This window comes from Marinobacter sp. Arc7-DN-1 (assembly GCF_003441595.1).
GTDB lineage: Bacteria > Pseudomonadota > Gammaproteobacteria > Pseudomonadales > Oleiphilaceae > Marinobacter > Marinobacter metalliresistant.
Genome location: NZ_CP031848.1, coordinates 2,243,430 through 2,474,115 on the forward strand (window position 1 = coordinate 2,243,430; position 230,686 = coordinate 2,474,115).

Consider the following 230,686-nt stretch of genomic DNA (forward strand, 5'->3'; position numbering starts at 1 on the left):
CGTGCACATACTGTCGGTAACGACCATTACCGGTGTGACCGTAGTCGTAGAACAGCGCTTCCAGCTTGTCGATGTGATTGGCCGCAAGGGCAAAGTGGTTCCGCTCGCCAAACTGCCCCTTGGCCGCCAGCCGGGCCATCTGCTCCCGGTTGTAGCGGTGAAAGCTGTCACCACTGACCATGGCCGCATTCAGGCCTTCACTGGCAAACATCCGGCTGAAAATCTGGCCGGTGGTGGTGGTACCTGCCCCGGATGAGCCGGTAACAGCGATAATCGGGTGGCGTTTTGACATAGGGGCAGCCTGCCGGAATCAGGTGAGGCTGTCGAGCAAACGGGGCTTTTCGACCACAAAGCCCTGGGCGTAATCCACACCCAACTGACGGAGCATATCCAGTACATCCCGCGATTCGACCCGGGAAGCGATCACCTCCCGCTTCATGTAATGGGCCATATCCACCATAGAGCGTACCATCGCGCGGTCGGTTTCGCTGGTCGACAGCTGGCCGGTAAAGGCATTGTCAATCTTGATCAAATCCACCGGCAATGAACGCATGAACTCGAAGGAACTGGGGCCACTGCCAAAGTTACCGAGGCAGAACCGGCATCCGAGTTCCTTCATTTCCAGGATGAAATCCGCCACCGACTGGACATCGTTAATGGCGGAGGCCTCGGTGAGCTCAAACCAGAGCCGCTCGATAGGAGCATCCTTCTCGCTCAGCTTCTCATAGATAAACTCCAGCAGTGTCTGATCATTCAGGGAGTAGCCGGAAAGGTTGATACACACACCGCCAAAATGCCGCGGGTCCGGGGCCTTCTCCCTGAGCCAGTCGAGCATGTGTCCGACTACCCAGCGGTCCACCGCCTGCATGCGGTCGTAACGCTCGGCCATACGGACAAAGTCCCGGCCGGTAATCAGGTTGCCCTCGTCATCGTACATGCTGATCAGCACTTCGTACTGGGCCGCCATGGATGCATTAGCGTGCAGGGGTATGATTTTCTGGCATCGCAACAGCATGCGCTCTTCATTCAGATTACTGAGGCTGGCCACCTTGGCGGCAATCTGCTCCTGGCGGGCCTGGTCTTCGGCGCCCAGGGCATATTCCGAAACCTTGCCATGGCCCTGCTGCCGGGACCCGGCCAACGCCTGTTCCGAGGCCCGTAACCAGCGTTCGGCACTCACCAGCGCCGGCAGCGTAGGCACCACACCGATATTGGCGGAAAGCCGGTAAACCCGGCCGCCGAAGGTAAACTCGGCTTCCTCGATAGCCTGAATGAGGTTTTCCGCCGCCTCGCTGGCACTTTCCGAGGGCACCAGCATGGCAAACTCGTTCCCTGCAAGCCGGGCCACGGGCATGCCGTCGCCCACATGGCTGCGAAGAAGGTCAGCGACCCGTTTCAGGGTTTCATCACCGGCCTGGTAGCCCGCCGTGTCGTTAAGCAGACGGAAACGGCGAAGATCCAGCCGCACCAGGGACCGCTCATCTTCCCTTCTGGCCAGCTGCTGATCCAGCATGCGTTCGAATTCACGGCGGCCCAGAAGCCTCGTCAGCTCATCGTGGGTGGAGGCCCATGACAGCTGGTCATAAACCTTGCGCACCATCCGGTCGATACTCTCATCCACCAGGGGCCGCTCATACTGGCTGTCCGGCACAATGATGCCTTTGCGCATATGCCGGGCCAAAGCGTCAAGCTCCAGTTCCACCACCCGCATACCCTGGTGATTCACAAACACAAAACGACTGAATCCGCGGGCAATCCAGACCAGCCGGATATACTGCGGTTCCTCCGGTTTTTCCTGATCCCGGAGCCAGTCCCCTGTGCGCAGTTGCTGGGCACGGTTGATCCAGCGCTGCAGGCTGCGTTGTTCGCGGTCAGATAATTTCCTGGTATCGCTCTGGTCCGGCTTTGCCGGCGGGATCTCCACCAGCTCGGGCGATTTATCCGGGCTGCGAACCAGAAACTGCTTGAGCTCGTCCCGGATCTGGGAGGACGGCATGTGATTGCTGGAAATGGAGGCGAGACCGTCCTGGATCACCCGCAACAGCTCTGGCAGATTGATGGCGCTGTTGGGATCGGCGGCAAACGAAAGCAGGGAATCGATCACTGCCAGGTAATCCTGCCACAGCTGGCTGTCCGGGCCCTGACGAATCCAGGTCAGCGAGAGCAAATCCCGCCAGCCACCGTCCAGCAGACTCAGCACAGCCTTCGGCACCTTGCGCCCACCCAGCTTCTGATTCAGGACATCGGTCACGGCCTTCTTTGATTCGGCAACCTTCTGGGCGCCCTCTGCGGCGGCTGTCACCCGCTCGACATTTCTGCGATACACCAGATTCTGGCGGTCAATCAGGGTATCCAGCTCCTGAACGGTTTGCTCGAACACTCCGGTGTCCTGCTCGAAATCGGTGGTAATGCGGTGAACAAGCTCATCCACCCGACGCTGGACCACGGGATTAATCCGCCCCCCCTTGACCCCCAACTGGGCCAGACGATTCATTACGCCACGAACGGGGCTGTCCTGGTCGTCGAAAAACGCGGGATCCCGCATGACCACCTTGAGCACCGGCACTTCCAGTTGCCGCATACGCTGCTGGGCATAGTCACTGAGTTTGGGGCTTTCCACCACTGAACGGAAAAACCGGTCAACCACATCCAGTGTGCCCTGCTGCTCCTCGTTCAGCCGGTTATCACCACTTTCCCTGACCTTCTCGACAACCCGCTCCCTGAGCGGCGCCATTTCGTCCCCGGAATCCAGCGGCTGTGCCTGCAGTTGCTGCAGCTCACGCTGCAGTTCTCCGGACGATAGCGGGCGGGCGTTGGGCTGGAATGGCACAGGTTCCGGATCACCCCGCGCCACACGGCTTGCGGTCAGCGTATTGAGCAGGTTCCGTACGGTCGCGAAGGCGGTTTGCGCCGCCTGGGCGTAGCCCCGGAAGTCGCCACCGGGCATACCGGGTTTGCGGCGGGCAGCGTTTTCGGAGGCAGCGGCCTTTTCCGGTTCCGGCTCCGGGGCAGTGGCCGGTTTTTCTTCCGCACGCGGCGGTGCCGGCCTGGCCTGCGCCGGTTTTTCATCGGACTTAACACCGCCCTGTTCGCTCAAGTACTTGCTCAGATCCAGATCCGGCAGGACTCCGTGACGAATCAGGATATTGTTCAGTTCCTTGTAAAGAGGCCCCAGCTGTTGCAGAACAGCCTGTTCAAAAACCCGCAGGCAGACTTTTTCTACCTCACGGGAGGCCTTGAGCTGGTTCAGCCCACTATGGAAAGCCTCACAAACCAGTGACGGCCCGAGGGGGTTGTGATGCCCGGTGGCGTTGGCAATACCCAGGTTGTCGAGGCGCAGCTTCAGCTGGAGCAGCTCGCCCCGATACTGGGTATCCGCCTTGGTGACCATCACCCGGATGGTCAGCCAGTCCTCGAATTCGCCCTTGTCTACCACTGACAGTTCTGAACCGGGAAAGCCTCTGGGCGCCGGTTTGAGGGGAGATTCCAGGCTACGCGCCATCTGGTGCCACATGACGCGCTGACGGGCCTGGATCTGGCCCGATGCATCCATGTATTCATTGGCCTGCTGATCATTCGGGGCTTTCCGGGCAGCCTGCCTGAGCCCCGCGACCATTTGCACAAAACAGGCATCCATCAGCGGCTCAATAAACTGAATGACCGCTTTGGCAGACTGGTGCAAAACAAACTGGACCCTGTCACTGGGGGCATGCAGGGAGGAGCGGTCCTGATTCCGGGAGCTGCCGCATTGCTGCAGCATGGCATCCACGGCTTCCGGGTTTGGCCGGGTAAAGTTCACCCCCATCGCCCCATCAATACGCCGGACGATGGCGACGTGCAGCTCATGGCGGCGAGCACCATCCAGGCCGCGGAAACGCACGATCAACTCCAGTGGTGTACCGGACGCAAAGGCCCGGTCAAGCTTGCGAGAGGTTTCGTCGGAATAGCGAACAAACAGGCCTTCCGGACAGAAATCTGAAATCTGACACGGCCAGGCCTCACCGGTTCCCAGATCAATCTGGGCAGCAAGCTTGATGGGTTGGCGGGGGCTGCTACGACGTTCTCTTGGATCCATGAACTACCTGATATCTCGCTAAGCCGGAGTAATCGCCGGACCCACGGTCCGACACCGACTCACGTCCCTGAAACGGCGGCGGATGCCACCTGCTACTATGGGAACCCTGACAGTACTATAGCGACCTGGCCCCCACAGGCAAACCAACACACTATAACATCCTGACCCATGAAACAGCTTAGTCAGATCTATCCACTTTTGCTACTGGTAACACTGCTTAACGGGTGTACGGCCATTGGCTACTATTCCCAGGCGGTCAGTGGTCATATTTCCCTGATGGTCTCAGGGGAACCGGTGGAAGCGGTTATCGCTGACGACAGCACTCCGGCAGGGCTCCGGGACAAACTCGCCGTCTCCCGGCAGGCCCGGGAATTTGCTGCCCAGCGGCTTGCCCTGCCTGTCGGGGATGCGTTCCGTGAATACGTGGACCTTGAACGCTCCTGGGTGGTGGTCAACCTCGTGGCCGCGCCGGAGTTCTCGCTGGAGCCCCATAGCTGGTGTTACCCGATCCTCGGCTGCCAGGCCTACCGGGGGTATTTCCGCCTGAAAGATGCGCAACAGGAGCAGGTCCTGTTCCACGCCCGGGGTTTCGACACCTTCATCGGCGGGGTAACCGCCTATTCCACCCTGGGCTGGTTCGATGACCCCCTCCACACGGGCTTTACCCATTTACCGGAGGATCGGATGGTCGCCCTGATGTTTCATGAAATGGCCCACCGGGTGGTGTACATCCCCGGTGACACGGCCTTTAACGAAAGCTTCGCCACTGCCGTGGAACTGGAAGGGCTGAGACTCTGGTTGTCCGAACAGGGCAAACCCGCCCAATTCCGGCAGGCGCTGGAGCGCCTTTCGCACCGGAACCAGACCCTGGCCCTGGTTCAGGCCTTCAGTAGCCGACTGCAAGCGCTCTACGAACAGCAGGGAAGTGTGCCCGATGACCAGCTACGGGCCCGTAAGGCAGACTTGCTGGAGCAACTGGCGCAGGCCTACCAACAGATCTCAGAAGACTGGCCGGAACCAGGTCCATTCGGCCCGGCGCCGGTGACCCTTAACAATGCCAACCTCGCTCTGTTCCGGCAGTACAACCAGCATGTGCCGGCGTTCCGCCAGCTGCTCCGGGAAACCGGCTACGACTTCGCCGGTTTCTACCGCGCAGTCGACGAATTATCACAGAAACCCGAGCCTCAACGGTCAGAACTGCTCACTGACTTGTCAGAGCGGTTTAAAGAACACCTTTGAGTTCCGCTGGGTGTTGTAGGAAGCCAGCTTGGGCCCGGGCAACGCCTGCACGGTTGACGGCTGGAAGCCACGTTCCCGGAACCAGTGCTCGGTCTGGGTGGTGAGTACAAACAGCTTCCGGATACCCTGGCCCCTGGCCAGTTTCTCAACCATCGCCAGAATCTCATCGCCCCGCCCGGCCCGGCGGTAGGTCGGATCTACCGCAAAGCAGGACAACTCACCGGCGCCCTCATCCGGGTAACTATAGAGGGCAGCACAGCCCACGATAGTGCCGTCGCGCTCGGCCACCACAAACCGGTCGATTTCGGTTTCCAGCATTTCCCGGGAGCGGCGCACCAGAATGCCCTGTTCTTCCAGCGGCTGGATCAGCTCCAGAATGCCGCCAATGTCTTCCACCCTGGCCTGGCGGAACTGCTCATAGTGATCACCACTGACCAGGGTGCCGGAACCGTCCCGGGTAAACAGTTCCTCCAGCAGCGCGCCGTCGTCCACATAACTGATAATGTGCGCCCGTCGCACGCCCTTCACACAGGCATCACAGGCGGCTCTGAGCAGGTCGGCATCGTGACCGGTCACGGCACCGGCAGCAAGCCGCTCGGACGCCTGGCGCGCCGACAGCTCCCGAATCAGGGTGCCATCCTCTTCCTGCAAGCCGGGATCATCAATAAACACAATCAGTTTCTCGGCCTGCAGCGCGGCCGCCACCTGGCTGCCAACATCCTCGTAGGAGAGGTTGAAAGTGTCCCCGGTGGGCGAGTAGCCCATCGGCGGTAACAGCACAATGTGCCCCAGCTCCAGCAATTTCTCGATACCGGCGACATCGACCCGGCGAACCCTGCCGGTATGGCCGAAATCAATACCGTCCAGCACGCCCACCGGCTTGGCGGCCACATAATTGCCACTGGAAACCCGGATGCGGGCATTATGCATGGGGGAATTCACCAGCCCCATGGACAAGTGGCTCTCCAGATAGGCCCTCAGGCCACCGATCGCCTCCATCACCATGCCCAGATGATTCTCGGGCGTAATCCGCAGACTCCGGGCAAACGACGACTCCACACCGGCACCATCCAGGCGCGCCTGGATCTGCGGACGGGCGCCGAAGGCAACGACCAGCCGAACGCCGAGGCTGCTCAGCAAAGCGATGTCATGAACAATGTTGATGAAATTCTCATGCGCAATGGCATCCCCGGGAATGGTCAGCACCACCGTGTGGCCGCGATGAGCATTGATGTAGGGGGATGAGTGGCGGAATCCATGCAGCCAGTCGTTTGATTTCAATGCGAGTACTCCAATCGTTTTCTTTGGGCGGCCTGCAGATCAGTCTGACGAACACTGTCGGGGGCCCGCTCCAGAACCGTGGAGCGCCAGGGATGGCGCGACCGAGCCCTACAGGGACGTATTCACGGGCGTGTTTTGGAGCGGGCCCCCGACAGTGTTCAGCCCCCTATTTGACCCGGACTCCGAGCTAAAGGCAAAACTGCCGGATAAGCCCTTGTAGTACTCTCACCGTCGGCGCCAGCTGGGAAAGCTCGATATATTCGTCTGGCTGGTGCGCCTGATCGATGGAACCAGGCCCCATAACCAGGGTTTCCAGGCCCAGTTTCTGCAGCCAGGGGGCTTCGGTGGCAAAGGCAACGGCATGGGCCGTGTGGCCGGTCAACTGCTCGCAGGCTTTGACCAGGGCGGCATCGGCAGGGGTCTCAAACGGCGGGACACCGTCGAACAGGGGTTCGAACACCATGGACAATTCACGGCGTTCGGCCACCGGCTGGACCTTGCTGAGGATTGCCTGGCGCAGGGTTTCCATATTCATGCCCGGCAGCGGACGCAGATCAAAATGCAGCTCGCACTGGGCGCAGATGCGGTTGGGGTTATCACCGCCGTGGATGCAGCCGAGGTTCAGAGTCGGCACCTGAACCTCGAAGTTGGGGTTCCGGTACTGTGCCTGCCATGTTGACCGGAGAGCCAGCAGCTCGGTCATGGCTTCGTGCATCCCTTCCAGGGCATTTCGGCCCAGGGCCGGATTCGAGGAGTGGCCGGACTGGCCCTCAAACTTCAGGCGCTCCATCATGATGCCCTTGTGCATGCGCACAGGCCTCAGGCTGGTGGGTTCGCCGATGACCGCGTAGCGGGCCCTGGGCTTGCCGGCTTCTGCCAGGGCCCGGGCACCGTTCATGGAGCTTTCCTCGTCGGCGGTCGCCAGAATGATCAGCGGCTGCTTCAGGTCCTCAGCGGCAAAGGCCCGGGCTGCTTCGATTGCCAGCGGAAAGAAGCCTTTCATGTCACAGGTCCCCAGGCCGTACCAGCGATTGTCCCGCTCGGTCAGGGTGAAGGGATCACTCTGCCAACGCTTGTCGTCGAAGGGCACCGTATCCGTGTGCCCGGACAGCACCAGACCACCCGGGCCACTGCCCAGAGTTGCAATCAGGTTGAACTTGCCGGGCGTGCCCGGCACTGGCAGGATCTCCACGGAAAACCCAAGAGCTTCCAGCCACTCAGCCAGGGTTCGTACCACCGGTTCGTTGCTATGATCCCACTCCGCTGAGGCACTGCTGATGGACGGCAGGGATACCAGGCGGGCAAGCATGTCACGAATGCCCGGCACCGCTGAGGTATTGCTATCGGACTGCGACATAGTTTCCTCTCAGATTCCCAATGGACTCATTGTGCACGGCCGCGCCGCCACACTTCAAAGTTGGTAATGACCCGGATCAGCATCGGGTAGGCGACTTCTCCGCCCGCAACCAGCCGGGCCACCTCAAGTTCCTTTTCGCTGACACTTACCAGACGGCCGTCCACAACCTTGTCGTTGGAGAGCGTCACCCTGACCTTATGATCAATCCACTGGTCCGCATTCGCCATATCAGCCACATACCAGCCTTCGACGCCGGTGTTTTCCCGCGGCACGACAGGTGCTACGGCGACGTCTGACGTTTCCGCCATCACTGGTTGGGTTTCCGTGAGATAAACATCAGGGACCCCCGCGCCATTATAGCGCACTGGCCAGCCACGACCGGTCTGCTCCACCTCTTCAGTTCTGACCGGGATACCGAACAAGGCGTCGCCGGGCCGGAGACTCACCGTAAGCTCACCACCTTCCAGTAACCACTGCCGATACAGTGCCTTCAACTGACCACTTGGCTCCAGCCCCCGGGCTTCCAGCCCCGCTACAAGGGCGTCCAGTGAACGCCTGGCCCATTCATCGGGCTTAACGCCTGCCTCACGGGCGCAATAGGCGGCGATGCGGCGCATCAGGCCAGCATCCCGCAGGGTCAGCTGCAGAGGCTCCGTGCCGCTTGATACCGTGACTTCTCCGTCCTGCAAACGGACTCTGGCCGCTGGCCAGTCCAGTTCCAGGCTACCAGTGCTGATGGTATTAAGCTCGGCATGGATACGGTCGGGATCCTGTTGCAGAAAGGCTTCGCCAGCCAGGCCGGTAATCCCCATCCGGATAAGATCCCCGCTTCCAAGCTGCTGACGGGGATCCGGAGCACAGGAGAGAACAAACAGGGCCTGCTCGCCTTCGCTGTTCACACCCTCCGCAGTCACCCAGCTGCGCAACATGGTGGGGTCCAGGGTCAGACTCAGACCATCCAGTCTCACAGACCACTGCGGCAGCATTCGGGAGGGGTCGGCGAGGCCAGTCAGCAGGTTGACCGGAGAGCCGGCATCAAACTCAGCACGGGCTATGTTCAGGGGCTGGGTCAGTTCAAAATCCTGCCAGCTGGCGCCATTGAGAACCAGGCGCCCCTCAATACCGGAACTGATACCGCCCCGGTGCAGTACGCCGTATTGCTCCAGCGCCTGCCGTGCGTCCGCCATGCGCTGGTCTGCCAGCCACCAGACGCCCGCCTTGAACGCGGCAAAGCCGACCAGGACCAGTATTACCAGCGTCGTTAACAGGCGCCTCATCCGGGAACTCCTTGCCGGGTGCCGTCAGTTACGGGAAATCAGGGTGCCGACACCCTCATCGGTGAAGATTTCCAGCAGGCAGGCATGGGCGACCCTGCCGTCGATAATATGGGCCGTGCGCACGCCATTCTCCACCGCACTCAGGGCACACCGGATCTTCGGCAGCATTCCCCCGTGGATGGTGCCATCCTCAATGAGCTCATTGACCTGTTTTGCCGTCAGCCCGGTCAGCACCTTATCGTCCTTGCTCTTCAGCCCGGACACATTGGTAAGCAATATCAGCTTCTCGGCCTTCATGGCTTCCGCCACCTTGCCGGCTACCAGGTCCGCGTTAATGTTGTAGGAAGCACCGTCCGGCCCCACCCCGATGGGCGCGATCACCGGAATCACATTGCTGCGGGTGAGCATATCGATAACATCCACGTTGACACTGGCAACCTCGCCCACATGACCGATATCGATGATTTCCGGGCGTTCCAGTTCCGGAGAACGGTTAACAACTTCAAGCTTCCGCGCCCGGATCAGGTTGGCATCCTTTCCGGTGAGGCCCAATGCGGTACCACCTTGAGCATTAATCAGCGAGACAATTTCCTTGTTCACCTGCCCCCCGAGCACCATTTCCACCACATCCATGGTTTCAGCATCGGTAACCCGCATGCCGTTGACAAACCGGGATTGAATATTCAGGCGCTCCAGCAGCTCCCCGATCTGGGGGCCGCCACCGTGAACCACTATCGGGTTGATGCCCACCAGTTTCATCAGCACCACGTCACGGGCGAAGCTGCTCTTCAGGTCCTCGTTCTCCATGGCGTTGCCGCCGTACTTGATAACAACGGTCTTGCCGGTAAATCTTTGAATATAGGGCAAGCCCCGGCTGAGTACCGAAGCCACCTGCATTGCTGTTTCACGATCCAGCGTCATGTGTATGCCTTGCTAATCCTGAGTTAAAATGACCTGCGAAAACCCGCCGGGGAAGTTGTTCAGAAGTCTGCCACCAGATCCGGCGCCGCCTTCCGCAGCTGTTCCCGGAAGACAGCCTTGATGCGTTCGAGGGCGTCCTCGGTCTCTGCCTCAAAGCGCAGGACCAGAACCGGCGTGGTATTCGATGCCCGGCACAAGCCCCAGCCGTCGGCGTAATCCACCCGAATGCCGTCAATGGTACTGATGTTGCCGTCACCAAAGTCTCCCGCTTCACCGAGACGCGCAATAATCTCGAACTTGGTGCTCTCCGTCACCTCGACATTCAGCTCGGGGGTACTGACATCTTCCGGAAATTCCTCGAAGACTTCATCACTGTGACGGTCTTCGATACCCAGAATTTCAAGCAAGCGAGCGGCCGAGTAGAGGCCGTCATCGAAACCGTACCAGCGTTCCCCGAAGAAGATATGGCCGCTCATTTCACCGGCCAGCAGGGCACCGGTCTCTTTCATTTTGGCTTTCATCAGCGAATGGCCGGATTTCCACATGATCGGCCGGCCGCCGGCTTCGGAAATCACACCCGCCAGCCTGCGGCTGCACTTCACGTCATAGAGCACGTCGGCACCGGGATTCCGGGACACCACATCCCGGGCAAACAGCATCATCAGGCGGTCCGGCCAGATGATCTTGCCGGAATTGGTCACCACACCGATACGGTCGCCATCACCGTCGAAGGCCAGCCCGATATCGGCCCCTTCCGATTTCACCCGGGCGATCAGATCCACCAGGTTCGCCGGCTTACCGGGATCCGGATGGTGATTCGGGAAGTCCCCGTCCACATCGCAATACAGCGGAACCACCTCGCAGCCCAGCTCTTCAATCAGAATGGGCCCGAGCTCACCGGCGATGCCGTTACCGGCATCCACCACCACCTTGAGCGGCGCGGCCACCGCGATGTCACCGACAATCCGGTCCAGGTAGGCACGACGCACATCCTCTGAGGACTGGCTGCCCTGACCGCTGGCGAAGTCGCCGGTCTGAATACGCTGATACAGTTTTTGTATCGCCTCACCAGACAGGGCTTCCCCGCCCAGCATGATTTTCAGGCCATTGTAGTTAGCCGGATTGTGGCTTCCTGTCACCATCACGCCCGAGCCGGTCTGAAGCTCATGAGTGGCAAAATAGAGCACCGGAGTAGGCACGGCACCCACGTGAATCACGTCGCAGCCAGCCGCCATGACGCCCCGGGCAAGCGCATCGGCAAGATCCGGGCTTGAATGGCGGCCGTCGTAACCGATACACAAGCTACCGACGCCACGCTCCCGGGCTTGCGAACCAATGGCACGGCCAATGACCTGGACAATATCCGCCGTCAGCGTGTCACCGACAATGCCCCGTATGTCGTAGGCACGGAAAATATCCCGGGAAATGTCCACCTGCGGCAGAGCCACCTCCTCAACTTCGGGGGTGTCGTCAGAGCCAAAGGCGGTATCGTCGCCGCTGCCAAAGCCCAGAACATCCTCATCGCCGTCCAGCATATCGATATCCGGCATATCTTTGTCCTGAAACAACGGCTCGTCGGCACTGTGCGATGCTCCGGAGCCCGATTTTCCAGCTTTGGCGGGCTTGGGCTTCGCGGCTTCGCCGGCCTTTCCGACCCGTTTGTCGACAACCTGGGACAGCCGATAAAGCACTTCACCCGTGGACGCCACCATGTCCCAGCGAAATGCCGGGAGCTTGACCCGCTCACCGCCAAACACCTTGTGGGCCCACTGAATCAGGGCCGTCACATCCTGACGCAGACCCTTCTGGGCACCACCGAGCAGCACCCAGACAATTATGGCCGCAAGCAACACGGGGACACCCACGAGCGTTACGATCATCACGCTGCTGACCGGAGCCGCCGGCGCTTTCGCCGGAGTGTAGGCCACCGTCCAGTCCGGGTTAATAAGCGTACGGGATTCGCTATTGCCGGACCCACTGCCGTTACTGACCAGCGTGCGGGATGCCCCGGACACTGTCTGAATCAGGGCCAACTTGCCACCGAGATCTGAGTTGACCACCGTCAGCAACGGCTGAATCTGGCCGATGTCGAAGATCATCAGAAGGCTTCCGACAATGGCACTGCTCCTGGGGTTACGAACCGGTGTCGCCATCTGAACAAACCACCGGTTATCCCGGGGGAACGCATCCGGATACAACCTCTGGCCTGTCTCGGCTCGCCGGGCAAGTTCCAGGCCCGAAAAGCCCAGCAACCCGTCACCGTTTGCGGTACGGGGAACCATGCGATAGGGAAACAGATGTACGGCTTCGATTCCGGGCAGGGAATCCGCCAACGCCACTTCGGTTTCGGCAATTTCGTTTCTGCCAATGACAGCCTGGATCACATGCGGTTGCGTGGCGAGGCCATTAACGCTCTTTTGTAACTGATCGAAGTATTGATTCAGGCGCAGGGCTGCCCCGTCGGCTTCCAGCGTCTTCAGCGAGGTAAAGCGATCCGTGGCAGAGGGCTGGACCACCAGAAAATGAACCAATGCCGCCGCGATCACACCCGCCAGAACCACGATAACTGATTGCGTCACCGCCACCGAACTGAGCCGCTTGAGTTTCGGCCCCGCAGCCTTGCCTTTCTCCTTTTTCTCCGTTTTTCTTGCCGGCTTTTCATCAACGGACGCGTCGGTAGCCTTCTTCTTACCCAGCTTCATAGTCCATCCTGCAATTATGATTTTTTCGTCCTGGACAGGGCATTATCCGCAAAGTATAGACGCCGGCGCCTGACTCTGCGTGGCCGGCCTCCCTGTCACCGCGTACCGGTGGAACCAAAACCGCCCTCACCCCGCACACTTTCATCAAATTCGGTGACCACCTCAAAATCCGCCTGAACCACTGGCACGAGCACCAGTTGCGCCAGACGCTCGCCCACGTCCACGGTGAAACAACTGTGCCCACGATTCCAGCAGGAGACCATCAACTCGCCCTGGTAATCCGAGTCAATCAGCCCTACCAGGTTGCCCAGAACAATACCGTGCTTGTGGCCAAGACCGCTTCGCGGCAGGATCATTGCCGCCAGGGACGGATCGGCGATATGAATGGACAGCCCCGTTCCTATCAGTTGCGTATCCCCGGGCTCCAGAGTCAGCGGTTTATCAAGACAGGCACGCAGATCAAGGCCTGCAGAGCCTGCGGTTGCATACTCTGGAAAGGGAATCTGGTTGCCGATGCGATCGTCCAGAATGCGTACCTGAAGATTTTTCCTGCTCATGAAGGATCCTGTTGGTTAAGATGGTCGCCAATCATCGCCACCAGACGCCGGGCAATGTTCGTTTTGCTGTCCGGCCCGATCGACTCATGACCGTCGGGCCAGAACACGGTGACCGCATTATTCTCACTGTTGAACCCCAGGCCGGGGGCCGCCACATCATTGGCCACGATCATATTGAGCTTTTTGCGTTGCATTTTATCGGTGGCGTAGCGTTCCACATCGGTTGTTTCCGCGGCAAAGCCCACGGTAAACGGCGCATCGGTACGCCCGGCAATCGTCGCCAGGGTATCGGGATTGCGCACCAGCGAGAGCGACATGGTGTCACTGGATTTCTTGATCTTGTCACCGGCGCACTTTTCCGGCCGGTAGTCGGCCACCGCCGCGGTGGCAATGAACAGGTCACACCCCTCATCCACCGCCCCGGAGGCTTCCCGCAACATATCCTCTGCCGTTAACACACGGCGCACCTCAACTCCGGCAGGTGCCGGAAGGGTGACCGGACCGCTGACCAGGACCACATGGGCACCCGCCGCGCGGGCCGCGTTGGCCAGGGCATAGCCCATTTTCCCGGAACTGTGGTTACTGATGTACCGGACCGGATCAATGGGTTCGCGAGTGGGGCCTGCAGTGATTACCACCCGCTTGCCGGTCAGTGCCGTGCCGTTACCGGCATCCAAAAAACCAAGGATAGCCTCCGGCTCCAGCATCCGCCCGGGGCCGGTATCGCCACAGGCTTGTTCCCCCTGGTCTGGCCCCCACAATGCAACCTGCGGATCCTCCTCGAGCAACCGGACATTTCTCTGGGTACGCGTATTGCTCCACATGGCCTGATTCATGGCCGGCACCACCGCGATGGGGGCCTCGGTTGCGCAACACACGGTGGTGAGCAGGTCATCTGCCATACCCTGGGCAAACCGGGCAATGAAATCCGCGGACGCCGGGGCGATGATCACCTGATCGGCCCATTTGGCCAGCTCAATATGGCCCATGCCCGCTTCTGCCTCTGGATCCAGCAGGGAGGTGCGCACCGGCTCGCCACTGAGCGCCTGGAACGTTAGCGGTGTTACAAAGGCTTCCGCGCCGCGGGTCATCACCACCCTGACCTCATGGCCCGCTTTCCTGAACAGGCGCACCAGTTCGGCACTCTTGTAGGCGGCAATACCACCGGTCACTCCCAGAAGGATTCGTCTGGCGGCCATAGAGGCTCCGTTTCCACATAAAAAGAAAGGCTTACTAAGATAGCATGCTCCGGCGGCACCGACAGCCCACAGACAATGAACATACGTTTACCGATTGTTACTTTTTAAAGTAACCTTTGTAACCCTGAGACCGCCGTCTCGGTGCAGGAAGCACTCGATCACAAAACCCAACGCAAGGAAGCCCCTATGACAGATCCCGCCTGGCCCACGGACGAACGCCCGAGGGAACGTCTGCTCGCCCATGGCGCGCAAACCCTCTCCGACGCCGAACTGCTCGCTATTTTTTTGCGCACCGGGACCACCGGCATGCCGGTTATGGCGCTGGCCCGCCACCTTGTTGATGAATTCTCCGGGCTTCGGGGCCTGTTGGCCGCATCCCGCCGCCAGTTCTGTGAGGTAAAAGGCCTGGGAACCGCCAAATACGCCCAGGTTCAGGCTGCCATGGAAATGGCCCGCCGGGTCATGGACGAGCCACTTCGCCAGGGGGACCCCCTGCGCTCACCGGAAGACACCCGCCGGTTCCTGACCAGTCGCCTGGGCACCTACCCGCACGAGGTATTTGCCGGTCTGTTCCTGGATAACCGGCACCGGGTCATCCAATACCGGGAACTGTTCCGGGGCACTATCGACGGCGCTGCCGTGTATCCCAGAGAGGTGGTGCGACAGGCCCTGGAGGACAACGCAGCGGCGGTTATTTTCGCACACAACCATCCATCCGGCGTAGCAGAGCCCAGCCAGGCTGACATTTCTCTGACCCGTCGCCTGAAGGAGGCCCTCGGCCTGGTGGATATCAGGGTTCTTGACCATATGGTTGTTGGCCACGGTGAGGTAATATCACTGGCTGAACGGGGGCTGATGTAAGAACAGTGAGCGCGAATACCGGAAAACCGGCCAAATTCCCAACAATTTTTTGCGTTGGGGGGTCAGTTCTGGTATAAAAGCGTCCCTTTCTGGCGGCGTCTGGCGAGCAGCGTTCAGTTTAGAGGCGCGAATGGGAGCGTAACGGCTCCTTAGCAACCAGAGACGCATTTAAAACGAATTCGTATTTTTGAGACCATTGCTCAGGTCGGAGGCAAGTATGTCCAGAGTTTGTCAGGTTACCGGTAAGCGTCCGCTGTCCGGTAACAACGTTTCCCACGCGATGAACCACACTCGTCGTCGTTTTCTGCCGAATCTGCAGAACCATCGTTTCTGGGTTGAGTCCGAGAAGCGCTTCGTGAAGCTGCGCGTATCCACCAAGGGCATGCGCATCATCGACAAAAAAGGCATTGACGCTGTGCTGGCCGATCTTCGCGCCCGCGGCGAGAAATTTTAAGGAGCCGCATCATGCGCGAGAAAATCAAGCTGGTATCTTCAGCAGGCACTGGTCACTTCTACACGACCAAGAAGAACAAGCGTAACACGCCGGAAAAAATCGAGATCAAAAAGTACGATCCGGTTGTCCGTAAGCACGTTGCGTACAAGGAAGCCAAGATCAAGTAACTCCTGATCCGGCATCCAGAAAAGCCCGGCCAATGTGCCGGGCTTTTTTTGTGAACCAACCCCGCTCAGAACTTCTTCAGGTAACCCTCGGGTAACGCCACGTCCATGGCGATAGGCAGGTGATCCGACATCGGATAGCTCACCACCTCCGAGCGCCGGATTTCCAGGGACGGGCTCACCAGAATGTGATCCAGGGCCTTCTCGGGTCGCCAACTGGGAAAACTGTGGGCGGTATCCGGCAGAGGCACCAGATTGGTCTCTTTCAGAGGCGTCTGGGTCAGCAACTGTTCAGCGTGGGCGTTCATGTCCCCCATCAGAACCACATGCTGGTAGTCCGCAATCAGCTCCCGGATATAACCCAGTTGTCGCTGCTGGGCTGCCTTACTCAGGGAAAGGTGCATTAACACCAGTACCAGCGGGTCATGTTCGGTTCCATAGCGGGCAATGATGGCCCCACGGCCGGGAATCAGCCCCGGCAGCCTGTGCTCGGTCACATCCAGCGGCCGGTATCGGCTTAGCAGACCATTACTGTGCTGGGCGATCTGGCCGAGATTGCGGTTCAGTTGCTGGTACCAGTAGGGAATGCCCGCGGCCTCTGCCAGATACTGCACCTGATTGATGTAGCCACTGCGCAAACTGCCACCGTCGCATTCCTGCAAGGCGACCACATCGTAGTTGCACAACAGCGACGCAATGTGATCCAGGTTCCCGATACGGTTGCGGTGAGGCAGGAAGTGCTGCCAGCTCCGTGTGAGGTAATGGCGATAAGAGGAGGTATTGATACCCACCTGAATATTGAACGTCAGCAGGCGAATGTGTCGGTGTGGTTCGAATTCCGGCACATGTTCGGTTCCGGAGCAGGCACCCCTGGGGCCGCCGGCCCGCCCCAGAATGCCATTCAACTGCTTTCGGATATGCTTGTACATAATGGCGGTCTCAACCGGCCAGCTGTTCCCGGTATTCGGGCTTCAGTCTCAACTCTCAATAATGAGACACCTATTCGGCGTTGTCGTGCTCTTTGGCAACAAGGTAGTCCAGCACTTCCAGAACAGCTTCATGGCTGCCAGCCATGGACGCAGTGACCCTGTACTTGCCATTTACCAGCATAGTCGGTGTTCCGGTAACCCGCGCACCACGGATTTTGGCCTGGGCCTTCTGCATCAGCGCATTCACGCCAAAGCTTTTGTAATTGGCAAGAAACTCGTCCCGATCCACACCGTACCCTGCGACAAAATCAGCCAGGGCTTCCGGGGTATTCAGCGGACGGCGCTCGCCGGCGAGGGCATCAAACAGGGCATCGTGCACCTTGTCCAGCTCCCCCATGGCCTGCAGGGCATAAAACGCATAGGCGTGGGGTTCCCAGTTCCGTCCGAGGGCGGCCGGAATTTTGACAAAATTGACGTATTCCGGTGCATTGGCCTCCCAGTTCTCAATCAGCGGCTTGAAGTTGTAGCAGTGCGGACAGCCGTACCAGAACACCTCCGCCACCTCGACCCCTGACTGACTGTTTGTAGCCACAGGCGTATCCAGGCGCTCGTAATGCGTACCCTCCTTCCACTCTGCGGCACTGGCGAGGCCAGGGACAGACATAGCCAATAGCAGCAGGAAAACCGCTCTGAAAGATCGAAACATGGGGAATCTCCGGTTATTTGAATGTCGCCAATAAAAGAATTATGACCCAGCGAACCTGATAAGTTCCACACGCTCGCGGTTACGAAATCGAAAGGGACAAAAAACCCCGCACGAGGCGGGGTTTTTTGTCGCAAACCCAACAGATCAGTTAAGACCGGAAATGTAGCTGGAGACCGCTTCGATTTCAGCATCAGTCAGCTTTGACGCTACATCCATCATAATGGCCGCATTGGCACCGGTGCTGCGGGCACCTTCACGGTAGGCCTTGAGCTGCTTCGTCACGTACTCAGCGTTCTGGCCACCCAGAGCCGGATAACCGGCCGGCTCGTTGCCGTTGCCCCGAGGATTATGACAACCGGCACAGGCCGGCACACCCGTGGCCATGTTACCGCCGCGGTATAGTGCCGCCCCCTTGTCAGCCAGCTCGGGGTCCGCCTGGCTGACAACCATGTCCTGTTCGTTAAAGTACGCCGCCAGGTCCTGCAGATCCTGATCGGACATGCTGCCCAGCAGACCGGTCATCTCAGGAATGACCCTCTCGCCTTCCTTGATAGCCACCAACTGGTTATACAGGTACTTTTCGCCCAGACCAGACAGCTTAGGGTAAACGCCCATTACCGGCTTGGCACCGCCCTGGCCATGACAGCCAGCACATACCGCTGCGTTTTGTTCGCCTGCCTGAGAATCTCCTGCCCCGTGCGCCATCGCTACGAGGCCAACGCCAAGAACAACTCCTGCGATCAGTTTTTTCATGCCCGCTCCGCTTCTCTCATCTTTTTAAGGGTATTCTTCGCTATGCAGCCAGCAGGCGCTGAGCACTCAGGCTCAAAACCGGGGCTGCCAGCGGTCACGCACAGCGCGCCGCCCGGAATTGGTGTAGCATTATACATTAATCCCTGATAACTGAAATGCAAAGGAAAGCCAACCACTGTGGACCCTGATCTGACTCAAAAAACCGTCTCTTTTAACAGCGCCCGTTTCCTGGTCAGCGCCTCCCGTCTGGATGAGTGCCCACCGGATATCGGTGCGGAAGTCGCCTTCGCCGGCCGTTCCAACGCCGGCAAATCCAGCGCACTCAACGCCATTACAGTAAACGGCAAACTGGCGAGAACCAGCAAAACCCCTGGCCGCACCCGCCTGATCAACTTCTTCTCCCTCAACCGGGAGCAGTGCCGCCTGGTGGACCTGCCCGGGTATGGTTATGCCAAGGTCTCCAGAGACATGAAGGATGACTGGCAACAGCATCTGGGGCACTACCTGAACGACCGTCGCTGCCTGCGTGGGCTGGTTTTGGTGATGGACATCCGCCACCCGCTGACCGATTTTGACCAAATGATGGTGGAATGGTGCGAGCATAACAACCTTCCGCTGATGATTCTGGCCACCAAGGCCGACAAACTGAAGTTTGGCCAGGCCAAAACCAGCATGATGGGCATCGCCAAAAAGCTTTCAGGGTTTCAGTGTGTGGAACACCTGATCATGTTCTCGGCAACCTCAAAACGAGGCGTCGACGAATGCCAGGAGGCACTGACTGACTGGCTGGAAGATAATGGCACCGATGATGATGTAACGGCCTGAAACAGGACATAAAAAAACCGGCCTGCCAGAAAGCAGACCGGTGAAACGTCAGGGTTTGCGACGTGCTAAAACCTGAGATCGCACTCAGGAGACGCAAGGAATGTCCGAATTCCCAACGTCTTTTTCTTTGAGTATGGTATTCGACGAAAGTTCCAGGCCAGATCATTTTTTGACCAGACCTCCGGGTTTCACTTACACAGTGCCTCGTCCACACCCAGATCATCCCTGTCGTGAAGTGCCGGCCGGTATTTCTCCCTCAGCGCCATCACCCGGTCCCGGTAGGCCGGGGTCAGGTAAGGAATCTCGAGGGTCAGCACCTGGTAGATACCCTGTTTGAGTTCAGTGAGCGTCAGGCTGGCCGACTCCTCCTCCGCATGGGCCGTTTTCAGGAATGCCATCCAGTTAGTGATCACCAGCCACACGTTCAGGGACATGGCCGACCGCAGATCTTCTTCCTGAGGCTCAATGATTCCGGCCTCTGCCAGCTTTTCGAAGATCCGACTGATCGACACCAGACATCGATTGGTAAACTCCCGGTAGTCCTTTCGCAGGCGCTGATCGCTATCCAGCAAGTACTCCAGGTCCCGGTGAAAAAACCGGTAACTCCAGAGGCCGTCGAAAACCGACTCCAGGTAGAAAGTCATATCCTCGAGCGTCATGGCCCGGTCTTCCGGAATATCCAGATAGAAATCCACCAGCTTTTCGTATTCCAGGAAGATCTCGTAAATGATGTCCGACTTGTTGCGGAAGTGGTAATAAAGGTTGCCCGGCGAAATAGCCAGGTGCGCAGCAATATGGTTGGTGGTGATATTGCGCTCACCTCGCTCGTTGAACAGCTCCAGGCTGGAGAGCAGTATCTTGTCTCTTGTCTTCATAGGCCCGTCGGCGTTTGTTGTTGTGCAGCTCACAGATGGCCCGATTCGCCACCTGCCTTCGCTTGACTCACTAGAGTATATACTCTAATAATAGCTCCAGACGCAAATCGCACAATTTTTCGCCAATCGTGCAATGCCAGGAATAACCGGCTGCCGACTGATTCAGGGCGGCACCACAGAGGAGAGATCATCATGGGAGCCACTGTCGTTCAGCTCACCGAGAGCAAGAAACAGATCCAGCACACCCACCGGGTGTTCGAGGAGCAGAAAAAGGCGTTCCGCAACAATCCCATGCCTTCCCTGACCGAACGTCAGGAGAACCTGAAACGCCTCAAGCGGGTACTGCTGAGCAACCAGGACCGTTTGTTGGACGCCATCGACCGCGACTTCAGCTGCCGCTCAAAGGACGAATCACTCATCGCCGAGGTCATGCCCTCCATTCAGGGCATCAATTACACCCTGAAGCACCTCAGTGGCTGGATGAAACCCTCCAAACGACACGTATCCGTGCTGTTCCAACCGGCCAGCAACAAGGTTCACTACCAGCCAAAAGGGGTTGTCGGTGTGATCGTGCCCTGGAACTATCCACTGTATCTGGCTGTGGGGCCTCTGGTCGCTTCCCTGGCAGCGGGCAATCGCACCATGATCAAGATGTCGGAATACACGCCGCACACCTCGGCGCTGTTCAGGGAGCTGATTGAGGCCAGCCTCCCCGGGGACCTGGTTTCGGTTATCAATGGCGAGGCGGATGTGGCGGCGGACTTCTCGTCGCGTCCGTTTGATCACCTGCTGTTTACCGGCTCCACCACCGTGGGCAAGCTGGTCATGCGGGCGGCTGCGGAAAATCTGACCCCGGTCACCCTGGAGCTGGGTGGCAAATCGCCGGCTGTGGTGTCACCGGATGTGCCGATGGAAGATGCCGCCCAGCGCATTGCTTTCGGCAAGGCGTTCAACGCAGGGCAGACCTGCGTGGCGCCGGATTACGTGCTCTGCCCGGCAGACCGGGTTCAGGCCTTTGTCGATGAATTCCGGGCCCGCTTCTCGGAAATGTATCCGAGCCTGCGGGACAACGATGATTACACGGCCATCATCAATGAACGCCAGTACGATCGGCTGCAGGGCTACCTGGATGATGCCCGGGAAAAGGGTGCCGAGCTGTTGGAGGTCAATCCGGCCCGGGAAAACATGAAGGACGGTACCCGCAAGATTCCGCTGACGCTGGCTCTGAAAACCACGCCGGACATGAAACTAATGCAGGATGAGATTTTCGGCCCGATTCTGCCGGTGGTCAGTTACGGCAGCCTGGATGAAGCCATCCATTACATCAATGACCGGCCGCGGCCGCTGGCGCTGTATTTCTTCGGCTATGACAAGACCGAGCAGCAGCATGTTGTGGATAACACCCACTCGGGCGGCATGTGCATCAACGATTCGCTGATGCATGTGGCTCAGGATGATCTGCCGTTTGGTGGCGTCGGGGATTCCGGGATGGGCCATTACCATGGCCGCGAAGGCTTCCTGACCTTCTCCCATCACCGGGCCATTTTCACCAAGCAGAAGTTCAACAGCGGCAAGTTTGTTTATGCGCCCCATGGCACGGCGACACACAAGATGGTTTATAAGTTGTTTATCCGCTAAAACCTTAGTCTGCGTTCCTCGGGGCCGGCCGGCCGCTTGAGTGCGGTCGGCACCCTGGACAACAACGCCCGGCTGTTCCACAGCCTGAGGGCCGACAAACTGGTGATGAACCAGGACCGGATCAGCCACCTCCAGGCTGCTGCCCTGGCCGCCGATGGGGTCACCCCAACCGGCGTGAACGTGACCCTCAGGGCCCGGCACTTCGTGGTCGCGGCGAGTGCCATCGGCTCGCCAGGTCTCTTGTTGAGGTCCTATATCCCGGATCCCCACCAGCGCATTGGCAAAGGTTCCTTCATCCACCCCGTTAACGCCACCGTCGCCCAGATGCCCCAGCAGGTGGACCCGTTCTACGGCGCGCCCCAATCCGTCTACTCGGACGAATTCAACTTCCGCAACGGCTTTGGCGAACACCACCACGTAAGAAATCTCAGCATCCACGACGCCTCGATCTTCCCCACCGGCACAGTAGATCAGCCTTAAGTCCGACAGGCTGCTGGCATTGCTGGCCAATGAGCGCCTAGTTTCCATCGGGGATGCCAGCACGGAGATCGACAGGTCGGCAGGAAGGGCTTATCCGGGAATGTGAGAAGCCAGGGATGGCTTCGCTCAAGCGCACATGGATGTGCTTGTAGCGTTTCCCGGATAAGCCCTTCCTGCCGGCCATACCCGCATAACCAACACGCACCTCCCAAAGCCCTGGAAGCCACCTACAGATGGCGAAAAATTCTGCTATCCTAGGCCCTTGCAAAGAAAGGAGCTGTGCATGCCTAAAGTCGTCTACCCGGGCACCTTCGACCCAATCACCAACGGCCACACCGACCTGATCGAACGGGCCGGCCGCATGTTTGACGAAATCGTCGTTGCCGTCGCCTACAACCCCAAGAAACAGCCGCTTCTGAACCTCGAAGAGCGCTGTGAACTGGTCCGCCGGGCAACCGCGCATCTCCCCAATGTCAGCGTCACCGGCTTCAGCAACCTGCTGGCGGACTTTGTCCGTGAGCAGGGCGCCACCGTGATCCTGCGCGGCCTGCGCGCCGTCTCCGATTTCGAGTATGAATTCCAGTTGGCAGACATGAACCGCCGGCTTGCCCCGGAGGTGGAAAGCGTATTCCTGACACCCGCGAACCACCTGTCCTACATCTCCTCCACCCTGATCCGGGAAATCGCATCCCTGGGCGGCGATGTGTCTGAATTCGTCGATCCAGTGGTAGAGGCTGCCCTGAAACAGAAGTTTGAACGGGCCTGAGGGAACAAAAAAGCCCCGACAACGGGGCTTTTTTGTTCCTGACCCACGATTCAGAGCAGCGGTGGTAATGGAATTTCCACGCCGTTCACATCAACCATCAGATCCTTAACCTGCGCATCCAGCACCAGCCTGTCGCCCTCCTGAACCAGTATACCCTGCTTGATCAGGGGCGCCAGCTGCAGCCGCAGCTCCGGATACGTCTCTGCCAGGGCCAGGGGCAGGCTCAGATTCATGTCGCCGGTCAGGCGCTGCATCACCATCAGCATCTCGGTTTTCTGATCCGCCGTCAGCTCCGGATGGGAAATCCGGGCGCTTCCCGTTACCGCGCCTTCCGGCGTTGTTATATACAACTCCGGAAAACCCACGGAAAAGCCGGCCGCGGCCAAATCCCGTACGGCGGCATTCATCTGCTCCATGGCGGCCATCTGCTGGTCAAACCGGTCCTGATCGCCCGAAGCCTGAGTAACAGCCAGTGCCTGCATCGCCGACAGACTTTCTGTCAGGGCACTCCAGGCTGCCACATCCAGCCCCTCCAAGGCGAATACCAGCCGTTGGGGGCCATAAGCTTCCTCGGAAAGCGCAATATCGGCAACCTCGAAGGCCACACGCGAATCCAGTCGCCCACCATTGTTGACCGACTCACTGCTGCTCTGAACAGAGATGCCGTTCAGAGCAACCGGCTGCTCCTGATCGGGCGTGACAGACACCGATTCGACCACAACCTCTCCGGAGCCAGTCCAGATCTCACCGGAAAGGTGATTCATGGTTTGCTCCATCCGGAAGTCGCTGACACGGACATCCATCTCCGGGCCAGACAACCTCAGCGCGGGCCAGACCACCAGTGCCTCTGCACTGGAGCCCGCGTCACTGATTTCGATCCTCGCCAGCCCGCCGCTGGTGTCAAGGGACTCGCCTGTCCCGGCGTCAGTAACAGACATACCCGGCACTTCGAGCTCAAGGGTCGCGGTACCCCAGAGCCGAGTCTCCAGGGTCAGCCTGGGGTCTTCCACGGGAAACCAGTCCATACCCGGTGCGGACCAACCGTCGGCCGGCTCAAAGTTCATCAGGCTGCCTGTCACCCCATGGGTAACATCCGCCCGGAAAGCCACCCGATTGGACTCACCGGTTTCAGGATTCAACAGGCTGACTGAGCCGCTCAGCTCTGAACCGAGAATGCCCCGGCGATAATCTTCTGTCTCTAACTTCAGGAACGGCTGAGTACTGTTGACCTCTGCCGTTGCCCGCTGCCACTGCTGTTCGGTGACATAACCCACCACCCACGGCAGGCCACCGGCCACAACCAGCACTCCGGCGCCGGCAATCATCCATTTGGCATTCAAAATGCGCTCTCCGTCCGGGACATCAGTTTTTTCCAGTCAACCGTTCCAGCAACACCAGCTGGGACGCCAGGCGCTCCTCACCTTCGGCGGGCTGGTTCTGGATGTAACTGCCGTCCGATTGCAACACCCAGGACTGGCAGTTATCCGCCAGATAGGTATCCAGGTCTTCGCGAACACGGGCCGCCAGGGCCGGGTCGTCCAGGGGAAACGCGGTTTCCACGCGGCTCAGCAGGTTACGCTCCATACCATCCGCGCTTGAGCAGTAAACATCGGGCCGGCCGTTGTTACCGAAGTAATAGACCCGGGTGTGTTCGAGGAAGCGACCAATGATGGATCTTACCCGAATGTTATCGGAAAGGCCCGGTACCTCGGGGCGCAGACAACAGATGCCGCGGATGATCAGATCAATTTTCACGCCCGCCTGGGACGCCCGGTACAGGGCCTTGATCATCTGGATCTCGGTCAGGGCATTGAACTTGATGATAATCCGGCCCTTCTCGCCATAGCCGGCTTCCCGCTCGATCAGGCTGAGCAAACGCGAGTGCAGGGTAAACGGGGAATGAAACAGTTTCTTGATCTTCAGGGCCTTGCCCATGCCTGTCAGTTGCTGAAACAGCTTATTGACGTCATCGCTGATGGATTCGTCACAGGTCATGAAACTGTAATCGGTGTACAGGCGGGCGTTGCCAGCGTGATAGTTACCCGTGCCCAGGTGCACATAGCGCCGCAGCCGGCCTTCCTCCCGGCGTACGATCAGGATCATCTTGGCGTGGGTCTTGTAGCCGACAACGCCATAAACCACGATCACCCCGGCTTCCTGAAGCCGGCTCGCCAGTTCCAGATTTTCTGCCTCACTGAAACGGGCCCGCAACTCAATAACGGCGGTCACTTCCTTGCCGCGCCGGGCGGCATCGGCCAGCGCTTCGACAATTTCGGAATCCGCCCCGGTCCGGTAGAGAGTCTGGCGAATGGCCAGTACCTGGGGATCCTTGGCCGCCTGGCGCAGCAAATCCACCACCGGGCTGAAATTTTCATAGGGATGCAGAAGCAGTATCGGCTGCTTGCGGATGGCGTCAAACATCGAGTCCTTGCTTCGGATCTGCCTGGGAATCGATGGCGAGAAGCCGGAATAGGTCAGGTCCGGCCGATCCACCAGACCACCCACGGCCATCAGCCGAGTCAGGTTCACCGGGCCATGGACCTGGTACAGATCCCGTTCGGTGAGGCCAAACTCGGTCAGCAGGAACTGCACAAGTTCCTGCGGGCAGTTATCCGCCACCTCCAGGCGCACGCCATCACCAAAACGCCGGCTGAGCAGCTCCCCTCGCAGGGCCGAAGCCAGGTCTTCCAGGTCGTCCTCAAGCTCAAGGTCGGCGTTACGGGTGAGCCGGAACTGGTAGCAGCCTTTCACTTCCATGCCAGGGAACAGCTCGTCGGTATGGGCGTGGATCATGGAGGACAGGAACACCAGGTTTTCTCCGCCGTCGCATACATCATCCGGCAGTCGCACCAGGCGCGGCAGCGACCGGGGGGCCGGGACAATCGCCATACCGGTTTCACGGCCAAAAGCATCCTTGCCGTCCAGTTCCACGATAAAGTTCAGGCTCTTGTTGACCAGGCGCGGAAAGGGGTGCGAGGGGTCCAGCCCGATGGGGCTGACAACCGGCAGAATTTCCTCCTCAAAATAGTTACGAACCCATTCGGCCTGCTGCGGGGTCCACTCCCGGCGACGCACGAAATGGATGTTCTGCTGCTCCATTTCAGGAATGAGTACGTTATTGAGAATGTCATACTGTTCATGGATATAGTCATGGGCAACGCGGCTGATTTCCGCCAGTGCCTGGTCCGGCATCATGCCATCGGCGCCAATGGTCTCGCGGCCATACTTCATCTGCTGACGCAGGCCCGCGACACGAATCTCGAAAAATTCATCCATGTTGCTGCTGAAAATACAGCAGAAAATCAGACGATTGATCAGCGGGTGGGTAGTATCCAGAGCCTGTTTGAGCACCCGGTAGTTAAACTGGAGCTGGCTCAGCTCCCGGTTGAAGTAGTTTTCACTGGCGTCCAGGTTGACCTCTTCGCCCACCGGGGGAACTTCCACCGGCGCAGGCACACTCAGCTCACCACCCTTTGTCTGATTCTTGACCGTTTCCGCTGTCATGTTTCCTCGGTTTCAGTGTTGCTCACCGCCGCTGTGTTGCACGCCGGCGATTGGTTTGTATCGATTGTCAGCGTTGCCGGTCCCGCATCAGGCGGGCGGCACGCACGGCAAAATAGGTCAGGATCCCGTCGGCGCCAGCCCGACGCATCGACATCAGGCTTTCCATCATCACCGCCTCTTCATCCAGCCAGCCATTCTGTGCCGCCGCCATGTGCATGGCGTATTCACCGCTGACCTGGTACACAAATGTGGGCACCCGCAGTTCCGTTTTCACCCGGTACACAATATCCAGGTACGGCATACCGGGCTTGATCATCACCATGTCGGCACCTTCGGACAGATCCATCGCCACCTCGTGCAATGCCTCGTCGCTGTTGGCCGGATCCATCTGGTAAGTGGACTTGTTGCCTTTGCCGAGGTTGGCGGCCGAACCCACCGCGTCACGGAAAGGGCCGTAATAGCTGGATGCATACTTGGCAGAATAGGCCAGGATTCGGGTGTTCACATAGCCGGCATTTTCCAGCGCTTGCCGAATGGCGCCAACCCGGCCGTCCATCATGTCCGAGGGGGCGACCACATCGGCACCGGCATCGGCATGGGAAAGCGCCTGATTGACCAGCGCTTCGACGGTCACATCGTTGAGCACATAACCCTCGTTATCAATGATGCCGTCCTGGCCGTGGGTGGTAAACGGGTCCAGCGCCACATCGGTGATCACGCCCAACTCCGGCTGCGCTTTTTTCAGGGCCCTGACAGCCCGCTGGGCCAGGCCGTCAGAATCCCAGGCGCCGGAACCGGACAGGTTCTTTTTCTCCGCGGGCACCACCGGAAACAGGGCAACGGCAGGAATTCCCAGCTCTGCCAGCTCCGCTGCCTGATCGACCAGAAGATCGATACTCAGGCGCTCAACCCCCGGCATGGACGGCACCGGCTCACGCTGGCCCTCGCCTTCCAGCACGAACACCGGATAAATGAGGTTGCCCGGTGTCAGCTGGTTTTCCCGAACCAGCCGGCGGGAAAAATCGCTGGCCCGGTTGCGGCGCAGGCGGGCAGCGGGGAAAGCACGGGGAGTCGGAATCGGCACGGACAACCTCCTGAATGACTGAACAAAACGTCTGATGAATATTCCCGGCGCCGGTCCGGCGCCCTCTGCACCATCATACACGGCCAGCGCCGCCGGTTGCAGGCTCGCCCAGCAGGTTAATCCGATTTGATGACAGGGCGATTACCGGATGGAATCCAGCGCCTCGGCACGGATCCGTTCGGTTTCATTGAAGTGGCGGGCCCTGAGGCGATCCAGCGCCTCTTCCCGCTCCTGTGCCGCCAACCCGGACGACATCAGACGGTTCCGTTCCACGGAGTACACCTGCCAACGCTGGTCCCACTCCTGTTGTTCCTTTTCAAGCTGCGCCAGCCGGTCCGCCGCTTCCGCGCCGAACACCTCCTGCCGCCAGGCCTGCAGTGCCCGGGGATCGCCTGCCAGCTGCTGGCGCACCTGTTCATACTCGGCGAACTGACGGGTTTCTTCCCGGGCCTCGCGGAGCGGTTCCGGCAACGATGATTCGGCCTTGCGCAGGGCTTCGGCCTTCTCTTCAGCCGTCAAGCTCCCGTCCCGGGCAATTTGGCGTTTCTCCATCTGAAAACGGTCTACCGCTTCATCATCGGCGAAAAAGGCCTCTGCGGTAGCGGCATCCAGCCAGGTTCGGCGCAGGGCATGGACCTCAGACATCCGTCGCAGCGTCTCATCCAGGCCAAGGCCAGTCGCATCGCCATAGGCCTGCTCAAGTTCCGAAACGGCCAGCTTGTAATCGAGATAAGCGCCGAGGGTTGCCAGGGCCTGGGATCTCGCTGGTTCCTCAAGCGCCGCCAGGGCGGACTCGATACGGGCCACCAGCTGGTGCAGTGACTCCTCTCCCAGGGCGGAAAGAAAATACTCGAACATCTGGCGCAAATGCGGGGTGGGTATCAAATTGCCTAACCGGTCCGTTCTGGCCCATCCGCCCGGAACAGATGTACCTGCCAGGGAAGCCGGCAAGGTTTCCGGGACAGTAACTGCCGACGACCCGCCAACCAGCTTCGAGGGGGCATTCTGCCCGCCGGAAGCCCCTTGTTCCGCCACCACGACCGTTTGCCCACCCTGATTGAAAGAATTGGCGGGTGGGGTGGTTTCCTGTGAATCGGTGGTGAACAGCCAGAATGCGACAACAACTGCTATTATCACTGACAATGCAACGCAGAATCGGATAAGGGGTTTCATGGCCAAGGGCGGATCCGGAATCATCGGGTGACTGGCGCCTTGCCCCGGTTTAACAGGACAGGATGGTATCGGGCGAGGATAAACCAGGCTGGCAGGTCGTACCGAGACAGGGATCAAAAACAGAGCCGGGGCAGTGCCCCGGCTTGCCTGACCGGCGTTCAGAGGGAGCGGTTGTTGAACCCGACTTCCACCTTGCGCGGGCAATCAGAACGAAAGGTTGTATCGACTTCCTGTATCCTGCCGCCCTGGCTCAGGAAAGCATCAATGTCTGCCTGCAACTGTGCGCGAATCCGTGCACGGCCGGCAATGGAATGGTTGTCATCACTGTCGCTGGTCCAGCTTCCGGACTGCTCCAGGTTGCTTTCGTCGAATTCACTCATCATCTTTTCTCCATCAACGAAAACAGATGGTCGAGTGCTGCGACCCCGCAGGGAACCTCACTCCGTATCGACGAACGACCGCCTGCGGCCTCGTCTTGGCGTCTTTATAATCTGCTTTTTGTGACCACGCCATTGACCGGCAACGACTTTTTTGTAATTTTTTGTAACCATTAATAAGGCAATGAATTAAAAGGTTTAATTTATTATCTATCCAGAGCCTGAAGAATTGACACAAAGAATGAATGATGATTCACTACTTATAGGGAGCCGGAATGGCCTATCGGGAAACGGAGAAAATGCGCCAGCGTAAGGCCGAGGCGCGAAAGCGGATTGTGGAATGCACCTACCGGTGCGTTGCCGAGGGTGGTTTCCGAAGCGCGAGAGTTACCCGTATTGCTGACCTGGCGGGCGTCGCCACGGGAACCATCTACCGGCACTTCGAGTCAAGGGAAGACCTGTTTGCGGAAATATTCCGGCTGGCAACCCAGCGGGAAGTGGACAAGGTTGCCGAAGCACTGGCCACCACAGGAAACGCAGCCGAACGGCTTGAGCGGGCCCTGAGACAGTTCGCCGAACGGGCCCTGAAAGGCCCGATGATGGCTTGGTCACTGATTGCCGAGCCGGTGGATCCGAAAGTTGAAGAGGAGCGGCTGGCGTACCGTAAGGCCTACGCCAGCCTGTTTGAGAAAGCGATCCGGGAAGGCATCGCAGAAAAGTGCATACCGGATCAGGACGCACGCCAGAGCAGTACCTGCCTGGTCGGTGCCATTGCAGAAAGCCTGGTTGGCCCGCTGTCGCCAACCCAGACCAGCCAGACTGCCTGCGCAACAACTGACAACAACGACCCGCTGGTCGATTCCATCATCCGCTTCTGCATACAGGGATTGACCGGCACCAGGAGGTAGCAATGAACGCGCGGCAACCCAGACCCCAGATGCCAACAACCGACCAGGAGGATCGCTACCTGGCCACCACCCACGAGGTCTTCAACCAGCCCCCGGCTCTGGAGAACTATAACCTGTTTGAGCAGGACACTGCTTTGCAGGAAGCCGCTCTCCGAGAGGGTGCCGGAAGCGCAACCGAAGACCTCAAGGCATTCGGCGCCCTGGCCGGCGCCGCCGAAACCATTGACCTGGGCTTTCGCGCCAACGCCAACAAGCCGGTGTTCAATACCCACGACCGTTTCGGCCACCGCATAGACGAAGTGGACTTCCACCCGGCCTACCATGAACTGATGCGGATTGCCTTCGAAAACGGCCTGCACAGCAGCCCCTGGAGCCAGCCCGGCCAGGGCGCTCACGTGGCCCGCGCCGCCAAATACTACATGCACTCCCAGGTGGAAGCGGCCCATTGCTGCCCGGTGACCATGACCTTTGCCGCCATCCCGTCCATCCGGAAACAGCCGGAACTGGCGGCGGACTGGGAAGCCCGGATCCTCGCCAACCGCTATGACCCACGCAACCTGCCGGACAGCCAGAAAACCTCCGTCACCATCGGCATGGCCATGACCGAAAAACAGGGCGGCAGCGATGTCCGGGCCAACAGCACCAGAGCCTACCCGGTGGGTGCCGAAGGCCCCGGCCAGGCCTATGAACTGGTGGGCCATAAATGGTTCGTCTCCGCCCCCATGTGCGACGCCTTCCTGGTGCTGGCCCAGGCACCGGGTGGACTATCCTGCTTCCTGATGCCCCGCTGGCGCCCGGACGGCACCAAGAACCCCTGGCAGGTCCAGCGCCTGAAAAACAAGATGGGCAATATCGCCAACGCCTCCAGCGAAGCCGAACTGCGCGGCGCCCTCGCCTGGATGGTGGGCGAAGAAGGCCGTGGCGTAGCCACCATCATCGAAATGGTCGCCATGACCCGCTTCGACTGCATGATCGGCAGCTCCGCCGGTATGCGCCAGGCGGTGGCCCAGGCCACTCACCACTGCCGCCACCGCAGCGCCTTCGGCAACCGCCTGATCGAACAACCGCTGATGCAGAACGTGCTCGCCGACCTGGCCCTGGAAAGCGAAGCCGCACTGACCTACACCATGCGAATCGCCCGCGCCCTGGACAACCAGGACAAGGAACACGAACGCCTCCTGGCCCGCCTGGCGACACCGGTCGGCAAATACTGGATCTGCAAACGCACCCCGAACCATGCCTACGAAGCCATGGAATGCATCGGCGGCAGCGGCGTGATGGAAGACTGCATCATGCCCCGCCTGTTCCGGGAATCCCCCGTCAACGCCATCTGGGAAGGCAGCGGCAACGTCCAGTGCCTGGACACCCTCCGCGCCCTGCAAAAAGAACCCGAAACCCTCGACGCCTTTTTCAAAGAAGCCGCCGAAGCCAAAGGCGCCGACCGACGCTTCGACCAGTTCCTGGCGCAACTGCAACACGACTTCGCCGACATCAGCGACTTCCAGTACCGCGCCCGCAACCTGGTCGACCGGATGGCCCTGGTCATGCAGGCGTCCCTGCTTCTGCGCCACTCCGACAGAGCCGTAGCCGACGCCTTCTGCGCCTCCCGCCTGCAGTCCGGCGGTGGCATGAACTACGGCAACCTGCCCTCCGGCACCGACCCGGCAGCCATTATCAAACGGGCAACGCCTGTAGTAGGCTAATGTATTTGTTGTCGGCGCTATAACGAACGACGGCCAAGGCAACAGAAGCCTACTGAGAACTATGCGAACCGGTGGGGGTTGGCTTTCCAAAACTGTGCGGAGCCATGGATGGCGGAGCCCAAGCGTCACAGGGATGTGCCGTAAGGAGCGTGTTTTGGAAAGCCAACCCCCGCCGGTTCAGGCACCAAAGTCGGAACCAACCATGTCAGAAGCCCTGAGAAAACTCCTGAGGGAAGGCCAAAAGCCCCAACAGCCAGTAATCACGCCCCACGTAGGCGTCCTGACACTACATTTCCAACTCTACGGCTGCGAAGATCTCAAAGCCAAGCGCAAAGTCTTCACCGCCTTGAAGGCCGTCTGGGGCAAAGAACCCGACCTGGCCGTGGCCGAAACCGCCGATCAGGATGCCCTGGATCGCGCCACCTGGACCATCGCCGCCCTGGGCACCTCCTCCCGGCAGATCACCCAACGCCTCGACCAAGTCGAAAAAGCCATCCAGGAACGGGTGGATGCTGCCATACTGGACATACACCGGGAAATACTCTGACCGGAACACAACACCCCGGGCAGGGGCCATATGTGGCGTAACCTGTCGCCAGGTCGTATACTACGGCCCCTCAGGGATGCCAGTGCGCCTGCCAGGGGCAGGTGACCAGAAACCAATGCCGGACATGAATGCCGGCCGTATCCGCAGGGCATCCGGAACCGGCCCTCCGGATGACCACTGAGTGTGAGTGGCGCCTATGACCGGAAAGAAAAAATCCGCCCAGGCCTCGGTTGAGGCCATGTATCGCGTATTCACGGTGCCCGAGGCGCCGGAATCCACGCTGAGCCGGATTGACCAGAACATCTCCCGCAACCTTACAGGCTTCCTGCAGGAGCACATTGTTGCGGTTGAACGGGACCTGTCGGATGTGGAGAAAGACTTTTCCGATTACAGCATCCCCGAAAAACCCGTCTTCGTGTCTGAACAGGCCCAGTTCCTCCTGGACAAACTGGTCGCCAACTCCGTTCACACCGCCTCCCCGGCCTTTATCGGGCACATGACCTCAGCGCTGCCCTATTTTATGCTGCCGCTGTCCAAGATCATGATTGCCCTGAACCAGAACCTGGTCAAAACCGAAACCTCCAAGGCGTTCACCCCCATGGAGCGCCAGGTCCTCGGCATGATTCACCGACTGGTCTACCAGGAGGACGGCGCCTTCTATCGCAAGTGGATGCACGATCCCCGCCATGCCCTGGGCGCCATGTGCTCCGGCGGCACCGTAGCCAACCTGACCGCCCTCTGGGTAGCCCGCAACCGCGCCTTCCCCGCCGAAGGCAGCTTCCGTGGCCTGCACCAGGAAGGCCTGTTCCGGGCCCTGAAATACTACGGTTACGAGGGCGCTGCCGTCGTGACCTCCCGTCGCGGCCATTACTCCCTGCGCAAGGCCGCCGACGTCCTCGGTCTGGGCCGGGAATCCCTGATTCCGGTGGATACTGACGACGAAAACCGAATCCAGACCGACGCCCTGCGGGACAAATGCCTGGAACTGCAGCGTCAGAAGATCAAGGTCATGGCCATCTGCGGCGTCGCCGGCACCACCGAAACCGGCAACGTCGACCCACTGGATGCCATGGCTGACATCGCCCGGGAATTCGGCGCCCACTTCCATGTAGACGCCGCCTGGGGCGGGCCGACCCTGTTCTCACGCACCTACAAACACCTGCTGCGAGGCATCGAAAAAGCGGACTCCGTCACCTTCGACGCCCACAAACAGCTCTATGTACCCATGGGCGTGGGCCTGGTCGTGTTCCGGGACCCAAGCCTGGCCAGCGCGGTCGAACACCACGCCCAGTACATCATCCGGAAAGGCTCCCGGGACCTCGGCAGCACCACCCTCGAAGGCTCCCGGCCCGGCATGTCCATGCTCATCCACTCCGGCCTGAAAATCCTGGCCAGAGAGGGCTACGAGATCCTGATCGACCAGGGCATCGACAAGGCCAAAACCTTTGCGGAAATGATCGAAGCAGAGCCGGATTTCGAGCTGGTCACCCGACCGGAACTGAACATCCTGACTTATCGCTATTGCCCGGGGAACGTTCAGGAAGCACTGGCATGTGCCGATCCATTGCAGGCGGAAAAGCTTAACACCTGCCTGAACCGGATCACCAAGTTCATCCAGAAAACCCAGCGGGAACGGGGCAAGGCGTTCGTCTCACGGACCCGACTGGAACCCGCCCGTTATTTCAACTTCCCCTGCATCGTGTTCCGGGTGGTATTGGCAAACCCGTTGACCACAAAGGACATCCTGGCGGACATATTGGCTGAACAACGGGAACTGTCAGCGGATGAGGGAATCCAGGACGAAATAAACATACTGCATCAGATGGCGGATGCAGTATTGAAACAGGTAACTCCCAACGCCCGGCAAGCATGAAGGCGACTGTAAATGCCAGGTGAGCCGGCTGGGGGACGTTTCAAAAGCTGTGCGGAGCCATGGAGGTGGGTTCAGTCCTAGACCGCAATTGGGCCAGGGCTCTGGCCCAATCGCTCTGAGTTCGGGGCCGGGTCAGTAAAGCGCCTCTTCATCATCCAGAACATCGTGGATGATATCCAGGAACATGCGGTCCGCCTCACTCCAGTTCTCGGGAATCCGGATGGTGGTGTTGGCACTGATTTCCCGGGCAATGATCTCCTCGGCATTCGGCTCACCCCGATGCTTGCGGGCAATCTCCATGGATTTGACCGCAATGGTCGGATCGCTCAACACCTTCTTGATGAATACCCGAAGCTCATCAATCATCTTCGCCTGACGGCTCTCACTCGATGTACTCATACTTCACTCCCCGGACAAATGGATCCTCGGGGGCATAGCCCCCGTACTTTCTGCATAGTATGGCCAAACTGGTCTGTTACAACCAGCCCGACGCATCAGACCAGCAGGCCGCGCAGGGTGAAGAACAGGATGGCCGCCATAATGGCCGAGGCGGGCACGGTGATGATCCAGGCCGCCGCAATCCGCACCAGGTGGGAGCGCTTGACCATTTCTTCCCGGTAAATCTTTTTCAGCCGCTTGCGTTCGGATTTGGACAGCGGCACCTGTTTTTTCTTCTTGGCCTGCTTCAGCAGGTTTTCCATTTCCTCGACAGAGGCGTTGCGAAAGTCGTCGAGGAACGGCTTGAGGCGCTCCTGCTCGGCAGGATCGTGGTGCTCCATGATCTTGTGCAGCTGAGTCACATAGTTGGATTTCAGGTATTCCCGCAGGAATCCAACGCCGAATACACCACCAATCGCGATATGGGTGGAACTGACCGGCAGGCCCAGCTGGGAAGCGAGAATAACGGTGAGTGCGGCAGACAGCGCGATACAGAAGGCCCGGGTCTTGTCCAGTTCGGTAATTTCGCTGCCAACCGTCTTGATCAGGCGCGGGCCAAACAGCATCAGGCCAACGGCAAGGCCGAGAGCACCTACCATCATGACCCATAGCGGAATACTGGCCGAGGTGATCACCGTTCCGGTCGACAGGGCATCGTTAATGGCTGCCAGCGGACCGATGGCGTTTGCCACGTCATTGGCACCATGGGCAAAGCTCAGCAGCGCAGCTGCAAAGATCAGCGGCCAGATAAACAGTGTGTTCACTCCGGTCGAGCTGTTCTCCATGGTTGATGCCAGTCGTCCCACCAGTGCACGCATCACGAAGAACACCACAGCCGCTGCCGCAAGACCGATCAGCGTAGCCTCAAGAAAGTCTACCTTGACGACTTTCTTCACCCCTTTGACCATCAGATAGGTACCGAACGCCCAGGCCATAATAGCCACCAGCCAGGGCACGAAAGTGCGCGCCGCCGGGATGACATCCTTGCGATACAGCACCGTCTTCTTGATCACGAACAGGAACAGCGCCGCCAGGGCACCACCCAGCACCGGTGAGATAACCCAGCTCGCGGCAATCTTGCCCATCACCGCCCAGTCAGCAATGTCCCAGCCGCCGGCAGCAATGCCGGCACCAAGCACGCCGCCAACAATGGAGTGGGTCGTCGATACCGGCGCGCCCATCCAGGTGGCCAGATTCAGCCAGAGCGCGCCGGCCAGCAGGGCCGCTGTCATCAGCCAGACAAAGGCCCGGCCATCTTCCAGGGTTGAGGGATCAATAATGCCGCCTTTGATGGTAGAGACCACATCGCCACCGGCAATGATCGCACCGCCCGCTTCAAAAACAGCAGCAATCACAACCGCCGCGCCCAGTGAAAGGGCCCCGGACCCCACCGCCGGACCAACGTTGTTGGCAACGTCATTGGCGCCGATGTTGATCGCCATGTACCCGCCAATAACCGCGGCGGCCATCAGCAACATGCTGTTCGGCATTCCCTGGCTGAATGATCCGACAGTCAGCCATATTCCAAGCAGGAAAAGCAGGCTGATGCCGACCCTGTATCGTTCCGTGGTAGGGCTGGTAAGGAGGGTATCCAGGAATCCGCTCGAACGGGCCATAACAGATCAGGTCTCGTTTAGTCTGTGAAAAAAGGGGAGCGAGCTTTGCCGCGCCGCAACTATAAAATCTTTGACATGAAATTGAAATAAAACGGTCATATTTCAATCAGGCTAAACACATCACAGACGGGACTGCAAAATTTCACTAACTTCACTCATAATCCGGGCTAAAAGCGTCTAAATTACAAAAACACCAAGAATAAGGCTTGCATGTCCCAACCAACCTCCTCCGGCCAGATCGCCGCCGGCGAACGGGAAGACTTCCAGGTCTCGCGCCTGCTCACCTGGCTGTCGGTCACTGCCATAGCCTTTCTCGTCGGAATCGGCGCCAAGGCCTGGTTCGCAGGCCACACAACCCACGCCTGGGTGCTCTGGTCGTTTATCGGGCTGATCGGCCTGAACATGCTGTATTTTGCCCGCACCGGCGACCAGACAAGGCAGAAAGGCGGGCTGATTGTCATTGTCGGCCTGCTGTTTACCTATCTGATGGCCTCTGGCGGCGAGAGCAATACCGGCCCCCTCTGGTTCTATGTATTTCCGCCCCTGCTGTTCTACCTCACCGACCTGAAAACCGGCACGGCGGTTTTGCTGTTTTGTTACCTCATTGCCGTTGTGGTGTTCCAGTTTCCCGGCCTGCCACTGGTGGCTGCGGAATACAGCATGGACTTCAAGATCCGCTTCTTTGCCACCCTCACCTTCGAATCAATTTTCTGTTTTGTCCTTGAAGCCAGCCGTCTCAAGGCCCGCAATGAGCTGGTGGCGCTTGCCGAAACCCACGAGTATGCGGCGAGAACCGACGAGCTCACCGGGCTGTCCAACCGCCGGGACATGCAAAACCGCCTGGCCATGGAGTTTTCCCGCTACCTGCGCTCCGGGCACCACTTCTCCATTGCCCTGATTGATCTTGACCTGTTCAAGACCATCAACGATCAGTTCGGGCACGATGCCGGTGACGAAGTGCTCCGTGAATTTTCTGCGCTGATGAGAACAGTAATCCGGCAAACCGATGTGGCGGCCCGGTGGGGTGGCGAAGAATTTCTGGTACTCCTCCCCGACACTTCCCTGCTCCAGGCACTGACCCTGGCAGAAAGGCTTCGCTCCAGGGTAGCCAGGCAGCCGTTTCGGTTCAGGGGGCAGAGCCTGCCGGTCACCATCAGTGCCGGCGTCTGTTCTATTGCCAAGGCCGGATCCCTGGACGACCTGCTTAAACAAGCCGATGTAAACCTGTACAGTGCCAAGGAATCCGGCCGCAACCGAATCGCGCCACGAGTGCGCAGTCAGGAGACTGACCCACCAGTTAAGCCCGTGAGTTGAGCCCGCCAAACGCTCCCGTTATGATCGTGCGCCACCACGGGACCCTATGGTCTGAACCCAGTACACTGAACAGGTAAACCAATGACAGCCATCCGTATTCTGGTGGGCAGCGTCTACGGCGGCGCGCTACTGACAGCCCGGGCAATCAAGAAGGATCTGGAAACCGACGGACATCAGGTCACCTTGCTGGAAAGCGCGGCGCTGGAAGACATCACCTCGAACCATGACCCGCTTCTGGTTTGCACATCCACCACCGGGCAGGGCGAGCTGCCACCGAACCTGCTGCCGTTCTATCTGGATTTGCGGGATCAGCTGCCACAGCAACCGGGCCGACCCTTCGGCGTGATCGTTCTGGGCGACAGCTCCTACGGCGACACCTTCTGCGGCGCCGGTGAACTGATGGAGGAAGCGCTGTACGAGACTTCGGCCCGCAAGGTTGGTGATACCCTGCGCATTGACTCCCTGGAAACCATGGAGCCTGAAGCAGACGCACTGCCCTGGGCCCGGGACTGGCTTAGCCAGATCTGACCGGATTACACAAATTTGCGTAACCGGTCCTGCCACCGACTTGAGCCATTAATGGCGACACGCCATACTCGGAAAGACAACGATATAAAGCGGTACACCGTGGCATCGACACAATGGCTCCGTTTGCTGATAGCACTGACTCTGTTGTCAGGCCTGGCAGCCCCTTCCCAGGGGGCTGAAACATCGTATATCCCGCAGATTGAGTACCTCCGCGTTGACCCGGACAGCACCCTCACCGCCACTGAAGCGCTGGCGTCCGACGACTGGCAAACCCTGAAAGAGGAAAGCCCGAATTTCGGCTACATCAGGGACACGGTCTGGCTCCGGTTTCCCGTTAGCCGCCCGGCAACGATCAATCTTCTGGAAGTCCGCTATTCCCAGCTCGACAGGCTCACTTTCTATCTGCTGGAAAACGGTCGCATTGCAAACCGGGTAGAAACCGGAGACCGGGCTCCCTTTGCGCAACGGCCCATATTATACCGCCATTTCCTGTTTCCCTTTGAACAGAGCATTGCCAGTGAGTACCAGATTCTGCTCGAAGTGAGCACTCAGGGAGCCATGCAGATACCACTCAGACTCTGGAACGCGCAGGCATTCTTCGAGCACGCATCCATCGAAGATCAGCTGCACGCAGTCTATTACGGCATCCTGATCACCGTTATCTTCTTTAATCTGTTCATTTTTTCCGCCTTGCGGGAACCGATGTACCTGCTCTATGTGCTGTCCACGCTCGGCTATCTGCTGGTGATCGGCAGCCTCAATGGCACCTCCTTTCAGCTTATATGGCCGGACAACCCTGCCATACAGAACCAGATGATGCTGCTCTCGGTGCCCTTCGCCATGCTGTTCACCCTGCTGTTCTCCCGCTCGTTTCTGAAACTGCAAGATACCGGCCCTACCCTGGACCGCCTAGTCGTAATTGCCATCGCCCTGAATGCCGTAGCGGCCGCAATCACGTTCTTCGCCGATTACAGCACCGGGAGCCGTCTGACCGTTGCACTGGCCATTCCCAGCTTCCTGCTGCTGACAACCCTTGGCCCCCTGCAGTGGGCCAAGGGTAACCCCCAGGCCAGTTACTACACCCTGGCCTGGGGCGCATTGACGCTCGGCAGTGCCGTCACCGCGGCCAACAAATACGGGCTGCTACCCACTACCTTCCTGACCACCTACGGGATGCAGATTGGCTCGGCGCTGGAGGCCATCCTGCTCACACTGGCTCTGGCGGCGCGGCTGTATCAGCAACGGCAGGAGAAGGTGGAAGCCCGAGAGGCCGAACTCAGAGCCATGGCAGCGCGACGCTCGGCAGAGCTCAAACTGATGGACCACGCCCTGCATAACCCGCTGACCGGTCTCCCCAACCGCAGCAGTTTCGAGATGATGCTGAATGACCTGATGGTGCGCGGCCCGGATAAGCGCTATGGCGTTGCGATCATTCACCTGAACAACCTGAAGTCCGTTACCAAGACTCTGGGCCACCGCAACAGCGACCGGATCCTGGAGCTGGCGTCGAAACACTACAATGCCGTTATCCGGGAGCTGCCGGGCGCCATGCCAGTGGAACAGAGCGATCTGCGCAACTTTTTCCTGGCCTCACTGGATCCACAGACCTTTGCGTTTATCGTCGATGCCGATGCCACCGGCTCCGTTCCCCGGTCGATTCTCAAGGGCCTGGACGGCATTCGGTACCCTATCGAGTACCTTGGCATGCAGGTGCCTCTGGACCCGCGACTGGGTGTGGCGATTTTCCCGGAGCATGGCCTGGATGCGAACACGCTGATCCGCCGGGCGGTGATCGCCGAGGGCTCGGACTCGGCCCGGGAACGGGGCATCGCCTATTACAAGCCGGCAAGGGATTCCTACAGCGCTGACCGGCTTACCATGGTTTCGGAGCTGCGGCAGGCACTGGAAAATGATGGGCTGGCGCTTTTCATGCAGCCCAAACAGTCGCTGAGGACCAACCGGATCGTCGGCCTCGAGGCACTGATTCGCTGGCCGGGACGCTCCCAGCCTCTCCGGGCCGACGAACTGGTTACGCTGGCGGAGCAGAGCGGCCTGATCAAACCCCTTACCCGCTGGGTTCTCGAGGAATCCCTCAAGCTTCGCTCCCGGCTGCTGGATCAGGGCTGGCCACTGACCATCTCCGTCAACATCTCGCCCAACAACCTGCGCGAGCCGGATTTTCCGGCCTTCGTTCAGAAGCTGATGAGCAGTTTTCACAGCCACCAGGGCGCCATCATCCTTGAAGTCACCGAGACCTCCATGATGCAGGACCCGGGCAATTCCCTGAGAGCCCTCAACTCCCTGAGCGCCACCGGCATTCCGATCTCCATCGACGACTTCGGGTCCGGCTACTCATCTCTGTCCTACATCAAGCAGTTACCGGCCAGCGAGGTCAAGATTGACCGGTCGTTGGTCACGGATCTTGCCACCGAGGCCGAAGACCGGGTCATTGTGCAGACCACCATCGATATGTGCCACAGTCTGGGCTACCGGGTAGTTGCAGAAGGCGTGGAGGATCACGGCACGGCGGATCTGCTGCGGGAGATGGGGTGTGACATGATCCAGGGTTACCTGATCACACCACCGCTCCCCTTCGATGAATTGCTGGACTGGCTGAGCCGAAACCACCACCAACCGGACCAGCGAAAACTCGGCTGAGCACCCTGTCAACGCTGACGGATCAGCGCCTCCTGGGTGGTGGAAGCCACCAGCAAACCCTCCTCACTGAAGAAGTTGCCGCGGTTAAAACCACGACCCGCCGAGGCGCTGGGGCTGTCCTTGTCGTACAGCAGCCATTCATCCATCCGGAAATCCCGATGGAACCAGATGGCGTGATCAAGACTGGCGACCTGAAGGTTTTTGCTCATGAAAGTCAGGCCGTGGGGGTTCAGGGAGGTCCCGAGAAACTGGAAATCGGACGCGTAAGTCAGCAGGCAGCGGTGCAGCACCGGATCATCCGGCAACGGCCCCTGAGCGCGGAACCAGCTCTGCTTGTGGGGCGGACGTTTTTCGGGCTTTAGCGGATTTACCGGGTTAACGGGCCGGATCTCGATCGGGCGATCACGGGTCAGGGTTTCGCGCACTCTTTCCGGCACCTGGGGTGCCAGGATCTTGCCCCATTCCTGTTCCGAACGAAGTGATTCCGGGCCCGGCGCGTCAGGCATCTTTAACTGATGCTCAAAGCCCTCTTCAGCCACCTGGAACGACATGGAGCCGGTCAGGATTTCCTTGCCATCCTGGCGAGCAATCACCCTGCGAACGGAGAAACTGCCACCATCCCGGACCCGCTGGACTTCGTAATCGATGGGCATGCTGTGATTGCCGGGGCGCAGAAAATAGGCATGCAGGGAGTGGCACAGACGCCCCTCAACGGTGCGGCTGGCAGCCATCAGCGCCTGGCCGATAACCTGTCCGCCGAACACGTTGGGAAAGCCCAGATCCTCGCTATCGCCCTGAAAGTGATCATCGCCAATGGGCGAAAGGTCCAGCAATTCCACCAGCTTCCTGGTTACCTCAAGCATGCCTGCTCCTGTGATTTCGTTAGCACACGACGGAGTTTTCTACCGCAAGCGGGGAGATTTCGCAATGAAAAGCCGCGAACGGCAGATAAAAACGGCCCCAGAAAACCGGGGGCCGTTCAGTCATTTCGGAGGGTTACCCGTGTATCGGCGGCACTTCCCGGGACAATGCCTGTTTCTCCAACGCAAAGCGACCTGTTACTGCAAACCCGAGGACCTCACCATCCGGACTCTTGAACAGCGCCTTGACGTCAGTGCCGTCCTGCTCCACATCCCAGCTGCCCCGGGCATCCGGAGCCGGCGGGCAGACGGCAGTGGGGCAACAGGGGGTCTTGATCATCACAGGCATGGTGCCATAGCGCACTTCGGTTCGCTCGCCGGTCAGCGTTTTGGCGAGGGCCCGGGCACAGGCCATCAGGGGCAGGACATAGAGCAGAACGTGGCCATCCACCTCGGCACAGTCCCCGAGGGCATAGACGTCCGGCGCCGAGGTTTCCAGAGCACGGTTGACGGTAATGCCACGACCGGTGGCAATGCCTGCCGCCTCGGCCAGCCCGATCCGGGGCCGCAAGCCCACGGCAGACAGCACCAGATCGGCATCCAGAGTCTCGCCATTGGCCAGGCTCAGGGCTACGCCACCGCCTTGCCGGTCGATCCGGTCCACCACGGTGCCGAGGTGGAAGCGGACGCCCAGGTTTTCCAGCTCCTGCTGAACCGCATTGGCGGCAACGTCCGGCAACAGGCCAGGCATCACCACTTCCGAGGGCGCAATCACGTCCACCTCGTAGCCGCCGTTGCGCAGATCATTGGCGAACTCACAACCGATCAGGCCGGCACCCATAATTGCGACCCGCTTGCCGTCGCCAAGGGCCTTGCGAAACTCGCGGTAGTCCATCAGGTCATTGATGGAGAACACGTGCTCCTGACCATCGCCCTCCAGGCTCAGCCGAATGACATCGGCGCCCCAGGCCAGAACCAGCTTGCGGTAGACGAGGCGCTCGTCGCCCAGCACCAGTTCGTGGCCTTGGGTATCAATTCCGGTGACGGTGGTGAAGGTCCTGACCCGCACATTCAGTTGCTCCGCCATGGCCTCCGTTGAAGCCTGAGCCAGCCCCCCGGCATCCTTGCCCTTGGTAAAGCCGGTGGAAAGCATGGGCTTGGAGTAGCTTACGCCGTCATCGGCCGTCACCATGATGACCGGGGTCTCTTTGTCCTGCTTGCGGATTTCCCGCGCCAGTGAGTAGCCGGACAACCCGGTGCCAACGATAACGATGGGGGCCTGTTCAGTCATAACCGCGTTCCTTGTTTAACCAACCGCGCCGGCTGGTATCAGCCAATCTCGATCATCTCAAAGTCTTCCTTGCCGACACCGCAGTCGGGGCAGACCCAGTCTTCCGGCACGTCTTCCCACTTGGTGCCGGGCTCAATGCCATCCTCGGGCCAGCCTTCCGCCTCATCGTAAATCAGACCGCAAACCACGCACTGCCACTTCTTCATAGAACGTCTCCCCATGTCTTTCGGGCGCAATGATAATTGTCCGACAATCTTTCGCGCAAGTGTATTACCCTTGTTAACAGATACGAACAACGGTTGAATCAGGCCATCATACCCATCGCCCCGGAATTGACCAATGCCAATGCCGACACTCGGTTCCGGAGTTTTCCGCCAGTAGCCACACATACCGGCCCGCGAGAACTGACCGCCCCTCCCTTCCGGCGCCCCTCTCCGGTATAATCGCCCGTTTTACGACAGGACCGACCGATATGACCGATACCGTCGCCGAGATGAACCAGGTAATGGCCGAAGCCGACTGCCTGGTCGATGAACAGCAGGTACAGACTGCAATTGGCAAGCTGGCCGACGATATTGCCGACCGCCTGAAAGACAGCAATCCGCTGTTGTTCTGCGTGATGAATGGCGGGCTGATCCTCACCGGGCAGTTACTGCCCCGGCTCCGGTTCCCGGTCCAGGCCGAGTACCTGCACGCCACCCGTTACCGCCAGGAAACCACCGGCGGCATCCTGGAGTGGAAGCTGCAACCCGAAGCCGACATCAACGGCCGCACCATCCTGATTGTGGATGACATCCTGGATGAAGGCACAACCCTGTGCGCCATTGCCGATTACTGCCGGGCCCACGGTGCCAGGGAAGTGCTCACCGCGGTACTGGTCGACAAGAAACACGACCGGAAAGCCCGCCCGGATCTGAAGGCGGATTTTACCGGCCTGGACGTGGAAGACCGTTTCCTGTTCGGTTACGGCATGGACTACAAGGGCTACTGGCGCAACGCGCCCGGCATCTATGCGGTCAAGGGACTCTGATATCAAAAGCCAACTGAGCGATATCAACAGCCACCTGACTATCCCCCCGACGAGCTGGTATCGCTCTCTCACAGCGGCCGGGCTGCGCAATCCCGCGGTGCACGGCCGCGCCCGGTACTGGCTGCAGGTGGAAGGCTCGTTTACCCGGGCCCTGCAGAAACATTGCACCCGGTCATTCCATGTCGAGGTTCGGCGGGAGGGCTTCGACTCGCCGAGCCTGGAAGAATCCCGGCGCCTGGCAATTCCCCCCAGGCAACACGCCTGGATACGGGAAGTCCGGCTGTGCGGTGATGGCGAGCCCTGGGTGCTGGCACGGACCGTCATCCCCCTGAACTGCCTGGAAGGTGAAGGGCGCCGCCTGCTGCACCTGGGCAACAGGCCACTGGGGGCCTATTTGTTCACCAGCCCTCATTGGGAACGGGGCCCGCTGGAAACCGGCCTCTGCAATCCTGTCATTCCCGGCCAGCCAGAGCTGGCCCGGCGCTCCCTGTTCAGTGGCCATAACAGCTCCCTGCTGGTGGGTGAATATTTCCTGCCCGCCCTGCTTCACCGGAACACGCTTTAACCGACCGCCTGCCACTGGCTATAATCCCCTGCACTTGCTGAATTCGCAGAACACCAGACGGACGCACCCCATGTTGCCCGATGCCATGCCAGACCCTATCCAGCGCCGGTTGGCCGACTACGCCAGCCTGCTCAGAATCGACCGCCCGATCGGGACATTGCTCCTGCTCTGGCCTACCTACTGGGCTCTCTGGCTGGCCGGAGAAGGCAGCCCCGGATTTGGCAATGTCATCATTTTCACACTGGGCGTTTTCTTCATGCGCGCCGCCGGTTGCGCCATCAACGATTTCGCCGACCGGGACTGGGACCGGCATGTAAAACGGACCAGGGACCGCCCGCTCACGGCCGGCCGGGTGAAGCCCTGGGAAGCGGTTGCGCTTTTTGCCGGCTTGTGCCTGATTTCATTCCTGATGGTCGTACTGTTCACCAACCCCCTGACCCTTTACCTGTCCTTCGGTGGTGCGCTGCTGGCGCTCATTTACCCGTTCATGAAGCGGTACACCCACCTGCCCCAGCTCTTTCTGGGAGCTGCCTTCTCATGGGCCATTCCCATGGCCTGGGCGGCAGAGGCCGGCGAACTCAGCCAGCTCACCTGGCTGCTATTCACCGCCAACGTACTCTGGACGGTGGCCTACGACACCCTCTATGCCATGGTGGACCGGGACGACGACCTGAAAGTGGGCATCAAGTCCACGGCCATCCTGTTCGGTGATGCCGATAAAGCGATCATTGCCACCCTGCAGGGTATGGTTGTGCTGATCCTGGTCATCGTGGGCCAGCGCGCCGAACTGGGCACATTTTATTATCTGGGCGTGGTGGTCATGGCCTGCCTGTTCGTGTACCACCAGTTCCTGGCCCGGGAACGGGAGCGTGAGGGCTGCTTCAAGGCGTTTCTCAATAACAGCTGGGCCGGGTTCGCGGTGTTTACTGGCCTGGCCATCGATCTGCTGATGCGCTGATCCTGTCATATACTTGTAACACTTGGACGTTGTAATGGGGTAGCAACAAATCAAGGTCTGACACAGGTTAAAGCTCATGACTGGAAAAACTGTCCTGATCGTCGATGATGAGGCGCCGATCCGCGAGATGATCGCCGTGGCCCTCGAAATGGCGGATTATGACTATCTGGAGGCAGCGGACGCCCGGGAAGCCCATGCCCTGATTGTCGACAAACACCCGGATCTCGTGCTCCTGGACTGGATGCTCCCCGGCACCAGTGGCGTGGAGCTGGCCCGTCGCCTGAAAAAGGAAGAGGCGACCGCCGATATTCCCATCATCATGCTCACCGCCAAGGTGGAGGAAGACAACAAGATTCAGGGTCTGGAAGTCGGTGCTGATGACTACATCACCAAGCCGTTCAGCCCGAGGGAACTGGTTGCCCGCCTGAAAGCGGTCCTGCGGCGCGCGACACCGCCCGGCGTGGACAACCCCATTGAAGTGGAAGGCCTGACCCTGGACCCGATCGGCCACCGGGTCACCACCAACGAGGGCGCCCTCACCATGGGCCCGACCGAGTACCGGCTGTTGCAGTTCTTCATGACCCACCAGGAACGGGTATATACTCGCTCCCAGCTTCTGGACCAGGTCTGGGGCGGTAATGTCTATGTCGAGGAACGGACGGTTGATGTCCACATCCGCCGGCTGCGCAAGGCCCTTGGCGACGACTACGACCATCTGATCCAGACGGTTCGGGGAACCGGTTACCGCTTCTCGACCAAAGCCGCGTAAGTAACTCCGGCCAGCTGAGCGTCAGCCCCGGATCGGACACAAGGCAGTTTTTGATGCAACACAACTGGTCTCGGTACCTGCGCTACATCCTCGGCGGACTGCTCGGCTCCACTCTGGTCGGCCTCTACTTCGGCGAGCCTTATTACGGGCTCACTTTCGGACTGGTCATCTATCTCTGGTGGACGCTTGTTCAGGCCCGGCGCCTGTACCAGTGGCTGGCCAACCCCAGCGCCACGGACGAAGCGCCTCAGAGCATCGGGCTGTGGGGCGACATCTTCGACAATCTCCACAAACTGCACCAGACTCATCTGAGAACCCAGGATCGCTTGCGGGCCCAGATAAACCGGGTGCAGGAGTCCACCAACGCCATGCGCGATGGTGTGATCATGACCGACTCCGGGGGTGCCATGGAGTGGTGGAACGGATCAGCCGAATACCTGCTGGGCTTCCGGCGCAACACGGACCGCGGCCAGTACATCCACAACCTGATCCGCACACCCGCCTTCAAGACCTACTTCGATTCCCGGAACTACCGGGAGCCGCTGGAGATCCACTCCCCGGCCAAACCCCATATTCACCTGCAGATACAGATCAGCCTGTTCGGTGACGACGACCGTCTGATCGTCGCCAAGGACGTCACCCGTCTGTTCCAGCTGGAGCAGATGCGCCGGGACTTCGTCGGAAACGTGTCCCATGAGATGCGCACGCCACTGACGGTGATCAGTGGTTACCTGGAAACCCTGGTCGACAACGCCGATGACCTGCCGCCAAAGTGGCGCCGGGCCATTAACACCATGGCCGCCCAGTCGTCCCGGATGGAAGCCCTGATTACGGATCTGATCCTGCTGTCGAAGATTGAAACCGGTGAACAGACGGTGAATGACACCCTCACGGACGTGGACCAGTTGATCAGCCAGATCAGCCACGATGCCCGGGCGCTCAGTGGCGACAAGCAGCACGAGATAAGGGTTCAGGTCGGTGACCACCGGTTACTGAAAGGTGATGAAAGCCAGTTGCGCAGCGCCTTCTCAAACCTGATCTTCAATGCCGTCAAGTACACGCCAGCCGGGGGAAAAATTACCGTATCCTGGTCCACCAACCGGGAAGGCGCGCACCTGTCGGTCAAAGACACCGGAATCGGCATTGATCCGGTGCACATCCCTCGTCTGACGGAACGCTTTTACCGGGCTGATCCAAGCCGGCACAAGGACACCGGAGGCACCGGGCTTGGTCTGGCGATCGTCAAACACGTGCTGCTCAATCACGATGGCAATCTGGAAATACGCAGCCGCATTGGCGATGGCAGCGAATTCATCTGCCACTTCCCCAGGGACAGGCTGGCAGAGCGCGTACCGGAGAAGACCGGAAACTAGCGCTTACCGGCACGGAAGCGGGCGACAAACCGGGACAGATCTTCCAGCTTTTTCGGGTCCTCGTCGACAAAGCGGATGGTCACGCTGACGAAATCGGTGTCCTGGCGCTTGTCTACCGCCTGTAACTGATGCACGTAGCCATTCAGCCGGGCCATCTGGCCCTCACCTGTCTCAATATCAACCACGGCCTGATCAAGAATACCGGGAAATACCTGATCCCGTTTGGCGATCACCCGGACTTCCGTCAGGTTGATGTCCTTGACCACGGATTTCAGGGTACTTCCGGCAAAGCGGATAGAGGCAAGACTCATCGCACCCCGGGCCTGGGCCTGTCTCGGGGTTGCCGGACTGCCCGGCATCAAGGGCGACGACGGGGCCGATTTCTCAGGAGTTCCCGGCGCCGTGGCCGGCTCCTGCTTGCGGGTCAGCAAGGCCGCAGATTCCTTGAATGCGTCTGCGGGACTGGCCATGGACTTGCCGCTGTGATCCATGGCGTCCTGCAGTTTTCGCCCCATGACCTTGATAATTTTCCTGCTAAGGCCATCCGGGCTGAACGGCTTGCCGAGGTATTCGGAAACCCCTCCCTTGACCGCTTCAATCACATGATTCTTGTCCCCCCGGCTGGTGATCATGATAAACGGCACTTTCTCGTACTGGGGCTGCTCACGCATCCACTGCAACAGCTCCAGCCCGGACATTTCCGGCATCTCCCAGTCGCATAGCACCAGATCAAATGCCGTCCGGGACATCAGTGACTGAGCCCGCCGGCCGTTCTGGGCATCGATTGTCTCGAATACCGGAAAGCGCTGGCGCACTGTTCGCTTGACCAAATCACGTACAAAGCTGGCGTCGTCCACCACCAGCGCTTTCAGCATTACCATAATTGCGACCTTCCGCTCTCCACCGCCCGGGTTAATGGTCCAACTATAGAACAAAGGCCAACGCCGGAAACCTGCCTGCAACAAAAAGACGACAAATGCGGTTTGCCGGGAACCGGCAGGTTAAAGAATTGTCACCCCTCCTGGCCCCACACAATGTTTCTCCGGCGTGAAAACGCGCTACCATGGGGTCCGGAATTTTCACACCATCATTACCCTGATAGAGGTTCTGTGTGCTGACCACACCTGCAAGGATTCTGCACCCTCGCGGCCTTACCCGCGGCTTACTGGTTTCCGGTTTTTTATCACTTCTGTCACTGCCCACCATCGCCCAGGACAGCGCGGCATCAGCACCGGCCGGTTTTTCCGAATGCAAGGCCCGGCTGCAGGAACAGGCCATTGCCGCCGGAGTCAACAGCAAGACCGCCAGCGAAGTGATGGCCAGGGCTGAACACCTGGACCGGGTAATTGAACTGGACCGCCGGCAACCGGAATTCACTACCACCTTTGCCGATTATCTGAACCGGCGGGTTAACGATGCCCGGGTCAGCAAGGGCCGTGAATTGCTGGAGGAACACCGGGAGCTGCTGGACCGTGTGACCCGGGAAACCGGCGTGCCGGCGCCCTATCTGGTTGCCTTCTGGGGACTGGAAACCAACTTTGGCAGCTATTTCGGCAAAATGCCGGTGCCAAGCTCCCTGACCACCCTGGCCTGCGATCCCCGCCGCAGCACCTTCTTCACCGAACAGCTGATAGCCGCCCTGCGCATCATCGATGAAGGCGCCATACCGGCAGATCAGATGGAAGGCTCCTGGGCCGGCGCCATGGGCCATGTGCAATTCATGCCCACGGTGTTTCTGCAGCACGCAGTGGATGCCGATGGTGACGGGCGCCGGGACCTCTGGAACAGCCTGCCGGATGCCATGATGTCCGCCGGCAGGTTCCTGCAATCCATGAACTGGAACGGCGACTACCGTTGGGGCCGGGAAGTACTTCTGCCCGACAACTTCGACTACTCCCTGGCAGACGGACGGCGACTGCCCCTGGCACAGTGGCGGGAGATGGGCATTACCGATGCGTTCGGCAATGCACTGGCCCGGGAACCCATTGATGCGGCCCTGGTGGTGCCCGCCGGGCACCGGGGCCCTGCCTTTCTCGCCTACGACAACTTCCGGGTGATCATGGGCTGGAACCGATCGGAATTCTACGCCATCGCGGTTGGTTACCTGGCAGACCGGATTGCCGGAGCAGGGATGCTCCAGAACCCGCCGCCGGAGGATGCGCCGGCGCTGTCCCGTGACAACATCATCAGCCTTCAGGAGGCTCTGCAGCAACGGGGTTATGAGCCTGGCAAGCCCGATGGCATTATGGGGCCGGCAACCCGCTCTGCCATCCGCCAGTTCCAGGCATCCAGCGGGCTGATCGCCGACGGTTATCCCGGCGAAACCGTGCTGACAAAACTGGGCGTCCTGACCAGTCAGTGATCTAGTGCCCCGTCTGGCTAATTCGCTAACCTACTGCGAATTAGCCAGACGGGGCACTAGCACCAGAGCAACAACCTGCTATTGCAGGTTACTGTTTAAGGCGAGACTGAACCGATATGGATTCCATTACCCTGGCCAGCCTTAGCACACCGGCACCGGGACAACACTGCTGAACACCATGCGCCTGGACCAGTTTATTGCCAACAGCACAGAACTTTCCCGCAAGGAGGCCAAACGGGCCATCAGCCGGGGCCAGGTGACGGTGAATGAACAAACCTGCACTGGTGCCAATACACAGCTGGCCGGTCATGAACGGGTAGCACTGTCGGGAACGCCGCTGACCTTGCCGGGCGAGCGCTACCTGATGATGAACAAACCGGCCGGGGTGGTGAGCGCCACCACCGACAGCGACCACCCGACCGCACTGGACCTGCTACCCGCGAGCATGACCCGCAACCTCCACATTGCGGGCCGCCTGGATGCAGACACCACCGGCTTACTGTTGCTGACCACCGACGGCCAGTGGTCTCACCGGGTCACCTCGCCACGCACGGATTGCCCCAAGACGTACCGGGTAACCCTGAGCGAACCGCTATCCACCATGGCGGTTCAGAAACTGGAGCAAGGAGTGTACCTTCACAATGAGCCCAAACCCACCAGGCCTGCGCAAGTGGCCATTCTGGAAGAGAGAATCATCGAGCTGACGATTTCAGAGGGGCGCTACCATCAGGTCAAGCGCATGCTGGCGGCGGTCGGCAACCACGTTAAGGCCCTGCACCGGCTGCAGATCGGCCAGGTTGTGCTGGACCCGGCCCTCGAACCCGGCGGCTATCGGGAGCTGACCACCACGGAGAAAAACAGCCTGGGCTGAGCTCAGGTACGCTCAAAGCGTTGGGCTTTCAGGTTTTTCCGCACCGCACCGGCTTCGAATACTTCACCGTTCATGGCGATATAGACACCGGGCGGCAACAATTGCACCGCCGCCCAGGCAAAACCGACATTGAAAACTGCGTCGGTCCGGCGCATGCGAGCCGGCTGCATGGCACCGGTCAGCACAATGGCCTTGTCCTCCAGGCCGGACAACACCGCCGCAGTAACGGCCATGGTGTCGGTGCCGTGGGTTATGATGATGCGGTCACAGTCGCATTCCGTCGCCGCTTCCAGCACCCGCTGCCGATCCGCATCGTTCATTTCCAGGCTGTCCTTGCGCATCAGTTCCCGCAGACGGTAACCCTCATGAATGTTGGACTCGGACAACAGCTCCGGCAGCAGGCTGTGGCCCACCTCGAACTCGCTGTTGGCGTCAAAGTACACCTTGTCGATGGTACCGCCGGTGGTGAAGATCTGGATCATACCCTGGTTCCTCGAAGGTCAGTTCACACTGACCGTATTGTTACCGGCGGTCGCATAGGTCGCGTTCTTTTCCCGTTCGTAGCGCCGGGCGGCTGCCGCCACCGACCCTCGGGCCCCGGTGTCCAGCCAGCGTTTGATCCGCCCGGCATCGCCCATGGGCGACCGTGTTCCCAGGGAGTCCAGTAACACGGTGACCACCTTCTTGCCATTCATTTGCGAAATCATCACCAGACACCGCCCGGCTTCAGAGAGATAGCCGGTCTTGCTCAGTGCAACGCCCCAGCTGTCCCGGTGAACCAGGGCATTGGTGTTGCCGAACGACAGGCTGTACCGGGGATTCCGGAACTGGCCCCGGAAATAATCGGTCGTGGAATATTTACCAATCTCCGGATGGGCGGCTGCCGCGTTCACCAGCCTGACCAGATCGGACGCGGTGGAGACGTTGTCAGATGACAGCCCCGTCGGGTCTACGAAGCGGGTTCCAGTCATGCCCAGCTCCCGGGCCTTGGCATTCATCGACTCGATGAACGCATCAAAACCGCCCGGGTGACTGCGGGCCAGGGTGTAGGCCGCAAAATTCTCTGAAGACATCAGCGCGATTCTCAGCACATCCGCACGGCGCATCTGCGAGTCAATACGGATCCGGCTGTAGGCGTTGGCAGCCGCAGGGGTGTGGCGCTTGTGAAAAGCCAGCCATTCATCCAGAGGCTCTCCGGACTCGAGAACCACCAGTGCCGTCATCACCTTAGTCACAGAGGCAATAGGCACCGAGCGGTCCGCGTTCTTGCCAAAAACCAGCACATTATCGCCGGCAACCGCAACTGCCGCATTAACCGATGCCAGGTTGGGACCCGCCCCCTGATTCTCGGCGGTTGATGTATTCGGGGAAGAATCCTGCTGATGGGCCTGCAAAGCCAGGGGCACCAGGGCCAGCAAAAACACCCAACAAATCACCATGCTCCGGTTACCCATGCATCCAGGCCTCTTCTCTTGTTTTCATCCGGGCAGAAACTGCCGCACCAGAACGGCATTGTACCAGCGATGTGCCAGTTTCATCAGCTCATGGCAGATCGGTAATGGCGCCCCTGGACGCCGAACTTACGGTGCGGGCATATTTCGCCAGCACGCCCCGGGTGAATCGCGGGACCGGTGCCCGCCAGGCCTGCCGGCGCCGCTCCAGTTCTTGATCCGGGACATCCAGTTCAATCCGGTTACTGACCGCATCAATGGTAATGGTGTCGCCATCCTCAACCAGCGCAATCGGACCGCCCTCGGCCGCTTCTGGCGTAATATGGCCAACCACAAATCCATGGCTGCCACCGGAAAACCGGCCATCGGTAATCAAGGCTACGTCGCTGCCAAGACCCTTGCCCATAATGGCGGAAGTGGGACTGAGCATTTCCCGCATGCCCGGCCCTCCTTTTGGACCTTCATAACGGATCACCAGTACATCACCGGCCACCACCGTACCATCCAGAATCCGCTCCTGGGCCTCCTCCTCGGAATGGAATACCCGGGCCCGGCCGGTGAAGTGGGTGCCTTCCTTGCCGGTAATCTTGGCTACCGAACCGGTCGGCGCCAGATTGCCGAACAGAATTCTCAGATGGCTGTCGGCCTTGATGGGATTGTCGAAGGCATGAATGATGTCCTGCCCCTTCGGATAGGGCGCAACGTCGGCCAGATTCTCCGCCAGGGTCCGGCCGGTCACGGTCAGGCAGCCTCCGTGCAGCAGCCCACGGTCCAGCAGCATCTTCATCAGCGGCTGAATACCGCCAATGGCCACCAGTTCCGACATCATGTAATGCCCGCTTGGGCGAAGATCCGCCAGCACCGGCACCCGTTTGCCAATCTCGACGAAATCCTCCAGCTCCAGATCCACACCCACCGTGCTGGCCATGGCCAGCAGGTGCAGCACCGCATTGGTGGAACCGCCCAGGGCAATCACTACGGTGATGGCATTCTCAAAGGCTTCCCGGGTCATGATGTCGCCGGGCTTGATGTCTTTCTCCAGCAGGTTCAGCACCGCCGCCCCGGCACCCCGGCAATCCGCCGCCTTGGTGTCTGACACCGCGTTCTGGGCGGAACTGCCCGGCAGGCTCATACCCATGGCTTCAATGGCCGACGCCATGGTGTTGGCGGTGTACATACCCCCACAGGAGCCGGGCCCGGGAATGGCCGTTTCCTCAATCTGCTTGACCTCAATCAGATCCAGATCGCCGCGGGCGTGGGCACCAACAGCCTCGAACACCGAGATAATATCGGTATGGTTCTCCCCGGGCATGATGGTACCGCCATACACAAACACCGACGGCCGGTTCAGGCGCGCCAGTCCCATCATGCAGCCGGGCATGTTCTTGTCGCAGCCACCAATAGCAACCAGACCATCAAACCCTTCACAACCCGCCACGGTTTCAATGGAATCGGCAATCACCTCGCGGGACACCAGGGAATACTTCATGCCTTCAGTACCGTTGGCAATGCCGTCCGATACCGTGATGGTATTGAAAATCAGAGACTTGCCGCCGGCCTCATCGGCACCGGCTGCCGACTCTTCGGCCAACTGATTGATGTGCATATTGCAGGGCGTGAGGTTACTCCACGTAGACGCAATACCAATCTGGGGCTTCCTGAAATCCTCATCGGTAAACCCGACCGCCCGAAGCATGGCGCGGCTGGCTGATTTGCCAATGCCATCAACGACGGGGGCCGAATATTTCCGGCGCTTGTCCTGATTCTTGTCTTGCGTCATGGGAGTCTCCTTTTCAGATGCCTTATCCGACCAGACTCTCAGAAACCATGGCAATCGGCAACGGGAAGTCTATTCCCAAGTCTGGTGTAGGTCGGTGGGAAGCCCTTTCCAAAATCGTGCGGAGCCATGGATGGCGGAGCCGAGCGTACAGGGACGTATTCACAGCGTATTTTGGAAAGGGCTTCCCACCGACCTGCGCTCCCCCCGGAGGCAAAAAGCTTTACAAGAAAGATGTATTTCCGACTGACCTGTATCAATGGCTGCGCGCAAAGGTGGTTTTACAATCCACCAATAGACTCGAGCCATGGAGGCAGACGATGCCATCGCCAATTCAACCAGCACCGGTGGATAACACCGCTTCGGACTGCCCGGATTACCGGCGCTGGTGCGACGGCTATGGTGTTGTCCAGCACAGCGAAGCCACGAAACACCAGGTCAGGGTTCTGGCGGAGCATCTGGTCGCTGCCGGGCACCAGCCGGATGCGGCGACGGTCTATCGCAGGCTTGCGGATCTGGACCGGCTGACCAGCGCCGGGCTCTGGCTGGTGGTCCATATGACCTATGCCCGGCGGGTGGATGTCTCCGGGCAACCGCTTGCACCCCAGGATTTCAAAACCCGCCCGGAAGGCCATACCGGCGGTGCGCTGAATATGGTGCCGGCCTACGCTGCCTATCTGGCGCTGAACAATCTCACCGGACGGACCCGAAGCTGGCTGATGGGTCAGGGCCACTGCGTGGCGGCGGTAGACGCGCTGAATGTCCTCACGGGTAACCTCCATCCGGAACAGGCCGAGCGTTATAACAGGCCGGACGGGCTATCAGCTCTGGTGTCCGATTTCTACAGTTACCGCCAGAAGCCGGACGGAACCATGGCGGCGCCGCTAGGAAGCCATGTCAATCCGCATACAGCGGGCGGCATACTGGAAGGCGGCTATCTGGGGTTCGCCGAGCTTCAGTATGCCCATATGCCATTGCCCGGGGAATCGTTAGTGGCCTTCCTGTCAGACGGCGCCGCCGAGGAGCAACGGGGCAGCGACTGGATTCCCCGCTGGTGGCGTGCGGAAGACTGCGGCGCCGTGATGCCGGTGATGATTGCCAATGGCCGTCGCATTGAGCAGCGCACCGAACTGGGCACCCGCGAGGGCCTGGAGCGTTTTGAAGCCCATCTGGAGCATCGCGGTTTTGTACCCTTCCGTTTTGATGGCCGGGATCCGTCTGCCTTCGTTTGTACCCTGTATGAGATGGAGCAGGCACTTGCCGCCAATGGCGAGGCGGCCCAGAGAGGCGAAAGCCGTTACCCGGTGCGGGTGCCCTATGGTATTGCGGAGACGGTCAAGGGCTACGGTTTTTTCGGGGCCGGCAATAATGCTGCCCACAACCTCCCTCTTCCGGGCAACCCACGCATGGATGCCCGTGCCCGGGAACTGTTCAACGAACATTCCGCCCGTTTATGGGTGGCGCCGGATGTGCTCCATAACTGCATTGCCGCGCTGAATCAGCATGCGAAGCAGGCCCGTCCACTTGAGCGGGATCACCCGTTGGCAACCCGGAATCCGCCGGATCCGGTGATTCCAAAACTGCCAGCCAATCCGGACCGAACCTCGCCCATGAAGGCAGTGGATGACTTTTTCCAGGCACTCGTGGCAGAGAATCCCGGCCTGAGGCCCCGAGTGGGCAACCCGGATGAATTGGCCAGCAACCGACTCGGTGGGGTTCTGGACAGTCTGAAACACCGGGTGAACGATCCTGAGAGCGACCAGGAATCGGTCCACGGTAAAATTATCACCGCCCTTAACGAGGAAGCCGTGGTCTCCGCCTGTCTGGCCAACAAGGCCGGGCTTAACCTGGTAGCCAGCTACGAGGCCTTCTGCGTAAAAATGCTCGGCGCCATCCGCCAGGAGCTGATCTTTGCCCGGCACCAGAAAGAGGTGGGCCGGCCGGCATGCTGGCTTGGCCTGCCGGTCATTGCCACTTCCCATACCTGGGAAAACGGTAAGAACGAGCAATCCCATCAGGACACCACCTTCTGCGAGAGCCTGCTCGGCGAAATGAACGATGTATCCCGCGTTCTCTTTCCGGCCGATTACAACAGCACACTCGCCTCGCTGCCATCGGTGTTCAGCGAACGCGGCAAGATAAGCTGCATGGTGATCCCGAAGCGCGAACGGCCCTGCGTCTTTGACACCCGGGAAGCCGAACTGCTGGCACGACACGGTGCCCTGGTGGTGGACGAAGACACGTCTGCCGGCGAGCCGTTGCTCTTGATGGCCAACGGCGCCTACCAGTTGTCTGAAGCTATACGGGCCTGCGAACGCCTTCGGGAAACCGGCACGCCGTTCCGGCTGGTCTATATCCAGGAGCCCGGCCGCTTCCGGCAGCCACGGGATACCATGGAGGCCGAAAGCTGCCTGTCTGAATTTGAACGCGAGCGGCTGTTCCCCCATCGCATTCACCGCCGGGTTGCCCTCACCCACATGCGCCCGGAAGTGTTCCGCGGGCATCTGTATCCGCTGTTCCCGGAGCCTTCACGGGCACGGGTTCTCGGCTACATCAACCGGGGCGGCACCCTGAATGAGGCAGGCATGCTGTTCGCCAATGGCTGCTCCTGGGCCCATACCCTGGCCGCCTGCGCCAGCGTTATGGATAAGCCGCCCGGCGAGTGGCTGTCCAGTGCCGAACTGGCTGCGGTGGAAGGCCGGGGTGACCCGACCATGATTACCCGGGGCCTGCCCTGAGCAGACGTTTTCTCAACGCGGTCTCGATTTCCAGAATCACCAGAAGCGCTACTCCGGAGCCAACAGCAAACCCAAGCATGTCGGGGCTCAGCGCTTCGCTGCCAAAGGTACTGTTGAACCAGGGCAGGTAAGTAAACAACAGCTGTAACAGGACAACGGCTGCAACCGCCAGCAACACGACCGGTGTTCCCAGTACACCGCGCAGGGTAATCGACGCGCTGTCGAGATACCGGACCGCAAACAGGTAAAACATTTCCATCGCCACCAACGTATTGACCGCCAGGGTACGGGCCGTGGTTTCGCTGCCATAATGATGCATGGCCCAGTACCAGGCCGCGAAGATGCCTGCCAGGAATAGCAACGATACAAAGACCACCCGCCAGACCACGAACCCCCGAAGCAGCGATTCATCCCGGGCCCGGGGCGGATGTTTCATGACATCTGGCTCCGCCGGCTCGAACGCCAGGGTCATGGCGAGGACCACCGAGCTGACCATGTTGACCCAGAGAATCTGCAATGCGGAGATCGGCAGGGTCAGCCCCAGAAGCAGGGCAGTGATCAGGCTGATGGATTCACCGCCATTGATCGGCAGCATGAAGGCAATGCCTTTTTTCAGGTTGGTGTAAACGGTCCTGCCCTCGCGCACGGCTGCGGCAATGCTGGCAAAGTTGTCATCCAGCAACACCACGGAAGACGCCTCCCTGGCAGCCTCAGACCCCTTCACCCCCATGGCAATTCCCACGTCTGCCCGTTTCAGGGCCGGCGCATCGTTTACGCCGTCACCGGTCATGGCCACCACACCGTGCAGAGCCTGAAGCGCTGTCACCAATCTCAGCTTGTGCTCGGGGCTGGTGCGGGCAAAGACATCCACCTCACCTACAAGCTCACGTAACTGGTTGTCGTCGAGCTGGTCCAGTTCTCTACCGGTCAGCACACGATCGGTATTTTTCAGGCCCAGCTTCCTGGCAATGGCGCCGGCCGTTACCCCATGGTCTCCGGTGATCATCTTGACCCGGATTCCGGCGTCGTGGCAGTCGGCTATGGCCCGGATCGCCTCCTGCCGGGGCGGATCCAGCAGCCCGACCAGCCCCAGCAGTTCTGCCCCCTGGCCCAGATCCTCAATCGTCAGTTCGCTGATACCCCGCTCTGCCGGTTTACGGGCGAGGGCCAACACCCTGAGCCCCCCGGATGCCATCTCGTCAATAACCTGCTCCCAGAGCGCCGGGTTCAGGGCCGTGGTCTCACCGGACTCCGTAACCTCGCTGGCACACATGTCGAGAATGCGCTCCGGCGCGCCTTTGAGGTAGATAACACTGTGGCCATGATGATCGTGGTTCAGCGTGGCCATGAAGCGATTCTGGGTATCGAAGGGGATTTCGTCTTTCCGGGGCCAGTCGGTGGCGCCGCTCTCGACATCAAACCCGGCTTTACGGGCAAACACCGAGAGCGCGGCTTCCATGGGATCGCCGTTGATACGGACCCGGCCGGAATCGTGGTGTACATGGGCATCGTTACACAGCGCCGCTGCCCGGGCCAGTTCATCCAGCAGGGGTGACTTCGCCAGCTGTCCCTGTTCGCTATTTACCGCACCACCAAGGTCATACCCTTCCCCGGTCACCTCCAGCCGAACACCAGACAACACCGCCCGGGTTACCATCATTTCGTTACGGGTCAGGGTTCCGGTTTTGTCGGAACAGATCACCGAGACCGCGCCCAGGGTCTCGATCACCGGCATGCGGCGAACGACCGCCTTACGGCGGGCCATCTGGCGCACGCCGATGGCCAGGGTGATGGTGAGAATGGCCGGCAAACCCTCAGGAATTGCGGCAACCGTCAGCCCCACCACGGCCATGAACAGCTCCCGGAATGGCAGGCCGCTGAACACCAGCCCGCCAAAGAAAATCGCAATGCCGGTAAGAATGACAATAATGGATAGTACCCGGGCGAACTTGTCCATCTGTTCCAGCAGTGGGGTTTTCAGGGTGGTGGTCTGGGCAAGCAGGCCGGAGATCCGGCCAATTTCAGTATTGGCGCCGGTACGAACCACGATGCCGCGACCGGTGCCGGTCGCTACCATGGTGCCGGAGAAGGCCATTCCGGCCTGGTCCCCAAGTGCCGCATCCGAAGGAACCGCCTCCGTCGATTTATCGACAGCCTCGGATTCACCGGTGAGGATGGCTTCATCGATTTTCAGGTTGTGGGATTTTTCCAGACGGAGATCGGCGGGCACCCGGTCGCCCGGCTCCAGCAGTACGGTATCGCCCGGAACGAGCCCGGCGGCGTCAATCTGATGCTGGCCATCGGCCCGCACCACCCGGGCCTTGGGCGCGAGCATGTGGCGGATGGCCGACAAAGCCTGTTCGGCCCTGCCTTCCTGAACAAAGCCCACCAGGGTCTGGATAACGACAACCGCCATAATGACTCCGGCGTCCACCCAGTGGCCGAGGCTGGCGGTAATCACTGCAGCCGATGCCAACACGTAGATCAGGAAATTCCTGAGTTGCCGGCCCAGCCTGGCCCAGGGCCCCTTGGCGCGGGCTTCGGGCAGCGCATTGGGCCCGTACCGGGCCAGTCGGCTCCCGGCTTCCTCTGCAGAAAGCGGACCGGCCGACTGTAGCCGGTTTCTGGCGCCCCCGGGTTCGAGCACGTGCCATTCAGCCTCCTGCTCAAGCTTCGCGCCATTTTTCCGTTCCACGGATTCTGCCATACCGTTTACACCTGCCTGCCCCTGCAATACCGCCATTAAACCCCGGGAACAACCCGGGGCGGCTTGCGCTGCATCAAGGACAGGACAGCTAACAGCAAGGACCGATTCCTTACCCCGCGGCTACGTTCTCGACGGTGCGATTGCCCTGCCCCGGCAACACCCTGCGGGATGAGGTTCGCGGGGCATCAACCTGATAATCCCGAGACTTGATGGTATCCACGAAATACCAGTCCGCCCGCGCCTCTTCCGGGGTAAAGGTCACCACCATATAACCCCGCTGATTCACGTTCAGGTAATCCAGATCATCCACCAGCAGACCAATGGCCTGTTCCGCGCCCGGAATCATGGCGTTGGGTATGCCCAGATACTCCTCAAGCCCTGGCGAGGTGACGGAGGAAGTGGCGAATTCGACGCCAACCTGATCACCGTTCCTGTCCTTCAGGTTATTAGCCCAGGCGTTGTGGGTATCACCGGCCAGCACAACAAGGTTCTTGTCGAGGGCCTTGGCGGTACCCAGCACCACTTCCCGCTCGTACTGGTAACCATCCCAGGCATCGAGGTTGTAGGGCGCAACCGTATTGATTCTGGCCAGCTCACCATCAGTCAGGCTCTGGTCACCCTGCAACGCGCGGACCTTGAGCTGAGCCAGTGCCGCCAGATTTTCCGGCAGGCCTTCCAACTGTTCGGTGGCAATCGCCACCAGCAATTCGGCAGGCAGATTCATCCGACCCATCAGCACCTGCTGGCCCAGGACCTGCCAGGTGGCACTGGAATAACTCAGGGAAGCCTGCAGCCAGAGCAGCTGCTCGGCGCCAAGCAGGGTTCGGTTCGGGCTGCCGACATCGGCAGTAAACCGGGCTGCATCCAGTCCTTCACCGGTAAAGTAATCCATGTAGTCCAGTTGCTGATCACGGCCGATGATACGGGTATCCAGCATGTGCAGATCCACCAGGTTACCAAACCGGAAGGTACGGAAAATGGCTTCGTCACTACCCTCAATCACCGGGCGGATCGGCATCCATTCAAAATAGGCCTTCAGGGCACTGAGTTTGCGCTCGGCAAAATCCCCTTCCCCGTCATTGTGATTCTCCGCGCCTTCCTTCCAGGTGTCGTTGGCCACTTCGTGGTCATCCCAGACCGCGATGAACGGCACCCTGGCGTGCAGGGACTGAAGGTCCTCGTCAGCCCGGTAGATGGCATAGCGCCGGCGGTAATCCTCCAGCTCAATCAGCTCCAGGTTGTTGTTCTCCGGAAAGGTTCGGCCCAGTGCTTCGGCATCACCGGCGCCGTAACTGCTGCTCTCGGAGCTGTATTCGTAGATGTAGTCACCCAGATGCACCACGGCATCGAGATCACTCTGCCTGCCGATCTCACGATAGACGTTGAAGTAACCGGCCGGGTAGTTGGCACAGGACACCACCGCAAGGCGGACGGATTCAACGCTGCCTTCCGGAAGTGTCCGGGTCATGCCGACCGTGGAACGGCTGCCAGTGGCCTGAAAACGATAGTAGTAGGTCTGCCCGGGCGCCAGTCCGCGGACATCCACCTTGATGGTAAAGTCATTGGCCTTTACCGCTTCGGCGGCACCTGAACGGACAAGGCCCTCAAAGGCCTCATCCGTGGCCACCTCCCAGGCCACCCCAACCGGGCGATCCTGGCCTGTCCCTGGCACCGCGCGGGTCCAGAGCACGACGCCGTCGGCGAGCGGATCACCACTTGCCACACCGTGAGTAAAACTGATGGCCCGTTCATCGGAGCTGTCCAGCACACAGCCGGCCAGACCGGTGGATACCACCACCGCCCCCATGCCCATGGCCGATGCCTTCAGAAAGTCCCGTCGCGTTAGTCGTTTCATTGCTATGTCATCCCCTGCGTTCGTCCTTTGTAGCATCGGCTTCCTGCGGTCCGCGCCGTTACTACTCCAACAGAAGAACCTAGTCGGGCTGCGTTAAGAACGCATTGCCAAATTACGACAGGGGGATGGCAAATCACGACAACTGCCCGGGATGTGCGCCAAGTACCACGAGGTGGCGGGTATATACTGGAATAGGTAAAACCGGAGACAAAGTGTGCAGAAACTTGCACAGCGACGTATAATGCACCTTAGCCCCTTAAAAGCATAGCCCCTTAAAAAAGAGTACACCTCAATGTTAGCTCTCGAGACGACAGAATCTGATCAGAGACCTGGCTCACCCGCTGAGGCTATCGGAGCCGCGTTTCGCAGCGCCCGAAATGCGCGTGGCATGTCAGGCGAGGCGCTGGCGTCTGCAACAGGTTTATCGCGAAGGACGATTATCAAGATCGAGCAAGGCGACGAGAGCGTGGCCTTTGGCAGTTACCGGGCAGTAGCTCAATGCCTCAATCTCGACTGGCTTCTGGATGCCTTTTGCACAGACGCCAACAAAAGCTCTCCTCATCTTCCGAGGTACTATTTGTCGGGGGCCTCCGCACTGTCATTGCCCCCCGAAGATGGTCGACCGCCAGCTCTCTGGTACTCCAGCAGTTTGAGCAACCCGAAGAATTGGCGGGTCGCCGGAAAACACCTAACCCATACCGGCGAGCTAATCGGCGTCATCGGTTTGTGGAACGCGACGAAAGCAATCTCCCTTTACGGAGTGACTGTGCCGTGTATGTGGGCCGCGAGCCCGGAACGTGCGGTATTCGACTTGTTAATCCATCACTGCGAGATTAAACGCAAAGCGGTCCCAAACATCCAGGCATCTGACATCGACGATGTTGTTGACCTAGAGCAAGTGATCAACTGGATTGGCCTCTGCAGGGCATTCCTATCCCGGGAGGGTGAAGAGAATATAGGTGACTGGCTCGAAGGCGTTTACTGATGAAGCTGACCAAACAGCAGGGCATACACCAAAAAATCATGCAGGCAATTTGTGAAGTCATCCATGATGAGAACAAACCATTGGTTCTTAAAGGCGGTACGGCTTTGTTGTTGGGATACGACCTGCAGCGGTTCAGTGAAGACCTGGATTTCGACCTTACGATGCCCCTTGAGGGGCATCTGAATGTCAAAAGCATCTGTAAAAGTGCTCTGAAAAAGCTAACAGGACAGGGCATCAGGGTAACTCTCACTGACTTCAAAGACCTGAAGAAAACCGAAACAACACACCGTTGTCGTCCGATTTTTTCTGCAGGAAAGGATGTTCCACCCATTTCGATCAAAATCGAAATATCCTCTCGTTCTGCCCTAAATCCCGAGTGCATCCGATCCATCAACGGCATTAGCGTCTACTCAGTAAGCGAGATCGCGCGCCTAAAACTCCTGGCTGCCCAGGAAGATGAATCACGCCGCTACCGCACAGCCGCACGTGACCTTCACGACCTTGCATTTATTGCCAGTAACTGGGAAGCCGATTTGCCGGCCAACATCGTTGACCAGCTGGAGAACTTCCTTTGCGACCCCGCGTATTTGATGGAACGTTACGCCACTGCCTACGAAGATGACCCGATCCTAAATGGACGCCTGTTTGAGGATCTCAGCATCATAGAAAACTGGATGGACAACAGAGGTGAGGAAGACACCCTCTCGATGTTTAAGCCGAGCTGATAACGCAAGAGCGCCGAAGGGCGCACTCACTCAATGAGGAGGATTTAGGCCTCGCGCTGCAAAACAGTATGATCCGATTCGTATCCAACATATTTGCCATCGCCTGAATGCCGGAGCTTGAAGATATGTTGCATGATAAAGGGCCGCAAGCCCCTGAGGCTGGCGAAAGCCAGACACAGCAAAAAGGGGAGCAGTGCGCTCCCCTTTTTGCCTTGTTATGGCCGGATTACACCGGATCTATCCGCTGATGAAGACCGGCCCTACGCCAAAGTTCCAGAGAATCACGGAACCAACCCGGGTGGAAACCAGGATGACCAGGGCCACGGTGAGCAAGGCGCCGGCGTACATGACCGCCCGCTCCTTCTCGATGCCCATGACAATCGGCAGGCCGTCGTACATGAGCCAGGCGCCATAACACGCAGCAATCAGGAACACGATAGCGTTGAACCAGGGTACCGGATAAAGCAGGGCAAAACCGGCCAGAAACAGTGGCGTGCAGGAATACGCTGCCAGGGCAATGCCGTTGGACGGCACGTACTCTTCCTTGGCGCCATAGGTTTTCGCCATCCAGTTGATAGCGTACCCCAGCGCAAAGACACCGACGAGCATGGCCAGATAGGTCAGCACGCTGAGTTGCAATGCGCTGATTTCCGTCAGCTTGATCAGACGCTCATTGCCCACCGTCCAGCCGAAATAGGCTGTCGATATATAGGCACTGATGGGCGCAATGGCTGCCAGGATAAGGACATAGGCAACATAGACCCGGCGTGGTGTTTCATGTTCTTTTCGTATGGAAGCCCATTCTTCACCAGGATGGGTAAAGAGACCGAACGCATGTGACAGGAGCATGGACAACCCCCTTTCCTTGCTGTTGTTGGTATTTTGAAATACGAAAACCGGAAACGGTCGGACCAGCGACCGTCCCTTGTTCTTAACTATAGTCAAGAATGAAAGAGTGCAAAGGAGAATTGACTAAAAAGCGGCCTGATGATCAGGTCAGTCAGGGCGACCGGCAGACAGCGGCCGCCGGACATCAGGAATTGCGGGGGTCGGTCTCGGCAACCCAGGGGTAATCCTTGCGGCTGTCGCGGAACGCCAGGAGGCCTTCAACGCCCGTAAAATCCACAAGATCACGGAAATCCAGCCAGTCCACCATGCAGTGGAGGCAGATCGCCGGGTAGTTCCAGGTCTCGAACTGACCGTCTTCCACCATCGCCGCCAGAGTGCGAAGCGTGGTCATGATCCGCTCGCGCTGAAGGTTGTAGAACATCAGGTCCTGACTGGTATCAATCCCGGAACGTTCAGACAGAAGCATGGTAACCGCGGAGTCATTGGCACCGTCGATCATGGTCAGCTGGTTCTGCTGATCCCAGGTTAGCGGATCCCTGCCCTGCTTGGCACTGATGTAGCGGGCGATGATCCGGGAATCGTAGATTTCCTGGCCACCGTCTTCGAGAACCGGGATTTTCAGGGTCGGGTTGTGGCGTCTGAGTTCGTCCCGGTCTTCACCATAGATGTCGAGATTCAGGAATTCATAGCGCTCTTCATCCAGCAGAATCCGGATGCGCCTGACGTAAGGCGAGGTGGTGGAGCCGATCAGTTTCATGGTTTCTCCGAGTGTTTCCCGCTCAGGATCCCAACAGGGATTCGGGGTTTGTGTATGGGTGCCCGGTAGCTTCAGCCACTTCCCTGTAGGTCACCTTGCCTGCAGCCACGTTGAGCCCGGCCCTCAGGTGCGGATCTTCCTTCATTGCCCGGTCCGGGCCCTTGTTGGCCAGCGCCGCCACGAACGGCAGGGTCACGTTATTCAGGGCCAGTGTCGACGTACGCGCCACGGCGCCGGGCATGTTAGCCACGCAGTAATGTACCACACCATCAACGATATACGTGGGGTCATCGTGGGTTGTTGCCCTGGAGGTTTCGGCACAGCCACCCTGATCAATGGCCACATCCACGATCACGCTGCCCTCCGGCATACGCCGGATCATATCGCGGGTAATCAGCTTGGGCGCCGAGGCACCGGGGATAAGAACACTACCAATAACCAGATCCGATTCCGTCACCGCCAGGTCCAGGGTCCGGGCCGTGGAAAACAGGGTGGTTATCCGGTTGCCATAGAGATGATCCAGAAGCCGCAACACCTCCATATTGCGATCCAGCACCGTGACCTGGGCACCGAGCCCGACGGCCATGGCCACTGCATTCTCGCCGACAACGCCACCACCTACGACCGCAACCCGTGCCGGGCTGACCCCGGGTACGCCACCCAACAGTACACCCCGGCCTCCCATGGCCTTTTCCAGACAGTGAGCCCCGGCCTGAATCGACATCCGGCCCGCCACTTCCGACATGGGGGCCAGCAAGGGTAAACGGCCGGCGTGGTCGGTCACGGTTTCATAGGCAATACAGGTGGCGCCGGATTTCACCAGATCATCGGTCTGAGGCTTGTCCGGGGCCAGATGCAGATAGGTAAACAGCGTGTGATCCGGTCGTAGCATCGCCCGTTCTTCGGCCTGGGGTTCCTTGACCTTGACGATCAGTTCCGCCGTATCGAAGACTTCCTTTCCGGTATCCAGAATCCTGGCCCCCACCTGTCGGTAATCGTCATCGGTAAATCCGATTGCAATGCCGGCCCCGGTCTCCACGAAGACCTCATGGTTATGGCCGCATAGCTCATGCACTGCTGCCGGCGTCATGCCTACCCGGTATTCACGATTCTTGATTTCCTTTGGCACACCGATTTTCATGCACTGCCTCCAAAGCATCCGCCGATTTGCAAGTGTCTGCATGAAGTGTAGTCAAAAGATCCTATACTGGTTTGGCAACTGACTGCACCGGTTTACCGGTTCCGGACGCAGAATTCCGGACAAAACCACCCCAACCCACAAGGAGCAGGAAACATCATGATTACTCTGAAAAAAGCGGCCACAGCCGCAACCCTGTCACTGACTCTCGCAAGCACGCAGGCACTGGCAGAAATGCAGACCAAAACCGTCGAATACAAGGTCGGTGATACCACCTTCACCGGCTACATGGCCTGGGACGATGAGTTCGAGCAGAAGCGCCCCGGCGTTCTGGTGGTTCACGAATGGTGGGGCCACAACGAGTTCGCCCGTGACCAGGCAGAAAAACTGGCTGCGGCAGGCTACACCGCATTTGCCCTGGACATGTATGGCTCCGGCAAACAGGCGGACCATCCGGATACCGCCCAGAAGTTCATGCAAGAAGCCACCAAGGACATGGACCAGGTCAAAGCCCGTTTCATGAAGGCCATGGAGATTTTGCAGAACCATGAAAGCGTTGATGCCTCACGCATTGCCGCACAGGGCTATTGCTTTGGCGGCGCTGTGGTCCTGAACATGGCCCGGATGGGCGTGGATCTGGATGGCGTCGTCAGCCTTCACGGCGCTCTTGGCAGTCCCATTAGCGCTGAACCCGGAGTGGTGAAGGCACGGGTTCAGGTATACACCGGTGGCGCCGACCGGATGGTGCCCTCCGAGCAGGTCGCCGGGCTGGTCAAGGAAATGCAGGATGCGCAAGTCGACCTCACGCTGGTGACTTTCCCCGGCGTTCTGCACTCGTTCACCAATCCTGGCGCAGATAAGCTCGCTAAAGAATTCGGCATGCCGATTGGCTATGACGAAGAGGCCGCTACCCGCTCCTGGAAAGGTACCATGGCGTTTTACGAGGAGATTTTCGCCCTGTAATTCACCGATATCCCTTCGGGAGTTCAAAACCCGGCAAAGTTGTCGGGTTTTTTATGCCTCAGAGTGACGAAGCGATGCTGTTTCGAACATCCGTCATCAAGTCATCAAGGGGTAAATCCCCGGTGGCCACCGGAGGATGGATCACGATTTCAATCTCACCGGGAGTGAAGGCAGCATGCCCCTTGGGAAGCCGCTGGTGGGAGCCCCGGATGGTAACAGGGAGAATCGGAAGCTGGCCATCCTTGGCGATCACAAAACCACCTTTCTTGAACGGCAGCAGCTTCCCGTCCAGAGAGCGTGTGCCCTCCGGAAAAATCAGGATGCCAGTGCCATTGGGCAGTTGGGCAACACCCCGCTTGATACTCTCCAGCGCATCACTGCCCCTGGACCTGTCGATAAACAGGTTGCGGGAAGTCTCCAGTGCCAGCCCGAACAGGGGCACCTTGCGCAGTTCCTTCTTGATTACCCAGCGGTACTGCAACCGGAGCGCCAGCACCAGGGCCGGAGGATCAAAGTAGGAGGCGTGATTGCTCAGAATCACATAACGCTGACCGGGCTGAATGTTTTCCCTGCCACGGACCCGCAGCCGGATACCGCAGACTTTCAGGATCCCCCAGGCATAGATCCGGGTACCGTGAAACGCCGCATCACCGCGCTTTCCGGAAAGAGCGGCGATCACGATCGGCAAAAACAGGATCAGCGTGAGCGATATGGCCCAGAACAGAATCCAGGCAGCTTTGAGCATTCGGAGCATGAAATGATTCCTGTAGGTCTCGACTTCCGTTTTAACGAGCAACAGGGAAACAAAGATTACACAGCGCGGGGAAAATCACAAAACGGATAGCCACGGAAGGATGATTTCAAGATGAAAAAAAGGCAGCCGAAGCTGCCTTTCTGGCGGTTATTCCCGAATCCCTCAGGGATTACAGCGGAACAACGTTCTCCGCCTGGGGACCTTTCTGGCCCTGGGTAACGGTGAACTCAACCTGCTGGCCTTCTGCCAGAGTCTTGAAACCGCTGCCCTGAATAGCGCTGTAGTGAACAAAAACGTCCGGGCCGCCTTCACGAGTGATAAAGCCAAAGCCTTTTGCTTCGTTGAAGAACTTAACAGTACCGGTAGTAGTAGACATACTTAAACTTCCTGAAATCAATCATATTATCTGCCGCCGTACACCCTCGTGGTGCAAGGTCGACGTTTTGCGGAAATACAGAACTCGCGGAATCAGAAACAGGACGGTCACTACACACTGCGGAGGTACGCCTTATTCATGAAATGCTTTACTGAATCTTTCCTACATTTTTAACTCTACTCCTGAATCCGAGACTTGCCAAGGGTATTTTCAAGAAAAAATATAGGTAGTGATACCCATCAGCCCTTCACCAGGCCGAAGGTGTAAATTCCCAATGCAGTCATCAGGATGGAGCCCACCACATGGGCCAGAATACCGGTGATGGCCATGGCCCATTTGCCTTCCTGGATGGCGGCGAACATCTCCAGAGAAAAGGTAGAGAACGTGGTCAGCGCGCCGCACAGTCCGGTAATGGCAAACAGCCGCCACTCCGGCGCCAGGGTGCTGCCATGACTGAAATAACCGATCAGCAGGCCGATCAGCCAGCCACCACTGAGGTTGGCGACCAGCGTACCGTAAGGAATTGCATGGTAGGTGGCATTCAGCCACAACCCCAGGGCCCAACGAAGGTTGGCGCCGATCACGGCGCCAACACTTACTGCAAAAAAAGACAACCACATGTCAGAGCATGTCTCCGGTCAGGCAGGATTGTGGTCAATCACAGACTCCTTGTTGTGCGCAAAGGCATCAAACGGGAAGTCGTCCACAGTCAGCATTTCCAGCACCACGGCTTCGTACTGACGCATGAAGTCCGTCTCTTCCCTGGTGTAAACACCGGCCTCCAGGGCCGCTTCGAACCGCTCTTCCGGATGCAGCGCCGTCATGGGCAGCTCGCCCCTAGCGTAGGCCTTGGTGACCTTCCGGTACAGCTGTTCGGCCTTGTCATAGTCTTTGAGCAGACCATTGTAACGGGCAACCGGGTTCTCCACCGTGCCTTCGCCATCGCTAGTCCAAATGCTGGCGATCAGTTTATTGCGAATCGGCGTATCGGTGGAGGTGGCGCGGGCCAGTTTACGGGCCAGATCATCCCCGGGGCTGCCCCAGCGGCGACCCAACGGCATGGTAACAGCGCGCAAGACCAGCGCCACGGCGCGGTTGGGCAGGTTCTGCAGGAACTCATCCAGCGCGTTTTCAGTGCGATGCATCAGCAGGCCCAGACTGTACTCCATCACTTCCTTCTCGCCTTGCACCGGCTGAGTCTCGTGCCAGTTCTTCAGCACCATGGATGCGAGGTACAGGTTGGACAGCATATCTCCCAGGCGCGCCGAGATCAGCTCACGCATTTTCAGCTCGCCGCCCAGGGTGGTCATGGCGGCATCAGAACACAGACCGAAGGCCGCGCTGAACCGGACCACCGCCTGAGCGTATTTCCGGCTGGCACTGTCGAACGGCACATCCGCCCGACCAAGGCCAAGTGCCTGGGTGAAGGCGCGGGCAGCATTGCCGAAGATCAGACCGGCATGACCGAAGATGGCGCCGTCGAACGCCTTGATATCATCGTTATCCTTGGCCGCCAGTTCCTTGAGCACGTAAGGATGACAGCGGATCGCTCCCTGCCCGAAGATCATCAGGCTGCGGGTCATGATGTTGGCACCCTCAACGGTGATCGAAACGGCCGCACCGCTGAAACTGATACCCAGATAGTTGCGGGGGCCGAGGGTCACCGTCTTGCCACCGTGGACGTCCATGGCATCGGTGAGGATGCCTCTCTGGAACTCGGTCAGGTGATACTTGAGAATCGCAGACGGCACCGCCGGCTTCTCGCCTTTGTCGATCATGTTGGCGGTATGGTTAACCGCCGCCTGAGCGATATAGGTCTTGGCGGCAATGCGGGCCAGGGGCTCCTGCACACCTTCCATATCCGCAACCGGCGTGTTGAACTGGCGACGGATCCGGGTGAAGCCACCGGCGGTAGCCACGGAATAGGCAGCCGCACCGGCGGCACCGGAAGGCAGGGTAATACAGCGGCCAACCGACAGGCATTCAACCAGCATGCGCCAGCCCTGGCCCGCCATCTCCACACCACCGATGATGTAATCCAGCGGAATGAATACGTCCGTGCCCTTGATCGGTCCGTTCAGGAACGGGCTGCCGATCGGGCAGTGGCGGCGGCCGATTTCCATACCCTTGATGTCCCGGGGGATCAGGGCGCAGGTAATGCCATAATCCTTGGTGTCGCCCAGCACCCCGTCCGGATCAAACATCCGGAAGGCCAGGCCCACAACCGTGGCGATGGGTGCGAGGGTAATCCAGCGCTTCTCGAAATTGAGCCGGATTCCCACCACTTCCTTGCCATCCACTGTCTGCTTGCAGACGATGCCGGTGTCAGGCAGTGAGGTTGCATCCGAGCCGGCACGGGGGCCGGTCAGGCCGAAACAGGGGATCTCACGGCCATCGGCCAGACGTGGCAGGTAGTGATTCTTCTGGTCGTCGGTTCCGTATTTGACCAGCAACTCACCCGGGCCGAGAGAGTTGGGTACGCCGACAGACACCATCAGTGATTCGTTCGCAGCCAGTTTCTGCAGAACCGCTGTCTGGGCCTTGGCCGAGAACTCCAGGCCGCCGTATTCCTTCGGGATAATCATGCCGAAGAATTTTTCCTTCTTGAGGAAATCCCACAGCTCCTTCGGCAGGTCCGCACGCTCAACCGCCACGTCCCAGGCGTTGCACATGGAGATGGCCTGGGTGCACTGATTGTCCACGAAAGCCTGTTCTTCCTCGCTCAGGCCGGTATAGCGGTTAACCAGCAGGTTGTGCCAGTCCGGACGACCGGTAAACAGTTCGCCATCCCAGCCCACAGTGCCCGCTTCCAGAGCGACTTTCTCGGTATCCGAAACCTTGGGCGCGACTTTCTTGAACATCGCAAAAATGCGGGGTGTCAGCCAGCTCTGGCGGAAACCTGGCAAGCCTGCGGCCGCTGTTGCCGCGGCACCGATAAACAGCACCAGCGCCAGCCAACCGGAGGCAAAGATCAGGGACAGCAAACCGGTCCCTGCCATCACACCAATGGCGGACGTTGCACCGGACTCGCGCCGCATCACAATCAACAGGCCGGCCAGTGCCACTACAAACAGAATGAAAGTCATCATAGGTTCTCTCTGTCATCCATGGTTCAGGAATGTTGAAGACTACAATTTGTTACGTTCACCGTACCGCATCAGAAGATGGCTGACCAGCAAATGCCGCACAGTCAGCCAGTTACAGCCGTCACACCCCGGCTTACGCAGTCACTATCACCCGGATGCCTTCCAGGGCGAGACTGGCATGGCCAATGGCATCCCGGGCCGCCTCGAACTGGCCCCGGAAATAGTCGATTTCCTCTTCACGAATCGCCGGATTTACCCTCTGCAGCGCTTCCAGCCTGCGAATCTCCGGTTCAAAGCTGGCAGCTAGCTGGTCAAGGGCCTGCGCCTTCAGGGGCTCAAGGTGAGGCTTGGACAAACGCTCCACATGATCCACCATGGTTTCAACCTCAGGACGAATCTGCGGCACGATGGCCTGGGCCGTGCGCCGGCGGATGTTTGAGCACAGGTCGTTCAACCGGTCATGGGGCAACGCACCGGATAACTCCTTGCCGTTCACATCCACCAGCAGTCGCAACGGCGAGACCGGCAGGTAGCGGGTCAGCTGCAGGGCATCCGGGGCGGGACAGTGCACAGTAAACAGCGCCTCCATCAGCAAAGTACCCGCCGGCAGCGCTTTCACAGACAGACTGGCCAGGGCCGCCTTGCCCAGGCCGGAACTGGTGACCGAATCCATCACCCCGGTCACCATCGGGTGCTCCCAGCTCATAAAGGCCAGATCTTCCCGTTCCAGGGCATTCCGGCGATCCCAGGTCACCGTTATGCCGTCTTCCGGCAACTCGGCCACGTGACCGGCCTGGTATTGCTCACCGGGGCGGAGAATGTCGGAATGATCAGCGTGGTCTTCCACATCCACCCCGAGAATGTCGAAGGCCTCCATCATGTAGTCACGAACCCGGACCTCACCTTCTTCTTCCTCAATGGCGGCGATCAGACCTTCAGCCACATCCCGGCGGCAGGAATTGAGTTCAATCAGCGCATCACGGCCGTTCTGGAGCAGCGTTTTCAGACGCTGCGACTCTTCAGCCGTGGCCCTGACCAGCTCAATAGCATCGGTGTCACCCTCGATGGCCTTCTGCCATTGGCTCTGGACAGCCTCCTGAACCGCCACGCCAACCGCACAGCTTTCGGCAAAGGCATTCAAACCTTCGTGGAACCACCGGAACTGAACTTCCTGGCTGGTCCCTTGCAGGTAAGGAATATGGATATCAATGGCTTCGGTCTGGCCGATCCGGTCCAGGCGACCGATGCGCTGCTCGAGCAGATCCGGATTGGCAGGCAGATCAAACAGCACCAGGTGATGGGCGAACTGGAAGTTCCGGCCCTCACTGCCGATCTCGGAACAGATCAGCGCCTGGGCACCCTGTTCACTATCCGCAAAATAGGCCGCAGCCCGGTCGCGCTCAAGAAGGCTAAGGTGCTCATGGAATGCGGCACTGCGGATACCGGCGCGTAGCTGGAGATAGTGTTCAAGGGCCATAGCGGTTTCGGCGCGGGCGCAGATGACGACTGCCTTGGCGGGACGCAGGCTGGCCAGTTTTTTCTCCAGCCAGGCCACCCGGGGATCGTCTGCCAACCATCGTTCCTCAGATACCAACTGCTCGGGCGCCAGTCCCTGCATTCCGGAGACCTGCCCCTTGTAGATATCCGGGCATGGCAAGGGCGCGGGGGCCGGACGACGCTCGGGGAACCCTTGAATCGCCGCCCGGGTGTTACGGAACAGCACGCGGCCGGTGCCATGGCGATCCAGCAAGGCATCAATCACCGACTGGCGGGGGGCATCACCGGCCAGCAACTGATCCAGCTCCTCACCCAGCCAGGCCTGCAGCAGTTTTCGATCGCCCGCGCTTATGTCGGAACGCTCGTCCTGCAGCCTTCGGACCACGTTGTTGATGACCTCGTACTGCTGTTCCTCCTCCCGGAATGCCTCCAGATCGTGAAAACGCGCGGGGTCCAGTAACCGCAACCGGGCAAAGTGACTGGCCACACCGACCTGTTCGGGGGTCGCTGTCAGCAGCAACAGGCCACGACTGATCGCCGAAAGCTCTTCCACCACCTGGTATTCGGGGCTGACTTGCCCCGGGCTCCAGGCCAGATGGTGGGCCTCGTCCACAATCATCAGGTCCCAGTCGGCCCGGAGGGCATCCTCACGGGCCTGCAGGCTGTTCACCAGGAAGTCGAGGCTGCAAAGCACCAACTGGTCGCTTTCGAAGGGATTGACAGAGTCATCGCCGCCGAAGATGTGGTTTACCAGCGCATCGACATCGCTTTCTTCATCTTTCAGGGTGTCGTAGCGGCTCTGGTCCAGGATCGAAAAACGCAGGTTGAAGCGCCGGAGCATTTCCACCAGCCACTGATGCGTCAGGGAATCCGGCACTACGATGAGTGCGCGCTTTGCCCGCCCGGTGTGAAGCTGGTAGTGCAGGATCAGGCCTGCTTCGATGGTTTTGCCGAGACCCACCTCGTCTGCCAGCATAACCCTCGGCGCATGGCGCCTTGCCACCTCATGGGCGATGTAGATCTGGTGCGGCAGATGCTGGGTACGGGCACCGATCAGCCCCTGGGCCGGGGACCCACGCAGGCGATTCATGTGCTGGAGTGTGGCGAACCTCAGACGAAAGGCGCCGTTTCGGTCGAACTGACCCGCAAACAGCCGCTGGTGCGGGGCCGAGAAATTCACTGATCCGGCCAGCTTCACTTCGGAGATTTCGTGCAGGTCAGTGCCATCATCCGCGTGATACATCAGCACGCCACCGAGATCCTCGACCGCGCGCACGATATAACGCTCACCCTCAAAGGTCTCAATTTCCTCCCCGACCTGATAAATGATGCGGGAAAGCGGTGCGTTATCAATTGCATAGGTGCGCTCCTCATCGGCAGCAGGGAATCCCAGGGTAACCCTTCGGCCAGAGATGTCCGTGACAATCCCCAACCCCAGGCCAGTATCACTGTGGCTGACCCAACGCTGACCGATAACAAATTCCGATGTATCCAAGAAACCTCCAGACCGATTAATTTCTGGTCGCGCCGTTCTCGCGCACCCAGTAAGCCGTAGCCCCACACACCGCCGCCGGCACCACAAACAGGTTCAGAACCGGCACCATGGCCGCCAATGCCACCGGCAGGCCAAAGCCGAATGCCGACAACCGCGTATCACCCAGTAGGCGGCGCAATGCCGGGAAACTGACCTTATGATTGTCTGCGGGATAGTCGACATACTGCAGCGCCATCATCCAGCTGTTGAAAACAAACCACAGAACGGCTGCAACCAGGTTAACCACCGGGATCAGACCGATGATCAGCAGGCCGATGGCTCGGGGCAGGTAGTAGAGAATTTTCTGTACCTCGCGCCAGAGCGCGCGTGGAATGTCTTTGATGATCGTTGCCCAGCTGTCATCGGTGTTGACCTCCTGACCGGTCAGATGTTTTTCGGTCAGTTCGGCAAGGTATCCGTAGAATGGGGAGCCGATGAGGTTGGCAACAATCACAAAACCATACGCCAGCATTAACAGAATGACGGCGCCATAAAGAATCCAGAACAGCCAGTCCATTGCCTGGAGCCAGGCCCAGTCCGGCAGCCAACCCATGGCGGCGGCAACCAGGCCGGCAAAAAGCTCGCCCAGGAAGATGAACAGCAACCCGAAGAGCAGGATATTGATAACAAGTGGAATAATGACAAATAGCCGCAGGCCGGGCTGACGAATCAGGCGGAAACCTTCACCCAGATAGCCCAGTCCACGAAAAAAATTACCTTTGAGCATCGCTGGCAGGACCTCCGCTTCCATGACAATGACGGGGCGCAAAGCATATCATGTTGGCAACATTCCCACAGCCCGGCACCTCTCAGGGACTTCCCCGATGGCAACACTGAAACATCGACTGACCAGCCTGCTGAACTATCGCGCACTGTGGCGGGTAGCCTTTGTGATATCCGTGCTGGCCATCGGGTTCCTGGCGACAACGGATAATCCTTATCCCGTGCCCTCGTCATCCAGCGACAAGGTGAACCACCTGGTCGCCTTCCTTGAACTCACCATCCTGACCCGCCTCTCGTGGCCGGATCTCCGGGCCATCTGGTTTGTGCCGGCACTGCTGGCATTTGGCCTGGGTATTGAGGCCATTCAGGCGAACCTGCCATACCGGGACTTTTCCCTGGCCGATCTGGCCGCAGACGCCGCCGGCATCGCCATCGGGCTCCTCCCCTGGCCCGGCATCCGAAAGACTGGAAAACCGGATTTGAGAAATTCACCCGAATCGTTGTGAGATATCTCCTACAGGCACGTGCGATCTTGCAGTGACATCGCGTACGCGGGGGCATTAGCCGACCCTCATGAAAAACCTAACCCACTGATAATCATAATTTATTGCTGGATACCCTCCCGAAGCCGTTAACGGCGAGCGCGCCGTTCACACGATTGTCAATATTCAATTGGTATAGTCTTTACATCAAGGATGACAGGGAAAAGGACGACGCACTGGATGCACCCCGGCATGGACTGCAGGGAGAGGCAGGGATACAGGGACGCCTCGCTTAAGGGATAATTATTCGGACAGCCGGCTCGGATGCCGGCACCACGGAGTGGCTCAGGGATCTGGCAACACGGCGGTTGCCCAAAGCGCAAGGATGCGCCGACCTGTTCCGCGAAAGGGCAACCCCAGGGTTGCCCTTTCTTTTTGTGATCTTCGTGGGCAGGCGACCTTGCAACCCTGCCCCGGTGAGGGTTTTGCCTGGAGGCTTGTTCCGCCGTTCAACTGACACCTGCTCCGCAGCTCCGCTTGAATAAAAGCGGACGCCGGTACAGCGGCCTGGGCCGGAAACAGGGCCCGGCAAGCGGAAAACAGTCATTTCCGCTATACTTCGGCCTTCATCCGACAACCGGTTAAACGCTGAAATGGCAAGCAGACCCGACACCGACGACTACCTTTCCCTGTTCCTGAATGACGTGCCCCTGATGGACGTCCGGGCACCGGTGGAGTTCGCCCGGGGCAGCTTTCCGAATGCGGAAAATGCGCCCCTGATGAATGACGAGGAGCGCCATCGGGTCGGCATCTGTTACAAGGAAAAGGGCCAGGACAAGGCCATTGAACTGGGACACCAACTGGTCTCAGGTGATATCAAGGCTCAGCGCATTGAAGCCTGGAAACACTTTGTCGCCCGCCACCCCGGGGGCTACCTGTTCTGCTTCCGGGGCGGCCTGCGCTCCCGGCTTACCCAGCAATGGATCCACGAGGCCGGCATTGACTACCCTCTGGTAAAAGGCGGCTACAAGGCCCTGCGCCGCTTCCTGATCGACAGCCTGGAAGCCCGGATTGAATCCAGCGAATTCCGCATCCTCAGCGGTCGCACAGGGACAGGCAAGACCCGGGTTCTGAAGCAGCTCCCTAATCCGGTGGACCTTGAAGGCCTGGCCAACCACCGAGGCTCCAGTTTCGGGCGGCAGGTTACTGCGCAACCCTCCCAGATCGACTTTGAGAACCGGCTCGCCGTGGCCATGCTCAAAGCCCATCAACTCATTGGCGGGTCTGTTTACCTGGAAGACGAGAGCCGTCTGGTCGGTCGCTGCGCCCTGCCCGAATCGCTCAGGGCAAGGATGGCCGAATCCCCCCTGATGGTCCTGGAGCAGCCGCTGGAAGAGCGCATTACCATCATTCGCGAAGACTATGTTGAGGGTATGGTCGCGGATTACGTCAACCGGGATGGCGCCGAGGCCGGCTGGCTGAATTTCCGGGACTATCTGCTCAGCGCCCTTGATCGCATTCGTAAACGTCTGGGAGGCGAGCGGCACCAGCAGCTTCGCAGCCTGATGGAGCAGGCGCTTGCAGAACAGCAAGCCGATGGCCGGACAGAAGCCCACAACGCGTGGATCCAGGCATTGCTGCAGGATTACTACGACCCCATGTATGACTACCAGCTGAGCCGGAAAGAGGGTCGAATTCTTGTTCGCGGGGGCCCGGACGCAATTCTGGACTGGGCCAGAGCCGGTTTCGTTGCGTAAGCATGTACCAGAAAAGGCCGGTTGCGATACACGCCCGTCCGGTTTGTCTGCCATGTGAGGTACAGACGAATCAGGTTGCCGCCGGATTTTTCCGATAATCAGACACTTATGAAAAAACACCAATGAACAAGGAGTCCACTATGGAAGACCTGCTTGGGGCTGATGGACGCGCTTCAGAGCTGATCAATCAGGCGATGACCCTGATTATGACTTATGCACCGAAAGTGGTGCTGGCCATCATCACCCTGGTGATCGGCCTCTGGCTGATCAACCGGTTTGTCGGTGTGCTCGACAACAAACTGGGCAAAAAGGATCCGACACTTAATAAATTCCTTTGTGGCCTGATCGGCGCGATCCTCAAGATTCTGCTGTTCATCTCTGTTGCGTCCATGGTCGGCATCGCCACGACCTCGTTCATTGCCATCATCGGTGCTGCCGGCCTGGCGGTGGGTCTGGCCCTTCAGGGCAGCCTCGGCAACTTTGCCGGCGGCGTGCTGATCCTGATCTTCAAACCGTTCAAGGTTGGAGACACCATTGATGCTCAGGGCTATCTCGGCGCCGTGCGGGAAATTTCCATCCTCTACACGATTGTCGACACCTTCGATAACCGCCGCATCGTCATTCCCAACGGCAGCCTGTCCAACGCTACGCTGGTGAACGTCAGCTACTACGACACGCGCCGTTGCGACATGACCTTTGGCATTGCCTACGGCGATGACATCGACAAGGCCCGGGCCGTGATCAAGCAGCTTCTGGACGAGGACAAACGGGTACTGCCGGAGCCTGAGCCGAGAATATCGGTGGGTTCCCTGGGCGACAACTCGGTCAACATCATCGTCCGGCCCTGGACCAGAACTGACGATCTCTGGCCGGTTTACTGGGACATGCACGAGCGGGTGAAGAAAGCCTTTGACAAGGAAGGCCTCACGATCCCGTTCCCACAGCGCGACGTTCATCTCTACAAGAACGAGTGAACCGGTTCGCATTGATACATCTGGTTACTCGCAAACTGCGTAGCCTCAACTAAGCTGACCATTAATGGCGGGGTTTTCCGGCCCCGCCAGGCCATCGGGGCCCGGCAGGCCAACAATCGCAGGCTCCGGAACGCTGTCATTGCTGGTAGGAGGTGGTCACTATGCCGGTACAGCAGTTGAAGGAATTCCTCGAAGAGGCAAATGTGGAATACATGTGCCTCTCTCACCCCCCTGCGTTTACCGCCCAGGAACTGGCCCACCACGTAAAGATTGCCGGCGACCGTGTCGTCAAAACCGTGATCATCGAGCTGGATGGCAAAATGGCCATGCTGGTCATGCCGGCTACCTGGCGCATCCGCTGGGACAGGCTGTCCCGGATTCTCGAGACCGACTTTCTTGATCTTGCCGATGAACAGGAATTCCAGGACCGGTTTCCGGATTGTGAAGTGGGCGCCATGCCGCCATTTGGCAACCTGTTCGGCATGACCGTGTACTGCGCCGAGGCCCTGACCGAACAGCCCGAACTCGCTTTCGCTGCTGGCAGCCATACCGAATCGGTTCACATGAAAACACCGGATTTTCTCACCCTGGTTCAGCCAATGGTCCTGAACCAGGGCTTTACCAAACCCGGAGCCCAGAAGCCCGCCTGGCTGGTCAAAAACCGCCGCCGGCCTGACGACACCGCGAAACAGCGGGTATTCGGCATGGCAGGATACTGACACTTTTCATGCCGGCTTGATCCCGATCTCTTGTCTGACCGCCGTCATCGCGTAAACTGAGGGCATCAGACAGGAAACCGATATGACTCAAGCCTTTGATATTGTGGTTGTTGGCGCCGGCATGGTCGGAGCTGCCCTGGCCACTGGCCTCGGCCAGAGTGGCTTCAGTGTCGCCGTGGTTGATCGTGCTCCCCCACCCGTCTTCGACCCGCAAGCCAGCCCGGATATCCGGGTATCCGCCCTGAGCGCCGGTAGTGAACGTTACCTCCGGAGCATCGATGCCTGGAACAAAATCCTTAACATGCGGGCAACGCCCTACCAGCGGCTTGCGGTGTGGGATGAAACCCGGTATCCACTTCAAAACCTCGTGCCCCGGAAACTGATTGCAGTTGAATTCGACGCAACGGAACTGGGCGCCCACCATCTCGGCCATATCGTCGAGAACCCGGTAACCCAGCAGGCGCTCTGGCAGACCGCGGAGGCAGAACCACGGGTGACCCTGATTCACGGACACGGCATTTCATCGCTGGCCCTGTCCAGTGAATCGGCCACCGTTACCCTGGACGACGGTCGCGAACTCACCGCAGCCCTGGTGATCGGCGCTGATGGCGCCCGGTCCCGGGTCCGGGATCTCGCCGGCATCGGCACCACCCGGAACCAGTATGGCCAGCAGGCCATGGTGATCTCCGTGCGCTACCAGGGCCCGGTTGAGGACATTACCTGGCAGGGCTTCCACCCCTCCGGTCCCCGGGCGTTCCTGCCGCTGCACAGTGCTGGCCTGGACTTTCCGGGTGAGAGCTGGGGCTCGCTGGTCTGGTACGATGCGCCCGATGAACTGGCCCGCCTGAAGGCACTGGACGACGACGAACTGATGGCCGAAATCCAGTCGGCCTTCCCATCGTGCCTGCCACCGCTGACCCACATCGACGCCCGGGCCTCTTTTCCCATTGCCCGGCAGCACGCCAGGCACTATTTCGCAGGCAGGGTGGTTCTGGCCGGTGATTCGGCCCACACCATCAATCCATTGGCGGGCCAGGGCGTAAACCTCGGTTTCCAGGACGCCCAGGCACTGCAAGGCGTGCTCAGGGAAGCCAGGCGCGCCGGCGACGACCTGGCTGACCGGAAATGGCTGGATCAGTACGAGCAGCAACGCCGCCCGGCCAACCGCCGGATGATGCTGACCATGGATGTGTTCTACCACCTGTTCAGCAACCAGGTTCCGCCGGTGCACCTGCTCCGGAACCTCGGCCTCGGCGCCGCCCGCGCCCTGCCCTTCGCCCGTAACCGGGTTGCCCGCTATGCCATGGGTATCGATGAAGAGTTGCCGCCCGTGCTAAAACAGGTCACCGCCCGGATTCCGGGCCTGAACCAGCGTTAAACCCCGAACCCGACACTCATTACAACTAGAAAGGAGTCACCATGTCTGAGACGATTTTTACCAAGATCATCAACCGGGAAATCCCCGCCGACATTATTTACGAGGACGACATCAGCCTGGCGTTCAATGACATCAATCCCCAGGCGCCGGTGCATTTTCTGGTGATCCCGAAAAAGGCCATCGCCACCATCAACGACCTGACGGAAGCTGACCGCGAACTGGTCGGGCACCTGTATCTGGTGGCAGCGAAGATTGCCAGTGAACAGGGTTTTGCGGATGACGGCTATCGGGTGGTCATGAACTGCGGCGAGAATTCCGGGCAGACGGTGTTTCACATCCACCTTCACGTCCTGGCCGGCAAGCCGCTGGGGTGGCCGCCTTATACCGACAAGATGAAGCAGGCCTGAATGAACACGGGGTCATGAACACGGGGTCAGATGAAAGCTTTCATCTGACCCCAATTTCGACCCCAGCTTTGACTGGACGAAGTCCTAACTCCGATGTTTAACCGATCAGCGACCGACGACTCTTTCGGCCTCTTCCACCGGCGTATGACGAACGTCCTCGCCCTTGACCATGAAGATCACGTTCTCGGCAATGTTGCAAGCGTGGTCACCGACCCGCTCCAGGGCACGAAGCACCCACATGACCGACATACACCGTGAGATGTTGCGGGTATCTTCCATCATGAAGGTCAGCAGGGTACGGGCGGCCGCCTGATACTCCTCATCGACCCGCTTGTCTTCCTTCATGATCCGCAGGGCCTGCTCGGAGTCCAGACGTGCGAAGGCATCCAGGGCATCGTGGAGCATGCTGAGCACGTGGGCACCGATATGGCGGACTTCCACGTAACCACGGGGGGCCTGCCCCTCCTCGGTCAGCTTGATGGCCAGTTTGGCAATCTTCTTGGCCTCATCACCCACACGCTCCAGATCAGCCACCATCTTGATGACCGAGATCACCAGGCGCAGGTCCCGGGCGGTAGGCTGACGGCGGGCGATAATCAGTGTCGCCTCTTCGTCGATCTCTACTTCCATCCGGTCGACTTTCTTGTCGTTGGCACGGATTTCATCGGCCATATGACCATTACCATCCACCAGAGCCTGAATGGCATTCTCAACCTGGACTTCAACCATGCCGCCCATTTTCAGAAACTCGGTTTTGAGCGCCATCAGTTCGTCATTGAACTTGTTGGAGATGTGATCTCCGTACACGTCGTCCTTCTTCGTAGGCATACTGTTGTTCTCCAAAATTCCCCAGGTCCGGAATCAGCCGAAACGGCCGGTTATGTAGGACTCGGTCAGTTCATGTTCCGGCGAGGTAAATACCTTGTTGGTCTCGTTCACTTCCACCAGGTGCCCGAGGTGGAAGTAGGCCGTGCGATGGGATACCCGGGCCGCCTGCTGCATGGAGTGTGTCACAATAACAATAGTGTAGCTCTCCGACATCTCTGCGATCAGCTCTTCCACCTTGGCGGTCGCGATGGGGTCCAGCGCGGAGCAGGGCTCATCCATCAGGATCACTTCCGGGCTGACAGCAATGGCCCGGGCGATACACAGGCGCTGCTGCTGGCCACCGGACATACCCGTTGCGGTGGCATCCAGCCGGTCCTTTGCTTCATCCCACAGGCCGGCCTTGCGCAGACTGTTTTCAACAATCTCGTCCAGATCGGACTTGCGGTTGGCAAGGCCGTGAATACGCGGGCCGTAGGCCACGTTGTCGTAGATCGACTTCGGAAACGGGTTCGGTTTCTGAAACACCATACCGACCCGGGCACGCAGCTCAACCACATCCCGCTTGGGGTCGTAGATGTCATGATCGTCCAGTTGCAAAGACCCCTTCACACGACAGATATCAATACTGTCGTTCATGCGATTCAGGCAGCGCAGGAAAGTGGATTTACCACAGCCTGAAGGCCCGATAAAGGCGATGACCTCATTGCGGGAAATATCCAGACTGATTTTCTTGATCGCACGGGTGTCACCATAGAATACGTCAACATCCCGAAGTTTGAACTTCGGATCGTCAGAGAACGGTTTGCCGACGGTTTTGCCTTCCTCGATGATGGTTTCCGCCGGTTTCTCTTCCTGAATCGGGACAGCTGCCTCTTCCGACTGAGACGCCTCACTGGTAATCGTCGGGTTAATGCTATTCATTGGAATCTCCTCACCACCGGCGCTCAAGACGCTTACGCATCCAGATCGCCAGTGCATTCATACTGATCAGGAAGGTCAGCAGCACCATAATGGCGGCTGATGCACGTTCAATAAAGGCCAGCTCGGGGCTGCCTGCCCACAGGAACACCTGCACGGGCAATACGGTTGCGGAGTCGAAGAAGCCGTCCGGCACGTCGACGATAAACGCGACCATACCAATCAGCAGCAGCGGCGCGGTCTCTCCGAGTGCCTGGGCCATACCGATGATTGAGCCGGTGAGCATACCCGGCATGGCCAGAGGCAATACATGGTGCAGAACCACCTGCATCTTGGAGGCGCCAATGCCTTCGGCAGCCTCACGAATGGAAGGCGGCACACTTTTGATGGCGGCGCGGCTCGATATGATGATGGTTGGCAATGTCATCAGGGTCAGTACCAGGCCACCGACCGCCGGAACAGACCGCGGCATGCCGAAAAGGTTGATGAACACCGCCAGACCCAGCAGACCGAAAATAATTGACGGGACAGCCGCCAGGTTGTTGATGTTGACCTCAATAAAATCGGTGAACTTGTTTTGCGGGGCAAACTCTTCCAGATAGATAGCCGCAGCCACGCCGATCGGGAAGGAAAGTATCAGGGTCACGAACATCGTGAGCAGAGACCCGACAATGGCACCGAGAATACCCGCTTTGGACGGATCCCGGGAGTCGCCACCACTGAAGAACACATCGTTGAAAGAAGTCTCGATGACATCCCTTTCCAGTAGCTCATCCACCCAGGCCATCTGCTGTTCATCCAGCTTGATCGAGTAGGCCTCATCTCCGGCGTGCTTCACATAGACGTCAACATCCGTATGAGTAAGGAAACTCATGGTCTGAGTGGTACCGAGCCAACCGGGATTCTCATTGAGCGCATCACGAAGGTCGACAGACGCGTACGGGTTGATCAGGTCTTTTACCTGCTTCCGATCATCCTCAGTCGCTCCCGGAATTTCCTTGATCAGCGCCTGAATAAGAGGCTCCACAAAATCCGCCATCTTCAGCTGGCGCTCATCCGTGGGGTCATCCAGGTACATCATCTCGCGATCGAGATTCACCTCAAGCGTGATGGTGGTTTTGACGAAGCCGGTGTACCCCTTCCCGATGATATCGGTAAAGAGGATTAACAGAGCACCCAGGGCAATGGCGATTGCCAGAACTCCGTAGGCGCGGAACCTGCGTTCCTTGCGGTAGCGGCGCTTGAGCGACTGGCGGACAATCTCCGCCTGTGAACGTTGATCAGTCATACTGTTCCCGATATTTACGGACAATTTTCAGGGCAATTACGTTGAGCAACAGGGTTGCCAGGAAGAGCATGGCACCGAGTGCAAACGCGGCCAGCGTTTTGGCGCTGTCGAATTCCTGGTCACCGGTGAGCAGGGTGACGATCTGAACGGTTACGGTTGTGACCGTTTCCAGTGGGTTAGCAGTCAGATTCGCAGCCAGGCCAGCGGCCATGACCACGATCATTGTCTCGCCAATGGCCCTGGAAACCGCCAGCAGGATGCCACCCATGATTCCCGGCAACGCTGCGGGGAAAATAACCTTCTTCATGGTCTCCGATTGGGTCGCCCCCAGGGCAAGGGAGCCATCACGCATCGCCTGGGGTACGGCGTTGATCACGTCATCTGACAGGGAGGATACGAATGGGATGATCATGATACCCATGACAGCACCGGCAGCCAGCGCGCTTTGCGACGACGCTTCGATGCCAATGGAAGCGGCCAGATCGCTGATAAAGGGCGCAACCGTCAAGGCAGCGAAGAATCCATAAACCACCGTGGGAATGCCTGCCAGCATTTCCAGCAGCGGCTTGACCGCACCGCGAACTGTCTTGTTCGCGTATTCAGACAGGTAAATAGCAGACAGCAAGCCGACCGGCACCGCCACCACCATGGCAATGGCAGAAATAAGCAGCGTACCGGTAAACAGGGGAATCATCCCGAAGGCACCCTCTGCAGCTACCTGATCCGCCCGAAGTGCAGTCTGCGGACTCCACTGGCTACCGAAGAAAAACTCGGTAAACGGCACCTTTTCAAAGAAGCGGAAGGTTTCCAGTGCGACCGAAAAGATGATGCCGACGGTGGTCAGAATGGCCAGGGCGGCACAGGAGAAAAAGAGCCACTTGAGGATGGATTCGACCTGGGTCCGGGCGTTCAGGCGCGGCCGGATTCTCAGCCACCCCAGGAAACCCGCGAGAACAGCGACCGCGATTACAAGGGCCGACATCAGAAACTGACTTTGGGAGCGCAAGGCCTTCAGACGCTCCGCCGCTTCCGCGATGGGCGCTTCCGCAAACCCCGGCGGCAAGGCGCCGCTCGCCACGTTGCTGATCTTACTGAGCAGAAGGCTGGCCTCACCTTCATTTGCCGGCATCATGCCTTCCGGCAACCCGCCAATCACAATCAACTGAATGACTTTTCCCTGAAAAGCCGCCCAAAGGGCCAGAACAATCAGCGCAGGAATACCGCTCCAGAGTGCCGCACGGGCCCCATAATAGAAAGGCAGGGACTTGAGGTGGCGAATACCCCCCAGTGGCATGGCCAATGACCGGGACCGCGCATATCCCAGCCCGTAGGCGACGACTGCCAGCACCAGGGTCAGCAAAAGAAGATTAGCCGGTTGCATGAAAATTCCTGTCTTCGACTTCAGATAGGCGCACAGTTTACAGATTCGGCTCTGCGCTGGCACCAGGTCGTCCAAACGTGCAAAAGGGTGCGGATCCTGTTGAGACCCGCACCCCTGTTTTACAAGACTTCTGGGTTACTTGAGCTCGTCCAGGGTCAGGTTGCGCATGTTCTCAGCCTTATCCATCAGGTCCATCAGAGCTGCGCGGGGCGGTACGATCAGGCCAACGTCTTTCAGGTAGCCGTTCTGTCCCATGGCTGCGTTGCTGACGAACTCGTCAACATATTCCTTGATACCGGGAACCACACCGATGTGAGCCTTCTTCACATAGAAAAACAGTGAACGCGCAACCGGGTATTCATCGGCAGCAATCGCCTCAGCGGTCGGAACCATGCCGTTCAGAGTGGCTGCCTGCAGACGGTCCGAGTTTTCTTCCAGGAAGCTGTAGCCAAACACACCGTACATGGCGGTATCGCCAATCAGCTTCTGAACGATCAGGTTGTCGTTCTCACCGGCTTCGATGAAAGCACCGTCTTCACGGACGCTTTCGCAGATGGAGCTGTGCTCGTCTTTGCCCAGGCTCTTTGCCTCAGGCAGCGCGTCACAACCGGCGGCCAGCGCCAACTCGTTGAAGGAGTCACGGGTACCGGAGGTCGGAGGGGGGCCCATTACACGGATCGGCTTGTTCGGCAAGCTGGAGTCAACGTCGCTCCAGTTTTTGTTCGGGTTGGCAACCCACTTACCGTCAACGGGAACCTTGGAACCCAGAGCCAGGAACAGCTGCTCAAGGGTGATATCGAGGTTCTCGGCATTCCTGGAGCTGGCGATAACGATGCCGTCAGAACCAATGCGGAACTCGGTGATGTCCTTGACGCCATTTTTCTGGCAAAGCTCGAACTCGGAGGTTTTCATTCGGCGTGAAGCGTTGGTGATGTCAGGGTGCTGGGTACCAATACCCTGACAGAACAGCTTCATACCGCCACCGGAGCCAGTGGACTCGAGCTTCGGCGTGCTGAAGTCGGTTTTGGTGCCAAAGCGCTCAGCCACCACGGTAGCGAACGGATAAACAGTCGAGGAACCCACGATGCTGATGGTGTCACGGGCCATGGCCGGCGCGGACAGGGCGGCTACGGAGCCGGCCAGCGCAACGGTCGCGAGTGCTTTGTTCAGTTTCATCACATCAAATCTCCATTATTCGGTTTGGACGTTGTGTCGGATGTGTTTTACCGATGGATGCAGACTAACGGCACTCTGTGACAACTTTGTTACAGCATCTGAAATATAGTCCGGAATGTTCAAATTTGCTTGCAGCGGCGCCTCAGCCCGCTACCATGCGGGTTACAACAATTCCAGGCTTGCTAAAGGCAATACTATGACCGCGTATGACGATGACAAACCCACACCTCGTGGTGAACTGGCGCTTCAGGTAATTCCCCTTCCCGTCGATACCAACGCCAATGGTGATGTGTTCGCCGGCTGGCTGGTCAAACAGATGGATATCGCCGCTGCCACCATGGCCGGTCGCATTTCCCAGGGCCGCAACGCCACCGTTGCCATGGACCGGATGGAGTTTCTGTCGCCGTTACGGGTTGGTTCGCAGGTGGGCTGTTATTGCGAGCTGGTCGATATCGGTCGCAGCTCCATGAAGATCAACGTCGAGGTCTGGACTCTGGACCGCACCGCGAAGAATCCCCGCAAGGTAACCGAAGGCCTTTTCGTTTATGTAGCGATCGATGAACACGGCCGGATCCGGGAAGTACCCGAGCAAAGCCTCTGAACTTCATCTCCAGCCATGTAACAGGCGGGCGTAGTTCAATCGCTCCCAGGTTTGAGCGTTCGGGGCGTTTTCCATGGAAAGGACGCCCCGGGCTTCGGCCAGTGAGTCGTAGCCCATTCCGGACAGTCTGCGCGTCATCTCTTCAGTGATCCTGGCCAGAGCCTTGGGTCCCTCAGCCAGCAAGGCTGAGACGACCTGTACAGCAGTGGCGCCAGACAGGATCGCCTTTGCGGCATCGTCGCCACTATGAACGCCACCTGAAACGGCCATCTCAAGGCCTGTCCGACCATACAGCATGGCAACGCCGTGCAGCCGCAGAGGCAGTTCGGCGTTGGTGGACAGCACCACCTCCCGGCTCAGTTCCAGCTCATCCAGATTCATATCCGGCTGAAAGAAGCGGTTGAACAGCACCAGCCCCCGGGCGCCCGCCGCTTCCACGCCAGCGACAAAAGCTGGTAGCGCGGAATAGAAGGGCGACAGTTTGACACTGACCGGGATGGTGACCTGCTCCACCACCGAGCGCACCACATCGGTCTGGCGCTGTTCCAGGGTAGCGGCAGTATCGGACAGGTCAGTGACCAGATCATAAAGGTTGAGCTCGATGGCGGAGGCGCCGGCGTTTTCCAACTCCCGGGCATGCTGGGTCCAGCCCCCGGGGGAAGTGCCATTGAGCGACGCAATCACTGGAACATCCAGCGCGCTTTGCAGCAGTTCCAGGCGTTTCAGGTAGCTGCCGGAACCCATCTCAAACACTTCGGATTCGGGGAGGAACGAGCGTGCCTCGGCATCCATGTTGATGCGGGAATCGATAAAGTGGTGGGCGGCCATCTGTTCCGCCACCAACTGCTCCTCAAACAGCGAATGCATGACTACTGCACCGGCGCCGGCATCCACGCAGGCCTTGAGGGCGTCCAGATCATCGGTCAGTGGGCTGGCACCAACCACCAGGGGCGAGCGCAGGTCGAGCCCGAGCCACTGGATTGTCAGGTCAGTCATGATTGTCTACTCCCTTGTCCTGGTCTGCTGGCGGCTCATGGGGCTCAAAGTGAATGCCCGCCAGTTGCATGTACAGCTCGCGTTGGTCCTTCGCCGCTTCGCTGGCCGCGGTCACCAGTTGCTCATACCGCTGTGGATCCCTGAGTTCCAGCATGCGGAAGCGGGCTTCCTCCTGCATATAGGTCTTCATGGGCACTTTCTGGCGCACGGAGTCCAGTTGTAACGGTGGCAGGCCCTCGTGAATTCGGCGGGGGTCGAAGCGATAGATCGGCCAGGCCCAACTGTCCACCGCCCGGCGCTGCTGGGCTGGGGAGTACACCAGATCATAGCCGTGGGCAATACAGGGGCTGTGGGCAATGATCAGTGCCGGGCCATCAAAGCTTTCGGCTTCCTGCAGAGCTTTGGCGGTCTGATTGCTATGGGATTGCATGGCAATCTGGGCAACGTAGACATGGCCATAGCTCATGGCCAGCAGGCCCAGATCTTTCTTGCGGGTTTCCTTGCCGGCGGCGGCAAACTTGGCAACCGCACCCATAGGCGTAGCCTTGGATTGCTGGCCCCCGGTGTTGGAGTACACCTCGGTATCCAGCACCAGCAATTTGAGATTCTGGCCCGACGCCAGCACGTGGTCCAGACCACCGTAGCCAATATCATAGGCCCAGCCGTCTCCGCCAATCACCCACACACTCTTCGGGCACAGTTCATCCGCCAGGCCGGCCAGTTCCTGTGTCTCCGGGCCTTGCTGATCCGCCAGCCAATCACGCAGCCAGCCCACCGCTTCCCGCCGTGCCGCCACGGCGGTCTCGTCGACAGTGGCACAGGGGCCCGTCAGGGCGCCGTAGAGTTCGGGGGGCAGCCGCTCTTTCAGTCCGTCCAGCAACTGTCGGGCCCGGGCCACCAGCTTGTTCAGTCCCATTCGCATGCCCAGACCCAGTTCAGCGGCATCCTCGAACAGCGAGTTGTTCCAGGTCGGCCCCCGGCCATCCGCATCCACCGTGTAAGGCGTCGTGGGCAGGTTGCCGCCATAAATAGACGAGCAGCCGGTGGCATTGGCAATCAGCAGGCGATCGCCCAGCAACTGGGTGAGCAGGCGAATGTACGGAGTCTCGCCACAGCCGGCGCAGGCGCCGGAATACTCAAACAGGGGAATTAACAGCGGCAGCGACTTGAAATCCCGGGGGATACGATCCCGGGGAACGTCCGGAAGGTTGCGCAAGAACGCCAGGTTTTCCGCCTCCGCTTCCCGGTGTTTTTCCGCCGGCCTCATGTTGATGGCCTTACGCTTTGGCTGGGTCCGATCCCTGGCGGGGCAGACCTCTACACACAAACCGCAGCCGGTACAGTCATCCGGCGCCACCTGAATCCGATAGTCGAGGCCCTCCAGTTCCGGGGTATGGGTCTCGGGTACCGCTTCGAAGGTTTCCGGGGCCCCCTGGCCGGCCTCCGGCTCGAAGACTTTGCAGGTGATGGCGGTGTGCGGGCAGATCATCGCGCAGAAGTTGCACTGCACACACAGGTCCGACTCCCAGACCGGAATCTCCTGGGCAATGCTGCGTTTCTCGTACTGGCTGGTGCCGGTCGGCCAGGTACCGTCCGGCGGAAAGGCGCTGACTGGCAGCTTTTCACCCTGCCCATCCATCAGCAGACGGGTGACTTTCCGGACGAAGTCCGGCGCATCTTCCGGAACCCTTGGCGGACGACGGCGGGTTGCCGTCACCGCCTCCGGCACAGACACTTCATGCAGGTTCGCCAGGGCAGAATCCACTGCCTCCACATTGCGACGCACCACCTCCGGCCCACGACGGCCCCAGGTCTGGCGAATGGATTCCTTGATCTGGGCAATGGCCTCATCACGGGGCAGGATATCCGCCAGGGCGAAGAAGCACACCTGCATGACGGTGTTGATACGTCGCTCCAGACCGGCCTTTTCCGCCACCTCAGCGGCATCAATCACGAACAGATGGGCCTTGCGCTCGACCAATACCCGCTGGGCTTCCACGGATAACCGATCCCAGGCCTGGTCCGGAGCCCAGGGCACATTGAGCAGCACCGTGGCGCCCGGAGCCGCATGTTCCAACACATCGAACCGCTCCAGAAACTGCGGCGCGTGGACGGCCACGAACTGGGCCTGACGGATTTGATAGCTGGAGCGGATCGGCAGCGGCCCGAAGCGCAGGTGCGACACGGTGGTAGCGCCGGATTTTTTGGAATCGTAGACAAAGTGGCCCTGGGCAAACAGATCCGTGCCCTCGCCGAGGATCTTGATGCTGGCCTTGTTGCTGCTGACCGTGCCATCGGCCCCAAGGCCGAAAAACAGTGCCCGGCGGGTTTTCGGTGACTCGATATCCAGTTCGCTGTCCACGTCGAGCGACAGGTGCGTCACGTCGTCGCGGACGCCCACGGTAAAGCGGGTTTTCGGTGACGTCTCCTTTAACTGGTCAAAGACCGCGCAGACCATGGCCGGGGTGAATTCCCGGGAGGACAAGCCGTAACGCCCGCCGATCACCCGGGGCAAAATCTCCCGGTCGCCCCGGCTATAGGCCTCCATCAGCGCGCCGCTGACTTCCAGCACAAGAGGCTCGCCCTGGGCACCGGGCTCCTTGGTCCGGTCCAGTACCGCCAGGTGTTTCACGGTCTCGGGCAGCGCCTGCAGGAAACGGTCCGTGGCGAAGGGCCGGAACAGCCGCACCTTGAGGACGCCCACCTTTTCCCCCTGCGCCATCAACCATTCCACAGTCTCGTGGGCGCACTCGGCGCCGGACCCCATCAGGATAACCACTCGCTCCGCTTCCGGATGGCCAAGGTAATCGAACAGCTGATATTGGCGACCGGTGATTTCAGCAAATCGCCCCATGACGGCTTCCAGACGTTCCGGAAATGCCCGATAGAACGGATTGGTGGCTTCCCGGGCCTGGAAAAACGCATCCGGATTCTGGGAAGTGCCCCTTACTACTGGCCGGTCGGGGGTCATCCGGCGGTTGCGATGTTCTTCCACCCCTTCATGAGACACGAGTGCCTGCAAGTCCTCGTCACTGAGCGCCACAATCTTGCCGATTTCATGGGAGGTGCGGAAGCCGTCAAAGAAATGCATCACCGGTACCCGGCTTTCCAGGGTTACCGCGTGGCCAATGGCGGCCAGATCCTGAGCTTCCTGCACCGAGCCCGAGGCCAGTAGCGCAAAACCCGTTCCTCGGGCGCTCATTACATCGGAGTGGTCACAGAAGATAGACAGGGCATGGGTGGCAACACTGCGGGCGGCAACGTGCATGCAAAAAGGCGACAGTTCGCCAGCAATCTTGAACAGATTGGGCAGCATCAGCAGCAGTCCCTGGGAGGCGGTGAACGTGGTCACCATCGAACCCGCCTGCAGCGCTCCGTGCATCGCGCCAGCAGCCCCGGCTTCGGACTGCATTTCCACCACGCCCGGCACCTGGCCCCAAAGGTTAGGCTTGCCAAGCGCAGCCCAGTCATCCGCGTGTTCACCCATCGCCGAAGCCGGGGTGATCGGGTAGATGGCAATGGTTTCACTCAATCGATAGGCCACCGAGGCCACGGCTTCATTGCCATCCAGGGTATGGAATGCCATCAACACCACTCCTTGTCAAAACTGTCAGACTGCTTTGAGTCTAGGCGGGGCAGCTATCAGCCACAAGCGGTGGGACAGCTTGCCGAACCAAGCTTGCGCAATTCGTCAAAAAGCCCGGCCAGGGCAAGACGCTCACACATCCGCAGAGTTCTGGCTGTCGGGCTGTCGGAATACCGGTAAACCGGCCTACGCCTTGGCCCGGCCCAGCGACCAGAGCCCGAATACCGGGCCGGGCACCAGCAGCAGCGCCACCCAGACCCCCAGGTCACCCCACAAGCCGCTGGTCAGCCAGATGGCCGGCAAGGTGAGCCCGAACCCCACGGCATTCATTACCGCCAGCGACGAGCCTACCGATTCCCGCGGCGCCGTGGCCGCCGCCAGGGCGGAGAACTGCGGCGAATCCGCGACTACCGCAAGCCCCCAGACAAACAGCAAGGCAATCAGGAGCACCGGCGACAGCCCGCTTAACCAGGGGTATACCAGGCAAACAGTTCCTGAAAGCATCAGGGCCCGCCAGGCAACCCATTCGCTCCCCTTGGTACGGCTCAGTCTGCCGCCACCGATACAACCGGCTGCCCCTATTCCGATTACGGCAAAAGCCAGCCAGGGGATGAGCCCGTCATCCGCACCCAAACGCTGCAACTCCCGGCCAATCAGTAAGGGCGTCAGCGTCCAGAAGGCATAAAGCTCCCACATGTGCCCGAAGTAGCCACCGGCGACCGCCCGAAACCTGGGTATACGCAATGCCGCCAGACCCTGACTCAGGGGTATGGGACCACTGCTTTTGGGCAGATGCGGCCCGTCACCCAACAGGAACACCATGGCACCTCCAGCCAGCGCCAACACCGATGCCACCAGTAACGGCAACTCCCAGGGCAGGCCGAATGTGGCGCCGCGCATAAGATGAGGCAATGCGGTGCCAAGTGTCAGCATGCCCACCAACCACGCCAGGGCCGCGCCGGCGTATTTCGGTGTCCAGGCAATGACCATTTTCATGCCGAGCGGATAGATACCGGCCAGGCACAGGCCTGTGGCAAACCGCAGCAGGAAATCCAGGGGTGGCAGATGGGCGGCAAAAACAAATCCACCGTTCACCAATGCCCCCAGCAGGCTCGACACCGCAAAAATCCGGCTGGCGCCAAACCGGTCCGCCAGCCCGGTTACAGCGATGGTCAGAGTGCCCACGATAAAGCCGGCCTGGACCGCCAGCGTCAGCCGGCCCAGATCGGTCTCCGTGAGGCCCAGCTCGCCGGAGAGCGATAACCAGACGCCGTTAACGCTGAACCACAGGGAAGTACCGAACAACTGGGCCAGCACGATAACAGGCAGGGGGTAACGTCTTAGCAGGTCGATCATTATTGTTGTCTTTTCTCCCTGGCTCAGGACTTTACCAACCGGTCCAGACGCAAACGTTCTCGATCATCAAACAGCCTGCGGCCACCCCAGGAGACCGCCATCACTGCACCAAAACCGGTGCCTGCCGTGATGATGAGCATCACCAGAATCTGGTATTTCACCGCCACCGCAGGCGGACTGCCCGCCAGAATCTGACCGGTCATCATGCCCGGCAAACTGACAATACCGGCAACCGCCATAGCGTTGATCGAAGGCATCATGCCACTGCGCATGGCCTCCCGCCGGATATCCTCCAGTGCCTGCTGCCAGGTTTGCCCCAGCATCAGCCGGTTCTCGATGACCGCCCGTTGCCGCCAGACCGACTCGTTCAGCCGGTCCAGTGCCAGGCTGACACCGGTCATGGTGTTGCCGAGCATCATACCCAGCAACGGAATGGCGTATTGAGGGGCATACCAGGGGGTTGGGCCGATCACCACGCTCAGCGCCAGCACCGTGACAGTAAAGGAGGACACGAACATAGCCCCGGTACCAATACCAAAGGCCCACCCTCCCTGCAGCCGCCGGCTCTGGCGCGCTACCACTTCCCTGCCCGCGACCAGCAGCATGACCAATGCCATCAGGGCAATCCAGTAGAACCCGGAGGAGGCGAACAGGACCTCCAGCACCAGTCCGATCAGGGCTAACTGGATGACCGTGCGCAAAGCGGCAACCAGCAGGTTGCGGGTAATGCCCAGTCGGGCCAGATACCCGGTCACCGCCAGGGCCAGAATCAGCAGAGCTGCCAGCCCGAGTTTCCACCAGACCAGATCAATCACGTCCATGGACAGGCTCCAGTCTGGCTCCGTAAATCCGGTAGTGTGCATTGGCGACGCGGTGGATCTGCGCCGGGTCGTGGGCAACCCAGAGGGTGGCAATCTGCCGCCGTCGAATCTCCTCAAGCAGCCAGATTTCAATGGTTTCCGTGGTCTCGCCATCCAGATTGGCAGTAGGTTCATCCAGCAACAGCGCTTCCGGTTGCATGGCAAGGGCACGCCAGAGCGCCAGACGCTGCCGCTCCCCGGAAGACAGCCGGCTGACCGACCAGCCCATCACCTCTGGAGGAAAACCCAGCGCCGGTGGTAGCAGGTCACCAGTCGTACCAGGGAAGTGAGCAGCCACATCATCAAACCACCATTGGCTGTCCGCCGGCACCATCACCACACGCCTGCGCCACTGGTGCGCTGGCAGGGAAAGCTGATCGGTGCCATTGAGCGAGATGCTGCCGCCATGGGGCTCCAGGTCTGCAACGGCACGCAGCAACCGGCTTTTACCGCTGCCGGAAGGCCCGGACAAGCAGACCACTTGCCCTCCGGGCACAGCCATCGATACCTCATCCAGGCTGCCGACACGGACGCCTTCCAGCAATAGTGCCTTCAAAACCGGCTCGCCCGGGCAACTCCGAACCATTCACAAGCCTCCAGGCCGGTCACGACGCTGGTCGTCCGGTTTGCGAGACAGCCACGGCGCGACGATCTGGCAACAGGAGCGACAACATCGCTGCCATTACCACCAACACTGAGGATATCCACAAGCATGCTTCCAGGCCATAAGCCTGATAGACCCAACCGGACAAAATCGTTCCCAGCAGTCGTCCGGCGGCGTTGGACATGTAGTAAAAGCCCACATCCAGGGACACGCCATCACCCCTGGCGTAGGAGACTATCAGGTAGCTGTGCAGGGAGGAATTGATGGCAAACAGCACCCCGAACAGCAGCAGACCGCCGATGACGACAAACTGAGGCGACCAGCCAGCCAGCAGGCCACTGGCAATGGCGGCGGGAATCAACGCCAGGGCAGCCGCCCAGAGCACGGCCGGCTGCTTGCCTTCCCTATTCCCGGTAATCCGGGGCGCGATGGCCTGGATAAAACCATAGCCGATAATCCAGATGGCCATGAAACCGCCCACTTGCCAGAAATCCCAGCCAAATACCGTGTGCAGATACACCGGCAGGGCCACCACAAACCAGACATCCCGGGCCCCGAACAGGAACATGCGCGCGGCGGACAGTACGTTGATCGCCCGGCTCTTGGACAGGATTTCACGGAACTTCGGCTTCGCCTTGCTCTTGCCCAGCTCCCGCCTGAGCAGGAACAGGCTCGCCAGCCACACAAGGCCCAGCGCCACTGCCATGATCACGACCGCACCTTTAAAGCCAGCGGCCACCAGCAACACGCCACCCAGGAAGAACCCCACACCCTTGAGGGTATTCTTGGAGCCGGTAAGAATCGCCACCCACTTGTACAGGGTGCCCTGCTGCTCATCCGGCACCAGCAACTTGATGCCGCTCTTGGCGGACATCTTGTTCAGGTCCTTGGCGATACCGGAGAGTGCCTGTGCGGCCATCACCCAGGGCACGGTGAGCATGGCCGCCGGCACCGCCAGCATGGCCAGCGCGACAATCTGCAGGCCCAGCCCGATATTCATGGTACGGTTCAGGCCCACGCGGGCGCCCAGGTAGCCGCCCACCAGGTTGGTCACCACCCCGAAAAACTCGTAGAAGATGAACAGCAGGGCGATTTCCAGCGGCGAATAGCCCAACTGGTAGAAATGCAGCACCACCAGCATCCGCAGGGCACCATCGGTGAGGGTGAAAGCCCAGTAGTTACCGGTGATAATCAGGTACTGTCGGATGGCGGCCGTCATATCACGCCGAGCCCACCCGGCGCGCCAGTTCGGCGGTGCGGTTGGCGTAGCCCCACTCGTTGTCGTACCAGGCATAGATTTTCACCTGGGTACCGTTGACCACCATGGTGGACAGGGCATCAACGATGGAGGAACGCGGGTCGGTCTTGTAGTCGATGGACACCAGCGGGCGTTCCTCATATCCCAGAACGTCTTTCAATTCACCCTCTGCCGCTGCTTTCAACAGCTGGTTCACGGTGTCGCGATCCGTGGGTGTTTCCACTTCAAACACGCAATCGGTCAGCGACGCATTGGTTAAAGGCACTCGCACCGCGTGGCCATCCAGCCGCCCTTTCAGTTCCGGGAAGATCTCGATAATCGCCGTCGCGGAACCGGTGCTGGTCGGGATCAACGAACTGCCGCAGGCCCTGGCCCGGCGCAGATCCTTGTGGGGCGCATCGATGATGGTCTGGGTGTTGGTGAGGCTGTGAATGGTGGTGATCGAACCGTGCCTGATGCCCAGTTTCTCGTGGATCACCTTTACCACCGGCGCCAGGCAGTTGGTGGTGCAGGAGGCGGCCGTGACGATGCGGTCGTTGGCAGGATCAAAGATGTCGTCGTTTACGCCGACCACGATATTCCTGGCACCTGCTTCCTTCACCGGTGCGGTAACCACCACCCGCTTCACCCCCTGGTCCAGGTACCCCTGCAGGGCGCTGACTTTCCTGTTGACGCCACTGGCCTCAATCACCAGGTCGCAGCCGGACCAATCGGTTTCGCCGATGGTCTTGTTGTGGGTCACGCGGAGTCGCTGCCCCTCGATAACAATCTCCGTACCATCGGCAGAGGCGTCATGGCGCCAGCGGCCATGGATGCTGTCAAAATTGAGCAGGTGGGCCAGGGTGCCGGCATCCGCACCCGGATCGTTGATGGCGACAAATTCCATCTCCGGCCACCCCCAGGCAGCCCGCAAGGCCAGGCGACCGATGCGGCCAAATCCGTTAATTCCGATTCTGATCTTGCTCATGATGTGCTCCTGAAGGGTCTGGTCAATCCAGTAAACAACGTAATGACTACAGGCACTGGACAGCCGGCCGTTCCGCCATGGCCTGCAGCCGCTCCAGCGGGCTCTTAATCAATGCGGTATTGCTGGTGGCCGTTTCGTCCAGCACCCGAACCAGCCACGAAGGCAACTGTGGATTCAGCGAATAGGAAATCCACTGCCCCCGGCGCTCCGTTGTCAGCATGCCAACCTCCCGCAGGGTCGCCAGGTGCCGGCTGACTTTGGGCTGGGAGACGCCAAAGGCTTCGGTCAGCTCGCAGACGCAGAGTTGTTCCTGGTTCCGGATAAGCAGCAGCGCAGCCAGGCGGAAGTCATCGGCCAATGCCTTGAACACCGCCACCGGGTCATAACTGAACGGTTTTGACCCGGTTTCTTTCTGATGGACGAGGGCAAAAAGTGCGATACGCTCTTTGATTTCCTTGAGCGTCAGGGCAAAGGTCCCGTGGCGGTTTGCCGGAACCGGGTCGGCAAAATCCCAGGCAATCGGCTGGGCCGGCTGGCACAGGGTGCCGCATTCGTGGGCGGCTTTCTCGCAGAGAGTAATGACGTAATCCCAGTCGCTCCCCTGCACATCCGCCAACCGCTTGCTGTGCAGACCCTCCGTGGAGATGCCGGCTTCCTCCAGAACCTGCAATGCCATAGGGTGCGGACTGGTTGGCTCGGTACCGGCACTGGCCACCTCAAACCGGTCCCCCGCCACGTCCCGGAGCAACGCTTCCGCCATCAGTGAGCGGGCACTGTTGGCGGTGCAGACGAACAAAACGCGGCGCTTCATATCTTCAATTCCGTATATTTGAGTTGCCACATATATATTTTAATGCATAATAGAATCTCCAGCGCACCGAGTAAAGGGGGACCTCACATTAAAATGGACAACACCAGGGAAGTTAGGGTGACGCCGTCCTCCGAAGGCATGGACCTTTTCGGGCGGTACCTGTCAGTCTGGGTGGCCCTGGCGATCATCGCCGGCGTGGCCCTGGGTCAGCTGACACCGTCGGTACCAGAGACCTTGTCCCGCTTTGAATACGCCCAGGTGTCCATCCCCATCGCCATCCTGATCTGGGCGATGATTTTTCCGATGATGGCGCAGATCGATTTCAGTGCCGTGGTCGGCGTGCGCAAAGAGCCCAAAGGATTGGCCATTACCACCATCGTGAACTGGCTGATCAAACCGTTCACCATGTTTGCCATCGCCTGGTTCTTCCTGACGGTGGTGTTCGAGCCGTTTATTGCCCCGCAACTGGCCAGCGAATACCTGGCCGGCGCGATTCTTCTGGGTGCCGCGCCCTGCACCGCGATGGTGTTCGTCTGGAGCTACCTGACCAAAGGCGATGCCGCCTACACCCTGGTGCAGGTGTCACTGAACGACCTCATCATGCTGTTCGCCTTTGCACCCATTGTGGTGTTCCTGCTTGGCATTTCCGATATTCAGGTGCCCTGGGATACCGTGTTCCTGTCGGTGGTGCTGTACATTGTAATACCGCTGACCGCCGGCTACCTGACCCGCCGCACGCTGATTGCCCGCCACGGCCAGCGCTGGTACGACGAGGTGTTCATGAAGCGCCTTGGGCCGGTCACGCCAGCAGCGCTGATCGTCACCCTGGTATTGCTGTTTGCCTTCCAGGGCGAAGTGATTCTGAACAACCCCCTTCACATTGTGCTGATTGCCGTGCCGCTGATCGTACAGACCTTCCTGATCTTCTTCCTGGCCTACGGCTGGGCCAGACTGTGGAAAGTGCGCCACTGCATTGCGGCACCCGGCGCGATGATCGGCGCCAGCAACTTCTTCGAACTGGCCGTAGCCGCCGCCATCGCACTGTTCGGCCTGCAATCCGGCGCCGCCCTGGCGACGGTGGTTGGCGTGCTGGTGGAAGTGCCGCTGATGCTGATGCTGGTGCGCATTGCCAACAAGACCCGGGACAGGTTTCCTGCGTGAATTGATCAACATCAGAAGGCACATTCGATCAGGTTGAGCCAGGAACCATGCTTGGGCGTGTGAACATACTCATAATTCCGGCTCACAGTCGGCGCCTTGCCCGGAACCGGCGGCAAGTCGGGAGCCGTCAAACCAATCGCTTGCACCCCTGGCTTCTCATCGACACTGACCGTGTAAATCGGATTCGGCCGGGTATTCGGGGTAACTGCCCTCAGGCTGGACGGGGAGAGCGCCCTGCGCGCGGCCACTCTCAATTGACTGGCCGGCCACCGCTCACGCCGGGGCGATGCGCCGACCGCTGTCCGGGTCGAAGAACACCACCTTCTTCATGTCGAACATCAATTCGGCGGTTTCACCCCACTCCACCGGGTGCTCCGGGTCGATCCGGCAGTGCACGTTGGTGTCGTTCAGCTGAATCAGCGCGATGACGTCCGGGCCCGTGGGTTCGGTCACTTCGATGGTGAATTCGCCCCTGGCCACGAGGGTCTGGTCGTTTTTCTGATCCTGGGGCTGGGTGATGTGCTCCGGGCGGATGCCCAGAATCACGTCCCGGCCCACGCGGTCGGCTAGAAATTCCGGTACCGGCAGTTTGATGGCCCGTCCGCCGTTACCACGTACCTCCGCCTGCAGACCGCTTTCTCCCTGCTCCACAGTCACCGGCACAAAACTCATGGCCGGTGAGCCCATGAAGCCGGCCACAAACAGGTTCTCCGGCCGGTCGTAAACCTCTTTCGGTGTACCCAGCTGTTGCAACTCACCGTCCTTGAGCACGGCAATCCGGTCCGCCAGGGTCATGGCCTCGATCTGATCGTGGGTTACGTACACAATGGTGGTTTTCAGGCGCTGGTGCAGTTTCTTGATCTCGGTACGCATTTCCACCCGCAGCTTGGCGTCAAGATTCGAGAGCGGCTCGTCGAACAGGTAAATGCGCGGCCGGCGGGCCAGGGCCCGGCCCATGGCCACCCGCTGCTGCTGACCGCCGGAGAGGTTCGCCGGCTTCTTGTTCAGCAACTGGGAAATCTGCAGCAGGTCGGCCACCCTTTCCACTTCCTGATCAATCTCGTGCTTCGGCAGGCCGCGGATCTTCAGGCCAAAGGCGATGTTCTCGCGCACCGACATGGTCGGGTACAGGGCGTAGGACTGGAACACCATGGCGATGTCCCGGTCTTTCGGCTCCATGCTGGAGATATCCTTGCCGTCGAGCACGATGGCACCGTCGGTGATGGTTTCCAGGCCCGCGATGGTGTTCATCAGGGTGGATTTGCCACAGCCGGACGGGCCGACAAGTATCAGGAATTCCCCGGAAGCGATGTCGATATCGATGCCCTTGAGGGTTTCCTCGGCAACTCCCGGGTAGGTTTTGCGGATGCTCCGCAGTTCCAGTTGAGACATTGTTGTTGTCCTCTCAGGTCAGCCTTTGACAGATCCGGCGGTCAGCCCCCGGATGAAGTATTTGCCGGCGACGATATAGACCACCAGCGTCGGTAGCGCCGCAATCATCGCCGCAGCCATATCCACGTTGTATTCCTTCACCCCGGTACTGGTGTTTACCAGGTTGTTAAGCGCCACGGTGATGGGCTGGCTGTCGCCACTGGCAAATACCACCCCGAACAGGAAGTCGTTCCAGATCTGGGTGAACTGCCAGATCAGCGACACCATGAAAATGGGCGTGGACATCGGCAGCAGGATGCGGAAGAAAATGGTGAAGAAGCCGGCACCGTCCAGCCGGGCGGCCTTGATCAGGGCATCTGGAATGGCCACGTAGTAGTTCCTGAAGAACAGCGTGGTAAAAGCCACCCCGTAGATCACATGCACCAGAACCAGACCAGCAGTGGTATTGGCCAGGCCAAGTTTGCCCAGGGTTGCGGCCATGGGCAGCAGAACCACCTGGAACGGCACGAAGCAGCCGAACAGCAGCATGCCGAAGAACAGGTCGGAGCCCTTGAACTTCCACTTGGACAGCACATAACCGTTGAAGGCGCCCAGCAGCGTGGAAATGAGCACCGCCGGCACGGTCATCTTGAACGAGTTCCAGAAATACCCGCGTATGCCCTCGCACTGGACACCGGTGCAGGCCTCGGACCAGGCCTTGGTCCAGCCGATGGTGGTCCAGTCCGTGGGCAGCGCCATCAGGTTGCCGGTGCGAATGTCCATGGGCGTCTTGAAGCTGGTCACCAGCATGATGAAGAGCGGGATCAGATACACCAGCGCGGCCAGAAGCAGGAGCCCATAGATGGCCACGCGGCTGGGACGAAAGCCCGGGCGAACCACATCAGTCATGGCGTTTCTCCCTCAGTTCCGAGTACAGGTAAGGCACGATCAGCGCCAGTATGGCGCCCAGCATCAGCATGGCACTGGCCGACCCCAGGCCCATCTGGCCCCGGGTGAAGGTATGGGCGTACATGAACACCGCCGGCAGATCGGTGGAGTAGCCCGGACCACCGGCGGTCATGGCCATGACCAGATCAAAGCTTTTGATGGCGATGTGGGCCAGTACCATCACCGCACTGAAGAACACCGGCCGCAGGGAGGGCAGGATGATTTTCCAGTAGATCAGCGGCAGGCTGGCGCCATCGACCCGGGCGGCCCGGATAATGGCAGAATCCACCCCACGAAGCCCCGCCAGGAACAGGGCCATAACGAACCCGGAGGCCTGCCAGACAGCAGCCATCACGATGGTGTAGATGGCCATATCCGAACTCACCAGCCAGTCGAAACTGAATGACGTCCAGCCCCAGTCATGCATCAGCTTCTCCAGCCCCAGACTGGGGTTCAGGATCCACTTCCACACGGTGCCGGTGACAATCATCGACAAGGCCATGGGATAGAGGTAGATGGTGCGGATAGCGCCTTCCTGACGGATCCGCTGATCCAGAAAAATAGCCAGCACCACTCCAATAACCAAGCAACTTAGAATGAACAGGCCGCCGAAGATGCCCAGGTTGACGGAGGCAGTCAGCCAGCGGTCATTGGCCATCAGCTTGGCGTACTGATCGAAGCCGACAAAGTCGTACACCGGCAGGAAGCTGGAACTGGTGAACGAGAGCACGCCGGTCCACAGCATGAAGGCGTACACGCCAATGCCTACCAGAACAAAGGTGGGGGCCACCACCAGCTTCGGCAGCCAGCGCTGGAGCCCGTCCAGCAGACGCGACGGCGCCCTGGCCACTCGCGCGGGATGATATTGGATCTGTTCCATGGGGGTTCTCCGGAAGCAGCGACGGGGCCACCGACGCGGTGGCCCCGGTCAGATCACAGTGCGGCCTGGATGGCAGCCGCCAATTGATCGGTGGCCTCGGCCGGGTCCGGGTTGTCCGAGTTGGCGAAGTTGGTCACCACATCGAAAATCTGACCCTGCACGTAGCTGGTGTTGGCCAGGCCATGGGCGAAGCTGGGCACCAGCCCGCCGGTTTTGGCGGTGGCCCTGAAGGCGTCCATGGAGTCCTGGGCGCAGGCGTCGAAATCCGACATGTCCATGTCCGTGCGCACCGGGATGGAGCCCTTGGCCTTGGTGAAGACGGTCTGGAACTCCGGCGACAGGATGGTGCGGGCCAGGTCCTTCTGGGCCTTCACGTTGTCCTCGTTATTCAGCTTGAACATGGCGAACGAATCCACGTTGAAGGTAAAGTCACCCGAGGTGGCCGGCGCCGGAGCGCACAGGTAGTCCTTGCCTGGCGTCAGGCCGGCGGCAGTGAATTCACCCTTGGCCCAGTCACCCATGATCTGCATGGCTGCCTCGCCCTTTATCACCATGCCGGTGGCGGTGTTCCAGTCCCGGCCCGCGGCGTTGTCGTCCACGTAGCTCATCACCTTAGCGAACCTGGCGAAGGTCTCTTCCATTTTCGCGCTGTTGATTACGTCCATGTCGTTGTCCACGAACGCCCGGCTGTAGTCCTTCGGCCCGAGTACCGCCAGTGCCACCGCTTCGAACACGGTGGCGTCCTGCCAGGGCTGGCCACCGTGGGCCAGCGGAATGATGCCGGCGGCCTTGAGCTTGTCGGCGACGGTGAAAAACTCGTCGAGGGTGGTGGGCACCTTGGCGTCCACCCTGGCCAGTACCTCCGGGTTCACCCACAGCCAGTTGACCCGGTGCACGTTTACCGGCACCGCCACGTAATGGCCTTCGTACTTCATCACGTCGGCAATGCGTGGGGGAATGAGCTGGTTCCAGTTTTCCTGAGCGGCAACGTCGTCGAGGCTGGTCAGGAAGCCCAGCTTTGCCCACTCCCGGATGTCCAGGCCCTTGATCTGGGCGGCGGCGGGCGGGTTGCCGGAAACGGCGCGGGTCTTGAGCACGGTCATGGCAGCCTCACCGCCACCGCCGGCCACCGCGAAGTCTTTCCAAGTGTGGCCCTGCGCAACCATCATTTCCTTGAGGGCGGCGGCCGCGCGCGCTTCGCCACCGGAGGTCCACCAGTGCAGGACTTCCACTTCACCGGCCTGGGCATTACCCAGGGGCATCAGGGCGGAAGACAGCGCCAGGGCGCCAAGGGTACGGGTCATGCGGTTCATACAGACTCCTTGTTATTTTTGTCAGCGACGACCGGCAGCCAGGGGCCAATCGGTCAAGAATCACTCAACGAGTATAGGGCAAGGGGCTGGCCGGCTAAGTATCAAACTGAAAACCCGATGTGACAGGCTTGTTACATAGCGGGCGCGGCCCCGTAGGGCGGTCCGGGACACGGCGGATTAGCGGCGGGGCAGGTCCAGGGTTACCCGCAGGCCGCCGCCGGGGCGGTTGTCCACGGTCAGTTCGCCGCCATGATTGTGGGCAATGTTGCGGGCAATGCCCAGGCCCAGGCCGTGGCCCTCCTGGTGCTGGCAATCGTGCCGGTAATAGGGGTCAAAGATCCGGGGCAGCGCGGCCTCGGGGATACCCGGCCCCCGGTCGTCCACCCGAATCCACAGACGGTCGGCGGAGTCCTCCAGGGTGATCACCGCCCGCTCGCCGTACTTGACGGCGTTGTCCAGCAGGTTGCCCAGGCAGCGGGACAGGGCCAGCGGCTTGCCCCGGTACGGCAGGCTGTGGCCCCGCACCGTCACCAGCGACTGGTCGCCGTCCCGGTAGGCCTCGGCCATGCGCGCCACCAACCGTTCAATGTCCACCGGCTCCACGTTCTCGTGTATGTCGGTGTCCTTGAGGGACTGCAGCGCGCCCTTCACCAGCAGTTCCAGCTCCAGCAGGTCATCCTCCAACCGGCCCCGCATGGCGTCGTCCTGGATCAGGTCGGCCCGCAGGCGCAGGCGGGTGATGGGGGTCTGGAGGTCGTGGGAGATGGCCCGGAACATCTGGTCCCGGTCACCGATGAAGCTCTGCAGGCGTCGACGCATGGTGTTGAAACCACGGGTAACGGCAACGATTTCAGCACTACCCTGCTCACTCAACGGCGGCTGTTTTTCATCCAGAGGCAAGTCTCGCGCTGCTTTGGCAAGCGTGCGCAGGGGGCGGGTCTGCTGACGCACCAGCCAGGCCAGCACCGGAAACAGAATGCCAATCATCACCAGGATGAACAGAATCTGCTGGCCCGGAATGCTCTCGTCCTCCAGCGAGACATAGGGCGCCGGCAACAGAGAGGCAAGATATAACCACTCCCCGTCGGCGACCTCAACCTGGGTGACCAACACCGGCGGTTTGATGGGCTCAAGAGTCAGCGCATAGTGCGCCCAGCTCCTTGGCAGGGCATCCAGTGGCAGCTCGGCATTCAGAATCCGCAGATCATCCGGGTGAACGAAATCAACATGCAAATTCACGCTATTACCCAACCGACTCCTGAGAACCGAAAGTACCTCCTCTCTGACTAGTTGCTTGCGCTCACTGTCGGGCAAGGCTTTCATGTCGATGCGTCTGTCGTTGAGCGAAACGAAAAACCGGGAGCCTCCCATGTCCCGCAACTGGTCGAGAACAATGTGTCGGTACTGCAAGGGCAGAGACTTGAAGAACTGTGTGGTGGCCGCCGCCGAATAGGCCAGGTTACGGGTAGTACTGACCAGACCTTCAATCTGATGGGCCCGGAAAGTGCCGACCCAGACCAGACTTGAAACCACCTGGGCAACTCCCATGGCCAGCAATGTCAGCAGCAGGATCCGCCCCAGCAAGGACGATGGCACCAGCCGCCATGACCGGCGTGGTTTGCCTTCTCCCCTGCGGTTACTCGCTGGCATGTCTTACCGAAGCGGCCAGAACATATCCCGCTCCCCGGACTGTTTTTATCAATTTTGGATTTCGCCCATGATCACCGAGACGCTGGCGCAAGCGGCTGACCGCCACATCCACAACCCGATCCAGGGGCATGGACTCGCGCCCCCGGGTTACATCGGAAATGGTGTCCCGGTCCAGCACTTCGTTGGGGTTGGCCAGAAACAACTGCAGCAGTGCAAAATCGGCTCCGGAAAGGGGGACCGTCTCGCCATCTTCCGAGATCAATTCGTGGGCAAGTGTGTCGAGGCGCCAGCAATCAAAGAGTAGGAACCGAGGGTTGTCAGATCGGGCAAAACTCGCTCTTCGGAGCAAGGCCTTGACTCTGGCCTGCAGCTCCCGGGCGCTGAATGGTTTGGCGAGATAGTCATCAGCGCCCAGCTCAAGACCTACCACCCGGTCGGTTTCGTCGGAACTTGCTGTCAGCATGATGATGGGCACTCTCGACTGTTCCCGTATCCGCCGGCAAAGGGTAAAGCCATCGTCACCGGGCAGCATTACATCAAGCACAATAAGATCGACATGGGCGGAATCCAGTTGGGACTGCATCTGTTCGCCATCCGCTGCGGTCAGCACTCCGTACCCCACACGGGTCAGGTGCTCCTCCAACAACTCCCGGATAGCGACATCGTCGTCAACAACCAGAATCAATGCCTTACTATCATTCATGGATTTGCATTCATGGACTTAACTTTTTTGTTATTCATGCGACAAGAGTACGCCCTGAAATTGTAAAGCAAAAACCCTGTTTGGGCGCCCGGGAATAGAAAACAGCGAATGCCTTGCCTTGCGACGCCTCCGTCTCCTTAAAACTGATAAATCAGCCTGAGGCGATTATTGAAAAAGGTAGGCTGACCATTCCAGCCCACGACACCCAGATTGTTGCTGACCGAGAGCCCTTCAAGATTCGGGTTCACTCCCGCCAACTGGTAGGTGAAGCCGACATCGAAACCGTAGCCGATCTGTCCCTTCTTGATAACCGCGTTGGCGGGGTAACCCTGGCTGCCACTGAAATCGTAATAATTGCCGTTGAATCCATAAGCGGCTTTGTGCCAGACATAACGGGTGAACATGGACAGGTTGTTTGTGACAGAGCCACTTAATCGGACACCATAAGCTCTTCCGGGGCCACTGTTTTCGATGCCCGCGTTCATCGTATCATCGAATAAGGTCCCGCTGAGGTCAGAATAGGGGTGAACGAAACCACCATTGCGGAAAGTGCCCTTATTGACCGGAGAATACTGCGCCAGTATTGATGCTTTCCAGTTCGGCCCCTGCACACCGAGTTTACCGCCATAGATAGCAGCGTCGATCTGACCAAGCGCCGCCGAGCCTGAATCCGTTTCATGCAGCGCCTGCAAGCGCACAAAGGGGCGAAGTCCATTGCGTGCAAGCGGTGGAAGTTGGTAACCCGCCTCAACGTATCCCATTTTCGCAATATTGAAAAAATTGTAGAACCATGCCTGCCCGAGCAGCCCCCCCGCCGAAGTTTGCTGCTGATACTGCAGCCCGGCTGTCAAAAGGCCGGGTTGCGCGCCGACCGGGTAGCCAGTTGTATTGCGATTACTCCATTCGTCCGTGAAGCGACCAAGCGAACGCGTGAACCGGCCGAAATACAGTTTCATATCGGGAGTTGAAGAACCCGCATCATAAGCAAACGGCATGTATTGCGACACTTCATATTGCGAATTTCTGACCTCCTGCGGACCGTGTTTCTGAAAAGAATCGAACAGCGAGAGAGTTCCTGAAACTCCGTAAAAAGATCTTGGCAGGAGGGTATACATATCGGTGTTGGCAAAGGGAGTATTAATCAATTGTCTCCCGGCACGCACACGCAGACCCTGCCCCTGATACTGCAGAAAACCTTCGGTGAGCTGGTTCAGGTCCTGAGGCTGCCCGAGGAGCCCTTTATAGACGCCGTCATCGTAACTGACCAACGGATGCGTCGTGAAAAGGGAGGTATGGGCACTGAAGCCATAAAGACTCCCGGTGGACATGGATATGTCGCCGCCATACGCTGTGCCACGACGGTCAAAAGACTGACCTTGCTCCGCCACTGTCCCCTGCGGCACAGGGTAGGGAGCGTTACCGGAGTTGCGGCGACGAAAATCGTAGATACGAAGATTGCCCGATATGCTGGCGTCGTCGACAATGCTGGACTTGAAAGCGTCCCGAAATGTCTCTGCGTGGCCGGGCGCGGCAAAACCAAGACCAAGGATGACACACAGTGTGACGAGATTCGTGGGGGAAAAACAATGCCGACGTGCGGGATTATCATTAGTAATTGCACAGGCAGGTGAAAATAGTCGTTGTTGCTCGAACATGCCTTCTCCTTTTGTTTTTATGAGATTTTTTTGTAATTTGACTGCAGCTTGCAGTGAGCATCCGCGGCAGTGTGCCGACGATGGCAGCGGCTTTCTCAGCCAGGACCAACCGCGAATTTCACTATAGGCGGGAACATTTCCGGGAGAGGTATCAAAGTGTAAGACGAATGCAACACCCTGGTTACATTGGTCAGACCGGCCAGAGGCAAGGGGCTTTTAGGGGGGGGGTAAGCGTTCGGGTTTGCCTGCTCAGACAAGCCTGGAAGGCATCTTTCTGTCTCGACATCCGGCTTGTTGGGATGTGTGTGGGTACCCGGGAAAATCTTGTTCAGTCGGCGCTGGCATCAAACGCATCATCTGTTCAGCCACCCCCCACCCTGCTAATATCGCGCCCACATTTCTGACGCACTGAACCGAACGGAACCTACCGAATGGACGTTTTCCAGGCCCTTTTCCTTGGCCTTCTCCAGGGACTGACCGAATTCCTGCCCATATCCAGCTCGGCCCATCTGATCCTGACGCCGGTTTTCTTTGGCTGGGATGATCAGGGCGTGGGCTTCGACCTGTCTGTCCATTTCGGAACCCTGCTGGCCGTAGTGCTCTATTTCCGGCAGGATGTCTTCGGCATCGCCCGAGACGGGCTGATTTCCGTTAGCCGGCGCAAGATCGTTGGCCAGGGCGCCCTGGCCTGGTACCTTATCATCGGCACCATCCCCGCGGGTCTGGCTGGCCTGGCCTTGCTGGACATGATCGACAACGAGCTGCGGGCCGTGGAAGTCATCTTCTTCACCACCCTGTCCTTCGGCCTTTTGCTGGGTATTGCCGACTGGCTACCCACACGCCAGCGCACCCTCGACAAGCTCAACTGGAAAGACGCACTTCTGGTCGGCATCGCCCAGGCCATGGCCCTGGTGCCCGGCACCTCCCGCTCCGGCGTCACCATCACCGCCGGCCTGTTCCTGGGCATGACCCGGGAAACCGCCTCCCGGTTCTCCTTCCTGCTGGCCATTCCGATTATCGTGCTGGCATCTGCCGTGAAGCTGCTGGAAGTGGCAACCTCGGATGTTGTCGTGGACTGGAGCGGTTTCCTGATCGGCGGCATCACCTCTTTCCTGATGGCCATAACCGCCATTCATTTCTTCCTGAAGTGGCTCAACACAGTTGGCATGTGGCCGTACGTGATTTACCGGGTGATTCTGGCCATCGTCATCTATGCGGTTCTGATGCGCTAAACGCCCTCCTGAGGCAATAAAACCGTTCGGCGTGTGCGCATGCCAAGGCTTTCAGGATCGTTGAGAGACAGGTACTGCTGGTGGATACCCGGGCTCACATGAACAGAATCTTGAGCCCGATCAGCACAATCACCACGCCGCCGACAAATTCCGCTTTGCCCTCAAGGAAGGTGCCACTGCGGGTACCGATATAGACTCCGGCTACACTGAAGAGCAACGTGGTCACACCAATAACCAGGCAAGCCTGTAAAGGCGCAACATCCAGCAGGGTCAGGGCAAATCCGGCCGCCATGGCATCAATGCTGGTGGCAATGGCCAGCATCAACATAACCCGATGGGTGATGATTGCGATGTCCTCCTCTACCCCTTCGGAAAATGCCTCATAAATCATCTTGCCACCAACAAGCGCCAGCAGGATGAACGCAATCCAGGGCGCATAGACCTCAACCCAGCCAAGCACACCCTGACCGCCCAGGTAGCCGATCAGTGGCATCAGCCCCTGAAACACCCCAAAATACAGCCCCGCCATGACGGCGAGCGATGATGCTTTTTTCTTGTGCTTGGAACCCAAGCCAATCGACACGGCGAACGCATCCATACTCAGTGCCACGGCCAGCACCAACACTTCAATCATGCTCTTCAAGCTCCAGTTGCAGTAACGGGTAACGATCTGTCAGCAGACTTCCAGCGGCGCATAGGCCAGCACCAGCCATTTGGCGCCGTCATCAAAGTTCACCTGCACCCGTGTATGGTGCCCGGTTCCCTCTGAATTCATAACGATACCCTCGCCGAACTTCGGATGGCGCACCCTCTGCCCCAGGCTGAAGCCGGACTGCTGCGCCGAGTCCTGGGCGAACAGACTTTGGTTTGGCCGCTCAACCATGGCCGGGCGGGTGACGGTGTTGCGTAAGCGGACTTCCTGCAGGCAGCCACCCGGGATCTCCCGTACGAACCGGGACAGGGCGTTGAACTTTTCCTGGCCATACAGGCGGCGGGATTCAGCGTAAGTGAGCACCAGTTTTTTCATGGCCCGGGTAATACCCACATAGGCCAGGCGCCGTTCTTCTTCCATGCGGCCGGGTTCTTCCAGGGACATGCCGTGGGGGAACAGGCCTTCCTCCACACCGGCCAGGAACACCAGCGGAAATTCAAGGCCTTTGGCGGAGTGAAGGGTCATAAGCTGGACGCTGTCTTCATGGTCTTCGGCCTGGGATTCCCCGGCGTCCAGCGCCGCCTGGGCGATGAATTCCGCCAGGGGATCAACGCCATCCTCTACTTCATAATCAGACAGTGCGTTGACCAGTTCCTCCAGGTTTTCCACCCGGGCCTGGCCTTTCTCGCCTTTTTCGCTGGCGTGATAGTCTTTCAGTCCACTGTCTTCAATGGTCTGCTTCATCAGGCCATGCAACGACGCATCGCCTGCCATCTCAGACAACCCTTCGATGATGGCAATGAATGACTGCAGCCCGGTTTTGGCCCGGCCTTTCACCTGCCCGGCTTCCAGCAACCGTTCGGCGGACTCCCACAGGGAAATGCCCTGCTCCGTGGCGTATTCCCGAAGCTCTGCCAGGCTCTTGGCACCAATGCCCCGGGGCGGCACGTTGACCACCCGCTCGAAGGCCGCGTCATCGCGCCGGTACTGCACCAGTCGCAGGTACGCCAGCGCATTGCGGATTTCCTGGCGATCGTAGAACCGCAGGCCGCCGTAAACCCGGTAGGGAATGCCCTGGCGCATCAGGGATTCTTCCAGCACCCGGGACTGGGCGTTGGAGCGATAGAGAATCGCCGATTCACTGCGCAGGTTGCCGTCCTGTACCCAGGCGGAGATGCTGTCGGCGATGTAGTTGGCTTCGTCCTGTTCGTTGAAGGCCGCGTACAGGCTGATCGGTTCACCCTCCGGGCCGTCGGTCCACAGCTCCTTGCCCAGCCGGCCCTGGTTGTTGGCGATCACCGCGTTGGCCGCTTTCAGAATCATCTGTGTGGACCGGTAGTTCTGCTCCAGACGCACCAGCCGGGCATTGGGAAAGTCCCGCTGGTACTGCTGGATGTTCTCCACCTTGGCACCCCGCCAGCCGTAGATGGACTGATCGTCGTCCCCCACCACCGTCATTGGCACCCGATTGCTGGCGAGCACCTGTAGCCAGGCGTATTGAATGGTGTTGGTATCCTGGAACTCGTCCACCAGGATGTGCTGGAATCGGCTCTGGTAATGGGCCAGAAGCTCCGGCCGATGCAGCCAGAGCTCGTGGGAACGCAGCAGCAGCTCACCGAAATCCACCAGACCACCCTGCTGACAGAGCTTTTCGTACTGGCGGTAGATTTTCAGCATGATCGACAGGAAATGATCACCCGGATTCTCCTGGATATGATCCGCCCGCAGCCCTTCGTCCTTCTGGCTGTTGATGAACCACTGGGCCTGCTTGGGCGGCCACTTGCTCTCGTCAATCTGGTTTTCCCGCATCACCCGCTTGATCAGCCGCAGCTGGTCGTCGCTGTCCAGTACCTGGAAGTTCTCCGGCAGGCCGGCGTCTTTCCAGTGCGACCGCAACAGCCGGTGGGCAATACCATGGAAGGTTCCGAACCAGAGGCCGCGGGCAGGAATCTGCATCATCTGCTCGATGCGATACCGCATTTCCCTGGCGGCCTTGTTGGTGAAGGTCACCGCCAGGATGCCGGTGGGCGGAACCCGATCCACGGTCATCAACCAGGCGATCCTGTGGACCAGGACCCGGGTTTTGCCACTACCTGCGCCCGCTAGCACCAGCAGGTGGTCGTTTTGGGCGGTGACAGCTTCGCGCTGGGCATCGTTCAACGGATCGATGATGTGGGAGACGTCCATAAAGAATCGGTTCGCTACTGGTTAAATAAACAGGTTTGTGAGTATAACAGGAGAAAAGCGGGATTTGTGTTGGGCTTGGGTTAGCCCTCTTCTTTCGGAGGCGTAGCACGAGGGCGGGCCCCTGTTCAGGACACGCTACGAGCACATCCATGTGCGCTTGGCTGTGGCCATCCATGGCCACAGACAGTCCTGAACAGGGGCCCGCCCCCGTACTTATCTTGCTTGGGAGAAAGCTTTTCTATCAGAAACCTCTGGGGACCGTCTGAGCTTCTACAAACTCAAATAGCCCTTCAAGGCCGCCCTCCCGGCCGATGCCGGACGCCTTCATGCCACCGAACGGCGCTTCCGGCGTCGGGCCGGTGCCGGTGTTCCAGCCGCAGTGGCCGAAACGGAGGCCGGCGGCAACACGCTGGGCGCGCTCGGCATCGCTGGTGAACACATAGGATGCCAGGCCGAACTCCGTATCGTTACCGGCTTCGATGACCTCTTCTTCCGTGCGGAACAGGGCCATGGGCACCAGCGGGCCGAAGGTTTCTTCCCGATAGCAAAGCATATCCCGGTTCACGCCATGCACCACCGTGGGCGGGAAGAACAGACTCTCGTCGAGTTCGCCGGGCTGCTTGCCTGCAACCAGTTTCGCGCCTTTGTCGAGAGCATCTTCCAGGTGACGCTTCACTTTGTCGAAGCCGGCCTGGTTGATCAGCGGGCCGAGATCGACATCACCGTTGATGCCATCACCCACGGTCATCCTGTTCACGCGCTCAGCAAGCTTCTGGCCAAAGGCATCGGCCACTTTCTCGTGCACGAAGATGCGGTTGGCACAGACGCAGGTCTGGCCGCCGCCACGAAATTTGTTGGCGATCAGGTTATCGGCGGCGGCGTCCAGATCGGCGTCGTCAAAGACAATAAACGGCGCGTTGCCACCCAGTTCCAGAGCCAGCTTCTTGACCTGATCGGCGGTATCGAGGATCAGCTTGCGACCCACTTCGGTGGAGCCGGTGAAGCTGAGCATGGGCACGTCCGGGCTTTCGCACAGCACCTTGCCGATCACGCTGGCCTTGCCCATCACGAGGTTAACCATGCCATCGGGCAAATCGGTGTGTTTGTCCATCAGGGTGAACAGGGCAATCATGGTCAGCGGGGTTTCGCTGGCCGGTTTGATCACCGACGGGCAGCCTGCTGCCAGGGCTGCAGAGAGTTTCTTGGCGATCATGCCGATGGGAAAGTTCCAGGGCGTGATCAGGCCGGTAACACCAATCGGCCGGTAGTGGACGGTCCAGGTGCAGTCTTTCGGCTTTTCCGGGATGGTGTGGGCATCCAGGGCCTGGATGTGCTTCGAGCAGTAATCGAAGAAGCCTGCGGCGTAATCCACTTCGCCCTGGGCTTCCTGCAGCGGTTTGCCGTGCTCCATGCACAGAATCCGACCAACCTCTTCCTTATTGGCCTTGAGCGCATCCCGGATGTCTTCCAGCCATTTTCGGCGGGTTTCGATCGGGTAGGGACTGGTCAGTTTCAGGGCCGACTTGCCGGCGGCCACGGCCGCCAGAATGTCCTGCTCCGGCATTGACGGCACTTGCGCGATGACTTTACCGGTGGCGGGATTGTAGACATCAAAGGTGTTGCCGTCGGCGTTGTCTGTCCAGCGACCGCCAATGTAGCCAGTCATCTTTTTCAACAGGGGTGACTCGATCATCTTGGCTCCTTTTCGGTAGTTGGCGGCGTCCCTTACGGGACGGCATTGCGTCAGTAGCTTAGGTCTTTCATAGTGAGTGTTGTAGCGCAGCCTGTAAAGTCAAGGGCGGACTATTGATCATCCTCCGACTGTGCCTATACTCGGAGAACCAGACATTCAGGAGGCCGGACAATGAAAGCATTTTTCCATCCCGCACAGGACCAGCACATTCCACAGACTTACTTTACCCGGGGCCAGATGCGTCAGCCCCAGGAAGTGCCGGATCGTACCGGGCAGATGCTGGATGGCCTGAAGGAGATGGGCGTGTCAGTGCTTCAGCCGGCGGATCAGGGCGCCGGCCCAATCTCGAAGGTTCACGATCTGGGTTACCTCCGCTTTCTGGAATCCGCCCATCGTCGCTGGAAACAGATGGATGACTGGGGCGACGAGGTCATCTCCAATATATTCGTCCGCGCTCCCAATCACCTGACCGGCATTCTCGCCGAAGCAGCCCGTTACCAGGCCGATGGCAGCTGTCCGATTGGCGAGCATACCTGGCATGCCGCCTACTGGTCCGCCCAAAGTGCCCTCGGAGCGGCCGATGCCCTGATTGCGGGTGATCGTACCTCCTACGCCGTGTGTCGCCCACCCGGCCATCACGCGCGGAGGGATGCCGCAGGCGGCTTCTGCTACCTGAACAATGCCGCCATTGCCGCCGAGCACATGAAAACCCGGTTCCCGAAGATCGTGATTCTCGATACCGACATGCACCACGGCCAAGGCATTCAGGAGATCTTCTACGATCGCAGCGACGTGCTCTATATCTCGATCCACGGCGACCCCACCAATTTCTATCCGGTGGTCACCGGCTTCGGGACCGAGCGGGGCGAAGGCGAAGGCTTCGGTTACAACATCAATATGCCAATGCCCCACGGTTCATCCGAGGACGATTTCTTTGCGAAGCTGGACGAAGCCCTGACCGCCATCAAACTGTTCCAGCCGGATGCCCTGATCCTCGCCCTTGGCTTTGATATCTACAAGAACGACCCCCAGGCCAAGGTATCTGTGTCGTCAGAAGGCTTCTGCAAGCTCAGTACCCACGTGCGAAAGCTGGGGCTGCCGACGCTGGTGGTTCAGGAAGGGGGCTATGATCTGGACACGCTCAGCGAGAATGTCCAGCAGTTCTTCAAAGGCCTGGAGGGCTGAAATTTCAGACGACGGGCGCGTAAACCTTCACGTTTTCGTGCCCTTCGGCTTTCAGGTGCCCCGCGTGCATGCGGCTCATGGTGCCGCGATCGCAGTACAGCAGATACTGTCGATTCCCCGGCAGGTCCGCCATCTGCCGGTTAAGTTCGTAGAACGGAATCTGCAGGATTTCATTGCTGGTCAGTTCCAGGGGTGCCTGCTCCCCCTCTGAGGGATGGCGCACGTCGATAATCACGTCATCCACTGCCGGCGTCTGCACCAGCTCGACCTCCTCCGGCGTAACGGTCGTTTCCAGCAGGCGGTTTACCGGGGTTTCCTCCCGGGCGTCAATGGCATTCGCCAGAACGGCCGCGTTCATCTGGGCTTCATCTTCTTCCACCCGGTGCAGTTTGGCGCGGGTTGCAGGCTTCCGGGAGATAACGCCGCAGTATTCCGGCATGGTGCGGGCGTAGGATTCGGTGCCAATTTCCCGGGCAATCCGGATGATGGATTCCTTGTCCATGGACACCAGCGGGCGCAGGACCACTTCGTCAGTGGCACGGTCCACTACATTCAGATTGCTCAGGGTCTGACTGGACACCTGGGCCACGGCATCGCCGGTCACCAGGCCAATGGCATTGTTCTTCCGGGCAATCTCGGCTGCGGCCACCAGCATCTGCCGCTTCAGTACCACACCCCAGTGTCGCTGGCTGACCGAACGCATGATCTCGGCCACCACACCCTCAAACGGCACGGCGATAAACTTGGCGCTGTGGGAGGCGCCGTAGCGGTCCCAGAGGTAATGCACCACCTGGCGCACGCCAACTTCGTGGGCGGTACCACCCAGACTGAAAAACAGAAAGTGATTGCGAAGCCCCCGCCGCATCATCAGGTAGGCCGCGACCGAGGAGTCGTAACCACCCGAGATCAGGGTCAGAACGTTCTCGACACTGCCCAGCGGGTAGCCACCCAGGCCCCGATGCTTGCGGTGGGCAATATGGAACTGATCGCCCTGAACTTCGATGCGCACCTCAACCTGGGGTGACTTCAGATCAACCCCGGTGGCGCCGGATGCCTGCATGAGTGCAGCGCCGACCATCCGCTCCAGGTCAATGGAGCGGAAGCTGTGCTCGCCATGGCGACGGGCCCTGACTGCGAAGGTCTTGCCATTCAGGCGCCCGGAGAAGGCGTCAACGGCCTTTTCGGCAACATCCTCAAGGCTGACAAGCGGAAACGCCCCGATTTCCTGGATGGTGGAGATGCCCGGAATGCGCAGAAGCGCTTCAACTACCGGGCCGGACAGACGGCGACCATCCGGCACCTCCACGTCGACCCGGTCCCAGCTGCCTTCCACCCGGATTTCCGGATCCACCCGGGCAAGGAGCTTGCGTATGTTCTGCCTCAGATGACGCATCTGTTGGCGGCGGACGGGCTTGCTTTTGATGGCTACTTCCGGGGCGGGACGAATCAACAGTTTCATAAATCGGAATTTTGTCGGGTGGCGTATGAAAGGGAAAGCGCTTAGTGTACCGTTTTGACTCCGTGCCTCAAAATCAGGCATTGCCGCAACATTCAGGAGCTTCACCGTTAATGCAGGAAATGACCATCAATGCCCTGGTCTCCCCCGAGGGCAGCCTTGAAATTCTTTCCAATCACGAGGTCAACCGGCTCAAGGACCGCAGCGAAGGCGGCCTGTATCGCTTGTTCCGCCAGTGCGCACTGGCGGTTCTGAACACCGGCATAGAAACCGATGACTGCAAGGCCCTGATGGAATCCCATGCGGAGTTTGACGTCCGGCTGGTACCGCAACCACGTGGCCTGAAGCTGGAGCTGATCAATGCCCCTGCCCACGCCTTTGTCGACGGCCAGATGCTCAGGGCAATCCGGGAGCATCTGTTTTCCGTTCTGAGGGATATTATCTATTCACACTCGATCCCCCAGTCCGCCGCCGGTTTTCGCCGGGACGATCCTGAAGACCTCACCAATTACGTATTCCACATCCTGCGGAACGCCCGCGTCATGCAGGCGGGGCGGCAGCCGGATCTTGTCGTTTGCTGGGGCGGCCACTCCATCAGCCACGCGGAATACCAGTACAGCAAGGAAGTGGGCCATCAGTTGGGCCTGAGAGCCCTGAGCATCTGCACCGGTTGCGGGCCAGGCGCCATGAAGGGTCCGATGAAGGGTGCCACCATCGGCCATGCCAAGCAGCGGGTAAAAAACGGCCGCTATATTGGCATCACCGAGCCCGGGATCATTGGGGCAGAGGCGCCGAACCCCATCGTCAACGAACTGGTGATCATGCCGGACATCGAGAAACGTCTGGAGGCGTTTGTCCGCTGTGGCCACGGAGTGATTGTGTTCCCGGGCGGTGTCGGCACCGCCGAGGAAATTCTCTACCTGCTGGGCATCCTGCTGCACCCGGACAACGCCGACCTGCCCTTCCCGGTGGTGTTCACCGGCCAGCAGGAGAATGCCGAATATTTCGAGATGATCGACAAGTTCATCCGCAACGCCCTGGGCGATGAAGCGGCGAACAAGTATGAAATCATTATTGACGATCCGGTACGTGTGGCGCAGACCATGAAAACAGGCATGAAGGAGGTGGAAACCTTCCGGCGCGCCATGCAGGACGCCTATTACTTCAACTGGATGCTGAAAATCGATCCGGTGTTCCAGTTACCCTTCGAGCCGAATCACGACAACATGCGCGCCCTTGAGCTGCACCGGGACCAACCGGTACATCTGATTGCCGCCAATCTGCGCAAGGCCTTCAGCGGTATCGTTGCCGGGAACGTCAAGGAGGGAGGAATCCGTCAGGTTCAGGAGAAGGGACCGTTCGAAATTGCCGGCGACCCGAGCCTGATCAAGCCACTTGAAGCGATGCTGGAACAATTCGTGGCGCAGAACCGGATGAAGTTGCCGGGCTCTTCGGCCTATCGACCCAGCTATCGGATTGTCAGCGGGGCGGCCTGAGCCGCACCGCTGACGCGGCAGATGGCTTACTTGCCGCCGTCTGCCGGCAGGCTGGCATAATAGGCCGCCAGGTTTGCGATGTCAGTATCGCTCAGGGCCGCAGCCTGGCCCTGCATAATGGCCGCCTGGCCACCGGAGCGTTCCTTGTTCTTGTAGGCCTTCAGTGCCGATACAAGGTACTGCTCGTTCTGGCCCGCCAGGTTCGGATAGGTGGGGATCTGTGCCAGGCCGTTCTGGCCGTGACACGCAGCACAGACTGCCGCCTTGGCCTTGCCTGCCGCGGCGTCTGCCGCAGAAACTACAGCAGGAACTGCAGCGCTGAACGCAAAGATTCCCACAATAGCGTAGTGTTTCAGATTCATTGCCATTACCCTCTCATCATCGTTTTCGGATTTTCGACCGGCACCTTGAACCGGACGGTAAACTGACTAGCATTTATAGCACAGAGCCCCGGAACCTCAAATGTGATAGATCAAGGGCCTTCCTCCGACGTTGGTCCTCTTTACCTGTCCTGGCTATTTAGGTGACAGTACGACCGATTCCGTGCCAAGGATTATTTTCATTTTCCGGAGATACCCTCAATGTCTGTAGAGGCCCAGGAACTTGCCTGTCGCGAAGGCCACATCGGCCTGCTGACACTGAATTCACCCGGCACCCTCAATGCGCTTTCCGACAGCATGATTGAGCAGGCCCAGAGCACCCTGGACCGCTGGGCCGGGGACGACCGGATCTGCCTTGTTGTCCTGCAGGGCGCCGGTGACCGGGCGTTCTGTGCCGGCGGGGATATCCGGCAGCTCTACGATGCCATCATTGATCCAACCGATCCCGAAAAGCCGGCCCGCTTCTTTACCCGCGAATACCGGCTGGATTACAGCCTTCACCGCTTCCCGAAACCGGTGGTTGGCATTGCCCAGGGCGTGGTTATGGGCGGCGGCCTTGGCCTGTTTTCCGGCTGCCGTTATCGTCTGGTTACTCCGGACATTACGCTGGCCATGCCGGAAATCGCCATTGGCCTGTTCCCGGACGTGGGCGCCAGCTGGTTTCTGAACCGGCTTCCCGGACGCCTCGGCCTGTTCATGGGATTGACCGGCGCTCGCCTGAATGCCACGGACACCCTCCGCGTCGGCCTCGCCGATCTGGCAATCCGGCCGGAGGACCGTGACAACCTGATGGCGCGGCTACAGGAAGAACGCTGGACCGGCAAGGCCGCCGCCAATGACAACCGCCTGTTCCGGCTGCTCAGCCGGGTCCAGACCCCCGATTACCGGGCGCTGCCGGTCAGCCAGTTGGAGCAGCATGAGCAATACATCGCCCGGCTGAGTTCCGGCGACGAACTGCCGGAGATCGTCGATCAGCTGTTGTCGGCAGAGGTCGGCAGTGAGTGGTGGAATACCTGTATGAAAACCCTCAGGACTGGCTGCCCGGTGTCGGCATGGCTGGTGTGGACACAGCTGAAGAAGGCCCAGCAGATGTCACTCAGGGATATTTTCCGGATGGAGCTGGCGATGGCATCGGAGTGCACCCGCAGACCTGATCTGAAAGAGGGCATCCGGGCCCTGGCCATCGACAAGGACCGCAACCCACGGTGGTCCTATGAGCGGATTGCCGATGTGCCCGAGGAGGTGGTTGCGGCCCATTTCATGCCGGAATGGAACGATGAAACCGATCCGATGGGGCTGGAATAGTCCTGCGGGACATCGACTAGAGCGTAGCGCCCGCCTGTACCAGCAGCATCTCCAGATCCCGGTTGTTGGTGGCGCGGGCAATGTCCAGCGCCGTCTTGCCGCTGTCAGCCCGGTAATTCACATCGGCGCCGGCGGCCACCAGCATTTCAGCCGTCAGCAAATCACCCCTGGCGACAATCTTCATGAGCAGGGATTCTCCACCCTGGCTGACATTGACATTGGCACCGGCCGACAGCAACACCTTGACCACAGACAGATGCCCGTTCTCAGCGGCGCGCATCACCGGGGTATAGCCCTCACGATCGCTGGTGTTCACATTGGCACCGGCCGACAGCAACAACTGTACACGCCTTTTTTCGCCATTACCGGCGGCTGAAACCAGAAGCACATCGGCCTCGGCCAGGGCCTGATGGGTGAGATTTACCGGCTGGCTTTGGGAAGCGCAGGCAGATAAAAAAGTGAACAGCGTGAGCAAAATCAGCAAAGAGCGGGGAGAGCCGGTTCCCTTGGCCATAACAAACAATCTCGGTGGAAGGATAGGTGCGCCTATTCTGGGCAGCCAACGCCGGGAATTAAATCGAGCGGTTCACAACTCCGGCCCGTTTTCCATAAGATCGTGAACCAGTTGCCGCAAACGGTCTTCGCCATCCTTTTGCCCCCGGCAAAGCTTCTCAGCCTGAAGTGAGGACCATGGCCGGCCCTGGAGTACCGCCCGACACCACAAGGCCAGTGGCTCCTGATCTGCCAGCCACGCCATGATCCCCGGTGTCCGGCTCAGTTTCCGCAACACCGGGACGGTCATCTGGAATCCCCGATGACCGTTGGCGAAGTTGTGCAAATCCCGCAGGTCGTCGTTATCGGGCGGCGGCCCCGGTGGCAGATCGGCGCTGATGCCGGCGAGCAACCGCGGTTCAAACTCCGGCCAGTTTGCCGGCACCAGCGTCAGCCAGTGCCCTCCCAGCCGCTGACGGATACGCTCCGCCAATTCCGAGCCTGCCGGGCTGGTACCCCGGATCATCTGCAAGGGGTATTCACCGCTTGACGCCTCCTGCTGCAGGCCCGCCCGCACCACCTGCAAGCCACAACTCTGCCAGAAGGCCAGCAGATCGGTGCTACCACCAAAACTGGTGCCGAGATAATCCCGTCCCTGCTCGCTGGCAAAAGCCTTTGCTGCCTCAACCAGACGGTTCCCGATACCCAGCCGCCTCGACTCGTCCGATACCGCGATACGGACCACCCGGAGACACCCCAGGGAGGCTGCTTCCGGATAACCGCTATGACTGGCCAGTGACTGGGGCAACAGATGGCCGCGGATACGACGGGTACCGAGGCTGACCTGTTCCGCCAGTGCCGGCTCAAGCCCGCCTTCCAGTGCACACCAGAGCACGCCCACCGTCTGGTCGCCAATTCGTGCCCGCCAACTGCGGGCCGCCGGGTCGTCCAGCCATTGCCGGAGATCGGCCGGGGCAGTCCGGTAATGGGCATCCACCAGCAGGCCGAAGGCATCAGACAGCTCCGGATCATGTGCCTCTGCCGGCTGCCACGGCTGAATGATCAGTTCGTCCGAACTGGCAGCAGGACCTGGGGATTTACCACCACCGTCCGCCGCCAGCATGAACAATTCTGAGACCAGGGCTTCCAGCGGATCGCCCTGGGCCCAGCGCACCGGCTCGGTCAGGCTGAGGGATTGCCAGTGGGGCGCTGACTGCTCCAGCACCTGACGGAAACGTATGGAAAACCCCCTTCCTGCCCCCTCATAGCCGTGAACCGTGGTGGAAAACGCCACCCGGGGCCAGCCCAGGAGAACGGCCTTGAGCAGGGGGGCGGGAATGGCGGCGGCCTCATCCACCATGACCACCTCGGCCTCCGGGCGCGAGGCCAGCAGTTCCCGGATCGGGAGGTACCTGAGGCGCCCTCCGCCGCGGGTCGTCAGTTCCCCGGATCTGGCGCTGGCCAGTTGATCCCCCAGTGCTTCGCGGGCATGTCGAAACAGGGTTTCCACGCTCTGTTCCGACGGGGCAGAAACAAGGATGTCCTGTCTGCCGTGTTGCAGCAGTTGCGCCGCTGCCATACCCAGGGCCGCGGATTTACCCCGGCCCCGGTCCGCAGTCACGACCACCGGTCGGCGTCGGCGGCCGAGGCCAAAGCGAACCAGACGCTGGATCAGTTGTTCCTGATCGGGCGTGGTTTTAATGGTAAAGGCAGTCTCCGGAATGGTTAGAGAGGGTAAAAGCGAGGAGGACGCACTGTCCGGCGTGATTCGGATCGCCGCCTCGTGATTCCTCAGAATTCTGGCCATGCGGGCAGCAAAGATGTGCCCGCCCTCATGGTCCAGGCCAGTTCTGGAATAGTCCGGATCTGCAAATTGGCGCCACTGCTCAAGGGGCGGCATCAGCCAGAACAGCAAACCGCCCGCGGTAAGTGCTCCGGAAAGCGCGGCGAAGGCATCCGGCGGATTGCCCTGCCAGCCGTCCCAGACAATCACCGGGAGTTCACGGCCCAGCCATTTCCGGGCCGCTGATGGTGCAAGCCGGGTCAGGCGATTGTCGGGAGTGTCCGCAGCCGGACCGGTCCAGACGCCGGTCTGGAAGTCCAGGCCTGGCAGCAAGCCGGCCAGCCACCGGATCGCGGCATCACGGGTGCCTTCCAGCAAAACAAGCCGGCGTTCGCCGCGGGCAGCGAGGCTTTGCTGGAGGTTGCGCCAGGCTTTTGTGCACGGCGCGGTGTTGATGCCGGTATGGCTCATCAGCTGAGGTCAGTGCCCTGGGTCTTGAGGTCGTCGAGGGCGCACTTTTCCAGGGCGGCCTGGTGGGTGGCCCGCAGGCGCACTCTTGGTGCACAGCCGGCGTCAAAGGCTTCCTGCCAGCGGGCGGCGCACAGGCACCAGCTGTCTCCGGCTTTGAGGCCTTCGAAGCCGAATTCGGGTCTGGGGGTGCTGAGGTCGTTGCCACGGGCTTTGGAGAATTCGAGGAATTCGTCGGTTACTACGGCGCAGACGGCGTGGAGGCCGAAGTCATCTGGGCCTACGTTGCAACAGCCATCACGGTAGAAGCCGGTGATCGGGTCTTTGCCGCAGGTTTCCAGTTTTTCGCCTAGTACGTTTATGGATTCTGACATTTGCATCTTTATCTGGGCCTTCTAACTTTGGAGTTAGCGGGACATTGGGGGCAGCCAGTTGGTGAGGGGCCTTCCAAAACACGCTCCTTGCGGCACATCCCTGTGGCGCTTGGGCTCCGCCATCCATGGCTCCGCACAGTTTTGGAAGGCCCCTCACCAACTGGCTGTCATACCTGGGAGTTAACGTCCTCACACCTCGAACTTTGTCAATTATGCGGTAGCGGTATCCGCTCTACCAGCAGCCCGTTACAATACCGGCCATGCCGACCGAATCCCAAATCCCTGATACCCCCAACCTTCCGGATTATCTCACCGATGAGCAGCGGGCGATTATTACTGCCGGCTATGAACATGCGGTGATCACCGCCGTGGCCGGGAGCGGCAAGACGTCGACGCTGGCGTGGCGGATACGGTATCTGCTTGAACAGGGGCATGACCCGGACCGGATGCTGGTGTTGATGTTCAATCGCAGTGCCCGGGTGGATTTCGAGCGGAAGTTGCAGGAGGTGGGCGGTCAGAGCGGGCTGGCGTTGCCGGAGATCCGGACCTATCACGCCATGGGGCTGCGTTTGTACAGGCGGTTTGTCCGGGAGGGGTACCTGCCGGGGTTTTCGGAGAAGATCCTGACGGATCAGGAGATCAGTTTTCAGGCTTGGCAGCTGACGCGGCGGCTGGCGCCGGAGGATCTGGCGGACGAGATCCGGCGGAGCAAGAAGGATTTTGTGGAGACGGCGACGGGCTTTATTGACCTGGTGAAGACGACGCTGTCGCCGGCGGAGGTTGTGTTTGAGGAGTTGGGGTATTCGGACAAGCACCGGTATCTGATTGATCTGTTCCACAGCTTCGAGCAGTGGCGTAAGGGCCAGGGGCGGATCAGTTATGCGGATATGCTGTATGAGCCGGTGATGGCGATCCATCAGAATCCGCCGTTGCAGCGGCTGGTGGGCAACAAGATGGATCTGATTCTGGTGGATGAGTACCAGGACACCAATGAGGTCCAGCATCTGTTGCTGCGCTATGTGGCCGGGGACCGGGCCCGGGTGACGGTGGTGGGGGATCCGGACCAGACGATTTACGAGTTCCGGGGCGCCAGGCCGGAGTTTATTCTCAAGCGCTTCAGCGATGAATTCGAGAGCCCGCTGGAGCAGACGCTGAGTTACACCTTCCGCTACGGTCACCGGGTGGCCCTGCTGGCGAATCATCTGATCTGTCACAACACCGGTCGCAAGGATGTGCTGTGCCATTCCCACCCGTCCACGCCTCAGACGGAGATTACCCTGCACCGGGTGGAGAGCGATGCCGATACGGTGTTGCAGATTCTGCAAAACCAGACCGAGCCGGCTTTGGCAGGCTCCGCCATTCTGTTCCGGGTGTGGAGCCAGAGTGTGCCGATCGAGCTGAAGCTGCTGGCACAGCGAATTCCCTACCGGATTGATGCCGGCAAGGGCGCCCTGTTCAGCCGGGAGGTGCAGGCCATTACTGCGCTGTTGATGGTGGTGACCGGGAAGCTCGAAAACCTTCCGGACGAAGACCGGCTGGAGCAGGCCCGGCAGTTGTTGCGGTTTCCCCATATTGGCCTGAAAGAGCCGGAGCTGGAGCAGCTGGCGCGGTTTCTTTCGGGCTTTTCCAGCGGCTGGCACGAGCGGTTGCTGGCGATGGATTTTGACGCCCTGGCGCCGATGGCGGCGCGCAAACTGCGGAAACTGGGCGAAGTACTCGCGCAGCTGCGCAGTTACGGCGGGCCGGTGGCGGGGCTGATCAGCGTCTACGCCGAACATACGGACCTCTATGAGGGTATCCGGAGCCTGGCGCTGACCCATGAAGGTGCCGAGGAACGGATCGATACTATCCAGGGTTTCCGGCAGTACCTGAAAAGTCTGGACGTAACCGCCGAGGGCGCCCTGGCGCACCTGAAGGCCCTGAAGCAACAGGCCGGCGCGAAACAGCAAGATGGTGTTCTGTTGTCTACCATTCACCGCACCAAGGGGCTGGAATGGCCCACGGTGATCATTCCCGGCCTGCAGGAAAAGTACCTGCCCTACAGCCCGCGGCCCCAGGACGATGCCCGAGGGTTTCTGGAAAGTGAGCGGCGACTGCTGTACGTGGCCATGACCCGTACCCGCCAGCACCTTCACCTGATCACCCGGCCTGCCAGCGCACAACCGCACCTGGACGGCGATCAGGGCCCCAGCCGGTTTGTGGGGGAGTGCTGTTTCGAGCTGGCCGGGGAATTCGGGCGATGGCTCGATGAGCGCAGTCCGGCCGGAACCGGCACTATCCGGCTGACCGCCCCACTTACGCCGGTCAGCCAGCGCTATGCCACCCGGGAGAACGTCACTCTGGAAGGTCAGGCCGCACAATCGGCGAGTTCGACGGAACCGCTCTGGCACCACAGGCGCCTGAGCCACGCGATTTTTGGCACCGGCTCCGTGGTTGCCGAGGATGAAAGCTCGTTTGAGGTGCATTTCGACAATGGTGAAACCCTGAATTTCAGCAAGAAAAGTGCGCACCTGTATTTCACTGTTCTGGTCTGAACCGACTTCCGGCACGTAAACGTCAGCCAGGTACAGTTGCTGACGTAACAACTTGTATCATTATTTTGTCTTTTTTGGCCTACTGGCCTAAATTCCGAGTATACAAGCACTTTTCATGGGAAAGTGTGGTACCACAACGACAATGAACAGGAGGTTCTGCATGAACATCATGCGTCCGGTTACCGTGGCCGCCCTGGCCACTGTTCTGGCAACCCCGGCCCTGGCCGATCGCCAGGAAACCGTCTACATCAACCCGTTTGCCGGCTTTCAGCTGTTTGACGACAAGCGTGATCTGAGCGAAACCGGCACTTTGGGTGTCGGCGTGGAATACCGCTTCCAGCCCCACTGGTCCGTGGAAGCGCTGTACTCCAGAGCCGATGCTGACCGCAAGTACGTACCCGGCGAGTCGGAGTTTGAGGAAGTACGGGTGGATGGCACCTATTACTTTGCAGGTCCGGACGAAGCCTGGAACCCGTATGTGTCCCTCGGTGCCGGCTATGCAGATTTCGGCACTGATACAAGCGGCGTACGAACGGCCGGCAGCAATCACGATGAAACCCGGGTCAACGTGGGTACCGGTTTCCGCTACAACGTCAGTGACACGGTTTCTTTGCGCGGAGACCTCCGTGAGTTCCACGGCATTGATGAAAGTACCTTCGATACCCAGGTTTCTCTGGGGATCAGCTTTGCCTTTACCCGGACCATTGCCCAGGCAGCTCCTGAACCCGTGGATTCCGACGGTGACGGTGTTCCCGATTCCCGGGATCAGTGCCCGGGCACGCCCGCAGGCACGACCGTTGACAGCACCGGCTGTGAACCGGATGCCGATCGCGATGGCGTTGTCGATAGTCGCGATGATTGCCCGAACACGCCTCCCGGTGCCGAGGTGGACAGCCGTGGTTGCGAACTGGACAGTGATAACGACGGCATCGTCAACAGCCAGGACCTGTGCCCGAACACTGCCGCCGGCGCCGAAGTTGACGAGACCGGTTGTGAGGGTGTCGTCGAGACTATCGAGACCTTCACCATCGAAGTACAGTTCCCGACCAACAGCTCTGTTATCGGTAATGCCTTCGATTCAGAGATCCGCCGGGTGGCCGATTTTCTGAAGGCAAACCCTGAAACCATCGTGGAAATTGCCGGCCATTCCGACAGCCGCGGTACTGCCGACTACAACCGTGCGCTTTCCCAGCGCCGGGCTGAAGCCGTTGCCGGCCGCCTGACCGGACCTCTGGGTGTTGATCCGTCCCGGGTAAACGCCGTAGGTTATGGTGAAGAGGCCCCGATCGCTTCCAACGACACTGTGGATGGCCGTGCCGCTAACCGTCGGGTAGAGGCGCGTATTCAGATTCGCCGTTAAGTACCGGTCGAAATCTTAATGGATGGAAAAGGCGCCTGCATGAACGGGCCTACGTGTATTTCAGGGAAGGCTGTGTTGAACGGGTGGAGTACCGGGAACCCTGACGGCATCGATCAGCAGGTTGCGGGGTGTCAGTGCCCGTTCACAGAAATGGCCCAGCCGTACCCGATAGCCCTGCTCTTCCAGGAAAATCGCGTAATCCAGAACTACCCACAGTTCCAGCGGGCGCCGGAACAGATGCCGCACCAGATCATGGCGGCGAACCTGCGCCAGGCGCTGCGCACCAAGGTCCAGCCAGGCATCAAAATCCGTATTCCCGGGCAAAGCCAGCTGTTTCCTGTCCGCCGCCCAGCGGCAGAAGGCCGCAAACCCTTCGTTCATCAGCCGGGCCGGATGGGAAGGCACCGGGAGATATTCGTCGCACCCTCGCAGGTGGCGCTGCAAGCCATCAAAACCCAGGCGCCACTGGCTCACCAGCCGGGTCTGTTCACGCACTCGTGCCGGAGCCGTGACGGTTTCCTGAACCGCCAGCCGCAAGTCAATCCGGCTCGGTTGAAGCAGCGTGTCATGGCCGGTCGCTCGCTCCGAAAGCGGTCGATAAAGGTCTTCGCCGGTCAGATGGTAGCAGCAGGGTGACACGCTCAACCTGGGCAGCCCCATTTCGCTGCCTCGGCGCAGTAACTGCCGGTGCAGATCCCCACACGCATGCAGGGCAACGCCGTGGAGATTGCCTGGAAGCGTGAGTTCCGAAGCCATGACATCCTGGCATGAGATCGACACCGGGTCCCCGAACTGCCGGGCCAGGCGATTGCCGTCGCGGACCAGTTCCGGATTCCATTCGTAACCCTGTGTCCCAGGGCAAAACGGTGCCAGTGTCCGTGACAGATGCCCCTTGCCGCAGCACCAGTCAAGGGCCGGATATTCCAGAGGCGCCAGTGAGGCTGCAAAGGCGCCGGACTGGAGCCGCTTTCGACCCGGCATATCGGTTGCCCGGACTTCCGGAAGAGTCGCTTCTGCCACCTTGTCCCCGGAGGGCGAGAGCTGCGGCACCTGGACCAGTTCGGCATAACCTGTCAGCGACGGCACAAACCGGGATGCCTGCCTCGCCAGTTCATCCGGGGCCTCATCCAGATGTTCGCAGTCGCTATCAGAAAGCCCCGCCACCATGGCGGCCAGTTCCGGATAACGCCGGGTCCAGGCCGGTTCCGGATTCATGAACGGGGCCGGTTGCCAGAACTCGCGGTGCTGCAACAGCCAGTCGTTCAGCTGTTGCCATCGCTGGTAAAAAGATGCCGCGCCGTGGTGTAAACTCGCCGCCGGAGGTAACGTCATGCAACTGGCCTTTGTACTTGTTGAACCCAAGGTTCCGGAAAATGTCGGAGCGGCCGCCCGGGCCCTTTGCACCATGGGCTTCGGCGAGCTCTGGCTGGTCAACTCCGACCTGCACACCCGGCCGGAGGCCCACTGGCTGGCCCATGGCAGCGATCATATCCTGGACAGTGCGCGCATTTTCCCCGATCTGGCCGCGGTAAGAAACTCCGTGGACCTGCTGATGGGCACCTCCGCCAAGCCAAGGCACCAGCGGCGGGACTGGCACGCGCCCGCGCAACTGCGGGAGCTTCTGGCCAGCAAGGGCACCTCTGTTGCCCGGGCCGCACTGGTGTTTGGCCGTGAGGACCGGGGGCTGTCCAATGAGGAACTGGCGCTCTGCGACCTGCTGACCGGCATTCCCATGAAGGTGGCCTACCCCTCCCTGAACCTCGCCCAGTCGGTGATGCTCTATGCCTGGGAAATGTCGGGGCTTTCCGAGGCCTATGGTGTCCAGCACGAACACGCCGAAGAAAGCCGTCTCGGTGCGCTCAGGAGCCGGCTTGAGTCGTTACTGCCGAAGCTGGACACGCCGCCTGAGGGAAAACTGTCCCACTGGGTTTTCGAACGGCTGCCGTTGTTGTCCGATCGGGATATCGGGTTTGTTCATACGCTGTGCTCTAACGTCGAGCGCGCGCTTGGCTCTCAGGCGCGCTCAGCTTCTGAGAAGAAGCCAGCCGGATAAGCCCTCCCGGGCCTTTTGCGCGCACCGATTTATTGAAACTACTCCTGGAATCTTCCTGGGCGGAAGGCATCCAGACAGATGGCTGGTTCCTCGCCCTCGATTACCTGGGCGATGACATCTGCACTGCCGGCGGACAGGGTCCAACCGAACGTGCCGTGGCCGGTGTTGAGGTAGAGGTTGTCTCGGGGACCTCGTCCAATGATCGCCGGGCCGTCCGGCGTCATGGGGCGAAAGCCGGTCCAGGTTTCTGCGGCGTCGAGGTCGGCGCAGCCGGGGAACCGGGATTCGACCGACTTTCTGATAGTTGCCAGTCGGGCTTCGGGAATATCCCGGTTGAAATCGGCCAGCTCGACAAAGCCGGTGGCGCGTAAACGATTCCCCAGACGGGTGGACACCACTTTGTAGTTGTCGTCATGAATGGTGGAGGCCGGGCCTCGTTCCGGGTCTTTCAACGGAACCGTCAGGCTGTAACCTTTCACCGGATAGATGGGCAGTTCCAGGCCCATGGGCTGAACCAGATGATTGGACCAGCATCCGGCGCTGATCACAACGGCATCCGCTTCCAGGGTTTCCATACCCCCATCGCTTGTCCTGACTGAAACTGCACTGACCTTGTGGTCATCGGCGATCAGCTTTTCCGCTTCCACGTTGTAGCGAACGACCACCCCCTTTTCCTCACAGGCTTTCGCCAGCTCCCGGGCGAACAGGTGGCAATCGCCGGTGCCATCGGTGTCGTAGCTCAGGGCGCCGTAGAGGGGGCCGTTGCCGGCCATGCCGGGTTCCGCTTCACGGACCTGCTCGGGAGTAAGCAAACGGGATGGGATGCCCAGCTCGTTCAGCAAATCGTGGGTGGCCCGGTAGCCTTCCAGTGCCTCCGGCGTACTGGCCAGGTGCAGCAGACCCTGGTGGGCGCCGTCGAACGCCAGACCGAGCTCCCTCTCCAGTGTCAGAAAACGTTCACGGCTGTGGATACCGAGGCGTAGCATGGCGCGCCGGTTCAGCCCGAACAGCCCCGGAGACCAGGCGTAACGAAGGGTGGCGAACAGGAATCTGAGTGTTTCCACCGAAGGTGGCACCCGCAGTTTCAGGGGGCCATCCTGCTTGAATAGCCAGGGCAGCGCCTTGAATACCATGGCGGGATCTGCCCAGGGGTAGACCACACCGTAGGAACGCTGGGCCGCGTTGCCCTTGCTGGTTTCGTTTCCCGCAATGCTGTGGCGCTCCAGTACCGTAACCTTGTGACCCCGGCGATTCAGCTCATAGGCGGTGGTCATTCCCACTACGCCGCCACCGACAACAACAATGTGCATGTGCCTCTCCGTCTTGTTTACTTCACGCCGTTTTTGGCCAACAGGCGGCGGTATTCGTCCAGCACGCCCTCGTCTTCTTTCGGGTATTCCGGAGCCAGCCGCTGCAACTGTTCCGCCAGCACGGCTGCAACGACGGCCCGGGCCTGGGGTTTCCTGTCACCGGGCACGATGAACCAAGGCGCTTTCCCGGTGTGGGTCGCGGCCATGGCTTCTTCGGCAAAGGCCTCGTATTGGCCCCGCTTCTCCCAGCCATCGATATCCGACTTATCGAACTTCCAGCGTTTGCGGGGTTTGTCGAGACGTTTTAGAAGCCGTTGGCGATGCTCGTCTTCGGACAGGTTGAGCCAGATTTTGATCAGCGTGGTGCCCTCCTCCACCAGGTGGCCCTCGAAGTTCCGGATGGAGTGGTACCGGTTCTGCCAGTTGTAGCTTTCCGGCTCGTGAACCGGCCACACCCTTTCGGCGATGACCGCCTCGTGATGGCTACGATTGAACGCCACCATCTCGCCGAAGCCCGGTAAAAATGGCATTACCCGCCAGAGAAAATCATGGCGGGTTTCCGCGCCCTGGGGCCGGCTGAACGACCAGGCGTGAAAACCGGCAGGATCCGCGTAGGTTGCCAGTGTACGGATCAGGCTGTCCTTGCCACTGGTGTCGGGGCCGTGTGCAACCAGTAGTAAGGCCCTTGCCCGATTGGCCCACAACCGGCGCTGGTATTCACCAATCTGCTCCAGGCTGGTTTCCAGCGCGGGAAGGTTCTCGCCATCATCCAATAGCGTCGGGTAATCCCGGAACCTGGGTTTGTTGGCGTCAAAAAGAAAGGAACGGGCAAACGCCGATAACGTCATCAAGATGCTCCGTGGAACTCCCTATCAATCTAATGCAGGCCGGCAATCGTACAAGCTGGTAAACTTGCGTGAGCCAATTCTCAGAATAGCAGCCTTAGCACCGGTTGTGATGGAGTGTAGTGCCCGGTAATGAGTAAAAAACGTCGTGAGATTCCCGTATTTGGTCACCCGATCATCGAGACCCACTGCCATCTGGATTATCTCAGGGAACGCCCCCTGGAGGAGACCCTGGAGCAGACGCAACAGGTCAACATCGAGAAAGTGATCACCATTGCCGTGTCCCCGGACAACCTTGCCCGTGTTCGTGAGCTCAGCCAGATTGCCGCCTGGGTCTATGGCACGCAAGGCATTCATCCCCATGACGCCGAAAGCTATTCTGATGAGGTGGAGGCCGAAATCCGCGCCCATGCCGGTGACGAGAAAATCGTGGCGATTGGTGAAATCGGACTGGATTACTTCTATGACAACGCCGACCGGGAAGTTCAGCGCCAGGTGTTCCGGCGCCAGCTTCAGATTGCCTGCGATACCGACCGCCCTGTGGTCATTCACAGCCGGGAGGCAGACGAGGACACCATCGCCATCCTCAGTGAGTTCGAGGCCAGCCTCAAACGCCGTGGCGTGATTCACAGCTTTACCTCCGGGCCAGGCCTGGCACGATACGCGCTGGATCAGGGCTGGTGCCTCGGTTTCAACGGCATCACCACCTTCAACAAGGCGGAAAACGTGCGAGACATTGTCCGCATGGCGCCCCTGGATCAGATCCTGCTGGAAACCGACTCACCGTTTCTCACCCCGGTCCCTTACCGTGGCAAAGAAAACGCGCCTTTTTACCTGCCGTTTGTCGCGGAAAAAATCGCAGAGGTGAAACACCTGCCGCTGGATGACGTGATTACCCGGACCTACAAAAACAGCCTGCAGACGTTTTTCCCCGGACAATGATCAAACGCATTCCTATCTCGGCATTGAAGGTCGGCATGTACATCAGCGACCTGAACAATGACTGGATTCCTCATAACACCCAGCGCAAGCGCGGCGTGATCAAAAAGGAGGAAACCATTGAGAAAATCCGCCGGATGGGGGTGCAGTTTGTCTATATCGACGCCTCTAAAGGTGCCGACACCCAGGACTCCGAAACCGCCTCCGAAGTGGATCGCCGAAACGAATCCGCCCTCCAGCGTGCGGGCGAGCAGGCGCCGGGTCTGCGTCCGCATGTTCCGCTTACTGAAGAAATTGTGATTGCCCGGAAAATTCACAGCCAGGCCCAGGGGCTGGTGGGCGATTTCATGAATAACGTCAAGATGAGCGCCGCCATCGACATTGCCCCGATCCACCAGTTGGCGGATGAACTCCAGCGTTCGGTTTTTCGGAATGCCAACGCCCTGAGCTGTCTCGGTCGCATTCGGGAGAAGGACAATTACCTCCTGGAACACTCGGTCAATCTGAGTGTTCTGATGTCACTGTTCGGAAATTACCGTGGCCTGCCAGCCGACGTTCTGCACCAGACCATTGTTGGCGCGCTGCTCCACGACCTGGGCAAGATCCTCACGCCAGATGAGATACTGCATAAACCCGGGCGCCTGACCCCTGAAGAATTCGAGGTCATGAAACTGCACGCACGGCATTCCCGGGATATTCTCGCCGCCACCGAGGGCATTGGCGAACTGACTGTCATAACCGCCGCCCAGCATCATGAACGTATTGACGGCACTGGCTATCCCGAAGGACTGAAGGATAGTGAAATCTCGGAATATGGTCGAATGGTCGCCATCAGCGATGTCTATGACGCCATTACCGCTGACCGGGTCTACCATAAGGGCATGACGCCAACCCAGGGCATGAAGAAGCTTCTGGAGTGGAGCGGCGACCACCTGGATCCCGAGCTGGTAAAGCAGTTCATCCGCTGCATCGGTCTCTATCCGGTGGGCTCTATGGTGCTTCTGGAAAGTGGCCGTCTGGGCGTGGTGGTGGAAACCAGCGAAAGTGACCAGAGGCTGCCGACCGTCAGGGTTATGTTCCACACCAGGTTCCGTATGCCGATCCCCGTTGAAACCATTGACCTCGCCAAACCCGGTATCCAGGACCGCATACTGCGGTCTGTCGACCCGGACGAATATAAGATTGATATCCGGAAATTTCTTGTCTGACCACCGTTTAAATCCACGGAAGCTCTGCTAAGCTCAGCACAACGTCACTTTTAACGCAAATACCCGGAAATGACCGCAACCCTTTTCCAGATTCTGGGCGGCCTCGCCCTGTTCCTGCTGGCCATGGAAATGATGACCAACGGCCTGAAAAGCGCTGCGGGACAGCAGTTGCGCCACATGCTCGGCCACTGGACCAAGACGCCACTAAGAGGGTTCGCGGCAGGCGTTCTAATCACCGGGATCGTTCAGTCTTCCAGCGCCGTCACGGTTGCCACCATCGGGTTTGTCAACGCCGGCTTACTGAGCCTTGCGCAATCACTTGGCGTTGTCTTTGGCGCAAACGTCGGCACCACCATGACCGGCTGGCTGGTAAGCTTGGTGGGGTTTGGCTTCAAGATTGAGGCTTTTGCCATGCCTCTTCTGGCCGCCGGGATGGCGATGAAATTACTGGGCCGAGAACAGCGAAACCGGTCCCTGGGGGAAGCACTGGCGGGGTTCGCGCTGTTTTTCCTGGGGCTCTCGATACTCAAGGAATCCCTCGGCCAGTTAACCCTCGGCTTTGACAGCACAGAGGTCCTCGACAGTGGTTTCGGCCTGCCACTTTTCATTCTCTTCGGGTTTCTCGCCACCGTTCTGATGCAATCCTCAAGCGCAGCCCTGGCCATCATACTCAGTGCGGCAGCCAGCGACCTCTTATCACTACAGGACGCTGCCGCTGCCGTCATCGGAGCCAATCTCGGCACCACTTCCACCGCGGCCATTGCCGTTCTCAAGGCAACAGCCAACGCCAGACGCCTTGCCCTGGGCCACGTTATTTTCAATCTGGTAACCGGCACTATTGCGGTGCTGATTCTACCGCTGATGCTTTGGCTGGTGACCACCGTTACAATCTGGCTGGCACTCGACACCAACGCCGCCATGTCCCTTGCCATTTTTCACACCCTTTTCAATCTGCTTGGCGCTGCCATCATGCTTCCGCTGTTGCCGAGGTTTGCGCGGATTCTTGGCCGCCGGTTTCGGAGCCGGGAGGAAGATAGCGCCGAACCTCGCTTCCTGGACAATACTCTGATAACAACGCCTGAGTTGGCTGTTGGCGCGGTAGACCAGGAAATGAAGCGTCTGCTGGGCATGAGCCGGGGATTGTTGCGGGTATGCCTGGACCGGGAAGATCTGATGCCGGATCAGATCCGCGCCAAGTCAGAAGCCGTTCTGAGTCTTAACAACGCGATTACCGAGTACGTCTCCCGGCTGCGCGCTGAAAAAATGCTGCCATTAACCGTGGATACCCTGACCCAGACCATTCGCACCTGTCGGTATCTCGCCGAGGCCACGAATCTGGCTCCGGCACTCCTCCAGTTGCGGCGCGCCTGGAAACTGCCGCAGTTAACCCCGCTCTCGGCAGAAACGGAACGTTTTATGGGGCTGCTCCGGGATATGGTAGCCTCGGAGGCAGTATCAGCGGAGACGTTCGGGGAAACCGAAAAGGTCTACCACGTACTCAAATCCCGAATGCTTGCCATGATCGTGACACGGGAATTACCTGCGATTGCCGGGGAGCGAACCCTGGACGATCTGAGCTCGGTGCGGCGGCTCTTTGATCAGTGGTACAAGTCCCAGGCCTGGCGCCCTTCGTCCGTTCTGCTCAACGGCGATCTTCAGTCAGAGGGACCGGAAAACCGGACGTAACAGTTACGCCCCCTCTGTTTGGCCTGGTACATGGCCTGATCCGCCTGGCGCAAAAGCTGGTCACCTTCCAGATCAGCGGCTTGCGAGAATAGTGTGTAGCCAATACTGCCCGATACTTCCACGCTGTGATCCATCACCCACGTGGGCTCCGCTATCCGGCCAAGCAGACGTACCAGCAAACCCTGTAGCGCTGCCTCATCCTGGACATTCATGACGATGGCCGCGAACTCGTCACCTCCCAATCGGGCCAGGGTGTCCTCTTCCCTGAGCACAGCGCGCATTCGTGAGGCAATCTCAACCAGCAACTGGTCGCCTGCCTCGTGGCCGAAAGCATCATTGACCGGCTTGAACTCGTCAAGATCAATATAGATCACCGCAAGTTTGCCACTCTGCCGGCGAGTCAGGGCCATGGCCTGCTGCAGGCGGTCGGAAAACAGCACCCGGTTTGGCAGCCCCGTCAGGGCATCGTAGTGGGCCATGATCCGAAGTTTCCGCTCCTGCTCCTTCAGGCGCGTAATATCGCTGAAGATTCCGACAAAATGGGAGACTTTGCCGTGATCGTCACGAACGCTGCTGATCGTCATCGAAAGGACCAGGGGCTCACCGCTGTGACGCCTGGCGGCAAACTCACCGGACCAGAACCCCTGTGCACAGGCACTGGAAAAAACGCCACTGCCCTCATCCAGCGGCAAGGGTGGTAAACGCTGAATGGTCCGCTTCCGTGGGCGACCTGTGATGGCAAGATAGGCATCGTTGGTATCGATCACCATACCGTGGCTGTCCGTAATGAAGATCGCCTCACGGGCGTATTCAAACACACTCGCGGCAAGGCGCTGACGCTGCTCGGCCTGTTTCCTCGTTGTGATGTTGTACCAGGAGCAAAGGATAAAGGTTTCCTGCTCACCCTCACCGTGAACCGGCGCCATGGTGACATCCACCCAGACCTCAGAACCGTCGGAGCGGTGGAGCAGCCACTCAAACTGCTCTACATGGCCATCACCCACCCGGGTATTTATCTGCTCCATTTTCTGCCGGGATATCTGCCCATCAGGCTGAAATTCGGGAGAGAAGACCGCAAGATCCTTCCCGTACAGTGAAACGCTTGTGGTGTACCCCAGCAGATCGGCCGCTGCACGGTTGGTATCGACAAAGACACCCCCCTTTATAAGCAACGCCGGCTGTGGCCAACCAGAAATCAGCCGTCTCAGACGTTTCTGTTCCGACGCGAGCCGACGCTTGCTCTTGCCGAGCCATAAGGAGCTGGCAAGCAACAGAATAACCAGAACCGCAACCGTGAAAACCCAGAGACGATACTGGTGCAGAACATCCAGCCAGGTGACCCGTGGCATCTGGTCGTAGGGTGCCACGCGCAGCGTTCGGGCCAGGTATTCCACGGACTGATAATCCGCGGGCGGGGAAAACCCGGTAATGCCGGCCGCCACCGCAACTTCGTCTTCCGGCTCAATGGCAAACAGCGCCGATGCAACCCGGCGGACAACTCGTTCGTCTACGTGGGGCAAAGCCACCAGCGGCCACTCCGGGTAGAGGCGTGTGGAGACAACGTAGGGAAAACCCGCCAATTCCTGCCGATTCAGGATTTTGATTTGCGTAAAAAGATCGGGGTTGGCTTTCGCCATTTGCTCCAGAATGCCGGTGCGCACAAAACCGACATCCGCATCGCCTGCCAATACCGCCCGGACCACCCTGTCGTGAGTACCGAGAAACCGAACCAGATTCACCTTGCGGATATCAATGCCGTTATCCTGCAATTCCAGAACCTGAGCCTGGTATCCACCCAGAAAATGCATCCCCGGCGCGGCAATGCTTTTGCTCCGCAGATCCTCAAGGCTGTTGATGTCCTGGTGCCGAGCGCCGGTGAAAATGACGCCGCCAAGGCTGGAAGTGGAACGGTTTCCGGAACGTCGGACGAGAGTAGCCAATACGCCGGTCAGGCTGCGTTCACTGCGGATCAACAGGAAGTGACTCGGATTGGTCAGAAAAAAGTCCAGCTCGTTCGCGGCAACTGCGCGATTCATATTGCCCTGACTGAGCACTTCCAACCTTACCTCTGAGCCCACCTCGCCGGAGAGGTAACGGGCCAGAGGCTCAAAGCGCTCACGGATAATGTTGTCGGGCCGATAGGCAAAGATACCGAATGTCAGTGTTTCCCGGGCACTGGCAACGGTGGCGGTCAGGCACCCGGTGGCAACCAGTAGCATCGGGATCAGCGAACAGCGGCGAGCCTTCAAGGCAGACTCCTGGGGAGAAAAGACGGGTCACTCAAACGCTCAAAGCCGGGCTCGTTCCGGATCATTCCCGTTCTGAGCATCAGCTTCGACAGAGAACGGGCCATGGTTTCCACCCGCCCTCCCTGGGAAAGATAACGCTGGTTCGCTGCGAGGTCCGGCAGCATCACAGTCGCCAGCGCACTCTGAACATCCTCCGGTCGTATACCCTGATGGTCTGCAACCCGATACACCGCATCGTGCATGCTACGAACCAGATGCCGTAACCCTCTGAAGTGGGCCATGACAAGATCCCGAACGGCATCCGGGTTTCCGTCCGCTGTTTCCCGGGTGACCACCAACAGATCAAAAATGGTTTCCGGAATATCACTGCTGTCAAAAAGCCGGATCCCACCTTCCCGCTCCAGTCGGGTCGCAGTCGGCTCATAAGATACCGATGCGTCGACATCACCCCGGGACCAGGCCTCCGCATGCTCGCTGACAGGCAAATCGACCGGGACGACATCGCTCCGGCCAAGACCTGCCAGCTCAAGAATTTTCAGCAACATGATGCCGGAGACTCCATTGACTTCAACGGCGATCCGTTTACCCCGGAGTTCCGCCAGCCCGGTAATAGAAGGCCGGGTAATCAGGGCATCCGCACCGGCAGACACATCGGTTACGGCAACAACAACCAGCTCGGTACCTTCCGACCAGACCCGGATGGTTTCATCCAGCGTTAGCGCTGCGCCATGGAGCTTGCCTGACAATAGTCCGGCCATGGAATCCTTGGAGGAGGCGCCGGAACTCAGAACCACAGACCCCGGCATCCAGCCGAAGTCCCGGGCCAGATACAACGGTTCGTACCCAATCCATGGATGGACCCCGAAGGCCAGGGGATCGGACCTGTGGCAACCGGACAGTCCGGTCGCAAAGAGACCGGCGGCTATCGATAAACCAAGAAAGTCACGGCGCAGCATCGGGTTTCCGGGCAAAGTGGAGACAGTTAACTTTTGTCGATGGACGGTAGTTTACTGTGTGACATATTACCGGCAAAACCGCAACTTGCCTTGCAACGTGTCAATTTATCCCAGAGCCAGAAACACCCCCATCAGCACTGGCGACAGAAACGAGAGCAGAAAGCCGGAGGCAATGGCCACTGGAACGCAGGCCAGGCCACCGCTGCTTCGGATCACCGGTAATGTGAAATCCATGGCTGTTGCACCGCCGTAGCCAATCGCCATTGCCGGCCGGCCGGCAATCAGCAGGGGAATGATGGCGAGTGCGACAATCTCCCTGAGAACGTCATTCAGGAAAGCAACACCGCCCCAGGCCGGACCCAGGGCATCGCCAATCACGATACCGGACAGCGAATACCAGCCGAAACCGGACACCAGGGCCAGGGTATCGTGCCAGGACAGGCCCAGCCACGGCATCAGCGCAACTCCTGCCACCAGTGAGCTTAGCGTCAGAGTAAGCGCGATACCCAGACCCTGGCGGTTCATCAGCAGCTTGCGCAGTGACAGGCCGGCGTTGCGCAACTGGAGCCCGATGAGAAAAAGCAGCAGCATCAGAGCCCAGGTGGCTACCTGTTCCGCCATCGGCATGTCCGGCAACAGGTAATATCCGGCAAGCAGGCCGGCCATCACCGCCAGCAAGGGTTTCAGGCCGGCGAGAAACAGCCGGCGGTAACCCGGACTGACATCGCCCTCCGGACGCTCAACCGCCATCGGCTGCCAGCGGTGGAACAGCCAAAGACCAACCATGTTTGCGACAAACAGGACCAGCACCAGTGCCAAAACCTGTGTTGCCATGCCACCAAGCTGGGCCGCCAGGCCCTCCATCTGGCCGAGGCCAAGGCCGAGCAGCGCCAGGATGAAACAGACCAGTGTCTCGACCGTATAATGAATCACCGTCATGAGCCTGCGATTTTCAAGGGAAAGGGCAAACCCCAGGAACAGGGGCGCCAGGATAAGCAATGCTCCGGTCAGCATGGTGTCCTCGAAAGGGGGAAAGGAGGCTATCAGGCCAGGGGATCGAACTGGTCGGAATCGGCGTCAGGTCTGCCTGCCTGCTCGCCCCCGGCCGTCCCGATCCTTCGGGCCAATCGCTGGGCAGTAACGGACCAGACGGCATAATCGCCAGGGCGGGGCTCATAACCCTTGCCCATCATAGTGCCCGCGACACTGCGCAATACCGATTCGGCACGGGCCTGGGTTTTCCAGGGGCCACGGCAGAATTGGCCGTCGGGGCGACCCTGGTCTGGCCCTGCCAAAGCCACCAGCCCCCAGAGACCGTTGCCGACAGGGCGGATGTGCAGCTCTATACGATGGCCATCCCTGACCATCACAAGCTCCCTGAGCGGGCCGCGACCGTGAAAATAGTGGAGTTTCATGGTGCCGGCCGATCAGTGCAGAACATGGCCGGACCGTTCCTGAACCAGCACCCAGGGCGCGACAACCACCGCCCATAGTTCGGCATTGCGGTCGTACCAGGCTTGCGCGATGTCAGGCGCAACCTCGCCAACCTGGCCCTCAGTCATCCACTGTTCAAAACGGGGCTTGTTGTCGGCTGCCAGTTCGGTAGCGACCTTCAGCAGATCCAGCTCCGGGGCCACCATCACCACCTGGCCCCGGGCAAAATAGGTTTGCAGGTCATGCCAGTGGATGCGGGAGGTCTCGAGATTCAGTTTCGCTTTCAGTTCGTCCCGGGACGGGGAGGATGACATAATTACCTCTTTCATCAAACGATGGAAACGATGGCTCAGACCGGCCAGACTACCGGAAATTGTCCCCTGCCGCATCTGCCAGAATCTCGGCGATCTGTTCTGCCAGGGTCATGGGGTCGAATGGCTTGGGATCTGGCCGCTGCCCCAAGCTCCGGCAAGCCAAAAGTGCCCGCCGAACCAGAGAGCCGAGACATCGCCGCTTATCTGTGAAGCGAAGCCAAATCAATTCTCCTGATGAAGGTGTTTTGCCACACATGCAAAATCCACTATTCTCCGCCCAATGAAACCAGGTTTGTGCCCGCCCGGATCTGACTGGAGCCGGCACCGGTCTTGGCCTGGCCATTACCCGGGAGCTGGCCACGCTGATGGATGGCGAGGTGGGCTACTATTATCAGCAGGGCGCGCACTTCCGGGTGGAGCTGCCCGTAACGGATACTGAAACGCCGGAAAGCGGAGGCCACCATGAAAACGCCTGATCTGCCGCACGATGAAGCGCATCGCCTGTCAGCCCTTGATGAGCTTGCGCTTCTCGATACACCGCCGGAGGAGCGATTTGATCGGCTTACCCGGCTTGCGGCCCGGACTTTCGGCGTTCCGGTCGCCCTGGTGTCGCTGGTCGACCGTAACCGACAATGGTTCAAGTCACGGTATGGACTGGAAACCCCGGAAACCGCCCGGGATATTTCCTTTTGCGGCCATGCCATTCTTCGCGAGGAACCCCTGGTTATCGAAAACGCCCTGAACGATGAGCGGTTCGCCGATAACCCATTGGTGACAGGGAATCCGAACATCCGATTCTACGCCGGTGCCCCGCTGCACGACCGGCACGGTCACCGGGTAGGTACCCTGTGCGTAATCGATAACAGACCGAGGACCTTCACCGGGGGCGATAAAGCCACCCTGCGGGATCTGGCCGATCTGGTTGAACGCGAATTCGGGCTCGGGGAACTGGGCAACTACTACGAAGAGCGCAATCGGGCCCTGAACATTCTGACCGAGGTCGCCCTGGATACGGAGGGCGATGCCGGCCAGAGAGCCACCAGAGCATTGGAAATTGCCTGCGACTACCTAGGCCTTGAGACCGGGATCGTCAGCCGGATTACCGGCCGCGCTAACACCGTTCACTGGCATTTCACGCGCCTGGAAGGAACCCTTGCCAATGGCAACACGCTTCCCCTGGAGCGCACTTATTGCTCGCTGATGCTGGAAACCGGACAGGTTCTCGCCATAGACAACATGGGCCAGTCGCCTTATCACGCTCACACGTGCTATCAGGTCTTCGGCCTGGAAAGCTACCTGGCTGCGCCCGTCTGGATTGACGGCGAAATTTTCGGGACCATCAACTTCTCCGCCCGGCACCCCAGAAGCCGGCCGTTCAGTGCCACCGAGAAAATGTTCGTCACCCTGCTGGCACGCTGGGTTGCCGATACCATCTATCAGCAGCAGCATTCGGAAACCCTGAACAAGCTGGTAACCCAGACACCCGGCATGCTTTACCAATACCGGCTCTGGCCCGGCGGCCACAGCACCTTTCCCTACACCAGCCCCGGCATTCAGGACATTTATGACGTCACTGCGGAGGAAGCCGCGACAGATGCAGCTCCAGTATTCGGGCGAATTCACCCGGAGGACCTTGCCGGCGTTTCAGAATCCATTCGGGTCTCCGCTGAAACCCTCGGTAACTGGCAACATCAATACCGCATACGCTGGAAAACCGGGGGCTGGCACTGGGTTGAAGATCAGGCCAAGCCCGAAAAGCTGCCCGACGGCAGCGTCCTCTGGCACGGCTACATTGCCGACATTAACGAGCGCCACAAGATCGATGAAATGAAAAACCAGTTCATCTCCAATGTGAGTCATGAACTGCGGACACCGCTTACTTCGATTTCAGGATCACTGGATCTGATTCTGGGCGGTGTCACCGGGCCGCTGACCGAAAAAACCATCCAGATGCTGGACATTGTCCGGCGCAACAGCGATCAGCTCAGACACCTGATAGACGACCTGCCCGATATCGAAAAGCTGTGGAGGTGAGGCATCAGGGGCCCGGTGTGCCGGAGAATAATGTCCGGGACCGGGCATTCCAGAAGTTTGCCCAGGCGAACGCTGCCGGTTTTTTGTAAGCCAGCCAATCTTCAGGCTGGCTTACGCTCAGGCAGACTTGAGCATTTCCCGCACCACATAGTGCAGGATACCGCCATGCCGGTAATATACCGCCTCGTTGGCGGTATCGATCCGTGACTTCAGCTCACAGGTCTCGGTTGAACCATCCTTGTATTCCACGGTCATCTTCAGGGTCTGGCCCGGCTTGATATCGCCCGACAAGCCTTCGATGCTGATGGTCTCCTCACCGGTCAGTTTCAGGCTCTTGCGGTCCGTGCCTTCGGGGAACTGCAACGGCATTACGCCCATCCCGATCAGGTTGGAGCGGTGGATGCGCTCATAGGATTCGGCCACTACGGCTTTCACGCCCAACAGGCGAGTGCCCTTGGCGGCCCAGTCCCGGCTGGAACCGGTGCCGTATTCCTTGCCGGCAATCACCACCAGCGGCGTACCCTGCTCCAGGTACTTCATGGCAGCGTCGTAGATCGGCATTTGATCGCCGGTGGGCACGAATTTGGTGAAACCGCCTTCCACGCCATCGAGCATCTCATTCCGGATCCGTACGTTGGCGAAGGTGCCACGCATCATGACTTCGTGGTTGCCCCGGCGGGAACCGTAGGAGTTGAAGTCTTTCGGCTCGACGCCATGCTCCTGCAGGTATTTACCGGCAGGGGTGTCCGGCTTGAAGGAACCGGCCGGCGAGATGTGGTCGGTGGTTACCGAATCGCCCAGCAGCGCCAGGATGTTGGCGTTCCTGATATCCTCGATGGCTTCCGGCTCTTCACCCAGGCCTTCGAAGAACGGCGGATGCTGGATGTAGGTGGACTTGTCGGACCACTCATACACCTTGCTTTCCGGCACCTTGATCGATTTCCAGGTGGCGTCGCCGTCGAAGACTTCCGCATACTCCTTGCGGAACATGTCGGTTTTCACCTTCTCCACGGCCTCGGCAATCTCCTGCTGGCTGGGCCAGAGGTCTTTCAGGTACACCGGATTGCCGTCCTTGTCCGTGCCCAGGGAATCCTTCGACAGATCCAGACGGACGTTGCCGGCCAGCGCATAGGCCACCACCAGGGGCGGCGAGGCCAGCCAGTTGGTCTTCACCAGCGGATGCACCCGGCCCTCGAAGTTGCGGTTGCCGGAAAGCACCGAGGCCACGGTCAGGTTGCCATCGTCAATCGCCTGCTCCACTTCCTCGGGCAGCGGCCCCGAGTTACCGATACAGGTGGTGCAGCCGTAACCCACCAGGTTGAACCCCAGTTTGTCCAGATCGTCTTGGAACCCCCCTACCCGAAGGTAGTCGGTGACCACCTTGGAACCGGGTGCCAGTGAGGTCTTCACCCAGGGCTTGGTGCTCAGACCTTTCTCGACGGCTTTCTGGGCGATGAGGCCCGCGGCCATCATCACGCTGGGGTTGGAGGTGTTGGTACAGGAGGTAATAGCGGCAATCACCACCGCGCCCGGGTCCAGCCGGAACTTTTCCCCGTTCATGTGAAGCGGCTGACTGGACGGGTGCTCAAAGTAAGCGTCCTGGGCGCCAACGGCTGTTCCACCGCCCTCGGACTCAAGATTGGCCTCACGGTTCTCGGCAGGCCCTTCGGCAGTCTCCATCAGCAGCTCGAAAGACGATTTCATATTCTTCAGGGCGACCCGGTCCTGGGGCCGCTTGGGCCCGGCAAGGCTGGCCTCCACCTCGCCCATGTCGAGCTCCAGGCTGTCGGTGTACACCGGCTCATGGCCCGGCTCGCGCCACAGCCCCTGGGCCTTGGCGTAGGCTTCCACCAACTCGAGCTGGTCGTCCTCACGGCCGGTCAGGCGCATGTACTTGATGGTTTGCTCATCCACCGGGAAAAAACCGCAGGTGGCGCCATATTCCGGAGCCATGTTGGCAATGGTGGCCCGGTCTGCCACCGGCATGTCTTTCAGGCCGTCGCCGTAGAATTCCACAAACTTGCCCACCACGCCTTTCTTGCGCAGCATTTCAGTCACGGTGAGCACCAGATCGGTGGCGGTGATGCCTTCACGCAGCTTGCCGGTGACCTTGAAGCCCACCACTTCCGGAATCAGCATGGAGACCGGCTGGCCCAGCATGGCCGCTTCGGCTTCGATACCGCCGACACCCCAGCCGAGGATGCCGAGGCCGTTGATCATGGTGGTGTGCGAGTCAGTTCCCACCAGGGTATCCGGGTAGGCAATGGTCTTGCCACCCTGCTCATTGTGCCACACGGTCTTGCCAAGGTATTCCAGGTTTACCTGGTGACAGATACCCGTACCCGGCGGCACCACACGGAAGTTGTCAAAGGCCTGCTGTCCCCAGCGCAGGAACTCGTAGCGTTCCTGGTTGCGCTCCATTTCGATGGCCACGTTGTCCCTGAACGAGGACGCATCACCAAACCTGTCCACCATCACCGAATGGTCGATCACCAGATCCACCGGCGACAGCGGGTTAATCATGGCCGGGTCCTTGCCCGCGGCCTTAACCGCTTCCCGCATGGCGGCCAGGTCGACAACCCCGGGCACGCCGGTGAAATCCTGCATCAGGACACGGGCCGGCCGGAACTGGATTTCGGTCTCGGAATGGCGGTCTTTAAGCCACTGCACCATGGCATCGATGTGGCTCCGGTCGACCGTAGTACCGTCTTCGTTGCGCAGCAGGTTCTCCATCAGCACTTTCAGGGAAAAAGGCAGACGGTTGAGATCGCCTAGGGTGTCCGCTGCCTTGGGCAGGCTGTAGTAGTGGAAGGTCTTACCGCCAGCATCGAGGCTGGAAAGGGTATTCAGGCTGTCTTTGCTGAGACTTTCATTCGACATGTGGTGCCTCCTTTTTCGTCGTTGTCCGCGCACTCCGGAAGGCTTGTTGAGAAGCCCTTTCATCAGCGTCCCTGCCGGAAAGCCGCCCCGGAACCGGACAACAGACTGATGGAAGGACTCCCGAAGGAATAGCCATCTTTAACTATTGCAGCAATTTGCGAGAGTTCAACCGCTGGCTGCTGAATGTTCGGAATGCGTACGGTGAATATCAGACCAATGTCGGACAACCTGCCGGGTTGAATACGCCCGGAATCTGACAATAGCCTGCCTGTTAACTGGTTTGCTGCGATCACCCGCGACATCTGTCATCATGAGCTACCGATTTTCTGATGGACCGGGACACGCGCACCTGTGAAACACGATTGCCACTACCACCCGGGCGACCCCGCCAAATGGCACTGTGGAGAGTGCCAGATTCACTACTGCAGCCGCTGTATGCCCGATGCCGACACCCGGCAGCGCCGCGCACTCTGCCCCCACTGCAACAAGGCCATGCGTTACCTGGGGGCGGCTACTGAAGTGGTACCCTTCTGGCAACGACTCGGTGCGTTTTTCCGTTATCCCTTTCATACCGATCCACTGATCGTTGTCTCCATTTTCACCCTGGTGCCGGTGATCGCGCCAGCCAACCTGATTGGTATTGTGATCTGGCTGGTGCTCGCGCTTGCCCTGTTCAAGTACACCTATGCGGTCATCAATCACACCGCGGAAGGCCACCTGAAACCACCCCCGGTGTCCGTCGCGTTCACCGGCAGCGGTTTTGACATTGTCATCCTGCAGCTATTGGTTTTCGTTCTGATGGGCGGACTGGTGACTGCTGCGGCCATGCTCGGCGGCCCGATCCTGATGCTGCTGGCCCTGGCTTTTGTGATCCTGGCGCTGCCGGCCAGCATCATGGTGCTGGCCATGGAGCGCTCGGTGGGGGCGGCGGTGAATCCGATGAATCTGGCGGTGCTGATTTCCAGGATTGGCTCACCGTATTTTCTGCTCTACGGTTACCTGATCCTGCTGACCCTCGCCTCCGGCGCCGCCCAGGACTTTGCCGTCAGTCATTTCCCGGTGTGGGCGGCCCGGCCCCTGGCCGGCTTCCTGAACAGTACCTTCACCCTGATCCTGTTCCACATGCTCGGTTACCTGCTGTTCCAGTATCAGGAAGAGCTGGGATTTGCCTCGGACATTCAGGATGAAGCCGCCGGCCAGGATACCCATCAGCGGGATCGTACCGCACGTTTCGACGCAGACATCGACATGAACCTGAAAGACGGCAACTACGACCGGGTTCAGAGCATGCTGAAGGAAGCCCTGAAGCGGGACCGGGACAACGCCCTGCGGATCGGCCAGCTGTATCAGCTGCTCACAGCACGCAACGATACCGCGGAGCTGTACCGCTATCACCCCAGAATCCTGGGCTGGCTGGCTGACCGCAACGACGGTGAAAGTATTGCGGCCCTGCTGAACACCCTGCAGCAGGCAGAACCGGGTCTCAAGGTTGAAGATCCCGAACTGTCCGTGCGCTGTGCCCGGTCTTTGTATAACCGGGGCCAGTTCAAACCGGCTTTGAGGCTGCTGCAGGATTTCCATAAGCGCTTCCCGGACAGCGAACAGCTGGCGCCGGCGTACCTGCTGGTGGCCCAGACTCTGGCGAACGGTTTATCCCAGTGGGAAAAGGCAACCGCCTTCCTGACATTTATCCAGAAGCGATGCGCTAGTCACCCACTACAGGAGCAGATTGCGACTTATCTCAGGCAGGCGGAGAACCGGGAACCCCTGAAGGGGCCAAAGGCCCGCTTCAGCGTGTCGGAGTGAGTGGATTCGGAAGCGACAATCAACGGAAACCGGTACCCCAGGATGGGGGAACCACGGACAGCTCAAGAGAGACACCGGACCTGCTTCACAAACCGCGCCCTGATGAGCTATTCTGGTTTTTTTGATATTTGGCAAGGCTGAGATCTGAGTGGTCGAATATTCTTTGCCCTTCCCGTAGCAGTAGGTGGCTTATGATTCGTAGTTCTCGCCTGAGGAATCTGGTGTTGGCGCTTGGCCTGACAACCTCCTCCCTCGCACTTGCGGGTTCGACAGACGATGCAATGGACCAGCTTAACGCCATCATGGCGGATGATGAGAAACGGCAGGCCAGCTACGAGGCGGGGCACGACCGCATTCGATTCTGTGGTTATTGCCATGGCGAGGATGGCAATAGCAAGCGGGATTACATTCCGAATCTCGCGGCACAGCATCCGCTATACCTCTTCAACCAGTTTGAAAAGTTCCGGGCCGGCACCCGCGAAGACTATGTGATGTCGAAACTGGCGAAGACGCTTTCGCTGGAAGAGCGGATTAACATCGCGGTTTACTACAGCCAGCAGACTGCCAAACCCCGGACCGGTAGCGACCCGGCCCTGGCAGAAACAGGCGGAAAGCTATTTGCTGGGCGGTGTGCGGCGTGCCATCAAAAAGACGCTCAGGGCTTTCGTGATATGCCGCGGCTTGCGGGGCAGCCGGCGGAGTATCTTGAGATTGCCTTGGAGCGGTTTCAGGACATGGATCCCGAGAAGCAAAGCACGCCCATGATTGGGATCGCCGCGACTTTGTCAGAGGGGGATATTAAGGCTTTGGCTGAGTATCTGACGGAGAGGTAAACCCGCGTAGCTCCATAATGAGCGGGTGGGAACGGAAAACCAGAAAACGCCCCCTGGGGATCGTTTTCTGGCCTGAAGTTAACACCAATTATGGCGGATCAGAACTTCACTCCAGCCCACAACCAGGCCTTGTCCGTATCGACACCAAAGTCATCGGCCGAGAAACTGGCGAACTTGGCGCCCACACTGCGGTTCTCATCAATGGCATACGTCGCCCGAAGACCGAGTTCGCTGCCATAATCAACACTATTCCTATCACTACTGAAGTCCCGATAGACCACCATCAGCTTGACCCCGTTGACCGAGGTCGCAACGGACGCATGGATATCCTGCAGGCCGTCCACCGGGGTTACCAGGAACTGATCGGTCCAGCCGTTCATGGCGTGAAGCGTCGCCAACGGTGTCTGGAACGCATTGCCGTCATCGGAGCCGAGGGTTTCCACACCCGCCTTAAACGTCACTCCCAAGGCTGCTAGTCCTGCGTCCAGGAGCCAGTAGTCCACATCAAAACTTTGGGGATTGTCCCCGTAGTCGCTCTGGCGCGCATACTCAAGTGTGTAAACGGCCTTAACCCCCTCGGTAATGGCCGTTCCTCCATCGAAACGCAAGCCAAGGGTCTGCGTAGACAAAGAGGGTAAATCGGTAAAGTCCAGCAGGTAGCCGTAACCCGTCACCGTGCCTGCTGCCAGCCCCTCATACTGAACATTGAGCACCGGAGCACGCATGCGGAAATCACCCACCGGACTCGCATCTGAAAAAATTCGATTGGCATTATACAAATAGCCTGCGGTTATCCGTGTATCCCGAAGCGAGGTGTTAATGGCGGTGAACCCGTCAAAGGTCTGCTCATTCTGACGCCAGCCAACGTTGCCGATAAAGCGATGGTTGTCCAGCGCAAGACGCTGACGGCCGTAGGTCAAGGTCGTATCCGCCAGACCGCGATAGCGCAGGTAGGCCTGGTTGACCTCGGTTTCTGTAGGGTCGGCCACCACCGAGTGGTCAACGGTGCCGTTGACGGTGCTGTTGTAGTTCTCATCACCTACCGCAGTGACGTTCTCAGCCTCCATGAATAACTCGAACCCCTGATACTGAGCAGTGCGGTAACCCAGGCGTGTGCGGATGGTGGAGGCTTGGGCATTATCAAGCGGGTTGTCCTGGTCGACAAACTCGTAGCGATAACGAATATCAGCCGACGCTGTGCCAGAGGTCAGCGCATCGGTAATGCTTTGCGACGCCACCGGAGTCGCTGTCGAGACCAATAAAATGCCGAGCGGCAAAACCGGCAGCGACAGTTTCCGGGCGCGCGAACTGAAGAGCAGTGATCGTTTTTTCATCGGTATTGTACCTTGTGTGCTGGCTAACGGGTTGCTGACAAACAGAAGCGGATGAAGCTGTGCGAGTCTAGGGCGCTTCAAACCGTACCAACCTTGATGAAAGTCAGCCGAGAGCTCTGACCACCCGGTAAACGGCATATAACAGACCAAAATACCTATAAATAATAACAACCTACCCACATGGTGGTACTTGTTTTAACCTCTCAATCGCTCGTGATGATTAATATCTGCGGATAAGTCCTCAAAAATGCGCGGCTTCCAGAATCTGCTGATAGTGGCGGGCCTTGGGCGTCATCTGGCGTTTCTCAAATTCTTCAGCCAGTAGCCGGCAGGCTTCAGTAGTGAGCAGTTCGTCACCGGTGCTTCTGAGCCGTTCAAAGGCTTTCTCCGCTGCTTTGAGATCATGCTGTTTCAGGCTGCTGAACAGCACCCGGTTATGATCTTCCGCCGTTAATGGATGGTGAGGTTCCCCTTTAGCCAGATACTCCTGCCAGATGGCAATCGTCTGCTCCGGCTGGCGACGGCCAAGGGCATCATTCATCAGCTCCCTGGCACGGTCGCGGTATTGCGGCAGGTCTGGCCGGAGTTTGGCCAGGTGGTAGAGATGTTCCAGCAGGATGGGCCGCTCCGGATAATGCTCACGCAAGGCTTCGAACTGGCGGCGGGCCAGATCAAACTCCATTCGGCCGAGGCTGGCCATGGCCTGGGCATAGCTGGTGGTGAAGCGGGCGTCCTGTTCCTCTTCTTTGGGCTCGAAGAATTCCTCGCGCACCTGCAGCCAGCTTTTGCCCAGCAGCCAGACCAGGCTCGCGCCGGCGATCAGGCCGCCGGCGTGGGCCATGTAGGCGATCCCCGTGGCACCGGCAAACCAGTAATCGTAGATTTCCTTGCCCAGCCAGACCGGCAGTATGGCGATGGCCGGCGCCCGGAAATAGTTGAAATAAACACCCAGGAAGTAGAAGAACCGGATTTTCCGCAAGCCGTAAATGGCCACGTACATGCCCATCAGCCCGGATATTGAGCCGGATGCTCCCACCAGAGGAACGTAGCTGCCGGTGGAGAACGCAGTGAACACCAGGCCGGACAGGGCGCCACACATCAGGTAGGCAAGCAGAAACTTACCCGGCCCCAGAGCCTTCTCAACCGTGAAGCCCAGCAGAAACAGGAACACCAGGTTACCGATGATATGGCCCCAGCCCCCATGCAGGAACTGGTAGGTAATCAGGGTATGGAGTGACAGATCAGCAGGTACCAGCCCGAGCTGGTTGGCACTCAGCTTCTGGAGGTAATTCAGCTCAATGGCACTGCGCTGCTCCTGCCAGTAGGCCCGCTCAGCCTGCGCCCAGATCACATCCTGGTTGCGCAGCAAGTATTGGTGGAACTCCCGGTCCAGCAACAGGTTGGCCGCCAGCCAGACGTTCTCGTTTGCCTCCCGGAGTTGCTGGAACCGCTGGAGTTCGTAAATCCGGCTCTGCTCACCTTCGAACCGGATCTGGCGTTGCAGATAATCCTCGTACGCCGGTGCTTCCAGAACGTGGAGCTCGGCATCCAGATATTGCTCAACCGCCAGTTCAAGCTTGCGGCTGTCGCCGCCCTGGTAGAACAGGAAAACCAGCAGGCTCGCCATCATCAGACCCAGGGTGACCCAGGGCGGGCGCTTCCAGTTGATCGCGTTTTCGGCGGGGATAATCAGCATGGGCGGTCACAATTCATCATAATCTGTCCCGGAAAGTGTGTTTTTTACCACAGCCACGCCTTCTTTTCGCGTTCAAATGGAATCCGGTGTAAAGGTCGCCCCGGGTCAATACCGGAAATGTGCACACTCCCTTATCGACCATTCGCCAATTGCCGTTATTCCTGCTCCCGCCAATAGTGAACAGGAATAACAAGAAAAACCGGATACCCGAAACAAGGATTCTTCAGATGACCATACTCGTATTGGACAACCCGGAGCTGATTGCCAAAGCAGCGATTGCAGCCGGCTTCACCCCTGCGGCCTTTGAGGCCGGGAGCAGGCGACCACACCGGATGAAGTTTCATTACGGCTTCAACAAGCACTCTCTGGACAGTGAAGACCTGGCGTTCCTGAAACAGCATGCCGCCTACCTCAGGCAGCATCCTTCAGTCAGTATCAGGGTCCATGGCCACTCGGACAACTTTGGCCCGGAAGACTACAACCGGTTCCTGTCCCGGTTGAGAGCAAACGCGGTGGCAAAAACCCTGGTGCGGGAAGGCGTCCCAGAGCACCGGATTCTGGTGGCCCATTGGGGCGCGGGTCGCCCACTGGCAACCCCGGAAGACCATGCGGCCAATCGACGCGTTGAACTGGAATACCTGACCCTGGATGTGGCGCAGGCTCTCTAGCAGCCTCTCGAACGAAAAGAAGGGGGCCTCGCCTCCTTCTCTGTAACTCCGCCTCTGTCGCTCCGCCGTTCCTGCCAGTGACCGTAGCTTCAGCCGTAAACCTGCCAGACATTCCACAGCAATAATACCGCAGCAACCAGTATGGCCAACCAGGTCAGCAGAATGCCGATCATCCGGGCCTTATGGAGTCCACCGCGGCCATTGATCATGCCCCAGGCATGGAGAAGGCGGCCGACGACCAGCGCCATACCTGTCCAGTAGATCAACCCACTGGCCACACCGTTGAGCTCTGCAATAGCCAGCATGATCAAACCCAGGGGGGCATACTCAATCAGGTTGGCATGAGCCCGCACCGCGGCCTCGAAATCCCGGTCATCAGCAACGCCAAGTCCCTTGCGGTATTTCAGGCGGAACCTGACAACCCGGGCCGACAATACCAGCAGAAGAATACCAATAACTGCGGCAAACACTCCGGTTACGGGTACGATCATGCTCAGGCCTTCTTGATTGCGCTAACGATGGCCAGCAGCAGGATTGCGCCAACGGTTGCCGTCACCAACTCACCGACGGCACCCTGGGCCGCCAGCCCCAGCAGGCGAAACACAAAGCCGCCGAGGAACGAGCCAACAATACCAATACCGATATTGGCCAGAACACCAAAGCCCCGGCCTTTCATGATAAGTCCGGCCAGCCAGCCGGCGACACCACCAATAATCAGAAACAGAATCAGATTCATCTCTTGCCTCTCCCTGAGGGTCGTTGAACGAAACGATTATTCCCGCAAAGACTGCCCTGTTTCCGCTGGTGCTTCAAGCACTTCCGGTGGCCGGATCAGAGGGTGGCAATGGCTTCCGCCATTTGCCGGTGACAGCGCGCCGTCAGCTCGGGAATATCCCCGATGGTCAGGCCTTCCGTCTCTACCGGAGGCAGAACCCGGACGGCGACCGACTCACGCCGGCCGCGCCAGCCAATGGCCTTATCACGGTACTGCTGGATGCATACCATGGTGATGGGGGCCCCGGATGCGACAGCGGCGTGAAAGGCACCTTTCTTGAATTTCTGGAGTCCGCGGCCCCGGCTACGGGTTCCTTCCGGGAACACCCAGAGGCTTTTCCGGTCTCCCGCGATGGCGCTGGCGGTGGCCTGCATGACGGCAACGGCTTTGTGGGACCGGCCCCGGTTGAGGATAACGTTGCCGCCGAGCCAGAACACCTGGCCAAAGAAAGGCACCCAGACCAGTGCGGATTTGCCAACAGTCACCGTGCGCGGTGGCAGCAGATCGCCTATCACGAACAGATCGTCATTGTGCTGGTGGTTGGCGATGACCACGGTGGGCCGGCCTGTCGGTATGTTCTCGCGCCCTTCGAGGGGCCTTTCCATGCCAAGAAGTGCCCTGCCCACCCGGGCCACAGCCCAGCCCAGCAAACGGTTGTTGTCCGGGTTGAATGGCCGGGCAACATACAGCACCATCGCAAACAGACAGATGACCGGCACGCTCAACCACGCCAGGAATTTTCTGATAACGCCCATGTAACACAACTCTGCAACCAAATTATGGCGCACAAGTGTACGCCAACCTTATATCCTGGTGACAGTGTCAATTTGTTCCCGGGGGGCCGTGATCCCGGCGGCTCGCGCCCGCACCACGTACCTGAGGGGGCCACCCGCATCGACACTGTTGAACGGATAGCAGGTCACCAGCAACAGGGTGCCACCCGGTAACCGCTGGGTGTCAATCAGCTCTGAACGGCTGTCCACCACACGCGTGTTTTCGACACGGTAACTGCGCCACCGGCCATTGCGGCCCTGAAGCCTGATTTCGTTGCCGGTCTCCAGCACATTGAGGCCACGAAAATGGGTGTCCCGGTGCCCGGCAATAATCACCGCCCCGTTGCCATCGTCGTCGCCGGCCAGCCGGCCGGGCCCGAACGCCAGGCTCTCGCCGTGAGTGTCGGCCAGAACGATCATCGAATCGTTCAGCTCCGGTATGGCCAGGCGGGCAACCGGCCAGGTGTCCGCCCAGGGCCAGGGCCGTGATTCCGTCTGCCGGGCCTGGCTCTCTGCCCAGGCAACCTCAAGCATTTCCTGGGCCAGCACCGCCTTGAGCGGAATCCACAACCCGAATACCAGCAAGGTAGCAGAGCTGGTCATCAGCAACAGCAGCAGCCTGGTCACGGAAACGCCCTCCTCTGCAGCAGCACAATCGCGACGGCGAACATCAGCCCGACAAGTCCAAGGGCGATCAGCACGGGCGCGGCGGTTGCGGTTTGCGGATACCGGAGCATTCCCGCCTCGCTCCCCGCCGGCAACAACGTGGGCAGGTTGTCCGGGGCCAATGGCGTTCCCGCATCCCGAACCGGGGTTGTATCCACTGCCACAAAACTGGTGTAGGCCGACATCAATCCATGAGCGACCGCCAGCTTCGTAATAGCCGCTTTGTCAGGCTCCTGGCCGGATACCCTGGCCTCATCCTGCAGACTATCGATTTTCTCTCTGGCCCAAAGGCGATATAGCCCGGTTCCCGGTGCTGCCTGCTGCAGATCCAGGGTTTTCCGCCAGTCCTCGCCACCCGGCAAACGACCCGACACCTTGAGTTCTCCCATGGCCGAAACACCACGCGCCACGTGAATCAGCGGTTCGCCCTGAAACAGATCGCCGGCGCGTCGGGGAAAACTCTCAACACCCGCCTCCTGGCCAGGCCACTGCACCTGGATATCCGTCAGAACCGGTGCTTCCATGGCCGAGAACAGCGCTTGCAGAGGCCCGCTCAGATCCGACGCCGAGTGAATCGCGGTATAGGTACCCCGGCCCCAGCGAGCGGCTTCCCGCATGAAGTGCCGGTTCGGGGCCGAACCGATGCCCACCGTAAACAACCGCTGGTCACCCAGCTGCTGACGGATCTGACGAAACAGGCCGGCTTCATCGCCCACCGCACCATCGGTGATAAAAATCACCTGGCGTACCCGTGGTGACTCCTCTTCCCTGCCCTCGCGATCCTGCAAAGCCAGCGACAGCGCCGGTGCCATTTCGGTGCCACCATCGGCCCTCAGGCGAGCCACATACTGACGGGCACGGGCAAGGTTATTGCCGGTGGCGACCTCCGGCTGCATGAACAGGGCGTGGGTCTGGCTGTTGAACCGGATCACATTGAACCTGTCCCGGGGTGTCAGGGTTTGCAGACCCGCCTGCAAGGCACTGCGGGCCTGGCGGATGGACTCCCCGGCCATGGACCCGGACGTGTCGATCACGAACACCAGCTCCCTGGGCAGAACGCGTTTGCCGATTTGACCCGGCACCAGCATAGCCAGCAGATAATCCTCTCCCTGCCATGACTGATGAAATACCGCCGCAGAAGGCTCCCGGCCCGCCCGCGGCCGCCAGCGCACCACAAAATCCCGATCCATCAGAATACTGCCCTCAGCGGGCCGCACCGTGACCGCCAGGCCATCCTGGCTGGCCTGGCTGGTTGTCAACTGGTGGGACGGACTGGAAACCTCCTCCAGCGGCAGTCCGGCATCAATCAACAACTCAATCGACGCCCGGTGGCTGTCCCCTGCCACATCGGCCGGCTTGACGGTAAAGGGGCTAATGGCATCGGCATCCGCCACCTCGGTCGTAGGCAAAGCCCAGCCACCCTGCCACTGATCCGTTGAAGCCCGGATGGGTGTTCCGGGCATATAACGGGGCGTCAGCGTGGTGGGAAGACTCAGCTCAAACACCCCGGCCTGATACCCCACCGGCTGCTGATAATTCAGCTCCACCGACACCGTCTCCCCCGGCGGAATATTGGCCACCCGGGCGGTGAACAGATTCGGGCGCTGCTGCTCAACATTCGCCGCATGCTGCCCGGCCTGTTTCGCTTTCTCATAGGTTCGCCGGGCCATCTCCTTCGGTTGCACCTTGCCCTCAATCGTCCGCTCCCCCACCTTCATCGTCAGGCCATACACACTGGCCTTCTCCGGCAACGGAAACACAAACACCCCCTCCCGCCACTGGTCACTGGTGTTCCGGAAACTGCGCACCAGCCGGGTGTCGGCAATCAACCCGCTGACCCGGATATCAAACTCACTGCCCAGCACCAGCGCCGGTTCCTGCCACTGACCCTGGCCATCGACAAAGTGAAGCTGGCCGACGTTGTCTGTTACATTCGCCTCGGCATAAAGAGGATGCACAAACAGCATCAGCAAGACAGCGAACCAGAGGCTTACCCCCTCCCAAACACGCCTGGAGTTAAGTTTCTGAAAGCGCGTAAAAACTGAGGCAAGTGCGCGGCTCTTTCCGAAAACGGGGGAGTAAAACCGTAAAAGGGAGTTAGAAAGCATCATGGCGGAATCCTTTTGACTGCATGACTGAGCGAAACACCCCCATTTCAGCAATCCGGAAAGGAACTCCCATGGCAGAATGCGACAAACCGGCCACAAAAAATGATGAATTATGGCAACAACGCCCTCCGCCCTTGTCATCAATACCTGCCGTGGTTAAATAGATACTCACCGGCCAGGGGAAACAGCCGACACCATGAAGAAACACCTTGTTCTGATTGAGGACGAACCCGCCATCCGCGACAACTACCGCGCCGCTTTCGAGCGCCGCGGCTACCGGGTATCTGCCCATGGCGACCGGGCATCGGCCTGGCAGGTGCTGCGACAATCGCTGCCGGATCTGGCCATTATTGATGTCGGCCTGGGAGACGAGCCGGAAGGCGGCTTTGCCCTGTGCCAGGACCTGCGCTCACTTTCGCAAACCCTGCCCATCATCTTCCTGACCGCCAGGGACAGCGACATCGATTCGGTGCACGGCCTGCGCCTGGGCGCCGACGATTACGTCACCAAAGACATGAGCCTGGACCACCTGCTGGCCCGGGTTACCGCCTTGCTGCGCCGGGCCGATGCCTGGGCCGAAGCCCTACAGAAGCCGGACGAAGTTCTGCAACGGGGCCAACTCGCCCTCAACGTGGATCGCATGACCGTCGCCTGGAACGATGCACCCATCGACCTGACCGTGACCGAATTCTGGATGCTGTATTCACTGGTTCAGCACCCGGGCCACGTCCGCAGCCGGGAACAGCTGATGGAAGCCGCCAGCACGGTGCTGGACGACAATACCGTGACCTCCCACATCAAACGCATCCGGCGCAAGTTCCTGCAGCTGGATGAAACCTTCGATGGCATCCAGACCGCCTACGGCATGGGCTATCGCTGGAATGCCCGTGAGGTCTGAGCCTTGAACCTGAAGCGCCAGCTGCTCGTTGCCAGCCTGCTGATGCTGCTGATTCCCTGGGCAGGTCTGCAGTTTGTCCTGGAGCTGGACGATGCCCTGCGACAACAGGCCCGGCAACACCTCCGGGAACAGGCCGAACGGCTGGCCGAGACCGCCGGCGATCTGATGATCGGCATGCCCGCAGTGGCCTCTGGTGAACCCGCGATTTACGTTGAACCTCTCACCGGTACCATCAACCTGGACGGCTATGGCGACGACTGGCCGGGCTATGACGAAGAAAACCCACTCCGGAATTGGCAGAGCAGCAACGCTTCCGGCTCCGGCCTGCCAACCCTGCATTGGCAGGCCGCCACCGACCAGCAAAACCTGTACCTGCTGGTCCGTGTCACTCCACGCCAGCCGGTGTTCTTCAACCCCGGTAATCCGGACCAGCCCCACGACCGGCTCAGACTGTGGCTGAAGCCCGACATCCAAAGCGTTTCGCCTGACCAGTCAGCACTTTCCTGGCTGATCCGCACACCAGCACCAGGGCAGGTTTATGGCCTGATCGGGGCCACCCTGAAACCGGACTACCGGGTTTCCAGCTTCTGGCAAGGTGCGGGCGATGGCTGGCAACTCGAGCTGAGGTTACCCATGCCCAAGGGCCGCAGTCGGCTTGGTTTTGCGGCCCTTTGGGGAGAGCGAGGGAGCGGGAACCGGGAAATGGCGGTCTCAACCCCGACCGACCCGCTGCCGGTACTGGTCAGCCGTAACCTGGCCCTTGAACGGCAACTTGAACCGCAGCTGAACCGGGGCCAGCGCGCCCGTCTGGTGGAACCGGCAGGCTGGGTTATTGCGAGGCAGAGTGCCGCTTCTACCCCGCCAGGTCCGAAATTCAACACCCTCAGCCCGCTTCAGGTGATGGAACAGATCAGTCTCAACGCACTCCGGGCGCTGGTGCGCTTTTACCAACCGGAGCCAACGGCCATCCAGACCGGCAGAAACCGGATAGACACCGACACACTCCCCGGCGAAGGCCTGGTTCGCCACGAGGATGACAGCGTCTGGCTACTGACCACCCGGCCGGTGTTCGGTGGCCGCACACTGATCCTGGAACAGTCCCTGGATCAGCTCCTGACGCTGTCCGGCTCTACGCTCGGCTCAGTCATTGCCCGCAGCACCCTCATTATCGTGGCCCTGACACTGGTGCTGCTCGGCTACGCCAGCTGGCTGTCGTGGCGCATTACCCGGCTGCAACGGGCGGTCAGCGCCAGTATTGACGAGGATGGGCGGATAACGGGTACGGTGCCGGACTCCCGTGCGAAGGATGAACTGGGCCAGTTGCAAAGGCATTTCAGCCTGATGGTGGATCGCCTCCATGGTTACAACCGCTACCTGGAAAGTTTTTCCCGGCGCCTCTCCCATGAACTGAAAACACCGGTTGCCGTGGTGCGCTCGTCACTGGAAAACCTCAGCCATTGCGATTCTGAGGCCGAGCGCAGGCAATACATTGAGCGGGCAGCCTCGGCCACCGAACGTCTCCGGCAGATACTCCATGGCATGAGTGAAGCCGCCCGGCTGGAACAGAGCCTGGACCACGCCGACAAGGAACCATTTGACCTGGCCGAGGTCGCAACCCAGGCCACCGCCGCCTACCAGGCACTGGATAGCGGCCATCGAATCCGTTATTCCGGTCCGGAAGCGGGCCTGCAGATGACCGGTTCGCCGGAGCTGATGGTGCAGCTGCTCGACAAACTGGTGGACAATGCCCGGGATTTCACACCGGAAAAAGGGCTGATTGAAGTCGGACTGGAAGCCACAACCGATGGCCTCTGCCTGTCGGTTTTCAACGAGGGCTCCGCCCTGCCGGAAAGCCCCGCCACAGACATCTTCAGCCCCTTCGTATCACTGCGGGAAGGGCAGGAACAGGGCCACCTGGGCCAGGGCCTGCTCATTGTCAGCCTGATTGCCGACTACCATGGTGGCCGTGTGGACGCACTGAACCGCACCCAAGGTGGCATTGACGGTGTATGCTTCCGCGTTATTATCCCCGCCATCCATTCTTGAAACAGGACTGCACCGCCGTGAGCGCACGACTGGACTCCCTCGACATTCATCCACTTCGCAACGAACTCTATAACGAGCTGCACTCGCGTCCCTTCCAGGTGCTGCCAACTCCGGCACGGGTCACCCAGATGGCGGTGCTGACCACCCCGGAACAGCGCCAGCAGCAGTTCCGGCACCTGCAGGAGCTGCACCGGGTGCTGGGCCAGCCGGTGCCGGAGCACGAAACAGGCTGTTTTGAGCACACGTTCGGTTCCCTCCGGGTACGCCGTGAAATGCACATGGAGTTTGCCTCCTACACCTTCATCAATCTGGCCGCCAGCAACAAGGCCCCCTTCACCGAAGCTGGCATTACACCGCTTCCGGAAGGCTGGCTGGAGCAGTTGTCCGGCACCGTGATCGCCGCCTTTCACCTGGAAATACGACCGGCCGCGGACGGAACCGAGGGGGATCTGGACTATGTCCGCAAACACTTTGAAGGCATGCGCCTGGTCGGCAGCAGCCCCCAGGAAGGCGCCGCCCGGGTGTGGGGCACCTTCAGGCTGCACAGCGACGGGTTTGGGCGATTCATGGTGATGAACCACCACATGTCCGACAGCCAACTCGGGCGCCTCACCCAGCGGCTGATGGAGATTGAGACCTATCGCCTGATGTCGCTGCTGGCGTTGCCGGTAGCCCGGAAAATCACCCCATCCCTGAATGATATGGACGAAAAGCTGGCGGTGATCACCCAGTCTCTTGCCGAGAACCAGGAAGTCGATGAAGAAAAGCTGCTCGCCCAACTGACCAATATCGCCGCCCGCATTGAGGCCTTCCGGGCCCACTCCACCTTCCGTTTCTCCGCCACCCGCGCCTATCATCGGCTGGTGCTGACCCGACTGGAGGAACTGCGGGAGGACGAACTGTCCGGCCACCTGACCCTCACCGAATTCATGACCCGCCGGCTGACACCGGCGGTAAAAACCTGCGAAGCGGTCAGCGAACGCCTGGAAGACCTGTCACGCCGGGTGGACCGGGCCTCGGACATGATGCGGACCCGGGTGGAACTGGCCATTCAGAGCCAGAACCAGCAACTGCTCAGTTCCATGGACCGACGCTCCAGGATCCAGCTGATGATGCAACACACCGTGGAAGGTTTCTCGGTGGTGGCCATTACCTACTACCTGATCGGGCTGCTCAAGTTTGGCCTGGATTCGATTTACGAGGCAGGCTTCGCCGTCAACAAAACACTGATTCTCGGCGTCGCCATTCCCGTGGTCATGACCCTGGTGTTCCTTGGCGTCCGGATGGTTCACCATCACTTCATCAAAATGGCGAAACAGCAGTAGCCGACACCAGCAGCCTGTCGGACTTAAGGCTGACAGGCTGCTAACTGCCGGCGCCCGCCTCTCCGGCAAACTGCCGGTAAAACTGCTGGGCCGTGCGGCCATTGCGGACACCCTTGGCGGTGGCGAAACGGATGGCCTCCCGGTGCAGGCTCTCCCTGTCGGCCACCTCCGGAAACAGGGCATCCACCGCTTGCAGGTAGATCTCCTGAGAAAACGCGTAGAACGACAGCTGCAGGCCGAAGCGATCCGCCAGCGACACCTGCTCCTCGATGGCTTCCGCCGGGTGTACTTCACCGTCGCGCATCTCGCTTTTGAGGTTGTCAGACATGAACTCCGGCATCAGGTGCCGGCGATTGGAGGTGGCATACACCCGCACATTCTCCGGCGGCAATTCCAGGGAGCCCTCCAGCACACTTTTCAGGGCCTTGTAGCCAGTCTCGCCGACATCAAACGACAGATCATCGCAAAAGATCACGAACCGGAACGGCAAATCGCAGATGTCATCGACGATTTCCGGCAGATTCACCAGATCATCCTTGTCCACCTCAATCATCCGCAGCCCGCGCTCCTGGTAGCGATTCAGCAGCGCCTTGATCAGAGACGACTTGCCCGTGCCCCGGGAGCCCCAAAGCAAAGCGTTGTTGGAAGGCTCACCGGCGAGAAAACGCTCAGTATTGCGGGCCAGTGCCTGTTGCTGCCGGCGGATGCCGGCGAGATCCTGCCATTGCACCGGATCGAGCCGGCGAATCGCCCGCAGACCGGAGCGGTGACGGCGCCAGACCGCCGCCGGCGTGGTTTGCCAGTCTATAGATACAGTTCCGGACATACACCTCTTTCCTATTCCGTCCCGTGTCAGCCTGTGAAACACTGAACACTCTGTTTATAACCGGTTGAAAAGGAGACTTTACCCCAAATGGCCGTAAAATCCGTTGCCCTGGTGGCACACGACAACAAGAAAAAGGAACTGGTGGACTGGGTCGCGGACAACCGCACCCGCTTTGCTCCGCTGAAACTCTATGCCACCGGCACCACCGGCCGGCTGTTGCGGGACAATCTGGAGCGGGACGACATTCATTGCCTGCTCAGTGGCCCGTTAGGGGGAGATCAGCAAATCGGCGCCAAGATTGCCGAGGGCGAAATCGATCTGCTGGTGTTTTTCTGGGACCCCCTCGAACCCCAGCCCCATGACCCCGACATCAAGGCCCTGCTAAGGATCGCGGCACTCTGGAACATTCCCGTGGCCTGTAACCGGGCAACGGCGGAATTCATCCTGACTTCTGCCTACATGACTGACGACCAGCACCAGCCGAAAAAACCGGATTTCTCCGATTACACCGGTCGCCCGGTCGGCGCCTGAGGCATTAGGCAAGGCCAGTGGTTATGACTACACTGATAAGGTAGCTGTAACGGACCGCCGGCACGCCAATGAATAGTCATGCCACTTTCCTCCAACATCGGTTTTTGAGCGTGGCCGTTGCTCTCTTCTGGGTTCTGTGTCTGCTGCCCGCATCGCCGCTGGCAACGGCAGAGCAGTCGAACGAAACGATAACTGTCGGCATTGTCGGTGATAACAAACCCTATTCCTTTGATGACGGTCCGGGGGCCTCCGGTTTTTCCGTCGATGTTCTCCGGGAGGTCGCCAGGCAGTCCGGTCTGAACTTCGTCTTCCGAGCTGGCAGTTGGCCGGAGATCTACGATGCGTTCCTGCGCGGAGAGCTTGATGTTATCGACGGAATTTCGTTCCATCCGGATCACGCTGAAAAAGTCCTGTTTACTGAGCCGTACCACCTGCGTCAGACCTTCCTGATGCACAATACCCAGACACCGATCGGAAAGATCAGCACGATAGAGGACCTCAAAGGCAGTCGAGTAGGTTTGGTACGTGACGTTTATTATCGCGATGCCCTGGCAGGTCAGGGTATTTCCATCACTACCTACGACTCTCTATACAGCCTTATCCGGGCACTCGCATTTGGCTGGGTGGATGTTATTGTCGGTCCAAGGCTGACTCTCCAGTACTACGCTAGCCAAGCTGGATTCGGCTTTCTCGAGATCGCCGGTGCGGCCCCCTTCGGAGAGCTCTCTAACGAGGATTTCCGCATTGGAGTTCTGAAAACCAACCAGGACCTCTTTCAAAAGATCAGTCGTGGCCTGCAACAGATTCCACAACCGCGAATACAGGAGTTGCTTGAGCGCTGGCGGGAATTCGGCGGCAACAACCTCAACAAAGTCACAGAATTTACCCTGACCCCGGAACAACGCCGGTTTATTTCGGAAACCGGTCCGGTTCGCGTAGGTTTAATGCGGGATTATGCCCCTTACAGTTTTGAAAGCGGCACCCGTATTCACGGTTTGAGTATTGATGTGCTTAACCGCATATCGGACCTGACCGGATTGCAGGTGATTCCAGTCGAAGGGCAGTGGATCGAATTGTTACCGTTGTTCCGTGACGGCGAAATTGATCTTCTGGCCAACATGTCTTTCAGACCCGAACGTCAGACCTTCACTCGCTTTACCCAGCCTTACCACACGATTCCCAATGTTGCCTTTACCCATGACCCGTCCCTGAGACTGGAGACACTTGACGACCTCAGGGGGCAACGCGTAGCGCTGGGTTCCGGCATCTATTACGAAAAACCCGTCAGAGCTGCATTGGGTGACAATGCGAGGATATTCACAACGCAGGACGCCATGTTCCAGGCCCTGGCCAGAGACGAGGTCGATGTGGTTCTCGCCGCTTTGCCCAATGGCAATTTCTGGATACGGGAGCTGGGTATCCCCGGAGTACGAATCGCGGGTGAACTGATGCTGGAGGGCCAGGCTGGCGAAGATCTCCGTTTCGGGGTAAGGCCCGGACTCGCCCCGCTGGCCGACATTCTTGATCAGGCACTGTCAGCCATCAGCGCTGAAGAGATGCATGCGATCGAGAGCCGTTGGCTGGGAGCCAGCGTTGACCGGCAGGTAGCTGAAACGGGTGAGGTGACTCTGAATGCAATAGAGCTGGCCTGGCTGGAAGCCCATAACAGTCAGTTAAACATGTGTGTTGATCCACACTGGTTTCCACTTGAAGGCATAGACGCCGAAGGCAACCATACCGGATTGTCCGCCGAGGTGGCCCGCTTGTTCTCAAAACGTGCACCTGTGCGGTTTGAGCTGGTTCGCACAGACAGCTGGAAAGAATCCATGAGAGCCGCCAGACAAGGCAAGTGCGATATCTTCACGATGGCAATGAAGACCCCTGAACGGTCCCGATTCCTGAATTTTACCGAGCCGTACCTTGAGGTGCCGACTGTTGTTCTTGGCCGGATTGAAGCCCCCTTCATCGAGCGCGTGGGAGATCTGCGGGGCCAGAGGATTGGCGTTGTCGAGGATTACGCGTTCGCGGAGCTTTTGCAGAACCGCTACCCCTCTCTCAATCTTATCGAAGTCGGGAACGAACAAGACGGGCTAAGGAAACTGCAAAGCAATGAGCTGGACGGCTACATCACAACGCTGGCAACTGCCAGCTACTACATGCAGGAACTTGGCCTTGCCGATCTGAAAGTAATTGGCAGAGTTCCCGCAGACTGGTCACTCTCCGTGGCAACGAGAAAGGACGAGCCTGTTGTTCTGGGCATCATGCAAAAGCTGGTTTCCAGCCTCACCGCCCAGGAGCGGAAAGACCTTGAACGGCAGTGGCGGAACTTACGGCTCAAGCAATCCGTGGACTACACCCTGACCTGGCAACTGCTGGTCGCTGGCGTGCTGATTACCGCTCTGCTGGTTCACTGGAACCGGAAACTCAACCGCCTCAATAAAGACCTGACCGATGCCAATGAGAGGCTCGCACGTCTAAGCGTAACGGACGACCTGACGCAATTAGGCAACCGAAGCTACTTTGACCAGGAGTTCCGCAAGAGCTTCCAGTGGTGTCAGCGCCACAATTCAGGCTTTGCGGTCGCAATGATAGACGCGGATCATTTCAAAAAAATCAACGACAGTTATGGCCACGAAGCCGGAGATCTTTGCCTGAAAACTCTGGCAAATACCATGCGCGAACACTTCCGGCGGGAAACAGACAGGCTCTCGCGTTTTGGGGGCGAGGAATTCGTCATTTTTGCCAGCTACGAGGACAGGAATGAAATACGTAACCGCCTGGAGCGTTTCCGGGAGGCTGTCGCAAATGCCTGCAGTATTTGCGATGGCAACGATATCAAGCTGACCATCAGCATTGGTCTGGCGACCGGTATTCCGGGGCCGGATGACTCACCGGCGGAATTTCTCAGACAGGCCGACCAGGCCCTGTACCAGGCCAAAGAAAATGGTCGGAACCGGCTGGAGGCGCGAGCGGTCAGTTCCTGAGTGGTGGTAAGATTGACACAAAACAAGGATAAGGAGAAAACCATGGCACGTATTTACGAGGACAACTCACTCTCCATCGGCAACACCCCGCTGGTAAAACTGAACCGGGTCAATGACGGCGCCACCATCTGGGCCAAGATTGAGGGCCGTAACCCGGCCTACTCCGTTAAGTGCCGGATCGGCTCGGCCATGATCTGGGACGCCGAAAAACGGGGCACCCTCAAACCGGGCATGACCATCGTGGAGCCCACCAGCGGCAACACCGGCATCGCACTGGCGTTCGTGGCTGCTGCCCGCGGCTACAAACTGATCCTGACCATGCCCGCCTCCATGAGCCTGGAACGCCGGAAGGTCCTGAAGGCCCTGGGGGCGGAACTGGTGCTTACAGAACCAGCCAAAGGCATGCCGGGCGCCATCGCCAGGGCGGAAGAGATTTTCGCCTCCGACCCGGACAACCATTTCCTGCCCCAGCAGTTCCAGAACCCTGCCAACCCACGGATTCACGAAGACACTACCGGCCCGGAGATCTGGAATGACACGGACGGTGAGGTGGACATCTTCGTGGCCGGTGTCGGTACCGGCGGCACGCTGACCGGTGTGTCCCGCTACATCAAGGACACCCGTGGCAAGAAGATCACCACCGTCGCCGTCGAGCCCACGGATTCACCGGTCATCACCCAGGTGATGAATGGGGAAGATCCCAAACCTGCGCCCCACAAGATTCAGGGCATTGGCGCCGGCTTTGTACCCAAGAATCTGGACCTGGAACTGGTTGACCAGGTGGAAACCGTTTCCAATGAGGAGTCCATGGACATGGCCCACCGGCTGATGCAGGAGGAAGGCATTCTCTGCGGCATTTCCTGCGGTGCCGCCGTTGTCGCGGCGGTCCGGGTGAGCAAGCAGCCGGAGCACAAAGGCAAGAACATCGTCGTGGTATTGCCGGATTCGGCAGAACGCTATCTTTCCTCAGCCCTGTTTGCTGACCAGTTTGGTGAGCTGGAGAACCTCCAGTAACGGAGGGAGTATCAGGCGCAGCCTTCGGGCTGCGCCTTGCGCCCCTCAGAACCGAAAGCTGTCTCTCAATTACCTGAACTCACCCTACTGGGGGGTCTGCCTGAAGCGGGTTAAAACCGGCCTGAGAATTAGCACAGTATATTCGAGCGCGCGTTACTGTAACTTAATCCATCGGTTCGTCATTGCGGACTCGCAGAAAACTGGCAAAACGGGGCAGACCAGTGGCCGTAAGACCATAATACTTGAATGTGATCGTGATTCCGGGCTCTGGTGGGGACGCCCTCTCGGTATCGCTGAACCCGGAACCAATCCGGAACTGCCGGCCATTTTCGAGCTCGACCAGCAGTGACCCCATCATGCCCTCGTATTTGCCACTGCCCGGCAGGTGACGAACCACCACCGCTTCGGCATCCTGGTACGGCTTCACTTTCAGCAGGTCATTCGAGCGACCGCTTCGGTAACCACTGGCCCCCAGGTGCAGCATTAACCCCTCTGCCCCGCTGTCTACCACCTCTTCCAGACGCCGCATCAACTTCTCATGGGTGCTCGCCCGCTGCTGCTCCACAAGCACCATATAGGGTGATCCGACCCTATCGACCAATGCCCTCAGCCGGGCCAGACGCTGATCGAAAGTAGCCTCCTGATCCGGAAGATCAAATACCATGAAGCGAACCTGCCGCCACTGGGCAGCTACCGGAACCACCTGACGCACCGCCCCCGATAATTCCGCAAAACGGCCACGCCCCATCCAGAGCTCGCCATCCAGGGGATGCGCCGGAAACCCTTTGGTAAACCACCCGGGCGCCCGATACTCGTGACCACCACGGGAAAGAAAGCGCTCACCGGTCCAGTAGGCTCGCACCCCGTCGAGCTTTTCACTGACCCAGTAGCCCTCAAGCGGCATGCCTTTTTGATAGACATTGGCGAGTGTGAGCTTTGGTGGTTCCGCCCAGGCCACGGGGGAAGGCAAGAAGGAAGGCAGCACCAGAAGCACGGTACAAAACAATCGGGAAAGCATGGCAGCTCCTTTGCTCTACTGGGCCAGATATTCCGTTCCGGCCATAATGATCAACAGGTCGTTATTCGTTTCCGCAGGTGCTCCTCACCTTCTCCCGGAAATCCTCACGAATACGGGTATTCTCGGCCTCACTCACGAAGACCCTCTCACCCTGATCGTTGAGGTCATAAAAAGTTGAGACGCTGGCCAGATACTTGAGACGCGCCCGAAGTTTTCGGCAAACATCGGCACGCTTCTCCGCTTTCTCCTTAGCCTTGGCATCAGCCGCCCGCCGCGCCTTGCGTTCCGCCTGCTGCTGCTCCAGAAATTCCGTCATTTTCTGATGGCGTTCCCGGGCACCCGTATCCGCATTGGCCGGAGCGGCATTAACCGCAACTTCACTTGATGTCGCCTGGGCCGGTGGGCGATCTCCGAAATGGGTTTGGCCGTTGGCATCCACCCATTTGTAGACACCCGCGTTTGCGGAGAGGGGGATGGAGCAGAGGAACATTAAAACCACTAATGCTTTCACACAGAAATCCTTTTCAACTATTTGCTTCCTTGGCGCCTTTACCAACGAAAGGCTTTCACGATAGGCGAAAACTCTATCACCGCAGCCCCCGCCAACACCATGAACGACGCAACAAAAACCGCCATTTGGGGCGCTTCCAGGTTTGTAGGCTACCCTGCAGGTATGAACGGACTGCCGCAGTTATACGAACGCGTTCGCAAAACTCCAAAACACCGAGTGTGAAAATAAGGTAACTATCTGATAGGGTTGAAAAGTTGGAACAGGATGGGTGGAGTTATACGCCCATGACCAAGAGCGGGAGTGGCTCAGGAATGAGCGTATAACTCCGGCGGTAGCCATGGTAAATGGTTCTCAAGACTCTGTTTTTGAGAGAGAATCAGGCGTTTTCCTGAGAAATCTTGAGTGGAGTTTTACGAACGGGTGATATACGAACGCGTTCGTATAATTAGCTGTTAAATGCCTGGCTCCGGCGTTCTTGGGTTTGGTGTTTGGTCACTGGCTGTCAGTTGTCTTCGGGCAGAACACAGCCCTCGGTTTGGCGACGGTTTTCGCGGCCAATTCGGTGTTTGGGTCGCGGGGCCATCCGGCGTAAACATCGGGCTGTTTCCGCTTGTTCAGTGTTCTGGTTCCTAGCGCCATGGGTTGCGCTGGTGCAAAGTATCGGGAGTAGGCATTCAGCATTGGGTGCCGCAATAAATTGCCGGGCAGCTCCGGCATCTAACCAGTCGCAGCAGTTCGTGGCCTACGGCCACCGGACGCCCTTGTCAGGGCGCCGCTGTGCTTCAGCGTTGAACTAGCCGCGCAAGCGCGGGGAGCGCGCCTGAGATCTTTGTTGATCATCGATTACTGAGTAGGGTTTTCAAGGATGAAGACGATACTACAAGAGGTGATGGGCCGGGGGTATCCGGCCCTGGCGGAGAAGACGCCTCTGCCACCGCATGTTCATCGCGCGGCCAGGGCGATGGTGCTGTGCCGCACGGCGGCACTGGGCGGTCACATACAGGGCTGCCCCGAGGGGCATGTCCAGCGGGTCTAGTACAACTCCTGCCGCCACCGCAGTTGCCCGCAATGCAACCGGATTCAGCTTGAGCGTTGGCTGGAGGGCCAGAAGTCACGCCTGATTGATCACCCCCATCGCCATGTGATCTTTACCCTGCCGCACGAATTGCATCCGTACTGGGCGCCGCAACACCGACCGGATGACTCGCTGGTTGTTCCAGTCCGTGCGAGAGACGCTGATGTGTTTTTTGAGCGATCCGGCGTACCTGGGGGCCCAACCTGGCATTCTGAGCGTTTTGCACACCTGGGGGCGGTCGCTCACGTTGCACCCCCATATTCATTGCGCCATTACCGAGGGTGGTCTGGACGATCAGGGGCTGTGGCGGTTGCCGGTCAGGAACTGTTTTCTGCCGATCCGGGCGGTCATGTTCAAGTATCGTGGGCACTTCCTGGCGCAGCTGAAATCCGCCGTGGATTGCGGGGAGTTGTCGCTACCGGACGGTGAGACACCGACGAGCAGCCACAACCTGTTTAACCGATTGGGACGTAAGCCCTGGAATGTGAACCTTCGAGAGCGTTATGACAACGCGGAAGGCGTGGTGGAATACCTGGCCCGCTACGTGCGGGGCGGGCCGATGCGCCCGAGTCAGTTGTCAAGGTTCCGGACCGACCAGAACGATGTCCTGTTCCGCTACCATGCGCACCGGGACAACCCGGATGGCGGACGTAAACGGTGCCGGAAGGAACGCCTGAGTACGGGCGAATTTGCCGGGCGGTTACTGCAGCATGTGCCCCGCAAGGGGCTGAACATTGTGCGCAGTTATGGTCTGTATGCGGTTGCCTGCCGGGGCAAGCTGGACCAGGCCCGGGCGGACGTGGGGCAAGCGCCGGTTCGCCAACCGAAGCCGGTTCGGTGGCAAGGTTATCTTGGCCGTTTTCCCGACAGTCAGAAGCAGACCCACTGCTCGGTCTGTGAGCGGCAACTGACACTGATGGCCCCCATTGCCCCTTCGAGGGCTCCGCCATGAGCTGTCGGGACTCAGGGATAACAGGGAATCACACCATGACAGGCGCCGTCGGTGGGGCGCTTGTCTTGCCGGTTGCCCGGAGATCGCAGAAAATCGACGCCATTCTCCTTCGCCCGTTTCGACCGGATCAGGCCCACGCCCTTAAACTGACCCGGAATCACAGAGCCTTTCCGCTGTTCCGGAGCCCCTTCCGGAAATCTGGCGTTTCAAATCCCCATAGGCTAGCCTGAGACCTCGAGTGCGGACCAGTCCAACAAGCCGATGAACCGATCCACAGGGGCCCGGTCGCGTGCCTGCCTTAGTTCGGGTGTGCCTGAGAGTTGGCGGGAGGTGGACGGTTATCTATATCGTTAGCTGGTTGGGTTTCGGTCTAATTTTGGTGGCTGTGTGCCAGTGGCCTTGGCCCAAAGCTGGTAGCAAAACCGGCAATGCGGGTAGTTCGCCAAGGCCGTCAAAATCGGCGTCTTGCTGGCAGTTCAATCCGTCGCCGGCATTGTTATAAAAGTCGGTGTTTGCCGCGTGGGGCAATCCGCCGAAAACTGAATCCTGATCTGCTACTTTGAAGTTCAGGTTCATTCACCGCATCATCGGCGGTGGTTTTAATCACGGTGCATCGGCATGTGTCGGTGCCAGGGCAGCGGAGCATGCCGTCTTGTTGGTTGCCGGGGATCGGTGTTCACAGTTACCCCCAGCTAACCAGTCGCTGCAGTACGCGGCCGATGGCCGCCGGACGCCCTTTCCATGGCTCCTTCGTCGCCATTCCAAGGTCGCCGCTGAGCTTGGCGTTATGTCAAATATCGTCCTATATTATTCCCGTAAGGAAAAACAGAATGAGAAGAAATCAAAGAGACGATGTTCTCCAGTGTTTGGTTGACCCCAGTACTGATAAAAACACCCAGATCAAATTGGCAAAGTACCAACTGATTTACTCATTATCTGGCCTCATTTTGGGGCTGGGTTGCATGATTGGAGGGTTTTTCTTGTTTATCGCAGGGGTGGCTGGCGACGTTGACTGGAGTCTGAATATTCTAGGTGGCGAGTCAAAAATTACCAATGCAGCTCCTGGCGCCGTCCTCTTCATTGTCGGGTTATTCTTGATTTTAATCACTAAGTTTAAGTTTCGACATATAAATAAAAAGTCGGGCACTAACATTTAACAAGGTTTTTGAATTTTAGATTCTATCAATAAAATAAGCTTCCCATTTAATTTTCTGAAATTTGTGAGCTGCGCATATTAATGAATGTTTTTGATATTTTTCGACTTCCTAAATACTCCATGAAAAGAGGGTTTGATATTCCGCTATTTTCACGTCAAATGATGGATTATGTGAAACTGCATTTATATCAGGGGTTTCCTCTAGATTTAACGCTTGTCAATGACGGTGAAGTTAAGCACTATGAGCAAGATCACATTTTTAGAGGTGTTAATTATCTCTCAGAAGTCGCCGCTAGCCCGCCTCTTGATTCTATATCCATCTGTTTCGAGGTTTTAGAAAATGTTGAGATCAATGCTTTTGATCGAGTAGGAGGGGGAGTTACCTCCCCCGTCCTCTCACACCACCGTACGTACGGTTCCGTATACGGCGGTTCATGGCTGGCTCTGAAGCCGAGTCATCGTATCCAACAAGCTTACCAGAGACAGGCGGTTAAAGACCTTCTTGGGGAGTGCGGCATTCATATGCGATGCCCCGCTATTCCACCAAGGCCCGCGCCCGTTTGTCGCGCTTTTCCAAGCCCGTTCCTCCACCAGTCCAAGCCGCATCAGGTTGCGAGCTCGAGTGTGAACTCGCTTCCATTGTCGCCACAGGATCAGGCGGAGTCGTCGCCGTACCCACCCGTCCATCGCCTCTACCGAGCGCTTTGAGTCGGTCAGGCGGTAGTAGTTCGCCCACCCTCGCAGCACTGGATTCAGGTGTTGGATGGTGGTCAGCAGCGATCGCCCCCGTGATCGTCGGAGCAACTGACGCAGGTTGGCCTGATGAGCTTTCAGGCTCTTGGGCGCAATCCTCAGCCGAACCTGTTTGTGCCAGCTTACGCTGTAACCCAGATAGCTCCGGCGCCAAGGCCGATCCACGGCGCTTTTCTCCGTGTTGATCTTCAGGCGCAAGTGCGTTTCCAGATAGTGGGTGAGGCTGGCCATGATCCGGTGCCCGGCTCGCTTGCTACGAACGTAGATATTGCAGTCGTCCGCGTAGCGGCAGAACCGATGGCCCCGGCGCTCCAGCTCCCTGTCCAGTTCGGTCAAAAGAACATTGGAGAGCAGAGGCGAGAGCGGGCCGCCTTGTGGCGTCCCTTCCCGTCTCGGGCTGACCACCCCACCGTCCAGCATGCCGGCTTCCAGATAACGTCGGATCAGGGTCAGTATCCGGCGGTCGGTGATGCGACGAGCCAGCAGGCTCATCAGCACATCGTGGTTGACCCGGTCAAAGAACTGGGCCAGATCCAGATCGACCACCCAACGGTGGCCCTCATTGATGTGCTGCTGCATCGCCTTGACCGCCTGATGGGCACTTCTCCCAGGCCGGAAGCCGTAACTGTGATCCGAGAAGGTCGGTTCCAGCATCGGGCTCAGCACTTGGTGAAGGGCTTGTTGAATCAGGCGATCTTGTACCGTCGGAATACCCAGTACCCGTTCGCCGCCTTGCGGCTTGGGGATACTGACCCGGCGTATGGGCTGAGGATGGTAGCGTCCGGCCAATAAGCGCTCACGCACCGTTGGCCAATGCTGTTGCAGGTGGCCTTTCAGGGCCGTTGTGGGCATCTGATCGACGCCAGCTGCGCCCTTGTTGGACACCACCCGCTGATACGCACGCATCAGGTTCGGGCGCTCAAGCACCTGTTCCATCCGCGCGTTCGGCTCCGCGTTCGTCCACGAATGAGCCTCCGCGTCTGCCTCGACACGGGCACCAGTCTCTGCCGGATTCCGTCCGGCGCCTCCCTGATTGCCCTGACCCATCCGGGCCGCTTCTGTCTTCATAAGCACACCACGAGCACTCATCGCCTACTTGCGGTCAACCATGTTCAGCCCTTCAGTGTGCGGTGACACACCTACTATGGCCTCTGCTGAGTTCTGGCTTCCCATCCCCACCCCTCACGAGGTGAGTAGCACGGTGGCAGAAAACCAGACTTCCCAGGGTAAGACGCGTGACCTTCACACTTATACCCGCCGCATCTACGTTCACACCTTCTGTGCAAGTATCGGGCTTTGACGATATTGGCCGCCTTACCCGGTGTGACCGCCTCGTATGCGATTTCTGTTCGTCAGGTCAGTGTTTTGCCTGCGGCTTCCTTCAGATTCCACCTCGCGATGGACACCCTTGCCGTCCGGCTAGTGGTTCCCCTTACCGGGCCCACAGGGGACTTGCACCCCCAAGTCATCCGGCCAGCACCACCTGTACCGGAACAGCGCCCGTCAAGGCGCTACGCGCCATGCCTGGCGCACCAAAGAAAATGCCTTCTTTAAAAAAGCCTAAGTACATTGTTGGGATAAATTCTGGGCTTGCAGAAGAATTCGCCAATCATTTTATCGCACAGAATTCGGTGGATGAAATGGTGGTAAATATGAAATCTTTGAATCAGTTGCCATTAGAGTTTCTCCAAGACGCTGCGCTCACTTTGTCATTTTGCTTCATAGCATTTCATGAAATTGGACACATTTACCGAGGCCACTTAGATTTTCTTAATAAAAAAATGGAGGCTTCAATTATCGACGAGATGTGGGCAGATGGAGCGAGCCTGAGTGTTGAGGGAAAAGTTTTTTCTCGTCACATGTTCGAATGTGATGCAGATGCTTTTGCAGGATATTTGATGGTAGGCGAGGTAATTTCCAGATATAAGAATTCTATCAATAGCGGAGTTTTTTCTGGACGGAAAAAACGGATTCTCGAAGAACTAGTTATATTTTCTTCATCAGTTATATATTATATTTTTTGCCTTTTCGACAGGCGGCCAACGATTTTTGACGGTGCATATCCGGTACCACCAATAAGAACTGCTATAGCGGTAGGGCATTTAGGCGCCGGCCTTTACAAAGAGGGACTTTCAGATGGGTTAATTAACAAATTGATGATAGAAGGAATCGCTAGAACCCAAGCGATTATCGACGCTAACGATGTGAATCAAAATACTCGTGATCTAGAGGTGGAGTTCAATAGGTGGTCGTCTAAATATATGTCTGAGCTGGGAAAGCTAGGAGAATTGCTAGCTCCATATAAGCCAGTAAAAATTTAAAGACATAACAAGTAGTTGCAGTTCGTTCCGGCCCTGGGGCCTCCACCGGACCGGTTTTCCAGCGCGTTGCGCCTCCAAACCGGCCGCTGAACATCGGCGTTAGCTGGTAGTGCCCTGGTCTTTTTTGGTGGCTGGTTGCCATCGGGCCTTGGCCGCAAACGGGTAGCAAAATTGGCAATTCCGGTGGTTTGCCAAGGCCGTCAGAATCCGCGTCGAGTGGGTAGCGAAAATCAGCGAGTGGCGTTGGTATAAAGGTTGGTGTTCGCCGTAACCAGGTGTCCGGCGAAACCTGGTTCCTTGCTTACCTGCTACTCTGAAGTTCAGGTTCGTTCACCGCATCATTGGCGGTGGTTTCAATCAAAGTGCATCGGGATTTTTCGGTGCCAGGGGGCATCGGAGCAGGCCGTCATGTTGGTTGCCAAAGATCTGGGTTTATCGCCTGCCGGTGCTACTCAGCTAACAAGGCAATCAAATTCGTTCCGGCCTTTGGCCTCCACCGGACGCCCTTGTCAGGGCGCCGCTTAGCTTCGCGTTAGCTGGTAGTGCCCTGGTCTTTTTTGGTGGCTGGTTGCCATCGGGCCTTGGCCGCAAACGGGTAGCAAAATTGGCAATTCCGGTGGTTTGCCAAGGCCGTCAGAATCCGCGTCGAGTGGGTAGCGAAAATCAGCGAGTGGCGTTGGTATAAAGGTTGGTGTTCGCCGTAACCAGGTGTCCGGCGAAACCTGGTTCCTTGCTTATCTGCTACTCTGAAGTTCAGGTTCACTTGCCGCATCAGTGGTGGTGTTTTTAATCAGGGTGCATCGGCCAAGGCCTGTGCAAAAAAGCAGCGGAGCAGGCTGTCATGCTGGTTGCCAAAGATCGGGGTTTATCGCCTGCCGGTGCTACTCAGCTAACAAGGCAATCAAATTCGTTCCGGCCTTCGGCCTCCACCGGACGCCCTTGTCAGGGCGCCGTTTATTGCTGGCGTTAAAAAGAGGAAAAAATCGATCATGGCTGAAAACGAAAACAACGACCAAGACCAAGAAGGACATGAACTTCAAAGAGCGGACGAAGTCGTCGCCAAGTTACCGCGAGATCAATTAAAGTCTCTTTTCTACCTCCTTAACGGTAAGCCTGATTCGAGGATAAAAGTATTCTCTCGTCCCATTTATCTAAACAAAGAGGATATCTCAGAGCTTAATGACTGCGTAACTAGAAAGCTGAAAACCCACAGCGTTGATTCGCAAATCACGACGATGTCAGTTGGCTATAAGGGCTCCGAGATACAGGAGTTTGGGACTTGGCATGAATTTGAACAGCATCCTTGGAATGAGCCTGAGTGCATAGAGGAAATCGTCATTAAGTGGGATTTTTTGGTGCGGCTGGACCAGTATGAACTTCCACAGCGCCATACCCTGCTTGTCCGAATTTCGTCGGATATGAAGCCGGGTAAATTTTTACAACTAATCGCATCTGGAAATTCTGACGATTTCGAGAAAATTGATGTTTTGACCTCTCCTGCATTTTGCAGAGTGGATTTCATCAACGCACAAATAAGTAAAGAGCTTATAAATGTAGTTTCAGATTGGTACGAAGGAAGAAAACAACCAGCCCTTATTCCCGATTTTTACTACTGGTTTAAGCGAAAAAGGCAAAGGATCGCTGAGGCATTGCATCATTCTATTCCTTTCATGTTTGCGCTACTTTGGATGTCGTTTTTCTATTGGATGGACTCTAATATTTATAATGGTGACGTAGATCTTCGAATCTCTGCAATCTGGATATTTTTTGGTCTTTATGCATTAAATCCCATGCATAAAGTTGGGCATATGCTTGCTAGCAAGGTTTTCGGGAAACTCGAAAAATTAGAAGGAAGCAAAGTCGTATTTGAGTTCACTTCCGGAGATAAGAAAAAAATCGCTGAAATTACGGACACCAATAGACAGCGTGGACGGAAGTTTCTTAAGGCATCAGCGTGGGCGCTTTTCTTAAACATATTGGCTGGTTTGATTGCCGCATACCTTTTCGTGAACAGCTAATTTTTAACACATATGAGCCTTCTCGGAATCAATAGGCAATAGTGTTTTTTTGGCCGCGCCAGCGGCCAATCTAAATCCATGAGCGAGAACGCCTGCTTCGTCAGTCTCGTATGGCTGTCAGGCACTCACAGCAAACACATATAGGGGCTCTCTTACGTGGCTTTAGACCACCGCCTGGCCAGTCGTTCCTTCGGTCGATCAGGGGCACCAGACATTCATCGGTTAACCGGTCACTGGCACTATTCAAGGATCTGGCTGCGTAGCTCCAGTTAGTTTCAGGCTCAGGACCGGTGTAAGCCGCACTGGCTCATGGTATTAAGGCACGCCCCACGGGCGGGTGGCTATCAAAGCGGACTGCTTCAACGGCGGTGATAGAAGGCGCGGTTTGGTATCGAGTACAGTCAGCGGACACCGGGGCTTTCACCATCATCCTGTTTGATCCAGTTAGGACGTCATGCTCACCCCGTGGCGTGACTAACCCTTCAGGAATCGTTGTTCATCGAACACCCTCTGATGCTTTGAGCATGAAGTAGGCAGCCCGGCCCCAGCTTGTGGGCCAGCGCGGACAGCGCCTTGGGTTTGTTCATGCGTTTCTGCGAGTTTCTGTAAATAGCGTTGGGCCTTGTCATTACCCCGCAGGTACAGCACGGCGGCCTCCGAGAAAGCCCACTTCAGATGGGCAATTACCGATCTTGTTGCCCTGGGTGCCGTAGACTTTGGCCAGCAGACTCGGCTTAGCACTGATGAGCCGGGCGTAAGAAGCAACTTCTGCACCGTCTCAAATCGCTGGATGTCGCCGATTTCGTAGAGCATCGTCAGGGCCAGGATACGACCCACACCAGGAATGGTCCGCAATACACTCAGAGAGGCAGGATCGTGTTGTTTGGCTTGCCGTTCCAGATGTTCTTCCAGCTTGCTGAGTTCCCGGTGATAGCACTCAATGATGGCCAGGTCGAGGATCGATGTTGTGTTGGACATCCCGGTCGGCAAACGGTCGCCCGGGACTTGTTCCCGGGCGCCGATATTCTTCAGTTGGCCTTGTTGGGCGGCAGGTTGTATTGGCTCGTGTATTCACCACATGGGCTTTGAGCATGGCCCCGTGTTGGACGATGCGGGTGCGTCTGCGCGAAGTAAATCCCGGGTTGCCCGCATCTCCTGCGGATAAACGTTAGCGCCAGGGGGAAATTGCCGGCCTCTTCATGAGCATGGCGATCTTGAAGGAATCGATGCGGTCGTTCTTGGTTTTTACCGCCATGAATGGCCTTCATATACAAGGGCATGGCCCAGGATAAAGTGAATGCCGGTGTTCTTCACACAGATCCGAGATCCAGTACCAGCAGTGCATGCATTCGACACCGATCACCAGATCATCACGAAACAGTTCAAGCACAGCCAGTAGCGGTTCCGGGCGAGCTTTGATTTCTTTGTGCAGAAGTACCTCGCCCTGTTGGTCGATGATGCAGACATACAGGGCTGCGGGCATGCAGATCGATTCCACAATAATGGCGGTGGTGCTATGGTAAAAGTTCATGAGTCTTCTCCCTTGTAGTGCTTCGTCGCCTTCCAGCTTAGCGGGGTAACCGCGAGGCTGGGGAGAAGCTCAATCAGTACTCAAGTCGGTCAACCGGACGCCAAAAGCGTACCGCTTTTGGTTCCCTCCGCTGGCGCTCCGGCGCCGGTTTACCTTAGCGTTGAACTAGCCGCGCAAGCGCGGGAGCGCGCCTGAGATCTTTGTTGATCATCGATTACTGAGTAGGGTTTTCAAAGGATGAAGACGATACTACAAGAGTGATGGGCCGGGGGTATCCGGCCCTGGCGGAGAAGACGCCTCTGCCACCGCATGTTCATCGCGCGGCCAGGCGATGGTGCTGTTGCCGCACGGCGGCACTGGGCCGGTCACATACAGGGCTGCCCCGAGGGCATGTCCAGCGGGTCTGTACAACTCCTGCCCCACCGCAGTTGCCCCGCAATGCAACCGGATTCAGCTTGAGCGTTGGCTGGAGGGCCAGAAGTCACGCCTGATTGATCACCCCCATCGCCATGTGATCTTTACCCTGCCGCACGAATTGCATCCGTACTGGCGCCGCAACACCGACCGGATGACTCGCTGGTTGTTCCAGTCCGTGCGAGAGACGCTGATGTGTTTTTTGAGCGATCCGGCGTACCTGGGGGCCCAACCTGGCATTCTGAGCGTTTTGCACACCTGGGGGCGGTCGCTCACGTTGCACCCCCATATTCATTGCGCCATTACCGAGGGTGGTCTGGACGATCAGGGGCTGTGGCGGTTGCCGGTCAGGAACTGTTTTCTGCCGATCCGGGCGGTCATGTTCAAGTATCGTGGGCACTTCCTGGCGCAGCTGAAATCCGCCGTGGATTGCGGGGAGTTGTCGCTACCGGACGGTGAGACACCGACGAGCAGCCACAACCTGTTTAACCGATTGGGACGTAAGCCCTGGAATGTGAACCTTCGAGAGCGTTATGACAACGCGGAAGGCGTGGTGGAATACCTGGCCCGCTACGTGCGGGGCGGCCGATGCGCCCGAGTCAGTTGTCAAGGTTCCGGACCGACCAGAACGATGTCCTGTTCCGCTACCATGCGCACCGGGACAACCCGGATGGCGGACGTAAACGGTGCCGGAAGGAACGCCTGAGTACGGGCGAATTTGCCGGGCGGTTACTGCAGCATGTGCCCCGCAAGGGGCTGAACATTGTGCGCAGTTATGGTCTGTATGCGGTTGCCTGCCGGGGCAAGCTGGACCAGGCCCGGGCGGACGTGGGGCAAGCGCCGGTTCGCCAACCGAAGCCGGTTCGGTGGCAAGGTTATCTTGGCCGTTTTCCCGACAGTCAGAAGCAGACCCACTGCTCGGTCTGTGAGCGGCAACTGACACTGATGGCCCCCATTGCCCCTTCGAGGGCTCCGCCATGAGCTGTCGGGACTCAGGATAACAGGGAATCACACCATGACAGGCGCCGTCGGTGGGGCGCTTGTCTTGCCGGTTGCCCGGAGATCGCAGAAAATCGACGCCATTCTCCTTCGCCCGTTTCGACCGGATCAGGCCCACGCCCTTAAACTGACCCGGAATCACAGAGCCTTTCCGCTGTTCCGGAGCCCCTTCCGGAAATCTGGCGTTTCAAATCCCCATAGGCTAGCCTGAGACCTCGAGTGCGGACCAGTCCAACAAGCCGATGAACCGATCCACAGGGGCCCGGTTGCGTGCCTGCCTTAGTTCGGGTGTGCCTGAGAGTTGGCGGGAGGTGGACGGTTATCTATATCGTTATGCATCATGATACGGGACTATAAATGAGCAAAAGTGAATGGATTTGGGTTGCTATACGCATATTCGGAATTTACCTGTTGGTTCTTGCAATTATTTCTATTCCAGATGCAATAGGTAACATCTACGCGTTGATTCAAATGGCTGACGGTGCTGAGAGTTATCCAGAATTAGCATCGATGGCCAGATCTCTGAATAAAGCTGTCGTGGCCAAAGGAACGACCGCAACTTCACAGCTCGTTATCTTCTCGATCGCCTCCTATTACTTTCTACGCCATGGGAAAGCCATCCACAAAATGGCGAACCATGAAAACGCATAACAAGTGCAGGCACGGCGACGCCTACTACATTGCGCCTTCGGCTCCATTCCGCAGGCGCGCATGCTGCAGGCGTTATTTGCGACATGAAGTTGCATAAGTATATGTTGTAATTCGAGTTATTTTCGTAGTTGTTGGCTCTGCGCACCATTGGCCCACCCAACAGAGAAGTACTCGAAAGCGCAACCTGGTGTTCTACCACCAGTATCCTACCCACCATGCGAAACGGATTTGGTATGAAGCGTTGGGGACAATGAACCCTGTTAAGAGGAACCGTGAGGGGAATCGGAACTGCCAGTGCCAGGCGGTCGGGGGCTAGGATGGAGCGATAGGATGAACGTAAGTGAAGAATCGTTGACGTTCCGTGAGATGCCAGATCTGCCAAAGGCGCTGACAGGCAGTCACCAAAAGGTAAGCAATCTCGGTCGTCGCCTTGATAACGTGGGCGGCGCGTAGACACCGCATTGCCGGGATACAGATTCCATCTACGTCGCTCGTAAAGGTGCTTATGCAGAACATGGCAATGTCGTAGAGCCTTCAGGGAGGAAGAAGGTAACCCGTAAGGGAGCCGGTGACTCTGCGTCGATGAGATGGGGGAAAAAGCGAAGGGTTTCCTGTAATGGGAGGCATACGGATTCGAACTTTGTCCGGCACGAAAGTGAGCCCACGTCCCCTCGGTGCTTTGTTGCGAGAGAGCTGACAGAATCGATTTCATGAAGGAACGACAAATGATCGCCGCCACGGCGAGTGCACCTTCAACCGACGCCCAACGCTGGCAGTCCATAGACTGGCCGGCGATGGAAAAGCGCGTTTATCGACTGCAAGTGCGTATCGCAAAATCTATCCGCGAGCAGCGGTGGGGTAAGGCGCGAGCCCTGCAACATCTGCTATCGCGCTCGTTTGCGGCAAAGCTGATCGCCGTCAGACGGGTCATATCCAATAAAGGAAGCCGCACGGCAGGTGTTGACGGAGAGCGGTGGACCGCTCCCGGGCAATACTGGCGGGCGGCGCAACAACTAAGGACAGCCGGTTATCAGGCGCAACCACTGCGCCGGATCTATATCCCGAAAAAGAACGGTGACCGCCGTCCTTTGGGGATACCCACCCTTCATGACCGGGCGATGCAAGCCCTCTATGCTCTTGGGCTTAACCCCATTGCGGAAACCACGGGAGACAAACACTCTTACGGTTTCAGGGAAAAACGCAGCCTGCACGATGCTTGCAAACAGGGCTTCATTATACTGGCCCAGAAAACCGCGGCCCAGTGGGTTCTGGAGGCAGACATCAAAGCCTGCTTCGACCGCATCAGTCATGACTGGTTGTTGACGCATATCCCGCTGCCCAGGCGGGTGTTAGGGCAGTGGCTTAAATCGGGGTACTTGGACAAGGAAGCACGCTACGAGACGGAAGACGGCACCCCGCAAGGTGGCATTATCTCGCCCACCCTCTGCAACATGACACTGGATGGCCTGGAAGATCTGGTTGTGCCGGCGTCCCGCAGTCAGGGGCGCAGCAAACTGCATATCATTCGATATGCGGACGACTTTATCATCACCGGGACCACCCCCGCCATTCTGGAGCACGAAGTCCGGCCCAAGGTCGAGCGCTTTCTGGCGGAGCGTGGGCTACAGTTGTCAGTAGAGAAAACACGTTTAAGTCATATTGATCAGGGTTTCAACTTTCTGGGCTTTCACTTCAAGAAGTACCGGAAAACCCTGCTGATCCAGCCCGAGGACGGCAAGACCGGAGAAGTGCTGGCGAAAGTGCGAGGGGTGTTAAAGAAATACCGAGGCATCCCCTTCCATGCTCTGCTGGCCAAACTCAATGCCGTGATCCGGGGCTGGGCCTATGCGTACCGACACGTGGTAGCGAAACAACCGCGCTGAGTTACGCGGATGACAGGATCTACCCACTGGTGAAAAAGTGGCTACAACGGGAACCCGATCCAAACGTGGGCATGGATAAGAAAACGCTACCGGGGTGCTTCAAGGGGTCGCATAGAGTATGGGTGCCACTACCGACAACATCGGGCATGAAAACTCATACGGCTTGTTCAAGGCTGGAGACTACCGATCCGGTATCACAGCAAAGTTCGCAGTGACGCCAATCCTATGACCTGGCCGACAGCGACTACTATAAGGCGAGAACCGCAAGGCAGCGAATGCACGCGCGCCGGGACCGAGTCTTCTTGAACAGCTCGTCCTACGAGAAACTGGCCGCCTGAATGGATGCGTTATTGGATGTGAATAGGTGGGTCGCCTGGGCGGCCTTTAAAGGGCTTGAGCTGTATGATGGGAAACTATCACGTACAGTTCTTATGGGGCGAAGGGCCGGAAGGCCCTTAGCTACCAGGTGAGGCTCTGATATGAGCAAGGAAAAAGAACGAAAAATATTCCAGCTCATAGGGCTTTGCGTTGTTTTCCTGATTATGTTGGTGGTTTTACTCATTCTTGTGTTGGGCGGCTATCTTTCTGGAGATATTAGCGCTTTCGGTAGACGCTATAATGGCAGCCGTGAGCTCTCCGAGGACCCAGCGGGTTTTTGGTATAGCGTCCTTGCTTGGGGTGGGTTCTTGCTTGTATTTGTTTCTGTATCGGTCCGAGAAATCGTCAAAAGAGTCAAAGAAATCAGAAATTCATAACAAGGCCATTAAGTTTGTTCCGGGCCAATGGCCCTACACCGGACGCCCATTTCGCTGCGCTACATGGGCGCCGCTAAACAAGGGCGTTACGTGTCGGAATTTATAGCAAAACGGTGAATTGATGGGGAATGTACTGACAGGGCAATGGAAGGGTAAATCGAACGCAGGCTCTTTCGTTCTGATAAACATTACTCAGGTAGGTTCAACAATCGTGGGCCGCGTATCGGTATTTGAGTCAACCACCATTAAAAATGGAGTTGCAAGCTATTGGACATGGTCGGTATTGACCGGTGAAGTTGATGATCACTCTAGAGTTAAAGGAAAAACCTCCCAGCCAAGTGTGCATGATAAATCTGGTGATTTATTAACAGATCAGAATTTGGGCACTCTGATGACAGAAAGCGGCACTGAGTTTCCTACAGAGTCCATTTTCCATGGAAAACTGATTAAGGAAACTGCTCTAGAGGTCGAATGGACGTCTCATTACCCTTCAGGTGGTACTAGAAAAGACAAAATTATCGTTGAGAAGAAAGCGCCAAATGGTTCACGAATCAAGCATGAGAAAATGACTTGGAGTGACTTTAAGAACTTTGCGCTTAGTCAAGAAGATGGCCTGGTTTATCGTGGTCAAGCCAGAAACTGGAGACTCCAAACATCATTTCACCGAACGGGGCACGCCGATTTAATTTCCTACCTAGATGAAAAAATACCTGAACTTGAACATCACATAAATGCATACTCCGAGCATATATACGATATTAAAAATGATCGTTCATTAGGTGCCTTGCTCAATTTGGCGCAACATCATGGATATCCTACGCCGCTGTTGGATTGGACAAAAAGTCCTTATGTGGCAGCCTTTTTCGCATTTCAGAATAAATCAGCACTAAAAAAAGATGGATCGGTGAGCATATTTGTATTCGACGAGCGAAGTTGGGCCAACCGAGCTGGTCGCGTAGCGCAGCTCAGAACTCCAGCAATTGTCTTGAGGACTATCGAGCTTCCAGGATTTGGCAATGCGAGGGTATTGCCGCAACAGGCTTTGACGATGTACAGCAATGTCGATGATCTTGAATTTATCATTCAGGAAAATGAAGAATTTAAAGGGCAGTTTATACGGGCCGTTTCTATTTCGGCTGCAGAGAGAGATGTTGCCATGCGGGATTTGAGTCTGATGGGAATTACTTGGGGCTCGATGTTTCCTGGACTAGACGGGATATGCAAACAGCTAGCCTCAAGACACTTTTAACTTGAAGCTTTGTAGCCAATTACCACGTAACACATATGAGCCTTCTCGGAATCAATAGGCAATAGTGTTTTTTTGGCCGCGCCAGCGGCCAATCTAAATCCATGAGCGAGAACGCCTGCTTCGTCAGTCTCGTATGGCTGTCAGGCACTCACAGCAAACACATATAGGGGCTCTCTTACGTGGCTTTAGACCACCGCCTGGCCAGTCGTTCCTTCGGTCGATCAGGGGCACCAGACATTCATCGGTTAACCGGTCACTGGCACTATTCAAGGATCTGGCTGCGTAGCTCCAGTTAGTTTCAGGCTCAGGACCGGTGTAAGCGCACTGGCTCATGGTATTAAGGCACGCCCACGGGGTGGCTAATCAAAGCGACTGGCTTCAACGGCGGTGATAGAAGGCCGGTTTGGTATCGAGTACCAGTCAGCGGACACCGGGCTTTCAGCCATCATCCTGTTTGATCCAGTTAGACGTCATGCTCACCCCGTGGCGTGACTAACCCTTCAGGAATCGTTGTTCATCGAACACCCTCTGATGCTTGAGCATGAAGTAGGCAGCCCGGCCCAGCTTGTGGGCCAGCGCGGACAGCGCCTTGGGTTTGTTCATGCGTTTCTGGAGTTTCTGTAAATAGCGTTGGGCCTTGTCATTACCCCGCAGGTACAGCACGGCGGCCTCCGAGAAAGCCCACTTCAGATGGGCATTACCGATCTTGTTGCCCTGGGTGCCGTAGACTTTGCCAGCAGACTCGGCTTTGCACTTGATGAGCCGGGCGTAAGAAGCAAACTTCTGCACCGTCTCAAATCGCTGGATGTCGCCGATTTCGTAGAGCATCGTCAGGGCCAGGATACGACCCACACCAGGAATGGTCCGCAATACACTCAGAGAGGCAGGATCGTGTTGTTTGGCTTGCCGTTCCAGATGTTCTTCCAGCTTGCTGAGTTCCCGGTGATAGCACTCAATGATGGCCAGGTCGAGATCGATGTTGTGTTGGACATCCCGGTCGGCAAACGTCGCCCGGACTTGTTCCCGGGCGCCGATATTCTTCAGGTTGGCCTTGTTGGGCGGCAGGTTGTATTGGCTCGTGGTATTCACCACATGGGCTTTGAGCATGGCCCCGTGTTGGACGATGCGGGTGCGTCTGCGAAGTAAATCCCGGGTTGCCCGCATCTCCTTGGGATAAACGTAGGCCAGGGGGAAATTGCCGCCCTTCATGAGCATGGCGATCTTGAAGGAATCGATGCGGTCGTTCTTGGTTTTACCGCCATGAATGGCCTTCATATACAAGGCATGGCCCAGGATAAAGTGAATGCCGTGTTCTTCACACAGATCCGAGATCCAGTACCAGCAGTGCATGCATTCGACACCGATCACCAGATCATCACGAAACAGTTCAAGCACAGCCAGTAGCGGTTCCGGGCGAGCTTTGATTTCTTTGTGCAGAAGTACCTCGCCCTGTTGGTCGATGATGCAGACATACAGGCTGCGGGCATGCAGATCGATTCCACAATAATGGCGGTGGGTGCTATGGTAAAAGTTCATGAGTCTTCTCCCTTGTAGTGCTTCGTCGCCTTCCAGCTTAGCGGGTAACCGCGAGGCTGGGGAGAAGGCTCAATCAGTATCAAGGGGCTGTTGTCGGACGGTTTTTCCGTCGCTTTGCTCCTCCAAAACCGCCGCAAAGCCCGGCGTTATACAGACTAGGGAGAGTCCAATTTGGACTTAGCTAATGTAGTCCCGTGGGGGAGGTCGTTCGACGAATACCAGAAGATGTTCGGGTTGTCGGATGATGATTTGGACAAGAGAATTCTGGGTTGTGGCGATGGCCCTGCAAGCTTCAATGCTGAGGCGACAGAGCGCGCATGCCAGATCATCTCATGTGATCCGGTATATCAATTCAAAGCTGAGGAAATTCGCCACCGGATCGACCAGGTGTATCCGGAAATCATGACCAAGATGCAACAGGGTGCAGACAGCTATATTTGGGATTCAATGGGTAGCATTGAGCAGCTTGGCGAGGTTCGGATGAACGCCATGTCGAGATTTCTCTCTGACTTTGATACTGGTCGCCAGCAGGGACGGTATTTACCAGCGTCCTTGCCCTCGCTGCCATTCCCGAACTCTGGGTTCGATCTGGCACTCTGCTCTCACTTTCTGTTTCTCTATAGTGACCATGTGGATGGGGCTGCGCACCTGGCATCAATGCGGGAGCTGTGCAGAGTTGCCTCTGAGGTTCGTGTCTTTCCTGTTATCTCGCTGGATGGGGAGATCTCCAAACATTTGGATTCGGTCATGACGGCATTATCCACCGATGGTATTGATGTCTCGTTGCAGCCTGTCAGCTATCGTTTTCAAAAAGGCGCTACTGAGATGTTGGTGGCGAAATCTGTATAACCAGTGGCTGTTGGCGGACGCACCTACGCTGGCGCTCCGGCACGCCGCAAAGCCAGGGCGTTATGTGTGAGGAGTATGGATGAGTCCTACAGTTTTCAGGGAGAAGGGGTACCGCTTCTTTTTCTTCTCGCGGGAGGAGTCTCGCATGCATGTCCATATAGTCTCAGGCGATGGCGAGGCCAAATTTTGGCTTGAACCAGACCTTGAACTAGCCAAGAATCACGGATATAGCCGTCAGCAATTGAAAGAAATCGAGTCATTGGTGGAGGGTCACCGCGATGAGCTTGTCAGCGCTTGGGAACAACACTTCAGCAGTTGAGGTGACAAATATATCGACTCACGGTGTGTGGCTCTTGGCTCACGACCGCGAATTTTTCATGCCATACAACAGCTTTCCTTGGTTCAAGGAGCAGCGAGTCAGTGCCATTCTAAATGTCGAAGAGCAATTCCCTGGCCATTTCTATTGGCCTGATCTGGACGTAGACCTTACCGAGGAAATTATTGAGCATCCCGAAAGGTTCCCGAATGTCGCCCACAGCACATAACCATCGCAGGCACGGCGACGTCTTTTTCACTGCGGCTTCGCCTCCATTCCAAAGCCGCGCATGCTGCAAGCGTTACTTGCGACATGAAGTTGCATGAATATATGTTGTAACCCGATGTTTTTTCCGTAACTGAGCGGATGTCGGAAGTGCAACCTGGTGTTCTACCACCAGTATCCTACCCACCATGCGAAAAGGACTTGGTATGAAGCGTTGGGGACAATGAACCCTGGCAATGTCGTAGAGCCTTCAGGGAGGAAGAAGGTAACCCGTGATGGAGCCGGAGACTCTGCGTCGATGAGATGGGGGAAGAAGCGAAGGGTCTTCTGTAATGGAAGACATACGGATTCAGGATTTGTCCGACGCGAAAGTGTGCAGACGTCCCCTTGGTGCTTTGGTGCGAGAGAATTTGCGGGATTGATTTTATGAAGGAAGGCAAACGTCGTCTGTCAAGGTAGTTGGCACCTGATTCAGTTGGGCTCTAATGAGCCACGCATTGTTCTTTAACAGTTTGCTCTTCTGGTAATGGATTCAACCACACAGCTCCGATCGGCTCACAGTTCCGGATGCTGGTTGACCAGCGGCCAGGGTTCTTTTCTCTGGCCTTTAGCAAGGTGATCTTTCGGCGTGCCAGTATGTCAGCGTCTTTGCCTGCATGGCGGTCTGCCGGTGTCACATAGCGGATAGCGCTGTGACGGTGTTCTTCGTTATACCAGCCGATGAACTTCCTTACCCAGTCACGTGCCAGCTCCAGGTTCTCAAAGCCTTCAGGCGGGTATCCCGGACGCTGCTTGGTGGTGCCGAACAGCGATTCGATATAGGCGTTGTCGTTAGACACACGCGGCCGGCTGTAGGACGGCGTGACACCCAGTTTCTCGAACGTCGCCGGTAACGTGCCACCTTTCATGGCACTGCCATTGTCCGAATGCACCACCGGTGGGTTGTTGATACAGCCTTCACGGAGCAGCGCTTTGCGCAGCACGATTTCACTATTGGCGGCGCTTTCTGCATCGAAGACTTCGGCACCCACGATCTTGCGGCTGTAGACGTCGAGCATGAAGTACAGATAAAAGAATTGACCCCGAACCATAGACTTTAAGTAAGTCACGTCCCAGCACCAGACCTGATTCGGTCTGGTCGCCTCGTGCCGGCGTGGCGGGCCCACTCGTCCGGATGATCGTGTGCCCCGGCGATGGTTCTCATTGTGTTCGGTCAGAACGCGATAAAATGACGATTCTGAGGCGATGTACCAGCCATGGTCATCCAGCAACAGCGGCACGACCTGAGACGGTGGCAGACTGGCGTAATCGGACTGGTGGCAAACGGCCAGGATCATGGCTTTCTCCATTGCGGTCAGTGCATGAGGCGGTGTGTGTTTTGGTGCGCTTGGCCGGCCATCCTCATCACCGGCTTTCCAGCGGCGATAGGTGTTGGTGCCAATGCCCAGCTCGGCACAAGCGCTTTTCAGGCGCGCGCCATCCACACGGGCCTCATCAACCAGCTCTAAGGCATGCTGGCGATCTCGGGTGCTGGTCAGTCGTCCTCGTCCCCCCAGATCGCCTGGGCCTTTTTTCGCAGGGCCAACAGCGCGGCTGTTTCAGCCAGGGCGGCGTCTTTACGCTTCAGTTCGCGTTCAAGTTGCCGGGTGCGTTTTTTTCTCCTGCTTGACCGCTTCACGAGAGCGTTTTTCGACCTTTTCATCGCGATCATTGGCGATTTCACAACTCTGGCGCCAGCGTCGAATCTGCTCGGGATAAACGCCCCGTTTGCGACAATACTCATTCAACTCGGACTCGCTCAGTGCGGCGGTCTCAAGCACGGCATTGAACTTATCGCGAGAACTCCAACCTTCCGGATCTGAACCGTGATCTGGCAGTAACTGTCCATTTTTCCGAGCTTCGTTTCGCCAGTTGTAAAGAGTGGCATCGGAAATACCTTCTTCCTCTGCCACTACGGCAACTGGCCGGTTATTAGGTGGCAGTAACTTTTTAAGAATGGCTTCGCGACGCTCCGGTGAATATTTCATGAAAACCTCTGTCTCTCGCCCCACTTTATTGAGAGAGTCTAACATCGGGTGGGGTTCCAACTACCTTGACAGAGGGGGCAAATGATGGCCGAACAGGCTAGTGCACCTTCAAGCGATGCACAACGCTGGCAGGCGATTGACTGGCCGGAGGTTGAAAAGCGCGTTTATCGACTGCAGGTGCGTATCGCACAATCTGTTCGCGAACAAAGGTGGGGCAAGGCGCGTGCTTTGCAGCATCTGTTGTCGCGCTCGTTTGCCGCGAAAGTGCTGTCGGTCAAACGAGTCATAGCCAATAAAGGAAGTCGCACCGCCGGTGTTGACGGGGTGCTTTGGACGTCACCCGGCCAATACTGGCGCGCGGCGCAAAGACTAGGGACAGCCGGTTATCAAGCGCAACCGCTGCGCAGGATCTACATCCCGAAAAAGAACGGCGATCGCCGCCCTTTAGGGATACCCACCCTTCACGACCGGGCGATGCAAGCTCTCTATGCGTTGGGGCTCAAACCCATAGCAGAAACCACCGGAGACCAACACTCCTACGGATTCAGAGAGGGGCGTAGCTTGCACGATGCCTGCAAACAAGGCTTTATCGTACTGGCCCAAAGAACCGCTGCACAGTGGATTCTGGAAGCCGATATCAAGGCCTGTTTTGATCGCATCCGCCATATTGGGCAAGGCTTCAACTTCCTGGGCTTTCACTACAGGAAATACCGAGGTACCTTGCTGGTCCAGCCGCAAGACGGCAAAACCCGGGAGTTGCCGGAGAAAGTGCGAGGTGTGCTGAAGAAGTACCGTGGCATCCCTTTCCACGCTTTACTGGCAAAGCTCAATGCCGTCATCAGAGGCTGGGCCTATGCGTATCGACACGTGGTAGCGAAAGAACGCCTGAGTTACGTCGATGACAGGATCTACCCACTGGTTAAAAAGTGGTTACAGCAGGAGCACCGATCCAAGACGTGGGCATGGATCAGAAAGCGCTACCGAGGGCGTTTCAAAGGTCGTATTGAGTATGGGTGCTATTACCCGACCGCGTCAGGTATGAAGCTCATACGGTTGTTCAAGGCCGGGGACTTGCCGATTCGGTATCATAGCAAAATACGCAGTGGTGCCAATCCCTATGACCTGGCGGACAAAGACTACTTCGAAGCGAGAGCCCGAAAGCAGCGGATGAACGCACGACGGGACCGACGATTCCTCAACCGTTCGTCGTACGAGAAACTGGCCGCCTGAAGGGAGGCCTTACTGGATATGAATAGGTGGGTCGCCTGCGCGGCCTTCAAAGGGCTTGAGCTGTATGATGGGAAACTATCACGTACAGTTCTTATGGGGCGAAGGGCCGCAAGGGCCTTAGCTACCAGGTGCGCGCTGAAAACTATCGTCGTAGGGAGACAAAATGCAAATTCCAACTAGTCGTAACCCCAGCCTGACGTCGAGCGTCAACCCGAACCTGACGAGCAGTATCAATCCGCGTCTCACTAGCAGCATTAATCCAAAGCTGACGTCGAGCATTAACCCCAAGCTGACCTCAAGCATCAATCCGGCACTTACATCTAATATTAACCCCAAGCTGACTAGTTCCATCAACTACAAGCTCACATCAAGCAGAAATCCAAGTCTTACGTCGAGCATCAATCCCAAGGTAACTTCGTCGATCAACCCGAACCTCTCATCCAATATTTCTGGTCTATATCTCTTTGATCTAGGTCTCGATGCAGTAGGGTTCACAGTACAGGCAGCTCAGGGCTATTGGTTGTTGTTCGATCCGCGCTGTCAATTTACCGGAGTCGCTGTGAGTGCTCGGCAGAACGTCTTCGTTGAATTTGATCTGAACAACAATTTTGTCGGATTCTTTATTCATGCCAGAGCTCAGAGTTGGCTGCGGTTCGACGTCAAGAACGATTGGGTGGGGTTAACCACATGAGGCCTAATCGGGTAGCCGGGGGTATCTAGCCCCCAGCCCCCACAACACCCTGCATGCGGGTCCGCACAGGGCGTTTCCCGGAAATGTTTAAAGTAAAACGGCCGATTACCTCCTTCTTACCCCAATGACGGCTTCTGATTTTGCGCCAACGCTCCTGGGTCCGGTCGGATATAGAGCAGTTGAGCTGCACAGGCTCCTCATTGATTTCCGAGTTCAGGCCTTCACCGTGTCCCAACCATTACGCTGGGCATTTGGCTACTATGCCGTCTGCTGACTTCTGCTCAATCACTGGTGGGGTTACCCCCATCGGCGCTATCGGTGTCCACCTTGTTCGCTCGCAACCGCCGATGGCAACGGCTGCGCCCAGGCTTGATCGACCAGTGGCCTGACTGGTAATTGACCGATCGCTCGTTGAGCAGATCCCGATGCGTCGGACCGCCCCTCACGGGTTGGCCCTTGCCATTCGCTAGTGGTTAGCGTTCAATCGGGTAAAACCGGCTGAACGGTGATCTTCCCACAGGGGACTTTCACCCCATAAGTTCATGCCCATGCTGGGCGTACACCAGTGGCTGTTGGCGGACGCACCTACGCTGGCGCTCCGGCACGCCGCAAAGCCAGGGCGTTACACCTCCCTGATCCAGCCTTGAATTTTATACGGCATCGCCGTATATTCTGACAATGCTATTCATCGAAACCTCAACGTTCACCAAGCTATTGCCGAACTACCTCACGGACGAGGAATACCGTGGGCTTCAAACCTACCTTTTGCAGAAGCCGGATGCCGGGGATCTGATCAAAGGTTCGGGTGGCGTTCGTAAAGTTCGATGGGCACCAGCGGGTTCGGGAAAGAGCGGTGGTATCAGAGCCATTTACTACTGGAAGAAGTCTGACCACGAGATATGGATGCTCACGCTGTACAGTAAATCAGAGCGCGCCAGTATTCCTGGCCATACGCTCAAGCAGGTAGCGGAGGCAATCAAAATGGGTGACAGGAACCTTGGGGCAGAGATTCTTGACGGTATCAATGAAATCAAGCAGTTCAAGAAGGGCAAATTGGCTCTACGAACGCATGAGCTTTCAGAGCCCTCCCCGCCTAAAATTATCAGGCTGAAGTTGAATATGTCGCAATCCGCGTTTGCCGGTCTTATGGGAGTGAGCGTGCGAACCCTTCAGGATTGGGAACAGGGACGTAGGGAACCACAGGGGCCAGCGGTTGCTCTTTTGCGCATTGCTGAGCAACACCCAGAAGTTTTTAATCAGCTTCACTAATCAGCGTGAGGTGTAATCGGGTAGCCGGGGGTATTTAACCCCCAGCCCCCACAACACCCTGCACCGATGCGTCGGACCGGCCGCTCCGCACAGGGCGTTTCACCGGGAATGGTGAAGCTTGATCCATCCATCACGCAGCGATACCAGACCCTCGGCTTTCAGATAGTCATTGGATAATGCCTGCTGAATGCCGGGCGTCTTGGAGCTACGCCAGGGACCTTTACTGGTAATGCCACACGCTACGGCGGCCTGCACGTGCACACCCAACTTCATCAGGCTCCTGACTTTGGTTCGCGGTTTGCGCCACTGTCGTCAGTAGGCCATTCGCACGCGGCGACGAATCCAGTGATCCAGATCGCAGCAGCGTTGGTAGCCGGTGGCGATGCCGAAGTAGTTGATCCAGCCCCGAAGGTACTGGCTTACCTTGAAAAGCTGGTAGTGCATCGACACACCCCAGTTCCGATTCGTCAGTTCCCGGATACGTTGCTTGAACTTGCGCAGCGTGTCCGGGTGCCAATGGATCTGGGTTCCCTTGAAGGTGAAGCCCCAGGAACTTGCTGTCATTGGTTCTGACCACCCGGCTCTTGGTGGTGTTGACCGTCAGTTTCAGGCGGTGTTCGAGGAAGTGGCTGATGCTGGCCAGCACCCGGTCGCCCCGCGCGGCGGCTGTTCACCACAATGGTGAAGTCGTCCGCGTGGCGGGCAAACCGATGGCCCCGCCGTTCCAGTTCTTTATCCAGCGGGTCGAGCATAATGTTGGCCAGCAGGGGTGACAATGGGCCACCCTGTGGGACACCTTCCCGACTCTCCAGATAGAGCTGGTTATCGATAATCCCAGCTCGCAGGTACCGGGCAATCAGTCCCAGCAAACGCTTGTCCCGGACCTTGTGGCCCAGGTGTGTCATCAGCAGGTCGTGATTGACCCGGTCGAAGAACTTCGACAGGTCCACATCCACGGTAAAGCGTCGCCCTTCCTTGAGAGCGCTTTGTACCCGTCGCACCGCCTGGTGCGCGTTCCGCCCCGGACGGAAGCCGTAGCTGTCCGCTGAGAATCCCGGGTCGAACAGGGGCATCAGGATCTGGGCAATGGCTTGCTGAATCACCCGGTCTGTCACCGTCGGAATGCCAAGCTGGCGCTTGCCACCGTCCGGTTTGTCGATCTCAACCCGGTGCACCGGCGCTGGTTGATAATCGCCCGAGCGAATCGACTGCTGGGCCACACTCCAATGGCCGCCCTTTACCCAGGCGGGAAACTCCTCGATGGTCATGCCATCGATACCCGCCGCTCCCTTATTGGCTCGAACCTGCTTCCAGGCTTGTTGTAGATTAGCCCGGTGCAGTACCGCATCGAGTAGATCTTCACTAAAGGCTGGCTTCGTGACCGTACGCTGAGTCACGTCATTGCCGGGCGGCATTCGTGCGTTCAAGTCGGTCAAGGCTCCTCCTTTATTTCCGGTGTTAGGCCCTTCACCCTGTCCCGACCATTACGACGGGCGTTTGGCTACTATGGCCGCTGCTGACTTCTGCTCAATCACCGGTGGGGTTACCCCCATCGGCGCTATCGGTGTCCATCTCATTCGCTCGCAACCGCCGATGGCAACGGCTGCGCCCAGGCTTGATCGACCAGTGGCCTGACTGGTAATTGACCGATCGCTCGTTGAGCAGATCCCGATGCGTCGGACCGCCCCAGATAAGAGCATGCACTGTCACTGCACAACTGCATCATTTACGGTGGCCGTTAGATCACGTGGCTTCGTCGTCTGGTGCCAACTCGCCTTCAGCCTACGCCTCATATGATGTTCTTGTTCATCAGCTCGCAGTTTTGCTAGCGGCTTACTTCCGGCCGGCGTTCCGGAGACCGCCCCTCACGGGTTGGCCCTTGCCATTCGCTAGTGGTTAGCGTTCAATCGGGTAAAACCGGCTAAACGGTGATCTTCCCACAGGGGACTTTCACCCCATTAGTTCATGCCCATGCTGGGCGTACACAAGGCCATTAAGGTTGCTCCGGGCCGTTGGCCCTCCACCGGACGCCCTAGTCGGGCGCCGTTTTTGCAGGCGTTAACTATCAGGTAGGACTGGCGAAGAAACTACACTGTAAGTACAATATATGCATGCATCATTTCACCTTCGAATGGGATAGCACAAAAAGCGACTCGAATTTGCGAAAGCACGGTGTCTCGTTCGAAGAAGCGAAGACAGTGTTTACTGATGAGTTTGGTCGGTTGATGAGCGATCCAGATCACTCTGAGCTTAGCGAGGATCGCTTCCTATTGTTAGGAACGAGTATCCATTCGCGCCTGCTGGTTGTATGCCACTGCACCAGACAGGAGGACAGGATTCGCATCATTTCCGCGAGAAAAGCCGAGAAGCGGGAAAGAAAAATTTATGAGAGGTTCCGCCATGCGTGATCACTACGATTTCACTGAATCTAAGCCCAATCCATACGCCGCGAAGCTTAAGAAGCAGGTAACGATTAGGTTGGACGAGGATACAGTAGAGTATTTCAAGCAAATGTCTGAGCGGAAGGGAATTCCCTATCAGAGCTTGATCAACTTGTATCTTCGAGACTGTGCTACCCAGCATAGGGATCTCAAACTGCAGTGGCAGTGATAGTTAATCGGGTAGCCGGGGGTATCTAGCCCCCAGCCCCCCACAACACCCTGCATGCGGGTCCGCACAGGGCGTTTCCCGGAAATGTTTAAAGTAAAATGGCCGATTACCTCCTTCTTACCCCAATGACGGCTTCTGATTTTGCGCCAACGCTCCTGGGTCCGGTCGGATATAGAGCAGTTGAGCTGCACAGGCTCCTCATTGATTTCCGAGTTCAGGCCTTCACCGTGTCCCAACCATTACGCTGGGCATTTGGCTACTATGCCGTCTGCTGACTTCTGCTCAATCACTGGTGGGGTTACCCCCATCGGCGCTATCGGTGTCCACCTTGTTCGCTCGCAACCGCCGATGGCAACGGCTGCGCCCAGGCTTGATCGACCAGTGGCCTGACTGGTAATTGACCGATCGCTCGTTGAGCAGATCCCGATGCGTCGGACCGCCCCTCACGGGTTGGCCCTTGCCATTCGCTAGTGGTTAGCGTTCAATCGGGTAAAACCGGCTGAACGGTGATCTTCCCACAGGGGACTTTCACCCCATTAGTTCATGCCCATGCTGGGCGTACACAAGTCATTCCAGTTCGTTCCGGGCCTGGCGGCCCTCCACCGGACGGCCTTTTCTCCGCTTCGCTACGCAAAGGCCGCCGCTGAATATTGGCGTTATGCGGACGTTCGTATTGACGTACGTACCCAAAAGCGTACACTTGGTGAAAAGTTGAACACACAAGGGGTGCGTCATGACCGGAATCACAGCAACTGAGGCGCGCAGCAACCTATATCGGTTGATCGACGAGACCGCCGAGTCCCACCAACCGATCGTCATCATGGGGAAGCGGAACAAAGCCGTCCTGGTTTCCGAGGAAGACTGGTCTGCAATTCAGGAAACACTTTACCTGCTCTCCGTACCAGGTATGCGGGAGTCTATTCGTGAGGGGATGGATACCCCCGTGGATGAATGCGATGAGGAGCTGGACTGGTGACATGGAAGTTGGTTTACACCAAGCAAGCCCAGAAAGACGCAAAGAAGTTGGCCTCCAGCGGCCTCAAACCAAAAGCCCAGGAACTGTTAGCGCTGATAGCGGAAGATCCATACCGCAAACCGCCTCCGTTTGAGAAGCTCATTGGTGATCTTGCGGGGGCCTATTCACGCCGCATCAATATTCAGCATCGTCTGGTCTACCAAGTGCTAGAGGACAAGCAAGTGGTGAAAGTCCTCAGGCTGTGGAGCCACTACGAATAATGCATAACCAGTCGCTGTTGCCGGACAATTTTTCCGCCGCTTGGCGGCTCCAAACCGGCGTGTGAGCCTGGCGTTACGCACATTTCCCACTGTATTGCATGGATACCGTGTATCCGGTAACCTATATCCATGATTCAGTCCTTTGGCAACCGAATTACCGAAGACCTATATAATGGTGTGACCAATGCTCGCGTGAGAAGGTTGCCGCAGAACATCAAGGAGCCTGCTCTTTATAAGCTTGATGTCCTGAACTCGGTAGTGACTCTCGATGAGCTCAGGTCGCCGCCAGGCAATCGACTTGAGGCATTGAAAGGTGACTATACAGGCTTCCACAGTATTCGTATCAATGCTCAATGGCGCATAGTTTTTCGGTGGGAAGGCTCGGGCGCTCATGAGGTCGAAGTTGTTGATTATCATTGAGGTGTTTCCATGATTCCTACTCACAGAATAAGCACACATCCCGGTGTGATACTGGTTAAAGAATTTCTCGAACCGATAGGCCTTACCCAAAAAGCTCTTGCAAATCATCTTGGAGTATCAGTTCAGCGTGTCAACGAGATTGCGCGCGGCAAGAGAGGAATTACACCAGATACCGCTTGGTTATTTGCTGAGGCGTTCAATACATCACCGGAATTTTGGCTCAACTTGCAGTCAACCTACGACCTGTCTGCTAGTCGCCCGACAACGCATATTTCACCCCTGGTATCTGCCAGCGCGTAACAAGTCATTCCAGTTCGTTCCGGCCCTGCAGGGCCTCCACCGGACGCCCTTTTCTCCGCTCCGCTGCGTAAAGGTCGCCGCTGAATATTGGCGTTACAACGTCACTTGTTTCGCTTGATATCGCGGTAGAAGTTTTCGTGTGAGCCCAGGGCCATCAGTTCAAGGACAAGGGCACCATCATCAAAACTGTAACCCAGCAGAGTCAATTGCTTGTTCATCTTGAATTTATGGACTCGCAGAAAGGCCAGATTTCCTTTCTTCTGCTCACCAATGTTGGGGTCGGCCATTAAGTCCTTAACAGCCAAATCAAGGTCTTTTTTCTGGTTGGGCTTGAGTTTCTTTACCGCTTTCTTGAACGTAGGGGTCTGTAATACACTCGTGGCTTTAACCAAAATCGTAGGCCTCTAGCTTTCCGGCGTCCCGCTCTGCCTGCGCAATTATGGCTTGCCTTACAAATTCGTAGGGTAAATCGGGGTTATCTTCCATTATCTCGCCGATTTTTGCCCAATGTTCAATTTGTTTGGGCGGGGTTCGATTAAGCGCTTTGGCTATAATAGTGGCTTTTTCAATTAGATTCTGATTTAAACGAATGCTGTTCGTGGCCATTTTTACCTCCAGTGTTGACTCGCCTCAATTGTAGCAGCATGCCACAATTGAGGCAAGTTGTAACAAGGCGCTGTTGTCGGACTGCTTTTCCGCTGGCGCTACAAAGCAGCCGCAAAGCGCGGCGTTATGGTCCTCAGTGGATAATTCAGTGTAAGATTTAACCCTCGAAAACCAAAGGAGAAATTGGCATGGAATGCCCCGATATTAGCAGTCTGAAGTTAGACCGGGCCGATGAAGAGGCTCTTGAGGAGATCAGAAGAGCCCAGCGTGCGGGGAGTCTACTCGAAGTCGTAATGCCCGCCGGAGTGATGGCGACCATATTCCTCGGTAATAATGCGGCACAAGCCACCTACAACATCCACTCTACCGATTGGGTCCTGTTTGCCCACGCCATGAGTACCCTCCCTGACATGATCCGTGCGAGAGTTAGTCAGGTTGCCAAAATCCGAATTCTCACTGGTAGTCTCAGCTATGAACAGCGGCAGTTTTGGGACGCGGTAGACAACGGGTGCGGAGGCTATTGAGATGCCAAAGCTATTTATGTCTGGGCTATTGCTTGCACTTTCGTCGTTGTCCGTGGCAGGGGCACCGGATGGAAATCATTACTACATCACTGGCAAAATCGCGGAGTACACTCAAGCATTTGATCGTTGTAATCAAATCGCGGAGAGTAGGGATCTACCTAGTAAAGAAATAATCACCAAACTGACCGATTTCACTCAACGTGATATCGAGCGTCTATTGATGTCAAAGGCCGCATTGTTGCGTCAGGAGTGCGAAAAACCCGAGTTGACGGAACTCGCTTATGCAATCTTGATCACGGAAAATGAGGAGCTTCAGCAGCATACACGAGAAGCTATTTCAGCCATCAAGGTGCTGGCATTCTCTGGTGACATTCGGAAATTTCAAGCGATTTATCAGTCCGTCCCCGCTGAAATTAGGCAGACGCTAGAAGACATTGGCTATTTTGACCGACCTTTTGATGATCGTAAGCTACTCGATGCAATCCGTAAAAAGCCATAACAGGCGGGGCAACTGCGATGGCCGCAAGAGGGGTACGCGGTCTGTGTCTGCTGGCAGGGCGAGCATTGATAGCGCACCTGACCGCAGTCCGGTGTGTGACAGGCAAGGATGGATTGCAGGGCGGCGTGATGCTCCGGGCGCAGCCGCGCCCCATAGTGTTGCTGCAAAGAAGTCTGATGATCGCGCAGAATCTGCGCCAGGGTGATCATGAGGCCACCCAGTCTACCTGTAGGCGATCGACCAGAGCGTTGATCATCAGCGCACTGTTCTGCTGGGCCTCGTGGGTCATCCGAGTGTAGCGGGCGGTGGTGACCGGACTGGCATGGCCCAGCAGAGTCTGAATCGAGCGCAGGTTAACGCCGTTCTCCAAAAGATGAGTGGCAAAGCTGTGGATGTGGACCCGTTTGCGAATGCCACACTCCAGAACCACCAGTTTGATGGCCTTCTGTACCCCCTCGCGAGGCATGACCCGGGATACACCAGAACCGGAAGCGGCGACTGCCTCGTGGGGCGGTTGCCCGCCGGGGAACAGCAGCTCGGGATGACGGTGTGTGGCCCAGTAGCGCCGCAAGGCCTTGAGCGTCATCAGCGGCAAGGACACAAACCGGTCCTTCTTGCCCTTGCCGCAGCGCACATGAACCCGCATCAGGTGGCTGTCGACATCGGCGATGGTCAGGTTCAGGGACTCACTCAGGCGCAGGCCCAGGCTGTAGGTGGTGAGGAAATAGACCTGATAACTGAGTTTACGGGTGTGGCTGATCAGCCGCCCGACCTCCTCCAGGGAGAGCACATCCTGCAGGGACTGAACCTTGGGCGGCTTGACGATGGGCACGTATTCCCAGGGCTTGGCGAGAACATATTGATAGAAGCTCTGCAGGGCATTGCGAGCAATCTTGACCAGACTCCAGGACCGGTGTTCCACCAGGTGCATGAAGTACTGTCGGAGCTGATCGGGACAGGTCTCGAAATAGTCGCTTATCTGCCGCAGGCAGCGGGTGTACAGATCAATGGTCTTGGGGCTCTTCCCCCGCAGGGTGAGTTCGGTGAGGTAGCGTTGGTGCAGTGCTTGAAAACGGGCGTGTTCGTTGGCGTTCATGATACGTCTCCTGACAGGCCCTTCCGGAATGAAGGGGGTCAGGTAAGTACAGATGAATTACGCCTCTGCCGCGTAGCGGCTTCGTTCAACAAAAGCGTTATATTCCTTCCCTTGAACACCTTGCCAGGCGTCACGCAGTATCGTACTCTTTTACGTACACTTAAGCGTACCGAGGTGTTTCCATGTCAAGGGTTCGTGTAGATGAAGATATCCGTCCTCTGTCTGAATTCCGGGCAGGGGTAGCCACATTTGTAAAGCAGCTCCATGAAAACCGTCGTCCTATGGTGCTGACACAAAGAGGTCGTGGCGTTGCCGTACTGGTGGATGTTCACGAGTACGAGAAGATGCAAGAACGTCTGGAAATACTAGAAGAGGTGTATAAGGCGGAAGAACAGATAACTTCCGGTGATGGTATTGCGCATGAAGACGCGAAGGCTCGGGTTTTAAGCGGGCTGGCCCAATGAAGATTGTTTGGTCCCCGCTTGCGCTGGAGCGCGTCGAGGATACCGCTCGGTATATTGCAGAAGACAACCCAGATACTGCGATACGGTGGGTTGATGATTTATTTGCCACAGTAGAGCGGTTAGCTGATTTCCCTAAAAGTGGACGCATGGTTCCTGAGGTGGGGTCACCTCGCATCAGGGAGCTGATATTTGGAGCGTACCGGGTTATTTACAGCGTCAAAGATCAGGTTGATATTTTGACTGTGCGTCGCAGTAGCCAGTTATTGCGGATGTCTGAACTCGGTGATGACGAAACATAATCGGGTAGCCGAGGGTATCTAACCCTCAGCCCCCACAACACCCTGCATGCGGGACCGCACAGGCACAGGGCGTTTCCCGGAAATGTTTAAAGTAAAATGGCCGATTACCTCCTTCTTACCCCAATGACGGCTTCTGATTTTGCGCCAACGCTCCTGGGTCCGGTCGGATATAGAGCAGTTGAGCTGCACAGGCTCCTCATTGATTTCCGGGTTCAGGCCTTCACCGTGTCCCAGCCATTACGCTGGGCATTTGGCTACTATGCCGTCTGCTGACTTCTGCTCAATCACCGATGGCAGCGGCTGCGCCCAGGCTTGATCGACCAGGGGCCTGACTGGTAATTGACCGATCGCTGGTTGAGCAGATCCCGATGCGTCGGACCGCCCCAGATAAGAGCATGCACTGTCACTGCACAACTGCATCATTTACGGTGGCCGTTAGATCACGTGGCTTCGTCGTCTTGTGCCAACTCGCCTCCGGCCTACGCCTCATATGATGTTCTTGTTCATCAGCTCGCAGTTTTGCTAGCGGCTTCCTCCAGACCGCTCCTCACGGATTGGCCCTTGTCATTCGCTAGTGGTTAGCGTTCAATCGGGTAAATCCTATTGAACGGTGATCTTCCCACAGGGGACTTTCACCCCATAAGTTCATGCCCATGCTGGGCGTACACAAGTGCATTAAATTCGCTCCCTATGGTCGCCGGACGTCGCTGACGCTCCGCCGTTTATGTGGGCGTTATGCTCTGACGGGAGCCATCGTTTTTTGGTAGTTTCTGAGCAGTCCATGAGGACATCATCGCTAAAACAGACCAAAGGGAGATTGGGCGTGGATTACTACGATAGAGAATACATATCTGCAGTTATTAACTATTTTTGGGGGACGGCACAGCATCGCCTCAATCAGTAAATGAGAGATCTGCAGAGGTGATTTACAAAGCAGTCGCTGAAGCGCAGGCGTGTTCTGCATCAATGGATCTCGTTCCAAGACCCAGTGGTGGCAAACCGGGGATCTCATACATAGTTAAACAGATTGCAAGCATTGGTAAGAATATAATATCTGGAAACACCTTGGTTTACCATGTTTGTAAGGTCAAAATTAGCGCAAGCTATAAATCTGAAATAACTATGGCATTAAAAGGAATTTAAAATGTTAAAACTCGGACTTTCTGTTCTTCTTTTATTGTTTTCTATTAGCGCATTTTCAAAGACAGATGTTGAGCTGGTTTACTCGGATCTCAGATTTAAAATACCCGGGAACTTCTCCGTGGTGGGTGATGCAGGAGACAACCAAAACATTTTAATATTCAGGTATGGGGATGAGTTGGGCAAGAGGTTCTTGGCTTTTTCAGATATGACGAATGATCAAACTATTGATTATGGGTGTCTAGCTAGCGTTTTCTTTAAGAATGTTTTCTTCGATACTGATAAATCTGGATGTGATCAGGATAATGTTAGGTTAATGCAAGAGTCCTTTGTGGAAGGTCAGCAAGTTGAGACGTGGTCTTCAAATGAATATTCTATCGTGTACTCCGGTGATAAAGAAAAGTCATACATCTTTATAATTGGAGATAACGGCAAACTTTTGAAGGTGGATTCTGATTTTCTGGATAACGAATCTTTCAAAAAAATGGTTAGAGGTATATAAGAAGGGGCATCCTGATACCTATTCTTTATAGCATCAAAGTGCTCCAGCCGACCGGTTTTCCGCTGCCACTCCAAACCGGCGGGCGTTAAAGCGAAAAAGCCGAGTCGTGGCACCCAGTACCTATCCGTGTCAAAATTGAGCGATACGCGAACGAGAGGTTTCTTTCATGAATCTCCAGAGAATTGAAGACGAGGCGCTACACCTCTCTAAAGAAGAGCGAGCTCAATTGATCCAGCGACTGGTACTGAGCCTGGAGTCTCCGTCAGAAGAAGAACTCAGGTCAGATTGGTTGCTTGAGGCCCGCCGTAGAGGCGAAGAGCTCGATAATGGCTCAGTTCAGGCCGTGTCCGGTGAAGATGTCATGAGGAAGGCTAGAGCACTGATCAAATGAACTATTCGTTTCACCCGGCAGCGGAAGCCGAATTTCTGGAATCAGTTGGTTATTACGAATCAAAAGTTCCGGGATTGGGTGGTGCCTTCATAGAGGAATTTGAGGCCCTGGCCAATTTAATTGGCGAGTCACCAAAAGCCTGGCAAGTTGAGTTGCCGCCAGATATTCGTAGAGCGCCCCTTCACAGATTTCCGCTATCCATCGTTTACCGAGAGAAACTTGATGGTTTTCAAGTTCTGGCGGTCGCCCATGATCGGCGACGTCCGCAGTACTGGCTTGGCAGGCTTTAAGTGCAGGCACCGCGACGCCCATTACATTGCGCCTTCGGCTCCATTCCAAAGCCGCGCATACTGCAAGCGTTACTTGCGACATGAAGTTGCATGAATATATGTTGTAACCCGATGTTTTTTCCGTAACTGAGCGGATGTCGGAAGTGCAACCTGGTGTTCTACCACCAGTATCCTACCCACCATGCGAAAAGGACTTGGTATGAAGCGTTGGGGACAATGAACCATGGCAATGTCGTAGAGCCTTCAGGGAGGAAGAAGGTAACCCGTGATGGAGCCGGAGACTCTGCGTCGATGAGATGGGGGAAGAAGCGAAGGGTCTTCTGTAATGGAAGACATACGGATTCAGGATTTGTCCGACGCGAAAGTGTGCAGACGTCCCCTTGGTGCTTTGGTGCGAGAGAATTTGCGGGATTGATTTTATGAAGGAAGGCAAATGATGGCCGAACAGGCTAGTGCACCTTCAAGCGATGCACAACGCTGGCAGGCGATTGACTGGCCGGAGGTTGAAAAGCGCGTTTATCGACTGCAGGTGCGTATCGCACAATCTGTTCGCGAACAAAGGTGGGGCAAGGCGCGTGCTTTGCAGCATCTGTTGTCGCGCTCGTTTGCCGCGAAAGTGCTGTCGGTCAAACGAGTCATAGCCAATAAAGGAAGTCGCACCGCCGGTGTTGACGGGGTGCTTTGGACGTCACCCGGCCAATACTGGCGCGCGGCGCAAAGACTAGGGACAGCCGGTTATCAAGCGCAACCGCTGCGCAGGATCTACATCCCGAAAAAGAACGGCGATCGCCGCCCTTTAGGGATACCCACCCTTCACGACCGGGCGATGCAAGCTCTCTATGCGTTGGGGCTCAAACCCATAGCAGAAAACACCGGAGACCAACACTCCTACGGATTCAGAGAGAAGCGTAGCTTGCACGATGCCTGCAAACAAGGCTTTATCGTACTGGCCCAAAGAACCGCTGCACAGTGGATTCTGGAAGCCGATATCAAGGCCTGTTTTGATCGCATCCGCCATATTGGGCAAGGCTTCAACTTCCTGGGCTTTCACTACAGGAAATACCGAAGTACCTTGCTGGTCCAGCCGCAAGACGGCAAAACCCGGGAGTTGCCGGAGAAAGTGCGAGGTGTGCTGAAGAAGTACCGTGGCATCCCTTTCCACGCTTTACTGGCAAAGCTCAATGCCGTCATCAGAGGCTGGGCCTATGCGTATCGACACGTGGTAGCGAAAGAACGCCTGAGTTACGTCGATGACAGGATCTACCCACTGGTTAAAAAGTGGTTACAGCAGGAGCACCGATCCAAGACGTGGGCATGGATCAGAAAGCGCTACCGAGGGCGTTTCAAAGGTCGTATTGAGTGTGGGTGCTATTACCGACCGCGTCAGGTATGAAGCTCATACGGTTGTTCAAGGCCGGGGACTTGCCGATTCGGTATCATAGCAAAATCCGCAGTGGTGCCAATCCCTATGACCTGGCGGACAAAGACTACTTCGAAGCGAGAGCCCGAAAGCAGCGGATGAACGCACGACGGGACCGACGATTCCTCAACCGTTCGTCGTACGAGAAACTGGCCGCCTGAAGGGAGGCCTTACTGGATATGAATAGGTGGGTCGCCTGCGCGGCCTTCAAAGGGCTTGAGCTGTATGATGGGAAACTATCACGTACAGTTCTTATGGGGCGAAGGGCCGCAAGGGCCTTAGCTACCAGGTAAGCCAGTGATAGCAAGATCCAGAGCTCCAACAATCTGGGCTCTGAAATGCGAGAGGGAGCCAATTGGGCTTTTGAGATGCTTTTCAGGCACAGAGGAAATTTGCGGGGTTAACAGCAGTAGTTCCTGGTCGGCAAAGCTGATTTCCGGAGTTAGTCCGTGCATGGCTCCTCCACCAAAGGCGGAACGTTTGCCAAGAGGGATAACAATGCGGGTTGCCAGTTCGCTCAGGAGGCTGCTCTGAATATCGACAAGGTAAGGATAGTGCGCTTTGCTGACTTTGCTTGGGTTGGGATACACATCGAACTGTGCCATCAGAACTCCCTGAATTCGTCGCCGAAGCATCCATGTTGTTCGACGAAATCGTTATAACTTTTGATCGCGGCGCGATTTTCCTCGACCCATTGGGCTGCTTCTCGTTTTGAAAGCTCTTCTTTCAGAGCTCGTTCCAGGGTGGCAGACAAGTTAATGTTCAGTTCCCGGGTTTTCCGCAGCAGATCGCTATTGATTGAGAGGTTCGCTGCTTTTTTGGGTGCGGCTGCATTGTAGAGTTCGGCCATAGGAGCCTCCAAGTGGCGATTTAATGCATCGCTTCAGTTTATGCGCACATAAATGCGCATTCAAGCATTTAACCAATGGCCGTTGTCGGACCGGCCCCCGGTCATTTGAATCGGAGGCATGTGCAATTGATGCGTATCAACAGAAGGACGCGACCAGTGCGATAGGCTCGAATGAAGCAGTTTTGTACACTGCGTCAATGCCGACTTGCTGCGAGCTTGCAGCAGAGGAGTGAAGTAAAAATGAAACGGGAAAGAAACGAACGCAGCCACAAGGATCCGGTCTGTGGCATGGAGGTCAGCCCTATCGCCGCAGTTGATCAACTCATTCACGAGGGCAAGACCTATTACTTTTGTTCCGAAGCCTGTAGTGAAGCCTTTGAGGCTGAGCCCGCGAGATACCTCCGACATCACCGTCAGCACGGAATGTAGTTGGGATAGCACGCATGAACGGGCCACGTCGCCATGTACTAATTGGCGCAAACGCAAGCGAACATTAAAAGTCCTTTATCCGGCTGTTCGGTTTGCCAAGGTTCACTATCGCCCGGAACTTCTCAGCGATGGGGGAAACCGGTGAAGGTCACCCTCAGCCCCTGGTAATCCGCATCCTCGGTAATAGCCCCAGCGTTCAGGGTATCCAGATCGAAACGCAAGCCGTCATCTGCCCACCAGCGTCTATAAACAATACTGAAGAGCCAGACCATAGCAAACCGCAATTCCGGGCGTTAAGCTTGGAGAACCAAACCTATCGCGGATGATGACAAGGTATCGAAGTTTGCTGAAAACGCCCCTATTAACCGAAACCGCCGTTGGCCTTGGCGAACTGATGTGTTCCGTGACCCGGGACTGCCTCTGGCAACCCGCCGAGCAATGGGTCCGGAAACGCAGCCCGGGCAGTTTCCTGCATTGCCGCGTGGGTTCGGGCCAGGCGACCTACCACCGTTTCGATTCCCGCGACAGGCAACATCTGATCACCTACGGGGTTCGCATGATTGCCGCCAAGCACCAGCCGGAAACAGCCAGCGGCTGGCTGTCCGGGCGGGAGATCCGGAAACGGGGTTACTTTGGTGGCGAGCTGAGCACCCTGAACCTGCTGGCCCATACCTGCTGCCACGAGTTTGCCCATCTGCTACAGCAAAGCGCCGGGCAGCGGCGCCGGGGTTCGGTGCACAACCGGCACTTCTACACCATTCTGGATGAGTTGCACGAAAGCGGTGCCGCAGGAGCCACGCGGGAGGCGCTTGCCGACCAGGCCCGGAAACAGGCGCTGGCGTTACCGGACACACCCTTTGAGCCAGTGGACACCCGGCAGCATCTGGACCGCTGGCAAGTGGGAGATACCGTTAGTTTCGGTGCCGGCCTCCGGGAGCTGCACGGGCAGATCATCCGGGTCAATCGCAAGACCTGTACCGTGGATGGCATCGGGTCCTCGAAAGGGGTGCGCTACCGGGTGCCGGTGCAGATGCTGAGCCCGCTTACACCGCCTCGGTAACGGACACCAGCAAACTCCGGATCTCCGGCAAACAGGATCCGCAGTTGGTGCCACACTGCAGGTCCCGACCCAGTGCGTCCACGCTGTTCACACCCCGTTCAATCGCCTGCTGTATCTGCCGGTCACCCACCTGGAAGCAGCTGCAAACCAGGTTGCCGGCATCATCTCCATCCACTGCCCTTGCCGCCAGCAGGCCGCGCCGGGTGGTCTCGTCGAGCTCCGGCTGGCTGAAGCAGCTGGCCAGCCAGTCCATGGATGGCAGGGCGTCCGGTTCACGGTCCACCATTAAAACCGCCTCCAGCTGACCATTGTACAACCGGGCCGCTCTGAAGCGGCCCTCACGGACATCTTCCATAACCAGTTGCGGCTGGCCGCCCAGCCAGTCTGGCACTGCGGTTTTCCAGTCCATGGGTGACTGCCCGGCGACGGTCCAGTTGTCGCAATCAGCCAACGTCTGGCGGGCCCAGTAGTCTGCTGTCCAACGTTTCGGCCGGTCCCGTCGTACCAGCAAACGACCGTGCCAGCGGGCCGGCCAGTGCGCCAGGGTGGCGCGACCGTGCTTGGCCTCCGGTTGTCCGGAAACCGGATCCACCACGCTGTCGGTCAGTGCGGTGGCCAGGCCCTGCCCGGTAAACTGGTCGTTCCAGTGAATCGGCACAAACACCTCGCCACGTCGCTGATCTGGTGTCGCTCGGACCCGGCCGACAAAGTGGCCGTGGGCGCTACTGAGTGTCGCCAATGCCCCCGGCGTCAGGGAAAGCGCCTGGATATCCTCGGGATGCACCTCGATAAACGGCTCAGGCCGGTGCGCCAGCAAACGGCTGGACCGGGCGGTCCGGGTCATGGTGTGCCACTGGTCGCGGATGCGCCCGGTATTCACAATCACCGGGAATGCATCCGTCGGCGGCCTTGCCGGGAGTCGAGAGGCTATCGGAATCAGGCGTGCCCGGCCGTCGCTGGTGGCGAACCGGCCATCAGTAAACAGACGCCTCGAATCAGAGGCCGACCCGGTGACCGGCCACTGCCGGGGCTCAAGGGTGTCATACTGGTCATCACTGAGCTCCGCCAGCCCGGAAATATCAAAGAAACGCTGACCGGAATTCTCAAAACCCGACAAGCGGGCATGTTCCCGGAAAATGTCCGCCGGCCCCTTATAGTCGAAACCGCCACCGTGCCCCAGGGCCCGGGCCACTTCGCTGATGATCCACCAGTCCGGCCGGGCCTCACCGGTCAGCGGCAGGAAGCGGCGCTGGCGGGAAATGCAGCGTTCGGAATTGGTGACCGTGCCGTCCTTCTCGCCCCAGCCCGCCGCCGGCAGCAGGATGTCCGCGTGGCGGGCGGTGTCGGTATCTTTGTCGCAGTCCGAAACGATGACTGTCGGGCACCGGGCCAGGGCCCGGCGGATACGATCGGTTTCCGGCAAACTGACCGCCGGATTGGTGGCCATGATCCACAGCACCTTGATATCGCCGCGCTCGACCGCGTCGAACAGGTCAACGGCTTTCATTCCGGGCCCTTCCGCTACGGCGTCCGTACCCCAGAACCGGGCCACCCGGTCCCGGGCACCCGGGCTGTCATAATCCATGTGGGCTGCGAGGGAGTTGGCGAGCCCGCCCACTTCCCGGCCACCCATGGCATTGGGCTGCCCGGTCAGGGAAAACGGACTGGCGCCGGGCTTGCCAACCCGGCCGGTTGCCAGGTGGCAATTGATAATCGCGTTGCCCTTGTCGGTCCCGGCGGAGGACTGGTTGATTCCCTGTGAGAACGCGGTCACCGTGCGCGGCTCCTCCCTGAACCAACGGTAGAAGGTGGTGACGCTCTCAATGGGCAGGTCACAGAGTCGGGCCACCGCCTCAGGCGAGGGTGCCGCCGATTTCGCGGCCCTCAGGGTGTTTTCGAATCCTTCGCAGTGCTCCGCCAGGTAACGGCGGTCAAGGCCCTCCTGGTCCGCCAGCCAAACCAGCAGGCCATTGAACAACACGGTATCTGTTCCGGGGCGTATGGCCAGGTGCAAATCCGCCAGATCGCTGGTGACGGTTTTACGGGGATCAATGACCACTACCCGGCGACCGGGCCGGCCCGAGGCCTTCATTCTCTGGTAGAGCACCGGATGGGCCCAGGCGGCATTGCTGCCGGCCAGTACCAGCAGATTCGCCAGTTCCAGATCCTCGTAACAGGCGGGCACCAAATCGCCCCCGAAAGCCCGCTTGTGGGCGGCGACAGCAGAAGACATGCACAGCCGGGAATTGGTGTCTACATGGGGCGTGCGGATAAACCCCTTGGCCAGCTTGTTGGCCACGTAATAGTCTTCCGTCAGCAGTTGACCGGAAAGATAGAAGGCCACGGACCCGGGGCCATGAACGGCCACCGATTCGCGGATAGCCCGGGCGACTTCCGTTACTGCCCGGGGCCAGGTGCTTTCCCGCCCGAAGACATTCGGCTTCAACAGTCGTCCATCCTGGGTCAGGGTTTCGTGCAAGGCGGAGCCCTTCACGCACAGGCGGCCCAGATTCGCGGGATGGGTCTCATCCCCCTGGGTGGCGGATGGCGACGCATTCACACCACAACCCACGCCGCAGTATGGACAGGTGGTTTGAACCGTCGCCGGTCTATTGTTGGTTCCGGTCACAGCACATCCTTTTGTTTCAGAAACAAAAAGCCCGCCAATCCGGATGCCATAGGGGGCCATCAGGGGCGGGCTTCGTTGCCAATAGGATTAAGTTGTCTTGAACAGATAGGTACGCGGCTGCAATAACAGGGCCACTCCGGACGGAATCGGCTCTAAGCCCTGCCAGCGCCCGTATACGGCGGCTCTGAAGGATTTCATTCCTGCCAGATTGCAAAACGGTCTCGCGTCGACGACCAAACCCGGTATCAAATTGGTGCAAACCTGACCGTCGGCGCACTAAAACCATCCGGATACCCATTCCCTTTCCCGGGCACCCATTGGCGATAAACCTCTAACTCTCTGTTTTAAGACGCCTTAAAGATATGGCATGGGGCGTGCAAGAGCCTTTTACAGAACGCGCGTTTACGACTCAACAGAAAACCGATCCCCAGGCACAGGCGCCTGCTTTCCGGCAACGGAAAGCAGGCGTTTTTTTGTCTGGGCCAAACAGAATGAGGCACACCCATGCAGATACTCACACGACAACCTGCCCGATGGCTTACTCGAATGCTACTGGTGGCCACCTTCTGGGCCAGCAGTGCGCTGGCCCAGGATGAAATAGGTCCGGCCGAAAAGCCCGACCTCAAGCTCGGCTTTATCAAACTGACGGACATGGCACCGCTGGCGGTTGCCTGGGAACAGGGCTTCTTCATGGACGAAGGCCTGTTCGTGGAACTGGAGGCACAAGCCAACTGGAAAGTACTGCTGGACCGGGTAATCACCGGGGAGCTGGACGGCGCCCATATGCTGGCGGGTCAGCCCCTGGGCGCTTCCATTGGTTACGGCACCCGCGCGGATATCATTACCGCCTTCAGCATGGACCTGAACGGCAATGGCATTACCGTCTCCAATGATGTCTGGGACACCATGAGCCAGCACATTCCAGACAATGCAGATGGAAAACCCGAACATCCGATCAGTGCCAGTGCTCTGTTGCCAGTGGTTGAAGCCGCCCGGGACCGGGGCGAACGGTTTCGCATGGGAATGGTGTTTCCGGTTTCCACCCACAACTATGAGCTGCGCTACTGGCTTGCCGCCGGTGGCCTGAACCCGGGCTACTATGCGCCACAGCGCGGCGACACCAGCGGCACCCTGGAGGCAGACGTGCATCTTTCGGTCACGCCACCGCCGCAGATGCCCGCCACCATGGAAGCAGGCACCATCCAGGGCTACTGCGTGGGCGAGCCGTGGAATCAGCAAGCCGTGTTCATGGGCATCGGTGTGCCGGTAATTACCGATTACGAGATCTGGCCGAACAACCCGGAAAAGGTCTTCGGGGTGACCCGCCAATGGGCCGAGGACTACCCCAACACCCATCTGCGCCTGCTGCGGGCCCTGATTCGCGCTGCCCACTGGCTGGATGAGAACAACAATGCCAACCGCGGGGAAGCCGTGAAAATCCTCGCGCGCTCCAACTATGTCGGTGCCGATGAGGCGGTGATCGCCAACTCCATGACCGGCACCTTCGAGTATGAAAAGGACGATGTCCGTGAGGTACCGGATTTCAACGTCTTCTTCCGTTACCACGCCACCTACCCCTACCCGTCCGATGCCATCTGGTATCTCACCCAGATGCGCCGCTGGGGCCAGATTCCCGAGGCCAGGCCGGACGACTGGTACATGGAGACGGCAGCCCGTGTCTACCGTGCCGATATCTATGAGCAGGCCGCCCGGTCACTGATTGCGGACGGAACCCTGGAAGCATCGGATTTTCCGGATTTCGATGCCGAAAACTTCCAGCGCCCGCAACAGGGTGAGCTGATTGACGGTGTGGCCTTCACCCCCCGGACACCGAACGCCTATATCGACAGTTTCGACATTGGCCTGAAAGGCACGCAAACCCCGTAACCGGGTTTGCAAGGAGGTTTTATCACCATGACTACGATCACTTCGGCCAACAGCACCCCTCAGTCACCGCGCTGGCTGGCCCAGAGGCTCAAGGCCCTGGGCGATGCCCTGGCACCCGATCAGCTGGCTGCTGCCGGTCGGCAACTATTGCTGCCATTGATGGGCATTCTGGTGTTTGTCGGCTTCTGGCACCTGGCCGCGCCCCAGGTGGACACCTCCCTGGGCAGCTTTCCCGGCCCGGCCCAGGTCTGGGAACAGTCGGGCCAGCTCTGGCAGGAGCACGTCAGCCAGCGCGAGCGGGCTGACAGGTTCATTGCCATGCAGGAAGAGCGGAACGCCCGCATTCTGGCGGACAATCCGGAGGCCGAGGTAAAAATCCGCAACTACCCCGGCGCGCCCACCTTTCCGGACCAGGTTGTAACGAGTCTGTTCACGGTTCTGGCGGGGTTTGTACTGGCGACGGCAATCGCGGTGCCGCTGGGCATTGTGGTGGGCCTGAACCGGCATTTCCAGGCCGCGGTCAATCCGCTGATCCAGATCTTCAAACCGGTATCGCCACTGGCCTGGCTGCCCCTGGTCACCATGGTGGTGTCTGCCACCTACGTGAGCGATGACCCGATGTTCGAGAAGTCGTTCCTGACCTCCATGATCACGGTCACCCTGTGCAGCCTCTGGCCCACGCTGATCAACACCAGTGTTGGCGTGGCAGCGGTACACCCGGACCTGCTGAATGTGTCCCGGGTGTTGCGCCTGTCCTTCTGGACCCATGTCCGCAAGGTGGTATTGCCTTCTTCGGTCCCGATGATTTTCACGGGGCTTCGGGTGTCACTGGGGATTGCCTGGATGGTGCTGATCGCAGCCGAGATGCTGGCCCAGAGCCCGGGGCTTGGCAAGTTCGTGTGGGATGAATTCCAGAACGGCAGCAGTGAGTCCCTGAGCCGGATCATGGTGGCGGTGCTGGCCATCGGGTTTATTGGCTTTGTACTGGATCGGGTGATGCTTTTGATTCAGCGTCGGGTTGCGTGGAACGAGTGAACTCCGCTTTGGAGCAAGCCGCACCGGGTGGGTTACGCCTCCCGAAACACGCGGCGAGTACATCCCTGTACGCTCCGCCAAAACATCCATGTTTTTGAGGGTTTCGGGAGGCGTAACCCACCCGGCGCTCCGTTTACCAGAGAGGTGCTCTCCATGACCAAATCACATCTTGAATTAACCGGCGTTGAGATGACATTCGATACGCCGAAAGGGCCGTTCGTGGCCCTGGACAACATCAATCTGAAGATAAAAAAGGGAGAGTTTGTTTCCCTGATCGGGCACTCCGGCTGTGGCAAGTCCACGGTCCTCAACATTGTGGCGGGCTTGCTTCAGGCCACCAAGGGTGGCTGCGTACTGGATGGCCATGAGGTGAATTCGCCAGGACCGGAACGGGCGGTGGTGTTTCAGAACCATGCGCTGATGCCCTGGCTGACGGTGTACGAGAACGTGGAACTGGCGGTACAGCAGGTGTTTCGCAGGTCCATGAGCAAACAGGAACGGCGCGACTGGATTCACCACAATCTGGAGCTGGTGAATATGGCCCATGCGGCCGACAAGCGGCCGGGTGAGGTCTCCGGTGGCATGGCCCAGCGGGTGGGGATTGCCAGGGCCCTGGCCATGAAACCCAGTGTGCTGCTGATGGACGAGCCGTTTGGCGCCCTGGATGCCCTGACCCGGGCTCACCTGCAGGACTCATTGATGGAGATTCAGCAGGAGTTGAACAATACGGTGATCATGATTACCCACGATGTGGACGAGGCGGTGTTGCTGTCTGACCGGATCATCATGATGACCAACGGACCGGCGGCGACCGTCGGCGAGGATCTGTACATTGATCTGCCCCGGCCCCGGAACCGGGTGACCCTGGCAGATAACCCGGAATACGTGCACTACCGGCAGGAGGTCTTGCGATTCCTGTACGAGAAGCAACGCAAGCTGGAGCACATCTCGCCACGTCGTTCCGGAAAGCCCGAAGCGCCCGAGACCAAAGAATCGGAGTCCCGGGCGGCCAGGGCCTGAGCCGGCCCAATCACTTCAATACATCCGCCATGGACACCAGGGCCCGGGCGACTTCGGGCAGTTTCCGGCCCTGGTCCATGGCCAGTTTCCGTAACACCCGGTGTGCTTCGTCGTTGCTGATCCTGCGATGGTCCATCAGCAGCAGCACCGCCTTTTCCTGGGTTTTCCGGTCTTCCAGGGCTTCCCGGGCACTCCGCAACTCATCGGTCATCTGTTGCAGGCGCCGGGTCTGCTCCTGAACCAGATCAAAGATGGAGCGGCCAAACTGCTGCCCGACACCGTCGCTGGCCCAGGATTCACCCACCTGCCGCTCGTTTCCCGAATCGCACAGTACCAGCATGGGCTGCGAGGTCGGTTCCTGGGCATCCAGGGACATGATCAGGGTTTCCTGATGGGCCAGGGAGTTCCGGGCGTCGGCAAAACGCTCGGTGCAGCGGGCGTGAAAGCAGCCTTCCACCGAATCCTCCACCTTTTTCAGTTCATCCATCCGCTCGGACATCAACCTGAACCAGTCGTCTGCCAGGGCGGGATCGAGGCTTTTGTAGCGGCCTATGGCTGTACCCCGTTGCCGAAGCTTTTCGATATCGGCCTCGCGAGGGTTGTCGCGCAGTTTTTCCCACAGGTCCAGGGAACCATCATCCGCAAAGCTGGTGAACACGTCAAAACAGCGCTCCTGCGCCTCAATCAGGTGCGCCATGCGCTCAGACAGTGCACGATCAAACCGGCCGCTGGAAAAGCCCGCCGACCCCACAGCCCGTTCCTGGCCGCAGAACTCCTTGCCGTTCATCAGATGCACCATGGCCACCAGGAGCCCGGCAATGGTGGGGTCAACAGCGGTATCCGCGGCCTCAAACACCACCGCAATCAGGTTATGTATAAGGCAGCTGTAATCCTCTGTGGCCGAGGGCGCCGTCACTTTCCGGGCAACCACACAACGCCGCAGTTCCGGCAGCCCCTCCAGGCTATGAAGTGCAGTGGCCAACTGGTTCAGCAGCCGGCTGCTCACCGGGTGGGCGGTCAGTTCCCGATGGATCTCCGCCAGGGCCTGATCGAACTCTCCACGCAGCCGATCAGATGCCGCGACCATGGTTTGTCGCTCCTGGGCAAATTTCTCGCCGGCAGAGCCCAGAAACACATTGGAAGCGCCCCGCTCGCACTGCAGCGCATGCACCAGGTTGCTGATGCACTGGACCAGTTTGCCCATCTGCAGGAAATACTGGAGATTCATCAACTCGCAGCTCTTTGAGGCGATCAGGTAATCGCCCGCTGAAGGCGATTTATGAGCGGCGGCGCGTTTCGTGTTCATAACAGACTCCGGAGGCACGGCAGCCTCGAATGCAACAATCAATGACAGGTCAGATCGCTCACGGAACCAACCTCTGGACAGTTGTGATGTGAGCAATTACCGCGCCACCGCACTCTGGCCCCAAAGCCGTGCAAACTGCCCCGCGGCAGGGCAGTTTTTTTGCGCCAGCCTGGTCAACACACAGACAAAAAACACTTACTTTATTGATTTTATTGAATTATAAAAACTGGCACGAAGATCGCTTTGCATTAAGCAAGGACGAACCTCCCGGCCAAGGATCAGGCCGGACCATCAGATCATTGTTGTTGGCATTGGCGCCGGACCATCGACTTCCCTCGGGAATAGATGCTCCGGCTTTTTTTGTTTGCCAGAAACGAAACGGACGGGCATGAAGGTGATGACTAAACAGAGCGAATCGACCCTGGTGATCTGCGGGCATGGAATGGTTTCCCAGCGCCTGCTGGAAGCCCTTTGCCGTGAGCCGGGGCGGCCGTTTACCCGCATTGTCGTGTTCAATGGCGAAACAACGCCTGCCTATAACCGGATACAGCTCTCGTCGCTGCTCGCCGGCGGAACCGACGAACGCTCCCTTGCCTTGCAGCCCGGCGACTGGTTCCGGGACAACGCCATAGAAGTACACGATGGCGAACCGGTTACGGCCATCAACCGGCAGGACCGTACGGTCGCTACCGCAACCGGCCGGGTCCAGTCCTACACGCACCTGGTTCTGGCCACCGGCTCACGGCCCGCGAAACCGGGTGTGCCGGGTGAGGATCTCCCGGGCGTCATGACGTTCCGGGATCTGGACGATACCCGGGTCCTGATTGAGACCACCCGGCGCCACCGCCGGGCGGTGGTGATCGGCGGAGGCTTTCTCGGCCTGGAGGCCGCCGAAGGTCTCCGGCAACGCGGTATGGCCGTCACCCTTCTGCATCGAAGTGGCCACCTGCTGAACCGGCAACTGGACGCGGTCGGCGGGCACCTGCTGCAACAGCACATGGAAGATCGTGGCCTCTCCATTCGCACCAAGGCTTCTCCCAGGGCACTGCTCGGCCGCCATCAGATTCGTGCGGTGCAGTTGGAGGACGAAACCCTGATCAGCACTGACCTGGTGGTGATTGCCGCCGGGATCTCACCCTCGATCGGATTGGCCCGGGACGCCGGTCTGGCTTGCGACCGCGGCATCCTGGTGGATGGCCGGCTGCGGACCACAGACCCGGCAATTTCTGCGCTGGGCGAATGCTGCCAGCTCGGAGACACCACCTTCGGCCTGGTGGAGCCGGGGTACCAGCAGGCGGAGGTGCTCGCCGGCGTGCTCAATGGCAGCACACCGGAGGCGGAGTACCGGCCAGTGGACACACCAACACGGCTGAAAATCAGCGGTGTCCCCATTTTTTCCTGCGGCCAGGTCAGCGCCGGCCCGGACACCGAATCGGTGGTCTGGCAGGACCACGAACAGAATCACTATTGCCGGCTGCTGATCAAGAACCAGCGCCTGACCGGCGCCGTGCTGCTGGGTGATACCCGAGACGGCCCCTGGTACAGCCAGCGCATTCTGCAGCAGGACGACATTTCCCGGTACCGGGATCACATTGCATTCGGCAAAAACTACTGCGAGGCGGCGGCCTGAGCCTTCAGCCCATAGAGAGCCATCCGCCCGGAAAGAGGACAAACCCATGAGCAAGAAAACCCTGATAGTCGTCGGCAATGGCATGGTCGGCCACCATTTCCTGGAGCAATTCTGCGCCAGCCCGGCCGCTGCCGATTTCGAGATCATCGTGTTTGGCGAGGAAAAGCAACTGGCCTACGACCGGGTTCACCTGTCGGAGTATTTCGGCGGCTCTACCCATGCGGATCTGGCCATGGGTACGCTGGAGTGGTACACCGGGCAGGGCATTCAGTTGCACCTGAATGAACAGGTGACCGGCATCAACCGGGAAAACCGAACCGTGGAAACGCCACAGGGCAGCTACCGGTACGACGAACTGGTACTGGCCACCGGCTCCTATCCGTTTGTGCCGCCGATTGCGGGCAATGATCGCCGCCATTGCCTGGTCTACCGGACCCTGGACGACCTGGACGCCATTCGCGCCAGCTCGGACGGCGTCCGGACCGGTGTGGTTGTCGGCGGAGGCCTGCTGGGCCTGGAGGCAGCCAACGCCCTGAAGTGCCTCGGGCTGGACGCCCACGTCGTGGAATTCGCGCCCCGGCTGATGCCGGTTCAGCTCGATGCCGACGGCGGCGCCCTGCTGCGCAAAAAAATCGAGGAACTGGGCGTTCAGGTGCATACCGAGAAGATGACCACGGCCATTACCGAAGGCCAGGATGCCCGCCTGCGCATGAACTTCAGCGATGACTCCTTTCTGGAGACCGACCTGATTGTGTTCTCCGCCGGCATCCGCCCCCAGGACGCCCTGGCCCGGGCCAGCGGCCTGGAAATCGGCGAGCGCGGCGGTATCGTGATCGACAACCACTGCACCACATCGGACCCCCATGTCCATGCCATTGGCGAGTGCGCGCTCTGGGAACAGAAGATTTTCGGCCTGGTGGCGCCAGGCTACACCATGGCCCGTACTTTATCCGCAAATTTGAACGGCGACCGTGAGACCGCGTTCACCGGGGCCGACATGAGCACCAAGCTGAAGCTACTTGGGGTGGATGTGGGCTCCATCGGCGACGCCCATGCCCAGACGCCGGGCGCCCGCAACATCCGCTTTAACGATGAACAGGCCGGTCACTACCGCCGCATGGTGATCAGCGAGGACGGCAAGACCCTGCTCGGCGCCATCCTGGTGGGCGACAACAGCCACTACGACACCTTGCTGCAGTACGCCCTCAACGGCATCGCCCTGCCGGACAACCCGGAAACCCTGATCCTGCCGGAAAGCCAGGGCGGCGCACCAGCCCTCGGCCCGGATGCCCTGCCGGAAACTGCAGCCATCTGCTCGTGCCACAACGTGACCAAGGGCGATATCTGCGGTGCCATTGATGCTGGCTGCACGGATTTCGGCAGCGTTAAAGCCGAGACCAAAGCCAGTTCCGGCTGCGGCGGCTGCACCGCCCTGCTTAAAAACGTGGTGGACTGTGAGCTGGAGAAGCGCGGCGTGGAAGTCAGTAAAGACATCTGCGAACACTTCCCGTACAGCCGTCAGGAGCTGTTCCATCTGGTGAAGGTGAACGGTATTCGCACCTTCAGAACGCTTATCAAGCAGCATGGGATGGGCCAGGGTTGTGATATCTGCAAACCAGCAGTCGGATCCATCCTGGCCACCTGCTGGAACGAGCACATCCTGGCCACCGACCATGTGCCGCTGCAGGACACCAACGACACCTTCATGGCCAACATGCAGAAGAACGGCACCTACTCCATCGTGCCGCGTATTCCCGGTGGCGAGATCACCCCGGACAAACTGATTGTGCTGGGTCAGGTCGCCAAGGAATACGATCTGTATACCAAGATCACCGGCGGCCAGCGCGTTGACCTGTTCGGCGCCACCCTGAGCCAACTGCCGGAGATCTGGGAAAAGCTGATCGCCGCCGGCTTCGAGACCGGCCACGCCTACGGCAAGTCACTGCGCACGGTGAAATCCTGTGTCGGCAGCACCTGGTGTCGCTACGGTGTGCAGGACAGCGTGGGCATGGCGATCCGACTGGAGGACCGCTACAAGGGCCTGAGGGCGCCCCACAAGGTGAAGATGGCGGTCTCTGGCTGCACCCGGGAGTGCGCCGAAGCCCAGAGCAAGGACTTTGGCGTGATTGCCACGGAGAAGGGCTGGAACCTCTACGTCTGCGGCAATGGCGGCATGCGGCCGCGCCACGCCGACCTGTTTGCCACCGACCTGTCCGATGAGGAACTGATTCGCACCATCGACCGGGTGGTGATGTTCTATGTGCGCACCGCCGACCGTCTGCAGCGCACCAGTGTCTGGATGGAGAACCTTGAGGGTGGTCTGGAATACCTGAAGCAGGTGGTGCTTGAGGACAGCCTGGGCATTTGCGCCGAGCTTGAGGCGCATATGGAGGGCATTGTCAGTACCTACCAGTGCGAGTGGAAGACCGCCGTGGAGGATCCGGATAAGCGGAAGCGCTTCCGGGAGTTTGTGAATGCGCCTTCGCAGACGGATCCGGTGCAGGAGTGGACGGTTGAGCGGGGGCAGCGTCGGCCTGCTTTGGAGTCTGCGTAGCGTTCCGGTTTTGGTGAAGAGCTGGTAGAAAAAACCGTTCGAGATGAACACAGATCAATTTGGAGAGACATCATGAAAGCACGCACTCGTTGGGATGCGGTATGTACCGTCGAAGATCTGGTGCCGGAGTCCGGCATTGCCGTCTGGACTTCGGACGGGCCGGTGGCGGTGTTTTATCTGCCGCACCGGTTGCCGGCATTGTTTGCCATCAGTCACACTGACCCGTTCAGCGGGGCCAATGTGCTGGCGCGGGGGATTACCGGGGATTTGAAGGGCGAGCCGGTGGTGGCATCGCCGTTGTACAAGCAGCACTTCAGTCTGCGCACCGGTATCTGTCTGGAAGACGATTCCGTGCGGGTCAAAACCTATCCGGTTCTGCTGGACGGCAACCAGATACGTCTGGAAATCTCCGAAACCAGGCAGGAATCGATAGCCGCTTGAACTATGGCCTGGTCGGTGGTCTGAAACTGCACAGGGGTCAATTCCGGAGGCGTTTATCTGCGATACTATTGTCACAATACCGACAACAAGGACGCTCCCGTGAAACCCCTCAGCCCTACGGATCAGCTTTTTCTCTGGCTGGAAAAACGGCAACAGCCCATGCACGTGGGCGGTCTTCAGCTGTTCTCCTTTCCCGACGACGCACCGGACGATTATGTTGCCCAGCTGGCCGACCGGTTAAGGCAGTACACGGATGTAACTCCGCCGTTCAACCAACGCCTGGATTACCGTTTCGGTCAGCCGGTCTGGGTCGAAGACGAGCATCTGGACCTGGAGCATCACTTTCGGTTCGAAGCACTGCCCACACCGGGGCGGGTCAGGGAGCTATTGTCCTTTGTCTCGGCGGAACATTCGCATTTGATGGACCGGGAGCGCCCGCTGTGGGAATTTCATTTGATTGAAGGGCTCGGGGAGCGGCAGTTCGCGGTTTACATCAAGGTGCATCACGCTTTGGTGGACGGTGTCTCAGCCATGCGGATGGTGACACAGATGCTGTGCCAGGATACCTGCGAGCGGGACATGCCGCCGATCTGGGCCATGCCGCTCCGCCCGGCACGGAAAGGTAATGAGGGGGGCCCCTCGCTATGGCGCAGCGTCGGCCACTTGCTGGGCAAGTCCGGCAAACAGCTTGGCACTGTGCCCACCGTGGCCCGGGAACTGCTACGAACCATCAACGACGCCCGAAAGGATCCGGCCTACTCGTCCATCTTCCACGCGCCCCGCAGCATCCTGAACCAGAAGATCACCGGTTCCCGACGCTTCGCCGCGCAATCCTACTGCCTGAGCCGGATAAAGGGTGTGTGCAAGGCCTATGGAACCACGGTCAATGATGTGGTGATGGCCATGTGCGCCACCGCGCTGCGCAGCTACCTGATGAACCAGGACGCCCTGCCGGAAAAGCCGCTGATCGCCATGGTGCCGGTGTCCCTGCGCAAGGATGACAGCTCCGGCGGCAACCAGGTCGGCGTTATCCTCGCCTCACTGCACACCGATGTCACCAGCCCGGTGACACGACTGATGCAGATCCATGAGGACGTGAAAGCCGCCAAGGACCGCTACGCCGACATGTCTGCGGAAGAAATCATCAACTACACCGCCCTGACCCTGGCGCCGGCGGCGTTCAATCTGCTCACCGGCATGGCACCGAAATGGCAGACCTTGAACGTGGTGATTTCCAACGTTCCCGGCCCGCGAGAGACTTGCTACTGGAACGGCGCCACGATGGACGGCATGTACCCGGTCTCCATCGCCATGGATCGCCTGGCCCTGAACATGACCCTGACCAGCTACGGCGACCAGGTGGAATTCGGCCTTATCGGCTGCCGCCGCACGCTACCCAGCCTGCAGCGGATGCTCGACTATCTGGAAGAGGCCCTGGTCGAACTGGAAACCGCCGCCGGCCTGTGATCCGATCGGTCAGCCGAAGCGGCGCTCTTCGTTGCGGATGGAAATCTGGTTGTTCAGAGTCCAGAAATCATACAGCACACCGATCAGGAACAGGCCGCCGGTAAACAGGTAGATGATGCCCGTGATCCATTTGCCCATGTACATCCGATGAATCCCGAACACTCCCAGGAAGGTCAGCAGAATCCAGCCGATGTTGTAGCTGACCTCACCTTCCCGGAACCGAAGATCCGCCTCCCGGTCCATGGCCGGGATCAGGAACAGGTCGATGATCCAGCCGATGAACAGCAGCCCCAGGGTAAAGAACCAGATGGTGCCGGTAACGGGTTTGCCGTAGTAAAACCGGTGTGAGCCCAGGAATCCGAAGATCCAGAGCAGGTAGCCGATCAGTTTGCTGTGGGTGTCTGGGCGTTCTGTCATATCCGTTCTCATCCTTCTGGATTCGTAGCCGATTTACACTATAGACCCAGCCTGCATGTGCTGGGGGCTGGCCGGGGGGAAGGAATATTTTCCCTCGGGAAAAACAACTCGCTTCGCTCAGACATCTTTTTCCTGTCGGGAAAATATTCCTTCCCCCCGTCCGTCGAACCATTGTGGCATAGGATTAGAAAAACAAATTAAGAACGAGCAATAACTCTTCTGACGGCATTCTCAGCTGTCAGCAGGGCGTGGGGTGGGGCATAAATTTTTCGGGGAAAAAGATGTCTGAGCGAAGCGAGTTGCTTTTTACCCGAAAAATTTATGCCCCACCCTGCGACCACGCTCCAAACCAAGAGGCCCAAAAAATCAGGGCCCAACCTCTGGGGCAGGATCCGGACCACCCTCGCGAAACTCGCTGGCCGACTTGCCGGTCCACTTCCGGAAGGCGCGGCTGAAGTTGGAAAGGTCGGCATAGCCCAGCTCGTAGGCAATCTCGCTGACCGATTGGTTGGTATACCGGAGCAGCTGGATCGCCCGGTCTTTCAGCACCGATTCGACAATTTCCCGATAGCTGGTATCCCGGTCCGCCAGCCGGCGTTTCAGGGTGCGCGACGAGACGCAGAAGCGTTCGGCCATGGCTTCCAGTGACGGCAACGGCCCGGGCATCATTCGGAGCATGTTGCGGATCGCCAGGACGATATCGCCCTGTTCCTTCAGCGCCTTCTGCAGCTCGAATTCGCATTGGTCCCGGGCCATTCGGGAGGCTTCCGCATCGGCCAGGCGCATACGCACATCGAGAAGCTCCCGGGGGAACACCATCATTTCGTCGGCCTGGCCGTACTCGAACCGAACCGGAAGCTGGTCGGCAAACCGCTGGTACCAGGGCGGCTCCGGAGCGCTCAGGCGAACGGTGACACCCGGCAGTTTGCCGTCTTCCAGGGCAAAGCCGTGTTTGGCGGCGTCCTCGCGGTCCAGGAGCTGTTCGGTCAGCAGAATCAGGGTGGCGCTGACGGTCTCGGCCAGAAACGGGTAGAGGCCGGGCACTTCGAATTCGGTGCAGAGTTTTACCAGTACCTGATCCCCCGCTTCGGACTGGCTCATACTGAGAAACGGCACCCGCAGATGCAGGTATCGGCGCACAGAATCCAGGGCATCGGCGAAGGTGGGGCTGGTGAGGGCCGCGAAGCCCAGGGTGCCGTGGATTGTCAGCCGCAACTCCCTGGCCAGCGTGAAGCTGAGACCGTCCTGGCCGGCCAGGTTCACGGCCCGTTTGGCCATGATGATGGCATCGGTGACAAACACCCGACTGTCGTTGGACTTGAGATCGTCCGGGCTGAACTCCAGGCCTTCATAGAGTAACCGGTCGTTATAGCCCAGCTGGCGCACTGTCTCGGCCAGAACCCGCAGGTAAGCGCCCGGCACCAGGAACAATCCCAGCATCTGCCGTTCTTTGTCCGGACCGCTTGCGCTCATTGGCATTCCTTATGATTGAGGTGGCTGAAGCACTTCAACTGACTCTATCAGATGCCTCCCGCCGGAACAGTGGGGCCCGGCACACCCGGATCGCCGTCAGCATGGCCAATCAATTTCCAGCCCGTGTCCCATCCTGATCGACCACCGTCCCCTTTGCGCATTCCTGCCAGACATTGACTGCCCCACACTGGAGCCATGACATCAGCCAGAGTGAGGAGTACGCAGATGCTGAGCACTAAAACCACAGAAAAGAAGACGGCTCCGGTTACCAGAGCCTCCAACACACCCGATAACGTCACCATCACAGCCCAGCGCATGGGCTTTGAGTTCGGTGAGCAGGTTCCCCGTTACTGGGTCGATAACAGCTACACCATCAGCCACATCATGAATGCGCTCTCGGTCCTGTTTCCGCAGGGCGAGCAGTTCTTCGTGGATTCGGTAAGAGCGTTCCGGGACCAGATCTCCGATCCCAAACTGAAAGAGGAGATACGCGGGTTCATCGGCCAGGAGGCCATGCACTCACTGGAGCACATCGCCATGAACCAGCACGTTCGTGACCAGGGCATGCCGGTGGAAGAGCTGGAAAAACACCTGGAAGTGGTTCTGGGGATCGCCAGGAAGCTGCCCAAGCGTCACCAGCTGGCCATCACCTGTGCCCTCGAGCACCTGACCGCCATGATGGCCGACATGTTGCTGGAGCGTGACGATGTGCGCCAGGACATGGATGAATCCATGCGTCCGCTGTGGGTCTGGCACGCGATTGAAGAAACCGAGCACAAGGCGGTTGCCTACGATGTGTTCCAGGCGGCTGGCGGCACTTATGCCGAAAGAGCCTTTTATCTCATGTTCAGCACCGCCGCACTGGGCGTGATGAGCACCTATTTTACCAGCCGGATGATGCTGAACGACCGCAAGAACTTCTCGTTGAAGGACACCGCCACCGGTCTCTGGCGCCTGTGGGGCATAAACGGCACCTTCTCAAGCCTGATTCCCACATGGCTGGAGTACTTCAAACCCGGCTTCCATCCCTGGGATCACGACAACAGCGATCTGATTGCCCGTTTCAAGGAAGAAATCCAGGCGCATATTGCACCGCAGTATCAGAAGGGTAATCGCCGGACTCTGCAGTAATCTTCGGAGTTACGCGGACAAGCAGGTGGGGAGGTCTTTGTTCCGGGAAAAACAACTCGCTGCGCTCAGACATCTTTTTCCCTGCACAAAGACCTCCCCACCCACTCATCCGCTTGATCTGGCAGAGATCAGCTGCCCGCTTTGGCCACTCCGGATCGAATGACCTCACCTTTCTTCCATAACCGCCATTCACCTGGCTGGTAAACATCCCACTTTTCATCTGTGGTCAGAGGTTCAGTAACGATCACGCTGACGATGTCGTTGGGCGTCGTTTCCGATTCGAAATCCACCGTTACATCGGCGTCTTTCAGACGGGCAGGACCAAACGGGGCTCTCCGGGTGATGCTGGCCATTTTGGTGGTGCAGTAAGTGAACAGCCAATCACCGTTACTCAGTAGGAGGTTGAAAACGCCCTGGCTGGCGTAGGCGACGGACAACCGGACCAGGCGGTCGATGATTTCATCGGTTCCGTTATTGCGATCGCAGTGCGTTCGAAGGTGGTTAAGAATATCGCAGAACAGCGCCTCGCTGTCGGTGGTTCCGACCGGCTCATAGAACCCTGGAGTCGAACCGAAGCCGGAGAGCTGGCCATTGTGGGCGAACACCCAGTAGCGACCCCAGAGTTCGCGCATGAAGGGATGGGTGTTGGCCAGGCAGGTGTCGCCGACGTTGGCCTGGCGAATGTGGCAGATGGCCACTTCGCTTTTTATTGGATGAGTCTGGACCACTGCGGCGATTCGGGAATTGGCGCTGGCATCGGCGTCGTGGAAGGCCCGTACGCCTTTGCCTTCGTAAAAGGCGACGCCCCAGCCGTCCTTGTGCGGGCCGGTCTGTCCACCCCGACGGGTCAGGCCGGTAAAGCTGAAACACAGGTCAGTGGGGGTGTTGGCGCTCATGGCCAGTAATTCGCACATGGGTTACGTCATTCTTGCCGGAGGATGTCTGCCACAAGAATAACGTAATCAACTCGCTTCGACAGTGAGAATCTCAAGCTGGCGGGGATTGTGGCCGGCGCCGACCACACAGTTACGCCCCGCTCGCTTGCCACTGTAGAGCCACCGATCGGCAACCCGGAACAGGCTTTCGGCCTCGCGACCATGGTCTGGCCACTGGGCTATCCCGAAGGAGGCAGTCACCCGGATGCGGGCTTCCCCGTAGGGCAGTTCAAGGTCAGATATCCGCTGGCGCAGCTCGTCCATCAGGACAAAGGCATCCGCCGGCTTCACATCTCTCAGAATCAGGCCGAACTCCTCGCCACCCAGGCGGCCGACAAAATCGGTGCTCCTCAGCCGTTCGGTCATGCATCGGCTGATGTTTTTCAGAACAAAGTCTCCGGCCTCATGGCCCAGAGTGTCGTTAACGACCTTGAAGTGGTCAATATCCATCACCACCAGCGCAAAACCGGCTCCACTGCGATCGCACTCGGCAATGGTGCGATTCAACGTACCCTGGAAGTTGCTGCGATTGGCGAGGCCGGTCAGTGCGTCAGTCTGGGCCATGTCCACCAGGCGCTGCTCGGACTCTTCGCGGCGCACCTCATACAGGTGAATGAAGGCCAGCATCAGTGCACCGCACAACACCATGTTGAGCAGATCGATCATCGCGTGGGGGCTGCCGACCTGGCCAAGGTGAATGTAATAGATAACGCCCCCGACGAGCATAAAGGGTGCGCTGAGAATCATGCCTTCTTTCTTGCCAAGCAACAGGTAGGCGAGAACCGGCATCATCAGCACCCAGACGAAAGCGGACACCGAGGCTTCCGGTAACAGCATGATCACCAGGAAGAACGCGAACAAAGGCACCAGATAGGCATAGACCCACTGCTGCAGATGAGGAGTGGATTTCAGGCGCCAGACGCCGAAAAAAAGCAAAGTGCTGGCAAACAGCTCAGCAACCGCCACCCATGGGTAGCCATTGAGAAACTGCAGGCAAGCAAAAATCACCAGAGCCGAGCCGGTGATCAGAAAAAGCAGCCGCATCAGTGAGCGGCGATGGCTGTCGCGCAGACCCGAGCGGCTCTGTTCCAGAGTGGCCCCCAGGTCAGAATGGTGAGGCGTATTCATGCTGACTCTTCCTTGGATCAGCTTCCGAGTATAGCCCCGAAAAACTGTTTGTAAAACGTACAGCGAGCCCAAGCTTCAGGCCCGCCGCACGCATCGAGTCTTCAGATATAGAGGTTCTTGCGGGAGAAACGCTCCACCAGCGGCTGGTAAGCAGAACCCAGCAGGCGGTTGATCGCATCAATACCCCAGGCGTCCGGGCCCACCAATATGCGGGACTCATTCTTGAGGATGCCTTTTACAATGATTTCTGCGGCTTTCTCGGGCGTGGTCATGGCGAGTTTATCGAAGCCTTTACGCTGGGCGACGGCGTTCTCGGACTTGCCCATGCGCGCTGCATTGACAATGTTGGTGCGGATACCACCAGGATGCACACAACTCACCGCCACCGGCTGGTTCTCCAGCTTCATTTCCTGGCGCAGGGCTTCGGTGAATCCTCGCACCGCAAACTTGGCGGCGTTGTAGGCGCTCTGCTTGGGCACTCCAATCAGGCCAAATACACTGGAAACGTTCACCACATGGCCATCGCCCGAGGCAATCAGATGGGGCAGGAAGGCCCGGGTACCGTGAGCAACCCCCCAGAAATCAATGTCCATGACCCATTTGAAGTCTTCGTCGGTCATCTCACGGACCGTGGCAGACAGGGCAACGCCCGCGTTGTTGATGACCAGATTGACCTGACCGAAATCTTTCACAACCTCCTCCGCATGGGCAAAGATGGCATCGCGATCAGACACGTCCAGCCGGTAGGTTTTTACATCAGCGCCGCTTAGCGCTGCAGCGGTTTCGGCCAGGCCTGACTCATTGACGTCGGACAGCGCCAGTCGGCAGCCCCGGTCCGCCAGCGATTTGGCGAGCGCGCGGCCGATACCCGAACCGGCACCGGTAACAACGGCAACTTTGTTCTTCAGATTCTTCATGGTCACAGACCTCTTAATTGTAGGCACATCAATTAAAGCAGATACTCTAACAATTGCCTGCTTGCGGGATATGGCTTTAGTGAACCAGGCCACATGGCATTCCGGCCACCCTCTGACGCGGCACCCGGTTTCCGGTACAATCCCTTGCCGTTGGCCGGTGCACGACACCGGCCCTCTACCTCCCCCGAATCTGTGGATTTTCTGTATGGAATGGAGTCTTACGCATTTCTGGCTGATCCTGGCGCTGGTGCTGGGCCTGGCTGAACTGGCCTCAGGTGTCCTGTTACTTCTGGCCCTGGGCATTGCGGCCGCGCTGACCGCCTTGCTGGCCTTTCTGGGAGCACCATTCGAATGGCAGCTGGCCGGTATGGGGCTGTTCTCGGGAATTCTGGTACCTGTCGCCATTCGCTGGATCCGTCCGCGCTTCTCACCCAAAGGTGTGGCATATGGCACAACCGGTACCGGCGTGGAGCAAGGCCGGCGTTATCAGACCCTGAAGCGGGATTTCGATGGAGCCACAGGCATCAAGGTCAATGGCGATTTCTATCGCCTGCGAGTGACTGACACCGGAGAAACCGACCTTCCGGAAGGAACCGACGTCATTTTCAAACAGTTTGACGGCACGACCGCCGTTGTTGAGACGATCACACACAAGGAACAGTAAGCATGGAACAGTATCTTTCACCCGGGCTGATCATTAGCCTGATTCTGGTCGCTATTGGCATCTTCATCATCGCCAAGGGTCTGGTCATCGTGCGCCAATCCGAGGTTATGGTCATTGAGCGCCTCGGTTCGTTCAACCGGATCCTCGAAAGCGGTGTGAACATCATTATTCCCTTCATCGAGCGCCCACGGCCGATCACCATGATCCGCTACGTACGCATGGGTGAGGATTATCATCCGGTGATGAGCGACGAAACCCGCATCGACCGCCGGGAAACGGTCATGGACTTTCCGGGACAGCCCGTGGTGACCACCGACAACGTGACGGTGAAGATCAACGGCGCCCTCTACTACCAGATCATCGACCCGCGCCGGGCCGTGTACGAAGTGGCCAACATGAGCCAGGCGGTGGAAGTGCTGGCCAAGACCACCCTGCGCTCGGTGGTCGGCAAGATGGAACTGGACAAGCTGTTTGAATCCCGCAGCGAGGTGAATAACGCGATCCAGGCCGAGATGGAAGAGGCCGCTTCCAAGTGGGGTGTAAAACTCACCCGGGTGGAGGTTCAGGACATCAGCATGCCGGAAGAAGTGGAAGAAGCCATGCGATTGCAGATGGCTGCGGAGCGGAAACGCCGGGCCACGGTCACCGAAGCCGAGGGTGAAAAGTCAGCAGCCATCGCCATGGCCCAGGGTCAGCGGGAGTCCGCCATCCTCAACGCCCAGGGCGACAAGGAATCGGCCATTCTCCGGGCGCAGGGCGAGCAGGAGTCCATCCGTCTGGTACTCAGTGCCATGGGGGATTCCGAAGACAACAAACAGACCGTTATCGGTTACCTGCTGGGGCAGAGCTACATCAAGGTTCTGCCCAACATGGCGAAGGACGGGGAGCGGGTGTTTGTGCCCTATGAATCCTCAGCACTGCTGGGCTCCATGGGCATGTTCCGTGAACTGGCGGGCAGCCCGGAAGACACGGTTCGCCAGCACCTCCAGCGTGACGGCCTGCGGGGCGGGCTGGTCGGCTCTGCGGGTAACAGTTAAGGCCTGGCATCCCGCAAAGGCGCTCTCAACCCAGCAGGTTATCCAGGGGTTGCTCGTAACTGGGCGCGAAGACCTTCAGGAAGTAGGCAACCTCTGGCAGCCCGTCCTCATCCAGCCGCCGGCGAATCTGGCGGGCAGCAGGCTCGAACTCCGTGTTGCCGGCCCGGATTTCCGCCCGGCACTTGAGCCACGCCGACAGCCGGTCGGCGGCCTTGATCAGTTCCCTGTCCTCCGCCGGTAACTGCGACTCGCGAATGTAGGGCGAAAAATCGTCTCTCAGATCCGCCGGCAACAAAGCCAGCAACTCGGCTTCCGCCTTGTGTTCGATATCCCCGAACGCCTCCCGCATGACCCGGGAATGGTATTTCACCGGTGTCGGCATGTCCCCGGTAATCACTTCGGTTGCGTCATGATAGAGCGCCGCTGCCGCAATCCGGTCAACGTTTGCATGGCCACCAAAATGCCGGTTGCGGATAATCGCCAGGGCATGGGCGAGGGTGGCCACTTCCCAGGAATGGGTAGCGACGTTCTCCTCAATGGCATTTCGCATCAACCCCCAGCGTTTGATCCAGCGCAGGCGGGAGACATAGGCAAAAAAATGGCTGACAACATCACCCATCAGTCACAGTCCTGTTTTATAAAAGTTGATAATCTTTTTATTCAAATCCGGGAATTCGCCGTGCTATTCTGAATAAGCATTCAATTGTTACATACCCGGGGGCATAGTGTTCGGTCCAGTGTCCTTCGTTCGGAATAGTCTGACGGCACTTTTCGCCGGCATCATGCTGGCGTGGTCCCCGATATCAGTCGCGGAAACCGAAATCACGGTCGGCGTATATCACTTCCCACCGGTCGCCAGCGTCGGTCCCGATGGCAAGCCAACCGGACTCCTCGGCGATCTGCTGGAAGAACTCGAACAGACCCACGAGGATATCTCTTTCAGGGTTGTCCACACCTCTCCGAAGCGCCGGTTCCTGGATTTCGACGCCAAGCTCTATGACGTGATGATCTTCGAATGCCCGGACTGGGGCTGGCGCGACAAAAAAGAGGTGAGCATCAGCCGCCCCATTCTGGCAGACGAAGATTTCTACGTGGCGCTGAGAAAACCAGGCCGGGATCTTTCGTTTTTCGACGACCTTCCCAACCACTCCATCGTGGTGATCTCCGGTTACCATTACGGATTTGCCGGTTATGAAACCGACAGTTCAGTACTTGAGCAAAAGTTCCGTATCGAGTTCTCGGACAGCCACAGCCGCAATCTTAAACTGATCAAGGCGGACAGGCCCTCCGTTGCCGAAGTGGCCGTCATCAGTCGCTCCTATCTGCAGATGCACCTCGCCAAGCATCCGGAGGACCGCGACACACTGCTGATTTCGGACAAACCGGATCAACGCTACCAGCTCGGTATTATTGCCCGCAAGGACGGCACCGCGAGTGCGGACGAAATACTGAAGCTACTGTCACCGCTGATAAAGAACGGCCGGTACCAGCGCCTCGTTGAAAAGTGGGGCCTGCGGCTGCCTGCCGACTTCCCGACCGGTGCCGAAGCGCCCTGAGCTCAACGAACGTCCAGGGCAAACGCAACGATCACGCTGCCATCATCACCAACCTCCGCATTGCGGGAGGGGTCGAGCAGGAATACCTGGTCAGCCGGGATCTTGTGAGTGTCCTGCAAGATACTGCGAAGCGCGACACCACGAGCCGAGGCGAGGTTACTCAGGGCCTCCGGAGCCAACGCCCGCTCTCCTGCAATGTATGCCTCCCGGGCCGCCTGCCACGCCGCCCCGGACAATCCCTGTTGGCCTCCTCCGGTCAACTCTTCACGCAGTAGCGCCAGGCCGTCGGCTTGAGGCGCGACACTGCCACGGATGTTCAGAAGCAGATTCGGCCGTTCCAGCAAGGCGTCCGCCAGCGCCGACAGTTTTTCCGCTTCACCCTCTGCCAGTTCAATACTGCCGGGAACAAAGCCCACCTTGCCAAGCTCTTCGCCGCTGAACCCTGCCAGCTCGGCAACGGATCCCAGCATGCTGAATGGAGACGTTGCGGCTTTCGCCAGCAGGTTCACGAACGCCCGCATAACAACCTGGCCGACACTGAAGTCCGGACTGGAAAGGTCGCCGCTGATCGGCAGATCCACTTCAATAACGCCTTTCCGGTCCCGCAGCAGGGCCAGGCCCAGCTTGACCGGAGCATTGACAGCCTGCTCGCTCGGCATCGAAGCGCCCAGTTCAAGCCGGTCCATGACCACCAGGTTAGAGGCATCGATCCGAGTACCGGAAATCTGATAATCGAGGTTGAGATCAAGCTTGCCACTGTCTACTCCGTACCCCAGGTATCGGCCGAAATAGGGGGAGAGCGTGGGCAGGGAAAGATTCTGCATAATCAGTCGGAGATCGCTGACGCCCTCGGTACCGAGGGTGCCGATGGTGCCTTCAAAATCCAGATCCGCGACGCCACCGACGCGGCCGTTTATCGACACCTTGCCCTCTTGCGGGGAGATATTACTAAGCCCGGTGACGCTGCCGTTCAGTTCATCAAACGAAGTCGTGAAGGCCGGTTGCAGCGTGCGATCCGTATAGGCCAGGGCGCCATCCTCAAGCATCAGCTGTCCAATCCTGAAGATAAACTCAGGCTCTGAATCGCCCGCTTTCTGCTGGCCGGAAGAGGGGGCGTCCTGGTTGCCAGAGGCAGACCTTCTGACGATCCGCTCAACGTTATGGACGCTGTCCGCATTACGAACCACATTGATTACCGGCTGTGCCAGGGTCACTGTGCCGATTTCCAGACGAGCGGGATAAACATTGTATTCGATGGGCGCCAGGCGCAGGGTTTGCCAGGACACCAGCCGCTCGGAACTGTCGGGCAACCGCACACTAAACCCGGCCACTTCCGCGGTGCCGCTGAAAGTGCCGGTGAGTGGATCCTGCTGGCCGTCCAGGTCCAGATTGCCATCTACTCCGAGGCTTCCACTGACAATGGCAAGATTGGCGCCCTCCTGAACATAGGATTCAAAGGCAGCCAGTTGCACCCCGGCCCCGGAAATGGCGGCTTCCAGGGTGAATGGCGAGGGGGTTACCTGACCCGTCAGTGACAACTGTCCGCCACTGGCCAAGGTGCCCTGCATCTTATACGTCACCGGTTCTTCCAACTGATGACTGATTGCCCCGGTGGACACCGATAACTGCTCCAGCGTCAGTTCCACAGGATTCTCCGGTTGGTTATCCTGCCAGAGAATTCTACTGCCAGACAGGGTCACGCCCGCCACAGACCACCAGAATGGCTGCCCGGTGACTACCGGCTCTGCCCCACCATTCGGTGGCTCGCTGGCTTGGGGGTCTGAGGTCAGTGGCACCAGCCAGTCAATCTGGCCGGTCTCACTCCGGGCCAGCGCCAGATCCAGGTTCTCCAGGGAGACCTGGCCCACGTTGATTTCACGCGCGTTCAGATCAAATCCGATGGCATCGACAGACAGGGTTCCGTTACTCAACCGGGCCTGCTCGCTCTCCTCATTCAGGGCAATGGCAAGGTCCTCGAGCGCCAACTGACCGTTGCTGGTCTCCAGGTAGAAGACCTCACCGGCCTGCAGTTCATAGTCGGAACTGAGGGTGACACTTCCGCCTCGCAGATCGTAGGGAAAGTAGGGGCCCAGGAAGTGAGCGATGGTTTCATAGCCCACCGAAGACATCTTCAGGGAACCGCTGGAATAGAGCGGCGCGATACTGAGATCCCCCGCCCACTCAACGGTCTGGCGGTCCAGTGCGGCGTTCAGGGAGTAGTCGCTATTCTGGCCCTCACGGCGCCAGGTGGCGAGGTCGTTCAGGGTCAGATCCAGTGGCGTTACACGGAATTCAGCCATTTGCCGCTTGCTGAAATCCCGGAACAGCAATTCGCCGCCATTCACGACGATCTGCTGGAAATAGACGCGGGGTAGCCCAGTACTATCTTCAGCGACAGGCGGTCCCGCTGCCCCGCCAGGTTCAGGATTGGCATTTTGCCAGTCCCGGGCAAAATTGACTCTGTAATCCTTCAGCAGGTCAACCCGGATAAAGGGTTCTTCCAGCTGAATCGACTCAAAGCCGGCAACGCCACGGATCAGCTGAAAGAAATTCATGTCAACCAGCAACCGGTCGAAACCAGCCACCGGCTCGCCGTTACTGTCCCTGGCCGAAAGCCCGAGCGCTTCGACACTCAGCGTATAGGGATTGGTGCTGATGTCGGTTACTTCCGCCTGCCACCCCAGCCGCTGGTCCAGCTGTTCGGGTATCGACCGCTCCAACCACCAGGGGAGGAGCAGGAAACCCGCAAGGGTGTACAGAATCAGAAGGACCAGGAATACGATCAACAGATTCCTGGGAACACGACTGCGTTGACGGCTCTGAGCCACGGACATCTCCTCATAAGCGGCGGAATCCCGGGGCAATCTTGCCCACCTGCCTGTTCACAAGGATAGTCGGCCTGACGCCACTTTGTCAGCTGCTCAGGTGCTGATCCGGCAGGACCCGCTCTTTCGCCCGGGCCCATGGCAATGCGCAAAGGGATACTGGCCGAATTGCAACCCTGTACGACACACGGATCGCTGACAGGCGGCCCTGAACCCGATATGCTCAGCAGTCGTATTGATCCCGTGTCATTAACACGAACACGCGAGCGAGAGGAAGGTTTATGGACATCGGCGATATGCGTCGTGATTTCGAGAGTGAGGGTCTTGATCGCGACGTACTGGACAACAACCCGGTCAGGCAGTTCCAGATCTGGTTCGAGGATGCCCGGAAGGCCGGCATTCTGGAGCCCAACGCCATGTCACTGGCCACAACGGCGCGGGATGGTATGCCAGACCTCCGTACCGTGTTGCTGAAATACTTTGACGAACACGGCTTTGTTTTCTATACCAACTACGGCAGCCGCAAGGCCCGGGAGATGGATGAAAACCCGCAGGCCGCCCTGCTGTTTCCCTGGATCGGCCTCAACCGCCAGGTCAGGATTCAGGGCCAGGTAGAAAAAGTCAGCAAATCAGAATCACTGCGCTACTTCGCATCCCGGCCAAGAGGCAGCCAGATTGGCGCCTGGGTCTCCGAGCAGAGCAAGGCCATCACCTCACGGGGGCTGCTTGAGCAGAAGCTTGCCGAGGTGAAACGCAAGTTCACCGAGGGTGAAGTGCCCCTGCCCGGTTTCTGGGGCGGTTACCGGGTGGTTCCCGAGCGCATTGAGTTCTGGCAAGGCCGGCCCAGCCGGCTTCACGACCGCTTTGAGTATGTGAGGGAAGGCGATGGCTGGCTCATCCAACGGCTACAGCCCTGACCCCCGGCCAGCCATCTTGCTGTGCCATCAGACCGATGGAATTGAGGCGCCCCCTCCGGCCTGGCTGACCGGGTACGAACGGGATACGGTCGGGAAATTCAGCGGCCCCCGCGAACGGGAATATCTGACCAGCCGCTGGCTGATTCGCCAGGCCATTGGCAAATCCGCCAGCCTGCCTCCGCATCAATGTCGCCCCGTGGACGGTCGCCCCACTGCTTCAGGCCGCCCCGATGGCTGGCAGCTATCGCTCAGCCACAGCCACGGTTTGTCCGCCTGTGCCACTCGTGCCAACTCTCCCATTGGTCTGGATCTGGAACCCTGCCAGCGCCACCCACAATGGCAGAAGGTGGCCAGGCGCTGGTTCACCCCGGTTGAACAGGAATGGCTGTTCCGGGAGGACGATCCCAATGCTTTCCTGAAGGTCTGGACCCTGAAAGAAGCCTGGCTGAAAGCCACCGGTCGGGGTATTGCCGGCAACCTGCAGACTCTGGAGGTGCGCAAGAATTTCGAAATCTACGGAGACCAGCCCGACGAGGACTGGCAGGCTTCCTGCTGTTATA

General features: G+C 58.6%; 212 protein-coding genes and 3 pseudogenes (2 of these 215 only partly in view). 104 read left to right on the top strand and 111 right to left on the bottom strand.

Annotated elements, in window-relative coordinates; translation table 11 throughout:
- A protein-coding gene (locus D0851_RS10560; protein ID WP_117618622.1) for a phosphoribulokinase crosses the window boundary here: on the bottom strand, positions 1–292 show its 5' portion. 575 nt of this gene lie to the left of the window's left edge; the window shows 292 of its 867 coding nt (coding positions 1–292); it begins with the start codon at positions 290–292; its stop codon lies beyond the left edge, outside the window.
- An 18-nt stretch (positions 293–310) separates the two neighbouring features.
- Entirely contained in the window at positions 311–4,075 is a 3,765-nt protein-coding gene (locus tag D0851_RS10565; protein ID WP_117618623.1) for a DUF1631 family protein, read from the bottom strand.
- A 168-nt stretch (positions 4,076–4,243) separates the two neighbouring features.
- On the opposite strand from D0851_RS10565, the gene D0851_RS10570 reads away from it, so the two are divergent.
- The gene (locus tag D0851_RS10570) at positions 4,244–5,314 is read left to right on the top strand and encodes an aminopeptidase (RefSeq protein WP_117618624.1); all 1,071 of its coding nucleotides are present in this window, start codon (positions 4,244–4,246) and stop codon (positions 5,312–5,314) included.
- Here the strand turns inward: D0851_RS10570 and argA are convergent.
- The 7 genes from argA to coaBC form a co-directional block, all read right to left on the bottom strand.
- Positions 5,288–6,595, bottom strand: a complete 1,308-nt coding sequence (argA, locus tag D0851_RS10575; RefSeq protein ID WP_117618625.1) for an amino-acid N-acetyltransferase — start codon at positions 6,593–6,595, stop codon at positions 5,288–5,290. The two genes, D0851_RS10570 and argA, sit on opposite strands and share 27 nt — an antisense overlap.
- Before the next feature lie 187 nt (positions 6,596–6,782).
- Entirely contained in the window at positions 6,783–7,952 is a 1,170-nt protein-coding gene (argE, locus tag D0851_RS10580) for an acetylornithine deacetylase (RefSeq protein WP_117618626.1), read from the bottom strand.
- 26 nt (positions 7,953–7,978) lie between these two features.
- Entirely contained in the window at positions 7,979–9,229 is a 1,251-nt protein-coding gene (locus tag D0851_RS10585) for an acetylornithine deacetylase (protein WP_117618627.1), read from the bottom strand.
- Positions 9,230–9,253: 24 nt separating this feature from the next.
- Entirely contained in the window at positions 9,254–10,150 is an 897-nt protein-coding gene (argB, locus tag D0851_RS10590) for an acetylglutamate kinase (RefSeq protein WP_117618628.1), read from the bottom strand.
- Positions 10,151–10,209: 59 nt separating this feature from the next.
- On the bottom strand, positions 10,210–12,852 hold the full coding sequence (locus D0851_RS20945; RefSeq protein ID WP_117618629.1) for a phosphomannomutase/phosphoglucomutase: 2,643 nt from the start codon (positions 12,850–12,852) through the stop codon (positions 10,210–10,212).
- Positions 12,853–12,947: 95 nt separating this feature from the next.
- The gene (gene dut, locus D0851_RS10600; RefSeq protein WP_117618630.1) at positions 12,948–13,409 is read right to left on the bottom strand and encodes a dUTP diphosphatase; all 462 of its coding nucleotides are present in this window, start codon (positions 13,407–13,409) and stop codon (positions 12,948–12,950) included.
- Positions 13,406–14,608 carry a bifunctional phosphopantothenoylcysteine decarboxylase/phosphopantothenate--cysteine ligase CoaBC gene (gene coaBC / locus D0851_RS10605; RefSeq protein WP_117618631.1) on the bottom strand — a complete coding sequence of 401 codons (1,203 nt, stop codon included), beginning with the start codon at positions 14,606–14,608 and terminating at the stop codon, positions 13,406–13,408. The genes dut and coaBC overlap by 4 nt, the downstream gene beginning before the upstream one ends.
- A 186-nt stretch (positions 14,609–14,794) precedes the next feature.
- Between coaBC and radC the strand changes: the two genes are divergently transcribed.
- From radC to rpmG, 3 genes are all read left to right on the top strand, one after another.
- Positions 14,795–15,469 carry a RadC family protein gene (gene radC / locus D0851_RS10610; protein ID WP_117618632.1) on the top strand — a complete coding sequence of 225 codons (675 nt, stop codon included), beginning with the start codon at positions 14,795–14,797 and terminating at the stop codon, positions 15,467–15,469.
- 217 nt (positions 15,470–15,686) lie between these two features.
- A complete protein-coding gene (gene rpmB / locus D0851_RS10615; protein WP_091988362.1) occupies positions 15,687–15,923 on the top strand; it encodes a 50S ribosomal protein L28 in 237 nt (78 codons plus the stop codon).
- A gap of 11 nt (positions 15,924–15,934) precedes the next feature.
- Complete coding sequence (rpmG, locus tag D0851_RS10620) at positions 15,935–16,090, top strand: 50S ribosomal protein L33 (RefSeq protein WP_008173465.1); 156 nt, start codon at positions 15,935–15,937, stop codon at positions 16,088–16,090.
- Between the two features lie 65 nt (positions 16,091–16,155).
- Here the strand turns inward: rpmG and D0851_RS10625 are convergent, their stop codons facing one another.
- The 3 genes from D0851_RS10625 to D0851_RS10635 all read right to left on the bottom strand — a co-directional run bounded on the left by D0851_RS10625 (position 16,156) and on the right by D0851_RS10635 (position 18,475).
- On the bottom strand, positions 16,156–17,016 hold the full coding sequence (locus D0851_RS10625; RefSeq protein WP_117618633.1) for an endonuclease/exonuclease/phosphatase family protein: 861 nt from the start codon (positions 17,014–17,016) through the stop codon (positions 16,156–16,158).
- Positions 17,017–17,086: 70 nt separating this feature from the next.
- Complete coding sequence (locus D0851_RS10630) at positions 17,087–17,722, bottom strand: thiol:disulfide interchange protein DsbA/DsbL (protein WP_117618634.1); 636 nt, start codon at positions 17,720–17,722, stop codon at positions 17,087–17,089.
- Positions 17,723–17,866: 144 nt separating this feature from the next.
- Positions 17,867–18,475: a c-type cytochrome gene (locus tag D0851_RS10635; RefSeq protein ID WP_117618635.1), complete on the bottom strand. Its 609-nt coding sequence runs from the start codon at positions 18,473–18,475 to the stop codon at positions 17,867–17,869.
- Between the two features lie 177 nt (positions 18,476–18,652).
- Between D0851_RS10635 and yihA the strand changes: the two genes are divergently transcribed.
- On the top strand, positions 18,653–19,300 hold the full coding sequence (gene yihA / locus D0851_RS10640; protein ID WP_117618636.1) for a ribosome biogenesis GTP-binding protein YihA/YsxC: 648 nt from the start codon (positions 18,653–18,655) through the stop codon (positions 19,298–19,300).
- A gap of 188 nt (positions 19,301–19,488) precedes the next feature.
- On the opposite strand, the gene D0851_RS10645 is transcribed toward yihA, so the two are convergent.
- Positions 19,489–20,175 carry a TetR/AcrR family transcriptional regulator gene (locus D0851_RS10645; RefSeq protein ID WP_117618637.1) on the bottom strand — a complete coding sequence of 229 codons (687 nt, stop codon included), beginning with the start codon at positions 20,173–20,175 and terminating at the stop codon, positions 19,489–19,491.
- Positions 20,176–20,367: 192 nt separating this feature from the next.
- Between D0851_RS10645 and D0851_RS10650 the strand changes: the two genes are divergently transcribed.
- The 3 genes from D0851_RS10650 (at position 20,368) to coaD (ending at position 23,059) form a co-directional block, all read left to right on the top strand.
- Positions 20,368–21,813, top strand: a complete 1,446-nt coding sequence (locus tag D0851_RS10650; RefSeq protein WP_117618638.1) for a coniferyl aldehyde dehydrogenase — start codon at positions 20,368–20,370, stop codon at positions 21,811–21,813.
- Between the two features lie 36 nt (positions 21,814–21,849).
- A complete protein-coding gene (locus D0851_RS10655) occupies positions 21,850–22,293 on the top strand; it encodes a GMC family oxidoreductase N-terminal domain-containing protein (protein ID WP_227539259.1) in 444 nt (147 codons plus the stop codon).
- 283 nt (positions 22,294–22,576) lie between these two features.
- Complete coding sequence (gene coaD, locus D0851_RS10660) at positions 22,577–23,059, top strand: pantetheine-phosphate adenylyltransferase (protein ID WP_117618639.1); 483 nt, start codon at positions 22,577–22,579, stop codon at positions 23,057–23,059.
- Between the two features lie 50 nt (positions 23,060–23,109).
- Here coaD and D0851_RS10665 read toward each other — a convergent pair whose 3' ends face one another.
- The 5 genes from D0851_RS10665 to D0851_RS10685 form a co-directional block, all read right to left on the bottom strand.
- Positions 23,110–24,399, bottom strand: coding sequence for a DUF945 family protein (locus D0851_RS10665; protein ID WP_117618640.1), 1,290 nt, complete (start codon positions 24,397–24,399; stop codon positions 23,110–23,112).
- A gap of 22 nt (positions 24,400–24,421) precedes the next feature.
- Entirely contained in the window at positions 24,422–26,563 is a 2,142-nt protein-coding gene (gene ppk1, locus D0851_RS10670; protein ID WP_117618641.1) for a polyphosphate kinase 1, read from the bottom strand.
- Positions 26,564–26,630: 67 nt separating this feature from the next.
- Complete coding sequence (hemB, locus tag D0851_RS10675) at positions 26,631–27,647, bottom strand: porphobilinogen synthase (protein ID WP_117618642.1); 1,017 nt, start codon at positions 27,645–27,647, stop codon at positions 26,631–26,633.
- Positions 27,648–27,788: 141 nt separating this feature from the next.
- Positions 27,789–28,820 (bottom strand): lipase secretion chaperone, encoded by a 1,032-nt coding sequence (locus tag D0851_RS10680; protein ID WP_117620358.1) that lies wholly within the window; start codon positions 28,818–28,820, stop codon positions 27,789–27,791.
- Positions 28,821–28,978: 158 nt separating this feature from the next.
- Positions 28,979–29,200 carry a hypothetical protein gene (locus D0851_RS10685; RefSeq protein WP_117620359.1) on the bottom strand — a complete coding sequence of 74 codons (222 nt, stop codon included), beginning with the start codon at positions 29,198–29,200 and terminating at the stop codon, positions 28,979–28,981.
- 272 nt (positions 29,201–29,472) lie between these two features.
- On the opposite strand from D0851_RS10685, the gene D0851_RS10695 reads away from it, so the two are divergent.
- From D0851_RS10695 to panP, 4 genes are all read left to right on the top strand, one after another.
- Positions 29,473–30,105, top strand: a complete 633-nt coding sequence (locus tag D0851_RS10695) for a TetR/AcrR family transcriptional regulator (RefSeq protein ID WP_117618643.1) — start codon at positions 29,473–29,475, stop codon at positions 30,103–30,105.
- A 2-nt stretch (positions 30,106–30,107) separates the two neighbouring features.
- Positions 30,108–31,808, top strand: a complete 1,701-nt coding sequence (locus D0851_RS10700; RefSeq protein WP_117618644.1) for an isovaleryl-CoA dehydrogenase — start codon at positions 30,108–30,110, stop codon at positions 31,806–31,808.
- A gap of 202 nt (positions 31,809–32,010) precedes the next feature.
- Positions 32,011–32,355 carry a DUF503 domain-containing protein gene (locus D0851_RS10705; protein WP_117620360.1) on the top strand — a complete coding sequence of 115 codons (345 nt, stop codon included), beginning with the start codon at positions 32,011–32,013 and terminating at the stop codon, positions 32,353–32,355.
- A gap of 196 nt (positions 32,356–32,551) precedes the next feature.
- Complete coding sequence (panP, locus tag D0851_RS10710; protein WP_117618645.1) at positions 32,552–34,228, top strand: pyridoxal-dependent aspartate 1-decarboxylase PanP; 1,677 nt, start codon at positions 32,552–32,554, stop codon at positions 34,226–34,228.
- 132 nt (positions 34,229–34,360) lie between these two features.
- Here the strand turns inward: panP and D0851_RS10715 are convergent, their stop codons facing one another.
- Together D0851_RS10715 and D0851_RS10720 are read right to left on the bottom strand one after the other, a co-directional pair.
- Positions 34,361–34,627 (bottom strand): hypothetical protein, encoded by a 267-nt coding sequence (locus D0851_RS10715; RefSeq protein ID WP_117618646.1) that lies wholly within the window; start codon positions 34,625–34,627, stop codon positions 34,361–34,363.
- A 95-nt stretch (positions 34,628–34,722) separates the two neighbouring features.
- The gene (locus D0851_RS10720; protein ID WP_117618647.1) at positions 34,723–36,282 is read right to left on the bottom strand and encodes an inorganic phosphate transporter; all 1,560 of its coding nucleotides are present in this window, start codon (positions 36,280–36,282) and stop codon (positions 34,723–34,725) included.
- Between the two features lie 210 nt (positions 36,283–36,492).
- On the opposite strand from D0851_RS10720, the gene D0851_RS10725 reads away from it, so the two are divergent.
- From D0851_RS10725 to D0851_RS10735, 3 genes are all read left to right on the top strand, one after another.
- Entirely contained in the window at positions 36,493–37,596 is a 1,104-nt protein-coding gene (locus D0851_RS10725) for a GGDEF domain-containing protein (RefSeq protein ID WP_117618648.1), read from the top strand.
- Between the two features lie 81 nt (positions 37,597–37,677).
- The gene (locus D0851_RS10730) at positions 37,678–38,124 is read left to right on the top strand and encodes a flavodoxin (protein WP_117618649.1); all 447 of its coding nucleotides are present in this window, start codon (positions 37,678–37,680) and stop codon (positions 38,122–38,124) included.
- Between the two features lie 51 nt (positions 38,125–38,175).
- Positions 38,176–40,782 carry an EAL domain-containing protein gene (locus D0851_RS10735; RefSeq protein WP_117618650.1) on the top strand — a complete coding sequence of 869 codons (2,607 nt, stop codon included), beginning with the start codon at positions 38,176–38,178 and terminating at the stop codon, positions 40,780–40,782.
- An 8-nt stretch (positions 40,783–40,790) separates the two neighbouring features.
- Here the strand turns inward: D0851_RS10735 and D0851_RS10740 are convergent, their stop codons facing one another.
- The 3 genes from D0851_RS10740 to D0851_RS10750 all read right to left on the bottom strand — a co-directional run bounded on the left by D0851_RS10740 (position 40,791) and on the right by D0851_RS10750 (position 43,139).
- Positions 40,791–41,645, bottom strand: coding sequence for an acyl-CoA thioesterase (locus tag D0851_RS10740; protein WP_117618651.1), 855 nt, complete (start codon positions 41,643–41,645; stop codon positions 40,791–40,793).
- Positions 41,646–41,778: 133 nt separating this feature from the next.
- Positions 41,779–42,933 carry an NAD(P)/FAD-dependent oxidoreductase gene (locus D0851_RS10745; RefSeq protein ID WP_117618652.1) on the bottom strand — a complete coding sequence of 385 codons (1,155 nt, stop codon included), beginning with the start codon at positions 42,931–42,933 and terminating at the stop codon, positions 41,779–41,781.
- 38 nt (positions 42,934–42,971) lie between these two features.
- Entirely contained in the window at positions 42,972–43,139 is a 168-nt protein-coding gene (locus D0851_RS10750) for a rubredoxin (RefSeq protein ID WP_008173532.1), read from the bottom strand.
- A 266-nt stretch (positions 43,140–43,405) separates the two neighbouring features.
- On the opposite strand from D0851_RS10750, the gene D0851_RS10755 reads away from it, so the two are divergent.
- From D0851_RS10755 to phoR, 5 genes are all read left to right on the top strand, one after another.
- Complete coding sequence (locus D0851_RS10755) at positions 43,406–43,963, top strand: hypoxanthine-guanine phosphoribosyltransferase (RefSeq protein WP_117618653.1); 558 nt, start codon at positions 43,406–43,408, stop codon at positions 43,961–43,963.
- The gene (locus D0851_RS10760; protein ID WP_205422178.1) at positions 43,944–44,528 is read left to right on the top strand and encodes a chorismate--pyruvate lyase family protein; all 585 of its coding nucleotides are present in this window, start codon (positions 43,944–43,946) and stop codon (positions 44,526–44,528) included. Before D0851_RS10755 ends, D0851_RS10760 begins: the two co-directional genes overlap by 20 nt.
- A 70-nt stretch (positions 44,529–44,598) precedes the next feature.
- Positions 44,599–45,486: a 4-hydroxybenzoate octaprenyltransferase gene (gene ubiA / locus D0851_RS10765; RefSeq protein WP_117618654.1), complete on the top strand. Its 888-nt coding sequence runs from the start codon at positions 44,599–44,601 to the stop codon at positions 45,484–45,486.
- A gap of 76 nt (positions 45,487–45,562) precedes the next feature.
- A complete protein-coding gene (phoB, locus tag D0851_RS10770) occupies positions 45,563–46,255 on the top strand; it encodes a phosphate regulon transcriptional regulator PhoB (protein WP_117618655.1) in 693 nt (230 codons plus the stop codon).
- Positions 46,256–46,308: 53 nt separating this feature from the next.
- Positions 46,309–47,628 carry a phosphate regulon sensor histidine kinase PhoR gene (phoR, locus tag D0851_RS10775; protein ID WP_117618656.1) on the top strand — a complete coding sequence of 440 codons (1,320 nt, stop codon included), beginning with the start codon at positions 46,309–46,311 and terminating at the stop codon, positions 47,626–47,628.
- Here the strand turns inward: phoR and D0851_RS10780 are convergent.
- Positions 47,625–48,509: a response regulator gene (locus tag D0851_RS10780; RefSeq protein ID WP_117618657.1), complete on the bottom strand. Its 885-nt coding sequence runs from the start codon at positions 48,507–48,509 to the stop codon at positions 47,625–47,627. The two genes, phoR and D0851_RS10780, sit on opposite strands and share 4 nt — an antisense overlap.
- Before the next feature lie 230 nt (positions 48,510–48,739).
- Between D0851_RS10780 and D0851_RS10785 the strand changes: the two genes are divergently transcribed.
- A complete protein-coding gene (locus D0851_RS10785) occupies positions 48,740–49,990 on the top strand; it encodes a lytic murein transglycosylase (protein ID WP_117618658.1) in 1,251 nt (416 codons plus the stop codon).
- A 178-nt stretch (positions 49,991–50,168) separates the two neighbouring features.
- The gene (locus D0851_RS10790; RefSeq protein WP_117618659.1) at positions 50,169–50,861 is read left to right on the top strand and encodes a pseudouridine synthase; all 693 of its coding nucleotides are present in this window, start codon (positions 50,169–50,171) and stop codon (positions 50,859–50,861) included.
- A 2-nt stretch (positions 50,862–50,863) separates the two neighbouring features.
- On the opposite strand, the gene D0851_RS10795 is transcribed toward D0851_RS10790, so the two are convergent.
- The 3 genes from D0851_RS10795 to ilvD all read right to left on the bottom strand — a co-directional run bounded on the left by D0851_RS10795 (position 50,864) and on the right by ilvD (position 54,092).
- Positions 50,864–51,343: an asparaginase domain-containing protein gene (locus D0851_RS10795; RefSeq protein ID WP_117618660.1), complete on the bottom strand. Its 480-nt coding sequence runs from the start codon at positions 51,341–51,343 to the stop codon at positions 50,864–50,866.
- Between the two features lie 18 nt (positions 51,344–51,361).
- Positions 51,362–52,300, bottom strand: coding sequence for a D-alanyl-D-alanine endopeptidase (gene pbpG / locus D0851_RS10800; protein ID WP_117620362.1), 939 nt, complete (start codon positions 52,298–52,300; stop codon positions 51,362–51,364).
- A gap of 103 nt (positions 52,301–52,403) precedes the next feature.
- Positions 52,404–54,092, bottom strand: coding sequence for a dihydroxy-acid dehydratase (gene ilvD / locus D0851_RS10805; RefSeq protein WP_117618661.1), 1,689 nt, complete (start codon positions 54,090–54,092; stop codon positions 52,404–52,406).
- 317 nt (positions 54,093–54,409) lie between these two features.
- Here ilvD and D0851_RS10810 point away from each other — a divergent pair, with 317 nt between their 5' ends.
- Positions 54,410–56,827: a xylulose 5-phosphate 3-epimerase gene (locus tag D0851_RS10810; protein ID WP_117618662.1), complete on the top strand. Its 2,418-nt coding sequence runs from the start codon at positions 54,410–54,412 to the stop codon at positions 56,825–56,827.
- Here the strand turns inward: D0851_RS10810 and D0851_RS10815 are convergent.
- Entirely contained in the window at positions 56,808–59,534 is a 2,727-nt protein-coding gene (locus D0851_RS10815; protein ID WP_117620363.1) for a cation-translocating P-type ATPase, read from the bottom strand. The two genes, D0851_RS10810 and D0851_RS10815, sit on opposite strands and share 20 nt — an antisense overlap.
- 109 nt (positions 59,535–59,643) lie before the next feature.
- Positions 59,644–61,389 (bottom strand): alkaline phosphatase D family protein, encoded by a 1,746-nt coding sequence (locus D0851_RS10820; protein WP_117618663.1) that lies wholly within the window; start codon positions 61,387–61,389, stop codon positions 59,644–59,646.
- A 292-nt stretch (positions 61,390–61,681) separates the two neighbouring features.
- Here D0851_RS10820 and D0851_RS10825 point away from each other — a divergent pair, with 292 nt between their 5' ends.
- Both D0851_RS10825 and D0851_RS10830 read left to right on the top strand, forming a co-directional pair.
- Positions 61,682–62,374, top strand: a complete 693-nt coding sequence (locus D0851_RS10825) for a helix-turn-helix domain-containing protein (protein ID WP_117618664.1) — start codon at positions 61,682–61,684, stop codon at positions 62,372–62,374.
- Complete coding sequence (locus tag D0851_RS10830) at positions 62,374–63,099, top strand: nucleotidyl transferase AbiEii/AbiGii toxin family protein (RefSeq protein WP_227539261.1); 726 nt, start codon at positions 62,374–62,376, stop codon at positions 63,097–63,099. Before D0851_RS10825 ends, D0851_RS10830 begins: the two co-directional genes overlap by 1 nt.
- Before the next feature lie 237 nt (positions 63,100–63,336).
- Here the strand turns inward: D0851_RS10830 and D0851_RS10835 are convergent, their stop codons facing one another.
- From D0851_RS10835 to ald, 3 genes are all read right to left on the bottom strand, one after another.
- Positions 63,337–63,948: a Yip1 family protein gene (locus tag D0851_RS10835; RefSeq protein ID WP_117618665.1), complete on the bottom strand. Its 612-nt coding sequence runs from the start codon at positions 63,946–63,948 to the stop codon at positions 63,337–63,339.
- Between the two features lie 184 nt (positions 63,949–64,132).
- On the bottom strand, positions 64,133–64,705 hold the full coding sequence (locus tag D0851_RS10840) for a glutathione S-transferase N-terminal domain-containing protein (RefSeq protein ID WP_117618666.1): 573 nt from the start codon (positions 64,703–64,705) through the stop codon (positions 64,133–64,135).
- Positions 64,706–64,727: 22 nt separating this feature from the next.
- On the bottom strand, positions 64,728–65,846 hold the full coding sequence (gene ald / locus D0851_RS10845) for an alanine dehydrogenase (RefSeq protein WP_117618667.1): 1,119 nt from the start codon (positions 65,844–65,846) through the stop codon (positions 64,728–64,730).
- 156 nt (positions 65,847–66,002) lie between these two features.
- Here ald and D0851_RS10850 point away from each other — a divergent pair, with 156 nt between their 5' ends.
- Positions 66,003–66,806 carry a dienelactone hydrolase family protein gene (locus D0851_RS10850; RefSeq protein WP_162893716.1) on the top strand — a complete coding sequence of 268 codons (804 nt, stop codon included), beginning with the start codon at positions 66,003–66,005 and terminating at the stop codon, positions 66,804–66,806.
- A gap of 58 nt (positions 66,807–66,864) precedes the next feature.
- Here D0851_RS10850 and D0851_RS10855 read toward each other — a convergent pair whose 3' ends face one another.
- The 6 genes from D0851_RS10855 to cysZ all read right to left on the bottom strand — a co-directional run bounded on the left by D0851_RS10855 (position 66,865) and on the right by cysZ (position 74,780).
- Positions 66,865–67,560, bottom strand: a complete 696-nt coding sequence (locus tag D0851_RS10855) for a lysophospholipid acyltransferase family protein (protein ID WP_117618669.1) — start codon at positions 67,558–67,560, stop codon at positions 66,865–66,867.
- A gap of 169 nt (positions 67,561–67,729) precedes the next feature.
- A complete protein-coding gene (locus D0851_RS10860; RefSeq protein WP_044389091.1) occupies positions 67,730–67,936 on the bottom strand; it encodes a cold-shock protein in 207 nt (68 codons plus the stop codon).
- 239 nt (positions 67,937–68,175) lie between these two features.
- Positions 68,176–68,556: a fluoride efflux transporter CrcB gene (gene crcB, locus D0851_RS10865; RefSeq protein ID WP_117618670.1), complete on the bottom strand. Its 381-nt coding sequence runs from the start codon at positions 68,554–68,556 to the stop codon at positions 68,176–68,178.
- 18 nt (positions 68,557–68,574) lie between these two features.
- Positions 68,575–71,025 (bottom strand): acyl-CoA dehydrogenase, encoded by a 2,451-nt coding sequence (locus D0851_RS10870; RefSeq protein WP_117618671.1) that lies wholly within the window; start codon positions 71,023–71,025, stop codon positions 68,575–68,577.
- 130 nt (positions 71,026–71,155) lie between these two features.
- On the bottom strand, positions 71,156–74,014 hold the full coding sequence (rapA, locus tag D0851_RS10875) for an RNA polymerase-associated protein RapA (protein ID WP_117618672.1): 2,859 nt from the start codon (positions 74,012–74,014) through the stop codon (positions 71,156–71,158).
- A gap of 16 nt (positions 74,015–74,030) precedes the next feature.
- Positions 74,031–74,780 carry a sulfate transporter CysZ gene (cysZ, locus tag D0851_RS10880; RefSeq protein ID WP_117620365.1) on the bottom strand — a complete coding sequence of 250 codons (750 nt, stop codon included), beginning with the start codon at positions 74,778–74,780 and terminating at the stop codon, positions 74,031–74,033.
- Between the two features lie 97 nt (positions 74,781–74,877).
- Between cysZ and D0851_RS10885 the strand changes: the two genes are divergently transcribed.
- The 6 genes from D0851_RS10885 (at position 74,878) to D0851_RS10910 (ending at position 80,493) form a co-directional block, all read left to right on the top strand.
- On the top strand, positions 74,878–75,282 hold the full coding sequence (locus D0851_RS10885) for a VanZ family protein (protein WP_117618673.1): 405 nt from the start codon (positions 74,878–74,880) through the stop codon (positions 75,280–75,282).
- 629 nt (positions 75,283–75,911) lie between these two features.
- Entirely contained in the window at positions 75,912–77,015 is a 1,104-nt protein-coding gene (gene mnmH, locus D0851_RS10890) for a tRNA 2-selenouridine(34) synthase MnmH (protein WP_117618674.1), read from the top strand.
- A 140-nt stretch (positions 77,016–77,155) separates the two neighbouring features.
- A complete protein-coding gene (locus D0851_RS10895) occupies positions 77,156–77,989 on the top strand; it encodes a mechanosensitive ion channel family protein (RefSeq protein WP_117618675.1) in 834 nt (277 codons plus the stop codon).
- A 161-nt stretch (positions 77,990–78,150) separates the two neighbouring features.
- Entirely contained in the window at positions 78,151–78,708 is a 558-nt protein-coding gene (locus D0851_RS10900) for an aminoacyl-tRNA deacylase (protein WP_117618676.1), read from the top strand.
- Positions 78,709–78,790: 82 nt separating this feature from the next.
- Complete coding sequence (locus D0851_RS10905) at positions 78,791–80,086, top strand: FAD-dependent monooxygenase (protein ID WP_117618677.1); 1,296 nt, start codon at positions 78,791–78,793, stop codon at positions 80,084–80,086.
- 41 nt (positions 80,087–80,127) lie between these two features.
- The gene (locus D0851_RS10910; protein ID WP_117618678.1) at positions 80,128–80,493 is read left to right on the top strand and encodes a histidine triad nucleotide-binding protein; all 366 of its coding nucleotides are present in this window, start codon (positions 80,128–80,130) and stop codon (positions 80,491–80,493) included.
- Between the two features lie 105 nt (positions 80,494–80,598).
- Here the strand turns inward: D0851_RS10910 and phoU are convergent, their stop codons facing one another.
- The 5 genes from phoU to D0851_RS10935 all read right to left on the bottom strand — a co-directional run bounded on the left by phoU (position 80,599) and on the right by D0851_RS10935 (position 86,087).
- Positions 80,599–81,321 (bottom strand): phosphate signaling complex protein PhoU, encoded by a 723-nt coding sequence (gene phoU, locus D0851_RS10915; RefSeq protein WP_117620366.1) that lies wholly within the window; start codon positions 81,319–81,321, stop codon positions 80,599–80,601.
- Between the two features lie 33 nt (positions 81,322–81,354).
- On the bottom strand, positions 81,355–82,242 hold the full coding sequence (pstB, locus tag D0851_RS10920; RefSeq protein ID WP_117618679.1) for a phosphate ABC transporter ATP-binding protein PstB: 888 nt from the start codon (positions 82,240–82,242) through the stop codon (positions 81,355–81,357).
- 10 nt (positions 82,243–82,252) lie between these two features.
- Positions 82,253–83,527: a phosphate ABC transporter permease PstA gene (pstA, locus tag D0851_RS10925; RefSeq protein WP_117618680.1), complete on the bottom strand. Its 1,275-nt coding sequence runs from the start codon at positions 83,525–83,527 to the stop codon at positions 82,253–82,255.
- The gene (gene pstC / locus D0851_RS10930) at positions 83,520–84,908 is read right to left on the bottom strand and encodes a phosphate ABC transporter permease subunit PstC (RefSeq protein ID WP_117618681.1); all 1,389 of its coding nucleotides are present in this window, start codon (positions 84,906–84,908) and stop codon (positions 83,520–83,522) included. Before pstC ends, pstA begins: the two co-directional genes overlap by 8 nt.
- Positions 84,909–85,043: 135 nt before the next feature.
- Positions 85,044–86,087: a substrate-binding domain-containing protein gene (locus tag D0851_RS10935; protein WP_264756441.1), complete on the bottom strand. Its 1,044-nt coding sequence runs from the start codon at positions 86,085–86,087 to the stop codon at positions 85,044–85,046.
- Between the two features lie 193 nt (positions 86,088–86,280).
- Between D0851_RS10935 and D0851_RS10940 the strand changes: the two genes are divergently transcribed.
- Positions 86,281–86,685 (top strand): acyl-CoA thioesterase, encoded by a 405-nt coding sequence (locus D0851_RS10940; protein WP_117618683.1) that lies wholly within the window; start codon positions 86,281–86,283, stop codon positions 86,683–86,685.
- 3 nt (positions 86,686–86,688) lie between these two features.
- Here D0851_RS10940 and D0851_RS10945 read toward each other — a convergent pair whose 3' ends face one another.
- The 8 genes from D0851_RS10945 to D0851_RS10980 form a co-directional block, all read right to left on the bottom strand.
- On the bottom strand, positions 86,689–87,681 hold the full coding sequence (locus D0851_RS10945) for a dihydroorotate dehydrogenase-like protein (protein WP_117618684.1): 993 nt from the start codon (positions 87,679–87,681) through the stop codon (positions 86,689–86,691).
- Positions 87,674–91,267, bottom strand: coding sequence for a pyruvate:ferredoxin (flavodoxin) oxidoreductase (gene nifJ / locus D0851_RS10950; protein WP_117618685.1), 3,594 nt, complete (start codon positions 91,265–91,267; stop codon positions 87,674–87,676). Before nifJ ends, D0851_RS10945 begins: the two co-directional genes overlap by 8 nt.
- Positions 91,268–91,453: 186 nt before the next feature.
- Complete coding sequence (locus D0851_RS10955; protein ID WP_117618686.1) at positions 91,454–92,623, bottom strand: MFS transporter; 1,170 nt, start codon at positions 92,621–92,623, stop codon at positions 91,454–91,456.
- A 23-nt stretch (positions 92,624–92,646) separates the two neighbouring features.
- Complete coding sequence (locus tag D0851_RS10960; RefSeq protein ID WP_117618687.1) at positions 92,647–93,444, bottom strand: ABC transporter permease; 798 nt, start codon at positions 93,442–93,444, stop codon at positions 92,647–92,649.
- The gene (locus tag D0851_RS10965; protein ID WP_117618688.1) at positions 93,431–94,069 is read right to left on the bottom strand and encodes an ATP-binding cassette domain-containing protein; all 639 of its coding nucleotides are present in this window, start codon (positions 94,067–94,069) and stop codon (positions 93,431–93,433) included. The genes D0851_RS10960 and D0851_RS10965 overlap by 14 nt, the downstream gene beginning before the upstream one ends.
- Before the next feature lie 19 nt (positions 94,070–94,088).
- On the bottom strand, positions 94,089–95,306 hold the full coding sequence (arsJ, locus tag D0851_RS10970) for an organoarsenical effux MFS transporter ArsJ (RefSeq protein WP_117618689.1): 1,218 nt from the start codon (positions 95,304–95,306) through the stop codon (positions 94,089–94,091).
- A gap of 1 nt (position 95,307) precedes the next feature.
- A complete protein-coding gene (locus D0851_RS10975) occupies positions 95,308–96,312 on the bottom strand; it encodes an ArsJ-associated glyceraldehyde-3-phosphate dehydrogenase (RefSeq protein WP_117618690.1) in 1,005 nt (334 codons plus the stop codon).
- Between the two features lie 46 nt (positions 96,313–96,358).
- Positions 96,359–97,123, bottom strand: coding sequence for a metalloregulator ArsR/SmtB family transcription factor (locus D0851_RS10980; RefSeq protein WP_117618691.1), 765 nt, complete (start codon positions 97,121–97,123; stop codon positions 96,359–96,361).
- A 138-nt stretch (positions 97,124–97,261) separates the two neighbouring features.
- On the opposite strand from D0851_RS10980, the gene arsB reads away from it, so the two are divergent.
- Positions 97,262–98,284 (top strand): ACR3 family arsenite efflux transporter, encoded by a 1,023-nt coding sequence (gene arsB / locus D0851_RS10985; protein WP_264756484.1) that lies wholly within the window; start codon positions 97,262–97,264, stop codon positions 98,282–98,284.
- Between the two features lie 41 nt (positions 98,285–98,325).
- Here the strand turns inward: arsB and D0851_RS20535 are convergent.
- From D0851_RS20535 to D0851_RS20195, 8 genes and pseudogenes are all read right to left on the bottom strand, one after another.
- A pseudogene (locus tag D0851_RS20535) lies at positions 98,326–98,481 on the bottom strand (IS630 family transposase); the annotation flags it as partial.
- Between the two features lie 76 nt (positions 98,482–98,557).
- Positions 98,558–99,676, bottom strand: a complete 1,119-nt coding sequence (locus tag D0851_RS10995) for an ABC transporter ATP-binding protein (RefSeq protein WP_117618693.1) — start codon at positions 99,674–99,676, stop codon at positions 98,558–98,560.
- 18 nt (positions 99,677–99,694) lie between these two features.
- Complete coding sequence (locus D0851_RS11000; RefSeq protein WP_117618694.1) at positions 99,695–100,564, bottom strand: carbohydrate ABC transporter permease; 870 nt, start codon at positions 100,562–100,564, stop codon at positions 99,695–99,697.
- Positions 100,557–101,483 (bottom strand): carbohydrate ABC transporter permease, encoded by a 927-nt coding sequence (locus D0851_RS11005; RefSeq protein ID WP_117618695.1) that lies wholly within the window; start codon positions 101,481–101,483, stop codon positions 100,557–100,559. Before D0851_RS11005 ends, D0851_RS11000 begins: the two co-directional genes overlap by 8 nt.
- Positions 101,484–101,536: 53 nt before the next feature.
- Positions 101,537–102,796, bottom strand: coding sequence for an ABC transporter substrate-binding protein (locus tag D0851_RS11010; protein WP_117618696.1), 1,260 nt, complete (start codon positions 102,794–102,796; stop codon positions 101,537–101,539).
- A gap of 177 nt (positions 102,797–102,973) precedes the next feature.
- Entirely contained in the window at positions 102,974–104,446 is a 1,473-nt protein-coding gene (locus tag D0851_RS11015) for an ATP-binding protein (protein WP_117618697.1), read from the bottom strand.
- Positions 104,433–105,149, bottom strand: a complete 717-nt coding sequence (locus D0851_RS11020; protein ID WP_117618698.1) for a response regulator — start codon at positions 105,147–105,149, stop codon at positions 104,433–104,435. The genes D0851_RS11015 and D0851_RS11020 overlap by 14 nt, the downstream gene beginning before the upstream one ends.
- 137 nt (positions 105,150–105,286) lie before the next feature.
- Complete coding sequence (locus D0851_RS20195) at positions 105,287–106,804, bottom strand: hypothetical protein (protein WP_162893717.1); 1,518 nt, start codon at positions 106,802–106,804, stop codon at positions 105,287–105,289.
- A gap of 431 nt (positions 106,805–107,235) precedes the next feature.
- Here D0851_RS20195 and D0851_RS11035 point away from each other — a divergent pair, with 431 nt between their 5' ends.
- Positions 107,236–108,036: an undecaprenyl-diphosphate phosphatase gene (locus tag D0851_RS11035; RefSeq protein WP_117618701.1), complete on the top strand. Its 801-nt coding sequence runs from the start codon at positions 107,236–107,238 to the stop codon at positions 108,034–108,036.
- 94 nt (positions 108,037–108,130) lie between these two features.
- Here the strand turns inward: D0851_RS11035 and D0851_RS11040 are convergent, their stop codons facing one another.
- From D0851_RS11040 to D0851_RS11050, 3 genes are all read right to left on the bottom strand, one after another.
- Complete coding sequence (locus D0851_RS11040) at positions 108,131–108,670, bottom strand: manganese efflux pump MntP family protein (protein WP_117618702.1); 540 nt, start codon at positions 108,668–108,670, stop codon at positions 108,131–108,133.
- A 39-nt stretch (positions 108,671–108,709) separates the two neighbouring features.
- Positions 108,710–110,875 (bottom strand): DNA helicase II, encoded by a 2,166-nt coding sequence (gene uvrD, locus D0851_RS11045; RefSeq protein ID WP_117618703.1) that lies wholly within the window; start codon positions 110,873–110,875, stop codon positions 108,710–108,712.
- A 241-nt stretch (positions 110,876–111,116) separates the two neighbouring features.
- Positions 111,117–112,568 carry an NAD-dependent succinate-semialdehyde dehydrogenase gene (locus D0851_RS11050; RefSeq protein WP_117618704.1) on the bottom strand — a complete coding sequence of 484 codons (1,452 nt, stop codon included), beginning with the start codon at positions 112,566–112,568 and terminating at the stop codon, positions 111,117–111,119.
- Between the two features lie 171 nt (positions 112,569–112,739).
- On the opposite strand from D0851_RS11050, the gene D0851_RS11055 reads away from it, so the two are divergent.
- Positions 112,740–113,753, top strand: a complete 1,014-nt coding sequence (locus D0851_RS11055) for a histone deacetylase family protein (protein WP_117618705.1) — start codon at positions 112,740–112,742, stop codon at positions 113,751–113,753.
- A gap of 4 nt (positions 113,754–113,757) precedes the next feature.
- On the opposite strand, the gene thiI is transcribed toward D0851_RS11055, so the two are convergent.
- Complete coding sequence (gene thiI, locus D0851_RS11060) at positions 113,758–115,212, bottom strand: tRNA uracil 4-sulfurtransferase ThiI (protein WP_117618706.1); 1,455 nt, start codon at positions 115,210–115,212, stop codon at positions 113,758–113,760.
- A gap of 110 nt (positions 115,213–115,322) precedes the next feature.
- Between thiI and ppnN the strand changes: the two genes are divergently transcribed.
- On the top strand, positions 115,323–116,705 hold the full coding sequence (ppnN, locus tag D0851_RS11065; protein WP_117618707.1) for a nucleotide 5'-monophosphate nucleosidase PpnN: 1,383 nt from the start codon (positions 115,323–115,325) through the stop codon (positions 116,703–116,705).
- A 26-nt stretch (positions 116,706–116,731) separates the two neighbouring features.
- Here the strand turns inward: ppnN and D0851_RS11070 are convergent, their stop codons facing one another.
- A complete protein-coding gene (locus D0851_RS11070) occupies positions 116,732–117,067 on the bottom strand; it encodes a c-type cytochrome (protein ID WP_117620367.1) in 336 nt (111 codons plus the stop codon).
- Between the two features lie 219 nt (positions 117,068–117,286).
- Here D0851_RS11070 and D0851_RS11075 point away from each other — a divergent pair, with 219 nt between their 5' ends.
- Positions 117,287–118,390, top strand: coding sequence for an enoyl-CoA hydratase/isomerase family protein (locus D0851_RS11075; protein ID WP_117618708.1), 1,104 nt, complete (start codon positions 117,287–117,289; stop codon positions 118,388–118,390).
- A 16-nt stretch (positions 118,391–118,406) separates the two neighbouring features.
- Here the strand turns inward: D0851_RS11075 and D0851_RS11080 are convergent, their stop codons facing one another.
- From D0851_RS11080 to D0851_RS11090, 3 genes are all read right to left on the bottom strand, one after another.
- Positions 118,407–118,904, bottom strand: a complete 498-nt coding sequence (locus tag D0851_RS11080; RefSeq protein ID WP_117618709.1) for an ankyrin repeat domain-containing protein — start codon at positions 118,902–118,904, stop codon at positions 118,407–118,409.
- 72 nt (positions 118,905–118,976) lie between these two features.
- Entirely contained in the window at positions 118,977–121,136 is a 2,160-nt protein-coding gene (locus tag D0851_RS11085) for a tRNA(Met) cytidine acetyltransferase TmcA (RefSeq protein ID WP_117618710.1), read from the bottom strand.
- Positions 121,136–121,513: a DUF2237 family protein gene (locus tag D0851_RS11090; RefSeq protein WP_117618711.1), complete on the bottom strand. Its 378-nt coding sequence runs from the start codon at positions 121,511–121,513 to the stop codon at positions 121,136–121,138. Before D0851_RS11090 ends, D0851_RS11085 begins: the two co-directional genes overlap by 1 nt.
- A 254-nt stretch (positions 121,514–121,767) precedes the next feature.
- Between D0851_RS11090 and D0851_RS11095 the strand changes: the two genes are divergently transcribed.
- Both D0851_RS11095 and D0851_RS11100 read left to right on the top strand, forming a co-directional pair.
- Positions 121,768–124,041 (top strand): ATP-dependent helicase, encoded by a 2,274-nt coding sequence (locus tag D0851_RS11095; protein ID WP_117618712.1) that lies wholly within the window; start codon positions 121,768–121,770, stop codon positions 124,039–124,041.
- A gap of 160 nt (positions 124,042–124,201) precedes the next feature.
- Positions 124,202–125,401, top strand: coding sequence for an OmpA family protein (locus D0851_RS11100; RefSeq protein WP_117618713.1), 1,200 nt, complete (start codon positions 124,202–124,204; stop codon positions 125,399–125,401).
- A gap of 60 nt (positions 125,402–125,461) precedes the next feature.
- Here the strand turns inward: D0851_RS11100 and D0851_RS11105 are convergent, their stop codons facing one another.
- Positions 125,462–126,733: a methyltransferase gene (locus D0851_RS11105; protein ID WP_117618714.1), complete on the bottom strand. Its 1,272-nt coding sequence runs from the start codon at positions 126,731–126,733 to the stop codon at positions 125,462–125,464.
- Between D0851_RS11105 and D0851_RS11110 the strand changes: the two genes are divergently transcribed.
- Positions 126,732–127,454, top strand: coding sequence for a tRNA/rRNA methyltransferase (locus D0851_RS11110; protein ID WP_117618715.1), 723 nt, complete (start codon positions 126,732–126,734; stop codon positions 127,452–127,454). The genes D0851_RS11105 and D0851_RS11110 overlap by 2 nt on opposite strands.
- Positions 127,455–127,492: 38 nt before the next feature.
- On the opposite strand, the gene D0851_RS11115 is transcribed toward D0851_RS11110, so the two are convergent.
- Positions 127,493–128,764 carry a D-amino acid dehydrogenase gene (locus tag D0851_RS11115; protein WP_117618716.1) on the bottom strand — a complete coding sequence of 424 codons (1,272 nt, stop codon included), beginning with the start codon at positions 128,762–128,764 and terminating at the stop codon, positions 127,493–127,495.
- 17 nt (positions 128,765–128,781) lie between these two features.
- A complete protein-coding gene (locus D0851_RS11120; protein WP_117618717.1) occupies positions 128,782–129,612 on the bottom strand; it encodes a polyphosphate kinase 2 family protein in 831 nt (276 codons plus the stop codon).
- A gap of 129 nt (positions 129,613–129,741) precedes the next feature.
- On the opposite strand from D0851_RS11120, the gene D0851_RS11125 reads away from it, so the two are divergent.
- From D0851_RS11125 to D0851_RS11135, 3 genes are all read left to right on the top strand, one after another.
- Positions 129,742–130,551: a TatD family hydrolase gene (locus tag D0851_RS11125; RefSeq protein ID WP_117618718.1), complete on the top strand. Its 810-nt coding sequence runs from the start codon at positions 129,742–129,744 to the stop codon at positions 130,549–130,551.
- On the top strand, positions 130,548–131,756 hold the full coding sequence (locus D0851_RS11130) for an HD-GYP domain-containing protein (RefSeq protein ID WP_117618719.1): 1,209 nt from the start codon (positions 130,548–130,550) through the stop codon (positions 131,754–131,756). Before D0851_RS11125 ends, D0851_RS11130 begins: the two co-directional genes overlap by 4 nt.
- Before the next feature lie 69 nt (positions 131,757–131,825).
- Positions 131,826–133,442, top strand: coding sequence for a Na/Pi cotransporter family protein (locus D0851_RS11135; protein ID WP_117618720.1), 1,617 nt, complete (start codon positions 131,826–131,828; stop codon positions 133,440–133,442).
- Here D0851_RS11135 and D0851_RS11140 read toward each other — a convergent pair.
- From D0851_RS11140 to D0851_RS11160, 5 genes are all read right to left on the bottom strand, one after another.
- Entirely contained in the window at positions 133,412–135,691 is a 2,280-nt protein-coding gene (locus D0851_RS11140; protein ID WP_227539264.1) for a PhnD/SsuA/transferrin family substrate-binding protein, read from the bottom strand. The two genes, D0851_RS11135 and D0851_RS11140, sit on opposite strands and share 31 nt — an antisense overlap.
- Positions 135,688–136,647, bottom strand: a complete 960-nt coding sequence (locus D0851_RS11145) for an ABC transporter substrate-binding protein (RefSeq protein WP_117618721.1) — start codon at positions 136,645–136,647, stop codon at positions 135,688–135,690. The genes D0851_RS11140 and D0851_RS11145 overlap by 4 nt, the downstream gene beginning before the upstream one ends.
- Positions 136,648–136,752: 105 nt before the next feature.
- Positions 136,753–137,661, bottom strand: coding sequence for a lysine exporter LysO family protein (locus D0851_RS11150; protein ID WP_117618722.1), 909 nt, complete (start codon positions 137,659–137,661; stop codon positions 136,753–136,755).
- 29 nt (positions 137,662–137,690) lie between these two features.
- Positions 137,691–138,062: a hypothetical protein gene (locus tag D0851_RS11155; RefSeq protein WP_117618723.1), complete on the bottom strand. Its 372-nt coding sequence runs from the start codon at positions 138,060–138,062 to the stop codon at positions 137,691–137,693.
- Between the two features lie 12 nt (positions 138,063–138,074).
- A complete protein-coding gene (locus D0851_RS11160; RefSeq protein ID WP_117618724.1) occupies positions 138,075–138,395 on the bottom strand; it encodes a DUF2288 domain-containing protein in 321 nt (106 codons plus the stop codon).
- 365 nt (positions 138,396–138,760) lie between these two features.
- On the opposite strand from D0851_RS11160, the gene D0851_RS21065 reads away from it, so the two are divergent.
- Both D0851_RS21065 and D0851_RS20810 read left to right on the top strand, forming a co-directional pair.
- Positions 138,761–138,871: a hypothetical protein gene (locus D0851_RS21065; protein ID WP_341580806.1), complete on the top strand. Its 111-nt coding sequence runs from the start codon at positions 138,761–138,763 to the stop codon at positions 138,869–138,871.
- Positions 138,858–140,429, top strand: a complete 1,572-nt coding sequence (locus D0851_RS20810) for a GAF domain-containing protein (RefSeq protein ID WP_117618725.1) — start codon at positions 138,858–138,860, stop codon at positions 140,427–140,429. The genes D0851_RS21065 and D0851_RS20810 overlap by 14 nt, the downstream gene beginning before the upstream one ends.
- A 117-nt stretch (positions 140,430–140,546) precedes the next feature.
- On the opposite strand, the gene acnA is transcribed toward D0851_RS20810, so the two are convergent.
- On the bottom strand, positions 140,547–143,309 hold the full coding sequence (acnA, locus tag D0851_RS11170; protein WP_117618726.1) for an aconitate hydratase AcnA: 2,763 nt from the start codon (positions 143,307–143,309) through the stop codon (positions 140,547–140,549).
- A gap of 351 nt (positions 143,310–143,660) precedes the next feature.
- Between acnA and D0851_RS11175 the strand changes: the two genes are divergently transcribed.
- Positions 143,661–145,115, top strand: coding sequence for a hypothetical protein (locus D0851_RS11175; protein ID WP_117618727.1), 1,455 nt, complete (start codon positions 143,661–143,663; stop codon positions 145,113–145,115).
- Positions 145,116–145,306: 191 nt separating this feature from the next.
- Positions 145,307–145,948 carry a c-type cytochrome gene (locus D0851_RS11180; protein ID WP_117618728.1) on the top strand — a complete coding sequence of 214 codons (642 nt, stop codon included), beginning with the start codon at positions 145,307–145,309 and terminating at the stop codon, positions 145,946–145,948.
- A 98-nt stretch (positions 145,949–146,046) separates the two neighbouring features.
- Here the strand turns inward: D0851_RS11180 and D0851_RS11185 are convergent, their stop codons facing one another.
- Entirely contained in the window at positions 146,047–147,282 is a 1,236-nt protein-coding gene (locus D0851_RS11185; RefSeq protein ID WP_227539265.1) for an alginate export family protein, read from the bottom strand.
- Between the two features lie 241 nt (positions 147,283–147,523).
- Positions 147,524–148,978, bottom strand: a complete 1,455-nt coding sequence (locus tag D0851_RS11190) for a rhomboid family intramembrane serine protease (protein ID WP_117618729.1) — start codon at positions 148,976–148,978, stop codon at positions 147,524–147,526.
- A gap of 227 nt (positions 148,979–149,205) precedes the next feature.
- Between D0851_RS11190 and D0851_RS11195 the strand changes: the two genes are divergently transcribed.
- Entirely contained in the window at positions 149,206–149,646 is a 441-nt protein-coding gene (locus D0851_RS11195; protein ID WP_117618730.1) for an OmpA family protein, read from the top strand.
- A gap of 89 nt (positions 149,647–149,735) precedes the next feature.
- On the opposite strand, the gene D0851_RS11200 is transcribed toward D0851_RS11195, so the two are convergent.
- The 5 genes from D0851_RS11200 to D0851_RS11220 form a co-directional block, all read right to left on the bottom strand.
- Complete coding sequence (locus D0851_RS11200; RefSeq protein ID WP_117618731.1) at positions 149,736–150,137, bottom strand: MAPEG family protein; 402 nt, start codon at positions 150,135–150,137, stop codon at positions 149,736–149,738.
- A 2-nt stretch (positions 150,138–150,139) separates the two neighbouring features.
- A complete protein-coding gene (locus tag D0851_RS11205) occupies positions 150,140–150,382 on the bottom strand; it encodes a GlsB/YeaQ/YmgE family stress response membrane protein (protein ID WP_117618732.1) in 243 nt (80 codons plus the stop codon).
- Positions 150,383–150,477: 95 nt separating this feature from the next.
- Positions 150,478–151,176 carry a lysophospholipid acyltransferase family protein gene (locus D0851_RS11210; protein WP_117620370.1) on the bottom strand — a complete coding sequence of 233 codons (699 nt, stop codon included), beginning with the start codon at positions 151,174–151,176 and terminating at the stop codon, positions 150,478–150,480.
- 48 nt (positions 151,177–151,224) lie between these two features.
- Complete coding sequence (locus D0851_RS11215; RefSeq protein ID WP_117618733.1) at positions 151,225–151,821, bottom strand: class GN sortase; 597 nt, start codon at positions 151,819–151,821, stop codon at positions 151,225–151,227.
- Positions 151,818–153,827: a marine proteobacterial sortase target protein gene (locus tag D0851_RS11220; protein WP_227539539.1), complete on the bottom strand. Its 2,010-nt coding sequence runs from the start codon at positions 153,825–153,827 to the stop codon at positions 151,818–151,820. The genes D0851_RS11215 and D0851_RS11220 overlap by 4 nt, the downstream gene beginning before the upstream one ends.
- A gap of 337 nt (positions 153,828–154,164) precedes the next feature.
- Here D0851_RS11220 and pdsR point away from each other — a divergent pair, with 337 nt between their 5' ends.
- Genes pdsR through D0851_RS11235 form a run of 3 tightly spaced genes read left to right on the top strand, consistent with a single transcriptional unit; the run spans position 154,165 to position 158,237 of the window.
- A complete protein-coding gene (gene pdsR / locus D0851_RS11225; RefSeq protein WP_117618734.1) occupies positions 154,165–154,866 on the top strand; it encodes a proteobacterial dedicated sortase system response regulator in 702 nt (233 codons plus the stop codon).
- Between the two features lie 3 nt (positions 154,867–154,869).
- Entirely contained in the window at positions 154,870–156,912 is a 2,043-nt protein-coding gene (locus D0851_RS11230) for an ATP-binding protein (protein ID WP_117618735.1), read from the top strand.
- 17 nt (positions 156,913–156,929) lie between these two features.
- Positions 156,930–158,237, top strand: coding sequence for a DUF3422 family protein (locus tag D0851_RS11235; RefSeq protein ID WP_117618736.1), 1,308 nt, complete (start codon positions 156,930–156,932; stop codon positions 158,235–158,237).
- 40 nt (positions 158,238–158,277) lie between these two features.
- On the opposite strand, the gene D0851_RS11240 is transcribed toward D0851_RS11235, so the two are convergent.
- The gene (locus D0851_RS11240) at positions 158,278–159,063 is read right to left on the bottom strand and encodes an ATP-binding protein (RefSeq protein WP_117618737.1); all 786 of its coding nucleotides are present in this window, start codon (positions 159,061–159,063) and stop codon (positions 158,278–158,280) included.
- An 87-nt stretch (positions 159,064–159,150) separates the two neighbouring features.
- Here D0851_RS11240 and D0851_RS11245 point away from each other — a divergent pair, with 87 nt between their 5' ends.
- The 3 genes from D0851_RS11245 (at position 159,151) to cysK (ending at position 163,592) form a co-directional block, all read left to right on the top strand.
- Complete coding sequence (locus D0851_RS11245) at positions 159,151–159,594, top strand: methylglyoxal synthase (protein WP_117618738.1); 444 nt, start codon at positions 159,151–159,153, stop codon at positions 159,592–159,594.
- Positions 159,595–159,704: 110 nt separating this feature from the next.
- Entirely contained in the window at positions 159,705–162,578 is a 2,874-nt protein-coding gene (locus D0851_RS11250; RefSeq protein WP_227539266.1) for a transporter substrate-binding domain-containing protein, read from the top strand.
- Positions 162,579–162,620: 42 nt separating this feature from the next.
- Positions 162,621–163,592 (top strand): cysteine synthase A, encoded by a 972-nt coding sequence (gene cysK / locus D0851_RS11255; protein WP_117618740.1) that lies wholly within the window; start codon positions 162,621–162,623, stop codon positions 163,590–163,592.
- Between the two features lie 163 nt (positions 163,593–163,755).
- Here cysK and D0851_RS11260 read toward each other — a convergent pair whose 3' ends face one another.
- Together D0851_RS11260 and D0851_RS11265 are read right to left on the bottom strand one after the other, a co-directional pair.
- Complete coding sequence (locus D0851_RS11260) at positions 163,756–164,610, bottom strand: DNA ligase (protein WP_117618741.1); 855 nt, start codon at positions 164,608–164,610, stop codon at positions 163,756–163,758.
- Positions 164,611–164,671: 61 nt separating this feature from the next.
- On the bottom strand, positions 164,672–165,121 hold the full coding sequence (locus D0851_RS11265) for a DUF4124 domain-containing protein (RefSeq protein WP_227539267.1): 450 nt from the start codon (positions 165,119–165,121) through the stop codon (positions 164,672–164,674).
- Between the two features lie 865 nt (positions 165,122–165,986).
- Here D0851_RS11265 and D0851_RS20205 point away from each other — a divergent pair.
- The 3 genes and pseudogenes from D0851_RS20205 (at position 165,987) to D0851_RS11275 (ending at position 167,148) form a co-directional block, all read left to right on the top strand.
- Positions 165,987–166,157: a transposase zinc-binding domain-containing protein gene (locus tag D0851_RS20205; RefSeq protein WP_162893719.1), complete on the top strand. Its 171-nt coding sequence runs from the start codon at positions 165,987–165,989 to the stop codon at positions 166,155–166,157.
- A 12-nt stretch (positions 166,158–166,169) separates the two neighbouring features.
- Positions 166,170–166,265, top strand: a pseudogene (locus tag D0851_RS21070) (transposase zinc-binding domain-containing protein); the annotation flags it as partial.
- 94 nt (positions 166,266–166,359) lie between these two features.
- A complete protein-coding gene (locus D0851_RS11275; RefSeq protein ID WP_162893720.1) occupies positions 166,360–167,148 on the top strand; it encodes a transposase in 789 nt (262 codons plus the stop codon).
- A 342-nt stretch (positions 167,149–167,490) separates the two neighbouring features.
- Here D0851_RS11275 and D0851_RS11280 read toward each other — a convergent pair whose 3' ends face one another.
- Positions 167,491–167,724: a hypothetical protein gene (locus D0851_RS11280; protein ID WP_117618744.1), complete on the bottom strand. Its 234-nt coding sequence runs from the start codon at positions 167,722–167,724 to the stop codon at positions 167,491–167,493.
- Positions 167,725–167,978: 254 nt separating this feature from the next.
- On the opposite strand from D0851_RS11280, the gene D0851_RS11285 reads away from it, so the two are divergent.
- On the top strand, positions 167,979–168,305 hold the full coding sequence (locus tag D0851_RS11285; RefSeq protein WP_117618745.1) for a hypothetical protein: 327 nt from the start codon (positions 167,979–167,981) through the stop codon (positions 168,303–168,305).
- A gap of 431 nt (positions 168,306–168,736) precedes the next feature.
- On the opposite strand, the gene ltrA (D0851_RS11290) is transcribed toward D0851_RS11285, so the two are convergent.
- Entirely contained in the window at positions 168,737–170,125 is a 1,389-nt protein-coding gene (gene ltrA / locus D0851_RS11290; protein WP_117620288.1) for a group II intron reverse transcriptase/maturase, read from the bottom strand.
- A gap of 452 nt (positions 170,126–170,577) precedes the next feature.
- On the opposite strand from ltrA (D0851_RS11290), the gene D0851_RS11295 reads away from it, so the two are divergent.
- Both D0851_RS11295 and D0851_RS11300 read left to right on the top strand, forming a co-directional pair.
- Entirely contained in the window at positions 170,578–171,378 is an 801-nt protein-coding gene (locus D0851_RS11295; RefSeq protein ID WP_162893721.1) for a hypothetical protein, read from the top strand.
- A 989-nt stretch (positions 171,379–172,367) separates the two neighbouring features.
- Positions 172,368–173,396, top strand: coding sequence for a hypothetical protein (locus D0851_RS11300; protein ID WP_117618747.1), 1,029 nt, complete (start codon positions 172,368–172,370; stop codon positions 173,394–173,396).
- 474 nt (positions 173,397–173,870) lie between these two features.
- On the opposite strand, the gene D0851_RS11305 is transcribed toward D0851_RS11300, so the two are convergent.
- A complete protein-coding gene (locus D0851_RS11305) occupies positions 173,871–174,374 on the bottom strand; it encodes a transposase (protein WP_117618748.1) in 504 nt (167 codons plus the stop codon).
- A gap of 286 nt (positions 174,375–174,660) precedes the next feature.
- Positions 174,661–174,927 (bottom strand): hypothetical protein, encoded by a 267-nt coding sequence (locus D0851_RS11310; protein WP_117618749.1) that lies wholly within the window; start codon positions 174,925–174,927, stop codon positions 174,661–174,663.
- Positions 174,928–175,258: 331 nt separating this feature from the next.
- Here D0851_RS11310 and D0851_RS11320 point away from each other — a divergent pair, with 331 nt between their 5' ends.
- The 7 genes from D0851_RS11320 to D0851_RS11345 all read left to right on the top strand — a co-directional run bounded on the left by D0851_RS11320 (position 175,259) and on the right by D0851_RS11345 (position 180,878).
- Entirely contained in the window at positions 175,259–176,047 is a 789-nt protein-coding gene (locus tag D0851_RS11320; RefSeq protein WP_162893722.1) for a transposase, read from the top strand.
- A complete protein-coding gene (locus D0851_RS21075; RefSeq protein ID WP_117618750.1) occupies positions 175,930–176,322 on the top strand; it encodes a transposase in 393 nt (130 codons plus the stop codon). Before D0851_RS11320 ends, D0851_RS21075 begins: the two co-directional genes overlap by 118 nt.
- A gap of 375 nt (positions 176,323–176,697) precedes the next feature.
- A complete protein-coding gene (locus tag D0851_RS11330; protein ID WP_117618751.1) occupies positions 176,698–176,991 on the top strand; it encodes a hypothetical protein in 294 nt (97 codons plus the stop codon).
- A 330-nt stretch (positions 176,992–177,321) separates the two neighbouring features.
- On the top strand, positions 177,322–177,444 hold the full coding sequence (locus D0851_RS20820; protein WP_264756443.1) for a hypothetical protein: 123 nt from the start codon (positions 177,322–177,324) through the stop codon (positions 177,442–177,444).
- Positions 177,445–177,701: 257 nt separating this feature from the next.
- Positions 177,702–178,874: a group II intron reverse transcriptase/maturase gene (gene ltrA / locus D0851_RS11335; protein ID WP_205422182.1), complete on the top strand. Its 1,173-nt coding sequence runs from the start codon at positions 177,702–177,704 to the stop codon at positions 178,872–178,874.
- 479 nt (positions 178,875–179,353) lie between these two features.
- A complete protein-coding gene (locus D0851_RS11340) occupies positions 179,354–179,629 on the top strand; it encodes a hypothetical protein (RefSeq protein ID WP_117618753.1) in 276 nt (91 codons plus the stop codon).
- Between the two features lie 121 nt (positions 179,630–179,750).
- Positions 179,751–180,878, top strand: coding sequence for an FRG domain-containing protein (locus D0851_RS11345; protein ID WP_117618754.1), 1,128 nt, complete (start codon positions 179,751–179,753; stop codon positions 180,876–180,878).
- Positions 180,879–181,370: 492 nt separating this feature from the next.
- Here the strand turns inward: D0851_RS11345 and D0851_RS11350 are convergent, their stop codons facing one another.
- Complete coding sequence (locus tag D0851_RS11350) at positions 181,371–182,414, bottom strand: IS110 family transposase (RefSeq protein ID WP_117618755.1); 1,044 nt, start codon at positions 182,412–182,414, stop codon at positions 181,371–181,373.
- Between the two features lie 171 nt (positions 182,415–182,585).
- On the opposite strand from D0851_RS11350, the gene D0851_RS11355 reads away from it, so the two are divergent.
- From D0851_RS11355 to D0851_RS11365, 3 genes are all read left to right on the top strand, one after another.
- The gene (locus D0851_RS11355) at positions 182,586–183,263 is read left to right on the top strand and encodes a class I SAM-dependent methyltransferase (RefSeq protein WP_117618756.1); all 678 of its coding nucleotides are present in this window, start codon (positions 182,586–182,588) and stop codon (positions 183,261–183,263) included.
- A 79-nt stretch (positions 183,264–183,342) separates the two neighbouring features.
- The gene (locus tag D0851_RS11360; RefSeq protein ID WP_117618757.1) at positions 183,343–183,582 is read left to right on the top strand and encodes a DUF4160 domain-containing protein; all 240 of its coding nucleotides are present in this window, start codon (positions 183,343–183,345) and stop codon (positions 183,580–183,582) included.
- On the top strand, positions 183,542–183,808 hold the full coding sequence (locus D0851_RS11365) for a DUF2442 domain-containing protein (protein WP_117618758.1): 267 nt from the start codon (positions 183,542–183,544) through the stop codon (positions 183,806–183,808). Before D0851_RS11360 ends, D0851_RS11365 begins: the two co-directional genes overlap by 41 nt.
- Positions 183,809–184,286: 478 nt before the next feature.
- Here the strand turns inward: D0851_RS11365 and D0851_RS11370 are convergent.
- Positions 184,287–185,831: pseudogene (locus tag D0851_RS11370) on the bottom strand (IS3 family transposase).
- An 81-nt stretch (positions 185,832–185,912) separates the two neighbouring features.
- Between D0851_RS11370 and D0851_RS11375 the strand changes: the two are divergent.
- From D0851_RS11375 to D0851_RS21080, 3 genes are all read left to right on the top strand, one after another.
- Positions 185,913–187,061, top strand: coding sequence for a reverse transcriptase N-terminal domain-containing protein (locus D0851_RS11375; protein ID WP_117618759.1), 1,149 nt, complete (start codon positions 185,913–185,915; stop codon positions 187,059–187,061).
- Between the two features lie 163 nt (positions 187,062–187,224).
- Positions 187,225–187,752: a hypothetical protein gene (locus D0851_RS20210; protein ID WP_162893724.1), complete on the top strand. Its 528-nt coding sequence runs from the start codon at positions 187,225–187,227 to the stop codon at positions 187,750–187,752.
- Between the two features lie 678 nt (positions 187,753–188,430).
- Entirely contained in the window at positions 188,431–189,021 is a 591-nt protein-coding gene (locus D0851_RS21080) for a helix-turn-helix domain-containing protein (protein ID WP_227539268.1), read from the top strand.
- A 99-nt stretch (positions 189,022–189,120) separates the two neighbouring features.
- On the opposite strand, the gene D0851_RS20555 is transcribed toward D0851_RS21080, so the two are convergent.
- Genes D0851_RS20555 through ltrA (D0851_RS20565) form a run of 3 tightly spaced genes read right to left on the bottom strand, consistent with a single transcriptional unit; the run spans position 189,121 to position 190,457 of the window.
- On the bottom strand, positions 189,121–189,294 hold the full coding sequence (locus D0851_RS20555) for a hypothetical protein (RefSeq protein ID WP_227539269.1): 174 nt from the start codon (positions 189,292–189,294) through the stop codon (positions 189,121–189,123).
- 39 nt (positions 189,295–189,333) lie between these two features.
- On the bottom strand, positions 189,334–189,585 hold the full coding sequence (locus D0851_RS20560; protein WP_227539270.1) for a group II intron maturase-specific domain-containing protein: 252 nt from the start codon (positions 189,583–189,585) through the stop codon (positions 189,334–189,336).
- Complete coding sequence (ltrA, locus tag D0851_RS20565; RefSeq protein WP_227539271.1) at positions 189,582–190,457, bottom strand: group II intron reverse transcriptase/maturase; 876 nt, start codon at positions 190,455–190,457, stop codon at positions 189,582–189,584. The genes D0851_RS20560 and ltrA (D0851_RS20565) overlap by 4 nt, the downstream gene beginning before the upstream one ends.
- A 675-nt stretch (positions 190,458–191,132) precedes the next feature.
- Here ltrA (D0851_RS20565) and D0851_RS11400 point away from each other — a divergent pair.
- From D0851_RS11400 to D0851_RS11425, 6 genes are all read left to right on the top strand, one after another.
- Positions 191,133–191,429, top strand: coding sequence for a BrnT family toxin (locus tag D0851_RS11400; RefSeq protein WP_117618761.1), 297 nt, complete (start codon positions 191,133–191,135; stop codon positions 191,427–191,429).
- Entirely contained in the window at positions 191,407–191,631 is a 225-nt protein-coding gene (locus D0851_RS11405; protein WP_319922335.1) for a BrnA antitoxin family protein, read from the top strand. Before D0851_RS11400 ends, D0851_RS11405 begins: the two co-directional genes overlap by 23 nt.
- A gap of 733 nt (positions 191,632–192,364) precedes the next feature.
- Positions 192,365–192,607, top strand: a complete 243-nt coding sequence (locus tag D0851_RS11410) for a type II toxin-antitoxin system Phd/YefM family antitoxin (protein WP_058092928.1) — start codon at positions 192,365–192,367, stop codon at positions 192,605–192,607.
- Positions 192,604–192,867 (top strand): Txe/YoeB family addiction module toxin, encoded by a 264-nt coding sequence (locus tag D0851_RS11415; RefSeq protein WP_117618763.1) that lies wholly within the window; start codon positions 192,604–192,606, stop codon positions 192,865–192,867. The genes D0851_RS11410 and D0851_RS11415 overlap by 4 nt, the downstream gene beginning before the upstream one ends.
- A gap of 129 nt (positions 192,868–192,996) precedes the next feature.
- On the top strand, positions 192,997–193,287 hold the full coding sequence (locus tag D0851_RS11420) for a type II toxin-antitoxin system RelE/ParE family toxin (protein ID WP_117618764.1): 291 nt from the start codon (positions 192,997–192,999) through the stop codon (positions 193,285–193,287).
- 9 nt (positions 193,288–193,296) lie between these two features.
- A complete protein-coding gene (locus D0851_RS11425) occupies positions 193,297–193,587 on the top strand; it encodes a HigA family addiction module antitoxin (RefSeq protein ID WP_117618765.1) in 291 nt (96 codons plus the stop codon).
- A 101-nt stretch (positions 193,588–193,688) separates the two neighbouring features.
- Here D0851_RS11425 and D0851_RS11430 read toward each other — a convergent pair whose 3' ends face one another.
- Positions 193,689–193,979, bottom strand: a complete 291-nt coding sequence (locus D0851_RS11430) for a type II toxin-antitoxin system RelE/ParE family toxin (RefSeq protein WP_117618766.1) — start codon at positions 193,977–193,979, stop codon at positions 193,689–193,691.
- Complete coding sequence (locus tag D0851_RS11435; RefSeq protein WP_117618767.1) at positions 193,972–194,193, bottom strand: TA system antitoxin ParD family protein; 222 nt, start codon at positions 194,191–194,193, stop codon at positions 193,972–193,974. Before D0851_RS11435 ends, D0851_RS11430 begins: the two co-directional genes overlap by 8 nt.
- 188 nt (positions 194,194–194,381) lie before the next feature.
- Here D0851_RS11435 and D0851_RS11440 point away from each other — a divergent pair, with 188 nt between their 5' ends.
- Positions 194,382–194,717 (top strand): hypothetical protein, encoded by a 336-nt coding sequence (locus tag D0851_RS11440; RefSeq protein WP_117618768.1) that lies wholly within the window; start codon positions 194,382–194,384, stop codon positions 194,715–194,717.
- Between the two features lies 1 nt (position 194,718).
- On the top strand, positions 194,719–195,216 hold the full coding sequence (locus D0851_RS11445) for a hypothetical protein (RefSeq protein ID WP_117618769.1): 498 nt from the start codon (positions 194,719–194,721) through the stop codon (positions 195,214–195,216).
- Here D0851_RS11445 and D0851_RS11450 read toward each other — a convergent pair.
- Both D0851_RS11450 and D0851_RS11455 read right to left on the bottom strand, forming a co-directional pair.
- A complete protein-coding gene (locus D0851_RS11450; RefSeq protein ID WP_227539272.1) occupies positions 195,156–195,425 on the bottom strand; it encodes a transposase zinc-binding domain-containing protein in 270 nt (89 codons plus the stop codon). The genes D0851_RS11445 and D0851_RS11450 overlap by 61 nt on opposite strands.
- Complete coding sequence (locus D0851_RS11455; RefSeq protein WP_117618770.1) at positions 195,422–196,312, bottom strand: tyrosine-type recombinase/integrase; 891 nt, start codon at positions 196,310–196,312, stop codon at positions 195,422–195,424. The genes D0851_RS11450 and D0851_RS11455 overlap by 4 nt, the downstream gene beginning before the upstream one ends.
- A gap of 182 nt (positions 196,313–196,494) precedes the next feature.
- On the opposite strand from D0851_RS11455, the gene D0851_RS11460 reads away from it, so the two are divergent.
- The 7 genes from D0851_RS11460 to D0851_RS11495 all read left to right on the top strand — a co-directional run bounded on the left by D0851_RS11460 (position 196,495) and on the right by D0851_RS11495 (position 200,979).
- Positions 196,495–196,776 (top strand): type II toxin-antitoxin system Phd/YefM family antitoxin, encoded by a 282-nt coding sequence (locus tag D0851_RS11460; RefSeq protein WP_117618771.1) that lies wholly within the window; start codon positions 196,495–196,497, stop codon positions 196,774–196,776.
- Positions 196,773–197,075: a type II toxin-antitoxin system RelE/ParE family toxin gene (locus D0851_RS11465; RefSeq protein WP_117618772.1), complete on the top strand. Its 303-nt coding sequence runs from the start codon at positions 196,773–196,775 to the stop codon at positions 197,073–197,075. The genes D0851_RS11460 and D0851_RS11465 overlap by 4 nt, the downstream gene beginning before the upstream one ends.
- A 1,144-nt stretch (positions 197,076–198,219) precedes the next feature.
- On the top strand, positions 198,220–198,717 hold the full coding sequence (locus D0851_RS11475) for a hypothetical protein (RefSeq protein WP_117618773.1): 498 nt from the start codon (positions 198,220–198,222) through the stop codon (positions 198,715–198,717).
- 166 nt (positions 198,718–198,883) lie between these two features.
- Positions 198,884–199,108 carry an addiction module protein gene (locus tag D0851_RS11480; protein WP_117618774.1) on the top strand — a complete coding sequence of 75 codons (225 nt, stop codon included), beginning with the start codon at positions 198,884–198,886 and terminating at the stop codon, positions 199,106–199,108.
- Positions 199,105–199,398, top strand: coding sequence for a type II toxin-antitoxin system RelE/ParE family toxin (locus D0851_RS11485; RefSeq protein WP_117618775.1), 294 nt, complete (start codon positions 199,105–199,107; stop codon positions 199,396–199,398). Before D0851_RS11480 ends, D0851_RS11485 begins: the two co-directional genes overlap by 4 nt.
- A 433-nt stretch (positions 199,399–199,831) precedes the next feature.
- Positions 199,832–200,791, top strand: a complete 960-nt coding sequence (locus tag D0851_RS11490; protein ID WP_117618776.1) for a reverse transcriptase N-terminal domain-containing protein — start codon at positions 199,832–199,834, stop codon at positions 200,789–200,791.
- Positions 200,788–200,979, top strand: coding sequence for a hypothetical protein (locus tag D0851_RS11495; protein ID WP_117618777.1), 192 nt, complete (start codon positions 200,788–200,790; stop codon positions 200,977–200,979). The genes D0851_RS11490 and D0851_RS11495 overlap by 4 nt, the downstream gene beginning before the upstream one ends.
- Positions 200,980–201,096: 117 nt before the next feature.
- On the opposite strand, the gene D0851_RS11500 is transcribed toward D0851_RS11495, so the two are convergent.
- On the bottom strand, positions 201,097–201,423 hold the full coding sequence (locus tag D0851_RS11500; protein WP_117618778.1) for a CcdB family protein: 327 nt from the start codon (positions 201,421–201,423) through the stop codon (positions 201,097–201,099).
- Entirely contained in the window at positions 201,423–201,668 is a 246-nt protein-coding gene (locus D0851_RS11505) for a type II toxin-antitoxin system CcdA family antitoxin (protein ID WP_071267913.1), read from the bottom strand. Before D0851_RS11505 ends, D0851_RS11500 begins: the two co-directional genes overlap by 1 nt.
- A 240-nt stretch (positions 201,669–201,908) precedes the next feature.
- Here D0851_RS11505 and D0851_RS11510 point away from each other — a divergent pair, with 240 nt between their 5' ends.
- Positions 201,909–202,097: a YHS domain-containing protein gene (locus tag D0851_RS11510; RefSeq protein ID WP_117618779.1), complete on the top strand. Its 189-nt coding sequence runs from the start codon at positions 201,909–201,911 to the stop codon at positions 202,095–202,097.
- Positions 202,098–202,219: 122 nt separating this feature from the next.
- Here the strand turns inward: D0851_RS11510 and D0851_RS11515 are convergent, their stop codons facing one another.
- Positions 202,220–202,369 carry a hypothetical protein gene (locus D0851_RS11515; protein ID WP_205422184.1) on the bottom strand — a complete coding sequence of 50 codons (150 nt, stop codon included), beginning with the start codon at positions 202,367–202,369 and terminating at the stop codon, positions 202,220–202,222.
- A 122-nt stretch (positions 202,370–202,491) separates the two neighbouring features.
- Here D0851_RS11515 and D0851_RS11520 point away from each other — a divergent pair, with 122 nt between their 5' ends.
- A complete protein-coding gene (locus D0851_RS11520) occupies positions 202,492–203,157 on the top strand; it encodes a hypothetical protein (RefSeq protein ID WP_117620374.1) in 666 nt (221 codons plus the stop codon).
- Here D0851_RS11520 and D0851_RS11525 read toward each other — a convergent pair.
- Positions 203,141–205,786, bottom strand: a complete 2,646-nt coding sequence (locus tag D0851_RS11525) for a nitrate reductase (protein WP_227539274.1) — start codon at positions 205,784–205,786, stop codon at positions 203,141–203,143. The genes D0851_RS11520 and D0851_RS11525 overlap by 17 nt on opposite strands.
- Before the next feature lie 504 nt (positions 205,787–206,290).
- Here D0851_RS11525 and D0851_RS11530 point away from each other — a divergent pair.
- From D0851_RS11530 to D0851_RS11540, 3 genes are all read left to right on the top strand, one after another.
- Complete coding sequence (locus D0851_RS11530) at positions 206,291–207,673, top strand: CmpA/NrtA family ABC transporter substrate-binding protein (RefSeq protein ID WP_117618781.1); 1,383 nt, start codon at positions 206,291–206,293, stop codon at positions 207,671–207,673.
- 27 nt (positions 207,674–207,700) lie between these two features.
- Positions 207,701–208,708, top strand: coding sequence for an ABC transporter permease (locus D0851_RS11535; RefSeq protein ID WP_117618782.1), 1,008 nt, complete (start codon positions 207,701–207,703; stop codon positions 208,706–208,708).
- A gap of 153 nt (positions 208,709–208,861) precedes the next feature.
- On the top strand, positions 208,862–209,728 hold the full coding sequence (locus D0851_RS11540) for an ABC transporter ATP-binding protein (RefSeq protein ID WP_117618783.1): 867 nt from the start codon (positions 208,862–208,864) through the stop codon (positions 209,726–209,728).
- Positions 209,729–209,738: 10 nt separating this feature from the next.
- On the opposite strand, the gene D0851_RS11545 is transcribed toward D0851_RS11540, so the two are convergent.
- Complete coding sequence (locus D0851_RS11545) at positions 209,739–211,034, bottom strand: nitrate- and nitrite sensing domain-containing protein (protein ID WP_117618784.1); 1,296 nt, start codon at positions 211,032–211,034, stop codon at positions 209,739–209,741.
- A gap of 388 nt (positions 211,035–211,422) precedes the next feature.
- Here D0851_RS11545 and D0851_RS11550 point away from each other — a divergent pair, with 388 nt between their 5' ends.
- From D0851_RS11550 to D0851_RS11565, 4 genes are all read left to right on the top strand, one after another.
- Positions 211,423–212,664 (top strand): NAD(P)/FAD-dependent oxidoreductase, encoded by a 1,242-nt coding sequence (locus D0851_RS11550; protein WP_227539275.1) that lies wholly within the window; start codon positions 211,423–211,425, stop codon positions 212,662–212,664.
- 46 nt (positions 212,665–212,710) lie between these two features.
- Positions 212,711–215,218, top strand: a complete 2,508-nt coding sequence (nirB, locus tag D0851_RS11555) for a nitrite reductase large subunit NirB (protein WP_117618785.1) — start codon at positions 212,711–212,713, stop codon at positions 215,216–215,218.
- A 72-nt stretch (positions 215,219–215,290) separates the two neighbouring features.
- A complete protein-coding gene (gene nirD, locus D0851_RS11560; RefSeq protein ID WP_117618786.1) occupies positions 215,291–215,659 on the top strand; it encodes a nitrite reductase small subunit NirD in 369 nt (122 codons plus the stop codon).
- A gap of 99 nt (positions 215,660–215,758) precedes the next feature.
- Entirely contained in the window at positions 215,759–217,126 is a 1,368-nt protein-coding gene (locus D0851_RS11565) for a WS/DGAT/MGAT family O-acyltransferase (RefSeq protein WP_117618787.1), read from the top strand.
- A 9-nt stretch (positions 217,127–217,135) separates the two neighbouring features.
- On the opposite strand, the gene D0851_RS11570 is transcribed toward D0851_RS11565, so the two are convergent.
- Both D0851_RS11570 and D0851_RS11580 read right to left on the bottom strand, forming a co-directional pair.
- A complete protein-coding gene (locus D0851_RS11570; RefSeq protein ID WP_014578994.1) occupies positions 217,136–217,543 on the bottom strand; it encodes an NINE protein in 408 nt (135 codons plus the stop codon).
- 366 nt (positions 217,544–217,909) lie between these two features.
- Positions 217,910–219,016 (bottom strand): helix-turn-helix domain-containing protein, encoded by a 1,107-nt coding sequence (locus tag D0851_RS11580; protein ID WP_053113558.1) that lies wholly within the window; start codon positions 219,014–219,016, stop codon positions 217,910–217,912.
- A gap of 225 nt (positions 219,017–219,241) precedes the next feature.
- Here D0851_RS11580 and D0851_RS11585 point away from each other — a divergent pair, with 225 nt between their 5' ends.
- A complete protein-coding gene (locus tag D0851_RS11585) occupies positions 219,242–220,147 on the top strand; it encodes a metal-dependent hydrolase (protein ID WP_053113555.1) in 906 nt (301 codons plus the stop codon).
- Between the two features lie 128 nt (positions 220,148–220,275).
- Here the strand turns inward: D0851_RS11585 and D0851_RS11590 are convergent, their stop codons facing one another.
- The 3 genes from D0851_RS11590 to D0851_RS11600 form a co-directional block, all read right to left on the bottom strand.
- Positions 220,276–221,061 (bottom strand): class II glutamine amidotransferase, encoded by a 786-nt coding sequence (locus D0851_RS11590; RefSeq protein ID WP_008176917.1) that lies wholly within the window; start codon positions 221,059–221,061, stop codon positions 220,276–220,278.
- Between the two features lie 48 nt (positions 221,062–221,109).
- The gene (locus D0851_RS11595; protein ID WP_008176916.1) at positions 221,110–222,210 is read right to left on the bottom strand and encodes a GGDEF domain-containing protein; all 1,101 of its coding nucleotides are present in this window, start codon (positions 222,208–222,210) and stop codon (positions 221,110–221,112) included.
- A 101-nt stretch (positions 222,211–222,311) separates the two neighbouring features.
- Positions 222,312–223,127 carry an SDR family NAD(P)-dependent oxidoreductase gene (locus D0851_RS11600; RefSeq protein ID WP_053113553.1) on the bottom strand — a complete coding sequence of 272 codons (816 nt, stop codon included), beginning with the start codon at positions 223,125–223,127 and terminating at the stop codon, positions 222,312–222,314.
- Positions 223,128–223,332: 205 nt separating this feature from the next.
- On the opposite strand from D0851_RS11600, the gene D0851_RS11605 reads away from it, so the two are divergent.
- Together D0851_RS11605 and D0851_RS11610 are read left to right on the top strand one after the other, a co-directional pair.
- Complete coding sequence (locus tag D0851_RS11605; RefSeq protein WP_008176913.1) at positions 223,333–223,791, top strand: NfeD family protein; 459 nt, start codon at positions 223,333–223,335, stop codon at positions 223,789–223,791.
- A gap of 2 nt (positions 223,792–223,793) precedes the next feature.
- Positions 223,794–224,828: an SPFH domain-containing protein gene (locus D0851_RS11610; RefSeq protein WP_117618788.1), complete on the top strand. Its 1,035-nt coding sequence runs from the start codon at positions 223,794–223,796 to the stop codon at positions 224,826–224,828.
- Between the two features lie 25 nt (positions 224,829–224,853).
- Here the strand turns inward: D0851_RS11610 and yfbR are convergent, their stop codons facing one another.
- Positions 224,854–225,447 carry a 5'-deoxynucleotidase gene (gene yfbR, locus D0851_RS11615; protein WP_117618789.1) on the bottom strand — a complete coding sequence of 198 codons (594 nt, stop codon included), beginning with the start codon at positions 225,445–225,447 and terminating at the stop codon, positions 224,854–224,856.
- 163 nt (positions 225,448–225,610) lie between these two features.
- On the opposite strand from yfbR, the gene D0851_RS11620 reads away from it, so the two are divergent.
- Complete coding sequence (locus D0851_RS11620) at positions 225,611–226,384, top strand: substrate-binding periplasmic protein (protein ID WP_117620376.1); 774 nt, start codon at positions 225,611–225,613, stop codon at positions 226,382–226,384.
- Positions 226,385–226,386: 2 nt separating this feature from the next.
- On the opposite strand, the gene D0851_RS11625 is transcribed toward D0851_RS11620, so the two are convergent.
- Positions 226,387–229,218, bottom strand: coding sequence for a DUF748 domain-containing protein (locus D0851_RS11625; RefSeq protein WP_117620377.1), 2,832 nt, complete (start codon positions 229,216–229,218; stop codon positions 226,387–226,389).
- Between the two features lie 272 nt (positions 229,219–229,490).
- On the opposite strand from D0851_RS11625, the gene pdxH reads away from it, so the two are divergent.
- Positions 229,491–230,126 carry a pyridoxamine 5'-phosphate oxidase gene (gene pdxH / locus D0851_RS11630; RefSeq protein WP_117618790.1) on the top strand — a complete coding sequence of 212 codons (636 nt, stop codon included), beginning with the start codon at positions 229,491–229,493 and terminating at the stop codon, positions 230,124–230,126.
- Positions 230,095–230,686: the 5' portion of a 4'-phosphopantetheinyl transferase family protein gene (locus tag D0851_RS11635; RefSeq protein WP_162893725.1), read on the top strand. The gene runs 164 nt beyond the window's last position; the window shows 592 of its 756 coding nt (coding positions 1–592); it begins with the start codon at positions 230,095–230,097; its stop codon lies beyond the right edge, outside the window. The genes pdxH and D0851_RS11635 overlap by 32 nt, the downstream gene beginning before the upstream one ends.

Bases quoted from the DNA above. Each gene is read 5' to 3' on its own strand.
- D0851_RS20810 (WP_117618725.1), top strand. From the start codon at position 138,858: ATGAAAACGCCTGATCTGCCGCACGATGAAGCGCATCGCCTGTCAGCC.
- D0851_RS20560 (WP_227539270.1), bottom strand. From the start codon at position 189,585: ATGACAGCAAGTTCCTGGGGCTTCACCTTCAAGGGAACCCAGATCCAT.
- cysK (WP_117618740.1), top strand. From the start codon at position 162,621: ATGGCACGTATTTACGAGGACAACTCACTCTCCATCGGCAACACCCCG.
- D0851_RS11005 (WP_117618695.1), bottom strand. From the start codon at position 101,483: ATGGAACAGATCCAATATCATCCCGCGCGAGTGGCCAGGGCGCCGTCG.
- D0851_RS10705 (WP_117620360.1), top strand. From the start codon at position 32,011: ATGTCAGAAGCCCTGAGAAAACTCCTGAGGGAAGGCCAAAAGCCCCAA.
- ubiA (WP_117618654.1), top strand. From the start codon at position 44,599: ATGTTGCCCGATGCCATGCCAGACCCTATCCAGCGCCGGTTGGCCGAC.
- D0851_RS11625 (WP_117620377.1), bottom strand. From the start codon at position 229,218: ATGTCCGTGGCTCAGAGCCGTCAACGCAGTCGTGTTCCCAGGAATCTG.
- D0851_RS11450 (WP_227539272.1), bottom strand. From the start codon at position 195,425: ATGATCACCCTGGCGCAGATTCTGCGCGATCATCAGACTTCTTTGCAG.
- D0851_RS10750 (WP_008173532.1), bottom strand. From the start codon at position 43,139: ATGAAGAAGTGGCAGTGCGTGGTTTGCGGTCTGATTTACGATGAGGCG.
- pdxH (WP_117618790.1), top strand. From the start codon at position 229,491: ATGGACATCGGCGATATGCGTCGTGATTTCGAGAGTGAGGGTCTTGAT.
- D0851_RS10870 (WP_117618671.1), bottom strand. From the start codon at position 71,025: ATGATGACTTTCATTCTGTTTGTAGTGGCACTGGCCGGCCTGTTGATT.
- D0851_RS20210 (WP_162893724.1), top strand. From the start codon at position 187,225: ATGCAAATTCCAACTAGTCGTAACCCCAGCCTGACGTCGAGCGTCAAC.
- D0851_RS11375 (WP_117618759.1), top strand. From the start codon at position 185,913: ATGATGGCCGAACAGGCTAGTGCACCTTCAAGCGATGCACAACGCTGG.
- D0851_RS11445 (WP_117618769.1), top strand. From the start codon at position 194,719: ATGCCAAAGCTATTTATGTCTGGGCTATTGCTTGCACTTTCGTCGTTG.
- panP (WP_117618645.1), top strand. From the start codon at position 32,552: ATGACCGGAAAGAAAAAATCCGCCCAGGCCTCGGTTGAGGCCATGTAT.
- D0851_RS10685 (WP_117620359.1), bottom strand. From the start codon at position 29,200: ATGAGTGAATTCGACGAAAGCAACCTGGAGCAGTCCGGAAGCTGGACC.
- D0851_RS11620 (WP_117620376.1), top strand. From the start codon at position 225,611: ATGCTGGCGTGGTCCCCGATATCAGTCGCGGAAACCGAAATCACGGTC.
- ltrA (WP_117620288.1), bottom strand. From the start codon at position 170,125: ATGAAGACAGAAGCGGCCCGGATGGGTCAGGGCAATCAGGGAGGCGCC.
- D0851_RS10965 (WP_117618688.1), bottom strand. From the start codon at position 94,069: ATGGTTCGGAGTTGCCCGGGCGAGCCGGTTTTGAAGGCACTATTGCTG.
- D0851_RS10780 (WP_117618657.1), bottom strand. From the start codon at position 48,509: ATGGTAATGCTGAAAGCGCTGGTGGTGGACGACGCCAGCTTTGTACGT.
- D0851_RS11010 (WP_117618696.1), bottom strand. From the start codon at position 102,796: ATGAACCGCATGACCCGTACCCTTGGCGCCCTGGCGCTGTCTTCCGCC.
- D0851_RS10945 (WP_117618684.1), bottom strand. From the start codon at position 87,681: ATGACTGACCTGACAATCCAGTGGCTCGGGCTCGACCTGCGCTCGCCC.
- D0851_RS11125 (WP_117618718.1), top strand. From the start codon at position 129,742: ATGAGTAAAAAACGTCGTGAGATTCCCGTATTTGGTCACCCGATCATC.
- D0851_RS11610 (WP_117618788.1), top strand. From the start codon at position 223,794: ATGGAACAGTATCTTTCACCCGGGCTGATCATTAGCCTGATTCTGGTC.
- thiI (WP_117618706.1), bottom strand. From the start codon at position 115,212: ATGAAACTGTTGATTCGTCCCGCCCCGGAAGTAGCCATCAAAAGCAAG.
- D0851_RS11205 (WP_117618732.1), bottom strand. From the start codon at position 150,382: ATGAATCTGATTCTGTTTCTGATTATTGGTGGTGTCGCCGGCTGGCTG.
- D0851_RS11540 (WP_117618783.1), top strand. From the start codon at position 208,862: ATGACCAAATCACATCTTGAATTAACCGGCGTTGAGATGACATTCGAT.
- crcB (WP_117618670.1), bottom strand. From the start codon at position 68,556: ATGTGGTTGTCTTTTTTTGCAGTAAGTGTTGGCGCCGTGATCGGCGCC.
- D0851_RS11330 (WP_117618751.1), top strand. From the start codon at position 176,698: ATGAGCAAAAGTGAATGGATTTGGGTTGCTATACGCATATTCGGAATT.
- D0851_RS10895 (WP_117618675.1), top strand. From the start codon at position 77,156: ATGGAAGACCTGCTTGGGGCTGATGGACGCGCTTCAGAGCTGATCAAT.
- D0851_RS10955 (WP_117618686.1), bottom strand. From the start codon at position 92,623: ATGATCGACCTGCTAAGACGTTACCCCCTGCCTGTTATCGTGCTGGCC.
- D0851_RS11435 (WP_117618767.1), bottom strand. From the start codon at position 194,193: ATGGCCACGAACAGCATTCGTTTAAATCAGAATCTAATTGAAAAAGCC.
- D0851_RS10980 (WP_117618691.1), bottom strand. From the start codon at position 97,123: ATGAAGCGCCGCGTTTTGTTCGTCTGCACCGCCAACAGTGCCCGCTCA.
- D0851_RS20555 (WP_227539269.1), bottom strand. From the start codon at position 189,294: ATGAAGTTGGGTGTGCACGTGCAGGCCGCCGTAGCGTGTGGCATTACC.
- D0851_RS11400 (WP_117618761.1), top strand. From the start codon at position 191,133: ATGCATCATTTCACCTTCGAATGGGATAGCACAAAAAGCGACTCGAAT.
- D0851_RS10700 (WP_117618644.1), top strand. From the start codon at position 30,108: ATGAACGCGCGGCAACCCAGACCCCAGATGCCAACAACCGACCAGGAG.
- D0851_RS11295 (WP_162893721.1), top strand. From the start codon at position 170,578: ATGCCTGGCGCACCAAAGAAAATGCCTTCTTTAAAAAAGCCTAAGTAC.
- D0851_RS11600 (WP_053113553.1), bottom strand. From the start codon at position 223,127: ATGAAGAATCTGAAGAACAAAGTTGCCGTTGTTACCGGTGCCGGTTCG.
- D0851_RS11275 (WP_162893720.1), top strand. From the start codon at position 166,360: ATGTGTTTTTTGAGCGATCCGGCGTACCTGGGGGCCCAACCTGGCATT.
- D0851_RS11110 (WP_117618715.1), top strand. From the start codon at position 126,732: ATGCAACTGGCCTTTGTACTTGTTGAACCCAAGGTTCCGGAAAATGTC.
- rpmG (WP_008173465.1), top strand. From the start codon at position 15,935: ATGCGCGAGAAAATCAAGCTGGTATCTTCAGCAGGCACTGGTCACTTC.
- D0851_RS11055 (WP_117618705.1), top strand. From the start codon at position 112,740: ATGAAAGCATTTTTCCATCCCGCACAGGACCAGCACATTCCACAGACT.
- D0851_RS10820 (WP_117618663.1), bottom strand. From the start codon at position 61,389: ATGAAACGACTAACGCGACGGGACTTTCTGAAGGCATCGGCCATGGGC.
- ppk1 (WP_117618641.1), bottom strand. From the start codon at position 26,563: ATGACAGCGGAAACGGTCAAGAATCAGACAAAGGGTGGTGAGCTGAGT.
- D0851_RS11245 (WP_117618738.1), top strand. From the start codon at position 159,151: ATGGCCGTAAAATCCGTTGCCCTGGTGGCACACGACAACAAGAAAAAG.
- D0851_RS11000 (WP_117618694.1), bottom strand. From the start codon at position 100,564: ATGACTGATGTGGTTCGCCCGGGCTTTCGTCCCAGCCGCGTGGCCATC.
- D0851_RS11515 (WP_205422184.1), bottom strand. From the start codon at position 202,369: ATGGTCTGGCTCTTCAGTATTGTTTATAGACGCTGGTGGGCAGATGAC.
- D0851_RS11090 (WP_117618711.1), bottom strand. From the start codon at position 121,513: ATGCAAATGTCAGAATCCATAAACGTACTAGGCGAAAAACTGGAAACC.
- D0851_RS11485 (WP_117618775.1), top strand. From the start codon at position 199,105: ATGAACTATTCGTTTCACCCGGCAGCGGAAGCCGAATTTCTGGAATCA.
- D0851_RS10940 (WP_117618683.1), top strand. From the start codon at position 86,281: ATGACCGCGTATGACGATGACAAACCCACACCTCGTGGTGAACTGGCG.
- D0851_RS21075 (WP_117618750.1), top strand. From the start codon at position 175,930: ATGCGCCCGAGTCAGTTGTCAAGGTTCCGGACCGACCAGAACGATGTC.
- D0851_RS11015 (WP_117618697.1), bottom strand. From the start codon at position 104,446: ATGCCAGCGAGTAACCGCAGGGGAGAAGGCAAACCACGCCGGTCATGG.
- coaD (WP_117618639.1), top strand. From the start codon at position 22,577: ATGCCTAAAGTCGTCTACCCGGGCACCTTCGACCCAATCACCAACGGC.
- D0851_RS11150 (WP_117618722.1), bottom strand. From the start codon at position 137,661: ATGCTGACCGGAGCATTGCTTATCCTGGCGCCCCTGTTCCTGGGGTTT.
- D0851_RS11475 (WP_117618773.1), top strand. From the start codon at position 198,220: ATGTTAAAACTCGGACTTTCTGTTCTTCTTTTATTGTTTTCTATTAGC.
- D0851_RS11585 (WP_053113555.1), top strand. From the start codon at position 219,242: ATGCTGAGCACTAAAACCACAGAAAAGAAGACGGCTCCGGTTACCAGA.
- D0851_RS11410 (WP_058092928.1), top strand. From the start codon at position 192,365: ATGACCGGAATCACAGCAACTGAGGCGCGCAGCAACCTATATCGGTTG.
- D0851_RS11200 (WP_117618731.1), bottom strand. From the start codon at position 150,137: ATGATCGTACCCGTAACCGGAGTGTTTGCCGCAGTTATTGGTATTCTT.
- D0851_RS11080 (WP_117618709.1), bottom strand. From the start codon at position 118,904: ATGGCCAAGGGAACCGGCTCTCCCCGCTCTTTGCTGATTTTGCTCACG.
- argE (WP_117618626.1), bottom strand. From the start codon at position 7,952: ATGTCGCAGTCCGATAGCAATACCTCAGCGGTGCCGGGCATTCGTGAC.
- D0851_RS11185 (WP_227539265.1), bottom strand. From the start codon at position 147,282: ATGAAAAAACGATCACTGCTCTTCAGTTCGCGCGCCCGGAAACTGTCG.
- D0851_RS10650 (WP_117618638.1), top strand. From the start codon at position 20,368: ATGGGAGCCACTGTCGTTCAGCTCACCGAGAGCAAGAAACAGATCCAG.
- pdsR (WP_117618734.1), top strand. From the start codon at position 154,165: ATGAAGAAACACCTTGTTCTGATTGAGGACGAACCCGCCATCCGCGAC.
- D0851_RS11305 (WP_117618748.1), bottom strand. From the start codon at position 174,374: ATGTCCAACACAACATCGATCCTCGACCTGGCCATCATTGAGTGCTAT.
- D0851_RS21065 (WP_341580806.1), top strand. From the start codon at position 138,761: ATGGATGGCGAGGTGGGCTACTATTATCAGCAGGGCGCGCACTTCCGG.
- D0851_RS11020 (WP_117618698.1), bottom strand. From the start codon at position 105,149: ATGAATGATAGTAAGGCATTGATTCTGGTTGTTGACGACGATGTCGCT.
- D0851_RS11145 (WP_117618721.1), bottom strand. From the start codon at position 136,647: ATGCTGCGCCGTGACTTTCTTGGTTTATCGATAGCCGCCGGTCTCTTT.
- D0851_RS10740 (WP_117618651.1), bottom strand. From the start codon at position 41,645: ATGCTTGAGGTAACCAGGAAGCTGGTGGAATTGCTGGACCTTTCGCCC.
- phoR (WP_117618656.1), top strand. From the start codon at position 46,309: ATGCAACACAACTGGTCTCGGTACCTGCGCTACATCCTCGGCGGACTG.
- D0851_RS11420 (WP_117618764.1), top strand. From the start codon at position 192,997: ATGATTCAGTCCTTTGGCAACCGAATTACCGAAGACCTATATAATGGT.
- D0851_RS10565 (WP_117618623.1), bottom strand. From the start codon at position 4,075: ATGGATCCAAGAGAACGTCGTAGCAGCCCCCGCCAACCCATCAAGCTT.
- D0851_RS11455 (WP_117618770.1), bottom strand. From the start codon at position 196,312: ATGAACGCCAACGAACACGCCCGTTTTCAAGCACTGCACCAACGCTAC.
- D0851_RS11520 (WP_117620374.1), top strand. From the start codon at position 202,492: ATGTGTTCCGTGACCCGGGACTGCCTCTGGCAACCCGCCGAGCAATGG.
- D0851_RS10900 (WP_117618676.1), top strand. From the start codon at position 78,151: ATGCCGGTACAGCAGTTGAAGGAATTCCTCGAAGAGGCAAATGTGGAA.
- nirB (WP_117618785.1), top strand. From the start codon at position 212,711: ATGAGCAAGAAAACCCTGATAGTCGTCGGCAATGGCATGGTCGGCCAC.
- D0851_RS10760 (WP_205422178.1), top strand. From the start codon at position 43,944: ATGCGGTCAAGGGACTCTGATATCAAAAGCCAACTGAGCGATATCAAC.
- D0851_RS10825 (WP_117618664.1), top strand. From the start codon at position 61,682: ATGTTAGCTCTCGAGACGACAGAATCTGATCAGAGACCTGGCTCACCC.
- D0851_RS10715 (WP_117618646.1), bottom strand. From the start codon at position 34,627: ATGAGTACATCGAGTGAGAGCCGTCAGGCGAAGATGATTGATGAGCTT.
- dut (WP_117618630.1), bottom strand. From the start codon at position 13,409: ATGAGCAGGAAAAATCTTCAGGTACGCATTCTGGACGATCGCATCGGC.
- D0851_RS11280 (WP_117618744.1), bottom strand. From the start codon at position 167,724: ATGAACCTGAACTTCAAAGTAGCAGATCAGGATTCAGTTTTCGGCGGA.
- D0851_RS10635 (WP_117618635.1), bottom strand. From the start codon at position 18,475: ATGAAAAAACTGATCGCAGGAGTTGTTCTTGGCGTTGGCCTCGTAGCG.
- D0851_RS11120 (WP_117618717.1), bottom strand. From the start codon at position 129,612: ATGACGTTATCGGCGTTTGCCCGTTCCTTTCTTTTTGACGCCAACAAA.
- D0851_RS10730 (WP_117618649.1), top strand. From the start codon at position 37,678: ATGACAGCCATCCGTATTCTGGTGGGCAGCGTCTACGGCGGCGCGCTA.
- D0851_RS11135 (WP_117618720.1), top strand. From the start codon at position 131,826: ATGACCGCAACCCTTTTCCAGATTCTGGGCGGCCTCGCCCTGTTCCTG.
- D0851_RS10735 (WP_117618650.1), top strand. From the start codon at position 38,176: ATGGCGACACGCCATACTCGGAAAGACAACGATATAAAGCGGTACACC.
- D0851_RS11240 (WP_117618737.1), bottom strand. From the start codon at position 159,063: ATGTCCGGAACTGTATCTATAGACTGGCAAACCACGCCGGCGGCGGTC.
- D0851_RS10720 (WP_117618647.1), bottom strand. From the start codon at position 36,282: ATGGCCCGTTCGAGCGGATTCCTGGATACCCTCCTTACCAGCCCTACC.
- D0851_RS11130 (WP_117618719.1), top strand. From the start codon at position 130,548: ATGATCAAACGCATTCCTATCTCGGCATTGAAGGTCGGCATGTACATC.
- D0851_RS11095 (WP_117618712.1), top strand. From the start codon at position 121,768: ATGCCGACCGAATCCCAAATCCCTGATACCCCCAACCTTCCGGATTAT.
- D0851_RS11100 (WP_117618713.1), top strand. From the start codon at position 124,202: ATGAACATCATGCGTCCGGTTACCGTGGCCGCCCTGGCCACTGTTCTG.
- D0851_RS11465 (WP_117618772.1), top strand. From the start codon at position 196,773: ATGAAGATTGTTTGGTCCCCGCTTGCGCTGGAGCGCGTCGAGGATACC.
- D0851_RS11320 (WP_162893722.1), top strand. From the start codon at position 175,259: ATGGTGCTGTTGCCGCACGGCGGCACTGGGCCGGTCACATACAGGGCT.
- D0851_RS11570 (WP_014578994.1), bottom strand. From the start codon at position 217,543: ATGACAGAACGCCCAGACACCCACAGCAAACTGATCGGCTACCTGCTC.
- D0851_RS11260 (WP_117618741.1), bottom strand. From the start codon at position 164,610: ATGCTTTCCCGATTGTTTTGTACCGTGCTTCTGGTGCTGCCTTCCTTC.
- yfbR (WP_117618789.1), bottom strand. From the start codon at position 225,447: ATGGGTGATGTTGTCAGCCATTTTTTTGCCTATGTCTCCCGCCTGCGC.
- D0851_RS10975 (WP_117618690.1), bottom strand. From the start codon at position 96,312: ATGAGCAAGATCAGAATCGGAATTAACGGATTTGGCCGCATCGGTCGC.
- D0851_RS11425 (WP_117618765.1), top strand. From the start codon at position 193,297: ATGATTCCTACTCACAGAATAAGCACACATCCCGGTGTGATACTGGTT.
- D0851_RS20820 (WP_264756443.1), top strand. From the start codon at position 177,322: ATGAACGTAAGTGAAGAATCGTTGACGTTCCGTGAGATGCCAGATCTG.
- D0851_RS11535 (WP_117618782.1), top strand. From the start codon at position 207,701: ATGACTACGATCACTTCGGCCAACAGCACCCCTCAGTCACCGCGCTGG.
- D0851_RS10860 (WP_044389091.1), bottom strand. From the start codon at position 67,936: ATGTCTACTACTACCGGTACTGTTAAGTTCTTCAACGAAGCAAAAGGC.
- rpmB (WP_091988362.1), top strand. From the start codon at position 15,687: ATGTCCAGAGTTTGTCAGGTTACCGGTAAGCGTCCGCTGTCCGGTAAC.
- D0851_RS10695 (WP_117618643.1), top strand. From the start codon at position 29,473: ATGGCCTATCGGGAAACGGAGAAAATGCGCCAGCGTAAGGCCGAGGCG.
- D0851_RS11040 (WP_117618702.1), bottom strand. From the start codon at position 108,670: ATGATTGAAGTGTTGGTGCTGGCCGTGGCACTGAGTATGGATGCGTTC.
- D0851_RS11350 (WP_117618755.1), bottom strand. From the start codon at position 182,414: ATGAACTTTTACCATAGCACCCACCGCCATTATTGTGGAATCGATCTG.
- D0851_RS10680 (WP_117620358.1), bottom strand. From the start codon at position 28,820: ATGAAACCCCTTATCCGATTCTGCGTTGCATTGTCAGTGATAATAGCA.
- D0851_RS11220 (WP_227539539.1), bottom strand. From the start codon at position 153,827: ATGCTGTTTGTGCATCCTCTTTATGCCGAGGCGAATGTAACAGACAAC.
- D0851_RS11160 (WP_117618724.1), bottom strand. From the start codon at position 138,395: ATGTCATCCTCCCCGTCCCGGGACGAACTGAAAGCGAAACTGAATCTC.
- D0851_RS11495 (WP_117618777.1), top strand. From the start codon at position 200,788: ATGAAGCTCATACGGTTGTTCAAGGCCGGGGACTTGCCGATTCGGTAT.
- D0851_RS11595 (WP_008176916.1), bottom strand. From the start codon at position 222,210: ATGAATACGCCTCACCATTCTGACCTGGGGGCCACTCTGGAACAGAGC.
- uvrD (WP_117618703.1), bottom strand. From the start codon at position 110,875: ATGGACGTCTCCCACATCATCGATCCGTTGAACGATGCCCAGCGCGAA.
- pbpG (WP_117620362.1), bottom strand. From the start codon at position 52,300: ATGGTGATTTGTTGGGTGTTTTTGCTGGCCCTGGTGCCCCTGGCTTTG.
- D0851_RS11115 (WP_117618716.1), bottom strand. From the start codon at position 128,764: ATGCACATTGTTGTTGTCGGTGGCGGCGTAGTGGGAATGACCACCGCC.
- D0851_RS10795 (WP_117618660.1), bottom strand. From the start codon at position 51,343: ATGATCCAGATCTTCACCACCGGCGGTACCATCGACAAGGTGTACTTT.
- D0851_RS11580 (WP_053113558.1), bottom strand. From the start codon at position 219,016: ATGAGCGCAAGCGGTCCGGACAAAGAACGGCAGATGCTGGGATTGTTC.
- D0851_RS10570 (WP_117618624.1), top strand. From the start codon at position 4,244: ATGAAACAGCTTAGTCAGATCTATCCACTTTTGCTACTGGTAACACTG.
- D0851_RS11340 (WP_117618753.1), top strand. From the start codon at position 179,354: ATGAGCAAGGAAAAAGAACGAAAAATATTCCAGCTCATAGGGCTTTGC.
- D0851_RS11405 (WP_319922335.1), top strand. From the start codon at position 191,407: ATGAGAGGTTCCGCCATGCGTGATCACTACGATTTCACTGAATCTAAG.
- D0851_RS10835 (WP_117618665.1), bottom strand. From the start codon at position 63,948: ATGCTCCTGTCACATGCGTTCGGTCTCTTTACCCATCCTGGTGAAGAA.
- D0851_RS11490 (WP_117618776.1), top strand. From the start codon at position 199,832: ATGATGGCCGAACAGGCTAGTGCACCTTCAAGCGATGCACAACGCTGG.
- D0851_RS20945 (WP_117618629.1), bottom strand. From the start codon at position 12,852: ATGAAGCTGGGTAAGAAGAAGGCTACCGACGCGTCCGTTGATGAAAAG.
- D0851_RS11510 (WP_117618779.1), top strand. From the start codon at position 201,909: ATGAAACGGGAAAGAAACGAACGCAGCCACAAGGATCCGGTCTGTGGC.
- D0851_RS11480 (WP_117618774.1), top strand. From the start codon at position 198,884: ATGAATCTCCAGAGAATTGAAGACGAGGCGCTACACCTCTCTAAAGAA.
- mnmH (WP_117618674.1), top strand. From the start codon at position 75,912: ATGGCAAGCAGACCCGACACCGACGACTACCTTTCCCTGTTCCTGAAT.
- D0851_RS11530 (WP_117618781.1), top strand. From the start codon at position 206,291: ATGCAGATACTCACACGACAACCTGCCCGATGGCTTACTCGAATGCTA.
- D0851_RS11360 (WP_117618757.1), top strand. From the start codon at position 183,343: ATGAGTCCTACAGTTTTCAGGGAGAAGGGGTACCGCTTCTTTTTCTTC.
- D0851_RS10625 (WP_117618633.1), bottom strand. From the start codon at position 17,016: ATGTACAAGCATATCCGAAAGCAGTTGAATGGCATTCTGGGGCGGGCC.
- ppnN (WP_117618707.1), top strand. From the start codon at position 115,323: ATGCAGGAAATGACCATCAATGCCCTGGTCTCCCCCGAGGGCAGCCTT.
- D0851_RS11310 (WP_117618749.1), bottom strand. From the start codon at position 174,927: ATGAACTTTTACCATAGCACCACCGCCATTATTGTGGAATCGATCTGC.
- ilvD (WP_117618661.1), bottom strand. From the start codon at position 54,092: ATGACGCAAGACAAGAATCAGGACAAGCGCCGGAAATATTCGGCCCCC.
- D0851_RS11190 (WP_117618729.1), bottom strand. From the start codon at position 148,978: ATGCTGATTATCCCCGCCGAAAACGCGATCAACTGGAAGCGCCCGCCC.
- D0851_RS10725 (WP_117618648.1), top strand. From the start codon at position 36,493: ATGTCCCAACCAACCTCCTCCGGCCAGATCGCCGCCGGCGAACGGGAA.
- D0851_RS11155 (WP_117618723.1), bottom strand. From the start codon at position 138,062: ATGAAACTCCACTATTTTCACGGTCGCGGCCCGCTCAGGGAGCTTGTG.
- radC (WP_117618632.1), top strand. From the start codon at position 14,795: ATGACAGATCCCGCCTGGCCCACGGACGAACGCCCGAGGGAACGTCTG.
- D0851_RS11345 (WP_117618754.1), top strand. From the start codon at position 179,751: ATGGGGAATGTACTGACAGGGCAATGGAAGGGTAAATCGAACGCAGGC.
- D0851_RS11440 (WP_117618768.1), top strand. From the start codon at position 194,382: ATGGAATGCCCCGATATTAGCAGTCTGAAGTTAGACCGGGCCGATGAA.
- D0851_RS10885 (WP_117618673.1), top strand. From the start codon at position 74,878: ATGGCAACACTGAAACATCGACTGACCAGCCTGCTGAACTATCGCGCA.
- pstA (WP_117618680.1), bottom strand. From the start codon at position 83,527: ATGACTGATCAACGTTCACAGGCGGAGATTGTCCGCCAGTCGCTCAAG.
- D0851_RS10840 (WP_117618666.1), bottom strand. From the start codon at position 64,705: ATGAAACTGATCGGCTCCACCACCTCGCCTTACGTCAGGCGCATCCGG.
- D0851_RS11505 (WP_071267913.1), bottom strand. From the start codon at position 201,668: ATGGCCGAACTCTACAATGCAGCCGCACCCAAAAAAGCAGCGAACCTC.
- acnA (WP_117618726.1), bottom strand. From the start codon at position 143,309: ATGTCGAATGAAAGTCTCAGCAAAGACAGCCTGAATACCCTTTCCAGC.
- cysZ (WP_117620365.1), bottom strand. From the start codon at position 74,780: ATGCTCAAAGGTAATTTTTTTCGTGGACTGGGCTATCTGGGTGAAGGT.
- D0851_RS11075 (WP_117618708.1), top strand. From the start codon at position 117,287: ATGTCTGTAGAGGCCCAGGAACTTGCCTGTCGCGAAGGCCACATCGGC.
- D0851_RS11460 (WP_117618771.1), top strand. From the start codon at position 196,495: ATGTCAAGGGTTCGTGTAGATGAAGATATCCGTCCTCTGTCTGAATTC.
- D0851_RS11050 (WP_117618704.1), bottom strand. From the start codon at position 112,568: ATGATCGAGTCACCCCTGTTGAAAAAGATGACTGGCTACATTGGCGGT.
- arsJ (WP_117618689.1), bottom strand. From the start codon at position 95,306: ATGACGGCCGCCATCCGACAGTACCTGATTATCACCGGTAACTACTGG.
- D0851_RS10630 (WP_117618634.1), bottom strand. From the start codon at position 17,722: ATGTTTCGATCTTTCAGAGCGGTTTTCCTGCTGCTATTGGCTATGTCT.
- coaBC (WP_117618631.1), bottom strand. From the start codon at position 14,608: ATGGCCGCCAGACGAATCCTTCTGGGAGTGACCGGTGGTATTGCCGCC.
- D0851_RS11550 (WP_227539275.1), top strand. From the start codon at position 211,423: ATGAAGGTGATGACTAAACAGAGCGAATCGACCCTGGTGATCTGCGGG.
- argB (WP_117618628.1), bottom strand. From the start codon at position 10,150: ATGACGCTGGATCGTGAAACAGCAATGCAGGTGGCTTCGGTACTCAGC.
- D0851_RS11605 (WP_008176913.1), top strand. From the start codon at position 223,333: ATGGAATGGAGTCTTACGCATTTCTGGCTGATCCTGGCGCTGGTGCTG.
- D0851_RS11500 (WP_117618778.1), bottom strand. From the start codon at position 201,423: ATGGCACAGTTCGATGTGTATCCCAACCCAAGCAAAGTCAGCAAAGCG.
- D0851_RS11085 (WP_117618710.1), bottom strand. From the start codon at position 121,136: ATGAGCCATACCGGCATCAACACCGCGCCGTGCACAAAAGCCTGGCGC.
- D0851_RS10855 (WP_117618669.1), bottom strand. From the start codon at position 67,560: ATGCTCCGAATGCTCAAAGCTGCCTGGATTCTGTTCTGGGCCATATCG.
- ald (WP_117618667.1), bottom strand. From the start codon at position 65,846: ATGAAAATCGGTGTGCCAAAGGAAATCAAGAATCGTGAATACCGGGTA.
- D0851_RS10815 (WP_117620363.1), bottom strand. From the start codon at position 59,534: ATGGCAGAATCCGTGGAACGGAAAAATGGCGCGAAGCTTGAGCAGGAG.
- D0851_RS11545 (WP_117618784.1), bottom strand. From the start codon at position 211,034: ATGAACACGAAACGCGCCGCCGCTCATAAATCGCCTTCAGCGGGCGAT.
- D0851_RS11105 (WP_117618714.1), bottom strand. From the start codon at position 126,733: ATGACGTTACCTCCGGCGGCGAGTTTACACCACGGCGCGGCATCTTTT.
- D0851_RS11035 (WP_117618701.1), top strand. From the start codon at position 107,236: ATGGACGTTTTCCAGGCCCTTTTCCTTGGCCTTCTCCAGGGACTGACC.
- ltrA (WP_205422182.1), top strand. From the start codon at position 177,702: ATGAAGGAACGACAAATGATCGCCGCCACGGCGAGTGCACCTTCAACC.
- D0851_RS11180 (WP_117618728.1), top strand. From the start codon at position 145,307: ATGATTCGTAGTTCTCGCCTGAGGAATCTGGTGTTGGCGCTTGGCCTG.
- D0851_RS21080 (WP_227539268.1), top strand. From the start codon at position 188,431: ATGCTATTCATCGAAACCTCAACGTTCACCAAGCTATTGCCGAACTAC.
- D0851_RS20205 (WP_162893719.1), top strand. From the start codon at position 165,987: ATGAAGACGATACTACAAGAGGTGATGGGCCGGGGGTATCCGGCCCTG.
- arsB (WP_264756484.1), top strand. From the start codon at position 97,262: ATGGACCTTTTCGGGCGGTACCTGTCAGTCTGGGTGGCCCTGGCGATC.
- D0851_RS10755 (WP_117618653.1), top strand. From the start codon at position 43,406: ATGACCGATACCGTCGCCGAGATGAACCAGGTAATGGCCGAAGCCGAC.
- D0851_RS10645 (WP_117618637.1), bottom strand. From the start codon at position 20,175: ATGAAGACAAGAGACAAGATACTGCTCTCCAGCCTGGAGCTGTTCAAC.
- D0851_RS10810 (WP_117618662.1), top strand. From the start codon at position 54,410: ATGCCATCGCCAATTCAACCAGCACCGGTGGATAACACCGCTTCGGAC.
- D0851_RS20195 (WP_162893717.1), bottom strand. From the start codon at position 106,804: ATGTTCGAGCAACAACGACTATTTTCACCTGCCTGTGCAATTACTAAT.
- phoB (WP_117618655.1), top strand. From the start codon at position 45,563: ATGACTGGAAAAACTGTCCTGATCGTCGATGATGAGGCGCCGATCCGC.
- D0851_RS11590 (WP_008176917.1), bottom strand. From the start codon at position 221,061: ATGTGCGAATTACTGGCCATGAGCGCCAACACCCCCACTGACCTGTGT.
- nifJ (WP_117618685.1), bottom strand. From the start codon at position 91,267: ATGGCATTCCATACCCTGGATGGCAATGAAGCCGTGGCCTCGGTGGCC.
- D0851_RS10850 (WP_162893716.1), top strand. From the start codon at position 66,003: ATGATTACTCTGAAAAAAGCGGCCACAGCCGCAACCCTGTCACTGACT.
- D0851_RS10910 (WP_117618678.1), top strand. From the start codon at position 80,128: ATGTCTGAGACGATTTTTACCAAGATCATCAACCGGGAAATCCCCGCC.
- D0851_RS11195 (WP_117618730.1), top strand. From the start codon at position 149,206: ATGACCATACTCGTATTGGACAACCCGGAGCTGATTGCCAAAGCAGCG.
- D0851_RS10905 (WP_117618677.1), top strand. From the start codon at position 78,791: ATGACTCAAGCCTTTGATATTGTGGTTGTTGGCGCCGGCATGGTCGGA.
- pstC (WP_117618681.1), bottom strand. From the start codon at position 84,908: ATGCAACCGGCTAATCTTCTTTTGCTGACCCTGGTGCTGGCAGTCGTC.
- D0851_RS11285 (WP_117618745.1), top strand. From the start codon at position 167,979: ATGAGAAGAAATCAAAGAGACGATGTTCTCCAGTGTTTGGTTGACCCC.
- D0851_RS10585 (WP_117618627.1), bottom strand. From the start codon at position 9,229: ATGAGGCGCCTGTTAACGACGCTGGTAATACTGGTCCTGGTCGGCTTT.
- D0851_RS10995 (WP_117618693.1), bottom strand. From the start codon at position 99,676: ATGTCTCAACTGGAACTGCGGAGCATCCGCAAAACCTACCCGGGAGTT.
- D0851_RS10960 (WP_117618687.1), bottom strand. From the start codon at position 93,444: ATGGACGTGATTGATCTGGTCTGGTGGAAACTCGGGCTGGCAGCTCTG.
- D0851_RS10745 (WP_117618652.1), bottom strand. From the start codon at position 42,933: ATGACTGAACAGGCCCCCATCGTTATCGTTGGCACCGGGTTGTCCGGC.
- pstB (WP_117618679.1), bottom strand. From the start codon at position 82,242: ATGAATAGCATTAACCCGACGATTACCAGTGAGGCGTCTCAGTCGGAA.
- D0851_RS11300 (WP_117618747.1), top strand. From the start codon at position 172,368: ATGGCTGAAAACGAAAACAACGACCAAGACCAAGAAGGACATGAACTT.
- D0851_RS11210 (WP_117620370.1), bottom strand. From the start codon at position 151,176: ATGGGCGTTATCAGAAAATTCCTGGCGTGGTTGAGCGTGCCGGTCATC.
- D0851_RS11070 (WP_117620367.1), bottom strand. From the start codon at position 117,067: ATGAATCTGAAACACTACGCTATTGTGGGAATCTTTGCGTTCAGCGCT.
- D0851_RS11365 (WP_117618758.1), top strand. From the start codon at position 183,542: ATGAGCTTGTCAGCGCTTGGGAACAACACTTCAGCAGTTGAGGTGACA.
- D0851_RS10830 (WP_227539261.1), top strand. From the start codon at position 62,374: ATGAAGCTGACCAAACAGCAGGGCATACACCAAAAAATCATGCAGGCA.
- D0851_RS10790 (WP_117618659.1), top strand. From the start codon at position 50,169: ATGCGCCTGGACCAGTTTATTGCCAACAGCACAGAACTTTCCCGCAAG.
- nirD (WP_117618786.1), top strand. From the start codon at position 215,291: ATGAAAGCACGCACTCGTTGGGATGCGGTATGTACCGTCGAAGATCTG.
- phoU (WP_117620366.1), bottom strand. From the start codon at position 81,321: ATGCCTACGAAGAAGGACGACGTGTACGGAGATCACATCTCCAACAAG.